The sequence below is a fragment of the Hydrogenophaga luteola genome (assembly GCF_042648585.1).
Lineage (GTDB): Bacteria > Pseudomonadota > Gammaproteobacteria > Burkholderiales > Burkholderiaceae_C > Hydrogenophaga > Hydrogenophaga luteola.
Window position 1 is genome coordinate 1 of the sequence record NZ_JBHRXX010000007.1, and the last position, 218648, is coordinate 218648.

At 66.5% G+C, this 218648-nt stretch carries 223 protein-coding genes, 1 tRNA gene and 1 pseudogene (1 of these 225 running past the window's edge); 120 read left to right on the plus strand and 105 right to left on the minus strand.

The features are described 5' to 3' along the window. The 13 genes from ACFOPI_RS14655 to ACFOPI_RS14715 all read left to right on the plus strand — a co-directional run. On the plus strand, positions 1–3815 hold a 3815-nt coding region (locus ACFOPI_RS14655; protein WP_382175130.1), incomplete at its 5' end, for an Ig-like domain-containing protein. Positions 3816–3847: 32 nt separating this feature from the next. Further along, a complete protein-coding gene (locus tag ACFOPI_RS14660) occupies positions 3848–5725 on the plus strand; it encodes a TolC family protein (protein ID WP_382175133.1) in 1878 nt (625 codons plus the stop codon). After that, positions 5715–6551 (plus strand): efflux RND transporter periplasmic adaptor subunit, encoded by an 837-nt coding sequence (locus ACFOPI_RS14665; protein WP_382175136.1) that lies wholly within the window; start codon positions 5715–5717, stop codon positions 6549–6551. The genes ACFOPI_RS14660 and ACFOPI_RS14665 overlap by 11 nt, the downstream gene beginning before the upstream one ends. 7 nt (positions 6552–6558) lie before the next feature. Continuing rightward, the gene (locus ACFOPI_RS14670; protein WP_382175139.1) at positions 6559–7884 is read left to right on the plus strand and encodes an efflux RND transporter periplasmic adaptor subunit; all 1326 of its coding nucleotides are present in this window, start codon (positions 6559–6561) and stop codon (positions 7882–7884) included. Further along, complete coding sequence (locus ACFOPI_RS14675; RefSeq protein WP_382175142.1) at positions 7881–10049, plus strand: HlyD family efflux transporter periplasmic adaptor subunit; 2169 nt, start codon at positions 7881–7883, stop codon at positions 10047–10049. Before ACFOPI_RS14670 ends, ACFOPI_RS14675 begins: the two co-directional genes overlap by 4 nt. Positions 10050–10099: 50 nt before the next feature. Beyond that, positions 10100–10828: an endonuclease/exonuclease/phosphatase family protein gene (locus tag ACFOPI_RS14680; protein ID WP_382175145.1), complete on the plus strand. Its 729-nt coding sequence runs from the start codon at positions 10100–10102 to the stop codon at positions 10826–10828. Beyond that, on the plus strand, positions 10825–12156 hold the full coding sequence (gene clsB / locus ACFOPI_RS14685; protein ID WP_382175148.1) for a cardiolipin synthase ClsB: 1332 nt from the start codon (positions 10825–10827) through the stop codon (positions 12154–12156). The genes ACFOPI_RS14680 and clsB overlap by 4 nt, the downstream gene beginning before the upstream one ends. 46 nt (positions 12157–12202) lie before the next feature. Continuing rightward, positions 12203–12937, plus strand: a complete 735-nt coding sequence (folE, locus tag ACFOPI_RS14690) for a GTP cyclohydrolase I (RefSeq protein WP_133157589.1) — start codon at positions 12203–12205, stop codon at positions 12935–12937. A gap of 10 nt (positions 12938–12947) precedes the next feature. Next, complete coding sequence (locus tag ACFOPI_RS14695; RefSeq protein WP_066263788.1) at positions 12948–13373, plus strand: BLUF domain-containing protein; 426 nt, start codon at positions 12948–12950, stop codon at positions 13371–13373. A 64-nt stretch (positions 13374–13437) separates the two neighbouring features. Continuing rightward, positions 13438–14319, plus strand: a complete 882-nt coding sequence (locus ACFOPI_RS14700) for an EamA family transporter (protein ID WP_382175152.1) — start codon at positions 13438–13440, stop codon at positions 14317–14319. Then, positions 14319–15173 carry a DUF429 domain-containing protein gene (locus ACFOPI_RS14705; RefSeq protein ID WP_382175155.1) on the plus strand — a complete coding sequence of 285 codons (855 nt, stop codon included), beginning with the start codon at positions 14319–14321 and terminating at the stop codon, positions 15171–15173. The genes ACFOPI_RS14700 and ACFOPI_RS14705 overlap by 1 nt, the downstream gene beginning before the upstream one ends. Positions 15174–15196: 23 nt before the next feature. Then, the gene (locus ACFOPI_RS14710; RefSeq protein ID WP_382175158.1) at positions 15197–15685 is read left to right on the plus strand and encodes a 6,7-dimethyl-8-ribityllumazine synthase; all 489 of its coding nucleotides are present in this window, start codon (positions 15197–15199) and stop codon (positions 15683–15685) included. Positions 15686–15696: 11 nt separating this feature from the next. Beyond that, positions 15697–16050 (plus strand): DUF1161 domain-containing protein, encoded by a 354-nt coding sequence (locus tag ACFOPI_RS14715; protein WP_382175161.1) that lies wholly within the window; start codon positions 15697–15699, stop codon positions 16048–16050. Between the two features lie 15 nt (positions 16051–16065). Here ACFOPI_RS14715 and ACFOPI_RS14720 read toward each other — a convergent pair whose 3' ends face one another. The 3 genes from ACFOPI_RS14720 to ACFOPI_RS14730 form a co-directional block, all read right to left on the minus strand. Next, complete coding sequence (locus ACFOPI_RS14720; RefSeq protein ID WP_382175163.1) at positions 16066–16911, minus strand: enoyl-CoA hydratase-related protein; 846 nt, start codon at positions 16909–16911, stop codon at positions 16066–16068. Beyond that, complete coding sequence (locus ACFOPI_RS14725; RefSeq protein ID WP_382175166.1) at positions 16874–18112, minus strand: Y-family DNA polymerase; 1239 nt, start codon at positions 18110–18112, stop codon at positions 16874–16876. Before ACFOPI_RS14725 ends, ACFOPI_RS14720 begins: the two co-directional genes overlap by 38 nt. A 99-nt stretch (positions 18113–18211) precedes the next feature. After that, complete coding sequence (locus ACFOPI_RS14730; protein ID WP_382175169.1) at positions 18212–18748, minus strand: anti-sigma factor domain-containing protein; 537 nt, start codon at positions 18746–18748, stop codon at positions 18212–18214. Between the two features lie 153 nt (positions 18749–18901). Here ACFOPI_RS14730 and ACFOPI_RS14735 point away from each other — a divergent pair, with 153 nt between their 5' ends. Together ACFOPI_RS14735 and ACFOPI_RS14740 are read left to right on the plus strand one after the other, a co-directional pair. Beyond that, a complete protein-coding gene (locus tag ACFOPI_RS14735; RefSeq protein ID WP_382175172.1) occupies positions 18902–20158 on the plus strand; it encodes a hypothetical protein in 1257 nt (418 codons plus the stop codon). A gap of 103 nt (positions 20159–20261) precedes the next feature. Further along, positions 20262–21275, plus strand: coding sequence for a BLUF domain-containing protein (locus ACFOPI_RS14740; protein WP_382175174.1), 1014 nt, complete (start codon positions 20262–20264; stop codon positions 21273–21275). 17 nt (positions 21276–21292) lie between these two features. On the opposite strand, the gene ACFOPI_RS14745 is transcribed toward ACFOPI_RS14740, so the two are convergent. From ACFOPI_RS14745 to ACFOPI_RS14765, 5 genes are all read right to left on the minus strand, one after another. Next, on the minus strand, positions 21293–22447 hold the full coding sequence (locus tag ACFOPI_RS14745) for an alpha-hydroxy acid oxidase (protein ID WP_382175177.1): 1155 nt from the start codon (positions 22445–22447) through the stop codon (positions 21293–21295). A gap of 110 nt (positions 22448–22557) precedes the next feature. After that, a complete protein-coding gene (locus ACFOPI_RS14750; protein ID WP_382175180.1) occupies positions 22558–23940 on the minus strand; it encodes a sensor histidine kinase in 1383 nt (460 codons plus the stop codon). 9 nt (positions 23941–23949) lie between these two features. Next, the gene (locus tag ACFOPI_RS14755) at positions 23950–24327 is read right to left on the minus strand and encodes a response regulator (RefSeq protein ID WP_382175183.1); all 378 of its coding nucleotides are present in this window, start codon (positions 24325–24327) and stop codon (positions 23950–23952) included. 75 nt (positions 24328–24402) lie between these two features. Next, entirely contained in the window at positions 24403–24711 is a 309-nt protein-coding gene (locus ACFOPI_RS14760; RefSeq protein WP_382175185.1) for a BON domain-containing protein, read from the minus strand. Positions 24712–24762: 51 nt separating this feature from the next. Beyond that, the gene (locus ACFOPI_RS14765; protein ID WP_382175188.1) at positions 24763–25194 is read right to left on the minus strand and encodes a BON domain-containing protein; all 432 of its coding nucleotides are present in this window, start codon (positions 25192–25194) and stop codon (positions 24763–24765) included. A 277-nt stretch (positions 25195–25471) separates the two neighbouring features. On the opposite strand from ACFOPI_RS14765, the gene ACFOPI_RS14770 reads away from it, so the two are divergent. Both ACFOPI_RS14770 and ACFOPI_RS14775 read left to right on the plus strand, forming a co-directional pair. Then, the gene (locus tag ACFOPI_RS14770) at positions 25472–26104 is read left to right on the plus strand and encodes a response regulator (protein ID WP_382175191.1); all 633 of its coding nucleotides are present in this window, start codon (positions 25472–25474) and stop codon (positions 26102–26104) included. Positions 26105–26153: 49 nt separating this feature from the next. Then, positions 26154–27071, plus strand: coding sequence for a YihY/virulence factor BrkB family protein (locus ACFOPI_RS14775; RefSeq protein ID WP_382175194.1), 918 nt, complete (start codon positions 26154–26156; stop codon positions 27069–27071). Positions 27072–27157: 86 nt separating this feature from the next. Here ACFOPI_RS14775 and ACFOPI_RS14780 read toward each other — a convergent pair whose 3' ends face one another. The 5 genes from ACFOPI_RS14780 to ACFOPI_RS14800 form a co-directional block, all read right to left on the minus strand. Further along, the gene (locus ACFOPI_RS14780; RefSeq protein WP_382175197.1) at positions 27158–27805 is read right to left on the minus strand and encodes a hypothetical protein; all 648 of its coding nucleotides are present in this window, start codon (positions 27803–27805) and stop codon (positions 27158–27160) included. Next, positions 27802–28167 carry a phage holin family protein gene (locus ACFOPI_RS14785; RefSeq protein ID WP_382175200.1) on the minus strand — a complete coding sequence of 122 codons (366 nt, stop codon included), beginning with the start codon at positions 28165–28167 and terminating at the stop codon, positions 27802–27804. The genes ACFOPI_RS14780 and ACFOPI_RS14785 overlap by 4 nt, the downstream gene beginning before the upstream one ends. Positions 28168–28205: 38 nt before the next feature. Continuing rightward, positions 28206–28628, minus strand: a complete 423-nt coding sequence (locus ACFOPI_RS14790) for a hypothetical protein (protein ID WP_382175203.1) — start codon at positions 28626–28628, stop codon at positions 28206–28208. A 55-nt stretch (positions 28629–28683) separates the two neighbouring features. Beyond that, positions 28684–28845 carry a DUF1328 domain-containing protein gene (locus ACFOPI_RS14795; protein ID WP_382175206.1) on the minus strand — a complete coding sequence of 54 codons (162 nt, stop codon included), beginning with the start codon at positions 28843–28845 and terminating at the stop codon, positions 28684–28686. 86 nt (positions 28846–28931) lie between these two features. Further along, positions 28932–30119: an AI-2E family transporter gene (locus ACFOPI_RS14800; RefSeq protein ID WP_382175209.1), complete on the minus strand. Its 1188-nt coding sequence runs from the start codon at positions 30117–30119 to the stop codon at positions 28932–28934. Positions 30120–30329: 210 nt separating this feature from the next. Here ACFOPI_RS14800 and ACFOPI_RS14805 point away from each other — a divergent pair, with 210 nt between their 5' ends. After that, positions 30330–31643: a hypothetical protein gene (locus tag ACFOPI_RS14805; protein ID WP_382175212.1), complete on the plus strand. Its 1314-nt coding sequence runs from the start codon at positions 30330–30332 to the stop codon at positions 31641–31643. A gap of 19 nt (positions 31644–31662) precedes the next feature. Here ACFOPI_RS14805 and ACFOPI_RS14810 read toward each other — a convergent pair whose 3' ends face one another. Next, a complete protein-coding gene (locus ACFOPI_RS14810) occupies positions 31663–33207 on the minus strand; it encodes a bifunctional aminoglycoside phosphotransferase/ATP-binding protein (RefSeq protein ID WP_382175215.1) in 1545 nt (514 codons plus the stop codon). Positions 33208–33260: 53 nt separating this feature from the next. Here ACFOPI_RS14810 and ACFOPI_RS14815 point away from each other — a divergent pair, with 53 nt between their 5' ends. Next, complete coding sequence (locus ACFOPI_RS14815; protein ID WP_382175217.1) at positions 33261–34811, plus strand: AMP-binding protein; 1551 nt, start codon at positions 33261–33263, stop codon at positions 34809–34811. 28 nt (positions 34812–34839) lie between these two features. Here the strand turns inward: ACFOPI_RS14815 and ACFOPI_RS14820 are convergent, their stop codons facing one another. Further along, a complete protein-coding gene (locus tag ACFOPI_RS14820) occupies positions 34840–36366 on the minus strand; it encodes a KAP family P-loop NTPase fold protein (RefSeq protein WP_382175220.1) in 1527 nt (508 codons plus the stop codon). 124 nt (positions 36367–36490) lie between these two features. Next, positions 36491–37048 carry a GNAT family N-acetyltransferase gene (locus ACFOPI_RS14825; RefSeq protein ID WP_382175223.1) on the minus strand — a complete coding sequence of 186 codons (558 nt, stop codon included), beginning with the start codon at positions 37046–37048 and terminating at the stop codon, positions 36491–36493. Positions 37049–37217: 169 nt separating this feature from the next. Between ACFOPI_RS14825 and ACFOPI_RS14830 the strand changes: the two genes are divergently transcribed. After that, complete coding sequence (locus ACFOPI_RS14830) at positions 37218–37427, plus strand: putative motility protein (RefSeq protein ID WP_066263027.1); 210 nt, start codon at positions 37218–37220, stop codon at positions 37425–37427. Between the two features lie 12 nt (positions 37428–37439). Here the strand turns inward: ACFOPI_RS14830 and ACFOPI_RS14835 are convergent, their stop codons facing one another. Both ACFOPI_RS14835 and ACFOPI_RS14840 read right to left on the minus strand, forming a co-directional pair. Beyond that, positions 37440–38936: an MFS transporter gene (locus ACFOPI_RS14835; protein ID WP_382175225.1), complete on the minus strand. Its 1497-nt coding sequence runs from the start codon at positions 38934–38936 to the stop codon at positions 37440–37442. After that, positions 38933–39274, minus strand: coding sequence for a low molecular weight protein tyrosine phosphatase family protein (locus tag ACFOPI_RS14840; protein WP_382175227.1), 342 nt, complete (start codon positions 39272–39274; stop codon positions 38933–38935). The genes ACFOPI_RS14835 and ACFOPI_RS14840 overlap by 4 nt, the downstream gene beginning before the upstream one ends. A gap of 341 nt (positions 39275–39615) precedes the next feature. On the opposite strand from ACFOPI_RS14840, the gene ACFOPI_RS14845 reads away from it, so the two are divergent. From ACFOPI_RS14845 to ACFOPI_RS14855, 3 genes are read left to right on the plus strand one after another with little or no spacing between them, the layout of a single operon-like run. Further along, positions 39616–40764: an RNA ligase RtcB family protein gene (locus ACFOPI_RS14845; protein WP_382175230.1), complete on the plus strand. Its 1149-nt coding sequence runs from the start codon at positions 39616–39618 to the stop codon at positions 40762–40764. After that, positions 40761–41405, plus strand: coding sequence for a peptide chain release factor H (gene prfH / locus ACFOPI_RS14850; RefSeq protein WP_382175233.1), 645 nt, complete (start codon positions 40761–40763; stop codon positions 41403–41405). The genes ACFOPI_RS14845 and prfH overlap by 4 nt, the downstream gene beginning before the upstream one ends. 54 nt (positions 41406–41459) lie before the next feature. After that, positions 41460–41795: an EmrE family multidrug efflux SMR transporter gene (locus ACFOPI_RS14855; RefSeq protein WP_382175235.1), complete on the plus strand. Its 336-nt coding sequence runs from the start codon at positions 41460–41462 to the stop codon at positions 41793–41795. Positions 41796–41807: 12 nt separating this feature from the next. Here ACFOPI_RS14855 and ACFOPI_RS14860 read toward each other — a convergent pair whose 3' ends face one another. From ACFOPI_RS14860 to ACFOPI_RS14910, 11 genes are read right to left on the minus strand one after another with little or no spacing between them, the layout of a single operon-like run. Then, positions 41808–42551 carry an aspartate/glutamate racemase family protein gene (locus ACFOPI_RS14860; protein ID WP_382175238.1) on the minus strand — a complete coding sequence of 248 codons (744 nt, stop codon included), beginning with the start codon at positions 42549–42551 and terminating at the stop codon, positions 41808–41810. Between the two features lie 5 nt (positions 42552–42556). After that, on the minus strand, positions 42557–43978 hold the full coding sequence (hydA, locus tag ACFOPI_RS14865) for a dihydropyrimidinase (RefSeq protein WP_382175241.1): 1422 nt from the start codon (positions 43976–43978) through the stop codon (positions 42557–42559). Next, positions 43975–44703: a maleate cis-trans isomerase family protein gene (locus tag ACFOPI_RS14870; protein ID WP_382175244.1), complete on the minus strand. Its 729-nt coding sequence runs from the start codon at positions 44701–44703 to the stop codon at positions 43975–43977. The genes hydA and ACFOPI_RS14870 overlap by 4 nt, the downstream gene beginning before the upstream one ends. Positions 44704–44717: 14 nt before the next feature. Further along, on the minus strand, positions 44718–46025 hold the full coding sequence (locus tag ACFOPI_RS14875) for a TRAP transporter large permease (protein ID WP_382175247.1): 1308 nt from the start codon (positions 46023–46025) through the stop codon (positions 44718–44720). Continuing rightward, a complete protein-coding gene (locus tag ACFOPI_RS14880) occupies positions 46022–46630 on the minus strand; it encodes a TRAP transporter small permease subunit (protein WP_382175250.1) in 609 nt (202 codons plus the stop codon). The genes ACFOPI_RS14875 and ACFOPI_RS14880 overlap by 4 nt, the downstream gene beginning before the upstream one ends. A gap of 4 nt (positions 46631–46634) precedes the next feature. Continuing rightward, on the minus strand, positions 46635–47693 hold the full coding sequence (locus ACFOPI_RS14885; RefSeq protein WP_382175252.1) for a TRAP transporter substrate-binding protein: 1059 nt from the start codon (positions 47691–47693) through the stop codon (positions 46635–46637). 31 nt (positions 47694–47724) lie between these two features. Next, positions 47725–49248 (minus strand): amidohydrolase family protein, encoded by a 1524-nt coding sequence (locus tag ACFOPI_RS14890; protein WP_382175255.1) that lies wholly within the window; start codon positions 49246–49248, stop codon positions 47725–47727. Continuing rightward, a complete protein-coding gene (locus ACFOPI_RS14895; protein ID WP_382175258.1) occupies positions 49245–49994 on the minus strand; it encodes a maleate cis-trans isomerase family protein in 750 nt (249 codons plus the stop codon). The genes ACFOPI_RS14890 and ACFOPI_RS14895 overlap by 4 nt, the downstream gene beginning before the upstream one ends. Positions 49995–49996: 2 nt before the next feature. Then, positions 49997–51277, minus strand: a complete 1281-nt coding sequence (locus ACFOPI_RS14900; RefSeq protein ID WP_382175261.1) for a TRAP transporter large permease — start codon at positions 51275–51277, stop codon at positions 49997–49999. Further along, positions 51274–51813 (minus strand): TRAP transporter small permease, encoded by a 540-nt coding sequence (locus ACFOPI_RS14905; RefSeq protein ID WP_382175264.1) that lies wholly within the window; start codon positions 51811–51813, stop codon positions 51274–51276. The genes ACFOPI_RS14900 and ACFOPI_RS14905 overlap by 4 nt, the downstream gene beginning before the upstream one ends. A gap of 18 nt (positions 51814–51831) precedes the next feature. Beyond that, positions 51832–52836: a TRAP transporter substrate-binding protein gene (locus ACFOPI_RS14910; RefSeq protein ID WP_382175267.1), complete on the minus strand. Its 1005-nt coding sequence runs from the start codon at positions 52834–52836 to the stop codon at positions 51832–51834. Between the two features lie 334 nt (positions 52837–53170). Here ACFOPI_RS14910 and ACFOPI_RS14915 point away from each other — a divergent pair, with 334 nt between their 5' ends. The 3 genes from ACFOPI_RS14915 to ACFOPI_RS14925 are packed head-to-tail and all read left to right on the plus strand — an operon-like array spanning position 53171 to position 55510. Continuing rightward, positions 53171–53848: a GntR family transcriptional regulator gene (locus tag ACFOPI_RS14915; protein ID WP_382175270.1), complete on the plus strand. Its 678-nt coding sequence runs from the start codon at positions 53171–53173 to the stop codon at positions 53846–53848. A gap of 16 nt (positions 53849–53864) precedes the next feature. After that, the gene (locus ACFOPI_RS14920; RefSeq protein WP_382175272.1) at positions 53865–54611 is read left to right on the plus strand and encodes an aspartate/glutamate racemase family protein; all 747 of its coding nucleotides are present in this window, start codon (positions 53865–53867) and stop codon (positions 54609–54611) included. 23 nt (positions 54612–54634) lie between these two features. Next, the gene (locus ACFOPI_RS14925; protein WP_382175275.1) at positions 54635–55510 is read left to right on the plus strand and encodes a polysaccharide deacetylase family protein; all 876 of its coding nucleotides are present in this window, start codon (positions 54635–54637) and stop codon (positions 55508–55510) included. A gap of 87 nt (positions 55511–55597) precedes the next feature. On the opposite strand, the gene ACFOPI_RS14930 is transcribed toward ACFOPI_RS14925, so the two are convergent. From ACFOPI_RS14930 to ACFOPI_RS14940, 3 genes are all read right to left on the minus strand, one after another. Further along, the gene (locus tag ACFOPI_RS14930) at positions 55598–56800 is read right to left on the minus strand and encodes an ammonium transporter (protein WP_382175278.1); all 1203 of its coding nucleotides are present in this window, start codon (positions 56798–56800) and stop codon (positions 55598–55600) included. A gap of 145 nt (positions 56801–56945) precedes the next feature. Then, positions 56946–57611, minus strand: coding sequence for a phytanoyl-CoA dioxygenase family protein (locus ACFOPI_RS14935; RefSeq protein ID WP_382175281.1), 666 nt, complete (start codon positions 57609–57611; stop codon positions 56946–56948). An 18-nt stretch (positions 57612–57629) separates the two neighbouring features. After that, entirely contained in the window at positions 57630–58163 is a 534-nt protein-coding gene (locus tag ACFOPI_RS14940; protein ID WP_382175284.1) for a DUF2867 domain-containing protein, read from the minus strand. Positions 58164–58367: 204 nt separating this feature from the next. On the opposite strand from ACFOPI_RS14940, the gene ACFOPI_RS14945 reads away from it, so the two are divergent. Genes ACFOPI_RS14945 through ACFOPI_RS14955 form a run of 3 tightly spaced genes read left to right on the plus strand, consistent with a single transcriptional unit; the run spans position 58368 to position 60832 of the window. Next, positions 58368–59234, plus strand: coding sequence for an alpha/beta hydrolase family protein (locus ACFOPI_RS14945; protein WP_382175287.1), 867 nt, complete (start codon positions 58368–58370; stop codon positions 59232–59234). Between the two features lie 20 nt (positions 59235–59254). Further along, positions 59255–59938 carry a lipase secretion chaperone gene (locus ACFOPI_RS14950; RefSeq protein ID WP_382175289.1) on the plus strand — a complete coding sequence of 228 codons (684 nt, stop codon included), beginning with the start codon at positions 59255–59257 and terminating at the stop codon, positions 59936–59938. 51 nt (positions 59939–59989) lie between these two features. Continuing rightward, positions 59990–60832 carry a helix-turn-helix transcriptional regulator gene (locus ACFOPI_RS14955; protein WP_382175291.1) on the plus strand — a complete coding sequence of 281 codons (843 nt, stop codon included), beginning with the start codon at positions 59990–59992 and terminating at the stop codon, positions 60830–60832. A gap of 4 nt (positions 60833–60836) precedes the next feature. Here the strand turns inward: ACFOPI_RS14955 and ACFOPI_RS14960 are convergent, their stop codons facing one another. The 3 genes from ACFOPI_RS14960 to argH form a co-directional block, all read right to left on the minus strand. After that, positions 60837–61346 carry a bacteriohemerythrin gene (locus ACFOPI_RS14960; protein WP_382175293.1) on the minus strand — a complete coding sequence of 170 codons (510 nt, stop codon included), beginning with the start codon at positions 61344–61346 and terminating at the stop codon, positions 60837–60839. Positions 61347–61393: 47 nt separating this feature from the next. Further along, a complete protein-coding gene (locus ACFOPI_RS14965; RefSeq protein WP_382175295.1) occupies positions 61394–62266 on the minus strand; it encodes an HDOD domain-containing protein in 873 nt (290 codons plus the stop codon). A gap of 311 nt (positions 62267–62577) precedes the next feature. After that, positions 62578–64011, minus strand: a complete 1434-nt coding sequence (gene argH / locus ACFOPI_RS14970; RefSeq protein ID WP_382175298.1) for an argininosuccinate lyase — start codon at positions 64009–64011, stop codon at positions 62578–62580. A gap of 111 nt (positions 64012–64122) precedes the next feature. Here argH and ACFOPI_RS14975 point away from each other — a divergent pair, with 111 nt between their 5' ends. After that, positions 64123–65184: a histidine kinase gene (locus tag ACFOPI_RS14975; protein ID WP_382175303.1), complete on the plus strand. Its 1062-nt coding sequence runs from the start codon at positions 64123–64125 to the stop codon at positions 65182–65184. A 34-nt stretch (positions 65185–65218) separates the two neighbouring features. After that, complete coding sequence (locus tag ACFOPI_RS14980) at positions 65219–65956, plus strand: LytR/AlgR family response regulator transcription factor (RefSeq protein ID WP_382175306.1); 738 nt, start codon at positions 65219–65221, stop codon at positions 65954–65956. A gap of 35 nt (positions 65957–65991) precedes the next feature. Here the strand turns inward: ACFOPI_RS14980 and recJ are convergent, their stop codons facing one another. Both recJ and ACFOPI_RS14990 read right to left on the minus strand, forming a co-directional pair. Continuing rightward, entirely contained in the window at positions 65992–67728 is a 1737-nt protein-coding gene (recJ, locus tag ACFOPI_RS14985) for a single-stranded-DNA-specific exonuclease RecJ (protein ID WP_382175308.1), read from the minus strand. Continuing rightward, the gene (locus ACFOPI_RS14990) at positions 67725–68675 is read right to left on the minus strand and encodes a phosphoglycerate mutase (protein WP_382175311.1); all 951 of its coding nucleotides are present in this window, start codon (positions 68673–68675) and stop codon (positions 67725–67727) included. Before ACFOPI_RS14990 ends, recJ begins: the two co-directional genes overlap by 4 nt. A gap of 70 nt (positions 68676–68745) precedes the next feature. Between ACFOPI_RS14990 and ACFOPI_RS14995 the strand changes: the two genes are divergently transcribed. Beyond that, positions 68746–70002, plus strand: coding sequence for a lipoprotein-releasing ABC transporter permease subunit (locus tag ACFOPI_RS14995; RefSeq protein ID WP_382175314.1), 1257 nt, complete (start codon positions 68746–68748; stop codon positions 70000–70002). Beyond that, a complete protein-coding gene (lolD, locus tag ACFOPI_RS15000; RefSeq protein WP_382175317.1) occupies positions 69995–70669 on the plus strand; it encodes a lipoprotein-releasing ABC transporter ATP-binding protein LolD in 675 nt (224 codons plus the stop codon). The genes ACFOPI_RS14995 and lolD overlap by 8 nt, the downstream gene beginning before the upstream one ends. Here the strand turns inward: lolD and ACFOPI_RS15005 are convergent. After that, a complete protein-coding gene (locus ACFOPI_RS15005) occupies positions 70647–71087 on the minus strand; it encodes an META domain-containing protein (RefSeq protein ID WP_382175320.1) in 441 nt (146 codons plus the stop codon). The two genes, lolD and ACFOPI_RS15005, sit on opposite strands and share 23 nt — an antisense overlap. A gap of 69 nt (positions 71088–71156) precedes the next feature. Between ACFOPI_RS15005 and ACFOPI_RS15010 the strand changes: the two genes are divergently transcribed. Both ACFOPI_RS15010 and ACFOPI_RS15015 read left to right on the plus strand, forming a co-directional pair. Continuing rightward, on the plus strand, positions 71157–72005 hold the full coding sequence (locus ACFOPI_RS15010) for a TatD family hydrolase (protein ID WP_382175323.1): 849 nt from the start codon (positions 71157–71159) through the stop codon (positions 72003–72005). Beyond that, the gene (locus tag ACFOPI_RS15015) at positions 72002–72496 is read left to right on the plus strand and encodes a DNA-deoxyinosine glycosylase (RefSeq protein ID WP_382175325.1); all 495 of its coding nucleotides are present in this window, start codon (positions 72002–72004) and stop codon (positions 72494–72496) included. The genes ACFOPI_RS15010 and ACFOPI_RS15015 overlap by 4 nt, the downstream gene beginning before the upstream one ends. A gap of 113 nt (positions 72497–72609) precedes the next feature. On the opposite strand, the gene ACFOPI_RS15020 is transcribed toward ACFOPI_RS15015, so the two are convergent. After that, on the minus strand, positions 72610–73422 hold the full coding sequence (locus tag ACFOPI_RS15020; RefSeq protein ID WP_382175328.1) for a mechanosensitive ion channel family protein: 813 nt from the start codon (positions 73420–73422) through the stop codon (positions 72610–72612). Positions 73423–73568: 146 nt separating this feature from the next. Here ACFOPI_RS15020 and ACFOPI_RS15025 point away from each other — a divergent pair, with 146 nt between their 5' ends. From ACFOPI_RS15025 to ACFOPI_RS15045, 5 genes are all read left to right on the plus strand, one after another. Beyond that, positions 73569–74333, plus strand: coding sequence for a spermidine synthase (locus tag ACFOPI_RS15025; protein ID WP_382175329.1), 765 nt, complete (start codon positions 73569–73571; stop codon positions 74331–74333). Between the two features lie 7 nt (positions 74334–74340). Beyond that, a complete protein-coding gene (locus tag ACFOPI_RS15030; RefSeq protein WP_382175331.1) occupies positions 74341–76155 on the plus strand; it encodes a GspE/PulE family protein in 1815 nt (604 codons plus the stop codon). A 13-nt stretch (positions 76156–76168) separates the two neighbouring features. Then, complete coding sequence (locus ACFOPI_RS15035; protein ID WP_382175334.1) at positions 76169–76879, plus strand: Crp/Fnr family transcriptional regulator; 711 nt, start codon at positions 76169–76171, stop codon at positions 76877–76879. Between the two features lie 63 nt (positions 76880–76942). Continuing rightward, positions 76943–77884, plus strand: a complete 942-nt coding sequence (locus tag ACFOPI_RS15040; protein ID WP_382175337.1) for a DMT family transporter — start codon at positions 76943–76945, stop codon at positions 77882–77884. Between the two features lie 12 nt (positions 77885–77896). Further along, the gene (locus tag ACFOPI_RS15045) at positions 77897–78694 is read left to right on the plus strand and encodes an SDR family oxidoreductase (protein ID WP_382175339.1); all 798 of its coding nucleotides are present in this window, start codon (positions 77897–77899) and stop codon (positions 78692–78694) included. Between the two features lie 12 nt (positions 78695–78706). Here ACFOPI_RS15045 and ACFOPI_RS15050 read toward each other — a convergent pair whose 3' ends face one another. The 3 genes from ACFOPI_RS15050 to ACFOPI_RS15060 form a co-directional block, all read right to left on the minus strand. Continuing rightward, the gene (locus ACFOPI_RS15050) at positions 78707–80794 is read right to left on the minus strand and encodes an AAA family ATPase (protein WP_382175342.1); all 2088 of its coding nucleotides are present in this window, start codon (positions 80792–80794) and stop codon (positions 78707–78709) included. A 26-nt stretch (positions 80795–80820) separates the two neighbouring features. Continuing rightward, the gene (locus ACFOPI_RS15055; protein ID WP_382175344.1) at positions 80821–82296 is read right to left on the minus strand and encodes a cytochrome P450; all 1476 of its coding nucleotides are present in this window, start codon (positions 82294–82296) and stop codon (positions 80821–80823) included. Between the two features lie 97 nt (positions 82297–82393). After that, positions 82394–83329 carry a DMT family transporter gene (locus ACFOPI_RS15060; RefSeq protein ID WP_382175347.1) on the minus strand — a complete coding sequence of 312 codons (936 nt, stop codon included), beginning with the start codon at positions 83327–83329 and terminating at the stop codon, positions 82394–82396. A 119-nt stretch (positions 83330–83448) separates the two neighbouring features. Here ACFOPI_RS15060 and ACFOPI_RS15065 point away from each other — a divergent pair, with 119 nt between their 5' ends. Then, the gene (locus ACFOPI_RS15065) at positions 83449–84441 is read left to right on the plus strand and encodes a quinone oxidoreductase family protein (protein WP_382175348.1); all 993 of its coding nucleotides are present in this window, start codon (positions 83449–83451) and stop codon (positions 84439–84441) included. A 70-nt stretch (positions 84442–84511) separates the two neighbouring features. On the opposite strand, the gene ACFOPI_RS15070 is transcribed toward ACFOPI_RS15065, so the two are convergent. From ACFOPI_RS15070 to ACFOPI_RS15105, 8 genes are all read right to left on the minus strand, one after another. After that, positions 84512–85051 (minus strand): porin family protein, encoded by a 540-nt coding sequence (locus ACFOPI_RS15070; RefSeq protein ID WP_084383382.1) that lies wholly within the window; start codon positions 85049–85051, stop codon positions 84512–84514. Between the two features lie 239 nt (positions 85052–85290). Continuing rightward, positions 85291–85800 (minus strand): porin family protein, encoded by a 510-nt coding sequence (locus tag ACFOPI_RS15075; protein ID WP_382175352.1) that lies wholly within the window; start codon positions 85798–85800, stop codon positions 85291–85293. A gap of 154 nt (positions 85801–85954) precedes the next feature. Then, a complete protein-coding gene (locus tag ACFOPI_RS15080) occupies positions 85955–86587 on the minus strand; it encodes a hypothetical protein (RefSeq protein WP_382175354.1) in 633 nt (210 codons plus the stop codon). A 115-nt stretch (positions 86588–86702) separates the two neighbouring features. Further along, positions 86703–87839 (minus strand): aminotransferase class V-fold PLP-dependent enzyme, encoded by a 1137-nt coding sequence (locus ACFOPI_RS15085; RefSeq protein ID WP_382175357.1) that lies wholly within the window; start codon positions 87837–87839, stop codon positions 86703–86705. A 53-nt stretch (positions 87840–87892) separates the two neighbouring features. Next, positions 87893–89566 (minus strand): Na/Pi cotransporter family protein, encoded by a 1674-nt coding sequence (locus ACFOPI_RS15090; RefSeq protein ID WP_382175359.1) that lies wholly within the window; start codon positions 89564–89566, stop codon positions 87893–87895. 33 nt (positions 89567–89599) lie between these two features. Next, positions 89600–90106 carry a signal peptidase II gene (lspA, locus tag ACFOPI_RS15095; RefSeq protein WP_382175361.1) on the minus strand — a complete coding sequence of 169 codons (507 nt, stop codon included), beginning with the start codon at positions 90104–90106 and terminating at the stop codon, positions 89600–89602. After that, entirely contained in the window at positions 90106–93018 is a 2913-nt protein-coding gene (ileS, locus tag ACFOPI_RS15100) for an isoleucine--tRNA ligase (protein ID WP_382175364.1), read from the minus strand. Before ileS ends, lspA begins: the two co-directional genes overlap by 1 nt. 113 nt (positions 93019–93131) lie before the next feature. After that, the gene (locus ACFOPI_RS15105; RefSeq protein ID WP_382175366.1) at positions 93132–94199 is read right to left on the minus strand and encodes a bifunctional riboflavin kinase/FAD synthetase; all 1068 of its coding nucleotides are present in this window, start codon (positions 94197–94199) and stop codon (positions 93132–93134) included. Positions 94200–94338: 139 nt separating this feature from the next. On the opposite strand from ACFOPI_RS15105, the gene ACFOPI_RS15110 reads away from it, so the two are divergent. Then, complete coding sequence (locus ACFOPI_RS15110; protein WP_382175369.1) at positions 94339–94896, plus strand: HNH endonuclease; 558 nt, start codon at positions 94339–94341, stop codon at positions 94894–94896. A gap of 48 nt (positions 94897–94944) precedes the next feature. Here ACFOPI_RS15110 and ACFOPI_RS15115 read toward each other — a convergent pair whose 3' ends face one another. The 3 genes from ACFOPI_RS15115 to ACFOPI_RS15125 all read right to left on the minus strand — a co-directional run bounded on the left by ACFOPI_RS15115 (position 94945) and on the right by ACFOPI_RS15125 (position 98003). Continuing rightward, positions 94945–96060: an acyl-CoA dehydrogenase family protein gene (locus tag ACFOPI_RS15115; RefSeq protein ID WP_382175371.1), complete on the minus strand. Its 1116-nt coding sequence runs from the start codon at positions 96058–96060 to the stop codon at positions 94945–94947. An 11-nt stretch (positions 96061–96071) separates the two neighbouring features. Continuing rightward, complete coding sequence (locus ACFOPI_RS15120; RefSeq protein WP_382175374.1) at positions 96072–97253, minus strand: acyl-CoA dehydrogenase family protein; 1182 nt, start codon at positions 97251–97253, stop codon at positions 96072–96074. Between the two features lie 78 nt (positions 97254–97331). Continuing rightward, a complete protein-coding gene (locus ACFOPI_RS15125; protein ID WP_382175376.1) occupies positions 97332–98003 on the minus strand; it encodes a YceH family protein in 672 nt (223 codons plus the stop codon). 48 nt (positions 98004–98051) lie between these two features. Between ACFOPI_RS15125 and purN the strand changes: the two genes are divergently transcribed. Beyond that, a complete protein-coding gene (gene purN, locus ACFOPI_RS15130; RefSeq protein ID WP_382175378.1) occupies positions 98052–98633 on the plus strand; it encodes a phosphoribosylglycinamide formyltransferase in 582 nt (193 codons plus the stop codon). Positions 98634–98649: 16 nt separating this feature from the next. Here the strand turns inward: purN and ACFOPI_RS15135 are convergent, their stop codons facing one another. The 3 genes from ACFOPI_RS15135 to ACFOPI_RS15145 all read right to left on the minus strand — a co-directional run bounded on the left by ACFOPI_RS15135 (position 98650) and on the right by ACFOPI_RS15145 (position 101775). After that, positions 98650–99264, minus strand: a complete 615-nt coding sequence (locus ACFOPI_RS15135; protein WP_382175381.1) for a LysE family translocator — start codon at positions 99262–99264, stop codon at positions 98650–98652. Between the two features lie 73 nt (positions 99265–99337). Beyond that, positions 99338–100105 (minus strand): AraC family transcriptional regulator, encoded by a 768-nt coding sequence (locus tag ACFOPI_RS15140; RefSeq protein ID WP_382175384.1) that lies wholly within the window; start codon positions 100103–100105, stop codon positions 99338–99340. A 50-nt stretch (positions 100106–100155) separates the two neighbouring features. Beyond that, positions 100156–101775, minus strand: coding sequence for a peptide chain release factor 3 (locus ACFOPI_RS15145; protein ID WP_382175387.1), 1620 nt, complete (start codon positions 101773–101775; stop codon positions 100156–100158). Between the two features lie 34 nt (positions 101776–101809). Between ACFOPI_RS15145 and ACFOPI_RS15150 the strand changes: the two genes are divergently transcribed. Both ACFOPI_RS15150 and ACFOPI_RS15155 read left to right on the plus strand, forming a co-directional pair. Continuing rightward, entirely contained in the window at positions 101810–103075 is a 1266-nt protein-coding gene (locus tag ACFOPI_RS15150; protein WP_382177184.1) for an RsmB/NOP family class I SAM-dependent RNA methyltransferase, read from the plus strand. 137 nt (positions 103076–103212) lie between these two features. Next, complete coding sequence (locus tag ACFOPI_RS15155) at positions 103213–104439, plus strand: DesA family fatty acid desaturase (RefSeq protein WP_382175389.1); 1227 nt, start codon at positions 103213–103215, stop codon at positions 104437–104439. 102 nt (positions 104440–104541) lie between these two features. Here the strand turns inward: ACFOPI_RS15155 and rpmG are convergent, their stop codons facing one another. From rpmG to trxB, 3 genes are all read right to left on the minus strand, one after another. Then, a complete protein-coding gene (gene rpmG / locus ACFOPI_RS15160) occupies positions 104542–104712 on the minus strand; it encodes a 50S ribosomal protein L33 (protein ID WP_056269543.1) in 171 nt (56 codons plus the stop codon). Between the two features lie 13 nt (positions 104713–104725). Then, entirely contained in the window at positions 104726–104959 is a 234-nt protein-coding gene (rpmB, locus tag ACFOPI_RS15165) for a 50S ribosomal protein L28 (protein ID WP_056269541.1), read from the minus strand. A 180-nt stretch (positions 104960–105139) separates the two neighbouring features. Continuing rightward, positions 105140–106087 carry a thioredoxin-disulfide reductase gene (trxB, locus tag ACFOPI_RS15170; RefSeq protein ID WP_382175392.1) on the minus strand — a complete coding sequence of 316 codons (948 nt, stop codon included), beginning with the start codon at positions 106085–106087 and terminating at the stop codon, positions 105140–105142. A 150-nt stretch (positions 106088–106237) separates the two neighbouring features. Here trxB and ACFOPI_RS15175 point away from each other — a divergent pair, with 150 nt between their 5' ends. From ACFOPI_RS15175 to ACFOPI_RS15220, 10 genes are all read left to right on the plus strand, one after another. Continuing rightward, a complete protein-coding gene (locus tag ACFOPI_RS15175) occupies positions 106238–106912 on the plus strand; it encodes a Crp/Fnr family transcriptional regulator (RefSeq protein WP_066260605.1) in 675 nt (224 codons plus the stop codon). 112 nt (positions 106913–107024) lie between these two features. Then, positions 107025–109379 (plus strand): DNA translocase FtsK, encoded by a 2355-nt coding sequence (locus ACFOPI_RS15180; RefSeq protein ID WP_382175395.1) that lies wholly within the window; start codon positions 107025–107027, stop codon positions 109377–109379. Between the two features lie 45 nt (positions 109380–109424). Then, positions 109425–110063, plus strand: a complete 639-nt coding sequence (gene lolA, locus ACFOPI_RS15185; protein WP_382175397.1) for an outer membrane lipoprotein chaperone LolA — start codon at positions 109425–109427, stop codon at positions 110061–110063. A gap of 5 nt (positions 110064–110068) precedes the next feature. Then, the gene (locus ACFOPI_RS15190; RefSeq protein WP_382175400.1) at positions 110069–111358 is read left to right on the plus strand and encodes a replication-associated recombination protein A; all 1290 of its coding nucleotides are present in this window, start codon (positions 110069–110071) and stop codon (positions 111356–111358) included. Between the two features lie 271 nt (positions 111359–111629). Further along, a complete protein-coding gene (locus ACFOPI_RS15195; RefSeq protein ID WP_382175403.1) occupies positions 111630–112559 on the plus strand; it encodes a branched-chain amino acid ABC transporter permease in 930 nt (309 codons plus the stop codon). 16 nt (positions 112560–112575) lie between these two features. Continuing rightward, positions 112576–113673 carry a branched-chain amino acid ABC transporter permease gene (locus ACFOPI_RS15200; RefSeq protein WP_382175406.1) on the plus strand — a complete coding sequence of 366 codons (1098 nt, stop codon included), beginning with the start codon at positions 112576–112578 and terminating at the stop codon, positions 113671–113673. Positions 113674–113689: 16 nt separating this feature from the next. Next, positions 113690–114460: an ABC transporter ATP-binding protein gene (locus tag ACFOPI_RS15205; RefSeq protein WP_382175409.1), complete on the plus strand. Its 771-nt coding sequence runs from the start codon at positions 113690–113692 to the stop codon at positions 114458–114460. Positions 114461–114479: 19 nt separating this feature from the next. Beyond that, positions 114480–115196, plus strand: a complete 717-nt coding sequence (locus ACFOPI_RS15210; protein ID WP_066153253.1) for an ABC transporter ATP-binding protein — start codon at positions 114480–114482, stop codon at positions 115194–115196. A 70-nt stretch (positions 115197–115266) separates the two neighbouring features. Then, positions 115267–116814, plus strand: a complete 1548-nt coding sequence (lysS, locus tag ACFOPI_RS15215) for a lysine--tRNA ligase (RefSeq protein WP_382175412.1) — start codon at positions 115267–115269, stop codon at positions 116812–116814. A gap of 7 nt (positions 116815–116821) precedes the next feature. Continuing rightward, on the plus strand, positions 116822–117853 hold the full coding sequence (locus tag ACFOPI_RS15220; protein WP_382175414.1) for a metallophosphoesterase: 1032 nt from the start codon (positions 116822–116824) through the stop codon (positions 117851–117853). A gap of 9 nt (positions 117854–117862) precedes the next feature. On the opposite strand, the gene rpoH is transcribed toward ACFOPI_RS15220, so the two are convergent. Beyond that, positions 117863–118819, minus strand: coding sequence for an RNA polymerase sigma factor RpoH (gene rpoH / locus ACFOPI_RS15225; RefSeq protein ID WP_382175417.1), 957 nt, complete (start codon positions 118817–118819; stop codon positions 117863–117865). Positions 118820–118956: 137 nt separating this feature from the next. On the opposite strand from rpoH, the gene imuA reads away from it, so the two are divergent. The 3 genes from imuA to ACFOPI_RS15240 all read left to right on the plus strand — a co-directional run bounded on the left by imuA (position 118957) and on the right by ACFOPI_RS15240 (position 124234). Beyond that, on the plus strand, positions 118957–119742 hold the full coding sequence (imuA, locus tag ACFOPI_RS15230) for a translesion DNA synthesis-associated protein ImuA (protein ID WP_382175420.1): 786 nt from the start codon (positions 118957–118959) through the stop codon (positions 119740–119742). Then, complete coding sequence (locus ACFOPI_RS15235) at positions 119687–120994, plus strand: Y-family DNA polymerase (RefSeq protein WP_382175423.1); 1308 nt, start codon at positions 119687–119689, stop codon at positions 120992–120994. The genes imuA and ACFOPI_RS15235 overlap by 56 nt, the downstream gene beginning before the upstream one ends. A gap of 111 nt (positions 120995–121105) precedes the next feature. After that, entirely contained in the window at positions 121106–124234 is a 3129-nt protein-coding gene (locus tag ACFOPI_RS15240) for an error-prone DNA polymerase (RefSeq protein WP_382175425.1), read from the plus strand. Here ACFOPI_RS15240 and ACFOPI_RS15245 read toward each other — a convergent pair. Then, positions 124185–124904, minus strand: a complete 720-nt coding sequence (locus ACFOPI_RS15245) for a Crp/Fnr family transcriptional regulator (RefSeq protein WP_382175428.1) — start codon at positions 124902–124904, stop codon at positions 124185–124187. The two genes, ACFOPI_RS15240 and ACFOPI_RS15245, sit on opposite strands and share 50 nt — an antisense overlap. 125 nt (positions 124905–125029) lie before the next feature. Between ACFOPI_RS15245 and ACFOPI_RS15250 the strand changes: the two genes are divergently transcribed. From ACFOPI_RS15250 to ACFOPI_RS15260, 3 genes are read left to right on the plus strand one after another with little or no spacing between them, the layout of a single operon-like run. Continuing rightward, positions 125030–125566, plus strand: a complete 537-nt coding sequence (locus ACFOPI_RS15250) for an Mpo1 family 2-hydroxy fatty acid dioxygenase (protein ID WP_382175431.1) — start codon at positions 125030–125032, stop codon at positions 125564–125566. After that, positions 125563–126549, plus strand: a complete 987-nt coding sequence (locus ACFOPI_RS15255; protein ID WP_382175434.1) for a 2-dehydropantoate 2-reductase — start codon at positions 125563–125565, stop codon at positions 126547–126549. Before ACFOPI_RS15250 ends, ACFOPI_RS15255 begins: the two co-directional genes overlap by 4 nt. Positions 126550–126573: 24 nt before the next feature. Then, positions 126574–127233 (plus strand): hypothetical protein, encoded by a 660-nt coding sequence (locus ACFOPI_RS15260; RefSeq protein ID WP_382175436.1) that lies wholly within the window; start codon positions 126574–126576, stop codon positions 127231–127233. Here the strand turns inward: ACFOPI_RS15260 and ACFOPI_RS15265 are convergent. After that, positions 127208–127678 (minus strand): EVE domain-containing protein, encoded by a 471-nt coding sequence (locus ACFOPI_RS15265; RefSeq protein ID WP_382175439.1) that lies wholly within the window; start codon positions 127676–127678, stop codon positions 127208–127210. The two genes, ACFOPI_RS15260 and ACFOPI_RS15265, sit on opposite strands and share 26 nt — an antisense overlap. A 73-nt stretch (positions 127679–127751) precedes the next feature. Between ACFOPI_RS15265 and ACFOPI_RS15270 the strand changes: the two genes are divergently transcribed. The 5 genes from ACFOPI_RS15270 to ACFOPI_RS15290 all read left to right on the plus strand — a co-directional run bounded on the left by ACFOPI_RS15270 (position 127752) and on the right by ACFOPI_RS15290 (position 131949). After that, positions 127752–128954: a multidrug effflux MFS transporter gene (locus ACFOPI_RS15270; protein ID WP_382175442.1), complete on the plus strand. Its 1203-nt coding sequence runs from the start codon at positions 127752–127754 to the stop codon at positions 128952–128954. Then, positions 128951–129748 (plus strand): alpha/beta hydrolase-fold protein, encoded by a 798-nt coding sequence (locus ACFOPI_RS15275; RefSeq protein ID WP_382175445.1) that lies wholly within the window; start codon positions 128951–128953, stop codon positions 129746–129748. Before ACFOPI_RS15270 ends, ACFOPI_RS15275 begins: the two co-directional genes overlap by 4 nt. A 32-nt stretch (positions 129749–129780) precedes the next feature. Next, positions 129781–130536: a hypothetical protein gene (locus tag ACFOPI_RS15280; RefSeq protein ID WP_382175447.1), complete on the plus strand. Its 756-nt coding sequence runs from the start codon at positions 129781–129783 to the stop codon at positions 130534–130536. A gap of 100 nt (positions 130537–130636) precedes the next feature. After that, entirely contained in the window at positions 130637–131161 is a 525-nt protein-coding gene (locus ACFOPI_RS15285; protein WP_382175449.1) for a DUF2889 domain-containing protein, read from the plus strand. Between the two features lie 5 nt (positions 131162–131166). Beyond that, positions 131167–131949, plus strand: coding sequence for an NUDIX hydrolase (locus ACFOPI_RS15290; protein WP_382175451.1), 783 nt, complete (start codon positions 131167–131169; stop codon positions 131947–131949). A gap of 59 nt (positions 131950–132008) precedes the next feature. Here the strand turns inward: ACFOPI_RS15290 and ACFOPI_RS15295 are convergent. Further along, a tRNA-Ser gene (locus ACFOPI_RS15295) sits at positions 132009–132100 on the minus strand. 102 nt (positions 132101–132202) lie between these two features. Here ACFOPI_RS15295 and ACFOPI_RS15300 point away from each other — a divergent pair. Next, positions 132203–133621: a sensor histidine kinase gene (locus tag ACFOPI_RS15300; RefSeq protein ID WP_382175454.1), complete on the plus strand. Its 1419-nt coding sequence runs from the start codon at positions 132203–132205 to the stop codon at positions 133619–133621. A gap of 1 nt (position 133622) precedes the next feature. Here ACFOPI_RS15300 and ACFOPI_RS15305 read toward each other — a convergent pair whose 3' ends face one another. The 7 genes from ACFOPI_RS15305 to ppc form a co-directional block, all read right to left on the minus strand. Next, positions 133623–134216 (minus strand): response regulator transcription factor, encoded by a 594-nt coding sequence (locus ACFOPI_RS15305; RefSeq protein ID WP_079365478.1) that lies wholly within the window; start codon positions 134214–134216, stop codon positions 133623–133625. 214 nt (positions 134217–134430) lie between these two features. Further along, positions 134431–135726, minus strand: a complete 1296-nt coding sequence (locus ACFOPI_RS15310; protein ID WP_382175458.1) for a tryptophan--tRNA ligase — start codon at positions 135724–135726, stop codon at positions 134431–134433. A gap of 19 nt (positions 135727–135745) precedes the next feature. After that, positions 135746–136414, minus strand: coding sequence for a site-2 protease family protein (locus ACFOPI_RS15315; protein WP_382175460.1), 669 nt, complete (start codon positions 136412–136414; stop codon positions 135746–135748). A 4-nt stretch (positions 136415–136418) separates the two neighbouring features. Beyond that, positions 136419–137060, minus strand: coding sequence for an L-threonylcarbamoyladenylate synthase (locus ACFOPI_RS15320; RefSeq protein ID WP_382175463.1), 642 nt, complete (start codon positions 137058–137060; stop codon positions 136419–136421). A gap of 31 nt (positions 137061–137091) precedes the next feature. Next, positions 137092–137961, minus strand: coding sequence for a DMT family transporter (locus ACFOPI_RS15325; RefSeq protein ID WP_382175465.1), 870 nt, complete (start codon positions 137959–137961; stop codon positions 137092–137094). 38 nt (positions 137962–137999) lie between these two features. Continuing rightward, positions 138000–138854 carry a 3',5'-nucleoside bisphosphate phosphatase gene (locus ACFOPI_RS15330; protein ID WP_382175467.1) on the minus strand — a complete coding sequence of 285 codons (855 nt, stop codon included), beginning with the start codon at positions 138852–138854 and terminating at the stop codon, positions 138000–138002. A gap of 52 nt (positions 138855–138906) precedes the next feature. Next, positions 138907–141738, minus strand: coding sequence for a phosphoenolpyruvate carboxylase (gene ppc / locus ACFOPI_RS15335; protein WP_382175470.1), 2832 nt, complete (start codon positions 141736–141738; stop codon positions 138907–138909). A gap of 147 nt (positions 141739–141885) precedes the next feature. Between ppc and hemC the strand changes: the two genes are divergently transcribed. Genes hemC through ACFOPI_RS15355 form a run of 4 tightly spaced genes read left to right on the plus strand, consistent with a single transcriptional unit; the run spans position 141886 to position 146137 of the window. Then, positions 141886–142842 carry a hydroxymethylbilane synthase gene (gene hemC / locus ACFOPI_RS15340; protein ID WP_382177186.1) on the plus strand — a complete coding sequence of 319 codons (957 nt, stop codon included), beginning with the start codon at positions 141886–141888 and terminating at the stop codon, positions 142840–142842. Between the two features lie 3 nt (positions 142843–142845). Continuing rightward, the gene (locus ACFOPI_RS15345; RefSeq protein ID WP_382175472.1) at positions 142846–143691 is read left to right on the plus strand and encodes a uroporphyrinogen-III synthase; all 846 of its coding nucleotides are present in this window, start codon (positions 142846–142848) and stop codon (positions 143689–143691) included. After that, the gene (locus ACFOPI_RS15350) at positions 143688–144824 is read left to right on the plus strand and encodes a uroporphyrinogen-III C-methyltransferase (RefSeq protein WP_382175474.1); all 1137 of its coding nucleotides are present in this window, start codon (positions 143688–143690) and stop codon (positions 144822–144824) included. Before ACFOPI_RS15345 ends, ACFOPI_RS15350 begins: the two co-directional genes overlap by 4 nt. Next, positions 144824–146137 carry a heme biosynthesis protein HemY gene (locus tag ACFOPI_RS15355; protein ID WP_382175477.1) on the plus strand — a complete coding sequence of 438 codons (1314 nt, stop codon included), beginning with the start codon at positions 144824–144826 and terminating at the stop codon, positions 146135–146137. Before ACFOPI_RS15350 ends, ACFOPI_RS15355 begins: the two co-directional genes overlap by 1 nt. A 103-nt stretch (positions 146138–146240) precedes the next feature. Here ACFOPI_RS15355 and ACFOPI_RS15360 read toward each other — a convergent pair whose 3' ends face one another. Next, positions 146241–149150: an Rne/Rng family ribonuclease gene (locus ACFOPI_RS15360; protein WP_382175480.1), complete on the minus strand. Its 2910-nt coding sequence runs from the start codon at positions 149148–149150 to the stop codon at positions 146241–146243. 631 nt (positions 149151–149781) lie between these two features. Between ACFOPI_RS15360 and ACFOPI_RS15365 the strand changes: the two genes are divergently transcribed. From ACFOPI_RS15365 to galU, 6 genes are all read left to right on the plus strand, one after another. Then, positions 149782–150768 carry an RluA family pseudouridine synthase gene (locus ACFOPI_RS15365; RefSeq protein WP_382175483.1) on the plus strand — a complete coding sequence of 329 codons (987 nt, stop codon included), beginning with the start codon at positions 149782–149784 and terminating at the stop codon, positions 150766–150768. A gap of 76 nt (positions 150769–150844) precedes the next feature. Then, positions 150845–151153 carry an H-NS histone family protein gene (locus tag ACFOPI_RS15370; RefSeq protein WP_382175485.1) on the plus strand — a complete coding sequence of 103 codons (309 nt, stop codon included), beginning with the start codon at positions 150845–150847 and terminating at the stop codon, positions 151151–151153. An 89-nt stretch (positions 151154–151242) separates the two neighbouring features. Next, a complete protein-coding gene (locus tag ACFOPI_RS15375; RefSeq protein WP_382175488.1) occupies positions 151243–151902 on the plus strand; it encodes an HAD family hydrolase in 660 nt (219 codons plus the stop codon). Between the two features lie 9 nt (positions 151903–151911). Continuing rightward, positions 151912–152286, plus strand: coding sequence for a Rieske (2Fe-2S) protein (locus tag ACFOPI_RS15380; RefSeq protein WP_382175491.1), 375 nt, complete (start codon positions 151912–151914; stop codon positions 152284–152286). An 11-nt stretch (positions 152287–152297) separates the two neighbouring features. Further along, the gene (locus tag ACFOPI_RS15385; protein ID WP_382175494.1) at positions 152298–153281 is read left to right on the plus strand and encodes a S49 family peptidase; all 984 of its coding nucleotides are present in this window, start codon (positions 152298–152300) and stop codon (positions 153279–153281) included. A 26-nt stretch (positions 153282–153307) separates the two neighbouring features. Then, positions 153308–154195 carry a UTP--glucose-1-phosphate uridylyltransferase GalU gene (galU, locus tag ACFOPI_RS15390; protein WP_382177189.1) on the plus strand — a complete coding sequence of 296 codons (888 nt, stop codon included), beginning with the start codon at positions 153308–153310 and terminating at the stop codon, positions 154193–154195. A gap of 12 nt (positions 154196–154207) precedes the next feature. Here the strand turns inward: galU and ACFOPI_RS15395 are convergent, their stop codons facing one another. Together ACFOPI_RS15395 and ACFOPI_RS15400 are read right to left on the minus strand one after the other, a co-directional pair. Continuing rightward, positions 154208–155005, minus strand: a complete 798-nt coding sequence (locus tag ACFOPI_RS15395) for an SAM-dependent methyltransferase (protein ID WP_382175497.1) — start codon at positions 155003–155005, stop codon at positions 154208–154210. Next, positions 155002–155616 (minus strand): Maf family protein, encoded by a 615-nt coding sequence (locus tag ACFOPI_RS15400; RefSeq protein WP_382175499.1) that lies wholly within the window; start codon positions 155614–155616, stop codon positions 155002–155004. Before ACFOPI_RS15400 ends, ACFOPI_RS15395 begins: the two co-directional genes overlap by 4 nt. A 47-nt stretch (positions 155617–155663) precedes the next feature. Between ACFOPI_RS15400 and ACFOPI_RS15405 the strand changes: the two genes are divergently transcribed. The 22 genes from ACFOPI_RS15405 (at position 155664) to nagZ (ending at position 175164) form a co-directional block, all read left to right on the plus strand. After that, a complete protein-coding gene (locus ACFOPI_RS15405; RefSeq protein WP_382175502.1) occupies positions 155664–156218 on the plus strand; it encodes a YceD family protein in 555 nt (184 codons plus the stop codon). 131 nt (positions 156219–156349) lie between these two features. Continuing rightward, positions 156350–156532, plus strand: coding sequence for a 50S ribosomal protein L32 (rpmF, locus tag ACFOPI_RS15410; protein WP_011794326.1), 183 nt, complete (start codon positions 156350–156352; stop codon positions 156530–156532). A gap of 149 nt (positions 156533–156681) precedes the next feature. Next, positions 156682–157743: a phosphate acyltransferase PlsX gene (gene plsX / locus ACFOPI_RS15415; protein WP_382175505.1), complete on the plus strand. Its 1062-nt coding sequence runs from the start codon at positions 156682–156684 to the stop codon at positions 157741–157743. Positions 157744–157763: 20 nt separating this feature from the next. Next, the gene (locus ACFOPI_RS15420) at positions 157764–158741 is read left to right on the plus strand and encodes a beta-ketoacyl-ACP synthase III (RefSeq protein WP_382175508.1); all 978 of its coding nucleotides are present in this window, start codon (positions 157764–157766) and stop codon (positions 158739–158741) included. Between the two features lie 57 nt (positions 158742–158798). Then, positions 158799–159749, plus strand: coding sequence for an ACP S-malonyltransferase (fabD, locus tag ACFOPI_RS15425; protein WP_382175511.1), 951 nt, complete (start codon positions 158799–158801; stop codon positions 159747–159749). Positions 159750–159763: 14 nt separating this feature from the next. Beyond that, positions 159764–160525 (plus strand): 3-oxoacyl-ACP reductase FabG, encoded by a 762-nt coding sequence (gene fabG, locus ACFOPI_RS15430; protein WP_382175513.1) that lies wholly within the window; start codon positions 159764–159766, stop codon positions 160523–160525. Between the two features lie 102 nt (positions 160526–160627). Then, on the plus strand, positions 160628–160867 hold the full coding sequence (gene acpP, locus ACFOPI_RS15435; protein WP_066153362.1) for an acyl carrier protein: 240 nt from the start codon (positions 160628–160630) through the stop codon (positions 160865–160867). A 7-nt stretch (positions 160868–160874) separates the two neighbouring features. Continuing rightward, a complete protein-coding gene (gene fabF, locus ACFOPI_RS15440) occupies positions 160875–162119 on the plus strand; it encodes a beta-ketoacyl-ACP synthase II (RefSeq protein ID WP_382175517.1) in 1245 nt (414 codons plus the stop codon). A 32-nt stretch (positions 162120–162151) separates the two neighbouring features. Then, entirely contained in the window at positions 162152–162607 is a 456-nt protein-coding gene (locus ACFOPI_RS15445; protein WP_382175519.1) for a hypothetical protein, read from the plus strand. Between the two features lie 108 nt (positions 162608–162715). Beyond that, on the plus strand, positions 162716–163309 hold the full coding sequence (rpoE, locus tag ACFOPI_RS15450) for an RNA polymerase sigma factor RpoE (protein WP_382175522.1): 594 nt from the start codon (positions 162716–162718) through the stop codon (positions 163307–163309). A 42-nt stretch (positions 163310–163351) separates the two neighbouring features. Then, positions 163352–164002 (plus strand): sigma-E factor negative regulatory protein, encoded by a 651-nt coding sequence (locus ACFOPI_RS15455; RefSeq protein WP_382175524.1) that lies wholly within the window; start codon positions 163352–163354, stop codon positions 164000–164002. Next, positions 163983–165044: a MucB/RseB C-terminal domain-containing protein gene (locus ACFOPI_RS15460; protein ID WP_382175526.1), complete on the plus strand. Its 1062-nt coding sequence runs from the start codon at positions 163983–163985 to the stop codon at positions 165042–165044. The genes ACFOPI_RS15455 and ACFOPI_RS15460 overlap by 20 nt, the downstream gene beginning before the upstream one ends. A gap of 85 nt (positions 165045–165129) precedes the next feature. Further along, positions 165130–166599, plus strand: a complete 1470-nt coding sequence (locus ACFOPI_RS15465) for a DegQ family serine endoprotease (RefSeq protein ID WP_382177191.1) — start codon at positions 165130–165132, stop codon at positions 166597–166599. Between the two features lie 521 nt (positions 166600–167120). Then, complete coding sequence (lepA, locus tag ACFOPI_RS15470; RefSeq protein ID WP_382177194.1) at positions 167121–168932, plus strand: translation elongation factor 4; 1812 nt, start codon at positions 167121–167123, stop codon at positions 168930–168932. Beyond that, a complete protein-coding gene (gene lepB, locus ACFOPI_RS15475; protein WP_382175529.1) occupies positions 168932–169912 on the plus strand; it encodes a signal peptidase I in 981 nt (326 codons plus the stop codon). The genes lepA and lepB overlap by 1 nt, the downstream gene beginning before the upstream one ends. Positions 169913–169938: 26 nt before the next feature. Continuing rightward, the gene (locus tag ACFOPI_RS15480) at positions 169939–170286 is read left to right on the plus strand and encodes a DUF4845 domain-containing protein (protein WP_382175532.1); all 348 of its coding nucleotides are present in this window, start codon (positions 169939–169941) and stop codon (positions 170284–170286) included. Positions 170287–170332: 46 nt separating this feature from the next. Next, positions 170333–171025 carry a ribonuclease III gene (rnc, locus tag ACFOPI_RS15485; RefSeq protein ID WP_382175534.1) on the plus strand — a complete coding sequence of 231 codons (693 nt, stop codon included), beginning with the start codon at positions 170333–170335 and terminating at the stop codon, positions 171023–171025. 39 nt (positions 171026–171064) lie between these two features. Continuing rightward, positions 171065–172096, plus strand: coding sequence for a GTPase Era (gene era, locus ACFOPI_RS15490; protein ID WP_382175537.1), 1032 nt, complete (start codon positions 171065–171067; stop codon positions 172094–172096). Positions 172097–172102: 6 nt separating this feature from the next. Next, positions 172103–172903 carry a DNA repair protein RecO gene (gene recO, locus ACFOPI_RS15495; protein ID WP_382175540.1) on the plus strand — a complete coding sequence of 267 codons (801 nt, stop codon included), beginning with the start codon at positions 172103–172105 and terminating at the stop codon, positions 172901–172903. Between the two features lie 2 nt (positions 172904–172905). Next, positions 172906–173682, plus strand: a complete 777-nt coding sequence (locus tag ACFOPI_RS15500) for a pyridoxine 5'-phosphate synthase (RefSeq protein ID WP_382175542.1) — start codon at positions 172906–172908, stop codon at positions 173680–173682. Beyond that, entirely contained in the window at positions 173679–174071 is a 393-nt protein-coding gene (acpS, locus tag ACFOPI_RS15505) for a holo-ACP synthase (RefSeq protein ID WP_382175544.1), read from the plus strand. The genes ACFOPI_RS15500 and acpS overlap by 4 nt, the downstream gene beginning before the upstream one ends. A gap of 1 nt (position 174072) precedes the next feature. Continuing rightward, a complete protein-coding gene (gene nagZ / locus ACFOPI_RS15510) occupies positions 174073–175164 on the plus strand; it encodes a beta-N-acetylhexosaminidase (protein ID WP_382175547.1) in 1092 nt (363 codons plus the stop codon). Here nagZ and ACFOPI_RS15515 read toward each other — a convergent pair whose 3' ends face one another. From ACFOPI_RS15515 to ACFOPI_RS15555, 9 genes are all read right to left on the minus strand, one after another. Further along, entirely contained in the window at positions 175165–175824 is a 660-nt protein-coding gene (locus ACFOPI_RS15515; RefSeq protein ID WP_382175550.1) for an LON peptidase substrate-binding domain-containing protein, read from the minus strand. Then, a complete protein-coding gene (gene accD / locus ACFOPI_RS15520) occupies positions 175821–176699 on the minus strand; it encodes an acetyl-CoA carboxylase, carboxyltransferase subunit beta (RefSeq protein WP_079365457.1) in 879 nt (292 codons plus the stop codon). Before accD ends, ACFOPI_RS15515 begins: the two co-directional genes overlap by 4 nt. A 52-nt stretch (positions 176700–176751) precedes the next feature. Further along, positions 176752–177561, minus strand: coding sequence for a tryptophan synthase subunit alpha (trpA, locus tag ACFOPI_RS15525; RefSeq protein WP_382175553.1), 810 nt, complete (start codon positions 177559–177561; stop codon positions 176752–176754). Next, positions 177558–178850, minus strand: a complete 1293-nt coding sequence (trpB, locus tag ACFOPI_RS15530; RefSeq protein ID WP_382175556.1) for a tryptophan synthase subunit beta — start codon at positions 178848–178850, stop codon at positions 177558–177560. The genes trpA and trpB overlap by 4 nt, the downstream gene beginning before the upstream one ends. A gap of 42 nt (positions 178851–178892) precedes the next feature. Beyond that, complete coding sequence (locus ACFOPI_RS15535; RefSeq protein ID WP_382175559.1) at positions 178893–179567, minus strand: phosphoribosylanthranilate isomerase; 675 nt, start codon at positions 179565–179567, stop codon at positions 178893–178895. 6 nt (positions 179568–179573) lie between these two features. Beyond that, positions 179574–180347 carry a tRNA pseudouridine(38-40) synthase TruA gene (truA, locus tag ACFOPI_RS15540; protein WP_382175562.1) on the minus strand — a complete coding sequence of 258 codons (774 nt, stop codon included), beginning with the start codon at positions 180345–180347 and terminating at the stop codon, positions 179574–179576. A gap of 71 nt (positions 180348–180418) precedes the next feature. Then, a complete protein-coding gene (locus ACFOPI_RS15545; protein WP_382175564.1) occupies positions 180419–182989 on the minus strand; it encodes a FimV/HubP family polar landmark protein in 2571 nt (856 codons plus the stop codon). A gap of 315 nt (positions 182990–183304) precedes the next feature. Beyond that, on the minus strand, positions 183305–184435 hold the full coding sequence (gene asd, locus ACFOPI_RS15550; RefSeq protein WP_382175567.1) for an aspartate-semialdehyde dehydrogenase: 1131 nt from the start codon (positions 184433–184435) through the stop codon (positions 183305–183307). Between the two features lie 245 nt (positions 184436–184680). Then, positions 184681–184998, minus strand: a complete 318-nt coding sequence (locus ACFOPI_RS15555) for a DUF2322 family protein (protein WP_382175569.1) — start codon at positions 184996–184998, stop codon at positions 184681–184683. Positions 184999–185038: 40 nt separating this feature from the next. Here ACFOPI_RS15555 and ACFOPI_RS15560 point away from each other — a divergent pair, with 40 nt between their 5' ends. Beyond that, entirely contained in the window at positions 185039–185977 is a 939-nt protein-coding gene (locus ACFOPI_RS15560) for a M14 family metallopeptidase (RefSeq protein ID WP_382175572.1), read from the plus strand. On the opposite strand, the gene ACFOPI_RS15565 is transcribed toward ACFOPI_RS15560, so the two are convergent. Continuing rightward, positions 185974–186603, minus strand: coding sequence for a hypothetical protein (locus ACFOPI_RS15565; protein WP_382175575.1), 630 nt, complete (start codon positions 186601–186603; stop codon positions 185974–185976). The genes ACFOPI_RS15560 and ACFOPI_RS15565 overlap by 4 nt on opposite strands. A gap of 169 nt (positions 186604–186772) precedes the next feature. Between ACFOPI_RS15565 and ACFOPI_RS15570 the strand changes: the two genes are divergently transcribed. Continuing rightward, the gene (locus tag ACFOPI_RS15570) at positions 186773–187732 is read left to right on the plus strand and encodes a chemotaxis protein (RefSeq protein ID WP_382175577.1); all 960 of its coding nucleotides are present in this window, start codon (positions 186773–186775) and stop codon (positions 187730–187732) included. A gap of 18 nt (positions 187733–187750) precedes the next feature. Here ACFOPI_RS15570 and ACFOPI_RS15575 read toward each other — a convergent pair whose 3' ends face one another. Next, positions 187751–189298 (minus strand): sensor histidine kinase, encoded by a 1548-nt coding sequence (locus ACFOPI_RS15575; RefSeq protein WP_382175580.1) that lies wholly within the window; start codon positions 189296–189298, stop codon positions 187751–187753. A 130-nt stretch (positions 189299–189428) separates the two neighbouring features. Here ACFOPI_RS15575 and yghU point away from each other — a divergent pair, with 130 nt between their 5' ends. The 3 genes from yghU (at position 189429) to ACFOPI_RS15590 (ending at position 191775) form a co-directional block, all read left to right on the plus strand. Further along, positions 189429–190253 (plus strand): glutathione-dependent disulfide-bond oxidoreductase, encoded by an 825-nt coding sequence (gene yghU, locus ACFOPI_RS15580; RefSeq protein WP_382175582.1) that lies wholly within the window; start codon positions 189429–189431, stop codon positions 190251–190253. 264 nt (positions 190254–190517) lie between these two features. Next, positions 190518–190847, plus strand: coding sequence for a hypothetical protein (locus tag ACFOPI_RS15585; protein WP_382175585.1), 330 nt, complete (start codon positions 190518–190520; stop codon positions 190845–190847). A gap of 40 nt (positions 190848–190887) precedes the next feature. Further along, positions 190888–191775 carry a hypothetical protein gene (locus tag ACFOPI_RS15590; protein ID WP_382175588.1) on the plus strand — a complete coding sequence of 296 codons (888 nt, stop codon included), beginning with the start codon at positions 190888–190890 and terminating at the stop codon, positions 191773–191775. A gap of 1 nt (position 191776) precedes the next feature. Here ACFOPI_RS15590 and ACFOPI_RS15595 read toward each other — a convergent pair whose 3' ends face one another. The 6 genes from ACFOPI_RS15595 to mscL form a co-directional block, all read right to left on the minus strand. After that, the gene (locus tag ACFOPI_RS15595) at positions 191777–192004 is read right to left on the minus strand and encodes a hypothetical protein (RefSeq protein ID WP_382175590.1); all 228 of its coding nucleotides are present in this window, start codon (positions 192002–192004) and stop codon (positions 191777–191779) included. Positions 192005–192073: 69 nt separating this feature from the next. Next, a complete protein-coding gene (locus ACFOPI_RS15600; RefSeq protein WP_382175593.1) occupies positions 192074–192265 on the minus strand; it encodes a hypothetical protein in 192 nt (63 codons plus the stop codon). Between the two features lie 209 nt (positions 192266–192474). Then, a complete protein-coding gene (locus tag ACFOPI_RS15605) occupies positions 192475–192603 on the minus strand; it encodes a hypothetical protein (protein ID WP_382175596.1) in 129 nt (42 codons plus the stop codon). Between the two features lie 43 nt (positions 192604–192646). Then, entirely contained in the window at positions 192647–193504 is an 858-nt protein-coding gene (locus ACFOPI_RS15610) for a transglutaminase family protein (RefSeq protein ID WP_382175599.1), read from the minus strand. After that, positions 193501–193890 (minus strand): hypothetical protein, encoded by a 390-nt coding sequence (locus ACFOPI_RS15615; protein ID WP_382175602.1) that lies wholly within the window; start codon positions 193888–193890, stop codon positions 193501–193503. The genes ACFOPI_RS15610 and ACFOPI_RS15615 overlap by 4 nt, the downstream gene beginning before the upstream one ends. Before the next feature lie 19 nt (positions 193891–193909). After that, positions 193910–194428: a large conductance mechanosensitive channel protein MscL gene (mscL, locus tag ACFOPI_RS15620; protein ID WP_382175605.1), complete on the minus strand. Its 519-nt coding sequence runs from the start codon at positions 194426–194428 to the stop codon at positions 193910–193912. Between the two features lie 186 nt (positions 194429–194614). Between mscL and ACFOPI_RS15625 the strand changes: the two genes are divergently transcribed. The 4 genes from ACFOPI_RS15625 (at position 194615) to ACFOPI_RS15640 (ending at position 198143) form a co-directional block, all read left to right on the plus strand. Further along, positions 194615–194842, plus strand: coding sequence for a hypothetical protein (locus ACFOPI_RS15625; protein ID WP_382175608.1), 228 nt, complete (start codon positions 194615–194617; stop codon positions 194840–194842). A 21-nt stretch (positions 194843–194863) separates the two neighbouring features. Then, on the plus strand, positions 194864–195319 hold the full coding sequence (locus ACFOPI_RS15630) for a hemerythrin domain-containing protein (protein ID WP_382175611.1): 456 nt from the start codon (positions 194864–194866) through the stop codon (positions 195317–195319). Between the two features lie 95 nt (positions 195320–195414). Continuing rightward, the gene (locus ACFOPI_RS15635) at positions 195415–197187 is read left to right on the plus strand and encodes a T6SS phospholipase effector Tle1-like catalytic domain-containing protein (RefSeq protein ID WP_382175613.1); all 1773 of its coding nucleotides are present in this window, start codon (positions 195415–195417) and stop codon (positions 197185–197187) included. 41 nt (positions 197188–197228) lie between these two features. Beyond that, positions 197229–198143: a DUF3014 domain-containing protein gene (locus ACFOPI_RS15640; RefSeq protein WP_382175616.1), complete on the plus strand. Its 915-nt coding sequence runs from the start codon at positions 197229–197231 to the stop codon at positions 198141–198143. A gap of 30 nt (positions 198144–198173) precedes the next feature. On the opposite strand, the gene speD is transcribed toward ACFOPI_RS15640, so the two are convergent. The 3 genes from speD to ACFOPI_RS15655 form a co-directional block, all read right to left on the minus strand. Further along, positions 198174–198572, minus strand: a complete 399-nt coding sequence (speD, locus tag ACFOPI_RS15645) for an S-adenosylmethionine decarboxylase (RefSeq protein ID WP_382175619.1) — start codon at positions 198570–198572, stop codon at positions 198174–198176. After that, positions 198569–199051: a PACE efflux transporter gene (locus ACFOPI_RS15650; RefSeq protein ID WP_382175622.1), complete on the minus strand. Its 483-nt coding sequence runs from the start codon at positions 199049–199051 to the stop codon at positions 198569–198571. Before ACFOPI_RS15650 ends, speD begins: the two co-directional genes overlap by 4 nt. A gap of 219 nt (positions 199052–199270) precedes the next feature. After that, on the minus strand, positions 199271–199594 hold the full coding sequence (locus tag ACFOPI_RS15655) for a hypothetical protein (RefSeq protein WP_382175625.1): 324 nt from the start codon (positions 199592–199594) through the stop codon (positions 199271–199273). An 82-nt stretch (positions 199595–199676) separates the two neighbouring features. Between ACFOPI_RS15655 and ACFOPI_RS15660 the strand changes: the two genes are divergently transcribed. Beyond that, positions 199677–201053, plus strand: a complete 1377-nt coding sequence (locus tag ACFOPI_RS15660) for an esterase-like activity of phytase family protein (RefSeq protein ID WP_382175628.1) — start codon at positions 199677–199679, stop codon at positions 201051–201053. 58 nt (positions 201054–201111) lie between these two features. Here the strand turns inward: ACFOPI_RS15660 and ACFOPI_RS15665 are convergent, their stop codons facing one another. Beyond that, positions 201112–201975, minus strand: a complete 864-nt coding sequence (locus ACFOPI_RS15665; RefSeq protein ID WP_382175630.1) for a restriction endonuclease — start codon at positions 201973–201975, stop codon at positions 201112–201114. A 62-nt stretch (positions 201976–202037) separates the two neighbouring features. On the opposite strand from ACFOPI_RS15665, the gene ACFOPI_RS15670 reads away from it, so the two are divergent. Further along, positions 202038–202523, plus strand: a complete 486-nt coding sequence (locus ACFOPI_RS15670; protein WP_382175632.1) for a DUF4124 domain-containing protein — start codon at positions 202038–202040, stop codon at positions 202521–202523. Positions 202524–202562: 39 nt separating this feature from the next. Beyond that, positions 202563–203183 carry a cold shock domain-containing protein gene (locus tag ACFOPI_RS15675; protein WP_382175635.1) on the plus strand — a complete coding sequence of 207 codons (621 nt, stop codon included), beginning with the start codon at positions 202563–202565 and terminating at the stop codon, positions 203181–203183. Between the two features lie 91 nt (positions 203184–203274). On the opposite strand, the gene ACFOPI_RS15680 is transcribed toward ACFOPI_RS15675, so the two are convergent. Both ACFOPI_RS15680 and ACFOPI_RS15685 read right to left on the minus strand, forming a co-directional pair. After that, entirely contained in the window at positions 203275–203463 is a 189-nt protein-coding gene (locus tag ACFOPI_RS15680) for a hypothetical protein (RefSeq protein ID WP_382175638.1), read from the minus strand. A 108-nt stretch (positions 203464–203571) separates the two neighbouring features. Then, complete coding sequence (locus ACFOPI_RS15685) at positions 203572–203880, minus strand: nucleotidyltransferase family protein (protein ID WP_382175641.1); 309 nt, start codon at positions 203878–203880, stop codon at positions 203572–203574. Positions 203881–203982: 102 nt separating this feature from the next. Here ACFOPI_RS15685 and ACFOPI_RS15690 point away from each other — a divergent pair. From ACFOPI_RS15690 to ACFOPI_RS15700, 3 genes and pseudogenes are all read left to right on the plus strand, one after another. Next, positions 203983–204234 (plus strand): annotated as a pseudogene (locus ACFOPI_RS15690) (nuclease-related domain-containing protein); the annotation flags it as partial. Between the two features lie 79 nt (positions 204235–204313). After that, positions 204314–204826, plus strand: coding sequence for a DUF2846 domain-containing protein (locus tag ACFOPI_RS15695; RefSeq protein WP_382175643.1), 513 nt, complete (start codon positions 204314–204316; stop codon positions 204824–204826). A 22-nt stretch (positions 204827–204848) separates the two neighbouring features. Continuing rightward, the gene (locus ACFOPI_RS15700; protein WP_382175646.1) at positions 204849–205208 is read left to right on the plus strand and encodes a 3'-5' exonuclease; all 360 of its coding nucleotides are present in this window, start codon (positions 204849–204851) and stop codon (positions 205206–205208) included. Positions 205209–205286: 78 nt separating this feature from the next. On the opposite strand, the gene ACFOPI_RS15705 is transcribed toward ACFOPI_RS15700, so the two are convergent. From ACFOPI_RS15705 to ACFOPI_RS15730, 6 genes are all read right to left on the minus strand, one after another. Next, the gene (locus tag ACFOPI_RS15705) at positions 205287–206069 is read right to left on the minus strand and encodes a hypothetical protein (protein WP_382175648.1); all 783 of its coding nucleotides are present in this window, start codon (positions 206067–206069) and stop codon (positions 205287–205289) included. Position 206070: 1 nt separating this feature from the next. After that, positions 206071–207306, minus strand: coding sequence for an AAA family ATPase (locus tag ACFOPI_RS15710; RefSeq protein ID WP_382175651.1), 1236 nt, complete (start codon positions 207304–207306; stop codon positions 206071–206073). A 74-nt stretch (positions 207307–207380) separates the two neighbouring features. Beyond that, complete coding sequence (locus ACFOPI_RS15715; RefSeq protein ID WP_382175654.1) at positions 207381–209246, minus strand: glutamine--tRNA ligase/YqeY domain fusion protein; 1866 nt, start codon at positions 209244–209246, stop codon at positions 207381–207383. 67 nt (positions 209247–209313) lie between these two features. After that, the gene (locus ACFOPI_RS15720) at positions 209314–210153 is read right to left on the minus strand and encodes a hypothetical protein (protein ID WP_382175656.1); all 840 of its coding nucleotides are present in this window, start codon (positions 210151–210153) and stop codon (positions 209314–209316) included. Positions 210154–210217: 64 nt separating this feature from the next. Then, complete coding sequence (locus ACFOPI_RS15725) at positions 210218–211300, minus strand: glycoside hydrolase family 19 protein (protein ID WP_382175659.1); 1083 nt, start codon at positions 211298–211300, stop codon at positions 210218–210220. Then, the gene (locus tag ACFOPI_RS15730) at positions 211297–211929 is read right to left on the minus strand and encodes a hypothetical protein (RefSeq protein ID WP_382175662.1); all 633 of its coding nucleotides are present in this window, start codon (positions 211927–211929) and stop codon (positions 211297–211299) included. Before ACFOPI_RS15730 ends, ACFOPI_RS15725 begins: the two co-directional genes overlap by 4 nt. A 195-nt stretch (positions 211930–212124) precedes the next feature. Here ACFOPI_RS15730 and ACFOPI_RS15735 point away from each other — a divergent pair, with 195 nt between their 5' ends. The 5 genes from ACFOPI_RS15735 to ACFOPI_RS15755 all read left to right on the plus strand — a co-directional run bounded on the left by ACFOPI_RS15735 (position 212125) and on the right by ACFOPI_RS15755 (position 214882). Beyond that, positions 212125–212652 carry a GbsR/MarR family transcriptional regulator gene (locus ACFOPI_RS15735; RefSeq protein WP_382175665.1) on the plus strand — a complete coding sequence of 176 codons (528 nt, stop codon included), beginning with the start codon at positions 212125–212127 and terminating at the stop codon, positions 212650–212652. Positions 212653–212722: 70 nt separating this feature from the next. Then, the gene (locus ACFOPI_RS15740) at positions 212723–213175 is read left to right on the plus strand and encodes a thiol-disulfide oxidoreductase DCC family protein (protein WP_382175667.1); all 453 of its coding nucleotides are present in this window, start codon (positions 212723–212725) and stop codon (positions 213173–213175) included. Next, the gene (locus tag ACFOPI_RS15745) at positions 213172–214041 is read left to right on the plus strand and encodes an NAD-dependent epimerase/dehydratase family protein (RefSeq protein WP_382175670.1); all 870 of its coding nucleotides are present in this window, start codon (positions 213172–213174) and stop codon (positions 214039–214041) included. Before ACFOPI_RS15740 ends, ACFOPI_RS15745 begins: the two co-directional genes overlap by 4 nt. Next, on the plus strand, positions 214038–214406 hold the full coding sequence (locus ACFOPI_RS15750; protein ID WP_382175673.1) for a DoxX-like family protein: 369 nt from the start codon (positions 214038–214040) through the stop codon (positions 214404–214406). Before ACFOPI_RS15745 ends, ACFOPI_RS15750 begins: the two co-directional genes overlap by 4 nt. After that, on the plus strand, positions 214403–214882 hold the full coding sequence (locus ACFOPI_RS15755; RefSeq protein ID WP_382175675.1) for a DUF2269 family protein: 480 nt from the start codon (positions 214403–214405) through the stop codon (positions 214880–214882). The genes ACFOPI_RS15750 and ACFOPI_RS15755 overlap by 4 nt, the downstream gene beginning before the upstream one ends. Before the next feature lie 9 nt (positions 214883–214891). Here the strand turns inward: ACFOPI_RS15755 and yjjJ are convergent, their stop codons facing one another. Further along, positions 214892–216241: a type II toxin-antitoxin system HipA family toxin YjjJ gene (gene yjjJ, locus ACFOPI_RS15760; RefSeq protein WP_382175678.1), complete on the minus strand. Its 1350-nt coding sequence runs from the start codon at positions 216239–216241 to the stop codon at positions 214892–214894. A gap of 107 nt (positions 216242–216348) precedes the next feature. Further along, positions 216349–217293 (minus strand): glutaminase, encoded by a 945-nt coding sequence (locus tag ACFOPI_RS15765; RefSeq protein WP_382175681.1) that lies wholly within the window; start codon positions 217291–217293, stop codon positions 216349–216351. Positions 217294–217435: 142 nt separating this feature from the next. Between ACFOPI_RS15765 and ACFOPI_RS15770 the strand changes: the two genes are divergently transcribed. Continuing rightward, a complete protein-coding gene (locus ACFOPI_RS15770) occupies positions 217436–217819 on the plus strand; it encodes a hypothetical protein (protein WP_382175684.1) in 384 nt (127 codons plus the stop codon). 22 nt (positions 217820–217841) lie between these two features. On the opposite strand, the gene ACFOPI_RS15775 is transcribed toward ACFOPI_RS15770, so the two are convergent. After that, positions 217842–218648, minus strand: partial view of a monovalent cation:proton antiporter-2 (CPA2) family protein gene (locus ACFOPI_RS15775; protein WP_382175687.1) — the final stretch only. The gene runs 1002 nt beyond the window's last position; the window shows 807 of its 1809 coding nt (coding positions 1003–1809); its start codon lies off the right edge, out of view; it ends in the stop codon at positions 217842–217844.

The following is a 218648-nucleotide window of genomic DNA, read 5'->3' on the forward strand; positions in this document are numbered from 1 at the left end:
TGAACAACGCCAGCGACGTAGACGGCAACCCGCTGTCCATCAGCGGCTTCACGGTGGCCGGAGATGGCACGAGCTACACGGCGGGCCAGACGGCCACCATCGCTGGTGTGGGTGCGCTGACGATCAACGGCAACGGCAGCTACAGCTTCACGCCGGTGGCCAACTACACGGGCGCGATCCCGGTGGCGACCTACACGGTGACCGACGGCGCCGGTGGCACCGACACCTCCACGCTGACGCTGACCATGAGCCCGGTCAACGACCTGCCGGTGGCCACCGACAACGTGGCCACGACCATCCAGGACACCAACGTCAGCGGCAACGTGATCACCGACAACACCGGCGACGGCGTGGACAGCGACATCGAAGGCGGCACGCTCAGCGTGAGCGCCTTCACCGTCGGCGGTGTGTCCGGCGTGGTGGGCAGCCCGCTGACCATTCCCGGCGTCGGCGACCTCACCATCAACAGCAACGGCAGCTACACCTTCGACCCGCTGCCCGCCTTCGTGGGCAACGCGCCCCAGGTGGTCTACACCCTGAGCGACGGCAATGGCGGCACCGACACCGCCACCCTGAACATCACGGTGACGCCGCTGAGCGAGACGCCGTCGGTCGTGGGCGACAACGCCACCACGCCGGAAGACACGCCGGTGACCATCGACGTTCTGGACAACGACGACCCGGGCAGCGAAGGGCCTCTGACCATCACCGAGATCAACGGCAGCCCCATTTCGTCGGGCTCCCCGGTGACGCTGGTCGACAGCGGCACCGGACTGCCGATCGGGGTGGTCAGCCTCAGCGGGGGCGACCCGAGCGATCCGACCGACGACCAGCTGGTTTTCACACCAGCGCCCGGCTACAACGGCCCGGTGGCGTTCAACTACACGGTGGAAGACCGTCTGGGCAACGAACTCAATGCCCAGGTGACGGTGACCGTGACGCCGGTGAACGATCCGCCGGCCGCCAGCGACGACGCCACGGTGACCCAGGTCGACACGCCGGTGACCGTCGACGTGACGGCCAACGACAGCGACCCCGACGGCGACACACTGGCGGTGACGGCGGTGAACGGCCAGACCATCACCGAGGGCGGCGCGGCCGTCCCGGTGGCCAACGGCACGGTGGCGCTGGTCGGCGGCCAGCTGGTGTTCACGCCGGCCACCGGCTACACCGGCACGGCCAGCTTCGGCTACACGGTGGCGGACCCGTCGGGTGAGACCTCGTCCGCAACCGTCACCATCGAAGTGGGCGAAGACAACCTGGCCCCCGTGGCCCAGCCCGATACCAACAGCACCACGGAAGACGCGGTGCTGACGGTCTCGGCCGCCAACGGCGTGATCCAGAGCGGCGCGGCCCCTGGCGGTGTGGACAGCGACCCCAACGGCGACAGCCTTTCGGTGAGCGCCGTGAACGGCGCCCCGGGTGGCGTGGGATCGCCGGTCGTGGGCAGCTACGGCACCCTGGTGCTGAATGCCGACGGCAGCTACAGCTACACCCCCACCGGCGCGGCGCAGGCCCTGCCGGACGGTGCGGCGGTGCAGGACGTGTTCACCTACACCGTCACCGACCCGGCAGGCCAGACCGCGACGGCCACGCTGACCATCACCGTCAACGGCCTGAACGACGCGCCGGTGGCCGAGAACAACAGTGCCATCACGGCGCCGGACACCAACGTGAGCGGCAACCTGCTCACCGACGACGGCAATGGTCCGCTGGCCGGCGGTGTGGACAGCGACCCCGATGGCGACGTGCTCACCGTGTCGGGCTTCACCGTCAACGGTGTGCCGGGCGTGCCGGGCACACCGCTGCCCATCCTCAACGTGGGTACGCTGACGGTCAACGCGGACGGCAGCTACACCTTCGACCCGGAGCCCGGCTTCGAAGGCGCCGTGCCGCCGGTGGTCTACACCGTCTCCGACGGCAACGGCGGCACCGACACCGCCACCTTGAGCATCGTGGTGGATGCGTCCAACGACCCGCCCATCGCCCAGAACGACAACGTGCGCGGCCAGGAAGACCAGCCGGTCACCTTCAACCCGCTGACCAACGACAGCGATCCGGAAGGCCAGCCGCTGGAGATCACGCAGATCAACGGCGTCAACGTGACCCCCGGCACGCCGGTGGTGATCAACGACCCGGTCAGCGGCGATCCGATCGGCGAGCTGGTGCTCAACCCGGACGGCACGCTCACCTTCACGCCCGAGCCCAACTACTACAACACCGGCACCCCGGTGCCGATCAACTACACCGTCGCCGACCCCGATGGCCTGACCGCCACGGCCACCATCCGCCTGCTGGTCGACCCGGTGAACGATGCGCCGGTGGCGACCGACAACGGGCCGGTTCCGACCACCCCGGGCACGCCGGTGTCGGGCAACGTCATCACCGACAACAGCGGCTCGGGTGTCGACAGCGATGTGGATGGCGATCCGCTGGTGGTGTCCGGCTTCACGGTGGACACCAACGGCGACGGCACGCCCGAGAGCTTCGGCGCTGGCCAGACCGCCACGATCCGCGACAACACCGGCGACCCCATCGGCACGCTGGTGATCGGCGCCAACGGCGGCTACACCTTCACCCCGGCCAGCGGCTACGCCGGCCCCGTGCCCGCGGTCACCTACACCATCAGCGATGGCCAGGGTGGCACGGACAGCGCGGTGCTGAGCTTTGCCGACGTGCCCAACGGCGCACCGGTGGCAACCAACGACGGCCCGCTGCCGACCACGGTGGACACCCCGGTCACCGGCAACGTGCTGCCCAACGACAGCGACCCGAACGGTGACCCGCTGACGGTCACCGGCTTCACCATCACCGGTGTGCCGGGCAGCTTCCCGCCGGGCGACACCGCCACCATTCCGGGCGTGGGCACCCTGGTGATCAACCAGGACGGTTCGTTCACCTTCAGCCCGCTGCCGGGCTACACGGGGCCGATCCCCAGCGCCACCTACACCATCAGCGACGGCAGCGCCACCTCGTCCGCCACGCTGTCGTTCGCCGCGATTGCGGGCGAGCCGACAGTGCAGCCGCCCGCGCCGCCGGCCCCCCCGCCAGCGCCCGCTCCGGCCCCGGCACCCGCTCCGGCGCCTGCCCCAGCGCCGGCACCCGCCCCGGCGCCGGCACCCGAGGCACCGCGTTCGCCGGTGTCGCCGCCGCCCGAGGACGGCAAGCTGCACGTGCTGTACGCGGTGGCCGACGCCAGCGGAGAGCAGGGCCTGTATTCGTCGTCGCTGGGCGCTGTACCGACGGGTGCGCCGCTGCTGGGCGAGGCCATGGCGCAGCTGCCCGATAGCCTGCTGTTCGCGGACAACGAGCGGGGCGATCACATCGGCCTGGTGCGTGAGCCTGTGTATGGCGCGCTGCAGGCGCCCGCCCCGGCGCTGTACGTGCAGCTCGCCGTGCGCCACCAGCCGATCTCGACCGACCCGAGCCTGTGGGTGCAGCACGCGGTGCGCGCCTCGCAGCTGGAGTCGAGGTTGCGCTCGGCCACGCTGGACGCCAACAACTCGGCCACTCCCGGCTTTGGCACGCTGGCCGACCAGTTTGCGCTGGGCGCCCCGCAGGCCGAGGGTTCCTCCACACAGCTGGCCCAGACGGTGCTGCGCGAGCCCGGTCAGCCTTCCGTGACAAAGGCCACGACCGAGTCCGAGGTGTCTGAGAAGCCCGCCCAGGAACCGGTCAAGGAACCGGTCAAGGCGGTCGAGAAGTCGGTGGACAAGCCCCAGGCGGCCACCGGCCTGCGTCACCAGCTGCAGCGCTTTGCCAAGGACCGTGCGCTCAGCGCCCGCCCGATCACCCGTGCCGCCATCTCCGGCTGAACCCGATACCGACCATGAACAAGGACATCCCCATGACTCAACAACAACAGAGCCTCCCGCGCGCCGTCCAGCGCCTGCCACAGACCCTGGTGGCCCTGTCGGTCGCCGTGCTGGTGGCCGGCTGCTCGGTCGCGCCCAAGGCCATCACGGCCGACGAAGTGCGCGAGCGCGTCAAGACCGACACCGCCCGCATGTACGTCGACCAGGCGCCGATCACGGCCCCGATCGCGATGGAAGAGGCCGTGGCCCGCGCCCTCAAATACAACCTGGACTACCGCCTCAAGAAGATGGAGTCGGCCCTGGCCATGGGCCTGACGAACTTCGCCAGCCACGACATGCTGCCCCACATGGTGGCCTCGGCCGGCTACACCCGCCGCAGCAACGACTCCGGTGGCGTCAGCGTGGGCATCCTGGACGGCGAGATCGCTGATCGCCCGACCACCTCCGACGAACGCAGCCGCTCGCTGCGCGGCATCGAGTTCTCCTGGAACGTCCTGGACTTCGGCGTCTCCTACTACCGCGCCCGCCAGCAGGGTGACCAGTTCCTGATCGCTGAAGAGCGCCGCCGCAAGGTGGTGCAGAACCTGCTGCAGGACGTGCGCGCGGCCTACTGGCGCGCTCTGGGCGCCCAGCGCCTGAATGCGCAGGCCGACGACATCCTGCAGCGCGCCTCGCTGGCGCTCACCCGCTCGCGCGAGGCAGAGACCCAGAAAATCATCCCGCCGGGCCTGGCGCTGGCCTACCAGCGTGCGCTGCTGGACGCCACCACGCTGCTGAACCAGCGCCGCCAGGACCTCGAATTTGCCAAGCGCGAGCTGGCCGCCCTGATGAACGTGCCCCCGGGCGTGGACTTCCAGGTGGCCGAAGCCAACGAAACCGCGCTGCCCACGCCACCGCGCGAGATCGCCAAGCTCGAAGACATGGCCCTGCTGCAGCGCCCGGAGCTGCGCGAGGAGGACTTCCGCAAGCGCATCACCTCTGACGAGGCGCGCAAGCAGATCCTGGGCATGCTGCCCGGCATCTCCTTCAACTACGGCCGCCGCCACGACTCCAACGTCTACAGCTACAACAACAGCTGGTCCGAAGGCGGCGTGAGCCTGGCCTGGAACCTGATGCGCCTGGTGGCGATTCCGGCGATGAAGGACGCGCAGAAGTACCAGGAAGCGACCGACGAGGCGCGCCGCATGGCCCTGTCCATGGCCATCCTGACGCAGACCCGCGTGAGCGCCGAGCGCTACAAGATGGCGCTGGAGGACTTCCGCCTGGCCGACCAGGCCGCGCAGGTGGACACCCGCCTGGCCGCCTTCACCAAGGCGTCGATGAGCGCCAAGCTTGAAAGCGAGCTGGAGGTTATCCGCACCCAGGCCCGCGCCGTGCTGGGCCAGTACCAGCGCGCCAACGCGTATGCGAACGCCCACATCGCCTTCGGCCGCCTGTACAACACCCTGGGCTTCGACCCGATTGCCGACGACTTCGAGGGCAACGACCTGGCCCAGCTCACCGACCGCATCAAGGGCCACCTCAAGGCCACCGAGAAGGACGCCTTCGCCCTGTCCTCCAACCTGTTCGGGCGCGCGGCCACGGTGAACGTGAACCTGGCGGGCATCCAGGACCCGGTGCAGCAGGTGCGCATGAAGGCGCTGGTGACCGAGCTGCTGGGTCGCCACCAGATCGCCACCGACGCCAAGGACGGCATTGAGCTCAAGCTGGCCTTCACGGCAGCCGAAAACAACGGGGTGGAGAAAGCCGCCTGGACGCTGGAGCTGACCGACGGGTCGGGCCAGCCGCAGAAGGCGCGCTTTGCCACTACCATTCCGGCCAACGCCCGGGCCTCGGTCTACGAGTCCAGCCTGGTGGCCGCGCTCAATGCCAATCTTGGCGACCTCAAATCATGGCTCCATGTCGACTGATCTGACTGCTCTGAACCCCTGGCGCGCCGCTGGCGCAGCCCTGCTCCTCGGCGCGGCCTCGCTGGCTGCATCGGCCCAGACCGCTGGTGCGGCCAAGCCACCGGTCGCCCCCGCTGCTCCTTCCAAGCCGGCAGCGGCCGCAGCGCCGGCGGCGGCGCCTGCACCGGCCTCGGTCCGCGTGCTGGTGCTGCCGGCGGGCGAGACGGTGCTGGCCAGCCCGGTGCCGGGCCGCATCGCCCAGCTGCATGTCGGCCTGGGCGTGCCCTTCAAGCAGGGCGCGGTGCTGGTCTCCATGGACTGCGACGAACCCCGCGCCCGTCTGGCGATGGCCAAGGCCGACCAGGCCGCCGCCACCGAACAGTACGAGGCCAAGCTGCGCATGCAGGGGCTGGAGCAGGCCAGCGACGTCGAGGTCGCGCTGGCGGCCAGCGCCGTGGCCAAGTCCAAGGCACAGGTCGACCTCTACAACTTCCAGATCTCCCAGTGCACGATTCGCGCGCCCTGGGATGGCCGTACCGCCAAGCTGCACGTGCGCAGCTTCATGACCGTGTCCGCGGGCCAGCCGCTGCTGGACCTGGTGCGTTCCGGTCTGCTGCTGATGAAGCTGAACGTGCCCTCCAGCTGGATCTCGACGCTCAAGATGGGTCATGTGTTCGATGTGACCATCGACGAAACCGGCCAGACCTACCAGGCCAAGGTGCACCGCATCAACGGCCGGGTCGACCCGGTGAGCCAGACCATCGAGCTGGAAGCGACCATGACCAAGTCCCATCCGGACCTGCTGCCCGGCATGAGCGGCGTCGCCACGTTCTCCGGCATGCGCTGAGTCCGACATGAGCGACGCATCGGATCTGGGCGTCCTGCTGCAGATCGAAGCCCGGGCGCTGGAGGCCGAGACGGTCGCCGCGCTGCGCTTCACCATCGTCAACGAGACCCACGCGCTCACGCCCTACCGGCAGGCCGCGATGTTCGAGCAGGAGGGCGAGCGGCTGCGGCTGGTCGCCGCGTCCGGCTTGGTCAGCGTGGCCAACGACTCGCCATTCGCGGTCTGGCTCAGCCGCTTTGCCCAGCGCTTCCCGCGCGACGGCGCGATCCACCGCCTGGACATCGCCGACGCCTCGCCCGACGACGCCGAGGGCTGGGGCGAGTGGTTGCCCGAGCACCTGGCCTTGGTGCCCCTGCGCGACCGCCAGGGAGCGTTCAAGGGCGTGGTGCTCTACGCGGCCGAACAGCCCTGGTCCGACCGAGCCTGCGAACTGCTGGGCCGCCTGCACGCGACCTACGGCTACTGCCTGGCCGGCATGCGCCAGACCTCGCAGGACCGCTTGCGCTGGCTGCGGCCCATGGCCAAAAAGCGCAACCGCTGGATCCTGGCGGGCCTGCTGGTGCTCAGCCTGTTCGTACCGGTGCGTCTCTCGGTGCTGGCTCCGGCCGAGGTGGTGGCGCTGAACGCCATCGCTGTCGCCGCGCCGCAGGACGGCGTGGTCGGCTCCTTCGCCGTGGCGCCCAACGCCAAGGTCCAGGCGGGCGACCTGCTGTTCTCGCTGGACGACTCCTCGCTGCTGAATCGGCTGGCCGTGGCCCGCAAGGCGCTGGAAATCGCCCAGGCCGACGCCCACATCGCCCAGCAACGGGCGTTTGACGACCTCAAGAGCAAGGCCGACGTGGCCGTTGCCCTGGGTCGTGTGCGCGAGAAGGAAGCCGAGCTGGCCGCGGTGGAAACCCAGGCGCAGCGCGTCGAGGTGCGCGCCGACCGCGACGGCATCGCCATCTTCTCCGACACCAACGACTGGATCGGCCGCCCGGTGATGACCGGCGAGCGCGTGATGCAGCTGGCGAAGCCCGAAGACGGCGGCATCCAGGTCTGGCTGGCGGTGGCCGATGCGATCAACCTGGAGCTGGACGCGCCGGTGCGGCTGTTCCTGCACACCGATCCGCTCAGCCCCCGCTCCGGCCGGCTGGTCGAGGCCAGCTACCAGGCCACCCTGAGCCCTGACAGCGTGGCCTCCTACAAGCTGCGCGCGAAATTTGACGAGGGCACCGAGCTGCCCCGCATCGGCCTGCGCGGCACGGCGCGCATCTCCGGCGACTGGGTGCTGCTGGGCTACTACCTGTTCCGCCGCCCGCTGGCCCACCTGAGGGAATGGAGCGGGCTGTGAGCACTGGCGCCGCCGTGCCGGCCAACGGGCAGATCCGGGTCAAGGCACCGCCGCGCAAGCAGCCGCTGCCGCCGATCCGCGACGAGCTGATTCTGTTTCCGGCCGCGCCCAACGAGGACGGCACCCCCGCCTGGATGATCCAGGACCCGGTGACCAACCGGTTCTTTCGCATCGGCTGGCTCGACTTCGAGCTGCTGGTGCACTGGGCCGACCACGACCTGGCCTCGCTGGTGCGCACCGTCAATCAGCAGACGCCGCTGAACGTGACCGCGGACGACGTGCGCGCGCTGGAGAAATTCCTCTCGGACAACCAGCTGCTGCGCCTGACCGGCAAGGCAGATGTCGCCAAGGCCATCGCCCGCGCGCAGTCCATGAAGCGCTCCCTGCTGGAGTCGCTGCTGCACAACTACCTGTTCTTCCGCCTGCCGCTGGTGCGGCCCCAGGCCTGGCTGGCGGCGCTGCAGCCCTTCCTGGCCCGGTTGAACATGCCGCTGATCGCCGTGGTCGTGCTGGCCATCACGCTGCTGGGCGTGTTCCTGGTGTCGCGCCAGTGGGACCAGTTCACCCACACCCTGGTCGACAACATGACATGGAACGGGCTGCTGGGCTACGGCGTGGCCCTGATGGTGGCCAAGATGCTGCACGAGCTGGGCCACGCCTTCGCCGCGACCCGCTACGGGGTGCGGGTGGCCCACATGGGCGTGGCCTTCCTGGTGATGTTCCCCATGCTCTACACCGACACCGGCGAAAGCTGGCGACTGAAGGACCCGCGCCAGCGGCTGGCCATTGCCAGCGCCGGCATCGCGGTGGAGCTGGCCCTGGCCGGCATCGCCACCCTGGTGTGGAGCCTGGCACCGGACGGCGCATTTCGCAACGGCATGTTCTTCCTGGCCACCACCAGCTGGGTGCTGACGGTGGCGATCAACGCCAGCCCGTTCATGCGCTTCGATGGCTACTTCATCGCCAGCGACCTGCTCGACCTGCCCAACCTGCACGAGCGCTCCAGCGCCCTGGCCCGCACCTGGCTGCGCCGCACCCTGCTGGGTTTCCAGGACCGCTGGCCCGAAGGTTTCCCCGACGGCAAGCGCCGCGCGCTGATTGTGTTCGCCCTGATCACCTGGGTGTACCGGCTCACGGTGTTCATCGGCATCGCCTTGCTGGTGTATGTCTTCTTCTTCAAACTGCTGGGCATCCTGCTCATGCTGCTGGAACTGGTGTGGTTCATCGGACGTCCCGTGATGAAAGAACTTGAGGTCTGGAAAAAGCGCCGCGCGGAGATCACCGGTCATCGCAAGCGCTGGCTGGCGGGGATCGTGCTGGCCGGTCTGGTGCTGCTGCTGATGCCGTTCAGCAGCCGCGTCGCCGGGTACGGCTGGTATCACGCACAGGAGCAGCAGTCGATCCACGCGCCGTTCGCCGCCCAGATCGTGTCCATGCCGACGCAGCGCTCGTTCAAGGCCGGCGACGTGCTGTTCGTGCTCGATTCGTCGATCCTGGGCATCGCGCAGGACAAATCGCGCCAGATGGCGCAGGCGCGTGAGTCGCAGATCGCCGGCCTGCTGGGCCTGCCCGATGGCGAGGCCCAGCGGCAGTCGCTCACCTCTCAGAAGGCCTTCTATGAAGCCGAAGAAAAGCTCAGCGAGGACGAGCGCGAACGCCTGACCCTGCGCGCTGCCTTCGACGGGGAGTTGCGTGACATCGACCCGGTGCTGGCGCCCGGTGTCTGGGTCAAGCCGCGCGAGCCGCTGGCGCTGCTGGTGGACCAGCGCAGCTGGGTGGTGGATGCTTTCATCGAAGAGGCGCAACTGGGCCGTCTGCAGGTCGGTCAACCGGTGCGTGCGGGGCTGGTGTCCGATCCGCGCGCCTGGGTCGACGGGCGCATCGAGGCCATCGACGTCTCGCGCACCCTGGCCCTGCCCAACCCCCTGCTGGACGCCAGCAACGGCGGGCCGATCGCCACCGTGGCCGAGCCGCCGAAGGACGGCCAGGGAGGAGGGCGTGTGGTGCGCGATGCGCTGTTCCGGGTGCGCATCGTGCTGGACGAACCGCTGCCGACCCAGCAGATGGCGACCGTGCGGGTGCGCATCGAGGGCGAGGCCGAGTCGCTGGCCGCCGGGGTGTTCCGCAAGGTGGCGTCCATCTTCATCCGCGAAAGCGGGTTCTAGACCCCCACGCTCCGCCGCGTTGTGGGTGGCGGCCATGCGATCATTCGCGCATGAGCATTCTGCGAGTCGCGACCTACAACATCCACAAGGGCGTTCAGGGCCTGGGGCCGGCGCGCCGGCTGGAAATCCACAACCTGGCGCATGCTGTGGAGCAGTTCGACGCCGACATCGTCTGCCTGCAGGAGGTGCGGCGCCACCACCGCAAGCTGGAGCAGCTGTTCACCCGCTGGCCCGACCTGGACCAGGCGGGTTATCTCTCCCCCGAGGGCTACGAGTCGGTCTACCGCACCAACGCCGTGACGCGGCACGGTGAACACGGCAATGCGCTGCTTTCGCGCTGGCCGGTGCTGGACACCCGGCATTCGGACGTGTCCGACCACCGCTTCGAGCAGCGCGGCCTGCTGCACGTGCACCTGCTGATCGACGGGCGCGAAGTGCATGTGGTGGTGGTGCACTTCGGCCTCATCCACGCCAGCCGCGAGCGCCAGGTCCAGCGCCTGGGACGCTATGTGGCCCACGAGGTGCCGGCCGACGCGCCGCTGATCGTGGCCGGCGACTTCAACGACTGGGGCGCCCAGCTGCTCAAGCCCATGGCGGCGCTGGATCTGCGCACCTTCGACGGTATCCGGCTGCCGACCTACCCCTCGCGCCTGCCCATGCTGCACCTGGACCGCATCTACATGCGCGGGCTCAGACCGGTGAGCGCGCATGTACCGCACGGCCGGGCCTGGACGCGCATGTCCGACCACCTGCCGCTGATCGCCGAGCTGGAACTGTGAAAACCGGCGGACCTGTCGACCCTTCACTGGCCGACGACAGGCCCGTTGCGCCCCCCCGGCCCGGCCACCAGCTGCTGCTGCTCGAAGGCGGCGACGCGCTGTTCCCCGCGCTGGTCGAGGCCATGGACGCGGCCCGCCGTGTGGTGCACGTGGAAACCTACATTTTCGAATTCGCCGGCTCCGCGCTCAGCGTGGCTGAGGCCATGGAGCGCGCCGCCCGGCGCGGCGTGCTGGTGCGCCTGGTGGTCGATGGCGTGGGCACGCCCAGGGTGCCCGAGGAGTGGCAGCGCCGCTTCGCCGAAGCGGGCGTGCGCTGGCGGGTCTATGCGCCGCTGGGCGGGCTGGGCCTGCTGATTCCCAGCAGCTGGCGCCGTCTGCACCGCAAGCTGTGTGTGGTCGACGGCCTGGTCGGCTTCTGCGGCGGCATCAACCTGATCGACGACCGCGACGACGTGGCGCTGGGCCGGCTGGAAGTGCCGCGGCTCGATTTCGCGCTGCGCGTGGCCGGGCCGCTGGTGGACGACATGGTCGACACCATGGAGACGCTGTGGTGGCGGCTGCAGGCCGTGCGCAAGGCGCGCGAGCGCGAGTTCAGGGCCGCCTGGGAGGCGTTCAAGGAGGCCCAGCCGGTGGGCGACTTCACGCGGCTGCTGCGCAAGGTCGAGCTCTACACCGGCCTCGGGTCGCGGGTCAACGCCGACGCGGAAGCCAGCGGCTCGGTGCTGGTCAGCGAGGGCCCGTTGGGCGTCAACGACGCACGGGCCACCCTGCTGCTGCGCGACAACGTGAGCCACCGGCACGACATCGAGCGCGCCTACCTCAAGGCCCTGGGCACGGCCCGGCACGACATCGTGATCGCCAACGCCTATTTCATCCCGGGCCGCAAGCTGCGCAAGGCACTGACCATGGCGGCGGCCCGCGGCGTGCGGGTGCGGCTGATGATGCAGGGCCGCTACGAGAACTTCTTCCAGTACCGCGCCGCCCGCCCCGTCTACCAGAGGCTGGTGGACGCCGGCATCGACATCCGCGAGTACGCGCCCAGCGCCCTGCACGCCAAGGTGGCGGTGGTGGATCGGGCCTGGGCCACGGTCGGTTCGACCAATCTGGACCCGCTGTCCCTGCTGCTGGCGCGCGAGGCCAATGTGATGACCACCGACCGGCGGTTCGCCGAACTGCTGCACCAGCGGCTGGACGTGCTGCTGGAACACGCCGGCCAGAAGCTGGATGCGCGGGTCCTGGGCAGCCGCCCCTGGCACCAGCGCCTGCTGGACCGGATCGCCTTCATGGCCATGCGGACCCTGCTGTTCCTGACCGGCCACCGCTACTGAAACCCCTGGCGGCCGCGGGCCGGGGGTGCGGTGTTAGCATGACCCGATGCTGATGAAATCCGGAACACCCATGAGCAACCCTGAACAGCTGGACGACTCCGAAGGCACGCCCGTCTCGGTCAAGATCCGCGAACGCCTGAAGGCGGCGCGCCACCGCTTCCACTCCAACGACAACATCGCCGACTTCATCGAGCCCGGCGAGCTGGAGAAGTTGCTGGACGAGGTGACGGTCAAGATGCAGGGCGTGCTCGACGCGATGGTGATCGACACCGAGAACGACCACAACACCGGCGACACCGCGCGCCGCGTGGCCAAGATGTACCTCAAGGAGGTGTTCAACGGTCGTTACGTCAAGGGTCCGAGCGTCACCGAGTTCCCCAACGCCGAGCACCTCAACGAGCTGATGATCGTCGGCCCGATCACTGTGCGCAGCGCCTGCAGCCACCACTTCTGCCCGGTCATCGGCAAGATCTGGATCGGCGTCATGCCCAACGAACACACCAACGTGATCGGCCTGTCCAAGTACGCGCGCCTGGCCGAATGGATCATGGGCCGCCCGCAGATCCAGGAAGAGGCCGTGGTGCAGCTGGCCGACCTGATCCAGGAAAAGACCCAGCCCGATGGCCTGGCCATCGTCATGGAGGCCAGCCACTACTGCATGGCCTGGCGCGGCGTGAAGGACATGGACAGCAAGATGATCAACTCGGTCATGCGCGGCGTGTTCCTCAAGGACCCCAACCTGCGCCGCGAATTCCTCTCCCTCATTCCCCGCAAATCCTGAGGAAGCCACCATGCTGGTACGCCTGCTCTACGTCAGCCGCGCGATCGACAAGGACTGCACCAAGTCCATGGAGTCGATCCTTGAAACCTCCCGCGCACACAACCTGAACCACGGCATCACCGGTGTGCTGTGTTACGGCGGTGGCATTTTCCTGCAAGCCATCGAAGGCGGGCGCGACACGGTCAACAAGCTCTACAACCACATCGTGCTCGACAAGCGCCACACCGACGTGGCGCTGCTGCACTACGAAGAGATCAGCGAGCGCCGCTTCGGCGGCTGGACCATGGGCACGGTCAACCTGGCCAAGCTCAACACCTCCATCGTGCTCAAGTACTCCGAGCGGCCCGAGTTCGATCCGTACCAGGTCTCGGGCAAGGTGTCACTGGCCCTGCTCGAAGAGCTCATGGCCACTGCTTCGATCATCGGAAGAGCCTGACTCTTTTTCCTGTGAGGCCGCAGTGCCCCGCTGGCGGGCCTGCGGTCTTTCTTTTGGTTTTCGAGTGACCCCCACCGCCTTCGCGCTCATCGTGCTCGCCGGCCTGATCCACGCCGGCTGGAACATCGTCGCCAAGAAGGCCGCGGGGGATGCGCGCTTCGCCTTCTTCACCGCCTTCATCATGATGCTGCTCTGGGCACCGCTGGGCTGGTGGCTGGGGCGCGACGTGGTGCCGACCTGGGGCCGCACCGAGTGGGCGCTGGTGGTCGCCAGTGGCGTGCTGCATGTCTTCTATTACGTCATCCTGCTGCGCGGCTACCGCAAGGCCGACCTCACGGTGGTCTACCCGCTGGCGCGCGGCAGCGGGCCGCTGCTGTCGTCGCTGGTGGCCATCGTCTTCCTGGGCGAGCGCATCTCGGCGCTGGGTGCGGCGGGCATCGCCGGCGTGGTGCTGGGTGTGTTCCTGATCGCGGGTGGTCCGGGTCTGTGGCGCGCGGCGCACGACCCGGTGGCGCGCCAGCGGGTGCGTAAGGGCATGTTCTATGGCGTGCTGACCGGCGCCTTCATCGCCTCCTACACCCTGGTCGACGGCTATGCGGTGCGCTGGCTGCTGATGTCGCCCATCCTGGTGGACTACATGGGCAACTTCGTGCGCGTGGCCCTGCTGGCGCCGGCCGTGCTGCGCGACCGCGCCACGGCCTGGGTGCTGTGGCAGAAACAGTGGCGCTACGCACTGGCCGTCGCGGCGGTCAGCCCCATCGCCTACGTGCTGGTGCTCTACGCGATGCAGCAGGCGCCGCTGTCGCACGTGGCGCCCGCGCGCGAGGTGTCGATGCTGTTCGCGGCGCTGATCGGCGGCCAGTTGCTGGGCGAGGGCGAGCGCGGTCCGCGTATCCTGGGCGCCTGCTGCATCGCCGCCGGCGTGGCGGCGCTGGGACTCGGGTGATGGCGATGGGCGCCACCACCGTCTCCCTGCTGGGCTGCGACTTCACCAGCGCACCCTCGAAGCGCAAGCCGGTCACGCTGGCCGTGGGCCGCAGCGACCGCGGGCGCGTGCTGCTGGAGCGCATCGAGAGCTTCGAAACCCTGGACGCCTGGCAGGCCCGGCTGGCCGAGTCGCCCGACGGCGGCTGGGTCGGTGGTTTCGATCTGCCGTTCGGCCTTCCGCGCGAGCTGGTCGAAACCCTGGGCTGGCCGACCGCCTGGCGCGACTGCATGGCGCACTACGCGTCGCTGTCCAGGGAGCAGATCCGCGACACCTTCGCCGCCTTCTGCGACGCGCGCCCGGTCGGCGGCAAGTTCGCCCACCGGGCCACCGACGGCCCGGCCGGATCGAGCCCCAGCATGAAATGGGTCAACCCGCCGGTGGCTTTCATGCTGCACGCGGGCGTGCCGCGCCTGATCACCGCCGGTGCGAGCCTGCCGGGCCTGCACGAGGGCGACCCGCGGCGCGTCGCGCTGGAGGCCTACCCGGGCCTGCTGGCGCGCAGCGTGCTCGGCAGCAGCTCGTACAAGAGCGACGACCGGGCCAAGCAGACGCCCGAGCGCCTGATCGCACGCAAGCACCTGATCCACACGCTGGAACTGGGCGACGCGCCGCTGCTAAGAGCCGCCGGCCTGCGCCTGAAGCTCAGCCACGCCCAGCGCGACGCCCTGGCCGACGATGCCAGCGGCGACGCCCTTGACGCGGTGCTCTGCCTGCTGCAGGCGGCCTGGGCGCTGCAGCAGCACACCTTGGGTCACCCTTGTTACGGTCTGCCACCGTTCGACCCGCTCGAAGGCTGGATCGTCGGGTCCTGACATCCCGGACAATACCGGCACCCATGAGCACCTCCACACCAGTCTCCCTTCCCGCCGATCTGCGGTTTGCCTTCGTCGAAGCCGTCTGGCACGCCGACATCGTCCAGCAGGCGCGCGACGCCTTCCTCGCCCGCATGGCCGAAGCCGGCGTCGGCCCGGAGCGCATCGACTTGTTCGACGTGCCCGGTGCGTTCGAGATTCCGCTGCACGCCCAGCGCCTGGCGCGCTCGGGCCGATACGCCGCCGTGGTCGGCAGCGCGCTGGTGGTCGACGACGGCATCTACCGCTTCGACGCGCTGATGCAGACCGTGGTCCAGAGCATGATGAGCGTGCAGCTGGACACCGGCGTGCCCATGATCCTGGCCGTGCACACGCCGCACCACTTCCGTGAACACGCCGAGCACCGCAAGTACTTCCTGCGCCATTTCGCGGTCAAGGGCACCGAGGCCGCCGAGGCCTGCCTGCAGACGGTGGCCGGGCTGCGGCGGCTGGATGGCCTGCTGGCGTCCTGAAAGGCGGCACCATGAGGACCACACGCTGGACCGCCCTGGGCCTGGGACTGATGGCGGGCGGTGCGTTCGCCGGTGACATCTGCGAGCCCCTGCGCGAGCACATCGAATTCCAGATCGCCGGCACCGGTGCCACCGGTTTTGCGGTGATCGTGGTGGACGCGGACGCAGAGGTGGCGGGCAAGGTGGTTGGCACCTGTGCCCGCGGTGCGCGCAAGCTGGTTTATGTGCGGGCCAGCGGCGCTCAGGCCACCGGCCGCCCGGCCCGGCCGGCGGCCACCGTGGTTTCGCGCACGGAGGATGCAGACATCATCACCGAGTGCCGCGACGGCACCGTGGTGCGCGGAAACGCCAGCTGCAAGCCCTGAGCGGCTGCCGCGCGGTCAGCCCAGTTCCCTGAAGGACTGCAGCGCCGACAGCGGCGTGAACTGGCCGGCGCGCTTGTCCTTCATCGCGGTGATCGACTCGCGCACGTGCGCGTTGCTCCAGATCGCACCCTGCAGCCAGCCCATCTGGCGCAGGCTGTCCTCCACGCTGTGGTCGCGCGCATAGGTCACGGCCTGCTTGGTGCCCCAGATGGCAATCGGCGGCTTGCTGGCAATCTCTTTCGCGCACTGCAGCGCGGCGGCCAGCATCGCCTCGGGCGTGTCGAACACCTCATTGACCAGCCCGTACGCCAGCGCCTTAGCGGCCGGCAGGCGGCGGCCGGTATAGGCCATCTCTTTCACCACGGCGAACGGCACCAGCTTCGGCAGTCGCTGCAAGGTGCCCACGTCGGCCACCATGCCGATGTTGATTTCCTGGATGCAGAAGAAGGCGTCCTGCGTCGCGTATCGGATGCAGCCGGTGGTGACCATGTCCACCGCGCCGCCGATGCAGCCGCCCTGGATGGCGAAGATCACCGGGCAGCGCAGCGCTTCGATCTTCGTGAAGGTCGCCTGCATGTCGGTCAGCAGGTCGAATATGGCGGCGCGGCCTTCCGGGCTCTGGTCGTCCATCTGGATGGCACCGGCAAAGGTCTCCAGCGCCATGCCGGCCGAGAAGTGCTTGCCGGTGGAACTGATCACCAGGGCACGGGCCTTTCCCTCGCGGTGCAGCGCGGTGACGATGTCGTCCAGCTCGCGCCAGAAGGTCGGGTGCATGGTGTTCATCGCCTCGGGGCGGTTCATCACCAGGTGGGCAATGTGCCCGTCAATCCAGTTCAGGGAAAAGCAGGTCGGTGCGCTCATCGTCGGCTCTCGGTGGTCGGGGGGAAGGGGTCGCGCCACTGTAGTGCGGCGCCTCGGCCTCTTCTGTCCCGGGTTTGACCAGCTTGCCCACGCGCACCCCCAGCAGCCGGAAGCGCCGCGACAGGTCCACCCGCTTGAGGCAGAGGCCTGCGTGGCGGCGGATCACCGCCGCGTCGGCCGTGGGCACAGCGATGGTGGTGTCGCGCGTGACCTTCTCGAAGTTGTCGAAGGTGATCTTGATGCCGATGGTGCGCCCGGTGTAGCCCTTGCGCTGCAGGTCGGCGGCCACCTGTTCGCACAGCCGCGTGAGCACGGCGCCGGCCTCGGCCCGGTCGCGCACCGCGTGCAGGTCGCGGTCGAAGGTGGTCTCGCGGCTCATGCTGACGGGTTCGCTCTCGGTCTCCACCGGCCGGTCGTCGCGGCCCCATGCGGATTCGTGCAGCCAGGCGCCGTAGCTCTTGCCGAAGGTCGCAATCAGCCAGTGCTTCTCGCGTGCCGCCAGTTCGCCGATGGTGTGGATGCCGTGGCTCTGCAGCTTCGCGTCCGCCTTGGGTCCGACGCCGTTGATCTTGCTGCAGGGCAGGGGCCAGATCATGGCTTCCAGGTCTTCCGGACGCACGATGCTGATGCCGTTGGGCTTGTTGAACTCGCTGGCCATCTTGGCCAGCAGCTTGTTGGGCGCCACGCCGATGGAGCAGGTCAGGCCGGTGGCCTGGAAGATGGATTTCTGGATCAACCGCGCCAGCACCCGCCCGCCCTCGCGCTGGCCGCCCGGCACGTCGGTGAAGTCGATGTAGACCTCGTCCACGCCGCGGTCCTGCATCACCGGCGCGATCTCCAGGATGGTTTGCTTGAACAGGCGGGAGAGGCGCTTGACCTCTTCAAAGTCCACTGGCAGCAGGATGGCGTCGGGGCACAGCTTGGCGGCCTTCATCAGTCCCATGGCTGAGCCCACGCCGAACTGCCGCGCCGCGTAGGTCGCGGTGGTGGCCACGCCGCGGCCGGCGTAGTCCTTCAGCCGCGGGAAAAATTCGGGCGGAATGCGGTCCAGCGTGGCTGGTCCCCACTCGCGTTCGGGGTACGCCTGGCGCAGCCGCTCGAACATCTCGGCCTCGCGCCGGCGCCCGCCGCCGATCACCATGGGCAGGCCCTTGAGCTGCGGGTAGCGCAGCAGCTCGACCGACGCGTAGAACGCGTCCATGTCGAGATGGGCGATGCGGCGGGGACGGGGCGCTGGCTCGGTCACGGTGCCGCGAGCATAGCGCCGCAGCGCCCGGCCAAGACCGCCCCGTCGCGGCCCTTATATGGCCTTGTGCACCAGGGCGCCCTTGAACAGCCAGGGCAGGCGGGGGCCCTGGGCCTCGGGCACACCGCCCTTGTCCTCGACGCTGATCGCCAGCTCGGCCACACCGGCCAGCGACGCTTCCTGCGCGGGCAGTTGCAGGGTTTTGAACTTGCTCTCGATCACGCCCAGCGAACGGGGTGGCTGACCGTCCTTCACCGCCCACAGCTGCATGCTGTCCTCGCGGCCTTCCTTGACCTCGTTCAGGCGCTGCAGTTGCAGCACGCCGGTTTGCGGGTCCATGGTCACGAGCATGGCTGGGGCGCCTTGGTCGTCAAGCAGCACTGCGATGTGGCGGATCTGCGGCACGTTGGCCACCTTGGCCTGCAGGTGGCCCACCTGCGCCTTGAGCTGCTCGTAGAGGCTGGCGCTGGCAGCCCAGCCCAGCATCAGCACCAGCAGCAGGACGATGGCCAGCGCGCGCCACCACGGCGAGACGCGGCGGCTGGCAGGGGAGCGGGGGGTGTCGGTCTGGACAGTGTGCGGATCGTTCATGCCGGAAGTATGCCCGCGAGGGGACGGGGGGCTCCGGGCACGGCCCGACACCCGCGGCGGTACACTGCGCCGCTTGCTGAACGCTGTCCACCGCCTGCGGCGTCCGCATCCGTTGCTATAGAAGCGGTAGTCCCTCCTCCTTCACTGCCAGCCATGCAAGTTCTCGAAGTGGCGATCTGGTCTGCCATGGCGGGTGTCCTGCTGACGCTGGCCATGGCGGCCACACTCGATGTGGTCACGCGGCCCAGCGTTCCGTCGGCCCGTTCGTGGCTGAGCCTGGTGCTCACGGGCGGCGCCTGCATCCTGATGTCGGGCTTGCCGGAAGCGCTGTGGCCCGCCTGGAATCACATCGACTGGTTGCCGCTGAAGGCGACGATGGGGCCCTTGTGCGGCGCGCTGGCGATGACCTACCTCGGGCTGTGGTCGGGCCTGCGCCGTGAAGACCTGCTGGTGCGCCGCATCATGGGGCCGGGCGCGTCGGTGCTGCTCACCGGCACCTTCGTGCTGCTGGGTCTGGTGGTGGCCGGTCTGCCGGCCGACACGGTGCTCATGCTGACGGCCGCGGTCAACAGCCTGGCGGTGCTCATGGGGGTGCTGATCGCCGTGCGCAGTGTGACGCTGGGCGACCAGCTCTCGCGCTGGATGGTGCTGGCCTGCCTCTGCCTGGCCCAGATGACGGCCGGGCTCTATGCCAAGGGCCTGGGCATGGACATGGGCAACGCCTACTGGGCGCTCACCGCGTGGGCCACCGTCGGCTACTTCACCACCGTGGTGGTGCTGGTGCGCATGCGCAGCCGCCACTTTCGGCAGCTCCGGCGCCAGGCCGCCGGCCAGGTACCGGCGATGACCTCTGTAGCCCTGCCGGGTGGTGCCCATCTGGTGGCCCGCGTGGAGGACGCGCTCTGGCGCAGCCAGCGCATGGGCCGACCCTGCCTGGTGGCCGCGGTGTCGGTGTCCAACCTGTACGCCTACCGCGAGTCGCCGGTCATGAACCCGGAGGGGGAAATCCTCGTGGCGTTGTCCGCGCGCATCCGCCAGCTGGTGGGCTTTCGCAATGTCGTGGGCCTGTACCACCAGCGCTGCTTCGTGCTGGCCATCTCGGCTGTGCAGGATCCGACGCGCGCCGAGCTGGTGACGGAGCGGGTGCTGCGCGAGCTGCGCATGTCGGTCAGTGTCGGGCCTGATCCGCTGTCCATGCCGTTCCAGCCCGAGGTGGCGGTCGGCGTGGTCGACGTGCCGGCGGGCACCGAAGAATCGGCCTCGGTCCGCATCATCAATCTGGCCGAACAGCTGGCTCTGCGTGCGCACGACGAGCCCGAACGGGCGCTGCGGCGCACCTGGGTGCTGCGGCCGGACGCCCCGGTGGCGCTGTCGCCCTGGCTGGCCGAGACCCAGCCGGCCAGCCTCTGAGCGCCGGGCAGCGCCCGCTGCCGCTGCGTCAAAACCCCGGCCGGCATGACATCCTGCACAGGCGGTGCGTGATGGGTGGCTGGTTACAGGGGGACAATTTCGCATGAGCTCCGTGCCTCAGGATCCCGACAACACCGACTGGCCCGACAGCGGCAGTGAGCCGTCGCGCCAGGACCTGGGCCGACTCATCTACGCCAGCATCTGCCAGGTCGACGGCCCGGTGCTTGACGAGATGCGCCGCATCCGCGACCACGCTGTGGTCAACAACCAGGCCCACAACATCCGCGTCGCGCTGATGCACCGCTGCGGCTGGTTCGTCGAGTGGATCGAGGGGCCGCCCGACGGCATCCGGGCGCTGATGGAGCGTGTCGCGCTCGACCCGCGCCACCGCAGTCTGCGGGTGGTGCACGAGAGCCTGGGCAAGCCGCGCCTGTTCAAGCCCTGGATCGGCTCCATTGCCGAGGCCACCGAGAGCACCGGCGAGTTCGCGCGCCGCGTGATGGCGCTGCACGAGCGCCACCAGAAGGGCAAGGGCTACGAGCCGGCCAGCGTCTGGCGCAGCCTGTGTTCACCGCTGCCGGGCCATGTCGAGGTGGCGGCTGCGAGCGAGGGCAGCTACCAGCGGGTGATGCTGATGTCGGCCGCCCGCACCGACGCCTTCGACCTGCTGCGCTGGCTGGCCACCCGCGAGAAGCGGGGGGTGGTGCACCGGCGTTTTGCCGGTGCGGCGCGCGACGCGCTGGACGTGGAGAGCGACTACCTCGACCTGCCGCAACAGGCGGCGGCCGGGCGACGGCTGATCGCCAACGCCCGCAAGGGGCTGGCGATGGGCATGACGCACGCCTTCCTGCCCGACTACGCGGCCCTGGTCATCGTGCTGGACACCGACGCCGAGCGCAACGAACACCTGCTGGACCGGTTGCTGAGGGCCTGCCAGCACGTGGCCCACCAGCCAGTCATCGTCGGCCTGGGGGCCGACAGCTGGTTCAGCGACTCGTTGCGCAGCGCCACCGAAGCGCGCGGACTGCGCTGGGTCGAGGCGCGCACCGGCGACCGGGCCCACGACATGGCCACCCTGTGGTGGGCCCTGAAACGAGTTCTCGACGCGCTGACCTGAGACCCCCACGCTCGGCTTCAGGCGGTCGGGTAGGTGCCCGGCAGCAGGATGGAGGTGTCCACGTTCCGGATGTTGGTGTGGCCGCAGAAGGCCATGGTCACGTCCAGTTCCTTGTGGATGATCTGCAGCGCCTTGAACACGCCTTCTTCACCCATCGCGCCCAGGCCGTAGACCATGGCGCGGCCGATCATGGTGCCGCGTGCGCCCAGGGCCCAGGCCTTGAGCACGTCTTGGCCGCTGCGGATGCCGCCGTCCATCCATACCTCGATCTGGTCGCCCACCGCGGCCACGATGGCCGGCAGCGCCTCGATGCTGCTGGGCGCGCCGTCGAGCTGGCGACCGCCGTGGTTGCTCACCACGATGGCGTCTGCGCCGCTGGCCACGGCCAGTTTCGCGTCCTCCACGTCCATGATGCCCTTGAGGATCAGCTTGCCGCCCCACTGCGCCTTGACCCAGGCCACATCTTCCCAGGACAGCGTCGGGTCGAACTGCTCGTTCGTCCAAGAGGCCAGCGACTTCATGTCGCTCACCGCCTTCACATGGCCCACCAGGTTGCCGAAGCTGTGTCGCTTCGTGCCGGCCATCCCCAGGCACCAGCGCGGCTTGGTCATCAGGTTGATGATGTTGGCGATCGTCGGCTTGGGCGGGGCGGTGAGGCCGTTTTTCAGGTCCTTGTGGCGCTGGCCGATCACCTGCAGGTCCAGCGTCAGCACCAGGGCGCTGCACTTGGCGTTGCGCGCGCGCTCGATCATGCGGGCCATGGCCTCGCGGTCGCGCATCATGTAGAGCTGGAACCAGAACGGCGCGCTGGTGTGCTGTGCGATGTCCTCGATCGAGCAGATGCTCATGGTCGAGAGCGTGAACGGGATGCCGAAGCGCTCGGCCGCCTTGGCCGCCTTGATCTCGCCGTCGGCGCTCTGCATGCCGGTCAGGCCCACGGGCGCGATGCACACCGGCATCTTCACGTCCTGGCCCACCATCTTCGTGGCCGTGCTGCGGTTTTCCATGTTCACCGCCACGCGCTGGCGCAGCTTGATCTTCTGGAAGTCCTCGCTGTTGGCGCGGTAGGTGCCTTCGGTCCACGAGCCGGAATCGGCGTAGTCGTAGAACATGCGCGGCACGCGCTTCTCGGCCAGCACGCGCAGGTCTTCGATGTTGGTGATCACGGGCATGGGATGTCTCCGGGGTGGGCTTGAATGCTCCTGATCGTAGCGGCGGCGGTGGCGCGCGCCGATTGAAAACCGCTTTCCGTCTTTGAAATTTGCTGCGGGGGCGGCCCGGCTCAGGCCTGCGCCGGCCGGGAGGGCAGCGTCGCGACGATGGTGGTGCCGGCGCCGGGCGCGCTGTCCACCCGCAGCGTGCCGCCGTGCGACTCCACCCGCACGCGCATGCCCAGCAGCCCGTGGCGGCCGTGCGGCACGCGCTGCGGGTCGAAGCCCTTGCCGTTGTCGTGCACGCTCAGCCGCACCGTGGCGCCATCGGCCTGCAGGCGCACCCAGGCCTCGGTGCAGCCGGCGTACTTGCCGATGTTGGTGAGCGATTCCTGCGCAATGCGGTAGAGCGCGAGCTGCGCGGGTTTGTCCAGGGCCACGTCCTGCAGCTCGGCGTGCACCGGCTTGTCCAGCCGCTCGGCCATCTCGCGGCACAGGATCTCCAGCGCCTGCACCAGGCCCAGCTGCGACAGCGCGGACGGGTGCAGGTCTTCGATGATGCGGCGCTTGAGGGCGATGCCCTCGCCCAGGCGGGCCTCGATCGCCAGGATGCGCTCGACCGCTTTGGCAGGCAGGTCGGGCTGGCGGCGCAGCCGGGCAAAGTCCAGCTTCATCGACGTCAGCAGCCCGCCCATCTCGTCGTGCAGTTCGCGGGCGATGTGGGCGCGTTCGTCCTCCCGGGCGTTGACCAGGTGGGTGGCCATCTCGGTCAGCTCGGCGGTGCGTTCCTTCACCCGGGCGGCCAGGCGCTGCCCTTCCTCGAGCATCAGCTGGTCGCCGCGGTGCAGCTGGCGCTGGAACAGGAACAGGCCGAGCATGGTGGCCAGCGCCAGCAGGTGCACGGCCACGCGGTTGATCATCAGTGCGTCGTAGAGGTTGACGCGCGCCGTCTGCTGCACCGCGGCCGTCTGCTCCAGCACCTCGGCAAAGGCCTGGCGCAGGGCGTTGCGCCGCTCCAGGCTGGCGCTGCTGGCGGCGGCGGCAATGGCTGGGGCGCGCTCGCCGCGCGCCACCATGTCCATCCAGGCGTCGGTGGTGCGAAGGTGTTCGTCGATCAGGCGCTCGATCGGCTCCACCGACACCGCTTCCTCCGGGACTTCCCGGGTCAGCAGGGCGAAGGCGCTTTCCTTGACCGCGTGCAGCTCCTCCACCGCCGCGCGGTAACGTGCCGCCTCCTGGGGGCTGGCGGTGAGGATGTAGGAGCGAGCGTACAGGCCCACCTCGGTGAGGCGCTGCAGCGTCTCGGCCGACTTCACCCGGGCGTCGGTGAGCGCGATGCCGTTGTCCAGTGTGGCCTCGGAGTGCTGGTAGGCGCTCTCGTTGACGACCATGCCCACCACCCCCAGGGCGATCACGATGGGCATGGTGTAGCGGCCGCGGGCGGCCAGTTCAAAACGGTTGCGGATGCGGTGCACGCGTTCGGCGTCGGGTGTGAGGCTGGGGGGCGGGGGCATGCGGCAGTCTCAGACCTCGGCCAGCTTGTCGCAATAGTCGATCAGGGCGTCCAGGTCGCGGGACTTGTCGAACACCTCGGCCGCGCCCAGCGCCAGACAGCGCCGCCGCACCTCCGGGGTGGCGAAGTTGGAGAGCACCACGCGCCGCGCCCGCATCTGCATGCCCTGCGCCGCTTCCAGCACCCCCAGGCCGCTGCCGGCGGCCAGGAAGACGTCGACGATCACCAGGTCCAGGTCGGTGGCGTGTTCGTGCAGCCCGCGCACCGCGGCTTCCTCAGACGGCGCAGACCCCACGATCCGCACGCTGGTCAGTTCCTCCAGGGTGGCGACCAGGTTGCTGAGGATGGTGGGGTTGTCTTCGACGATGAACGCGCTGAGGGTCGGCATGGAACACGGGCCTGGAAAGTCCTGCAACGATAGCCACTGCGCGCGGCCACCGCTGTAGGACGTGTCTGACACACTTTATTTCACGATGATGTCGTTGGTCACACGCGTGACACCTTTCACGTTGGCCGCAATGGTTTCGGCCTGGTCGCGCTCGGCACTGTTCTTGGCAAAGCCCGAGAGCTGCACCACGCCCTTGAGCGTTTCCACCTTGATGGACATGGCGCTGACGGTCGGGTCTTCGGCGAAGCGCGCCTTGACCTGGGTGGTGATGGTGGTGTCGTCGATGTAGGACCCCACGGTCTGCTGGTCGCGCGCCACGGCGCAGCCGGTGATGGTGACGGTGCCGAGGGCGAGGGCCGAGGCCAGGGCGATGGTCTTGAGCATGTGGATCTCCTGTGTTGGGGGTGATCGTTAGGGGGCTCTGGGGCGGCCCGGTCAGCCCACCACCAGCTTGTTCTGGACCTCGGTCACGCCTTCGACGGCCTTGGCCAGCGTGGTGGCCCGTTCGGCGGCTTCGGCGCTCGGCGCCGGGCCGGTCAGGGAGACGACACCGCCGACGGTGTCGACCTCGATCTTCAAGGCACTGAGCTGGTCGTCAGCGGCCAGTGCGGCCTTGACCTTGGTGGTGATGGCCATGTCCGTCGCCGTGGTGGTCACGGACTGGACCGCCTGTTCACCTTCGCGCTTGATGTCGGCGGCGGTGCTCTCCATGTCCTGCTTGGCCTGCTGCGCGGCCTGCTCGGTGCTGTTGATGGCCCCGTCGATCTTCTGGCCGACCGTGGCGTCTTCCTGTTGACCGCAGGCCGTCAGCGACAGCAGGACGGCGGTGGTGGCGATGACCACTTGTGCTCGGTTGGAAAGTTTCATCTCGTGCTCCTTGAATGGGTTGGCGGAAGGCCGGGCCTCTGCGTGGACCGACCCGTAACAGCCAGGGCGAAGGACTCGCCGCGCTGTGTGGTCACTGTAGAAAACGCAGCGTCCGCGGACTGTCGGCCGGCCCCCTGTGCCGCTGTAGGACATCGCCCCGCCAGGCTGTCGGAGGGGTGTAGGAACCGTCTGACGGACAGCGCGGCGGCCCCGCGCTACATTGGTCGAGCCACCTCCGGGCGGCACGCACGAGAGACCCAGAACACAAGGAGAACGCATGATCCGGATTGGCATCGTCGACGACCACGCGGTGGTGAGGGCCGGGTTGCGGCAGTACCTGGCCGACCACGTTGACCTGCGCGTCACGGGGGAAGCCGCCAACGGCGCCGAGGCGCTGGAGCTGGCCCGGGGTGGCGAGGTGGACGTGCTGCTGCTGGACATCTCCATGCCCGACCAGAGCGGTGTGGACGCGCTCAAGGCCATCAAGACCCGCTTTCCCGACCTGGCCGTGCTCATCCTCAGCGGCTTCCCCGAAGCGCACTACGCCACCAACCTGCTGCGCCTGGGCGCCAGCGGCTACCTCAACAAGGAGTGCGAGCCGGACGAGATCGTGCTGGCCATCCGCACCGTGTCCATGGGCCGCAAGTACATCAGCCAGGCGGTGGCCACGCTGCTGGCCGAAGGTGTGGCCGGTGGCCTGGAACGACCGCCGCACGAACTGCTGTCCGAGCGCGAGCTGCAGGTGTTCCTGCGGCTGGCCAAGGGGGAGACCATCGGCACCATGGCCGAGGCCATGTTCCTGAGCGTGAAAACGGTGAGCACCTACCGCACCCGCGTGCTGGAAAAGCTCAAGCTCTCCAGCAACAGCGAACTCACCTACTACGCAATGACCAACGGGCTGATCCAGTGAGTGCGCGGTCGAAAGCCGGTCACGACGACCTGGCGCGGTCGGGGGGTGCATGAACGCCGCCACTTCGGCCACCACGCAGGCCGTGGCGCCTGAGCCTGCCGTGGCCAAGGGGCGCGACAGGCGCTGGCGGGCGATGCTGCAGGCCACTGTGGCCGGCTGGTCAGACGATCGCGCAGCCAGCATGGGCGCGGCGCTGTCGTTCTACACCTTTTTTTCGATGGCGCCGCTGCTGCTCATCGTGGTGTCGGTGGCCGGTCTGGTGCTCGGCCGCGAGGCCGCCCAGGGCCACCTGATGAACGAACTCGCGGGCCTGGTGGGTGCGGACGCGGCGGCCACCATCGAGGCCCTGCTGGCCAGCGCCCGGGAGCCGGCCGACAGCGTCTGGGCCACGGTGGTGGGCGTGGTCACCATGCTGGTGGGGGCCACGACGGTCTTTGCCGAACTGCAGGGCGCGCTTGACCGCATCTGGGAGTCGCCAGACGTGCCTGCGCGTGGAGGGCTGTGGGCGATTCTGCGCGCGCGGGTGCTCTCGTTCGGCCTCATCCTCGGCCTGGCTTTCCTGCTCATGGTGTCCCTGGTGTTCGGTGCGGCGGTCACCGCCCTGGGGCGCTGGTGGAGCGGGGTGTTCGACCTCTGGGCCTGGCTGGCCCAGGCGCTGAACCTGTTGGTGGGCTTTGGTCTGACGGCGGTGATCTTCGCAATGATCTACAAGCTCATGCCGCGGGTGAGCGTGCAATGGCGCGATGTGTGGACCGGTGCCCTTGTCACCGCGTTGCTCTTCAGCGTGGGCAAGTTGATGATCGGCCTGTACTTGGGTGCCAGCGGGGTGGCGTCCGCCTACGGCGCCGCCGGGTCCATCGTCGTGGTGCTGCTGTGGGTGTACTACTCCGCACAGGTGTTTCTTCTGGGGGCGGAATTCACCTGGGTCTATGCACGTACCCGTGGCTCGCGGCGCCATCTGGCCTGAAGGGTGGCCGCAAGGGTATTTGGACGCGAGACGTGCAGCACGGCGGTTTCCCGCCGTTCGCACGCCATGCGTTCCGACGGTTCCATTCAGGGGTTGTGCAAGCCACCAGGCGTGGCCGATGAGGTCGGTGCTGTCGGTGCGGGGGCCGGTGAAGGGGTGTCCCCGGGTCCGGCAGGGGCGCGGGGTGTGCGTTCTTTCAACCAGGCGGCCAAGGCGCCGACCAGCGCCAACTGCACCGGCGCCTGCGCCAGCTGCTGCCACAGCATGCGGCCCACACGGTGGGGCAGGTCGCGGGTCTGGCGGCGCAGTGAGTGCACCACCCAGGGCCGGGCCATCATCAAGGCGCCGCCCACGGCGGCCGCGGCCGCCAGGCTGGCCCAGGGGTGCCGGCGCACGACCGGCTTCACCTCATCGGCCAAGGCACCCGCTACCAGCTCCACCGACGCGTGCCAGGGCTGGCGGGTCCACCAGCGGCGCGCCAGCGCGCGCGCGGTGCGCCACGCGGCCTGGGGCAGGCCGTCGCGCTGGGCGCGGGCCATGAGTGAATTCATCAGCGAGGCCACCAGGCCCACGACGCCCGCATCACCGCTGGCTGCGTGAGCGCCGCGTTCCGATGGTGCCGGGTACAGCCGCTGGATCAGCAGCGTGCGCGAGGCATCCAGACGCGCGAGCGCCAGCGCCTTGCGCTGGGCGGCTGTCGGCGGTCGTTCGGGCAACGGAGGCTGCGGGTTCATTCTTCGTCCAGGATGCGCAGCGTCGCCAGATCCTGCGCCATCTGCTGGCGCAGGGCGGCGAAGGGTGGTGACTGCTCCAGCCGGTGCGCCCGCCAGGCGAGCAGGGCCGCCAGCAACAGCGGCACCGCGGGGATGAGCACCAGCAGCCAGGGCATGGGCATGGCCGCCAGCGGCACGACGGCCACCGCGATGCCTGCCACACCCGCGAGCCCCAGGGCCAGCACCGCCAGCAGGGCGGCGGCGCTGTTCAGCCCGGCACGGTGCTTCCATTGCGTGCCCCACTCGTCCAGTTCGGCCGAGGCGAGGTCCACGTAGGCGTCGGCATGTTCCAGCACCAGGCCGGGCTGCCGCGCCAGGGCCATGAAGGCGGGGTGTATCACCGTGCGGGCCCTGGCGGGGGTCAGTAGCGCTCGGCGCGGCGGCGGGCGGCCCAGGTCACCAGCAGCGTGGCCGCGGCGCCCGCGGCGGCCGCCATCAGCAGGGCCTTGGCCGGCTCCTGGCGCACGTAGTCGGTGGTGCGCTCGCCCACCTCGTGGGCCTTGTTGGCCACCACCGTGCCGGCGGCGCGGGCCTTGTCGATGCCCGCACGGGCCAGATCTTCGGCGCGGTGGGCGGCGCGGTTGAGGTGCACCGGCACGGCGTCGCGCACCTGGCGCAGGCCGGCCTGGATGCTCGCTTCCGCCTCGGCCGCGGTGCGGCGCGACTCGCTCAGCAGCTCATCGGCCCGGTCGGCGGTGCGGGCCACGGCCTGCTGCGCGGTGTCCACGCCGGCGTCGATCATGTCCTGGGCGTTGTCCATGGTGGTCTTGACTTTGGTGCTCATGCGAATCTCCTGTGGTTGAAAGGAAGGGAATGAAACCGGGCGGTGTGACCGCCCGTCAGCGCTTGATACGTCCGAAGACGAAGGTGACCGCGGCCATGATCAGGAACACGAAGAACAGAATCTTCGCGATGCCGGCGGCGCTGGCGGCAATGCCACCAAAGCCCAGCACGGCGGCGATCAGTGCGATCACGAAGAACACGACGGCGTAATGCAGCATGGCGATCTCCTGGTTGGTTACCGCAGCGCCATTGCTGCGATGGATTCAGTGTGCGCGCGGGTTGCACACGCCGGTGTCGGCCAATGTCAGCGCGGCGTGTAGGACGCTGCCGACACCGCCTTGCGCGGCGGCGCGCTGCTGAACAGCACGTCCAGAAAACGCAGGGGCGCGAGGTGCCGGCCCATCACCACCAGGCACACCGTCAGCGGCGTGGCCAGCACCAGCCCCACCGGCCCCCACAGCAGCGCCCAGAACGCGGCCGAGAGCAGCACCGCCAGCGGCGAGACTCCGGTGGAGCCACCGTAGGCCAGTGGCTCCACCACGTTGTTGCTGACCAGCTCCAGCGTGGCGATCAGGCCCAGCGTCCACAGCACCATCGACCAGCCGGGGTCGACCGCGAACGCCAGCACCAGCGGGAACACCGCACCCAGCGCCGGCCCCAGGTAGGGCACGAAGCGCAGCACCGTGGCCAGGCCGCCCCACAGCCAGGCACCCGGCACCCCGATGCACCACAGCCCCAGGGCCATGGGCACGCCATAGCCCAGGTTCACCATCAGCTGCGCGGTGAGGTAGCGGCTCACGCGCCGGCCCGACTCCGTCAGCGCCTCGGCCATGCGCGGCGTGTCGCCGCCCAGCAGCCGCAGCAGGCGGTCGCGCAGCTCGGCGCGCTGCAGCAGCATGATCACCGCCAGGATCAGCACGAAGGCCACCGTGGCCAGCTGCACGCCCACCGTCATCACCAGGTCGATGGTGCGTTCGCTGCTGCTGCGGGTTTCCACCGCCACCTGTTGCACCTTGGGCGCTGCGGTGCCCGGGGGCTCGAACGCGCGCGTGGTGGTCTCGACCTCGCGCGCCACCATGTCCATCAGCCGCGTCACCTCCCGCGTGGTGCCCGAGGGCGTCAGCGCCGGCCGCAGCTCGCGCAGCTTCTTCTGGATGTTCTGGCGGTGGGTGGGCAGCTCCTGCCCGAGTTCGCCCACCTGCACGGTCGCCACGGCCGTTGCGCCCAGCAGCCCGGCCACAGCCATCGTCATCACCACCCCGACCGCCAGACCCCGCGGCAGCCGGCGGCGCTGCAGCCAGTTCACCGCCGGGTCGAGCACGAACGCCAGCAGCGCCGCCAGCGCCAGCGGAATCAGCAGCGCCTTGCCGAAGTGCAGGCCCAGGATGCCGAGCGCCAGCGCCGCGCCGCAGAGCACGAAGCGCTGCACGCCGGGCATCACCGGCTGGGTGGGTGCCGGTGTGGTGGAAATGACCGTGGGGGGAATGTTCATGGCAAGGGTCCGGAGGTCGCAGGTGACCGGATGTTCCGGTCGCCGGCCGCGTCGGCTTGTCGGCCGCACCCGCGCCGCCGTGTCGGACAGCGCCGACACCGCGGCCGCATGCCTTGCCCGGGGGAATGTGGTGCCCGACGCCGTCTTGGAAGCGCCAGGGGCGCGGCGTATCATGGTTTTGCAGGCCGTCGTCCGCAACGGAGGAACCCCATGGTGCAGCGTTTTTCGAAGCAGCTTGTCCAATCCCTTCAACCCCTGGCGGCGGTCGTCGCGCTGGCGTGCGCACCGCTGGCGGCGCAGGCCCAGACCGCACCCACCCAGCTCTGGATCGACCTGTCCACCTCCACCATGACCGGCATGCCCGAGTTCATGCAGGGCGGCGTGGGTGGCGTCATCGGCGGGCTGTTCGGCGGCAACAAGGGCGGCGGCGGTGGCTCCCACGTCTACGGCCACGCCAGCGGCCGCTTCATCCAGCAGGGCAGCCAGCCGGGGCTCACAGGCGCCTTCCCGCCCAGCCGCGTGATCGACATCGCGCTCTACAACCCGCGCAAGCCCGGCACCGAGGCCGCGCTCTTCGTGCCGCTGACCATGGGCATGGGCGAGTCGCTGCCGCTGGTGCCGCCCAGCCCCAGCTTCAAGGAGCCTGGCGAGGGCGGCCCGACGGAGGTGCCCGAGATCAAGGGCCGCATCCTGATCTACTGGGGCTGCGGCGAGGCGGTGCGCGCCGGCCAGCCCAAGGTCATCAACCTCTCCAACAACCCCGCGGCCTGGGCCGGTGCGCTGGCCGGCCGCATGGCGCCCGAGCGCGCCGCCCGCGTGGGCGCGCAGCACGCGCTTTACCCCAACGAAAAGAACACGGTGAACCCCAAGGCCGACACCTCGCTGCAGGGCGTGCACCAGGTGCGCGGCGAAGGAGTGCCCGAGTCGATGCAGTTCACCCTGGCCGAGCGGCAGGACCTGATGCCCGCCATCCAGCTGCAGCAGCAGGGCGACCCGTCGCAGAGCATCCGCCTGTCCTGGCAGCCGGTGCCGCGCGCCGCCGCCTACCACCTGCACGCCATGGGCATGGCGGGCGACGACATGGTGCTCTGGTCCAGCGCCGACAACGGCGACGCCGGCCTGGGCCTGTTCGACTACCTCACCGAGACCACGGCCACCAAGTGGGTGAAGGACAAGGTGCTGCTCTCGCCCGAGACCACGCAGTGCGCCGTGCCCCAGGGCATCTTCGCGGGCGGGCAGGGCGGCGGCGGCCGGGCCGAGGCGGGCGGCGCCATGCTGCGCATGATGGCCTACGGCCCCGAGAGCCACTTCAGCCACCCGGTGCGCCCGCCCAAGGCACCGAACAACTGGCAACCCGAGTGGGCGGTGCGCGTGCGCGCCAAGAGCCAGACCATGGCAATGCTCGGCATGGACATGGCGGGCATGGCCAGCGGCCGCGACAGCGCGCCGGCACCGGAAGAAAAGCCCGCGGGCGGTCTGCCCGGCGCAGCCGGCAGCATCCTGCGCGGCATCTTCGGGCGCTGACGGAATCGCCCCGCGGGGCTCAGGCCGTCAGGCCCCGCGCCCGCTCGGCCTCGTCCAGCGGCTCCAGCCAGCCAAACTGCTGCTCCAGCACCGCCAGCGTCGCCTCCGAGGCGTCCCGGCCAGCGGCCTGGCGCGCGCTGATGCGCCGCCGCAGCTCGTCCGCGGGCGCCTCGCAGGCCAGGATGTGGAAGGGGCAGCCCTCGGCCTGCGCCAGCTCGGCGAACGAGCGCCGCTCGGCCTCGCGCAGAAAGGCCGCGTCCACCACCACCGACCAGCCGTCCTGCAGCAGCATGCGGGCGCGTGCGCGCAGCGAGGCGTAGGTCTCTTCGTTCGCTTCCTTGCGGTACAGGCCCTCGTGAAGACCTGAGCCGCTGGTGGCCAGCGCGCTCATCCCGTGCAGGCGCTTGCGCTCCACGTCCGAGCGCAGGCGGATCGCGCGGCCACTCTTTTCGGCCTGCAGCCAGCGGCCCGAGGCCCAGGTCTTGCCGCTGCCCGACAGGCCGTGGGTGATGACCAGCTGCGGCGCGGGCGGGTGGGCGATGTCCTGCGCCAGCGCGAGGTAGCGCCGCGCTTCGGCCAGGTGCTCATCCGCTTCTGGTGAGCCGGCCAGCTGCCCCGCCCGGATCGCTGCGATCTTGGCGCGCACGGCTGCCCGGTAGCTCGCGAAAAAGCCCCAGACGGTGTGTGCAGACACGTCGCCGCTGGCGTCGGTCCACTCGCTCAGCAGCACGTTCGCCAGCCCCGGCTGGCCGTGGTCCAGCAGGTCCATCCAGCAGAACGCCATGTCGTTGGCCACATCGATCCAGCGCAGCTCGTCGTTGAACTCGATGGCGTCGAAGGGCAGCACCTCGTCTTCGATCAGCACCAGGTTCGCCAGGTGCAGGTCGCCATGCCCTTCGCGCACCCGCTCCTTCTGCCGCCGCCGCGACAGCAGGGGTTCGATGGCCACAAAGCGCTGCTCCGTCCAGTCGCTGAGCGACTGCACCAGCGCCGCGTCGGCCGGGTCCTTGAGCAGGGTGCGCAGGGTACCGAAGTTGTCGCGTGGCCAGCGCATGGCCGCCGTCGCGTGGCCCCAGGGCTGCGTCTTGCCCGCCACCGCGGCCCGCGCCTGGAACGCCGCCATGCGGCGCGCCAGCCCCGCGATGTGTTCCGCCGTCAGTTCCCCGCGCCGGCACACATGGTCCAGCCGCGCCGCTTCGTCGAAGCGCCGCATCTGCACCGCGTATTCGATGGCTGGCTGCCCGTCGCCCGCCGCGCCCCAGTGCGGGTTGTCGGGTGTGCCGACGATGGGCCACACGCCCAGGTACAGGTGGGTGGCCGGCCGGTCGTGCTGCTGGAAGCGCCGGTTCACCCGGATCTCGGTCTCGCAGGCGTGGCGCCGCGCGCCCAGGGTGCCGAAGTCCATGAACGGGAAACGCACCGGCTTCTTGATCTTGTAGGCGAACTCGCCCGCCAGCAGCACCCAGGCGCCGTGCGTCTGCACCAGCTCGACGCGGTCGACCGGGTGCGGGTAGCGCGCCGGCTGCATCAGCGCGGCAATCAGGGGCGGGACAGGCTCGGACATGAAGCCACTGTATCGTTTTGCCGGTACACCAAGGAGACAAGAGGAGACCCCCCATGAACCTCGCCCACCTGCTGTTGCGCAAATCCCTCGAACACCCCGACCGCCCCGCCATCTTTCGCGGCACCCAGGCGGTGGCCACCCACCAACAGTGGGTCAAGCGTGCTGCGCGAGTGGGTGCTCACCTGCGTGCAGCAGGCTTGCAGCCCGGTGACCGCGTGGTGCTGTTCATGCGCAATCACCCGCGCTACCTGGAGCTGCTGTTCGGCGCCTGGTGGGCCGGGCTGGTGGCGGTGCCGGTGAACGCCAAGCTGCACCTCAAGGAAGTGCAGTGGATCGTGGAGAACGCCGGGGCGCGCTGGGCTTTCGTCACGTCCGACATCGTGCCGGACTCGGCGGAACTCACCGGGCTGGACGGTGTGATGGACGTGGACAGCGCCGAGTGCGACGCCTGGATCAACGTGGACCCAGGGAAGGGCGAGGGCCACCTATATATAGAGGAGCGCGCCCCCGACGACACCGCCTGGCTGTTCTACACCAGCGGCACCACCGGCCGGCCCAAGGGCGTGATGATCACGCACCGCAACCTGCTCACCATGGGGCTGGGCTACTTCAACGACGTCGACCACGTCGATCCGCAAGACGCCATCGCCTACGCCGCGCCCATGTCGCACGGGGCGGGGCTCTACGCCATCCCGCACCTCATGGCCGGCGCGCGGCACGTCGTGCCCGCCTCGGGCGGCTTCGACGCGGCCGAACTGTTCGACCTCGGCCGCCAGCTCGGCCCGCTCTCGCTGTTCGCCGCGCCCACCATCGTCAAACGCATCGTGGACGAGGCCGAGGCGCAGGGCCTCACGCCGGAGCAGTGCGGCCAGAGCTTCAAGACCATCGTCTACGGCGGCGCGCCCATGTACGCCGCCGACATCCGCCGCGCCCTGCGCAGCATGGGCCCGCGCTTCGTGCAGATCTACGGCCAGGGCGAAAGCCCCATGACCGGCACCGCCCTCAGCCGCGCCCACCTGGCCGACACCGCGCATCCGCGGCACGAGGCGCGCATCGCCTCCGTGGGCGTGGCGCAGACCCCCGTGCGCATCCGCGTCGCGGGGCCTGACGGGCAGTCACTGCCCGTGGGCGAGGTGGGTGAAGTACTGATCAAGGGCGACAGCGTCATGGCCGGCTATTGGCGCAACCCCGAGGCCACGCAGGCGGCCATCCGCGATGGCTGGCTCTGGACCGGCGACATGGGCGCGCTCGACGCCCACGGGTTCCTCACCCTCAAGGACCGCAGCAAGGACCTCATCATCAGCGGCGGCAGCAACATCTACCCGCGCGAGGTGGAAGAGGTGCTGCTGCACGCGCCCGGCGTGGCCGAAGTCGCCGTGGTCGGCGCGCCCGACCCCGAGTGGGGTGAAATCGTGGTGGCCTTTGTGGTGCCGCAACCCGGCGCGGCGCTGGATGCCAAGACGCTCGACACCTTCTGCCTGGACCAGATCGCGCGTTTCAAGCGGCCCAAGCGGTACGAGTTTGTGGAGGCTCTGCCGAAGAACAACTATGGGAAGGTGTTGAAGACGGTGTTGCGGGAGCGGGGAGTCAAGCAAGGGGAATAAATTCCAGCTTTGGCAACTGCGTTTCCGTTTAAGCGGCTTCTCGTGAGATGTGACCTGCAAGTCTAACCAGTGCCGGGTATTGGCTGATGGGGTGCAGATCTTTTGCAGCGATTCCATTGAAACCAATTAGTTCGCGAATAAGCACGTTCGGAAACGAATAGGAATCCTCTCGGGAGAGTTTGTTAAATTTCGACAGTGTTTCTTTTGTTGGTTCTTTTGATATGGTATGAAAGAAGCTAAGAAGTTCTACCAAACTGAAGTCAACTCGATCTTCGGTTTCTCTATCATAGGATGGAATGGTGTAGTCTTTGGGAACTACACTAATGCAGAGTTCCTTGAAATCGTTTGAATTTCTATTCGGAGAGGAAATAAGCTCAAAAAGGGTGGAATGCCTGTGGCGTGTGGCTGCAACAAAAAACAACCACATGCTTGCAATTTTGGTGTTGCTTGGAAGTCCCAGTACAACTGCCTCGGTAACTGAAAGAATGTTTCGAATTGATCTGAGGTCTAGCTGCATTGCTTCTGCAATGTATGCAATATTTGAGAATTTGTTTGTCTCTAGGCGAGAAGTAGCATATGGGTCTAGGCCGGAACATCCCGAGACTTGCTCCAGTACAGTATTCTTGGAATTCAGCTCAATGAACGACAAACGTGATGGCTCAGGTAGAGAGAATTCAATATCAAAAAATCGCTTTAGATACCCATATCCATCGAAATTACTACCGTAAATAGCGGAAACTGCTTTGGAGAGTTGACTCATGTTTGTGGATACAACAAACGCAACACCTCTAACGCTGAATAAGTGCTTGACTCCTTCAAGTAGGCGAATCGCATAGTCGGGGCGGCATCGATCAAGTTCATCGATAAAAACATACAAAGGGCCCTGCAGGTCAGTGGATTTAATAAGAAGTGCCAGAAGTTCCTCAAGGCTCTGTCGGAAGTATCGTATTGACCCCAAGCGATTGTTGTGGCTATCAAGTGCTTTCTCAAAGAATTTATCTAGTCCTTTTTCGAGGATCTCCGTAGAAAGCTCCTTTGCATCGGAAGCATCCATACTTGATTCATCATGGCCGATTGCTGCATCAATTATTTCGTCTGTGGCTATTCCAGTGGTCTTCTTCAGAACAGCCTTCGCAGCTACTCCCAGTACAGGTATCAATGCTCTTCGTAAATGGCCTATTGCTTCTTTGGATTTTTCTTCTATCACCGTGCGTGCAGATTGACCCAGTGGTAGATTCTCACGAAAAGGCGAAAGACCATTTCGTAGCTCTGCCATGAATGCGACAGTAGGATCATCGGCTGAGTCATTTTCCCATGCGTTAAAGAAAATGACGGGTCGCTTTGAATTCGACAAATCCTCTGCCCAGTGCTGGACAAAAAAAGTCTTCCCTGAGCCCCATGGGGCATCTAATGCAACAACTATAGCGGGTTTATCATTTGTACATTTTCCCTCAATATACTTAGTCAAAAATCCAGCGTATTCCTTTCTATGTAAGACATCATTTTTCCATTCATTGTTTTGCGAGGTTGATTCTGATTTCGGTGTTTCGCTCATAGCGTGTTCTCCTTGCAAGCATCCTGTTGAAGAGGAGTGGTCGCTTGAATTCGGATAGGTTAATCAAACTACTTGATCTATGCCAAGAGGTTGCTTGCAGAAAATTGCATGGCATGCTTGGTTTCTATTTGATTGGCCTATTGAGTGTTCTGGTAAAAAACCGACTAAACGGATCCTCCCGGTAATCCGCAAACGGCCCACATTCCACAAACCCGAACCGCCGGTACATCGCAATCGCCGGTTCAAACGCCGGCGTGCTGCCGGTTTCCAGGCTGACCCGCGCGTAGCCGCGCTCGCGGGCGAGGGTCAGCAGTTCGGTGAGGATGGCTTGCGCGGCGCCCTGGCGCAGGTGGCGCGCGCTGGTGCGCATGGACTTGAGTTCGCCGTGGCCGCCTTCGGTGGCGGTGGTGGGCGTCAGTTCCTTCAGGGCGCCCATGGCGACCAGTTCGCCCACGGCTTCGGGGTCAGCGCCGGGCGCGGCGTCCGGCGGCAGACGCCAGGCGGTGAGGAAGGTGATCTCGGGCCGGCGCAGGCCGTTCAGGTCGAGCGCGAACACGCATTCGGGCGGGGAAGCGGCGCGCATGCCGGCCAGGTGTTCGTCCAGCAGGCTGAGCACTTGCGGGTGCGTGAGTGCGCGGTCAACGCGGATGTGAAACCGGCGCGGCGGTGCCTCTGGTGTCATGTCGCTCCCTCCCCGGGCGATGCGTGTGGTCTGGCCGGAATGGCTCTGCGGCCATTTTGTTCTTTTTGTTACCAGTGAGGCAAGCGGCGCACAGGGGCCAGCAGCGCAGCCGGTTCAAGCCACCCAGCCCACCAGCCGATAACTGCTGAACAGCTTCAAAGGATTCCCCATGGACATGTCCGTTTCTCCCGCCCTGGTCGTGGACCGCGTGGCCCAGATGGGCCAAGGCGCCACCAAGCAGCAGGTGCAGATAGAGGTGCTCAAGGAGGCCATGCAGACGCAGGAGTCGGCGGCGGCCTCGCTGCTCAATTCCGTGGCGGGCAACCTGCCGCTGGCGGGCAGCGGCCCGGTGGGCACGCAGGTCAACGCGATGGTGTGACCCGCGCCGCGGCTATGACGGCCGCCGCAGCATGCGCGCCGCCAGCACGCTGGCGAGCAACACCAGCACGCTGCTGACCGCCGCCGTGAACTGCAGGGCGTCGGTGAAGGCGGCCTGCGCGGCGCTCACCAGCGCCTGGGCCGTTTCCGGTGGCATCCGGTTCGCGGCTTCCAGGGCGCCGCCGAGCGTGCCCTCGGCCTGTGCCGGCACATCGTCCAGCCCCGCGCCGCCCAGCTGGTGGCGGTAGATGAGCGTGCCCGCGCTGCCGAACAGCGCGATGCCCAGCGCACCACTGAACTCCGAGGCGGTTTCGGCGATGGACGAGGCCGCGCCCGCGCGCTCGGGCGGGGCCGAGGTGATGATCTGTTCGGTGCCCACGGCAAACACCGGCGCCATGCCCAGGCTGACCACCACCATGCCGGCCACCAGCACCCACAGCGCCCACGGGCCGTCGGCGCCCACCATCAGCAGCATGCCCACGGCCGCCGCGGCCAGGCCCCAGACCATCACCGGGCCGGGCCCGTAGCGCGCCGCCATGCGCGGCGCCAGCACCATCGAGCCGAACACGAAGCCGCCGGCCCAGGGCACGGTGGCCCAGCCGGCCTGCAGCGGCGTGAGCATCAGCACCATCTGCAGGTACTGCGCGATGAAGATGTAGACGCCGAACATGGCCAGGCACGACAGGGCGTAGGCCACGATGGCGGTGCGGAAGGTGGGGATGGCGAACAGCCGCAGTTCCAGCAGCGGGTAGTCGATCACCCGCTGGCGCCGCACGAACACCCAGCCCACCGCCAGGCCGGCCACGAGCAACGCCAGCCGCGCCGCGCTCGGCCCGGCTTCGGCCATGGCCTTGATGGCGTAGATGGTGCCGAGCACGGCCGCCAGCGAGAGCAGCACGCTGGCCGCGTCAAGGCGGCCGGCGTTCTCGTCGCGGTACTCGGGCAGCAGGCGCGGCCCCAGCACCAGCAGCAGCACCATCACCGGCACCGCGGGCAGGAACACGGAGCCCCACCAGAAATGCTCCAGCAGCCAGCCGCCCACCAGAGGGCCGATGGCGCTGCCGACCGAAAACGCGGTGATCCACACGCCGATGGCGAACTGGCGCTGCGTCTCGTCGTGGAACATGTTGCGGATCAGCGAAAGCGTGGACGGCGCCAGCGTGGCGCCCGCAATGCCCAGCAGCGCGCGCAGCACGATCAGCTCAGCCGGCGTGCGCGCGAACGCGGCCAGCACCGAGGCCGCGGCGAAGAACGCCGCGCCGATCAGCAGCAGCCGGCGGCGCCCGATGCGGTCGCCCAGCGTGCCCATGGTGATGAGGAAGCCGGCGACCAGAAAGCCATAGATGTCGATGATCCACAGCAGTTGCGAGGCACTGGGCGCCAGCGCGCGGCTGAGCGCCGGCACCGCAAGGTTGAGCACCGTCAGGTCCATGGCATAGACCAGACAGGGCAGGGCGATGACGGCCAGCCCCCACCATTCGCGGGGGGTGGCTTTGGAGTGTGTGGTCATTCGATGTTCAGAAGGCTGCCGACCGACTGCTCCAGCAGCTCGACCAGCTCGGGGTCCATGTACTTGTACTCATCGGGGATGTCGAGCACGTGAACGGGCTTGTCAGCCAGAAGGTCACCGAAGTCCGCGACGAGCCGCGACTTGTGCTTGTGCTCCATCACGATCACCACGTCGGCCCACTCGACGTCGGTGTCCGAGACCGTGTGGCGCGCACTGGGGCTGGTGCCGCCCGAGCGCACATTCAGCTGCGGATGCCGCCGCCAGACCTGCTCGGCCGTGGGGCTGCGCCACTGGTTGCGGCTGCAGACGAAGAGGACGTTCTGTTGTTTCCTTTGCATCGACGAGAGTGTCGCCAAAAGGCATCAGCTGCGTCCGATCCGCTTGCGCGCTTCGTCGCAGGACCGCTACAGTTCGCCCCTCGCTTCGCGCAGCCATCGTCGTCGATGCACCGCGCGCGCAAGCGCCCACCCCCTCAACCACTCACCAGGAGAAACACATGCAAAACAACATGACCTCCCTGTGGGCTGGGTCAGCGGTGGCGGGGCTGTCGGTCTAAGACGCCTCCCTCTCTCTGTTCCGCGCCCATGGCTGGCCGGCAACGCGTTGGCGTTGCGCGGTGGGTTGTGGTGCGCGCGTCTGTCCCGGTCCGGTTTCAACGTTCTTTGAATCTGGATTTTTCATGGGCAACTTTGTCAGAACCCTGTCGGACCGCGCCTGCGTGGTCGCGTCCGACACGACGTGGATGGAAGACGCTGCCGTTGCGCAGCTGGTCACCACGTCACAACTCGAAGGCATGCGGCGCGTCGCCGGCATGCCCGACCTTCACCCCGGTCGCGGCTATCCGGTCGGCGCGGCTTTCTTCTCGGTGGGGCGCTTCTATCCCGCGCTGGTCGGCAACGACATCGGCTGCGGCATGGCGCTGTGGCAGACCGATCTGAAGGCGGCTTCGGTCAGCCTCGACAAGCTGGACCGCCGCGTGGGCAACATCGACGGCGCGATGGAAGACGAGGCCTTGCGCATGCAGGCGATGACGGTGCACGGTGTGGCGCCCGGCGCGCACGATGCGTCGCTGGGCACCATCGGCGGCGGCAACCACTTCGCGGAGTTCCAGCAGGTGGACACGGTGTTCGACGCGGACGCACTGTCCGCGCTGGGCATCGATGCGAAACGTCTGCTGCTGCTGGTGCACACCGGTTCGCGCGGTCTGGGCGAGCGCGTGCTGCGCAGCCATGTGGACACCTTCGGGCACCGCGGGCTGGTCGACGGCACGCCCGAAGCCGAGGCCTACCTCGCGCAGCACGGCGCGGCCTTGCGCTACGCGCTGTGCAACCGCGAACTGGTCGCGCAGCGCTTGCTGGCGAATGTGCGAGCCGATGGGCAGCGGGTGCTCGACGTGCACCACAACTTCGTGGCGCCCGCGCAGATGCTCGGCGCGACGGGCTGGCTGCACCGCAAGGGCGCGACGCCGTCGGACCAGGGGCCGGTGCTGATCCCCGGTTCGCGCGGCGATCACAGCTACCTGGTGCAGCCGCTGGCCATCAGCGACGACACGCTGCACTCGCTCGCGCACGGGGCCGGCCGCAAGTGGATCCGCTCGGCCTGCAAGGACCGGCTGTTCAAGCTGATGACGCCCACGCAGATGGGCCGCACGGTGCTGGGCAGCCGCGTGATCTGCAACGACCGGCAGCTGATCTACGAGGAAGCGCCGCAGGCCTACAAGGCCATCGACAGCGTCGTGCAAGCGCTGGTTGGGGCAGGGCTGGTGGCGCTGATCGCGCGCACGAAGCCGGTGCTGACCTACAAGACGCGAGGGGAGTGCTGCGAATGAAGCTGCTGCAATTGACGGCCAACACCGGGCCGGAGGAATGCTGCCTGGCGGTGCGCAAGGCGCTGGCGCAGCTGCTGCGCGAGTGCGAGGCGGCGGGTTTGCGGGTGGAACAGCTGGAGCAGGTGGACAGCGAGGTGCGAGGCAACCTGCGCTCGGTGCTGCTGGCGCTTGAGGGCGAGGGCGCCGGGCGCGTGGCGAGTCGCTGGAGCGGCAGCCTGCTGTGGGTCTGCCCCAGCCCGTACCGACCCCGGCATGGTCGCAAGAACTGGTTCATCGGCGGCGCGGTGTTCGACACGGGTGAAGCGGGCGACGGGTCTGACGAACTCGACGACCGCGACATCCGCTTTGAGGCGGTGCGCGCCAGCGGGCCCGGCGGTCAGCACGTCAACAAGACCGACTCGGCCGTGCGCGCAACGCATCTGCCCAGTGGCCTGAGCGTGAAGGTGCAGACCGAGCGCAGCCAGCACGCCAACAAGCGTCTGGCGCGGGCGCTGCTGGCGCACAAGCTGACTGCGCTGGCAGACGCGGCCGCCAGCGCAGCGCGCGACCAGCGCTGGCGCCAGCACCAGGATGTGGAGCGGGGCAACGCCGTGAGGACGTTCGTCGGGGAGCGCTTTGTGGAACGGCTGGCGGTCCCCTGATCTGGCGTCCGGGTGGTCCCGTGGGGACGCATGTGGCGGGGGTAAATTCCCTCCATGAAAGCCGCCTACCTGTACCTCGGCGCGGCCATCGTCGCCGAGGTGATCGCCACCTCCCTGCTCAAGACATCCCAAGGTTTCACCCGCCTATGGCCCAGCGTGGCCACGGTGATCGGCTACGCGATTTCGTTTTACTGTCTGGCGCAGACGTTGGGCAGCGTGCCGACCGGTGTGGCCTATGCGATCTGGTCGGGCGTGGGCATCGTGCTGATCTCGCTGATCGCGTGGCTGGTGTTCGGCCAGTCGCTGGATGGGCCCGCCCTGCTGGGCATGGGGCTGATCGTCGCGGGTGTGCTGGTGATCAACCTGTTCTCGAAGTCGGTGGCGCACTGATCGCTGGCGGCGCTAGCGCTGTGTCAGCAGCCTGGCGAGGCTGTCGGGCAGTCCCTGATGGGGCTTGCTGGGGGGCGGTGCGAAGCTGCCCTGGGTCGCCTTACCCGGTTGCAGTGCGACCAGCGACTCCGCGTGCCGCACGGCGCTCGACACGCCATCGACCACCGGCACCGGGAGCCGACCCCTGAGGCTGCGGGCGAGGCCCGCGAGGGGTGCGCCGGCCAGGATGATCACGTCGGCGCCGTCGTCGGCCACGCAGCGTTCCGCCAGCGCCACCAGCCGTTCGCCCTGGTCCCCCTGGACATGGCCGATGTCGGCGAGGGGTTCGTCCAGGCCGCGGATGCTGGCCAGGCGACCCAGCAGTCCGGCGTGCTCGACCGTCTCCCGGTACCAGGCGCGGATGCGCTGCGAGATCGCGACGATGGAAAAGCGCTGGCCGAGCAGGCAGGCGCTGGCCATGGCGGCCTCGCTGAGCCCGGTGACCGGGCAGGGCAGGGCTTCGCGCAGACCGGGCAGGCCCGGGTCGCCGAAGGCCGCCACGATCACCGCGTCAAAGCGCGCGTGGTGCTCGGCCGCCAGCTGCGCCGCGGCGTAGGCGCCGATGAGGGCCTCGAAGCGGGTCTCGATGTAGGCGACGCCGAACGGCGCCGTCATGACATCGATCTCGGTGTCCGGCGCAGCGGTGCGGCGGGCTTCCGCGCCGATCAGGGCCGAGACGCTGTCGGAAATGTTGGGGTTGATCAGCAGCAGTTTCATGGGCATCAGCTCCTTCGGGGCGGGCGCAGGGTGGGTCGCCCGCAGGCCAGAAATCGGCCCCGCCCCTGCCGGGGATGAAAGGCCCGGCCGTCCCAGACCACCTCACCGGCGGCGAGCGTGAGGGCCGGCCAGGCGCGCAGGGTCATGCCGGCGTAGGGCGTGTAGTCGACCGCGTGATGCAGGTCGTCGTTGCGCAGCACGAACTCGCGTTCTTCCCAGATCACGAGGTCGGCATCCGCGCCGATGGCGATCGTGCCCTTGCGCGGGTGCAGACCGTAGGCCTTGGCCGGGTTCGTGGCGGTGAGCTCGACGAACTTCTCCAGCGTGATGCGGCCGCTCAGCACGCCTTCGGAATACAGCAGCGGCAGGCGGGTCTCGATGCCCGGGATGCCGTTGGGGATGTGCCGGAAGGCCACTTCCTCACCGCCGGGCTTCTTGCCTTCCGGTGCGTCGTAGTTGAACGGCGCGTGGTCCGAGGACAGCAGCGTGAACAGACCGTCTGACAGACCGTCCCAGATGACCTCCTGGTTGGCCTTGTCTCTGGGGGGCGGGCTGCAGACACAGCGTGCGCCCTGGTAGCTGTCGTCGACGCCCAGGTCTGCTGCCGTGAGGAAGAGGTACTGAGGGCAGGTCTCCGCGAAGACCTGCAGCCCGTGGCCGCGGGCCCAGCGGATCTGTTCGACGGCCTCTCGGCCCGAGACGTGCACGATCAGGATAGGGACGTCCACCAGCTGGCCCAGCGCAATCGCACGGTGCGTCGCCTCGCGCTCCACCAGCATGGGTCGCGCGTGCGCATGAAAGCGCGGCGCCGTGCGCCCGGCCGCCTCCAGGCGCTTCGTGAGCCATTCGATGCAGTCGGCGTTTTCGGCGTGGATCATCGCCATCGCCCCGTGTTCGCGCGCGACCGACAGCACGTCGAGGATCTGGCCGTCATCGAGCTTGAGGTCGTCGTAGGTCATGTAGATCTTGAACGAGGTGTAGCCCTGCGCGATCAGCGCGGGCAGTTCTTCGTTCAGCACGTGCGGCGTCGGGTCGCTGACGATCAGGTGGAACGCGTAGTCGACGTGGGCTTTGCCGTGGGCACGGCGGTGGTAGTCCTCGACGGCGGCGCGCAGCGACTGACCCTTTTCCTGGGCCGCGAACGGGATCACGGTGGTGGTGCCACCGCAGGCCGCGGCACGCGTGCCGGTGTCAAAGTCGTCGGCCATGCGCACCGGCGGGGCCATCGGCTGGTCCAGGTGGCAATGCGCATCGACACCGCCGGGCGTGACCACGCGGCCGGCGGCGTCGATCTCGCGCTCGGCTTTGGGTAGCGACTGGGCCAGGGCGACGATGCGCCCGCCAGCGATACCGATGTCGGCATCGAAGACATCGGAGGCGGTGGCCACGCGGGCGTTGCGGACGACCAGGTCGATGGGCGCGTTCATGCGAGTTCTCCAAACAGCCGGCCCCAGCCGGCGATGCGGCCTGTGTCGGCGCCGACGAGTTGCAGCGACTTCCACACCACCGTGGCGATGCTGTCGTGAATCGGAATGCCCGTCTCGGTCTCCAGTTCGGCCACGAGCGGGGCGCCGCGCAGGTTGGTGCACAGGATGGTGATGGCATCGGGCTGCGCGCGGGCCACATCGCGCACCATGGCGCGCAGGGTGTCTGCATCCACCTCGCTGAAGCGGAAGTTGTCGCGCAGGCCAAGGTGCCGTTCGGCCACCACCTCGATGCCGAGACGGGCGTAGTTGGCCACGATCCTGGCCTGCACGTCGTCCAGGTAGGGCGTCACCAGGCCCAGGCGGCGCACGCCGGTGCGCAGCAGGATCTCGTTGAGCGCCAGCACCGAGGTGCACGCCGGAATGCCCGTGGCCTCGGTGATGCGTTGGCACAGGCGCTGGTCGGTGTCGAACCCTCGCCAGCTCGCGGCCGTGCCGCTCCAGCCGATGACGCCGACCCGGGCGTGGGACAGCAGCTCGGCCGCACCCAGGATCTCGCCGTCGTCGAACTGGCCCAGCGCCTGTTGCGTCAGCGCGATCTCGGTCACTTTGAAGCGGCCAAAGTGCGCGCTCGCCTCCGGAATGCCCGCCAGCATGGCCGTGGTCACGGGCTCCAGCGTGGTGTTGGACGAGGGCGTGAGCATGCCCAGCAGCAGGCGGTCGGTCATGGCGTCTTTCCCACTCATGGGCCGAAGAACAGCTCGGGCAGCCAGAGCGCGATCTGCGGGAAGTGGATCAGGATGGCGGTCATGGCAAACATCGACAGCAGGAACGGCAGCGTGCCCTGGAAGACCTCATTGATCGTGCCCTCGCGGCGCACGCCCTGGATGACGTACAGCGTCATGCCCACCGGCGGGCTGAGCAGCGAGATCTCGCACATCAGCACCATGAAGACGCCGAAGAACACCGGGTCGATGCCCGCCGCCACCACGAAGGGGAAGATGATGGGCACCGTGCCCACCAGCATCGGCAGGGTCTCGAAGAAGATGCCAAGCACCAGGTAGAAGGCCGCCAGCACCCACAGCAGCACCACCGGCGAGGCCTCGATCGACTTGACCACTTCGGCCAGCGACTGGGTGACGCCGAGCAGGCCCAGCACGAAGTTCAGGTAGAACGCAGCCGCGAGGATCAGCAGGCTCATGGCCGTGAGCCGTGTGGTCGCACGGAACGATTCGTGCAGCATCTGGACATTGAGCCTGCGATAGGCTGCCGCGACGATCAGCGAGCACACGACACCCAGGGCCGCGCTCTCCGACACGGTGGCCCAGCCGGTGTAGATGCTGCCCATCACGACCACGAACACGAACAGCGGGGCGAGCAGGTGCAGCAGCCTGCCGAGCTTTTCACGCAGGGGTGCGTCGGGTTCCCGGTGGCCGGCCAGGCCTGGGCGGGCGATGGCGATCGCCAGGATGGTCAGCATGAACAGCGCGGTCATGATCGCACCCGGCAGCAGTCCGGCGGCGTACAGCCGGCCGGCCGAGGTGTTGGTCATCGCGCCGTACACCAGGAAGGCGATGCCCGGAGGGATCAGATTGCCCAGGCTGGCGCCGGCCGCGATCGATCCCAGCACGAGCCGCTGGTCGTAGCCGCGGTGCTTGAACGTGGGCAGCGCGATGGTCGAGATCGTCGCGGCCGTGGCCACCGACGAGCCGGAGACGGCGGAGAACAGCGCCGAGGAGCCGATGTTGGTGTGCAGCAGGCCGCCCGGCAGCGGGTTGAGCCAGTCCGCCAGCGAGTGGTACATGCGGTCGGTGGCGCCACCGCGCACCAGGATCTCGCCGAGCAGGATGTACAGCGGGATCGACAGCAGTACGTAGTCCTCGGTGGCGGCCCACAGCTGGTTGCCGAAGGCGAACACCACCGGTGTGCCGAGGTAGCTGACCGCACCCAGCATGGCGACGGCCGCCATCACCGTGGCCACGTGCAGGCCCATGAACATGAGCAGCAGCATGAGGCCGAAGCCCAGACCGATTTCGAGGGGGCCGATCATCGCTGCCCTCCCTCCGGCGCTGCATCGGAAATCCGGATGCCGCCGGTTTCGCTTTCGATTTCCTCTTCCAGCGTGGGTGGACCGTAGACGCGGTTCAGGCGCTCCCGGTCCTTCACCAGCAGCAGGCAGGCGTGCACGGCCATGGCGGTTGCGGTCAGCGAGAACAGCAGGTAGCCGAAGAACCACAGCGACTGCGGGATCCACATCGGGGTTTGCAGCGGCGATGTGGAGTGGCTGTCGAACTCGATGCTTTCGGCCAGCACGTTGAAGGCGCGGTAGCTGGCGAACACGGCCACCGCGGCCAGGGTCACCATGGCCAGGGCGTTCAGTGCCGCCCGGGGGCCGGTGGGCAGGCGCCCGAGCAGGAAATCCACCCGGGTGTGGCCACGCGCCAGCAGGGTGAACGAGAAGCCCAGCGCGCTGGTGACGGCCAGGGTGTAGCCGCCAATCTCGTCCACCCCCTGAAGGCTGAAGTTGAACAGCTTGCGGGAGACCATCTCGACGCAGGTGCCCAGGGCGATCAGCAACAGCCACCAGCCCGAGGCCAGGGTGAAGAGGTCGGCCGTCCGCGCAAGGATGCGGAACGGCGCATGCTCGTGAGTCATGGCCTCACTCGATCCGCAGGCCGCGCGCCTTGCCGACGGTGCTGTTCCAGGTGTCGCTGCACTGCGGGTCGATCCTGTTGCACGAGGCCTTCCAGATCGGCAGCACCACCTTGGTGACCGCGTCCTTGACCTTCTTCTCGTCGGCCGGCGTCACCGGCACCAGGGTCATCTTGAAGCGCGTGCCGTCCTTGCAGGGTTCCTTGCCCACGTTGCAGTTCATGGCGTCACCGTTGGCGCGTTCGGCCAGGGACCACATCTCGTCTTCCATCTTCTTGAACTGGGCCAGCAGGCTCTTCTGGGCCGCCGGCGAGAACTTGTTCCAGTAGTCCAGGTTCATGAAATGGCCCTGCACCGAACCGGAGACCGACAGCGGGAGGAAATGCGTGGTGACCTCGGGCCATTTGCCCGAGTTGCCCGAGGTGGGTGAGGTCACGCCGCAGTCGGCCACACCCCGCTGCAGCGACGGGTACACCTCGGAGAACTGCATCGTCACCGGCGTGGCACCGAAGCTCTGGATCAGGGCCGCCATCGATGGCGTGAAGCTGCGCACCTTCAGACCCTTGAGGTCGTCAACGCTCTTGACGGGCTTGTTGCAATAGAACACCTGCGGGCCGAAGGGCCACAGGGTCATCACCTTGGCGTTGAAGCGCTTCTGCAGCCGCTCGTCGAACGCGCTCCGGTAGGCGTCGACCGCCTTGCGCAGGTCGGCCATGTTGGTGGAGACGCCGATCAGGTCGATGCCTTCGAAGAAGGGGTCGTCTCGCGAGGCCATGCCGATCTGCACGCTCATCACGTCAAAGGTGCCGGAGCGCAGCAGGCGCAGCGCGTCGGCGGCTTGCACGCCCAGCACGTCCATGGGGTTGTAGTTGACGTTCATCGTGGTGCCCAGCAGCTTGGGCAGCGCCACGAAGAATGGGCGTTCGATGGCGTCCACATGGTTCTTGTTGGACGAGAAGTTGCCCGCCACCCGCATGGACGTGGGGTCGTCCGCGTGCGCGAGAGGCGCCGCGAACAGGAGCGCCAGCGAAGCGGCGAGGGTGGCAACGTGGAGTCGGATCGTCATGGGAGTTCTCCTGGGTGTGGATTGAGAGGGTTCAGATGAGCGAACGGCGCAGGCCCACGTCGACGGTCGCGGCGCGGTCGAGCATGGCGCGGTAGTAGGGTTCCAGGCGCTGGGCGGCGCGCACGGCGTCGGCGCGCTGGTCGGCGTAGCCGGTCATCAGCGCCCGCATCTCGCGGCGCAGCGCCGCTTCGTCCAGGGTGGTGATGCGGCCCTCCTCGAAGACCACGCGGCCGGCAACGATGGTGGTGCGCACCGAAGCGCCATCCTCGCAATGCACCAGCTGGCGCTGCAGATCGTTCAGGGGCGTGAAGGCCGAGGTGTCGAGGTCGAGCAGGATCAGGTCGGCCTCGGCGTTCTCCACGAGCTGGCCCAGACGCCCCTCGGCCCTCAGCGCGCTGGCGCCGCCCCGTGTCATGGACCAGAGCACCTCGGCCGGTTCCGGCCAGGTGCGGTAGTCGGCGGACGACAGCGTGTGCAGCATGGCCGCGGTCTTGCCGACCTGCCAGGGGTTGATGGCGTCGTCGGTGTTCATCTCGTCGGTGCCCAGGCAGATGGGCACCCCGGCGTTGCGCAGGGCCCGCCACGGCATCACGCCGCTGCCCAGGCGCAGGTTGCACACCGGGTTGTGCGCGACGGTGCAGCCGCTGTCGGCCAACAGGGCGATGTCGGCCTCGTCGACCCAGATGGCGTGGATGACCATCATGCGTTCGTCGAGGTGGCCCAGGTCGTGCACATGGCGCAGCAGCGACTTGCCGTACTTCACCTGCCCCAGCACGCGTTGCAGGCGGGTTTCGAGGATGTGGATGTTGAACGGCAGGTCGTGCGCCTTCGACAGCGCCGACAGGCTGGCGAAGTAGTCGTCGGTCACGCGCTGCGGGGCCGAACAGGACACGGCCGCGGCCAGCCGGCCCTGCGCGGCGCCGTGCCAGCGGGAAATCAGGTGCTCGTACAGGGCCATCAGCTCGGCCGTGCTCTGGCGGGGAGCGGCGTCCATCGCACGCTTCTCGGCGGCCGGCAGCAGCTCGGCCAGATAGGGGTACTTCTCGTACTCGACCACGTTGGGCTGGTCGATCGCCACGGTGGCGCGGATGCCCGCATCCGCGTAGGCCTGCAGGATCGCGTCGATGCCTTCGGCGCTGGCCACCGGCACGTGGTAGGCGTCGTCGTGCACCGCGGTGACCCCTCGGCGCAGCATTTCCAGGGCGCCGACCATCGTGCGCACATAGGCCAGGCGCGAAGCGTCGCCGCCGGCCGCCAGCGGTGGCACCTCGTGCAGCATGAACACTTCGAGGGGGTAGCCCGGCAGCACGCCCTTCATCAGGTTGCCCGGCGAGTGAAAGTGGGCGTTGATCAGGCCGGGCATGGCGAGCTGGCCGCGGGCGTCGATGGTGCGCGCGCCGGCGGGCACGCCCTGCGCCGCGGCGCCCGGCCCGATGGCGACGATGCGGCCACCGTCGATCACGATGTCGGCGTCGGGCCAGTCGTGCCCCGCGTCGTCCAGGGCCAGCACCCGGGCGTGGCGGATGCACAGGGGCGGTGACACGGCGGCGCTCATCGACCGAACACCTGTCCCCAGTCGCGGGCCGCCCGGGTGTCGATGCCGAGCAGGCGCAGTGCCCCCCAGACGCCCATGGTCACCGTGTCGTAGATCGGCACGCCGAGCTCTTCCTCCAGCTCGGCGACGATCGGTGCGGCGGGAAAGTTGGTGCAGAAGCAGACGATGGCCTGAGGTTTCGAGGCGGCCAGTTCGCGCAACATGGCGGCAATGGTGTCGAGCGGGATCTGGCTGAAGGAGTAGTTGTCCGACAGACCGGCGTTGAGGGCGGCCGTGCAGCCGTATCCCTCTTTCGCGAAGCTGCGGACGATGCGGTCGCGGTAGCTGTCGACGTAGGGGCAGGCCAGTGCGAAGCGGGTGATGCCGTCCTCGCGGAAGACGGTGTCGATCGCCAGGGTCGATGTGGTGGACGCTGCCCCGGTGACCGCCTCGATGCGGGCGACCAGTTCGTGATCGAGCCGGAAGTCCAGGCTGCCCCCCTTGCTGCCGTTCCAGGCCACCACGTCGAGCCGGGCATCGCCCAGCACGCGGGCGGTTGCCAGCATGTCGTCGAAGTCGTAGGTCAGCGGAAACGGGTCGACAGCACCCACCACCGAGGTGCGCGAGAAGTGCGGCGAGACCTCGGGGAAATGGCGCAGGATGCCCAGCGTGACCCGTTCGACCACGGTGTTGGCCGAGGGCGTGACCCAGCCGACGAAGTGCCGCGGGGCCTCGAACAGGGCGCGGGGGGAAATGGCGGCCGACATGGTCAGTACCCCATCAGGCGCGGCAGCCACAGCACGATGCCGGGGAACAGCGCGCACAGCAGCAGGAGGCCATACATCAGCGCGACGAAAGGCCACACGTGCCGGACCAGTTCGCCCAGCTTGACGCCGCTGATGCCGCACAGCACGAACAGCACCACCCCCACCGGCGGCGTGAGCATGCCGATGACGAGGTTGAACACGAACAGGAAACCGAAATGCAGCGGATCGATGCCGTAGAGCAGGGCGATCGGGTGCAGCAGCGGCACGAGCATGATGTACGCCGCATTCGATTCGAGGAAGCAGCCGACCACGAACAGCGACAGGGTCACCAGCAACAGGAACACCAGCGGGTCCGACGTCAGGCCGCGCAGCAGGGCGGTCAACTGGGCCGGCAGCTGGTCCACCGTCAGCATGTAGGTGACCACCGATGCGAAAGCGATCATGGCGCCCACCACGGCGGACGTGATGGCGGTGCGGACCATGGCTTCGGGCAGGTCGGCCAGGGTCAGCCGCTTGGTGACGAAGAAGCCGATCAGCAGCGCATAGACCACCGCGACGGCCGAGCCCTCGGTGGCGGTGAACGCGCCGCCCACGATGCCCCCGATCACGATGATGGGCATCAGGAAGATGATCCAGGAGCGCTTGAGCTCATGGCCGACGCGCGACCACGAGAAGGCCTCGCCGGTCAGCGGATAGTTGCGCTTCCTGGCGATGTACCAGACAAGGAACATTATCGAAGCCACCAGGATCACGCCCGGCACCACGCCGGCCATGAACAGGCCGCCCACGGACACCGTGGGGCCGGCCATGAAGGCGTACACGATCATGGCGCCCGACGGCGGGATGATGGGCCCCAGGTTGGCCGCGGCCGCCACGACGGCCGACGAGAAGCCGACGCCATACACCTTGCGCAGCGACGGGATCATGGTGCTGCCGAGCGCGCTGGCGTCGGCCACCGCGGCGCCGGACACGGTGGACAGTCCCATGCCCGCCAGCACCGTGACGTGGGCCAGGCCGCCGCGGACGCGGCCGATCACGGCATTGGCCAGATCGATCAGCCGCTCCATGATGCCGGCCTTCATCATCAGCTCGCCGGCCAGGATGAAGAACGGAATGGTCATCAGCGGGAACGCGTTGACCGCGTTCATCATGCGCGACGGCAGCAGGTTGAAATCGACATCGCTGTAGGCCAGGCCGGCCACCGATGCGATGCCGAGCGAGAACGCCAGCGGCATGCCGAGCGCGGCGATGCCGAGGAAGACGAAGATGATCAGCAGGCTCATTCGGTGGCCGCCGTTTCTGTGTTTTTGGGTTTGCCGGTGAGGGCAATCCAGATCAGGTGCAAGGCCGAATGGGCGCACCCCACGCCCACGGCCACCAGAAACCAGCCCGCGCTGGCGTCCATCGAGATCATCAGTTCGTCCCACTGGTCCAGGGCCATGAGGGCGGACTGCCAGGCCACCAGCACCATCATGGCGGCGGCGGCGAGGGCCATGGCGCGCAGCAGCGCGTCCTGCACCACATCGGGCAGGCGGGCGGTCAGCAGCTCGATGCCGATGTGTGAACCGATGCGGATGCCCAGGGGGATGCCCAGGAAGATCGACCACACGAAAGTCAGGCGGGCGAGCTCGTCGGCAAAGCCGATCGAGCTGTTGAGGCCATAGCGCAGCACCACCTGCAACGACACGACGGCGACCATGGCACCCAGCAGCGCGACGATCAACCAGCCCGCCAGCGTGTCCAGGGTGTGAAGGGTCAGCGCCATGGGCCGCAGGCGACCCTGGTGCTGCTGCAGGTTCGGAGGGAGCAGGCGGCTCATGTCGTCACCGGCGGGGCGTCACTGACCCGAGGCCTTTTTCACTTCGGCGAGCACCTGGTCCACCAGCTCGGCGCCCACGCGCTTCTTGATGTCGTCCACGACGCCCGCGGTGGCGCGGCGCATGGCTTCGCGCTCGGAGGCCGGAATGGCGTCGTACTGCATGCCCTTCTTCTGCAGTTCCGCCAGCGCGGCGACGTCGGCTTTCGCGGCGGCGTCACGCTGCCAGGCCACCGCCTTGTCCATCGCGGTCCGGATCACCTTCTGGTGCTCGGGGGGCAGGGCCTGGAACTTCTTCCGGTTGGCAACCACGGCGATGAAGTCGAAGAAGTGGGCGGTGTTGGATACGTACTTCTGCACCTCGAAGAAGCGGCTGTCGTAGATCAGGTTGTACGGGTTCTCGTGGCCGTCGATGACCTTCTGCTCCATGGCCGAGTACACCTCCTTGATGTCCATGGACAGCGCGTTGGCGCCGAGCGCGCGGAAGGTGGCCAGGTGCGTCTCATTGGGTTGCAGGCGGATCTTCAGACCTTTGAGGTCGGCGATGGTCTTGATCGGACGCACGCTGTTGGTGACCTGGCGCGAGCCGAGCTCCATGAAGCCGAGCGCGATGAAACCCTTGTCCTCGAGCTTCTTGTCGATCAGTTCGCCGATCGGGCCGTCCATCACCTTGTAGGCGACTTCACGGTTGGGGAACAGGAAGGGCAGGCTCACCGCCTCCAGTTCGGGCACGGTGCGGGAGAGAAAGGCCATCCCGACCCAGGTCCCCATGATCGTGCCGGCGCGCGTCTGCGTGACGTTCTCCTGGGCGCCACCCAGCTGCATGTTCGGGAAGGTCTCGACGATCACCTTGCCGCCGGTGCCGGCCTCGACGTCCTTTTTGAACTGTTCGATGGCGATGGACGACGAGTGTTTGTCACTGAAATTGCCGGCAATGCGGATGCGTTCCTGTGCCCAGGCGGCCGAGACGACGGTGAGCGAGAGGGCGAAGGTGAGGCCGAGGCGGCCGATCCAGGAAGGGGTCATGAGGAAAGCTCCTGTGGGTTCGGGATAATGGGATCGCGAGCGCATCAAGTTGGATGCAAAACAACAAGATATTGCATACAAAAACAACTCGCTCATAAGTCCTTCGGCATCGAATTGGTGCGCAACAAGGGCTCCCTTCTTCGTGTTTGCAAGAAGCGGGCCAAAAGGTTTGCATGCAATGCTGAACTTGGCTTTCCTCTATGTATTTATGTGGGATTTCACCGAATCATTCTTGCTTTGGCAGAACACAAGCGATTAAACTGGCGCACATATTGGATACAAAATGGAAGAAACAAGCATACAAAAGAAGCGTGGAAGACCCTCCATCAGTCAGATGAAGAAGGAGCTCAGCGTCGACGCGATTCATCAGCGCGTGGTGCTGGCGATCGTCGAGCACCGGCTGCCGCCGGGCACCAAGCTGGGAGAGGAGAAGCTGGCCAAGGTGTTCGGCGTCAGCCGGACCATGATCCGGCAGGTCATCGAGCGGCTGGCGCACGACAGCATCGTGACGGTGCAGCCCAACCGGGGTGCATACGTGAGCAGCCCATCGGTGGAGGAGGCGAGGGAAGTGTTCGCGGCGCGACGCCTGATCGAGCCGGATCTGATCCGCCGCGCCGTGGCGACCGCCACGCCGGCCGACATCCGTCGCCTGAGAGATCACGTGGGTCTGGAGCACGCTGCCCGGGCCGCCAACGAGAAGCGCGCCATCATTCGCCTCTCAGGCGAGTTCCACCAGATCATTGCCGACATTGCCGGCAACCGCTTTCTTGCACGCACCATGCGCGAGCTGGAGACGCTGACCTGCCTGGTCATCATCCTCTACGACGCGCCGAACGTCCCGGCCTGCCCATACCACGAGCACAGCGACCTGGTCGATGCCATCGAGGCGCGCGATGCGGACAAGGCCGCGCATCTGATGGTCGACCACCTGGGGCATGTGGAAGCCTCACTCGATTTCGGGCGCGACGATGACGGCGAAGTCGATTTCGAGGCGGTTTTCGCCGCGAACTGAGCCCCGGGAGCCTCCCATGCGCTTGCTGGTCATCAATGCCAACACGTCGGACATCGTCACTGAGAAGGTGGCCGCGCAAGCGCGGCGCAGCGCTTCACCGGGCACCGAGATCGTGCCGGTCACGGGCACCTTTGGTGCGCGGGTGATCGCCACCCGCGCCGAACTGGCGATGGGCGAGCACTCGACCATCGTGCTCGCCGCGCGGCACGCCGAGGGCTGCGACGCCGTGGTGGTGGCCGTTTCCTACGACACGGGTGTCCGGGCCGCGCGCGAACTGTTGCCGGTGCCTGTGGTCGGCATGACGGAGGCGGCCCTGCACACCGCCTGCATGCTGGGCGGGCGCATGGGCATCATCCTGTTCGGTCGTCGTGTCCTGCCGCTGTACCAGGAGCTGGTGGCGTCGTACGGCCTGTCCAGCCGGATCGCAGGTTGGCGGGCGCTCGAAAGCACGGCCGCCTACGGTCGGGGCACCCACGACGAACTCGACCGCGAGATCGAGCGCACGGCCTGTGACCTGGTCGAACGCGATGGTGCGGAAGTGGTCGTGCTCACCGGCGCCGTGATGGCGGGTGTCCCTGCGCGCGTGCAAGGGGCGGTGCCCGTGCCGGTGGTCGATTGCATCGACGCCGCCGTGCGCCAGGCCGAGTTGCTGGCGCAGCTGAAGCTGCCCAAGCCGACGGCGGGCAGCTATGCCTTGCCACCACCGCGCGAACTGGTGGATGTGGACCACGCGATCGCGGCACGCCTCGGTCGAGGCGCCTGAATACCCCCTTCACGGAGATCCCGATGTTGCGCAGTCATGGCCGTTTTCCCTATACGCCCATCGTGTCCCGACCGGCGGGGCGGTGGCCAGGTGGCCACGGGCTCGCCGTCTATGTGGCCCTCAACCTGGAGCACTACGCCTTCGGTGAGGGCCTCGTCGAAGACCTCGTGCCCGGCATCCCCGCGCCGGACGTGCTCAACAACAGTTGGCGCGAATATGGAAACCGCGTGGGCGCCTGGCGTCTGCGCGAGTTGCTGCAGCAGTGCGGGCTGCCGGTGACCCTGCTCATCAACAGCGAGCTCTACGCGGTCGCACCCGACCTGGTGGCCGCCTTCCGCACCGACGGCGCCGAGATCGCCTCCCACGGGCGCACGAACTCCGAACACCAGGCGGATCTGGCGGAGGAGGACGAGCGGGCGTTGATCGATCACGTCACCGAGACGATCGCCCGCCACGAGGGGCGGCGGCCGGCCGGCTGGCTGAGTCCCTGGATTGCCGAAACCGAACGCACACCCGACCTGCTGCATGAAGCGGGCTACCGCTATGTGCTGGACTGGTGCATGGACGACCAGCCGGTGTGGCTGCGCACCAGGGGTGGACGGCTCCTGGCGGTGCCGTATCCGCAGGAACTCAACGACAGCGCGGCCATCATCGGGCGACAGATGCACGCCGGGGACTTTGCGGACATGATCGTGGACCAGTTCGACGAGATGCTTGAGCAGGCCGACCGCCATCCGCAGCCGCTGGTCATGGGCATCGCCCTGCACGCGATGATCACTGGGCAGCCCTTCCGCCTGCGCCAGCTCCGGCGCGCACTCGAGCACATCGCCAGGAAGCGGGATGGCTGCTGGCTGACCACGGCCGGCGCCATTGCGGAAGCGGGCTACACCCCCGAATAAGCGCCTGGCGCCAAGGGAGCGCGGCGCTTCAACGGCCCGCGGTCGTCGGATCGCGTCGCACCCGAACGGTGGATGCGCATACGCGGGTCACCAGCTGACTTCGCGGTCCGGCGTGGCGCTGATCTTGTGGATGCTCAGGTCGGCGCCGTCGTACTCCTCTTCCTGGTCCAGCCGAAGGCCCAGGGTGAGCTTGAGCAACCCGTAGACCACCACCCCGCCCAGCAGCGCCCAGGCCACGCCTATGGCAGTTCCCAGCAGTTGCGCACCGAAGCTGACGCCACCCAGGCCGCCCAGCGCCTGTTGGCCGAAGAGTCCGGCGGCGATGCCGCCCCAGGTGCCGCACAGGCCATGCAGCGGCCAGACGCCGAGCACGTCGTCGATCTTCCAGCGGTTCTGGGTCAACGTGAACATGGAGACGAACAGCAAGCCAGCCACCACGCCCACCACCAGTGCGCCCAGCGGGTGCATCAGGTCCGAGCCGGCGCAGACGGCGACCAGGCCGGCCAACGGGCCGTTGTGCACGAAGCCAGGGTCGTTCTTGCCGGCGATCAGCGCGGCCAGCGTGCCGCCGACCATGGCCATCAGCGAGTTGACCGCGACCAGACCCGAGATCTTGTCCAGCGTCTGGGCGCTCATGACGTTGAAGCCGAACCAGCCGACGCACAGGATCCAGGCGCCCAGCGCCAGGAACGGGATGTTCGAGGGCGGGTGGGCCGAGATGCCGCCGTCCTTGCGGTAGCGGTTGGCGCGCGCGCCGAGGAAGATCACCGCGGGCAGGGCGATCCAGCCGCCGACGGCGTGCACCACCACCGAGCCGGCGAAATCGTGGAAGGTCGCACCGGTCGTGGCCTCGATCCAGGCCTGCACGCCGAAGTGGCCGTTCCAGGCGATACCTTCGAAGAAGGGGTAGAAGAAGCCGACGATGACGGCCGTAGCGATCAGTTGCGGCCAGAACTTGGCGCGTTCGGCAATACCGCCGGAAATGATGGCCGGGATGGCGGCGGCAAAGGTCAGCAGGAAGAAGAACTTGACCAGGTCGTAGCCGTTCTTCTGCGCCAGCGTTTCGGCGCCGATGAAGAAGTGCGTGCCGTAGGCGACGCCGTAGCCCACGACGAAGTAGGCGATGGTCGAGACCGAGAAATCGACCAGGATCTTGACCAGGGCGTTGACCTGGTTCTTCTTGCGAACCGTGCCGAGCTCCAGAAAGGCGAAACCGGCGTGCATGGCCAGAACCATGATCCCGCCGAGCAGGATGAACAGGGCATCTGCGCCCTGTTTGAGTGCGTCCATGAAAAATCTCCGTGCAGAAGGCTTGTTTTGGTGCGTGATTGGCGCCAAAACAGGGTCTGCATGGCGAATCGCACCATGTCAAAGCAAAAACTGAGCCAAATGATTGTTGCTGGTGCATTGGGCACCGATGGGGTGCCTGCTTGCATCACGCCGCATGCAGCCAGGCCATTCCGTCGGGGAGCGCGCGCGGACCGAAGACATAGTGAAGCACCCTCCGCCGGCTGCTGCCCAGGGCCTTGGAAGATCGGTGCAGCAGCAAGGGGCGCATCAGGAAGGCATCGCCGGGTGTTGCTGGGCAGGATTGGTCCCCTGCGCGCAGGCGGATGGCCTCGTCCGGTGTGATCACGCCCTGCAGGTGCGAACCGGGAACCACTGAAAGCGCGCCGTCATCGGGGCCGCAGGCGTCCAAGTGCACACGCACTGCGAGAAGCTGTTCGAGGACCTGCACAGGGGGTTGCACATATTGGGTGCCGTCTTTGCGCGACCAGGCCTTCCAGTCTGGATGGTTCGTTTGGCCCACGACTGGAAAGCTGAGGTCCTGGTGCACCGCCACGAGCCAATTGAGGTCGGCCGACTTTTCAAAACAGATGCATTGCAGTGCGACCAGGTCGGGAGTGAGCACCGGCGCCAGCGCTGGGTGGCGGCGCAGACGGGCGGTCAGCTCGGCGCACCACGGCTCGACGAGGCGCTCGCGCTGGCCCGGCTTGCCGCCCCCCGCTTCCAGTTGCGAACCGAGCGCTTGCACTTCGGTGGCCGCCAGGACCGCTTCGACCATGGCACAGCCATGCTGATCAATCTGTTCTCGCAGCATGAGGTGGGCTCCGGGCGCTCAGGTGTTCACCTGGGCACGAAGTCCGATGGTGCGCAGCACCGAAGGCGCAATCAGCGTGTGCATGGGCTTGACCGGCAGCATGTACAGCCGGCCTAGCAGGTTCTTGGTGTGGACCACGGTGGTGACGGTCACGCGCACGGGCTGACCGGTCGGGCGGGCGCAATGCACCGAGACCACCACGTCCAGGTGCTTGTCGCGGTCGCCCAGCAGCACCTCGTCGGGCGTGTTCTCGAACAGGGTGAAGATGCCCACGCGCTCGCCAGGCCGGTAATCCGCGTCGGGGCGGGCGGGGTTGATCTCAGAGAGTTCGCCCAGGTTCTTCAGGCCCACCAGCTGCACCGCACGGTTGCGCAGCGTCATGCAGGCGTCGACCCAGCGCGGCGTGGCCCGGGCCGATTTCAGGAACTGGCCGAGCGCGCTCAGCGACGGGTCGGCGGCATCGATGGCCCATGCATCGTGGAAGTTGGCACCTTCCAGGCGCTGGGCGATGCGGCTGCCCGCAGGCGGGGTAACGGCGGTGGGGGTGTTCATCAAGTTGAATGGGTTTGGTTGGACAAGCTGCCCAGCTTTGTTGTCTCGTTGGCGACAGTGGCTGTGTTTCGATGCAGCGCCCACATCAAGTCGGTACAAGCGCGCGGATGAACGGCTTCCTAGCATGGCCTGGCCGCGTGCCGTCCGTTCCAGACGGACAGGCAGTGGCGCCAACAAGACCAACCAATCCATCAAGGAGACATCATGACCGATCGACCGATCCACCCGCGCCGGCACCTGACATGGCGCGCCGCCTGCCTTCTTTCCCTGGTGACTCTGGGGCTGGCTCAGGCGCAGACCACCGCGCCCACCTCGTCATCGCTCAACGCGACTTCAGGCTACCTCAGCATCTCCAGCGAAAGCGTGTCCCGACTCTCGGCCAGCGGCTTTGGCGGTGGCACGATCTACTACCCGCGCACCGCGGGTCAGTACGGACTGATCGCGATCAGTCCCGGCTTCACGGCCACTCAAAGCAGCGTGGCCTGGATCGGCGAGAAGCTGTCGTCGCATGGGTTTGTGGTGATCGTGATCAACACCAACTCGACACTGGACCAGCCCTCTTCGCGCGCGCGACAGCTGCGGGCGGCGCTCAGCCACGCGCTCAACCGGTCCAGTGCCACGGTGCGGGGGCGCATCGACCCCTCGCGCCAGGCGGTGGCCGGGCATTCCATGGGTGGCGGCGGCTCGCTGATTGCGGCCGAGGACGACCCGACGCTCAAGGCCGCGTTCCCGCTCACGCCCTGGAACACCACCAGCAGCTTCACGCAGGTGCGGGTGCCCACCATGATCTTCGGCGCCGACGGCGACACCGTCGCCGCCGTGACGGTGCACGCCCGGCCGTTCTACACCAGCATCCCGTCGACCACGTCCAAGGCGTATGCTGAGCTGCAGAACGCGACGCACTTTGCACCCAACGTGCGCAACGAGGCCATCGGTCGCTACGGTGTGGCCTGGATGAAGCGTTTCATGGACGGTGACACCCGTTACTCGACCTTCCTGTGCGGCGCGGAGCACAACAGCTACAACACCACGTTGCGTTTTGATCGCTATCAGAGCAACTGCCCGTACTGACTGCCATGGACAAGAAGCGCGTGAATGCCTGCCTCGTGGCCGGCTGTGGCGTGCTGCTGGTGGTGGTGGCGTTCTGGGTCAAGGGTCTTGAAGAGAAGCCCGGATCGGCGCCGCTGGTCACCGGTTCGGCGCCTGCGACGCCGTCCCGGACCGCACCCAGCCTCTGGCTGGATGCTCGTCTGGGCACGGAGCCCGAGCCAGCCCCTTTGCCGGCCCCGGTCGAAGCCTGGATGCCCCCGGTTCAGGCACCGTCAAGCGGCGGTGGCCGGGTGTTCGGGGTCGACCTGGCGGGCAACCTGAAGCTGGACGAGCGCATGCGGGTGGCGATGGAGAACCTCGTGGTGCTGACGCCACCAGAGCGCCTCGCCAACGTTCTTGACGAGCAACTGGCCGGCTTGCCGCCCAAGGCGGCGGCCGCGGCCAGGGACCTCGTTGTTCGTTACCAGGGCTACGAGCAGGCCCAGAAGCTGTCGTCGTCTTCTGCCAAGGCGCCGCTGGTGCCTGAGGAGGGACTGGCCGAACTGGACGAACTCCGGGCCTTGAGAAGCAGCTACTTCGGAGAGGAGGTCGCCCGGCGGCTCTATGGGGAGGAGGAGGCTGTGACACGCAGGCTGCTGGAGCTGATGCGGGATGACCCGGTGCCGGACGCTCCCATGGAGGAAAAAGCTGTGCGGGCGCAGGCACGCTACGATGCGCAGCGCTAGCACGGGGGCGCCTGTTCGCCAGGTGCGCCCTTCTTTTTGTGGGGCGGTCAGATGGCTTCTTCAGATGTTTCGGGCGCCGAGAAAGACCACAGGGCTGGTCGGGCGCAGGGCGCCCGCTGCCGGCTCCTGGGCGACAGCTTCTGTTTCGCCTGCCACAGCCTGGAGAGCCGGGCGTGCCGGCATTCGGTCACCCTGCTGCAGTCGCTGGACGAGCACAGGGGACTGGTGGTGTCCACCGATCAGGGAGAGGTGTCCGGCAAGCTGCTGATGGTGGCGCCCCTGGTCGAGCGCTCGCTCTGGGCGGCCGGCATTCCCTTTCTGCTGATCGATGTCGAGCCCCTGCATTGGGCGTTTCGCCGGTTTGTCCAGGCGGCCGACGCGCGGGTGCGCAGCCTTGACCACCTGGGATTCAACGCGCTGCGATCCGTTGGCACTGCCTTCCTGGCCGACGCGCTTGCGGGTCAGGCGCTGGACAAGGCGATCCGTCGTGCCCTTGGGGAGCTTGTGTCGGCGTTCGCACCCGTGCCTGATCTGGATCCCCGGGTGCGCTGGATGATGGTTGAAATCCAGAGCGACCCGTCGCGCGAGCTGACGGAACTTGCGGCGCAACTCGGACTGTCCGTCGAGCATGCCTCCCGTCTGTTCTCTGCGCAGGCTGGTCTGTCGCTTCGGGTCTATGCCCTGTCGTGCAAGATCCGGCTGGCGGCGCGCCATCTAGGGCGAGGGCACCCGCTCACAGAGGTGGCCCAGATGGCTGGATTTTCCGATTCAGCGCACTTCGCCAAGGTTTGGACGCGCTGCTATGGCGCGTCGCCGTCGGCGTTCTTTCCGCCCACCCGGATGAAGGTCGACCAGACGGCCCTGCCGGGGTGGATCGAACCGCCGGCCTACTGACGGTTCAGCTGCAGCTGACGCTGCCGCAACCGCTCATCGTGGCCGGGCGGACCTTGCTCGGGTCGGCCAGGGTTTCGGTTCGGGAGTCGAAGCCGACTTCCTTCATGTGCAGCGCCAGTCCGGCGTCCATGCTCGCGGCGTGCTGCGGGAACCACTCGACCAGTGCCTCGGCCAGGCGGGTGATGATTTCCTTGTCGTCTTTTTCGTAGTGCTCCACCACGGCGTGCAGCGTCTCCATGATGGTGGCGTGGTGGCTGGCGTGGCAGTTGTCGGGTGCGAAGCCGGTGGCCACCATCCAGCGCTCTTCCTGGGCGAAGTGCTCCTTGGTGTGCTCGACGAACTCAAGGTAGAGCGGCAGCTGCTGGTCTTGGGGCGTGGCCAGCAGCCGGTTGAGCATGTCCACGAACTCTTCGTGGGTGTCGTCCATGCGGCCGTCGCCGGTCTGCAGCTGCGGGGTCCAGTTCAGGCCGGTGGTGGCCTGGGCGGGGGCTTCGGAGGTGGTGGTCGCGTCCATGGGGCGTCACTGTAGCCGCAAACCCCTGCCAGGGCGCTTGACCGGGGTCAAGCCTCGGCGGTGGTGCGGCCCATCATCTGGTCCAGCGCGGCCTGCAGTTCGGGCGCGGCCAGCGCCTGATCGAGTCGGGCCAGGGCGGGGTGGGCCAGGCTGGCGCGCAGGTGGTGGGTGTCGGCAGCGATGTCCAGCGCCGGGTCGTAGCCTTCCAGGCTGTCGAGCTCGCCGAGTGCGAAGCGCTCGCCCAGCCGGGCGCAGAGATAGGCCAGCGCAAAGCGCGGGGCTCGGGCGCGGTCGGTCACCATGAAAGGGGTGACCAGCTGGCGACCGACGCCACGGACCTCATCGATCAGACCCTCCGGCAGGTCCCAGGACTTCATCAGCAAGCTGCCGATTTCGCTGGCGTTCAGACCCAGCAGTTCCTGTTCGGTGCACGCACGCTGCAGCCGATCCTGGTGGTGCCATTGCTCGAGGCGCGAAGCCGGGATGAGGGAGGCCGCCGCGAGCTGCCCCACGAAGCTGAGAACGACCTGGGTCGACAGGTTGCCCATGTCGGGCAGGTTCAGCGCCTTGCCCAGCCGCACGCAGAGTTCGCTGGCAATGGCGCTGGCCTGCCAGATGGCGTCGAAGCAGCGCTGCGCTTCGGCCAGTTTGGGCTTGAAGGCCTCGGCCAGCATGTACTGCAGGCAGAGGCTGCGCACCGTGTTCATGCCCAGAAAGGTCACCGCTTGCCCGATGCCAGTGACCGGCTTTTGCAGGCCGTAGAGGGGTGCATTCACGGTGGACAGCACTTTGGCTGCAATCAGTGGCTCACCCATCACCAGTTCGCTGAGCTCGGCCGAACCGGCCTTGGCCACGAACTCCGGCGACAGCAGCTTCTGCATCGAGCGTGGGGGACGCGGGATGCCTTTGATGGCTTTCAACAGAGCATCCTGACGCGAGGCATCCAGGTTCTGCTCGGTATGCCATTGGTAGGCGCTCAGTTCCGGCGGAACGGGCACTTCTGGCATCAGTGGCGAGTGCGCCGCAACCGAGGGGGCCGCGGCCGGAGTTGCCCGGGTGGGGGGGAGGCTGCGTGCCGCTTTTCTTTGTTCAGATGCCGTCTTTGCTGGTTGCTGACGAAAAAAAGAGAAAAAAGACACAGTGCCCCCCATTCCTGTTGGCAACCCGCACCATTACGGATTGAACTAGGAATGGATCGACCGATTCAGCCCAATCTTGAGCGGTCAATGGGTCAGGCGAAGCGGGCGCGGTGGCGCGCGATCTGCGCCTTCACCTGGGCCGGCGCGGTGCCGCCCAGGGTGTTGCGTGCGTTGAGGCTGCCGCGAAGGCTCAGGCATTCGTACACGTCTTTTTCGATCGAGGCGTTAAAGCCCTGCAGCACGGTCAGCGGCAGCTCGGACAGGTCGCAGTTGTGGCTGGTGGCGGCCTTGACGGCGTGGGCCACGGTTTCGTGTGCGTCGCGGAAGGGCAGGCCCTTTTTCACCAGGTAGTCGGCCAGGTCTGTGGCGGTGGCATAGCCCTTGTTGGCAGCAGCCTCCATGGCCACAGCGTTGACGGTGATGCCGCCCTCTTTCTTCCCGGTGGCAGAGTTCAACTGGCCGCCCACCATCTCGCAGAAGATGCGCAGCGTGTCCTTGAGCGTGTCCACCGTGTCGAACAGCGGCTCCTTGTCTTCCTGGTTGTCCTTGTTGTAGGCCAGGGGCTGGCCTTTCATCAGGGTGATCAGGCCCATCAGGTGGCCGACCACGCGGCCCGTCTTGCCGCGCGCCAGTTCGGGCACGTCGGGGTTTTTCTTTTGCGGCATGATCGACGAGCCGGTGGTGAAGCGGTCGGCGATCTTCACGAAGCCGAAGTTCTGGCTCATCCACAAAATCAGCTCTTCGCTGAAGCGGCTGATGTGCACCATGCAAAGGCTGGCGGCGGCGGTGAATTCGATCGCGAAGTCGCGGTCGCTCACGCCGTCCAGGCTGTTCTGGCACACGCCTTCCATGCCCAAGGTTTTCGCCACGCGCTCGCGGTCCAGCGGGTAGGTGGTGCCGGCCAGCGCGGCGCTGCCCAGCGGCAGGCGGTTGGTGCGGCGGCGCACGTCGGCCATGCGCTCGGCGTCGCGGGCGAACATTTCCACATAGGCCAGCAGGTGGTGGGCAAAGCTCACCGGCTGGGCCACCTGCAGGTGGGTGAAACCGGGCAGGATCACGTCCACGTTCTGTTCGGCCACGTCCACCAGCGCCACCTGCAGCTCCTTGAGCAGGTCGCTGATCAGGTCGATCTCATCGCGCAGCCACAGGCGCACATCGGTGGCCACCTGGTCGTTGCGGCTGCGGCCGGTGTGCAGGCGCTTGCCGGCGTCGCCCACCAGTTGGGTCAGGCGGGCCTCGATGTTCAGGTGCACGTCTTCCAGGTCCAGCTTCCATTCGAAGCTGCCGGCCTCGATCTCGGCGCGGATCTGCGCCATGCCGCGCTGGATGTCGGCCAGGTCGCTGGCCGCGATGATGTTCTGCGCAGCCAGCATTTCGGCGTGGGCCAGGCTGCCGGTGATGTCGGCCAGCCAGAGGCGCTTGTCGAAAAACACGCTGGCGGTGTAGCGCTTGACCAGCTCGCTCATGGGCTCCGAGAATAGGGCGGACCAGGCTTCGGATTTTTTGTCGAGTTGGTTGGTGGACATGGTGGTGCCAGCGGCGAGAGAAAGGATCGGAGGGCGGCGCGTGCGCCTGGAGGAATGGGCCCGGGCGCTGTGGCCCATGCGGTCTGACGGCGACAACCTATAGTGCGAGCCATGCGGGACTCCCGAATTTTATCGAGCTTCCAGGACCTGTCGTCGACCATGGGCACGCTGCCGCTGTCGCAGATGCCCGAGCACCGGCGGGAGGTCGAACTGGTGTACGACACCTGCCAGCTGGGCGTGGTGCTGCGCGTGGTGCTGTTCGTGCAGGCGATTGCCTGGGTGGCGGCGCTGTACGGAGCGCAGAGCGTGGTGGGCTGGCTGGAGACGTTGGCGGTGCTGACAGCGGCCACGCTGCCCTCGGTGCTGATCTGGCTGCTGGTGACCTGCGCGCTCAAGCGCCAGCTGGCGCGCCTGCCCATGCCGGCCCAATGGGCGGCGGGCATCGGCCTGGGCGCCGTGTCGGCGATCTATGGTTGCGGCATGCTGGTCTGGACTGGTCTGGTGTTACCGGCCCCCTGGCTGGCCAGCGCCGCCAGCGGCGCGCTGGTCGCGACCGTGGTCGTGGCGGGCCTGGTCTGGCGTCTGCGGGCCAAGGCCCCGGCCGGCACCACGGCGCGTCTGGCCGAACTGCAGGCGCGCATCCGCCCGCACTTTCTCTTCAACACGCTCAACAGCGCGATCGCGCTGGTGCGCGCCGAGCCCGCCAAGGCAGAGGCCCTGTTGGAAGACCTGAGCGAGCTGTTCCGCCACGCCCTGGCCGATTCGCAGGAGGCGGTGCCGCTGTCGCAGGAGCTGGCGCTGGCCGAGCACTACCTGGCGATTGAGCAGGTGCGCTTTGGCGAGCGCCTGCGGCTGGAGTGGAACCTCGACCCGAAAGCCGCCGGCGCGAAGCTGCCACCGCTGATCCTGCAGCCGCTGGTCGAGAATGCAGTCAAGCACGGTGTCGAACCGAGTCCGACCGGCGCCACCGTGCGCATCACCACCAAGCGCCGCGGTGGCATGGTGGTCATCAAGGTGACGAACACCGTGCCCGCCGGCAGTGGCCCACCGGGGCATGGTCTGGCCCAGGACAATGTGCGTCAGCGGCTGGCGCTGCTGCACGATGTCGAGGGTCGGTTCCAGTCGGCGCTGGTGAATGGCGTGTACCAGGTTCGACTCGAAATACCGATATAAGACAGTCTGGACGCAGGGATCAACGGAGCGTGACATGGCACTCAAGGTACTGATCGTGGACGACGAAGCGCTGGCGCGGTCGCGGTTGCGCACGCTGCTGGGCGACTGCACCGATCCGCGCGCCGAGGTGATCGGCGAGGCTGGCAACGCGGTGCAGGCGATGGACCAGATCCAGCGTGGGCCGTGCGACCTGCTGCTGCTGGACATTCACATGCCCGGCGTGGACGGCATGGCGCTGGCGGAGAACCTGCGCTCGATGGCAGCTCCGCCCCGGGTGGTGTTCGTAACTGCGCACGCCGAACACGCGGTTCACGCGTTTGAGCTGGAGGCGGTCGACTACCTGACCAAGCCGGTGCGTCTGGAGCGCTTGCAGCAGGCCTTGCAGAAGGTGCAGCGGCTGTTGACGACGGAGCCGTCGGAGGCAGGTGGCGGTTCCGAGAGCCTGCTGATCCAGGAGCGCGGCCGCAGCGAGCGGGTGGCGCTGTCGGAGGTGATCTACCTGAAGGCCGAGCTGAAGTACATCACCGTGCGCACGGCGGAGAAGGAGCACATCTACGACGGAGCGCTGAGCGATCTGGAGCAGAAGTACGCTCATCTGTTCGTGCGGGTGCACCGCAATGCGCTGGTGGCGCGGCGCTGCGTGCGAGCGGTGGAGAAGCACAATGACCCGGTTGAGGGCGAGGGCTGGACGGTGCGTCTCGATGGTTGCGACGAGCGATTGGCCGTGTCTCGCCGCCAGCTGGCAGCGGTGCGCGAATCACTGATCGGGTGATCGGGATCCCCCAGCGCCACCTGCGGCGCGGGGGATCAAACCTCTGCGGCCTCGATGAGAAAGCGAACGCGCCGCTGACCCTGCCACTCGTCGGCATCCAGCCGGAACGCAATCTTCACCGTTGACGGCAGTGGCTCCGTGTGACCGAACCAGATGCCGTCCACCGGGTCGCCCTGGTGCTTGAGCTTCACCGACAGGTGCTTCTCGCCCACCAGCCGCTGGCTGACCACCTGCACCTCCTCGCAGAACACGGGCGGCGCAAAACCCTGGCCCCACACCTCGGCGTGCAGCGTGTCCACCAGGTCCGGACGCCGGTACTGTTTGTCGAGCGCACCATCGGCTTCCAGCCGGCGCTGCAGCGTGGCGGCGTCCAGCCACTCGTGCGCCACCTGTGCAAAGGCCTGCTCGAAGGTGTCGATGTGCTCTTCGTCGATGGTGCATCCTGCGGCCATGGCGTGGCCGCCGAAGCGCAGCAGCACGCCGGGATGGCGTTTGGCCACCAGGTCCAGTGCGTCGCGCAGGTGAAAGCCGGGGATGGAGCGGCCCGAGCCCTTGAGCTCGTGCTCCTTGCCCTCGGCACCGCTGGCCGCGAACACGAAAGTCGGGCGGTGTAGCTTGTCTTTCAGGCGCGAGGCCACGATGCCGACCACGCCTTCGTGGAAGTCGGGGTCGAAGACGGTGATGGCAGGCGGCGGTTCTTCGCTCTCGTCAAACAGTTCCTCCACGATCATCAGCGCCTGCTCACGCATCTCGCCTTCGATGGATTTGCGCTCGCGGTTGATGCCGTCGAGCGTGCGTGCCAGTTCGTCTGCGCGGCCTGGATCGTCGGTCAGCAGGCATTCGATGCCCAGCGTCATGTCGGCCAGACGGCCGGCGGCGTTCAGGCGTGGGCCCAAGGCGAAGCCGAAGTCGAAGGCGCTGGCCTTGGCTGGCTGGCGCGCTGCGACGGCGAACAGCGCGGCCATGCCGGGCGGCATGGCGCCGGCGCGCACGCGCCTGAGGCCCTGGGCCACCAGGCGGCGGTTGTTGGCATCCAGCTTCACGACGTCGGCCACAGTGCCCAGCGCCACCAGCGGCAGCAGGCTGTCAATCTTGGGTTGGGTTTTCGCGTCGAACACCCCGCGTTCGCGCATCTCCGCGCGCAGCGCGAGCAGCACATAGAACATCACGCCCACGCCGGCAATGCTCTTGCTCTCGAAGCCGCAGCCGGGCTGGTTGGGGTTGACGATGGTGCAGTCCGTTGGCAGCGTCACCGCGCCGTCGACCACAGCGGGCAGGTGGTGGTCGGTCACGAGTACGTTCAGGCCGGCCTCGCGCGCGGCGCGCACGCCGGCCACGCTGGCGATGCCGTTGTCCACCGTCACCAGCCAGTCGGCGCCGCGTTGTTTCACGCGTTGCGCGATCGAGGGCGTGAGGCCGTAGCCGTCGGTCACGCGGTCGGGCACCAGGTACTCGACCCTGTCCCAGCCCAGCGGCGCACCCAGCAGCTTGAGGCCGCGCACGCCCACGGCGCAGGCGGTGGCGCCGTCGCAGTCGTAGTCGGCCACGATGCACAGGCGCTGGCCGGCGGCCATGGCATCTGCCAGCTGCTTTGCTGCGGTGGTGGCGTTCAGCATCTGCGCAGGCGGGATCAGCAGGGCCAGTGCGTCGTCGAGCTGCTCTTTGGCGGTGATGCCGCGGGCGGCGAAGAGGCGGGCCAGCAGCGGGTGCAGGCCGGCCTGCTCCAGCGCCCAGGCGGCGCGCGGCGGCACGTCGCGGGTGATGATCTTCATAGGTCTTTCAGGGTGTCGGCGATCGGCGTGGTGCCGAACAGCTGCTTGATCGAGCGGCCGATGCGCGCGAAGGCGCCGGTCGGGGCGGTGGTCCAGGTGCGGGCGTGGCGCTCGCCGCAAAGCGTGAGGGTGACGGGCTCGCCGCGCTGAACCGCTGCGAGCAGCGACGCGATCTCGGCCGCGTCCAGCACCAGCCAGGCAGCGGTCCAGGCCGTCCAGTCGCTTCGCAGCGCGGCCTGGCGCAGGGTGTCGGGCATGGCCGGGGCCTCGGCCAGCGCCAGCGACGCGTCCAGCGCACCCGCGCCGTGCACCCAGAAGCCGTTGACCGGCAGCAGGCCGCGCGCGGTGCGGGCGTCGTGCGCGGGGTGGGTGTAGAACAGCATCTGCGCCTCGCTCTGCAGGCGCTTGAGCAGGCGCGCGCCGGTGGGGTTGGCGGGGCTTTCGGCCAGCCAGGCGTCGACCATGCGTCCGCTCACCCGGTCCAGGCTGGCGCAGGCGAGGCCGCGCAGCGGCTCGCCGCTCACGTGCCACTCGGTGGCGCTGTCCCAGCGCAGCGTGAGGCCGTCCTCGGCGCACAGCGGCTCGAAGGCCTCGAACAGCGCACGCGACTCCGCGTCGTCCAGCGCCAGCTGTGCGCCCGGCAGCAGGGTCACCTGTTCCATGCCGACCTGGTAGTGACAGAGGCTGAACCACGCTTGGGGTACGGTGGGTGCCTCGCTCTGCGCAGCGGCCCAGGGAATCTGGCCGTCGGCCACCGGCAGGCCCAGCACTTGGGCCAGGGCCCGTTCGTGCGGCGGGCTGAGCTGGTGGTCGTCGCCCCGGTCGGCGGGCTGTTCGCTCAGGAGCGCCAGCAGGGCCTGCAGCTTGGGCAGTTTCAGACCGGGCAGCAGCGCCTGGCATTCGGGGGCGCTGGCGGCGGCAAAGGGAATCAGCAGGTGGTGGGGCACGGAGGGACAAGCCGGACGGGGGAACAGCCGGGATTGTCGGGGATGCCACAATTGCCGCTGGATTTCATCGATGCAAACCCCTTACGAACTCATCCTCGGCTGGCGCTACACGCGCGCCGGCCGCGCCACCCGGCGCAACGGCTTCATCTCCTTCATCTCGGGCGTGTCCATGCTGGGCATTGCGCTCGGTGTGGCGGCGCTCATCGTGGTGCTGTCGGTGATGAACGGCTTCCAGAAAGAGGTGCGCGACCGCATGCTGGGCGTGCTCTCGCACATCGAGCTGTACGACGCCAGCGGCCAGGCCATTCCCGACCTCAATGCGGTGCTGACCACCGTGCGCCAGCACCCCGAGGTGGTCGGTGCGGCGCCCTACGTGGGCGCGCAGGCGCTGCTGGCGCGCGGCGAGGACATGAAGGGCGCCATCGTGCGCGGCATCGACCCGGCGCAGGAGCCGCAGGTGGCCGACCTGGCCAAGGACCTGGCGCAGACGGCGCTGCCACGGCTGGTTCCGGGCGGGTTCGGCGTGATCCTGGGTGGCGAGCTGGCGCGCAGCCTGGGCGTGGGTGTCGGTGATACGGTCACGCTGATTGCGCCCAGCGGCCAGGTCACACCGGCCGGCGTGGTGCCGCGGGTGCGCCAGATGAACGTGGTCGGCACCTTCGATTCTGGCCACTACGAGTACGACTCGGGGCTGGCCCTGCTGCACGTGGAGGACGCCGCACGCATCTTCCGCGTCGAGGGGCCGACGGGCGTTCGCATCAAGATCCGCGACCTGCACCAGGCGCGCGAGGTCGCGATCTCGCTGGCCGGCCAGCTGCCCGAGGGCATGCTGGTGAAGGACTGGACGCGCCAGAACCGCACCTGGTTCGCGGCCGTGCAGCTGGAAAAACGCATGATGTTCATCATCCTCACGCTGATCGTCGCCGTGGCCGCCTTCAATCTGGTCTCGACGCTGGTGATGACCGTGACGGACAAGCGCGCCGACATCGCCATCCTGCGCACCCTGGGCGCCAGTCCGAAAAGCATCATGGGCGTGTTCATGGTGCAAGGCGCGATGGTGGGCGTGATCGGCACCGGCCTGGGCCTGCTGCTGGGCCTGGGCATCGCGTTCAACATCGACACCATCGTGCCGGCGCTGGAGCGCGCGCTCGGTGCCAGTTTCCTGCCACAGGACGTCTATCTGATCAGCCGCATGCCCAGCGACCCGCAGCGCGCCGACATCCTGCCCATCGCCGTGATTTCGCTGATCCTCTCGTTCGTGGCCACGATCTACCCGAGTTGGCGCGCCAGCCGCGTGAACCCCGCTGAAGCGCTCCGTTATGAATGATGTTGTTCTCCAGGCGCAAGGTCTGACCAAGCGCTTCACCGAAGGCCGGCTGGACGTGACCGTGCTCAAGGGTGTGGACCTGACGGTGCGCGCAGGCGAGACGGTGGCCATCGTCGGGGCCTCCGGTTCGGGCAAGAGCACGCTGCTGCACCTGCTGGGCGGGCTGGACGCGCCCACCGCCGGCAGCGTCACGCTGATGAAGCAGCCGCTCGCCGGACTCAGCGCCGCGCAGCAGGGCGATCTGCGCAACCGCCACCTGGGTTTCGTCTACCAGTTCCACCACCTGCTGCCCGAGTTCAGCGCACGCGACAACGTGGCGATGCCGCTGTGGATCCGCCGCATGCCGCGCGCCGAGGCGGGTGCCCAGGCGGCGCAGGTGCTGGCCAAGGTCGGGCTGTCCGAACGCCTGCAGCACCGGCCGGCGGAACTCTCGGGGGGCGAGCGTCAGCGGGTCGCCATCGCGCGTGCGCTGGTCACGAAACCGGCCTGCGTGCTGGCCGATGAGCCTACCGGCAACCTCGATCGCAGCACGGCCGACGGCGTGTTCGAGCTGATGATGCAGCTGGCCCGCGACCAGGGCACGGCCTTCATCGTCGTCACCCACGACGACGCCCTGGCCGCGCGCTGCGGCCGGGTGCTGCGGCTCACTTCCGGGGTGCTGTCCTGACGAAACGCAGCGGCTGGTCCAGGCCCTGCGCGTGGATCAGCAGCGTGTCGCCCTGCACCTCGTAGCGCTGGGCCTTCTGCAGCGCGCCCAGGTAGCGCGATTCCTGCTCGCTGCCGCCGCCGGGGCAAGCCATCTTGGTGGACATCAGCGGGCCGAATTTCAACCGATCCCGGTCGATCTCGACCGCGCCGGAAAAGCGGTTGCAGGAGCCGTGGCCCACCGCCTGCCCTGGCTGCGGGAACAGCAGCGTGGCCGCCGGCTGCGGCAGCGCAGCCTGACCGGCGATGGACTGCAGCCGCCACTCGCTGCCCCACAGAGGCTCGGGTGCCGGCGAAGGCGCAGGGGCGGCGCAGGCCCCCAGCGTGCCGGCGATGGTCAGCGCCGCGATTGAAAAGAAACGGGTGGTGCGCAGTGGCATGGGAATTCCTCCGTGGAGCCTGGTGGCCCCGGGGGTCGGGGCACAATCGTTCAAGGAGTTATACCCCCGATGTGGATCGATACACACTGCCATCTGGACGCCCCCGAGTTCGGCGCCGACCACGCGCTCGCCGTGAAGGCGCGCACGCTGGCGGCGCAGCGCGGCGTGGGGCTGTGCGTGATTCCGGCGGTGATGCGCCAGAACCTCGACACGGCTCGGCTGCTGGCGCACCGGCTGGGCGATACCTACGCGCTGGGCATCCACCCGCTGTACGTGCCCAAGGCCGCGGACGAGGACCTGGACGTGCTGGACGCGGCGCTGACCGTGCACCGCAGCGACCCGCGCCTGGTGGCGGTAGGCGAGATCGGGCTGGATTTTTTTGTGCCGGCGCTGTGCGAACCGGCGATGCGCGAACGGCAGGAGCGCTTTTACCGCGCCCAGTTGCGGCTGGCGCGCAAGCACAGTCTGCCGGTGATCCTGCACGTGCGGCGCAGCGCGGACGTGCTGCTCAAGCACCTGCGCGAGCTGCCCACCGGCGGCGGCATCGTCCACGCGTTCAATGGCAGCGCCGAGCAGGCGCGCGCGTTCACCGACATGGGCTTCGCGCTGGGCTTTGGTGGCGCGGCCACCTTTGAACCCGCGAAGCGCTTGCGGGCCTTGGCGGCCGAACTGCCGCTGTCCACGCTGGTGCTGGAGACCGACGCGCCCGACATTCCGCCTCACTGGCTCTATGCCACCGCCGCCGAACGGGCGGCCGGCCGGGCGCAGGGTCTGAACACGCCGGCCGAGCTGCCGCGCATCGGCGGCGTGATCGCCGGGCTGCGGGGGATGGCGCCTGAAGAACTCGCTGCCGCGACCACCGCCAACGCGGTACGTGTGCTGCCGAGGCTGGCGGCGCTGGCGCCGGTCGCTCCATGACCCGGCTGGTCGGCCTGCCACCGGTGATCGGGCCGCAGACCCGGCTGCTGGTGCTGGGCAGCTTTCCGGGCGTGGCCTCACTGCGCGAGCAGCGTTATTACGGGCACCCGCAGAACCAGTTCTGGAAGATCCTCGCCGCGCTCTGGTCGGTCGACCTGGTGGCCATGAGGTACGCCGAGCGGCTGGACGTGGTGCGTGACCATGGGCTGGGCATCTGGGACGTCTACGCCGCCTGCGAGCGCGAGGGGAGTCTGGACACGTCCATCCGGAATGCCGAGCTCAACGACTTCGGCCGCGTGCAGCGCGAGAGTCCCGGTCTGGTGGCGGTCGCCCACAACGGCGGCGAGAGTTTCCGCCATGCGAAGCACACCCAGGCGCTGGGCTTGCCGGTGCACAAGCTGCCGTCCACGAGTCCTGCGAATGCCAGCTGGTCGTTGGATCGCAAGCTGGCGGCTTGGGGTGAGGTGTTTCGTCTGTACGGGCTTGCTTGAGGCTGTTCTGGCACAGACCTCGCGGGCTCGCTGCGGCGGTGCGCTCTGCGTCGCTCGTGTCCCCCGGTCACAGCCTCCCCGCGAGGTGTAGGCAAAAAAAGCAGACGAAAAGATCAGCCGACCGAACGATGTGCCATGGGCGTCTCCGGCACCGGGTACCCCGCCGCACCGAAGGTCGTGACGATGGCCTTGTTGGTGTCGAAGTAAACCTGCCAGTAGTGGTCGGTGTGCGTGTACGGGCGCACACACAGCAGCGGGCCCTCTGGCGTGAACTGCAGGATCTCGATGTCCGGCGCGGGCGATGCCTTCACGTTCGGAATCGCAGCAATCACCGGCCGCAGACGCGCCATGGCGTCCATCACGTCCACGCTGTTGGCGACCTTGGCCACGCAGTCCACACGGCGGAACGGCTCGGCGCTGAAGTTCTGCACGTTGTCAGAAAACACCTTGTTGTTGCCGACCACCGTCAGCACATTGTCCGGCGTGAGCACGGTGGTGGCGAACAGACCCAGTTCCTTCACCGTGCCCAGCGTGCCGCCCGCGTTGATGAAATCGCCCACCTTGTAGGGCCGCAGCACCTGCAGGAACAGGCCGGCCGCGAAATTGCCCAGCATGCCGCTCCAGGCCGCACCGATGGCCAGTCCCGCGCCGGCCAGCAGGGCCGCGAACGAGGTGGTCTTGATGCCGAAGATGTCCAGGATGGCCAGCACCAGCACCAGGGTCAGCAGCACCGAGATGATGGACTTGAGGTACTGCGTGAGGGTGGCATCGATCTTTTTGCCCTTTTCCAGGGCGGCGCCAATCAGCCGCACCGCCACCGAGATCAGCCAGCGCCCGACCACCCAGGCGGCAATCGCGCCCAGGATCTTCAGGCCGAAGTCGGCCCCCTGGGTGCTGAGGAAATTCCAGACCACTTCCATGTTCATAATGAATCCTTTCTCCTGGAACACCTTGTCCCGATGCGATCTTCCCTCGCCCATGCGGCCTTTTTTCGACAGGTCGGTGCTTTGACGCGGGGCGCCGTGTCGTTTGCGCCACCTCTGTGGCATTCCTGTGAGCCGGGGGCGCCCCGATGAGGAGTTCTTCACGCGCCGCGGCGGGGGCTCTGCCGGACGTCACGCTCTCTGAAGATGGCGAGGTGCGTTTTCTGCACCTGGGCACCGAGTGGATCCAGGGCTCGATGATCATCGACGACCCCTTCGCCATCGAGCTGGACTATGTGCAGCGCATGATGGCCTGGCTGCTGTTCGTCGACCCGGATTCGGTGTCGAAGCGCCGCGCCATGCAGTTGGGCCTGGGCTCGGCGGCGCTGACCAAGTTCCATTACAAAAAGTTGCGAATGGACACGACGGCGGTGGAAATCAACCCTCAGGTGGTCGCGGCCTGTCGCGGCTGGTTCAAGCTGCCGCCCGATGGCCCGCGCCTGCGCGTGCTGCTGGCCGACGCGGCACAGGAGGTTCGGCAGGCGGTGCACCTGGGCAGCATCGACGCCCTGCAGGTCGATCTGTACGACCACGAGGCGGCGGCGCCGGTGCTCGACAGTCCCGACTTCTACGCCGACTGCCGCGCCCTGCTGACCGACGAGGGCGCGATGACGGTGAACCTGTTCGGCCGCGATGCCAGCTACGAGCGCTCGCTGGAAAGCATCTGCGCCGCGTTCGGGCGCGACGCGGTCTGGGCCTTCAAGCCCACCCGCGAAGGCAATACCATCGTGCTGGCGCAGCGCACCCCCCAGCGGCCCACGCGCATGGAGTTGCTGGCGCGCGCGGAAGAGATCCGCACGCGCTGGGACCTGCCCGCGGTGAAATGGCTGCGCATCTTCAAACCGGTTGACTGAGACCCGCATGAAAACCACCCACAAACCCGCTGCCCCGAAACACGCCGACATCGGTCCGCTGGACTGGCGCGTGCTGGTGGGGTGGCTGCGCGAGGACGGTGTGATCTCGGCCGACGAGGCCGCACGCACCATCGCCCGCTGCGCCTCGGCCCACAGCGCCCAGCATCCCCTGGTGCGGCTGGCGGTGGTGGGTATGTCGCGCCAGTCGGACGGCCAGACCTTGGACGTGGAGATGCTCACCCAGTGGCTGGCCGCGCGCAGCGGTCTGGAGTTCTTCCGCATCGACCCGCTCAAGGTCGATGTGGGCAAGGTGGGCGACGTGATGAGCGCGGCCTACGCCGAGCGCCACAAGGTGCTGCCGGTGCAGGTGGGGCCCGCCGAGGTGGTGGTGGCCACGCCCGAGCCCTTCGTGCGCGACTGGATTCCCGAGGTCGAGCGCCAGACGCGCAAGAGCGTGCGCGTGGTGGTCTCGCCGCCGCAGGATGTGGCGCGTTACATCGGTGAGTTCTTTGCCCTGGCCAAGTCGGTGCGCGCGGCCAGCAAGATGGGCAACCAGACCAACCCGTTCGGCACCTTCGAGCAGCTGGTCGAGCTGGGCAAGGCCAACAAGCTGGACGCCAACGACCAGCACGTGGTGCAGGTGGTGGACTGGCTCTGGCAGTACGCGTTTGACCAGCGCGCCAGCGACATCCACCTGGAACCCCGCCGAGACCAGGGCGTGATCCGCTTCCGCATCGACGGCGTGCTGCACCCGGTCTACCAGATGCCGATGACGGTGATGAACGCCATGACCGCGCGCATCAAGTTGCTCGGCCGCATGGACGTGGTCGAGCGGCGGCGCCCCCAGGACGGCCGCATCAAGACGCTGCGGCCCGGCCAGGGTCAGTCCAAGGGCGACGAGGTCGAGATGCGCCTCTCGACGCTGCCGACCGCCTTCGGCGAGAAGCTGGTGATGCGCATCTTCGATCCCGACGCCACCGTCAAGGACCTGGCCGCACTGGGTTTCTCCACCACCGACGCGCCGCGCTGGGAAGCACTGACCAAACGCCCGCACGGCATCATCCTGGTGACGGGCCCGACCGGCTCGGGCAAGACCACCACGCTTTACGCCACGCTCAAGCGGCTGGCGACCGAAGAGGTGAACGTCAGCACGGTCGAGGACCCGATCGAGATGATCGAGCCGGCCTTCAACCAGACCCAGGTGCAGCCGCACCTCGACCTGGACTTCGCGCAGGGGCTGCGCTCGTTGATGCGCCAGGACCCGGACATCATCATGGTCGGTGAAATCCGCGACCTGCCGACCGCCGAGATGGCGGTGCAGGCGGCGCTGACTGGTCACCTGGTCTTCTCGACCCTGCACACCAACGACGCGCCCAGCGCCATCATGCGGCTGATGGAGCTGGGCATCCCGCCCTACCTGATCAACGCCACGGTGCTCGGGGTGCTGGCCCAGCGCCTGGTGCGCACGCTCTGCCCGTCGTGCAAGGTGCGTGAGGACGATGCGGCGGCCGAGACCTCGCTCTCGTCGCTGGCCGAGCTGGTCAAGCCCTGGCAGGTGAGCGGCAAGTACCGGCCCTACCAGCCGGTGGGCTGTGTGGAATGCCGCATGACCGGCTTCCGCGGCCGCACCGGCCTGTACGAACTGCTGACCATCACCGAGGCCTTCAAGGACAAGGTCAACCGCGAGCCGAAGATGGAGAGCCTGCGCCGGCAGGGCGTGACCGACGGCATGCGGCCGCTGCGGCTGGCCGGGGCCGCGCGGGTGGCCGAAGGCCTGACCACGCTGGACGAAGTGCTGGCCTGCACACCACCGGTGCAATGACACCCCGAGAACCATGATTCCCATCAAGACCGAGTCGGCCTGGCGCGGCACCGCCGACTGCCGCGCCTGCGGCATCCGCGACATGGTGCTGTTCGCCGACCTGCACGAAGACGACTTCAACCTGATCCACACGCCCATCGACGACCTCGAATATGCGCCGGGACACGCGGTGGTGCGCATGGGTGAAACGGCGACCTCGCTGTTCACACTGCGCGCCGGCATGGTCAAGCTGGTGCGCAACACGGTGGATGGTCGCCAGCGCATCGTGCGGGTGCTGCGCAGCGGCGACGTGATCGGGCTGGAGGCGCTCATGGGGCCGACCTACGATTCCGACGCCATCGCACTCACCAACGTCCGCGTCTGCCGCCTGCCGCTGCAGGTGATCCAGCGCCTGAACCGTGAGACGCCGCGCCTGCACCAGCGTCTGCTGGAGCGCTGGCACCACAGCCTCAAGGAGGCCGACGACTGGCTGGCCGATCTGAATTTCGGCAACGCGCGCCAGCGCCTGGCCGGCCTGATCCTCAAGATGCGCACGGAGAACGATCCCGCGTTGTGCACGCTGTTCTCGCGCGAGGACATGGGGGCCATGCTCGACCTCAAGCTGGAGACCGTCAGCCGCACGCTCAACGCTTTCGTGCGCGAGGGCCTGATCGAACCCATGGACCGCATCGGCCGCGCCTACCGCATCGTCGACGCGGAGCGCCTGACCTCGCCCAAAGACTGAGCGCGAAGGCTCCCATCGCCGAACACGACAGCGGCGCCGGCGGGGCCTGCTGATAATTCCCGGATGACGGCCACCGCCACCCGACCGCCCCACCTCGTTTCCGGACTGCTGCTGGCCTGCGCCGGCTCCATCGCCTTCAGCGGCAAGGCCATCATCGTCAAGCTGGCCTACCGCCACGGCGTCGACGCGGTGACGCTGATCATGTACCGCATGCTGTTCGCGTTGCCCATGTTTCTGGCTTTGGCCTGGTGGGCCACCTACCGGCAGGGTGGCGGCGCGAAGCACCCGCTGACCCGCCAGGACTGGCTGGGCATCCTGGGCCTGGGAGTGACCGGCTACTACCTCGCCAGCTTCCTGGACTTCTGGGGCCTGAGCTACATCAGCGCCAGCCTGGAGCGCCTCATCCTCTACCTCAACCCCACGCTGGTGCTGCTGCTGGGCTGGCTGCTGTACGGTCGGCGCATCAGCGTCACGCAGGCGGTGGCGATGGCCGTGAGCTACGCGGGGGTGCTGCTGGTGTTCGGCCACGAGGCCGACTTCGCGGGACCGGACGCAGCCCTCGGTGCACTCCTGGTGTTCCTCAGCGCCATCAGCTACGCGATCTACCTCGTCTACAGCGGTGAGATGGTCAAGCGCCTGGGCTCGATGCGTCTGGTGGGCCTGGCGACCAGCGTGGCCTGCGGGCTGTGCCTGCTGCAGTTCGTGCTGCTGAGGCCGCTGAGCGCCGCCGAGGTGGCTCCCGAGGTGATCTGGCTGTCGGTGCTCAACGCCACCGCCTGCACCTTCGCGCCGGTGATCATGGTGATGATGGCGATCGAACGCATCGGCGCAGGGCTCGCGGCGCAGACGGGCATGATCGGGCCGATGTCGACCATCGCGATGGGCGTGCTCATTCTGGAAGAGCCCTTCAACGGCTGGATCGTGGCCGGCACGGTGCTGGTGGTGTCGGGTGTGTTCCTGATGACGCGCTTCGGCGGCCAGGCGGCGCAACCCAAACAGGACTAGGAGAAATCAAACATGGATCTGGGCATTGCAGGCAAGTGGGCGCTGGTGTGCGGCGCGAGCAAGGGCCTCGGGCTGGGCTGCGCGCAGGCGCTGGCGGCCGAGGGCGTGAACGTGGTGATGGTGGCGCGCGGGCGCGAGGTGCTGGAGGCTTCGGCCGCGGCGCTGCGGGCGGCGTCGCCAGACGTGGCGGTGATCGCGGTGGCGGCCGACATCACCATCCCCGAAGGGCGCGCCGCCGCGTTCGCGGCACCGGGCGGGCCGGGCACGGACTTCGACATCGTGGTCACCAACGCCGGTGGTCCGCCGCCCGGTGACTTCCGCAGCTGGGACCGCGAGGCCTGGATCAAGGCAGTGGACGCCAACATGCTCACGCCCATCGAACTGATCAAGGCCACGGTGGACGGCATGGCGGCGCGCGGCTTCGGCCGCATCGTCAACATCACCAGCAGCGCGGTGAAGGCGCCCATCGACATCCTGGGTCTGTCCAACGGCGCACGCAGTGGTCTCACGGGTTTTGTGGCCGGCGTCGCGCGCAGCGGCATTGCGGCCAAAGGCGTGACGATCAACAACCTGCTGCCCGGCAAGTTCGACACCGACCGGCTCCAGGGCACGATCGCCGGCGCGGCTGCCAAGGCCGGAAAGGCGGTGGACGAGGTGCGCGCCGCGCAGATGGCGCAGGTGCCGGCCCGGCGTTTCGGCACACCGGCCGAGTTCGGCGCCATCTGTGCCTTCCTGTGCAGCGTGCAGGCGGGCTACCTCAACGGCCAGAACATCCTGCCCGACGGCGGGCTGTATCCCGGCACCTACTGATCCGGCGGGGGATCACCTCCGGCCCGGGGTGTCGGCGGACTGGCGTGCCAGCTGCTCGCGCTGCCACAGCGCCTGGGCCACGCGTTCCGCGCCGCGCGCCAGGTGGTAGCGGTAGGTGTTGAACGGCAGGCCCAGGTCGGCGGCCACGGCTTCCTGCTTGGCGCCGGGCGTGAGCCAGGTCTGCTGCAACGCGCGGTGGAACTTCAGGTCGGCGGGGTGGTGAGCGAGCGCCTGCACGGCGTCGGACAGGGCGGCGCGCAGCGCCTGCAAAGTGGCGGGCGCTGCCGCATGGCCACTGAGCCAGGCGCAATGCCGCAGCGGATTCGCTGCCAGGGCTTCGTCCCGACCATATTGGCGCAGCGCCTCGCGAACGGCCTGCGCAAAATCGTCGGCACCGGGCAGGGGCCGCTGGTCGGTCCCTGTTGCCGGCGGACGCCATTCAGGCGCGATGGGTTCTCGCACATAGTCGCGCACGTAGCCACCGAACAGGCGGCCGTCGACCACGTCGTCCAGCGCCGGCTCGCGCGTGGCCCAGTTCAGGCGCCGCATGCTGGGCCAGACCCGGTCCATCAGCTCGACAGGGTGGCCGTAGGCCACGTTCCATTCGGCTCGCTTGTCGAGCAACGAGCGTTCCATCAGCCAGCTGCCGCCGCCCAGCGTGGCCGTGGGGTTGGGCAGGGTATCGAGCTCGGCGTCCAGTGTGAGCCGGATGCAGACCGCGCTGCCGCCGGGTCGTGGTGCGCGCACGCGCTGCACATGGGCCCAGGCACGCCCGACCGCCGGGTCGGCCGCCATCACCTCGGGCGGAATTTCGGTCATCTCCAGCGCCAGTACCAGGCCGGCCAAGCGGCCGGTGCGGTGGCGCACGAGCAGGAAGTCCTGGGGCCGGTGCGCCACCCAGTGGGCGATGTGCCCGGCCATGCCTGCGCCGAGGCGGCGAAGCACCAGCGCCACCACCGCTTCGGCATCGTGTTCCAGGCCGCCCAGGCGGTGGTTCTCGATGTGGCGGTGGTCGGTGATGTGACCCACGTCGGTGAAGCGCAACACGAAGATCCAGTCCTTGAGCTGGCGCACAGCCTCGTCCCGGCCGACCAGGGGCGCGCGCCGCGCCAGGTACTGCTGCACCCGGAGCCCGGCGCGGTCGATGGCGCCCGGTTCGCGCGCACGCCAGGTGGCGGCAAAGGCTTCCCGCACGTAGTCGTGCATCTGCAGTCCGGCCTCCCCGGCTTGCACAAAAGGCAGACATGCCAGCCAGTCGTAGGTGTCGTCTGCAGCTCCCTCGTCGACTGTGGCGGCGAGCATGGGCACAGTGACGCTTCGGGCCACCGTGAGCACATCTAACGCGGCGCGCAGCAACGGGTCCGACAGGTCGCGCGCAAAGCGCTCAAGCAGCTCACGCACCAGCACTTCGCGCAAGGCTGGGTCACCGTCGCCGGGGTTGTGGTCGGGCAGATCGGCACCGCGGCGGTGGGCGTCGGCCAGCAAGGTGAGCAGCAGCGGTACGCCAGCCCCGCGGGCCAGCATGGCTTCGGGCACGGGCAATCCCCCCAGGCGGCTGGTCAGGTAGTCGCGTGCCTCGGTCTCGGTCCAGGGCACCAGTTTCGTGACGGCCGCGATGCTGCTCCAGCCCGGGTCCAGCCGCCACGCGGGATCGGCCGGCGTCCGCCCGGCCAACACCACCAGGGTGTCGCCCGGGTAGCGGGGCAATTCCTCGTCGCGCAACCAACCTTCCAGCCCGGCAACGGTTTCAAAGGTGTCCACGAGGAGCACGCTGCCGGGGGGCGGCAGCGGTTCCCCGGTGTCGTCCGACAGCGCCACTCTCAGCGCCTGATGCCAGCTGGCCGGCGAGGCCGCGAGGTGCCGGGCATCGATTTCGATGACGATGCGGCCGGCTGCCTCGGCCCGTCGCGTGAACTCGGCCAGCAGCGTGGTTTTGCCAATGCCGCCTGGGCCATGCAGAAACCACACGGGTTCGGCCTGTCCGTCCAGCATGCGGTCAAAGCGGGCCAACTCGGCGGCCCGGCCGATGAAGCGCGCGCGGCGGGCACGGGCCAGGCGGTCACCCAGCGTGGCGGGAGCAGGGGTGGGACGGCGGGGCATGGTGGCCCCGGATTCTGCCGCCAAGCTCAGCGCGGCGCCAGCCGCACCGGCATGCGGCTGGGCAGCATCGTCAGGGCACAGATTTCCCCGATGTCCTCTGGGCGGCAAGCCAGTTCGACACGGAAGCGCCGCAGCAGCATGGCCAGCACCAGGCGCATTTCGGCCGTGGCCAGCGAACGGCCCGGGCAGACGCGGGCGCCCGCCCCGAAGGGCTGGTAGGCACGCCCATCCACCTCGCCCGTGGCCCAGCGTTCGGGCCGGTAACGCAACGGTTCGGGAAATCGCGAGGGGTCCAGCATGGGCGGACGGGCGAGCGAGAAGATTTTGGTGCGGGCCGGGACCGCGATGCCCGCCACCAGCGTTTCGTGGGGCGATTCGAACCCGTTGAAGGGCACGACCGGCCGCAGGCGGATGGCTTCCAGCGCCAGGTGCTCGAACGGTTCCAGCGCGGCCAGCTGCGCCGTGTCGGCGGGCACGTTTCTGGCGCCCAGCACCGCCTGGGCCTGAAGGTTCATCGTGTCCTGCAACGCAGGTTCCGCGGCCAGGTAGAACAGCGTCCAGCACAGGCCGTGGGCGGTGGTGTCTTCGCCAGCGAGCAGCAGCGTCACCACGTTGGCCACGAGATCGGCGTCCGACAGCCCCAACCCGGCCTGGTGCAGCAGCATCGATTCCAGTGCATGCCGCGGCGCGGTAGGGTCCGCGCCGGGAAGACGCCTGCGGGCTTCGTCGATGCATTGGCGGGCGTGTTGCTGGACTGCAGCGATGGCGCGGTCCAGGCGGCGGTCGGCGGGCAGCCGGACCCACTTCCAGTAGGAAAACGGCGTCATCACGCGTCGCATGATGGCCGGGAAGATCAGCTCCAGATGCTGCTGGATGGCGTTGCCGGTGCCGGTGCCACCATGGTCCAGCGTGCGTGGGTCTTGGCCGAAAGCGAGCAGGCTGGTGACGTCGACGGTGTAGCGCTTGAGTTCGTCGGTCATTTCCAGCGCGCGGCCGTCGGCGGCGGCGCGGTCCCAGCGCTGCGCGAGCCGCTCGGTGATGCGGCAAAGCGCTGGCAGCCAGCCCTTGAGGTGGGTGGCGTTGAGCGAACCCATGACCAGCTTGCGCTGGGTGCGCCAGGCATCGCCTTCGGCTGAAAACACACCGTTGAAGCCCATTTCGGACATCACAGGCTGCATCCGGCCGCCGCGCCCGAAGGTCTCGGGCCGCTGGCGGCTGATCTGCTGCACGACCTCCGGGTCGTCGATCACCATCGCCCGGTAGCCCGGGCCCATGCTGAAGCGGTAGGGGGTGCCGAGTTCGCGCGCCCAGCGCTCCAGCGTGAGGTGGGTGCGCGTGACGTCGAAACCCGGCAGCTGGCCCAGCACCGGCCAGCCGGGCGGTTGGGGCAGGTCGTGCCAGGCACGGGCGGGGACGGCGGTGGTCTCTTTGGGGCGAGCGGCCCGGTGCATCGGGCAGCCGCGGGTGGCCGGAAGGGTCGTGTCGGTGGTCGGTGGATTCATGGTGGGCTCCTGGAGGGGCGGTGTCACCATGCTGCTCACCCACTGGTCCGCCGACCAGCCCAATCGCTGCCCATTCGCTGCCGAAAGGGCCGAATGATCAGCGCCGCGAACTGACCACGATGCCGCCCACGATCAGCACGAAGCCCGTCAGGTGGTAGAGGTGCGGCGGCTCGCCGAGCATCGTCGCCGACATCAGTGCCGCAAACAGCGGGGTGAGGTTGCTGAAGAAGCCCGCCGTGGTCGGACCCGCGCGCGAGACGCCCGCGCCCCAGGCCCGGTAGGCCAGCAGCGAGGGTCCGATGGCCACGTACAGCAGCGACAGCGCCAGCGGCCAACCCCAGCGCAGGTGGTGTTCGCCCTCGGGCAGGGCCGGCAGCATCAGCCATTCGCCAGCGGTCATGGCGGCGGACCAGGTGAGCCCGAAGGCCACCTGGGCGAGCAGGAAGGCGGCCCAGTCGCGCCGCACCTCGGCCGGCTCGCTGCCAGGTGTCGGGCGGGCCAGCATCCAGCTGTACCAGGCCCAGGTGATGGAGGCTGCGAGCATCCAGGCGTCGCCCGGCACCAGTTGCAATGTGCTCAGCTGGCGCCAGTCGCCGCGCACCAGCACCACGACCACCCCGGCGAGCGACAGCGTGGCGCCCAGTGCCGCGCGCCGTGTCACCAGCACGCCGTAGAGCAGCCGGCCCAGCAGGATCATCCACACCGGCATGCTCGCAGCGACCAGCGTGACGTTGATCGGCGTTGAGGTCTTGAGCGCCATGTACTGCAGCGCGTTGTACAGCGCCACGCTGGTCAGCCCCAGCACGGCGAACCGGCGGCTGTGCGCCCACACCGGGCTGCGCGGTGCGAGGACCCAGGCGGCCAGCGGCAGCAGCATCAGGAAGGCCAGCACCCAGCGCAGGAAGTTGAAGGTGATGGGCGGAATGCTGCCCTGCATCAGCCGGCCGACCACAGCGTTGCCGGCCCACAGCAACGGCGGTACCAGGAGCAGGGCCGCGGTGGCCGGGGTCAGGCGCTGGGAAGGGTTGGACATGCCCGGACTGTAACGACCGGGGGTATCCCCCGGCTGGCCTGGGGCTGACGGCCTGACACCCCGGTGACGCGCTTGAATCGTGGCAGCATGTGCGGCATTGCCAACCTGAGGAGACCAGCATGACCCAGACCAGCCGCGCCGTGCGCATCCACGCCCACGGCGGCCCCGAACAGCTCGTTGTCGACACCGTCGAGGTGGGCGATCCCGGACCAGGCGAAATCCGCATTCGCCACCACGCCATCGGCCTGAACTTCATCGACGTCTACCAGCGCACCGGCCTCTACCCCAACGCCATGCCACTGGCGCTGGGCATGGAAGGCGCGGGCGTGATCGAGGCGGTGGGTGAGGGCGTCACGCACCTGAAGGTGGGCGACCGCGCGGCCTACGCGGCGGGCAAGCCCGGCAGCTACTGCGATGTGCGCGTGATGCCGGCGATGAACGTCTGCCAGTTGCCCGACGGCATCTCGTTCGAAACCGGCGCGGCGATGATGCTCAAGGGCCTGACCGCGCAGTACCTGCTCAAGCGCTGCAATCCGGTGGAAGGTCTGGAGAAGGGCGACTTCGTGCTGTTCCACGCGGCTGCCGGCGGCGTGGGCCTGATCGCCTGCCAGTGGGCCAAGGCGCTGGGGCTGCGCCTGATCGGCACGGCAGGCTCGGACGATAAGTGTGCGCTGGCGCGCGAGCACGGCGCCGAGTTCAGCATCAACTACCGCACCGAAGACTTCGCTGCGCGCGTGAAGGAGATCACCGGCGGCCAGGGCGTGAAGGTGGTGTACGACTCGGTCGGCAAGGACACGTTTGAGAAGTCGCTGGACTGCCTGCGGCCGTTTGGTCTGATGGTCAGCTTCGGCAACGCCAGTGGCCCGGTGGCCCCGTTTGCGCCCGGCATCCTCGGCCCCAAGGGCTCGCTCTACGTCACGCGCCAGACCCTGTTCACCCACATCAGCAGCCGCGAGCGCACGCAGACCATGGCCAATGACCTGTTCGACGTGGTCGGCAGCGGCGCAGTGAAGATCCGCATCGACCAGCGCTTTGCGCTGACCGATGTGCGCAAGGCGCACGAGAGCCTCGAAGCGCGTCAGACCACCGGTTGCACCGTGCTCCTGCCCTGAGCCAGAGAGCCATGAAAAAGCCCCGGAGCTTCACGGCCCCGGGGCTTTTTCAATGGTCAGTGGGGACGGGTCAGAACTTGAAGCCGACGCCGAAGGTGACGCCGTCCACCTTGGTCCCGCGGCGGTCCAGGTAATTCATGTAGTCGGCGTTCAGCGAGAGCTGAGGTGTGAGGCTGAAGCTCGCGCCACCGCCGTAGGCAAAGCTGGTGGTGCGGTTCGAGTCCCCGACGCCGAAGGCCGAGGTGCTCACCTTGGTGCTGGCCACGCCGGCCCGGCCGTACAGTTCGACGGTATCGCCCAGCATGACCTTGGGTTTGACGAAGGCCCCCAGCATGTTGTCGACCTCACCCGTGGCCGAGGCCGGCCCGATGCGCACCGAGTCGTCCTTCAGGCCGGTGGCCGCGTGGCCCTCGATGGCCAAGTGCGGCGCGAGTTCCACGCCCACGATGGCGCGAGCGGCGGTTGGCTTGACCTTGGCGTCGAAGCCACGGCTGTCCTGCTTGAGGTTGAACTGGCTGTAGCCCACCTCGCCATACACCCCCTGCGCATGCGCGCCGAGGGCGAGCAGCGAAGCGGAGCCGATGAGCACTGTTTGCAGACGTCGTTTCATGAAACCTCCTGGTTGTGAAGATCGCTGACCCGGACAGGCCAACGCACAGTAGGAGAGGCGCGTCGGACAGGCGGTTCCGGCGATTGGGACAACGCTGCGCAAACGAGGTAATGAAATGTAGACCGTGGGCAGGGCGCCTGCATCGGTTGTGGATGCCTTGCGCGGATTGGCTGCAAGTCCGTCGGGACCAATGAAAAAAGGGCACTTGCGTGCCCTTTTTTTTCCGAGTGTGGAAATTCTCAGAACGAGAACTTCAGGCCCACCGCGACGCCGCCTTCGAGGTCGCCGAAGTCCATGTAGTCCACGTTGATGGACATCTTGGGCGTCAGGTAGTAGCTCGCGCCAACGCCGTACGACACGTCGCTGTCGGAGTCGGACACCTTGGCAGAGAAACCGCCAGACGAAGCGGTTGCGGAGATCTTGTAGTTCACATAACCCAGACGGCCATACAGCTCAAAGGCGTCGTTGACCTTGAAGCTGGACTTGGCGTACACACCTGCCAGACGGTCCACCTTGGCCTTGGCGGTGATGCCCATGGAGGAGTCCTTGCCATCGCGAACGCTCGCACCGAACATGCCTTCGACGGCCAGGTTCGGGTTGAACTGGTACCCGACGATGCCACGAACCGCTGCCGGGTCGGTCGCCAGATCGGCGTCGAACGTCTGGTAGGCCACGTCGCCGTACACGGATTGCGCTTGTGCCGACACGGCAGCCAGGCCGAGCATGGAGACGAAGATGAGTTTTTTCATGGGGATTCCCTTGATGAATTGGTGTTGTGGAAAGTGATTCTGGCTGGAGACCAAAACCGAAACGGAGTGTAACGACCTCGGATGGATCTTTTTCTCCCAAGGGCTTTGACCCGTTGAGCGGGCAGGCCCCGGGGCTCGATGCGTGCGCAGCCGTTCAGAAATCCATGCCGGCGCCCAGCGTGAAGCCGGTGAGCTTCACGCCGCTGCCGCTGTAGTAGGTCATGTAGTCGGCGGCCACGCTGACCGGACGGTTGCCGAAGGACTTCCAAGGCGTCACGGTCTTGAAGCCCAGCCCGTAGGACAGGCTGGCGCCGCCGTCGGTGCCGGTGTAACCGCCGACGCTGGTGCCGGCGTTGGCGATGCCCAGGCGGGCGAAGAACTCGGTCTCACCACCGATGCGCAGCCGCGGCTTGGCGTAGGCGCCCAGCAGGGTGCCGGCGCTCACGCTGTAGGCGGTGCCCCAAGGCCCCACGGCATCGGCGCCACGCAGGCCCAGGCCCAGCATGGCTTCGGCGGCGAGGTTGGGGTGGTAGTCGTAGCCGGCGACGGCGCGCAGCATGATGGGCTTGGCCGAGATGCCGGCTCGGGCGATCTTGTAGCTCAGGAAGCTCAGGCCGAGCTCTCCGTACACCTGTCCGTCCAGGCCCTGCGAGGCCAGGCCTTTTTCCACATAGGCCTCGCCTTTGGCGGCGCCGGCGCTGGCCTTTTTCTGAACGGTTTGCGCCGAGGCGGCGCAGGTCATCACAGCCATCGCGCCGAGCGCGACGAGCTTGGTCATCGTTTGCATGGGAACTCCCTGAAAAAACAAAAAAACGCTGGATCGCTTCATCCGCTTGACGGGCGGAACACAAGAAGAAAGGAGCCCGTTGTCGGGCTCCTTTTCCGGGTGGAAAGCGGCAGGATTATATCTTTGGACTTACCGTCTTCAGCGCCTGCTCCAAGTGCGAGAGGGTGCCCGCCACGTCGTGCCATTTGTCCAGACCGAACAGGCCGATGCGGAAGGTCTTGAATTCGGTGCCTTCGTCGCACTGCAGCGGCACGCCGGCGGCGGTCTGCAGGCCGGCGGCAAGAAATTTCTTGCTGTTCTGGATGTCCGGGTCGCTGGTGTAGCTGACCACCACGCCGGGCGCCTGGAAGCCGGGCGCGGCCACGCTGGCAAAACCGTTCGACTCCAGCAGGGCGCGCACCCCGCGACCCAGCGCCACTTGCTCGTCGCGCACCTTCGCGAAGCCATAGGCTTCGGTCTCCTTCATGGTGTCGCGCAGGCGTTGCAGTGCATCAGTCGGCAAGGTGGTGTGGTACGCGTGGCCGCCACCTTCGTAGGTCTCCATGATCTGCAGCCACTTCTTCAGGTCCATGGCAAAGGTGGTGCTCTGCGTGGCGTCGATGGCCTGCCGGGCGCGCTCGCTGAGCATGACCATGGCGCAGCAGGGCGAGCTGCTCCAGCCCTTCTGCGGCGCCGAGATCAGGATGTCGACCCCGGTGGCTTTCATGTCGACCCACATCGCGCCGGAGGCGATGCAGTCCAGCACGAACAGGCCGCCCACCGCGTGCACCGCCTCGGCCACGGCCTGCAGGTAGTCGTCGGGCAGCATCATGCCGGCGGCGGTTTCCACGTGCGGCGCGAACACCAGCGCAGGCTTTTCCCTCGCAATTGCGGCCGTCACCTCGCCGATGGGGCAGGGCGTCCACGGTGACTGAGCCCCGTCACCGGTCTTGCGCGCTTTGAGCACGGTGTGGCTCGCGGGAATGGCGCCCATGTCGAAGATCTGCGTCCAGCGGTAGCTGAACCAGCCGTTGCGGATCACCATCACATGCTTGCCGTGCGCGAACTGGCGCGCCACCGACTCCATGCCGAAGGTGCCGCTGCCCGGCACCAGCACCGCCGAGTGGGCGCCATAGACCTGCTTGAGCATGGCCGAGATGTCGGTCATCACGCTCTGGAAGCGCCGCGACATGTGGTTGAGCGCGCGGTCGGTGTAGACCACCGAAAATTCCAGCAGTCCGTCGGGATCGATGTGGGGCAGCAGTCCGGGCATGGTTTGTCTCCTGTGGGCAATCGAAAATCAGGTTAGCACAGGCCCCTTGGGGCTCAGTGGCGGCCGGGCGGTGTCTCCAGGTCCTGCAAGCGGCTTTCGCGCAGGCGGCTGGGCGCGAGCGCGCCGGCCGAATCAAGGATGGGGTAGGCGATCGAGCAGATGTGCGAGTTGATGCGCTTGAGATCGCTGATCAGGTCGATGTGTAGGGAGCTGCTTTCCATGCTGGGGGTCGCGCGTTCGGTCAGGCGCTCCAGGTGGCTGCTGGCGTATTCGCGCTCCATCTCCCGGAAGCGCACCTTCTCTTCCAGCAGGCGCTGCGCATCTCGCACGTTGCCGTCGAGGAACACGCTCATGCCCAGGCGCAGGTTGTCCAGCAGGCGCGCGTGCATGGCGCTGATCTCGGTCATGCCAGCCTCCGAGAATGCACGGCCCTTGCGGATCTTCTTGTCCTCAATGTCCAGCAGCACGCGCTCGACCGTGTCGCCGATCTGCTCCATGTTGATGGTGAAGCTGATGATGTCGGTCCAGCGCCGGCTCTCTTTCTCGTTGAGCTGCTCGCGCGAGATCTTGGTCAGGTAGTACTTGATGGCCGAGTACAGGTCGTCCACCGTGTCGTCCATCTTGCGCAGGTCCTGCGACAGCTGCAGGTCGTTGGTTCGGATGACGGTCATCACGCCGCGCAGCATGGTCTCCACCACATCCGCCTGGTGCAGCGCCTCGCGCGCCGCACAAGAGATCGCCAGCGACGGCGTGGCAAGGGCGGAGGGGTCGAGGTGGTTGGGGCGGTCGAGCGCGCTGCCGGCGTTCTGCAGCGGCAGCAGCTTCTCTACCCAGCGCGCCACTGTGCCGGTCAGGCCGATGAAGGTCAGGCCGACCATCAGGTTGAAGCACAGGTGGAACAGCACGGTCTGCGCCGCCGGGTCCGGCACCCAGGGCGGCACCCAGCGCAACCAGAACGGAATGAGCGCTGGGGCAATGGCGACCCCCATCAGTTTGAACAGCAGGTTGCCCAGCGGCACCTGGCGCGTGGCACGGTTGGCCTTGGCTGTGGTCAGCACCGCCAGCAGGCCGCTGCCCAGGTTGGCGCCCAGCACCAGGCCCAGCGCCACGTCGATGCCGACGACGTTGATGGCGAGCGTGGCGGTCAACAGCACCACGGCCAGGCTGGAATACGATAGCACCGCCAATGTGGCACCCACAAGGATTTCGAGCATGCGATCGCTGGTGAGCGACTCCAGCATGAGCTGGACAGCGGGGTTGCCAGTCAGCACGTGGGTGGCCTGGCTCACGAGTTGCAGGGCGAGCAGCATGAGGCCCAGGCCGATCAGCACGCGTCCCACGTCACCAACCTGGGTGCCCTGGCGGAGGATGAAGAGCGTCACGCCGACAAAGATGAACAGCGGCGAGAGCCAGGACAGGTCAAAGGAGAACACCACCGCCATCACGCTGGTGCCGATGTCGGCGCCCAGCATCACGGCTAGGGCCGCGGGCAGGGTGATCAGGCCGCGGCCGACGAAGGAGGCTGTGATGAGGGCGGTGGCAGTGCTGGACTGCACCAGGGCGGTGACGCCCAGGCCCGACAGCGCCGCGGTGAAGCGGTTGCCCATGCTGGCCGCCAGCACTTGGCGCAGCTTGCTGCCCAGCACGCGCAGCACGCCGGTGCGCACCAGGTGGGTCCCCCAGACCAGCAGCGCGATGGCCGCCAGCAGATTCAGCAGGTGTTTCATGTCCGGGAAAACTATACCCGGAGTGCTGGGGGTTTAACGGCTCTTCTTCACCCGCAGGATCTCGTCGAGGATCAGTGCGACGGCACCCACCGTGATGCCCGCATCGGCCACGTTGAATGCCGGGAAGTGGCCACCCGGGAACAGCCCCGACAGGAAGGACCAGTGGAAATCCAGCATGTCGACGACGTAGCCGTGCAGCACGCGATCCACCACGTTGCCGATGGCGCCACCCAGGATGCAGGACAGCGCGAAGGCGAACAGCTTCTGTCCCGGGTGGGAGCGCAGCATCCAGATGATGAACACGGCCGCTGCGATCCCGATGCCGGTGAATAGCCAACGCTGCCAGCCACCAGCGGAGGCCAGGAATGAGAACGCAGCGCCGGTGTTGTGCACCCGCACGATGTTGAAGAAGCTGGTGACGTAGGTGCTGTCGCCCAGCTGGTAGTAGCCCAGGATCAGGGTTTTGGTGAACTGGTCCAGCAGAAAGACGACCGCAGCCAGTCCGAGCCACGGCCAGAGGCTTGCCTTGGTTTTGGCCATCAGGCGATGCTCCTCGTTTCGCCAGCGCCGGTGCCGGCCGCTTCGGCCAGATTGCCCACGCAGCGGCCGCACAGCGTCGGATGCTCGGCGTGGTTGCCCACATCGTCGGCGTAGTGCCAGCAGCGCTCGCACTTGGTGGCGGCGCTCGGGGTCACGGCCACGGCCAGCTCGCTGCCATCGACCACGGTGACGGCCGAGGTGATGGTCACGAATTTCAGGTCCGCGCCGAGCGAGCGCAGCAGGGCCGCGTCGTCGGCACCTGCCGTGATGGTCAGTGTGGCCTGCAGCGAGGCGCCCACCTTGCCTTCAGTACGCAGGTCTTCGATCGCCTTGTTGGCCAGGTCGCGGATTTCCCGGACGCGGCTCCACTTGGCCAGCAATGCCTCGTTGGCCGAGGGCAGTGGCGAGAAGGTCTCGAAGAAGATCGAGCCTTTTGTCTGCTCCCTGGCGAGGACAGGCCACGCTTCTTCTGCGGTGAAGCTCATGAACGGTGCCATCCAGCGCAGCATGGCGTGGGTGATCTGGTGCAGCGCGGTCTGGGCGCTGCGGCGCGCCAGGCTCTTGGGTGCCGTGGTGTAGAGCCGGTCCTTGAGCACGTCGAGGTAGAACGCACCCAGGTCCTCTGAGCAGTACACCTGCAGCTTGCTGACCACGGGGTGGAACTCGTACAGCTCGAAGTGCCTGAGGATCTCGGCCTGAAGTTCGCTGGCGCGCGCCAGCGCGTAGCGGTCGATCTCCAGCAACTGGTCGTCGGGCACGGCGTCGGCGGCGGGGTCGAAGTCGCTGGTGTTGGCCAGCAGGAAACGCAGCGTGTTGCGGATGCGCCGGTAGGCGTCGACCACGCGGGCGAGGATCTTGTCGTCGCCCGCGATGTCGCCGGAGTAGTCCGATGCGGCCACCCACAGTCGGATGATCTCGGCTCCGAGTTTCTTGCTGACCTCCTGCGGGTCGATGCCGTTGCCCAGCGACTTGCTCATCTTGCGGCCCTGGCTGTCCACGGTGAAGCCATGGGTCAGCAGCCCACGGTAGGGCGCGCGGCCGTAGATGGCACAGGCCAGCAGCAGGGAACTGTGGAACCAGCCACGGTGCTGGTCGTGCCCTTCGAGGTACAGATTGGCCTCGGGACCTTCGGCGTGGGCCGCACCGTTGGGGTAGGCGTGCGAATGGCTGCCGCGCAGCACGTGCCAGAAGGTCGAGCCTGAGTCGAACCAGACCTCCAGGATGTCGCTGCTCTTGGTGTAGTGCGGCGCATCTGCGGTCCCCAGGATGTCCTCGGCCGTTACCCGGCTCCAGGCTTCGATGCCACCCTTTTCGACGATGTCGGCCGCCTGGTCGAGGATCTCCATCGTGCGCGGGTGCAGCTCACCGGAGTCCTTGTGCAGGAAGAACGGGATCGGCACGCCCCAGGAGCGCTGGCGCGAGATGCACCAGTCGGGCCGGTTGGCGATCATGTCGCGCAGCCGCGCCTGGCCGTTGGCTGGATAGAAGCTGGTGTGGTCGATCGCCTCCAGCGCCATCTGCCGCAAGGTCTTGGCCGGCTTGTCGCCCGGCTTGGTGAACACGCCCTCGCCGTCGTCCATGCGCACGAACCACTGTGCCGCGGCGCGGTAGATCACCGGCGTCTTGTGGCGCCAGCAGTGCGGGTAGCTGTGTGTGATGGCCTGCGTGGCCATGAGACGGCCATGTTCGCGCAGTGTGTCGATGATGGCTGGACAGGCTTTCCAGATGTGCTGGCCGCCGAACAGCGGCAGTTCCTCGGCGTAGACCCCGTTGCCCTGCACCGGGTTGAGGATGTCGTCATAGGCCAGGCCATGGGCGACGCAGCTGTTGAAGTCGTCCACGCCGTAGGCCGGGGCCGAGTGCACAATACCCGTGCCGTCGCCATCGCTCACGTAATCGGCCAGGTACAGCGGCGAGAGACGCTTGTAGCTGTACTTACCGCTGGCGCTGTCCACGTCGTGCAACGGGTGGCGGAACACCTGGCCGCGCAGGGCCTCGCCCTTGGCGGTGGCCAGCACGTTGCCGGTCAGGCCAAAGCGCTCCAGGCACTTCTCGACCAGGCTGGCGCCCAGCAGCAGCACGCCCTTGGGCGTGTCGACCAGGGCGTACTCCAGTTCGGGGTGGGCGTTGAGCGCCTGGTTGGCTGGGATGGTCCAGGCGGTGGTGGTCCAGATGACAGCGAAGGCCTGCTTGCCTTCGGGCAGGGCCGCCAGACCGAAGGCCCGGGCCAGGCCGACCGCGTCGTCGGACTCGAAAGCCACGTCCAGGGTGTCGCTCTTCTTGTCGGCGTATTCAATCTCGAACTCCGCCAGCGAAGAGCCGCAGTCGAAGCACCAGTACACCGGCTTGAGGCCACGGTAGACGAAACCGCGCTCGATCACCCGCTTGAAGGCACGGATCTGACCTGCTTCGTTGGCCGGGTCCATGGTGCGGTAGGGGCGTTCCCAGTCGCCCAGCACGCCCAGGCGCTTGAAATCCTCGCGCTGCTGGTCGATCTGTGCGGTGGCGTAGGCGCGGCTCTTGGCCTGCATGTCGTCACGGCCCAGGTTGCGGCCGTGCTTCTTTTCGATGGCGTTCTCGATCGGCAGGCCATGGCAGTCCCAGCCCGGGATGTACTGCGCGTCGAAACCGGCCAGCTGGCGGCTCTTGACGATCATGTCCTTGAGCACCTTGTTGACCGCGTGCCCCATGTGGATCTGGCCGTTGGCATACGGCGGGCCGTCGTGCAGCACGAACAGGGGGGCCCCCTGGCGCGCATCGCGCAACCGCTGGTACAGGCCGTTCGTGTTCCAGTCGGCCACCCAGCCCGGCTCGCGCTTGGGCAGGTCGCCGCGCATCGGGAAAGGTGTATCGGGCATGTTCAGCGTGGCGCGGTAGGCTCCGCCGCTGGCGTTCTCGTTCTTTTCAGCCATGGTGTTCGGCTTTCGGTGGGGTTTGGCAAGCAGGCTCGGCGGTCGGCGCGGGGGGGCGCCGGGGAGTGGGGCAGATCGCCCCGAGCCTGTGCAAGGGCGGCGACCGGTTGGGGTCAGCCTTGAATTCGGTCGCGCGTGGTCTGGCGGCGCGTCTGGGCGTGCAACGAGGCAAAAAACGCGCGAGCGTCGTCGCAGTCCTTGGCGATCCCTTGGGTCAGGGCGTCCAGGCTGTCGTACTTGAGCTCGTCGTGCAGTTTGTGCAGCAGTTCCACCCGGATGATTTTACCGTAGGCCTCTCCGCCGGGCAGGCTGGCCGAGAGACCCGTCGGCCAGTCCAGGCAATGGGTTTCCAGCAGCACGCGGCCGCCATTGACATCGTTGGGGTCCAGCGAGGGGCGCACGCCCAGGTTGGCCACGCCTGCGAGGGGCTCACCGGGCGGAGTGAGGCCGTGCACATGAACCGCAAAGATGCCGCTGGCGGCGGGCTTCCAGTGCGAAAAGCGCAGGTTCAGGGTGCGAAAGCCGTCGCCGCGCCCGGGGGCGCTTTCGGCCAGCTGGCGGCCGAGCTTGCGCCCGTGCACCACATGGCCGCTGATGGCGTAGGGGCGGCCGAGCAGGGCAGCAGTGCGCTCCATGTCGCCCGCGGCGAGGGCTTCGCGCACGGCCGAACTGCTCACGCGGATGCCGTGCACCTCGTAGCTCTGCATGCGCGCGACGTCAAAACCCATGGCCGACCCAGCAGCGTCCAGCATCGCGTAGTCGCCCGCGCGCTGGGCGCCGAAACGGAAGTCGTCACCGACCAGGACGTACCGGACGCCCAGCGCCTGTACCAGGATGTCTTCGATGAAGGCCTGGGGCGGCAGCGAGGCCAGGCGCTGGTTGAAGGGCAGCACCACGCACTGGTCGACGCCGCAGCGCTCGAGTTCTTCCAGCTTGTCCCGCAGCGTGGCGATGCGGGCTGGGGCGAGTTCGGGCTTGCGGTGCACAGCGGCGAAGAAGTCGCGCGGGTGCGGCTCGAAGGTCATCGCGCAGGTGGGTACATCCCGGTGGCGCGCCTCGTTCTGCAGCAGCGCCAGCATGGCCTGGTGGCCACGGTGCACGCCGTCGAAGTTGCCAATGGTGAGCGCGCAGCCCTGGGTCGCGGGCAGGGTGCGGTTCCAGAGACCACGGATGATTTTCATGAGGGATTGCGCAGGGGTCGCGGGGGCGTCATAAAAGCGCGCTATATTGACACAGCCCCGCGGGCACCGGCCTGCGGGCGCACCAGCCGCAGGTGACGATGCGGCTGGCCTCTTCATTTTCAGTTGAAGGAGCCAGGTCTTGAAGGTCTTGAAGCTGTCTGCCCAGGGGCTGCCGCAATCGTGGATCAGCCTGGAAGAAGCCGTGCTGCACTACGCCGCGGATGAGGTGCGCTGGGAAATGGGCGCGGAGGTGGCGGTGTTCCACGGTGGACACAACGCGGTCACCGGCTTGCAGTCGATCATCACTGTCAACTCGATCATCGGCACCAAGGGCGTGCCCAACATCAACCCCTTCGAGCTGCGGCCCACCCTGACCAACGCCAAGCTGTTCGCCCGCGACCGCTGCCTGTGCGCCTATTGCGGTCATGCCTTCCGCGACGACGAGCTGACCCGTGAACACATCCTGCCAATGGCACAGAATGGCCGGGACATCTGGATGAACGTGGTGACGGCCTGCAAGTCCTGCAATCACCGCAAGGCCAACAGGACCCCCGAGCAAGCCAACATGCCGCTGCTCTACGCCCCCTATGTGCCCAGCCTGTGGGAGGACTTCATCCTGCGCAACCGCCGCATCCTGGCGGACCAGATGGAGTTCCTGATGTCGCATCTACCCAAGAATTCCCGGCTGCACGCCTGAATGAAAAAGCCCCGCAAAGCGGGGTTTTTTTTGAAAGTTGCAAGGCGCTCAGGCGAACACGCCGGCCGTGTCTTCCATGCGCGCCGACACCTCGCCCAGGTGGTGCAGGGTGTCCCCGAAGGTCATTTCGAGCTGGGTCAGCTTCTTGAAATAGTGGCTGACGATGTACTCGTCGGTCACGCCGATGCCGCCATGCAGCTGCACGGCCTGCTGGCCCACATAGCGCATCGATTGGCCCAGCTGCACCTTGGCGCGCGAGAGCGCGCGGCGGCGCTCATCCGCAGGTGCATTGAGCTTGAGGCTGGCGTAGTAGCTCATCGAGCGCGCCAATTCCAGCTGCATCTTCATGTCGGCCATGCGGTGACGCAGGGCCTGGAAGCTGCCGATGGCGACACCGAACTGCTTGCGCGTGTTCAGGTACTCGGCCGTCACCGCCACGGTCTTGTCCATCACGCCCACGGCTTCGGCGCAGACGCAGGCGATGCCGATGTCCACAGCGTGCTCCAGAGCGGTCAGGCCGTCGGCCGTGACCAGCGCGGCGGGTGCGTTCTGCAGCGTCACTTCGGCCGCACGGCCGCCGTCCTGGGTGCCATACCCTTGTGTGGACACGCCCTCGGCGTTGCGCTCGACCAGGAACAGGGCGATCTGGCCGTTGGCCATGGCCGGCACGAGGAAAGCGTCGGCGTGGTCGCCCGCTGGCACCACGCTCTTGGTGCCGCTGAGGGTCCAGCCGCTGCCCGCCTGCGTGGCGGTGGTCTTGCAGATGTCGAGCTGGTAGCGCGCACCGCGCTCCTGCTGCGCCAGCACCACCAGCGCTTCGCCTGCCGCAATCTTCGGCAGCCAGGCGGCCTTTACGTCCGCGCCGCCGTAGGCGCCGATCACGCCGCTGGTGATCAGGGTCTGCGCCAGCGGCTCCAGCACGATGCCGCGGCCCAGCTCCTCCATCACCACCATGCCCTCGACCGGCTCCATGCCGAGGCCCCCGTCGGCTTCGCTGACATACAGGCCACCCAGCCCGAGTTCGGTCAGCTCGCTGTAGGCGGCACGGTCGAATCCGCCCGCCTTCACGATGGCGCGGCGGCGCTCGAAGTCGTAGCCCTTGTCCACCCATTTGCGCACGGCGTCACGCAGCTGTTCCTGGTCGTCGGAAAAATCGAAATCCATGTCGTGTCTCCTTAGCCAAGGACCGTCTGGGCGACGATGTTGCGCTGCACTTCGTTGGAGCCACCGTAAATGGTGGTCTTGCGCATGTTGAAGTAGGTCGAGGCCAGCGGCGCATTGGCCACTCCGCCACCCGGGAAGTTGCCCTGCCAGCCGGCCTCCATGGCCTCTTCGATGAAGGGCAGGCTGAAGGGGCCCGCGGCCAGCATCATCAGCTCGGCGTAGCGCTGCTGGATCTCGCTGCCCTTGATCTTGAGCAGACCGGCGATGTCCAGCGACTGTTTGCCCGACTTTTCGGCCGACAGCACGCGCAGCACCAGCATTTCCAGTGCCACGATGTCCACCTCCAGCAGCGCGATCTGGTCGCGGAAGCGCATGTCGTCCCACACCCCTTCGGCCTTGGCAATGCGCTTGAGGCGCTCCAGTTCGCGCTTGGCGCGGTTGACGTCGGCGATGTTGGTGCGCTCGTGGCTGAGCAGGTGCTTGGCGTAGGTCCAGCCCTTGTTCTCTTCGCCGATCAGGTTCTCCACCGGTACCTTGACGTTGTCGAAAAAGACCTCGTTGACCTCGCACTCACCGTCCAGCAGCCGGATCGGGCGCACGGTAACGCCGGGCGACTTCATGTCGATCAGCAGGAAGCTGATGCCGGTCTGTGGCTTGCCTTCTGTGGAGGTGCGCACCAGGCAGAAGATCCACTCACCGTACTGGCCCAGCGTGGTCCAGGTCTTCTGGCCATTGACCAGGTAGTGATCACCCTGGCGCTCGGCGCGCGTCTTGACCGAGGCCAGGTCCGAGCCCGAACCCGGCTCGCTGTAGCCCTGGCTCCACCAGACCTCGCCGCTGGCGATGCCGGGCAGGAAGCGTTCCTGCTGCTCCTTGTTGCCAAAGGCCATGATCACCGGCGCCACCATCACCGGGCCGAAGGGCACGATGCGCGGCGCCCCGGCCAGGGCGCATTCCTCTTCGAACAAGTGCTTCTGCACGGCGGTCCAGCCTGGGCCGCCGAACTCCTTGGGCCAGCCGTAACCCAGCCAGCCCTTTTTGCCCAGGATCTTGGCCCAGCGCTGCATGTCGTCGCGCGAGAGGCGCAGCGCGTTGTGGACTTTGTGGGCGATGTCGGCGGGCAGGTTGTGCTTGACCCAGCCGCGAATCTCGTCGCGGAACGCCAGCTCTTGCGGCGTGAATGCCAAATCCATGCTTGTCTCCGTGGTCGGGTGATCGGTGGTCGCCGGGGGTGGCGGCTCGATCCACGAAGTTTCGCACGACCGTTCGTTTTAGGGCTGTCCGGGCTGCGACAAACCCAGCTGCTCGCTAAGGTCGGCCAGCTGTGCCTGCAGGGTCACGACCGTGGCTTCCAGGGTCGCCACGCGCATGGCCAGCGCGCTGTCGCCGGATGGGGCTTCGTATGCAGCGGGGGCCGAGGTGTCCACTGGCCCGCACAGCAGGTGCGCCCAGCGTTGCTCGCGAGCGCCTGGCGCTCTCGGCAGCTTGACGACCAGCGGCCCCCCTTTTTCGTCGGCGCGGTCCTGCATCTCTTCCAGGAAGCCCTCCACCGAGGCGATGTCCAGGAACTTGTACCAGCGGTCGGCGTTGATGCGCAGCTCACCCGCGGTCTGCGGGCCGCGCAGCATCAGCAAGCCCAGCAAGGTGGCCGACTGGTCCGGTACGCCGGCTGCGCGCGGGAAGTTGTGTTCGTAGCGCGGCACGCGCGAGCCGCTGGATTCGATGACCATGCTGTAGTCGCGCAGCACATCGATGGCGTCGCTGATCTGGGCCCCGCTCAGGGTCATCACCGGCTCGCGCGCGGTTTTCTGGTTGCAGCCGCCGTGCAGGCTGTTGAGCGAGAGCGGGTAGCTGTCGGGCACGGTGCGGGCCTTTTCCATCAGGGTGGCCAGTACGCGGGCTTCGACGGGCGACAGGGGGCGGGTTCGGAAATCGTGGTTCATTACACTTGGCGGCCCCAGCGGGCGCTGAATCGGTCGGTACATCGGGTCGTGAACAAGAACATCGTCATTCTCATCTCAGGCGGCGGCTCCAACATGGCCGCCATCGTCCAGGCGGCTCAAAAAGGCCGCTGGCGTGAGCGCTTTGGTGCCCGGGTGGCGACCGTCATCAGCAACAAGGCCGAGGCCGGTGGGCTGGCCTGGGCCCGCGAACACCACATCCCGACCGCCAGTTTCGACCACAAGGCCTACGCCTCGCGCGAGGCCTTCGATGCGGCCCTGATGACCGAAATCGACCGCTACCAGCCAGGCCTGGTGGTGCTGGCCGGCTTCATGCGCATCCTCACGCCCGGTTTCGTGCAGCACTATGAAGGCCGGCTGGTGAATATCCACCCCAGCCTGCTGCCGGCCTTCCCGGGCCTGCACACTCACCAGCGCGCCATCGACGCCGGCTGTCGGTTCGGTGGCTGCACCGTGCATCGCGTGACCGCCGAGCTGGACCACGGCGAATACCTGGATCAGGCGGTGGTGCCCATCCTGCCGGGCGACACCGCACAGACTCTCGCCGCCCGCGTGCTCACGCAGGAGCACTTGATCTATCCGCGGGTGGTCGAACGGCTGCTGGCCGCCTGAAGCGAAGCCGTCCCGCTCAGCGGTCACCTGCAGCCAGCCTGCCCGCCATGGCTGCAAAAGCCAGCGCGAATCCGCGGCGCAGAGCGTCCCGGATGCGCGCCGAACCGGCCACCCGTTCGCGGAAGGCGTGCGCCGCCATGCCGTAGAGCACGAACACGCCGAAGGTCATGGCCATGAACACCAGGCTCAGCAGGGTGAACTGCCGCATGGGTGTAGGGTCGGCCGGGTCCATGAATTGGGGCAGGAACGCCAGGAAGAACAGGGTGAGCTTGGGGTTGAGCAGATTCAGCAGCACGGCTTTGCCCACCAGACGCGCCGGGTGGTGGGCAGTGGGTGTGGCGTCGGTTTCGAACGCCATGCGGTCACGCCAGGTCATCACCGCCAGGTACAGCAGGTACAGCACCCCTGCGATCCGCAGCAGCTGAAACGCCAGAGCGCCTGTGTGCATCACCGCGGCCAGCCCCAGGGCCGTGGCCGCCATGTGGGGCACGATGCCGAGGGTGCAGCCCAGGGCCGCCCAGACACTGGCCAGCCGGCCACGGGAGAGGCCGGTGGAGACCGTGAAAAGCACACCCGCGCCGGGGGTCACCACCACCACGGCAGAGGTGAGCAGGAATTCAAGCGAGATCATGGACAGGCTCCGGGACAAGGCCATGCGGCCGGTGTGCCCAATGTGTCTGCTCCTGGAGCGGACGTCTTGAACGTTATTGCAGTGGGCTGCCCATGGCCTGCCGCCATTGGCCCGGAGTGAATCCGAAGTGACGCACAAACTGCCGGTTCAGGTGGCTCTGATCGGCAAAGCCACTGGCGAAGGCTGCTTCGCAGAGCGGCGTGCCGGCGGCGATCAGTCGCCTTGCATGGCGCAGCCGATGTTGCTGCAGCCACGCGAACGGTGGCAGGCCCTTCCAGCGCGCGAACTGCCTCACCAGCTGGAAGCGCGAGAGGCCGGCCAGATTGGCCAGCCGGTGCAGGTCCGGTGGAGCGCAGGGTTGATCAAGCAGGCAGTCGTGCACCCGCTGCAGGTTGGCCGGGGCCGCGACCTCGGGCTGGCGGGTGCTGTGCCGTTGGGCCAGCAGGCCGCACACCTGGGTCAGCGCTTCCTCGCAGGCCGCAGCGGCCAGTGGGGTGTGAGGCGCCATGTCGTCCCAGCAGTGAAACAGCTGGTGGATGGCGGCGCGCACGACCGGATCGTCGAACACGGGCCGGGTGAACTCGTGCGCCTGCTCATCCACCAGCCGCACCATGGCCTGGGCACTGACATGGACCATGCGCCAGTGTCGGGGCGCGCAGCCCAGCGGGTGGCCGTCGTGCACCTCGCCGGGGTTGGACGTGACGATGTGACCGGGCAGGGCCTCGACGGTGCCGCGCCCACTGGCCGACCGGTGACCGCCGGCTTCCATCACGCCGAATCCGTAGCCGTCGTGCCAGTGACGGCCGAAGCTGCGACCACTGTGCAGCTCCTCGGCATGCACCCCGTCGATGGGGCCGCGCCGGAGGCGGACATGATGAAGGGGCGTGGGAGTCACATCGACTTGTGGAACACCAAGCCAGCGTGCTCGCGCATCGCGTGGAACTTGATCTTGGGCCAGTTGGCTTCGACCGCACGCAGCGTGGCCATGTGGTCCAGCAGCACGGTGGGCGCGTCCACGGCGTCCAGCGCCACCCGGTGGGCGTTGGCGTCCATGAAGCGCTTGAGCTCCTGCTCGCCGCCGTCTTCGGGCGCGCAGGTCACCCAGCGCGCCACGTTGTAGTTGCTGCCCATGATGCGGGCGCGCACGCCGTATTCGTGCTCCAGCCGATGGGCCACCACTTCGAACTGCAGCTGGCCGACGGCGCCCAGCAGCAATACGGTGCCGGCGATGGGGCGGAACACCTGGATCGCGCCTTCTTCACCCAGCTGGGTCAGGCCGGCGCGCAGCTGCTTGGTCTTCAGCGGGTCGGCCACTTCCACGCTGCGGATGATTTCCGGCGCGAAGAAGGGCAGGCCGGTGAACTGCAGGGCCTCGCCTTCGGTGAGCGTGTCGCCCAGCTGCAGCACGCCGTGGTTGGGGATGCCGATGATGTCGCCGGCAAAGGCCTCGTCCAGCAGCTCGCGGCGCTGCGACAGGAAACTCACCACCGTGTTCGGGCGCAGTTCCTTGCCGCTGCGCACCACCTTCAGGCGCATGCCGCGCTCGAAGTGACCACTGGCGCAGCGCACGAAGGCGATGCGGTCGCGGTGCGCCGGGTCCATGTTGGCCTGGATCTTGAAAACCACGCCGCTGAACTTGGGCTCCACCGGTTCGACCACGCGCTGGATCGCGGCCTTGGCGCCCGGCTGTGGTGCCAGGTCCACCAGCGCGTCCAGCACCTCGCGCACGCCAAAGTTGTTGACGGCCGAGCCGAACAGCATCGGCGTTTGTTGCCCGTTCAGGAAAGCGTCCTTGTCAAAGGCCGGAGACGCTCCTTCGACCAGTTCCAGCTCGTCCTTGGCGGCGGCCCATTCCATGCCGAAGCGGCGGGCGCTATCGGCGTTGTCCAGGCCGGCCAGCACTTCTTCGTCGCCGCCGCGGCGGTCTTCACCGGCGGCAAACACGCGCATTTGGTCCTCGCGGCGGTCGTACACGCCGCGGAAGGTTTTGCCCATGCCGACCGGCCAGGTGAAGGGCACCACGGTCATGCCTAATTCGCGCTCGATCTCGTCCATCAGGTCCAGCGGGGCTTTCACCTCGCGGTCCATCTTGTTGACGAAGGTGAGGATGGGCGTGTTGCGCGCGCGGCAGACCTGCAACAGGCGGCGGGTCTGCGGCTCCACGCCATTGCCGGCGTCGATCACCATCAGCGCCGCATCCACGGCTGTGAGCACGCGGTAGGTGTCTTCCGAGAAGTCCTGGTGGCCCGGGGTGTCGAGCAGGTTGATGACGCAGTCGCGGTACTCCATCTGCATCACCGACGAGGCGACGGAAATGCCGCGCTGCTTTTCGATCTCCATCCAGTCGGACGTGGCGTGGCGCGCGGCCTTGCGCGCCTTGACCGAGCCGGCGATGTTGATGGCGCCCGAGAACAGCAGCAGCTTCTCGGTCAGGGTGGTCTTACCCGCGTCGGGGTGCGAAATGATGGCGAAGGTGCGGCGGCGCTGCACCTGTTGGGCGATGTCGGACATAACTCTCGATTATCCCCGGTGGGACAATACCGGGATGCACCCCAAAGCCCTTCTGGACGAAAGCGCCAGCCTGATCGAGAAAGTCTTCAAGTTCGACCATCCGGCCGATGCCATCGTCGCGCGCCATTTCCGCGAAAACAAGTCGCTCGGCCCGCGCGAACGGGCCACGTTGTCGGACACCGTGTTCGCCGTATTGCGCGAGCGTCTGAAGTACGAGTGGCTGGCGCGCTCCGGCAGCGGGTCGAAGTGGCGGCGACTGGCCATCCTGGGGTTCCCCGGGGAACGCGACTTCCTCAAGAGCGCGCTGACAGACGCGGAAAAAGACTGGTGGGATGCTTGCCTGAAGGTGGGCGATGAGCAACTCCTGACGCCGCACCGCCACAACCTGCCCGAGTGGTTGGCACAGGAGCTTCGTGAGCAGGTGGGCGAGGAATTCGATGTCCTGGCCGCGAGCCTGCTGCGCCCGGCACCTCTTGACCTGCGGGTGAATGCCCTCAAGCAAAAGCGCGATGTGGCATTGGCCGGTATCCGCAGCGCCGGATGGCCCGCCCAGCCGACGCCCCACTCACCACTGGGCATCCGGCTGGAGGGCAAGCCCAATCTGGCCAAGCTGCCTCTGTTCACTGCGGGCGAGGTGGAGGTGCAGGACGAGGGCTCGCAGCTTCTGGCCCTGTTGCTCGGGGCCAAGCGCGGGGAGATGGTGGCCGACTTCTGCGCAGGCGCCGGAGGCAAGACGCTGGCGATCGGTGCGTCCATGAAGAACACGGGTCGCCTTTATGCCTTCGACACCTCGGCCCACCGACTCGATGCCATCAAGCCGCGACTGGCGCGCAGCGGTCTGTCGAATGTGCATCCGGTGGCGATTGCCCACGAGCGTGACGAGCGCATCAAGCGGCTGTCCGGGAAGATGGACAGGGTGCTGGTCGACGCGCCTTGTTCTGGTCTTGGGACGCTGCGCCGCAGCCCGGACCTGAAATGGCGCCAGACGCCCGAGACCGTGGCGGCGCAGGCCGAGTTGCAGCAGCGCATTTTGGCCAGCGCGGCCCGCCTGCTCAAACCCGGTGGGCGGCTGGTCTACGCGACCTGCAGCCTGCTGCCTCAGGAGAACGAAGCCGTGGCGAATGCCTTCGGGTTGGCTCATCCCGAATTCGAGCCTCTGTCGGTGGTCGATATGCTTGCCTCAGCCCAGGTCGCGGAGGCCGCCTCCCTGTGCAGTCCGGATGGGCGGCACATGAGGCTGTGGCCGCACCGGCACAGCGCGGACGGCTTCTTTGCCGCGGCATGGCAGAAAAAAGGCTGATACGACTTGTGTTGATTTCACATCGTGATGCTCAACTTGGGGAATTTCACCCCCGCCGGTAAAATCGAAGGCTATCCCGCCAGGCGCCCGCAGCGGGAACTTCATGTTGTTACGCCGGGCGCGCACATAGGAAATCAATGTTTTCTTCCGATTACGGCCTCCTGTCCCATCTCTGGGACGGGCTGATTCAGTTTCTGGCCGATGGCCTCACCCAGGCCACCTGGTGGCAAGCCATCATTGCGGCGCTGGTGATGACGCACATCACCATCGCCAGTGTCACGATCTACCTGCACCGTCATTCCGCGCACCGCTCGCTGGACCTGCACCCGATCGCCTCCCACTTCTTCCGCTTCTGGCTGTGGATGACGACCGGCATGGTCACCAAGGAGTGGACCGCCATCCACCGCAAGCACCACGCGAAATGCGAGCACGAAGGCGATCCGCACAGCCCCGTTGTTTTCGGCATCAAGAAGGTGTTCTTCGAGGGCAGCGAGCTGTACCGCGCCGAGGCCAAGAACCAGGAGACCCTGGCCCGCTATGGCCACAACACCCCGGACGACTGGGTCGAACGCAACATCTACACCGGCCGCTCTCGGCTGGGCGTGAGCCTGATGCTGATCATCGACGTGGCGCTCTTCGGTGCACTGGGTCTGACGGTCTGGGCGATCCAGATGGCGTGGATTCCCGTTACCGCCGCCGGCATCATCAACGGCATCGGTCACTGGTGGGGTTACCGCAACTTCGAGGCGGCCGATGCCAGCACCAACGTATCGCCCTGGGGCATCATCATTGGCGGCGAAGAGCTGCACAACAACCACCACACCTACCCGACCTCGGCCAAGCTGTCGGTCAAGCCCTACGAGTTCGACATCGGCTGGATGTACATCACCATCCTCAAGACATTCGGGCTGGCCTCAGTGAAAAAGCTGCCGCCCAAGATGGCCTTCGGTGCCGTCAAGCCGGTGGCGGACGAAAAGACCCTGGAGGCGATCATTGCCAATCGCTACGAGGTCATGGCCGGCTATGCCCGCGAACTGCGTGTGGCCTGTCAGCGCGAGGTCGAGGCGCTCAAGAGCCGCAGCGGCGATGTGTCCGCACTGGAGGCGGCCCGCCGCTGGCTGCACCGCGACGACGACAAGGTACCGGCGGCGGTGAAGCCTCAGCTGGCACAGGCCCGTGCCGAGCACCCCGTGCTGGACAAGATGGTCACCATGAGGGAAGAGCTGCGCTCGCTCTGGACCGGTACGAACGCCACGCGTGAACAACTCGCGGCCGACTTGCAGGCCTGGTGCCGCCGTGCCGAAGAGAGCGGTATCGCCGCCCTGCGCGATTTTTCGATCCAGCTGCGCTCCGCACGCGCTTGACGGAGTCGAGCAACTCGCGCCACATCCGTGGTGCGGGCAACAAAAAAGCCGCTGTAGAAACAGCGGCTTTTTTGTTGGGTCGAACCCGGAATCAGGACTGAATCACTTCAGCTTGATTTCCTTGTAGTCCACGTGCTTGCGAGCCTTCGGATCAAATTTCTTGATCAGCATCTTCTCGGGCGTGGTCTTCTTGTTCTTGGTGGTGGTGTAGAAGTGGCCGGTTCCAGCGGTGGATTCCAGCTTGATCTTCTCGCGTGCGCCTTTGGTTGCCATGGTCGGTTACTCCTTAAGCCTGGCCACGTGCGCGCAGGTCGGCGAGCACAGCGTCGATGCCATTCTTGTCGATCAGGCGCAGGGCAGCACCCGACACGCGCAGACGAACCCAGCGGTTCTCGCTCTCGACCCAGAAACGGCGGTATTGCAGGTTCGGCAGGAACCGGCGCTTGGTTTTGTTGTTGGCGTGGGAAACATTGTTCCCGACCATGGGCTTCTTGCCCGTGACGTCGCAGACGCGTGCCATGAGGACACTCCGATTTCATCAAACGGCCGCTACCCGTGCGGTAGGGGCCTCACCTCGCCAGGAAAAGGGTGGCGGTAACCCTGAATTTGCAACGCGCAGCCGAAACGGCCCAATCGCAGCAAAGCCACGCATTATAGCCCGAGGCGGCTGATCCGCCTACGGCCGGTCGTTGGTGCTGGATCAGCCTTCGTGCTGTTCGAGGAAGCGCTGGGCATCCAGAGCGGCCATGCAGCCCGTGCCGGCGCTGGTGATGGCCTGGCGGTAGATGTGGTCCTGTACGTCACCTGCGGCGAAGACGCCGGGCACGCTGGTCATGGTGGCCATGCCGTTGTTGCCCATGCGGGTGATCAGGTAGCCGTCCTTCATTTCCAGCTGGCCCTTGAAGATTTCGGTATTCGGGCTGTGTCCGATGGCGATGAAGCAGCCCTTGACGGCGACTTTCTCGGTGCTGCCGTCTTGCACGTTTTTCAGCCGCACACCGGTCACACCGCTGGCATCGCCCAGTACCTCGTCAAGCACGCTGTGCAGCTTGAGTTCGATGCGGCCTTCCTTCACCTTGTCCATCAGCTTGTCGATCATGATGGCTTCGGCCCTGAAGCTGTCGCGTCGGTGCACCAGGGTGACCTTGCTGGCGATGTTGGACAGGTACAGGGCTTCTTCGACGGCGGTGTTGCCGCCGCCGACCACGGCCACTTCCTGGCCTCGATAGAAGAACCCGTCGCAGGTGGCGCATGCACTTACCCCTTTGCCCATGAAGGCTTCCTCGGAGGGCAGGCCCAGGTAGCGGGCCGATGCGCCGGTGGCGATGATCAGGGTGTCGCAGCTGTATTGGCCGCTGTCGCCGGTGAGGACGAACGGACGCTTGGACAGGTCGACAGCGTTGATGTGATCGAAAACGATCTCGGTCTTGAAGCGCTCGGCGTGCTCCAGGAAGCGTTGCATCAGCTCCGGCCCTTGTACGCCGTGCACGTCCGCGGGCCAGTTGTCGACTTCGGTGGTGGTCATGAGCTGACCGCCCTGTGCAATGCCGGTGATCAGAACGGGTGCCAGGTTGGCGCGGGCTGCATACACCGCCGCGGTGTATCCGGCGGGGCCGGATCCAAGAATAAGAACTTTCGTATGCTTCATTTCGACGGCCCCATCGATCTTCAGGGCAAGTGGTTTAGAGTCGGTGGGTGTGCTCAGGGACGCTGTGTCCGGCGGTCACACCGCAGCGCTGAGGATGATCGGCATTGTATGAAACGCGCTTTGGGCGCATTCAACGCAAAGGTTTTAGACATGGCCATCCTTTCCAATCTGGATCTGATCCGTCGGGTTCCTCTGTTCTCGACGCTCACGCAGGCCCAGGCCGAATCCGTCGCTGAAGCCGTGGTCAAGCGGCGATACAAGCGCGGAGAGGTGATCGTGGAGCAGGGCAAGAAGTCGAACTTTCTGGCCATCGTGCTCACGGGGCGCGCCCGGGTGGTCACCACCGATTCGAGGGGGCGGGAGGTGATTCTGGCGACCATGAACCCGGGGGACTATGTGGGTGAGATGAGCCTGATCGACAACCAGCCCCATTCGGCAACGGTGCGCGCCGAGGTTCAGACCGATGTGCTGATTCTCGGCCGGGTGGAATTCGCGCGTTGCCTGCCCGAGAATACGTCGATGGCCTACGCCGTGATGAAGGGCCTGGTGCTGCGCTTGCGGCACGCCGACCGCAAGATCGAGTCCCTGGCGCTGATGGACGTGTATGGGCGAGTGGCCCGGGCCCTGCTCGAATTTGCGGCGCCGGACAAGGATGGTCGTCTGGTCATCCGCGAACGGGTCTCGCGCCAGGATGTGGCCAAGATGATCGGCGCATCGCGTGAAATGGTCAGCCGGGTCATGAAGGATTTGGAAGATCGGGGCTTCATCGAGGTGGGTGAGGACGGCAGCACCATCATCAAGGACCGACTGACATCGCTGGGCTGATCTTCTCGCCCACTCGTTTTGTCGACTCACGACTGGTCACATTGCCAGTCTGCGGCCACGCGGATGGGGCAACCCTGTGCGGTAAGCTCGTTGCCGCAATCTGTCGAGGTTTATGACGTATTCCATCAACACGCTCAACGCCGACCGGGCGAATCCCCCTGCGAGTGGCGTGTCCCGGTTCGCCCATGAGCTGGCCCTGGTGCTGGGGGCCGCAGTGCTCGGGTTCTGGCTGATCGCTCTGCTCAGCCACAGCCTGAATGATCCTGCCTGGAGCACCACGGGCAACGAAGGTGATGTTCGCAACTGGGGTGGGCAGCTGGGAGCCTGGTTGTCCGACGCCAGCTACTACCTGTTCGGCTTCTCGGTCTGGTGGCTTTTGCTGGCGGGGTGGCGTGTCTGGCTGTCGGCCTTGGCCAAACGCTTGCGGGGGGCGGATGCGGAGCGGGCCGAGTCGGCCGAAGCTGATGCATCCACCTTCTGGCGCAACCCTGCTGTTCAGCGCACGCTCTACGGGCTTGCGCTGTTGACGCTGATGGTCGGCAGTGTGTCGCTGGAATGGAGCCGCTTGTACCGGTTCGAAACCCTGCTCCCGGGACACGGCGGGGGGGTTCTGGGCCACCTGCTGGGCCCATTGGGTGTGCGCTGGCTGGGGTTCACCGGTTCGGCGCTGGTCGCGCTGGCCCTGATGGTTGTGAGTGCGCCCCGAGTGTTCCGGTTTTCGTGGGGGCATTGGGCCGAGCGGCTGGGTGCCCAGTTCGACGAGTGGTTTCAGTCCCGGCGGGAAAGGCGTGAAGCCGTGGAGGACCAGCGCATCGGCGAGCAGGCGGCGCGCGAGCGCGAGGTGGTGGTACAGGTGGAGCGCGACGTGATTGAGGAGCAGCACCCGACGCCGGTGGTCATCGAACCGGCGCGGGTCGAGGTGCCCAAGAGTGAGCGTGTGGCCAAGGAGCGTCAGAAGCCGCTGTTCACCGAGATGCCCGACAGCAAGCTGCCGCAGGTGGACCTGCTCGACAGCGCGCCGTCCCATCAGCAAGGGGTGGACGCCCAGACGCTGGAGATGACCAGCCGCCTGATCGAGAAGAAGCTCAAGGACTTTGGCGTCGAGGTGCGGGTGGTGGCGGCGGCGCCGGGGCCGGTGATCACGCGCTATGAGATCGAGCCGGCCACGGGCGTCAAGGGCTCACAGATCGTCAACCTCAGTCGTGACCTGGCGCGCTCGCTGTCGCTGGTGTCGATCCGCGTGATCGAGACCATCCCAGGCAAGAACCTGATGGCGCTGGAGCTGCCCAACGCCAAGCGCCAGACCATCAAGCTCAGCGAGATCCTCGGATCGCAGGTCTACAACGACGCCAGGAGTCTGCTGACCATGGGCCTGGGCAAGGACATCGCCGGTCTGCCGGTGGTGGCCGACCTGGCCAAGATGCCCCACTGCCTGGTGGCAGGGACCACCGGTTCGGGCAAGTCGGTGGGCATCAACGCCATGATCCTGTCGCTGCTCTACAAGGCCGACGCCAAGGACGTGCGCCTGCTGCTGATCGACCCCAAGATGCTGGAACTGAGCGTCTACGAGGGCATTCCGCACCTGCTGTGCCCGGTGGTGACCGACATGAAGCAGGCGGCCAACGGCCTGAACTGGTGCGTGGCCGAGATGGAGAAGCGCTACAAGCTCATGAGCAAGATGGGCGTGCGCAACCTGGCCGGCTTCAACGCCAAGATCGACGAGGCCAAGGCGCGGGGCGAACACATCGGCAACCCCTTCAGCTTGACGCCCGAGCAGCCCGAGCCGCTGGAGCGCCTGCCGCACATCGTGGTGGTGATCGACGAGCTGGCCGACCTGATGATGGTGGTGGGCAAGAAGATCGAGGAGCTGATCGCCCGTCTGGCGCAGAAGGCGCGCGCGGCAGGCATCCACCTGATCCTGGCGACGCAGCGACCCAGCGTGGACGTGATCACCGGCCTGATCAAGGCCAACATCCCGACCCGCATTTCCTTCCAGGTCAGCAGCAAGATCGACAGCCGCACCATCCTGGACCAGATGGGTGCCGAGAGTCTGCTGGGCATGGGTGACATGCTCTACATGCCCTCGGGCACGGGTTTTCCGATCCGCGTGCACGGTGCCTTCGTTAGCGACGACGAGGTGCACCGTGTGGCCTCCTACCTCAAGGAGCAGTACGGCGAGCCCAACTACATCGATGGTGTGCTGGAGGCCGCTGCTGGCGACGGTGAAGGCGGTGACATCTTCGGCGAAGGTGGGGGCGAGGGCGGCGAGAAGGACCCGCTGTACGACCAAGCCGTGGCCATCGTGCTGCAGGACCGCAAGGCCAGCATCTCCTACGTACAGCGCAAGCTCAAGATCGGCTACAACCGCGCCGCCCGCCTGCTGGAAGACATGGAGAACGCCGGTCTGGTGAGCGCGCTCACCAGCAGTGGCCAGCGCGACATCCTGGTGGCTCCGCGCGGCGACTGACGCTCGCACGGAAACCTTTGTGGGGCTGACAGCTCCCATACGCTCATGAACCACAGAACCTTTTTTGCCATCGCACTGTCCCTGGCGGCGTCGTTGGCCCATGCAGATGGTCTGCAAGATCTCGAAACCTTTCTGCGCGAGGTCAAGAGTGCGCAGGCCAACTTCACTCAGGTGGTGACCTCGCCCAAACGCGAGGGCGAAGCCACGGCGCGCAGCAAGACGTCCAGCGGCCGCTTCGAGTTCCAGCGCCCGGGGCGTTTCCGTTTCGAGTACACCAAGCCGTTCGAGCAGACCATCGTGGCCGACGGCCAGACGCTGTGGCTGTACGACGTGGACCTCAACCAGGTCACCGCGCGCAAGCAGCAGGACGCACTCGGCAGCACGCCGGCTGCGCTGATTGCCTCGGGCACCGACCTCAAGGGACTGTCCGACGCGTTCGACCTCAAGGCCGGCGCGGCCAGGGACGGGATGGAATGGGTCGATGCCCAGCCCAGGGCGAAGGATGGGCAGTTGCAGAGCGTGAAGGTCGGATTCCGGCAGGGGCAGCTGGCGGTGCTGGAAATCGTCGACGGACTTGGCCAGCGATCGGTGCTGAGCTTTGCACAATGGCAAGGCAATGTGGCGATCAAGCCCGAGCGCTTCCGCTTCCAGCCCCCGGCCGGCGCCGACGTCATCCGTCCCTGAGTCGCGTGGTCACCGCCGCTCACCAACCGCTGGCCGAGCGCCTGCGCCCGCGCACGCTGGGCGAGGTGATCGGTCAGCAGCACCTGCTGGGAGAGGGTATGGCGCTGCGCCTGGCCTTCGAGTCCGGCCAGCCACACAGCTGCATCCTCTGGGGGCCGCCGGGAGTGGGCAAGACCACCATCGCTCGGCTGATGGCTGATGCCTTTGATGCCCAGTTCATCACCATCAGCGCGGTGCTGGGCGGTGTGAAAGACATACGCGAGGCCGTGGAGCGTGCCGAGGCGGCCCGCGATGGCCTGCATGCACAGCGCACCATTGTCTTCGTCGATGAGGTGCACCGCTTCAACAAGAGCCAGCAGGATGCGTTTCTGCCGCATGTCGAGAGTGGTCTGTTCACCTTCATCGGGGCCACCACCGAGAACCCCTCGTTCGAAGTCAATTCCGCGTTGTTGTCTCGTGCGGCGGTGTACGTGCTGCAGCCGCTGGGCGAGGACGAGCTGCGCCAATTGGTGACACGTGCGCAGGACATCGGTGCGGTGCCCTCCATTGAAAAGGCAGCCGAGGACCGTCTGATCGCCTACGCTGATGGTGATGCGAGGCGTCTGCTGAACACCCTGGAAACCTTGGCGGTGGCCGCCCAGCGCGAGAAGCTGGAACAGGTGACCGATGCCTGGCTGTTGCGTGTGCTGGGTGAGCGCATGCGCCGCTACGACAAGGGGGGCGAGCAGTTCTACGACACCATCAGCGCGCTGCACAAAAGCGTGCGCGGCTCCGATCCGGATGCGTCGCTGTACTGGTTCGTGCGCATGCTCGATGGTGGTGCAGATCCGCGCTACATGGCGCGCCGGCTGATCCGCATGGCGGCCGAGGACATCGGTCTGGCGGATCCGCGCGCGCTGCGCCTTGCGCTGGACGCGGCCGAGGTCTACGAGCGCTTGGGCTCACCCGAGGGCGAGTTGGCGCTGGCCGAGTGTGTGGTCTACCTGGCCGTGGCGCCCAAGTCCAATGCGGTCTACAAGGCCTTCAACGAGGCCAAGGCCTTTGTCAAGAAAGACGGCAGCCGCCCCGTGCCCATGCACCTGCGCAATGCACCCACGAAGCTGATGAAGGACCTGGACTACGGCAAGGGCTACCGCTACGCTCACGACGAGGCGGGCGGTTTTGCGGCCGGCGAGACCTATCTGCCCGACGGCATGGCTGGCACGCAGTTCTACCGGCCGGTCGACCGGGGGCTGGAAATCCGAATTGGAGATAAGTTGCGGGAGCTCAAGCGGCTCAACGATCAAAAAAACTAATGACGGGCCTGATGCGCTGATGCAGCGCATTCCGACCGCCAAAACCGAGGGAAAACCCGCGCGGAATCAGGGCTCGCCCGCATCAGGTGCCAGGTAACCCTTGGCTACAATCCGCCTCCAACCCGCCGTCTGCCCTGTTTCAAGGTCTGGCCTGGCGGGTTTTTTGCTAAGTTGAAGCGGGTCTGAACACGGGGCCCCGCGCTGCACAACGGCGCGGGATCGGATTTCCCGGTCTGGTGTCCCGGCCTGTCAAAAACACGGAGAAAACTTCATGGACGTTTTGCTGCAGCAGATCATCAATGGTCTGGTTCTGGGCAGTATGTATGCGCTGGTGGCGCTGGGGTACACGATGGTGTACGGCATCATCGGACTCATCAACTTTGCGCACGGTGACGTGCTCATGGTCGGCGCGTTGACCAGCTGGACCATCATCGGCTGGATGAGCAACGCCTCGCCCGACCTGCCCGGCTGGATGGTGCTTCTGCTGGCCACACTGATCGCCATGGTCGTGTGCGGGGCACTGAACTACACGATCGAGAAGCTGGCCTACCGGCCACTGCGCAACTCGCCCCGGCTGGCGCCGCTGATCACCGCCATCGGCATGTCGTTGCTGCTGCAGACCTTCGCGATGATCATCTGGGAACCCAACCCCAAGGCCTATCCGGCGACGCTCTCGCGTGAGCCGATCGAGTTTGCCGGCGCCGTGATCTCGGTGACGCAGATCGTGATCCTGGCCGCGACGGCCATCACGCTGGCCTTCCTGATGTGGCTGGTGAACAAGACCAACCTGGGCCGCGCGATGCGGGCCACTGCCGAGAATCCGCGGGTCGCGGCGCTGATGGGCATCAAGCCCGACGTGGTCATCTCCGCCACCTTCATCATCGGTGCCATGCTCGCCGCCATCGCCGGCGTGATGTGGGCCTCCAACTACGGCACGGTGCAGCACGCCATGGGCTTCATGCCGGGCCTCAAGGCCTTCGTGGCCGCGGTCATGGGCGGCATCGGCAACCTGGCCGGTGCCGTGGTGGGCGGTGTCGCGCTGGGGCTGATCGAGTCGCTGGGCGCCGGTTACCTGGGCCAGCTCACCGGTGGCGTGCTGGGCAGCCAGTACGTCGACATCTTTGCCTTCATCGTGCTGGCCCTGGTGCTCACGCTGCGTCCTTCGGGCCTGCTGGGTGAGCGTGTGGCCGACCGCGCCTGATACCGGGAGAACCATCATGACGAAGACCAATCCCGGCAAACTCGCGGTCTGGGCCCTGGCCGCCATCGCGCTGTTCGTACTGCCGCTGCTGCTGCAGGCCACGGGCAGCAACTCCTGGGTCCGCATCGTGGACCTGGCACTGCTATACGTGCTGCTGGCGCTGGGCCTGAACATCGTGGTCGGTTACGCCGGCCTGCTGGACCTGGGCTATATCGCATTCTTCGCGGTCGGCGCCTATCTCTACGGCCTGCTGGCCTCGCCGCACCTGGCAGAGACCTTCCCGGCCATCCAGGCGATGTTCCCCAACGGGTTGCACGTCAACATCTGGCTGGTCATGCTCCTGGCGGCCGTCGTGGCCGGTGTGGTCGGTATGCTGCTCGGTGCTCCGACGCTGAAGCTGCGCGGCGACTATCTGGCCATCATCACGCTCGGCTTCGGCGAGATCATCCGCATCTTCATGCTCAACCTGGACCGTCCGGTGAACATCACCAACGGCCCCAAGGGTATCGCGCAGATCGATCCGCTCACCGTGTTCGGCTTCAACATGGGGCAGCGGCACACGCTGACCATCGGTGACTGGAGCTACACCATTCAGCCGGTGACGCTCTATTACTACCTGTTCCTGTTCTTCGTGATCCTGTCGGTCATCCTGTCGTACCGCCTGCAGGACTCCCGCGTCGGTCGCGCCTGGATGGCCATCCGCGAAGACGAGATCGCCGCCAAGGCCATGGGCCTGAACACGCGCAATCTCAAGTTGCTGGCCTTCGGCATGGGCGCCACCTTTGGCGGCATGTCGGGTGTGCTGTTCTCGTCCTTCCAGCGCTTCGTGTCGCCCGAGTCCTTCTCGCTGATGGAGTCGGTGATGGTGGTGGCGATGGTGGTGGTGGGCGGCATTGGTCACATTCCGGGCGTGATCCTGGGTGCCTTGCTGCTGGCTGGACTGCCCGAGGTGCTGCGCCATGTGGCCGGCCCGCTGACCGAACTGACCGGTGGCCGCCTCGGTCCTGAAATCCTGCGCCAGTTGCTGATTGCGCTGGCCATGGTGGTGGTGATGCTGTTGCGTCCGAAGGGACTCTGGCCCGCGCCCGAACACGGCAAGTCGTTGGCCAAGTGAGCGAGAGGACACGAACATGAGCGAAACCATTCTCAAAGTCGCCAACGTCTCCAAGCGCTTTGGCGGTCTGCAGGCCCTCAGTGATGTGGGCATCACCATCCAGCGTGGCCAGGTCTATGGCCTGATTGGCCCCAACGGCGCCGGCAAGACCACCTTCTTCAACGTGCTGACCGGCCTTTACACGCCCGACAGCGGCTCCTTCGAGCTGGCCGGCAAGCCCTATACGCCGACGGCTGTGCACGAAGTGGCCAAGGCGGGCATTGCCCGCACCTTCCAGAACATCCGCCTGTTCGCCGAAATGACGGCGCTGGAGAACGTGATGGTCGGGCGCCACGTGCGCACCCACTCGGGCATCTTGGGTGCTGTGCTGCGCACCCCCAGCTTCAAGAAGGAAGAGGCGGAAATCACCGCCCGCGCGAAGGAGCTGCTCGACTACGTGGGCATCGGCAAGCTGGCCGACTACAAGTCGCGCACCCTGAGCTACGGCGACCAGCGCCGGCTGGAGATCGCCCGCGCGCTGGCCACCGACCCGCAACTGATCGCGCTGGACGAACCGGCCGCCGGCATGAACGCCACCGAGAAGGTGCAGCTGCGCGAGCTGATCGACCGCATTCGCAACGACAACCGCACCATCCTGCTGATCGAACACGACGTGAAGCTGGTGATGGGCCTGTGCGACCGTGTGACCGTGCTCGACTACGGCAAGCAGCTCTCGTCCGGTACGCCGGCCGAGGTGCAGAGCGATCCCAAGGTGATCGAGGCGTATCTGGGCACCGGCGGCCACTGAAAGAGAGAGCGAGAACAATATGGCAAACACACTCCTCAAAGTCAGCGGCCTGAAGGTGGCGTACGGCGGCATCAAGGCCGTCAAGGGCGTCGACCTGGAAGTGCGCGAAGGCGAACTGATTTCCCTGATCGGCTCCAACGGTGCCGGCAAGACCACCACCATGAAGGCCATCACCGGCTCTCTGGGTTTCGAAGGCGGTGACATCGAATACCTGGGCCAGAGCATCAAGGGCCGTGGGGCCTGGGACCTGGTCAAGCAGGGGCTGGCGATGGTGCCGGAAGGCCGCGGCGTCTTCACCCGCATGACCATCACCGAGAACTTGCTGATGGGCGCCTACATCCGCACCGACAAGGCCGGCATCGAGGCCGACATCGAGCGCATGTTCGGCATCTTCCCGCGCCTGAAAGAGCGCAAGGACCAGCTGGCCGGCACCATGTCGGGCGGTGAGCAGCAGATGCTGGCGATGGCCCGCGCGCTGATGAGCCAGCCCAAGGTGTTGCTGCTGGACGAACCCTCAATGGGGCTGTCGCCGATCATGGTCGACAAGATCTTCGAGGTGGTGCGCGACGTCTCCGCCCAGGGCGTGACCATCGTGCTGGTGGAGCAGAACGCCCAGCGCGCGCTGCAGATCGCTGACCGCGGCTACGTGATGGACTCCGGCCTGATCACCATGACCGGCGCCGGCAAGGACCTGCTGGTGGACCCGAAAGTCCGCGAGGCCTACCTCGGGCATTGACCGTTCCACGAAAAACTACAATGACGGGTTGCGCTTTTTGGGCGCAGCCCGTTTTTATTTGTCCCACACCATGACCACCGAACACGCCCACGCCATCCCCGCCGCCGACGACAACCAGCTGATTGCGGAGCGGCGCGAGAAACTCAAAGGCCTGCGCGAGGCGCAGCAGCGCGGCGAGGGTGTGGCGTTTCCGAACGACTTCAAGCCACGCGACACGGCCGAGGCCCTGTTCGCCGCACACGGCGAATCGAGCAAGGAAGCGCTGGAGACCAACCCGGTGCGTGCCTGTGTGTCGGGTCGCATGATGCTCAAGCGTGTGATGGGCAAAGCCTGTTTTGCGACCATTCAGGACTCGTCCTTCGGTCCCAGTGGCGGCCGCATCCAGCTCTACCTGAACACCGACAGCGTGGGCGAAGAGAAACTGGCGGCGTTCAAGCACTGGGATCTGGGCGACATCGTCGCGGCCGAAGGGGTGCTCATGCGCACCCGCACCGGCGAGCTGTCGATCCACGCGGACCAGATTCGCCTGATCACCAAGAGCCTGCGCCCGCTGCCCGACAAGTTCCACGGCATTCACGACCAGGAAATCAAGTACCGTCAGCGCTACGTGGACCTGATGACCGACGAAGGCGCCCGCAAGCGCTTCGTCACCCGTAGCAAGGCCCTGTCCAGCATCCGCGAGTACATGGTCAGCCACGGCTTCCTCGAAGTGGAAACGCCCATGCTGCACCCCATTCCGGGCGGTGCCAACGCCAAGCCGTTCAAGACGCACCACAACGCGCTGGACCAGGAGATGTTCCTGCGCATCGCGCCCGAGCTGTACCTCAAGCGCCTGCTGGTGGGCGGTTTCGAGCGCGTGTTCGAGATCAACCGCAACTTCCGCAACGAAGGCATCAGCGTCCGTCACAACCCCGAGTTCACCATGATGGAGTTCTACGCGGCGTACTGGAACTACCAGGACCTGATGGACTTCAACGAGCAACTGATCCGTCACGTCGTGAAGCAAGTGCACGGCGACACGCCGCTGACCTACAACGGCCAGCCGGTGGACGTGTTCTCTCCCTTCGAGCGCCTGACCATCCGCGAGGCCATCCTCAAGTACACCGACGCCGGTGCGGGTGTGGACGACCCGGCCTGGCTGATCCCGGCGCTCAAAAAACTGGGCTTGAGCGAAGAGAAGCACCAGCTCTCGACCCGCTCGCTGGCCAGCCTGCAGGTGCTGTACTTCGAAGAGACCGTGGAAGAGAAGCTCTGGAACCCGACCTTCATCATGGAGCACCCGACCGAGATCTCGCCGCTGGCCCGCGCCAACGACGACCGGCCCGAGGTGACCGAGCGCTTCGAGCTCTACATCACCGGTCGCGAGTTCGGCAACGCCTTCTCCGAGCTGAACGACGCCGAAGACCAGGCTGCGCGCTTCCAGGCCCAGGTCGCGGCCAAGGACGGTGGTGACGAAGAGGCCATGTACTACGACGCCGACTTCATCCGTGCGCTGGAATATGGCATGCCACCGGCTGGTGGCTGCGGCATCGGCATCGACCGCCTGATGATGCTGCTGACCGATTCGCCCAGCATCCGCGACGTGATCCTGTTCCCCGCGCTGCGCCGCGAGCACTGACCCCACCGTGAGCGACCTGCAGCGCCTGGACCGCCGTGTCTGGTGGCTGTTCGGCGTCGCCCTGCTGCTGTCGCTGGCCATCACGGCCTGGGACCATGCGGGCCGCTGGCACACGCCGCGGTTGGAGGCGCGCAATTTCGTCATGCTCTGGCTCTACTGGGCGCCGCGCCTGGCGGGGCTGCCGCTGCTGGTGGGCCTGTGGCTGCGCTGGCGCATCGAGCGCGGCGCGCGCCGCTGGCGCCATCCGGTGTATGCGCTGTTGGTGCTGGTGGGCCTGTGGTCGTCTTGGATCGAGCCTTACTGGATCCGCGTGCGCCACACCACCCTGTCCGGAATTCCGGCCGAAGCACAGCCGCTGAAGTTGGCGCTGGTCGCCGACATCCACTGGGGACTGTTCTTTCGCGACCGGCAACTGGACGACCTGGTCGACCGGCTCAACGCGATGGACGTGGATGCGGTGATCGTCGCGGGCGACTGGACCCACGAGCCGACGCAGGACCTGCGTGCGGGCTTCGCACCGCTTGCGCGCCTGCGCCACCCGGTTTGGGGCGTGCTGGGCAATCACGATGTGCAGGCGCCCGGGCCGGAACTCACCGCGCCCCTGCGCGAAGCGCTGACGCAGCACGGCGTACGCCTGATCGAAGGGCAGGCTGTGCCCTGGAAGGGCTGGGAGCTGGTGGGGCTGGACGACCAGTGGGGCGGGCGGCCTCAGCAGCAAATTGAGCGACTCTGGCCAGGCGGCCTCAATAACGACTCATCGCGGCGGCTGGTGGTGGTGCACCAACCCGACACCGTGGCGCTGCTGCCGAAGGGCGCGGCGTTCCTCTCCATGGCCGGGCACACTCATGGTGGGCAGATCTGGATTCCCGGTTTTTCGCCCTGGTTCCTGCGGAAGACCAACTCCCTGCAGCCCTGGTGGAACGGGCTGTACGGCACAAGGGCCGGGCAGCTGCTGGTGACGCCCGGTGTGGGCACCATCGGCTTGCCGGCCCGGCTGGGCGTGCGGCCGACCATCGACCGCATCGATCTCGTGCGCTGAGCCGGCGGCTCAGGCGAATTCGGCCAGGGCCTTGCGCATCTTCTTCATGGCCGCCACCTCGATCTGGCGGATGCGCTCGGCGCTCACGCCGTATTCGGCCGCCAGTTCGTGCAGCGTCATGCCGCCCGAACCGTCGTCGTTCACCTTGAGCCAGCGTTCGGTCACGATGCGGCGCGAACGGTCGTCGAGCTCGCCCATGGCCTGCGCGATGCCTTCGGTGGCCAGCACATCGCGCTGGGCCGATTCGATCATCGCAGTCGGCTCGTGGTTGGCATCGGCCAGCCAGGCGATCGGGCCATAGGTTTCTTCACCATCGTCGGCGGGCGAGGGGTCGAGCACCACGTCACCACCGGACAGGCGCGTTTCCATCTCGCGCACTTCCTCGGGCTTGACCTTGAGGTCGCGCGCGACCACATCGATCTCGCTGTCCGACAGGGCCTCGCGGTGGGTGTCGCCTTCGGTGGCCTCGGCACGGAAGCCCTGCTTCATCGAGCGCAGGTTGAAGAACAGCTTGCGCTGGGCTTTGGTCGTGGCGACCTTGACCATGCGCCAGTTCTTCAGGATGTATTCGTGGATCTCGGCCTTGATCCAGTGGATTGCGTAACTCACCAGGCGCACGCCCTGGTCGGGGTCGAAGCGCTTGACGGCCTTCATCAGGCCGACGTTGCCTTCCTGGATCAGGTCGCCGTGCGGCAGGCCGTAGCCCAGGTACTGGCGGGCGATGGACACCACCAGGCGCAGGTGCGACATCACCAGTTGGCCGGCAGCTTCCAGGTCGTTGTGATCGCGCAGGCGGCGGGCGGCCGACTGCTCTTCTTCGAGCGTCAGCAGTGGCATGCGGTTGACCGCCGAGATGTACGCGTCCAGATTGCCCAGCGGCGGCAGCGTCAGCGAACGGCTCCACGGGCTGGCGACGGCCAGCGTGGTGGTCGGCAGGGCGGCGGGGGCGAGCAGGGTGGTGGACATGTGAAGAACCTCCTCAGGTGGTCTTGCGGAAATGTTAGCACTCTCTATGAGCGAGTGCTAATTGAATGGTTCCATGACCGTGATATCCGGGGGTGGACAATCGGTCCGTTTTCTTTTACTGTACATAAAAACAGTATTTGAGCCTTGCCACCACCATGCCTGCCCCGTTCATCCGCCCGTCCGGCGATCTGCCGGCCAGCCTGTCCGCCCTCGTCTGGCGCGGCGACGCGCTGGGCCGGCCGGTCACGGCCAGCTGCGCCAGCGGATTCGGGGCGCTGGACGCGGCCCTGCCGGGCGGGGGCTGGCCCGGTTTCGGGCTGACCGAGCTGTTGCTGAGCCCGGCGGGTACCTTGGAGTTCCGCCTGCTGGGGCCGGCGCTGGGCCGGGTCTGTGCCGTCGGGCGTGAAGTGGTGCTGGTCGGGCCACCGCATCTGCCGCACCTGCCGGGCCTGCTGCCGCATGGCGTGACAGCCCGGCAGCTGGTCTGGGTGCAGGCCGACACGCCGGCCGAGCGCCTCTGGGCCACCGAACAGCTGGTCAAGGCCGGCAGCTGCGGGGCGGTGCTGGCCTGGCTGCCCCAGGCACGGCCGGCGCAGCTGAGGCGCCTGCAGGTGCTGGCCAGTGACCACGAAGGCCCGGTGTGGCTGTGCCGGCCGGCCGTCGCAGCCCGCGAATCCTCGGCGGCATCCCTGCGCCTGCTGGTGCGTCCGGGTGCTGGCTGGGCTTTGTCGGTCGACGTGATCAAGCGCAAGGGGCCGCCGCTGGCGCGCACCCTGCACCTGCCGGCGGTGCCGGCCGGGCTGTCGGCAGTGCTGCCGCCCCGGCTGCTGAACCTGGGCCAGACGGCCGTTTCCCGTGAGGCCGACCATGCTGTGGTCCGCGCTCCGACGCCCGAGCACCGACGACCCGCCGTCCCCCACTGACGCGGCGCTGCAGGCGCTGGCGGTCTGGGCGCTGCAGTTCACGCCCCGTGTCGCCGTCGCCGAAGAGGCCGTGTTGCTGGAAGTGGCGGCGAGCCTGCGTCTGTTCGGCGGGCGGGCGGCGCTGCGCGAGCGGCTCTGGGGCGGAGCGCAGGAACTGGGCGCAGTGGCCCTGGCCTGGGCGCCCAACGCCCGGGCGGCGCTGGCGCTGGCGCGGGCGGGGGTGGAAGACGGCGTGTCGGCGCCGCTGGAGCGCGTGCTGGACGCGCTGCCGATGGCGACCCTGAGCGCCGTGCGGCCGCACCTGCCGATCCTGGCGCGCATCGGCTGTCGCACCCTGGGCGATCTGCGCCGGCTGCCGCGTGCCGGACTGGCGCGGCGTTTCGATGCGGCCTTGCTGGCGGCGCTGGACCAGGCCTATGGCCGTGCCCCCGAGACGCATGTCTGGGTCATGCTGCCCGCGGTGTTCGACGCCCGGCTGGAGCTGCCGCACCGGGTCGAGGACGCGGGGACCCTGACCTTCGGGGCGCACCGCCTGCTGCTGCAGCTCTCGGCCTGGCTGGCCGCACGCCACAGCGGCGTGACCGCCTTCACCCTGCACTGGGCGCACGACGCCATGCGGTCGCGCGGCGCGGGCGAGGGCGGGCAGCTGACGGTGCGCACTGCCGAGCCCACGCGCGAAGTGGGGCACCTCTCGCGGCTGCTGGCCGAGCACCTGGCGCAGGTGGTGCTGGCTGCCCCGGTCGGCGACCTGCGGCTGACGGCCGAGGGGGTGGTGCCGCTGGCGCCCCGGAGCGCATCGTGGTTGCCCGACGAAGCCCATGGCCAGGAGCCGCTGCCCCAGGTGCTGGAGCGGCTGGCGGCGCGGCTGGGTGAGGACCGGGTGGTTCGGCCGCTGCTGTGCGAGGACCACCGGCCCGAGGCGATGGAGTGCTGGCAGCCGGCGGCGCAGGTCTTGCCGCGCGAGGCCTGGCCGGTGGCGCCCGCCGGGCCGCAGCCGACCTGGATGCTGCAGCAGCCACTGAAGCTGCTGGTGCGCCAGCACCGGCCGCTCTACCAGGGCGAACTGCAGCTGCTGCTGGGACCGCAGCGAGTGGAGGGGGGCTGGTGGGACCGTGACGAGGCCACTGGCCGCACCCGCCACGCGGTACGCGACTACTGGGTCGCCCAGTCGCCGCTGGCGGGTGTGCTGTGGGTGTTCCAGACGAGGCTGGCCGACGAGCCGGCCTGGTATCTCCATGGTGTGTTCGCTTAACCCCCACGCTCCGCCGCTGCGCGGGTCGCTGCCCCAGCACCGGGGAGGGACCCGGTGCCTCCCGGGTCCGGGGGCTGATCCGGCTTGGGGCGGCCCGGCGCCGGATCGGCCATGAAGATGTCCCTGCCCGACTACGCCGAGCTGCTGTGCTGCTCCAACTTCAGCTTCCTGCGCGGTGCCAGCCACGCCGAGGAGCTGGTGGCGCGCGCCAAGGCCATGGGCTACACCGCACTGGCCATCACCGACGAATGTTCGATGGCGGGCATCGCACGGGCGCACGTGGCCGCGAAAAAACACAAACTGCCGCTCATCGTGGGCAGCCAGTTCCTCGTCCAGGCGGGTGGCGGTCCCACCGGCGATTTCACGCTGGTGCTGCTGGCCACCAACCTCCACGGCTACGGGAACCTCTGCGAGCTCATCACGAGGCTGCGGCGCTCGGCCGCCAAGGGCACATACCGGCTGAGGCTGGACGATGTCGACCCCGCAGCCCTGGCCGACTGCCTGGCCATCGCCGTGCCAGCGCGCGGCGCCACACAAGACCAGTGCGATGCCACCGCGCGCTGGCTGCTCGGCAACTTCCTGGGCCGCTGCTGGCTGGGCGTGACGCAGTTGGGCCGGCTGGACGACGCCATTCACCTGCACCGCCTGCGCGAGGCCGGTGCGCTCACGGCCGTGCCGCTGGTGGCGGTGGGCGACGTGCACATGCACGTGCGCTCGCGCAAGCCGCTGCAGGACGTGCTCACCGCGACCCGCATTGGTCGGCCACTGGTGGCCTGCGGCTTTGCGCTTGCGCCCAACGCCGAGCAGCACCTGCGCACCCGCGTGCGGCTGGCGCAGAGCTTCCCGCCCGATCTGCTGGCGGAAACCCTGGGCATCGCCGCACGGTGCACGCGATGGTCGCTGGACGAGCTGCGCTACCAGTACCCGGCCGAGGTGGTGCCACCCGGCTGCACACCGGCGCAGCACCTGCGCGCGCTCACCGAAGCCGGCGCTGCCGAACACTGGCCGGCGGGCGTGCCGCCCAAGGTGCGTGCGCAGATCGAACACGAGCTGGCCCTCATCACCGAACTCGGCTACGAGCACTACTTCCTCACCGTGCACGACATCGTGGCGTTTGCGCGTTCGCAGGGCATCCTCTGCCAGGGCCGCGGCTCGGCGGCCAACAGCGCGGTCTGCTACTGCCTGGGCGTGACGGCGGTGGACCCGGCGCGGTCCTCGCTGCTGTTCGAACGCTTCCTGTCCAAAGAGCGCAACGAGCCGCCCGACATCGACGTGGACTTCGAGCACGAGCGGCGCGAAGAGGTCATCCAGTACCTCTACCGCAAGTACGGCCGCGACCGCGCCGCACTCACCGCCACCGTCATCAGCTACCGCCCGCGCAGCACCGTGCGCGACGTCGGCAAGGCCATGGGTTTCGACGAGGCCTTGCTGGATCGGCTGGCGCGCGACCACCGCTGGTGGGACGAAGACGGCCTGGCCGACGAGCGCCTGCATGAAGCCGGCCTCGATCCGGACAGCCTGGCGGCGCGCCAGTTCGTCACCCTGGTCCAACAGCTGCTGGGCTTTCCGCGCCACCTCTCGCAGCACACCGGCGGCTTCGTGCTGACCAGCGGACCGCTGGCGCGGCTGGTGCCGATCGAGAACGCGTCCATGCCCGAGCGCACGGTGATCCAGTGGGACAAGGACGACCTCGACGCCATGGGCCTGCTCAAGGTCGATGTGCTGGCGCTGGGAATGCTGACCGCGATCCGCAAGTCGCTCGATTTCATCGGCCAGCGGCGCGGGCACCCCATGCCCCTCCACACCATTCCCGACAAGGACGTGGCCACCTTCGACATGATCTGCGCCGCCGACACCGTGGGCGTGTTCCAGATCGAAAGCCGCGCGCAGATGGCCATGCTGCCGCGCCTGAAGCCACGCTGCTTCTACGACCTGGTGGTCGAGGTCGCGCTGGTGCGGCCCGGTCCCATTCAGGGCGGCGCGGTGCATCCGTACCTGCGGCGTCGCCAGGGCAAGGAGCCGGTCGATTACCCCAAGGGGCTGGAGGCTGCGCTGGAGCGCACCCTGGGGGTGCCGGTGTTCCAGGAGCAGTGCATGCAGATCGCCATGATCGCGGCCGACTTCACGCCCGGCGAGGCCGACGGTCTGCGCCGCGCCATGGGCGCCTGGCGGCGCACCGGCGGCCTGGGCGCCTACGAACACCGCCTCATCGACGGCATGACGCGCAACGGCTACCCGCTCGAATTTGCCCAGCGCGTGGTCGAGCAGGTCAAGGGCTTCTCCAGCTACGGCTTCCCCGAAAGCCACGCGGTCAGCTTCGCGCTGCTGGTCTACGACAGCTGCTGGATCAAGCGCCACCACCCGGCCGAGTTCCTGGCCGCCATGCTCAACAGCCAGCCGCTGGGCTTCTACACGCCCAGCCAGCTGGTGCAGGACGCGCAGCGCCACGGCGTGGTGGTGCGGCCGGTGGACGTGAGCCACAGCGACTGGGACTGCACGCTCGAAGACATGCCCGCACCCGACGCCCCCGGGCAACCGGTGGTGCGGCTGGGCTTGCGGCTGGTCAGCGGGCTGTCCGAAGCGGAAGCCGGGCGCATCAGCGCTGCACGACAGGAGCGGCCGTTCGTCAGCACGGAAGACCTCGCACTGAGAGCGCAACTCGACCGACAGACCCTGCAGCAGCTGGCGGCTGCCGACGCGTTGCAGAGCCTGGCCGGTCACCGCCGCCAGCAAGTCTGGGACGCGTCCGCCCTGCAGGCCGCGCCCGCCCTTCTGCGCCGCGCGCCGGTCAACGAAGCCACGCTGGACCTCGACGAAGCGCCCGAAGGCGAAGCCATCGTCTGGGACTACGCGAGTACCGGCCTGACTCTGCGCCGCCACCCGCTGGCCCTGCTGCGCGAGCGGCTGACCCAGCGCCGATTCATGACCGCCGAGCAACTCCAAGCCGCACCCGACGGCCGCCTCGTGCGCGCCTGCGGCATCGTCACCTGCCGCCAGCAGCCCGGCACTTCGCAGGGGGTGGTCTTCGTGACGCTGGAAGACGAAACCGGCACCGTGCAGGTCATCGTCTGGCGCTCACTGCGCGAACGCCAGCGCAGCGAACTCACCGGTTCACGCCTGATGGGCGTGCACGGCGTCTGGCAGCGCGAAGGTGCGGTCTGCAACCTGATCGCCGGCCGGCTCGAAAACCTCAACCCGCTGCTGGGCCGGCTGGCGCCGGGGAGCCGGGATTTTCATTAGGGACCAGCAGTTCGATCTCTCCGTAGTGCAGCCGCAGCCGCCCACTTGCCTCCAGCGCCTTGAGCGCCTTGTTGACGCTCTGGCGGCTCACGCCCAGCATCTGGGCCAGCAGCTCCTGCGACAGGTGGATGCGCCGACGCGGCGCGTCGCGGCTGCCGTAGCCGCGGGCCACCAGCTGCAGCCGGCGCCAGACGCGCTCTTCCAGCGGCAGCTGGGCCAGCTCCTCCACCGCGACGAACAACACGCGCAGCTTGCGGCAGGCCAGCCGGGCCAGTTCGCGCCACATGGCCGGGTGGCTGTCGAGCCAGACCAGCAGCGCCTCGCGCGGCACCACCAGCACCTGGGCGGGGCCATCGGCCACGGCATCGTGGGTGCGCGGCCGTCCGTCGATGAGCGAGATCTCGCCGAACCACTGGTAGGGCTCCAGGTAGGCGAGCAGCGCCGCGTTGCCATCGGCGTTGAGGGCCCCGATGCGCAGCGCCCCCGCGACCACGGCACACAGGCCGTCGGCCTCGCCGCCGCGCGCGAACAGCGATTCACCGTGGGTCAGGTGGCGCATGCGGGCCAGGCGCAGCAGTTCGGCCTGCAGCGCCGGATCGCAGGCGCTGAACCATTCGTCGCTGGCCAGCGCGGTGTGCAGGCCGGGCGGGGCCGGGGTGGACGGGGGCATGGCGGCTTGAGGTTGGCCCGCGGGGCGGCGCGGTGCCGGCGGGGTTTGTCGAAATTTTGACAGACACCCTGGCGCCGTGCCGCCATCCTTGCCGCTTTCAGCGCCGCCACAACAAGGAGACACGCATGGAAACCGCCACCCGCCAACTGATCGAGTACGCGCGCTACCACCGCGACCCGCGCAACATCGCGACCCACTTTGTCGGCATCCCGCTGATCGCCTTCGGCATCGCGGTGATGCTGGCGCGCGTGCCTCTGGGCGGGGCCGATGCTCTGCTGCCGGGCGCGCACTGGCTGGTCTGGGCGCTCACGGGCGTCTGGTACCTGCGGCAGGGGCGCTGGTCGCTGACGGTGCCCACCCTCGCGGTGCTGGGAGGGATGGTGGCGCTGGCCGATCCCCTCGCTGAGGCGGACATGACCACCTGGCTCGCCTGGGGGCTGGGCAGTTTCGTGGTCGGCTGGGTGTTCCAGGCGGTCGGGCATGTGTGGGAGGGGCGAAAGCCGGCCTTCTTCGATGACCTGCGCGGCCTGCTGGTGGGGCCGATGTTCGTGCTGGCCGAACTCCTGATGGCGCTGGGGCTGCTGCGCGATTTGCGCGAGACCATCGAGCAGGCCGCCGGCCCGGTGCGCCGCCGCACCGCTCCGGTGGCTGGTGGCCAATGACCCGACCGGAGCCGCCCGACGAATTGGTCCCGGGGCCGGTGCTGGTGGTGGGCGCCGGCCTGGTGGGTTGTTACCTCGGTGGTCGTCTCCAGGCGGCCGGGGTACCTGTGTGCTTTGTCGGGCGGAGCGGGATGCTCGACGAGCTGGCGGCGCATGGGCTGCAACTGACCGACCTCTCTGGTGGGCGCAGCGAGGTGCCCGCGTCGGCCCTGCAGCTGCACACGGACGTGCCGGAGGGCGCCCGGCCATCGCTGGTGCTCTTGTGTGTCAAGCGCCCCGCACTGGTGTCGGCGCTTGCTCGCCTCGCGCAGACGGTGCCCAGAGACACGCCGGTGCTGTGCTGCCAGAACGGGCTGTTCCCGGCGGCCGACGCGATGCAGGCTGCGCCCCAGCTCCGCCTGCTGCCGGCCATGGTGCCGTTCAACATCATGCGGCGCGGACCGGGTCATTTCCACCGGGCCACGTCGGGACAACTGGCGGCGCAGGCGTCGGCACGCCTGGCGGGCTGGCGGCCGGTGTTTGAGCGCGCCGGAATGCCGCTGGCGCTGCACGCCGACATGCTGCCGGTGCAGTGGGGCAAGCTGTTGCTCAACCTGAACAACCCGGTCAACGCGCTGTCTGGTCTGCCGCTGAAGGCGCAGCTGCTGGACGCCGGCCACCGCCGCCGTTACGCCGATCTGGTGGAAGAGGCGCTGGTCCTGCTGCGCCGGGCCCGCATCGAACCGCATCGCGTCACGCCCTTGCCCTGGGAGCGCTTCCTGCAGGTGCTTCGGCTGCCAACGCCACTGTTCCGGTTGGTCGCTTTCCGCATGCTGCGCATGGATGCGCACGCCCGGTCGAGCATGGCCGAAGACCTGGCCGCGGGCCGGCCGACTGAAATCAACGAGCTGTGTGGCGAAGTGGTTCGGCTGGCGCACACGCTGGGCGCCCAGGCACTGCTGAATGCGCGGATGGCCGAGGCGATTTCTGCCACTTCCCGATGACCCGACAACACATGAAGGATTGAAATGACCCCGTGGAACGAGGCGCGCGCGGCGCGCCGGACCGATCTGATGACCACGGTGCTGCTGGCCGCGCTGGCCCTGGTGCTGGTGTTTGTGGCGGCCGCCTGGACGCGGGACTGGCCGCTGTTTTCCCTCTCGCCACCGGGCGGCGGCGTGGCCGACGTGTCGGAGGCGCAGCGCGAAGACCTGCACCGTACCTTCTTCACCATCTGGGCCTCGCTGCTGCTGGCCGCACCCGCGCTGGCCCTGCTACCGCTGGCGGCGCGCGCTGGCTGGGCTGCGCGGCTGTGGCGCATCACCTGGACCGCCTCGCTGCTGGTGTTTGCGGTGCACTTCTGGTGGGCGGTGGTCGAGCTGTTCGGCAACGACTGGTCGCGGGTGCTGAACACGCCCCGCGTGAGCGCGCCGCGGCTGGACACGGTGTTCGCTGTCTGGTGGTGTGTGGACGTGGCGCTGGCGTGGACGGTCCGTCCTGATCAGCTCTGGGTGCGGCTGCAGCGGGCCGGCGTGCACCTGCTGGCTTTCGTGCTGTTCTTCATGGGCGCCGCGCGCGAGGGCGAGCTGCCGCTTTCGCGCGCGCTGGGCTGGGGCTTTGCCGCGGTCGTGGCGGCCGGCCTGATCGCCTGGGGCTTGGGCCTCAGGCGCCGAGCAACCGTTCGGTGATGAAGCGCCAGTGCGCCTCGCTCACCGGCGTGATCGAGAGCCGGCTGCCGCGCTGCAGCACCACCATGTCGGCCAGCTCGGGCGTGGCGCGCAGCTCGGGCAGGCCGATCAGTCGGGTCTTCTTCAGCGCCTGCACATCCCGCAGCAGCCAGCGCGGGGACTCGGGTTTTGACTTGGGGTCGAAATAGGGCGAGGCCCGGTCGAACTGGGTCGGGTCGGGCTTGATCTCCGAGGCCACGCGCGCCAGTCCCACGATGCCGGGCTCGGCGCAGCTGGAGTGGTAGAACAGCACGCCGTCACCGACGCGCATCGCGTCGCGCATGAAGTTGCGCGCCTGGTAGTTGCGCACGCCCGTCCAGGGCACGGTGGCGCCAGGCGCGGCCAGGGCGTCGTCGATCGAGCATTCCTCGGGCTCGGACTTCATCAGCCAGTACTGGGTGTTCATGGCGCGATGGTAGCCGGGGGTATCGCGCAGCGGACGCCGCATGTGCGCGAACCGCGGTAGCCTCGGGGGCTTCATGACCGCACCCGACACCTCCACGTCCGCTCCCCACGGCCTGCTGATCGCCAACCTGCTGGCGCAACTCGCCTTTGGCCTGCTGGCCATGACCATCTGCCTGCCGTCGATGCAGGAGTGGGGCGCCATGTTCGGTTCCAGCCAGGCGGCGGTGCAGCTGACCTTCAGCGGCTACGTCGTCACCTACGGCTCACTGCAGCTGGTGTACGGTCCGCTGTCGGACCGGCTGGGCCGCAAGCGCATCCTGATGATCGGCCTGGTCATTGCCTTCGCCGGTTCGGTGATGGCGGTTTTCGCGCCCGATCTGCCGACCCTGGTGCTGGCGCGGCTGCTGCAGGGCGCGGGCAGTGCGGCCTGCATGGTGATTGGCCGGGCGCTGGTGCAGGACCTGTTCGCCGGGCCCGAGCGCACCCGGGTCATGGCCTACGTGGGCATGGCCATGGGCCTGTGTCCGCCGCTGGCCACCATCATCGGCGGCCAGCTGCATGTGCGCCTGGGCTGGCAGTCGAACTTCGTCGTCATGGCCGTGCTGGCGGTGCTGTTGTTCATCGCAGCCTGGCGCGGCCTGCCCGAGCACCAGAGCGCCATCGGCGTGCAGCCGCACTGGCTCAAGGCCATGCTCTCGTCCTACGCACAGCTGGCGCGTGAGCCCTCGTTCGGCCTGCACGTGCTGCTGCTGGCCATGACCAGCGCCACCTTCTACGCCTTCCTCGGCGGTGCACCGATCGTGCTGGGCAGCTACGGCGTCAAGCCCGACGGCATCGGCTTCTACATCATGGCGATCCCGGGCTCGTACATCGTGGGCAACTACCTGACCACGCACCTCTCGCACCGCATCAGCGAGCGCCGCATCATGCGGCTCGGGCAGGTGCTCACGGTGGGTGGCGTGGCGCTGATGCTGTTGCTCGCGCTGGCGGGCCTGAACACCTCGCTGGCGTTTGCGCTGCCGCTGGTGCTGCTGGGCATTGGCCACGGCCTGCTGGTGCCGCCCGCGCTCGCTGGCACGGTGGGCTTGTTGCCGGCGCTGGCCGGGTCGGCCGCCGCCGTGGCTGGCCTGGCGCAGCAGCTGATGGGCGCGGTCGGCGGTTTTGCTGTTGGCCTGTTCCAACACGAGGGCGCGGTCAACCTTGGCTGGCTCATGCTGGGTCTGGCGCTGTGCGGTGCCGCCGCGCAGTGGATGCTGCACCAGGGCGCGAAGCCGTGAACCCCTGTGCCAGCGCCGTCGCGCGCCGGCTGGCCGCCGCGGCCTTGGCGCTCGCCCTGGCGGCTGGGCTCAGCGGCTGCAGCCTGCTGGTGCGCGAGCCGCGGGTGCCGATGGAGGTGCTGTCCCTGCCGCGCGCCGCAGGCGCGCACAGCCCGACGCTGATCGTGTTCATGCCGGGTGCGCAGGAGGTGCCGCAGGACATCGTGCGTGAAGGCTTCGTCGAGCAGGTTCGGGCGCGCGGCATCGACGCCGACGTGGTGGTGGCTGACACGCACCTGGGCTATTTCTATGCCGGCGTGTTCGAGCAGCGGTTGCGCGAGGACGTGATCCAGCCAGCGCGGGCGCGGGGTTACCGCTCGGTCTGGCTGGCCGGCATCTCGCTGGGCGGTTTCGGCGCGCTGCGCTATGCGCGAGCCCATCCGGACGAGGTGGACGGCATCATCGCGCTCGCGCCCTATCTGGCGCCGCGGCTGGACCTGCAGGCGGTGTGGCAGGCCGGTGGTCTGGCGAACTGGCGGCCGGAGCGGCCACCTGGGCCGCGGGAGCATGAGCGTGCGCTGCTGCTCTGGCTCCAGGGGTATGGCGATCCCGCGCAGCAGCGGCCGCCCCTGCTCATTGGTCATGGCGACGACGACAGGCTCAAGCCCTTCGGACCGCTGATGGCCGGCCTCCTGCCCCCGGAACGCCTGCTCTCGGCGCCAGGCGGTCACGACTGGGCGCCCTGGAAGTCCATGTGGGCCGACGCGCTGGACCGCGCGCCGCTGCCGCGTGCCAACGGCGCCGGTTTGCGCTAGCCTGCGGGCCTCGACCGCTGCGGGAGCCCGCCATGGACCTGACCGCTTTCGTGTTCCTCGCCCCATTCGCGTTCCTGGCCTTGGTGCTGTGGATCGCCACGCGCACTGCGCGCCGGCACCGCGAACAGGCACAGGGTCAGTTGACCGCCGACGCTGCTGCGCGCGTCTGGACCTTCGAGAACGGCACCGAAGGTCTGTTCGACCTGCAGCGCTGGTCGGGCCACACCGACGGTCACCATTGGACGGCCGAATACCGCCGGGGTCGTCACCGCAAGAGTTCGGGCCCCACCCGCACCCACCGGCTGCGCTGGTGGACCGAGGGTTTTGGCGGGCCGACCACGCCCATCCTGCTGATCGGCGTGCCGCGCGGCAAGGAGCTGCCCGCGCTCCAGTTGACCGAGGGCGAAGGCCTGCTGGCGACCATGGCCCAGAAGGCTGCCGGCTTTGCTCTCGACAAGGCACTGGACGCACACTTCGGTGAGGATGCGGGCCGGCAGATCGACGCGCGCGCGCTGCGCATGGTCGAGGGCGTCGGGTTGCCTGGCTTCCTGCCGATGGCGGTGGACATCGCCCAGGCCCGCTACTGGCTCGACCAGCCAGCCCATCGCCAGGCCCTGCTGGCGCAGGTGGACGATGCGGCCAGCGCCTTTTCCAACGAGCAGGACCGACCCTGGGTGCTGCTGCTGGGCCGGCGCCTCATGTTGGCGCAGCCGGTGGCGGTGCGCAGCACTGCCGATCTGGATCGCCTGGTCCGTGCCGGGGCGGCGCTGGCCGAGGCGTTCCGGTGACAGCGCCGCGGCCGCCATCGCGGAAAATCGGGGGTTGTCCGAACCTGAACCGTGATCGAGGCCGCCCTTGCCATTGCCCCCACCCGTTGCCCGCACCCCCATGCACACCCGCCGTGTCGAATACCGCGGCTTCCGCCGCGACGACGGTCTGTGGGACATCGAGGGCGAGATGCTTGATACCAAGCCGCATGCCTTCGAAATCGAGGGCGAGGGCGAGTGGGCACCCAACGAACCGATCCACCACATGAGCATCCGCGTCACGGTCGACGAGGCCATGGTGATCCGCGATGTGCAGGTCTGCATGGATGCCCATCCGCACGACCCTTGCCCGCAGGCCATGCCGCCCATGCAGGGCCTGATCGGCGAGACGCTGGGCAAAGGCTGGCGCAAGACCATCGAACGCCATCTGGGCGGCACCATCGGCTGCACCCACCTGCGCGAGCTGCTGTTCAACCTCGCCACCGCGGCCTTCCAGACCCGCTCGTCTTCGTTCGCGCCTGCGGGCGACGGACGTCCGCCCATGCACCTGGGCCAGTGCAAGGCCTGGGCCTTCGACGGGCCGGTGGTCGAGAGGGTCTACCCCATGTTCTTCCGCTGGCAGCCGCCGCCGAAAACCGCCGGCTGATCCGCATGGCCATCGAGATCCACTTTGACGCGGTCGACGGCGCACCGATTGACTCCGCCACCGTGATGGTGCTGCGCGATGGTGTGCGCGGTCTGGAGGTGCTGATGGTTCGGCGACACGGGGACTCGGGCGTGCTCGGTGGCGTGCACGTGTTCCCCGGCGGCAAGCTGGACGTGCAGGACGGTGCGGCGGCACTGCCGGGTTTGGACCACGACGCCGGCTGGTTTGCCCGGACGTTGGGCGAACCCGGTCTGGCGCCCGAGATCGCTCGCGGCCTGTTCGCTGCGGCGCTGCGCGAGACCCGCGAGGAGTGCGCGCTGGCGCTGCCGGCGGACTCGTTGCAGCCTTGGTCGCGCTGGATCACACCACGCCAGCCCTCGGTGACACGCAAGCGCTTCGATACCCGTTTCTTCATTGCTGTGGCGCCGCCGGACCAGGAGGCGGTGCACGACGACTTCGAGGCCACCGAGGTGGTGTGGGTGCCTCCGGTCGAAGGCTTGCGGCGCTACTGGGACGGCGAGATCGACCTGGCGCCGCCGCAGATCATGAGCCTGGTGCAGCTGGCGCGCATCCGGGATGTGGACGGGGCACTCGACCTGGCCCGCCAGCGCCCGCCAGCCCTGATCGAACCGCAGCCGTTCGACGACAACGGTGAGCGCGTGATCTGCTACCCGGGCGACCCCGCGCACCCGGTGCGCGAGCCCGTGTGGGCCGGACCGACGCGGCTGCACTACCGCAACCGACGCTTTGAGCCTGAGGGTGGACTGGCGGCCTTGCTGGGGGACTGAACGACGCTCAGAAACGACAACGCCCACTTGGAAGTGGGCGTTGTCGTGGAACGAATTCCTGGCGGAGAAGGAGGGATTCGAACCCTCGATACAGGAGATCCTGTATGCCGGATTTCGAATCCGGTGCATTCGACCACTCTGCCACCTCTCCGCGGTCAAGCCTCGCATTCTAGCAGCAGCTTCTGTGTCGCTTTTTCCGCGATTCACCAGCCCGGACGCGGTGCGACAATGCCACCCACCCAGAGCGCAACACATGCTTGTCGACACCCAGCCCGCCACCTACCAGCACGTACCGGCTACCGCCGAGGTGCGAGACCAGTGGGTGAATTCGCGGCTGATCGCCGTGCTCATGGACAACGTGATGCCCACCCTCGGGGCTGCCCTCATGGCCATCCCTCTGGTGGTCTTCATGCTGTGGAACGAGGTCAACCTGTTCGTGTTGCTGGGCTGGGTGTTCGCGCTGCTCTTCATGATCGGGTTCCGCTACCGCATGCTGGGCATCTACCGCCTCCAGTTCGATATTCAGGAAGGCACGCAGCGCAAGGCCTTCATCCGGCGCTATCAGTGGTCCTGGGTGGTCATTGCCTTTCTCTGGGCCAGTGTCGTGCCGATGAGCTACGGGCGATCAGGTGTCGGCGTCCAGTTCATCTGCGGGATGCTGGTGATGGGACAGGGGCTGATTTCTCTGGTTTCGTTCAGCCCCTACCTGCCCGTGTTCCGCGCTTACGCCAACACCGTGGTGCTGGTGGTCGCGGGCGCCCTGGTTGCAGCGCCGTTCACGGTATCCCCGCCGTCGCCCAACGCGATGCCCATCGACACCAGTGCGGGCCTGCTGGTTCTGCTGGTTCTGTTTTGGTGGTTGCTGATGTCTGCCGGCAAACGCCTCAACGAGGTCTACCGTTCCAGCTTCGAGCTCCAGTTTTCGAACCAGGAGCTGATCGACTCCCTGACGCAGCAAACCCGGGCCTCCTTGCGCGCCGTGGCGACCAAGAACCGCTTTCTGGCATCCGCCGCACACGACCTGCGGCAGCCGGTGCATGCGCTGAGCCTGTACGCCGACTGGCTGGCCACCGAGCCGGAGATGGCGCGCGACATCTCGCCGCGCATCCTGCAGTCCACCCGGGCGATCAACGAGCTGTTCGACTCGCTGTTCGACCTCACGCGCATTGATGCCGGCAACTACAAGGTGCGGCTTCAGCACGTGGATGTCCAGCAACTGTTCGCCGATCTGTCGCTGCAGTTCGCTCCGGTGGCTGCGGGCAAGTCGATCCGGTTGCGCACCCACACCCGCCCTGCTGTGATCTGGGCCGATCCTGTGGTGCTGAGGCGCATCCTGGGCAACCTGCTGTCCAACGCCCTCAAGCACACGAGCAAAGGCGGCGTGTTGCTGGGCCTGCGCTACCGCGAGGACATGCTGCTGTTCGAGGTGTGGGACACCGGTGTGGGCATTGCCCGCGAGCACCAGCAGGCCATCTTCCAGGAGTTCTTCCGTGTCTCGCAGCACCATGGCACCGAGGACAGTCTGGGCCTGGGACTGACCATCGTCTCCAAGCTGGCGACCATGATGGGTTACCAGCTGGCCCTTTCCTCCGAGGCCAACAGGGGCAGCGTGTTCCGGGTGATGATCCCGCTCTACACCCAGCAGCAAGGCGTGCCGGACGTACCCACCTGAATCACATGTCCAGGAGACCGGCCGTGCGGGCGAGGTGGCTGGCCTGCGAGCGGCTCTTGACGTTCAGGCGGCGGAACAGGCGCCACAGGTGCACCTTGACCGTGTGTTCACTGATCTGGAGCTGCTCGGCGATGTCGCGGTTGGACAGACCCCGGTCGAGCATGACCAGCAACTGTTTCTGGCGCTTGGAGAGCTTCTCGGGAATCGTCGGGGCGTTCTCGTCCTCAGGCTCATCGGCGAGGAACTCGCGCAGTACGCGGCCGATTTGCGCCGCGCCGGCCGACTTTTCCACATAAGCGTCGGCGCCGGCTTCTCGGGCCAGATCCTCGTAGTCGGAAGCCGGAGACGCCGACAGCACGATGAGCGAGGTGTCGGGCAGCATCTGGCGGATTTCTCGCACACCCGACACACCATGGGTGTCGGGCAGTTTGAGGTCCAGGCACACCAGTTCGGGTTCGCCATGTTCGGCGATGGCACGGCTGACGGTCGCCAGACGTTCCAGTTCAATCACCTGGGTCGAGGTCCGCAGGCGGCGAAGCAGCATGACGACGGCCTCGCGCATCAGGGGATGGTCGTCAATGACAAAGATACTCATGGCAAATGCGGTAGGAATAGGTGCTTCGAGGGTCCAGCATATAGGTATCGACGGTACTTGGCGATACCAATTTGCGACCCATTGCAGTCCTTGTTTTTAGTTTTCCCCGGCCCAAGGCGCCGTGCGTGGAACTCCAGTCCTCATCTCGTATTGTCTCACTGGGTGCCATCGAATGGGAAAAAGTGGTGGACAGGATGGGCGGCCAAACCCGGACTCAGGTCACGGATGCAGCGAAATGCTGCAGGGCCGAGGCGACCTCGGAGGGGGCCCCGGTCACCGACAGCCGGTCCTGAAGAACCCCAAGTGCGGCCTCTCCTTGCGATTGCAACTGCCGGATGGCGTCCGCCGCGTCCCGCGGAGCCGGGAAACCGGCGCTCTGGATCAGCAGCTTGCCTTGTGCGTCGACCAGCTTGAAGTAGAACTGCCCGTCCTTTTCGCGGTACTGCTTGAAGGCCGGCGCAGCCGCTTTGGCCGCCTTGGTGGTGGTTCCGGCAGACAGATCCGCCAGTGAGCGCAGGCCCACCGCCTGGCGCAGCCGGGCGGTGAAGGGCGTCGCGATGGCACGGGCCTTCTCGGCACCCGCCTTGAGTGTCTTCTCAATCTGTGCCGGGTTCTGGATGAGGGTGTCGTAGACCTCGCGCATCGGTGCGATCTCGCGCTCCAGCCGGTCAAACAGCACCTGCTTGGCGTCACCCCAGGCGATGCCGTCGGCATAGGCCTTGGCCAGTGCCGCGGTTTCCTCTGCGCTCGCGAAGGCCTGGTAGAGCTGGAACAGGGCCGAGCCTTCGGTGTCCTTGGGCTCGCCGGGGGCGCGCGAGTCGGTCACGATGCCCATGATGAGCTTGCGCAGCTGTTCCTTGGGCGCGAACAGCGGGATGGTGTTGTCGTAGCTCTTGCTCATCTTGCGACCGTCCAGGCCAGGCAGCAGGGCCACGTGGTCTTCTGTCACCGCCTCGGGCAGGGTGAAGTGTTCGCCGTAGAGGTGGTTGAAGCTGGAGGCGATGTCGCGTGCCATCTCGATGTGCTGAATCTGGTCGCGCCCGACCGGCACCTGGTGGGCGTTGAACATCAGGATGTCGGCCGCCATCAGCACCGGGTACATGAACAGGCCGGCGGTGACACCCGCGTCCGGGTCCTCACCGGCCGCGTTGTTCTTGTCGACCGACGCCTTGTAGGCGTGGGCGCGGTTGAGTAGGCCTTTGCCGGTCACGCAGGTCAGCAGCCAGGTGAGTTCGGGAATCTCGGGGATGTCCGACTGCCGGTAGAAGGTCACCTTCTCGGGGTCCAGTCCGCAGGCCAGCCAGGTGGCCGCAATCTCCAGCGTGGACCGCTGTACGCGTTCCGGTGCGCCACCGGTCTTGATGAGCGCGTGGTAGTCGGCCAGGAAGTAGAAGTTCTGGGTGTTCGGAAGGCGACTGGCGCGCACCGTGGGGCGCACGGCGCCGACGTAGTTGCCCAGGTGGGGGGTGCCGGACGTGGTGATGCCGGTCAGGACGCGTTGGAGGCTCATGGACAGTCGGGAGAGGAAATCAGAACAGCAGCGCGCGCAGCGGGGTGAGCAACAGCTCGATGAAGGAATTGGTCAGGCCCATCAGCGGATACATCCAGAGCGAACCGATCACACCCATGATGACCAGCGCCATCACGATGAAAAAGCCCCAGGGTTCGATGCGCGAGACCATCACGGCCTGCTTCCAGGGCAGCAGACCGACCAGGATGCGGCCGCCATCCAGAGGCGGTAGGGGAAACAGGTTGAAGGCGAACATCACGAGGTTCACCAGCACACCGGCGCGACCCATTTCCAGGAAGAACCGCTCGTCCACACCGAAGAAGACCATAAGGTACAGCGCCAGTGTCCAGAGAATGGCCTGCGCCAAGTTGGCACCTGGCCCCGCCAGCGCCACCCAGACCATGTCCCGCTTGGGGTTCTTCAGGCGCCCGAACTGCACCGGCACCGGCTTGGCGTAACCGAACAGGAAGGCGCCCGAGGTGGCGAAGTACAGGATCAGCGGCATCGCGATCGTGCCGACCGGGTCGATGTGCTTGACCGGGTTGAGCGTGATGCGGCCCAGCTTCCAGGCGGTGTCGTCGCCGAAATGCCGGGCGGCGTAGCCGTGGGCCGCCTCGTGCACCGTGATGGCGAACAGCACGGGCAGGGCGTAGATGGCGATTTTCTGAATGATCTCGGCGAAATCCATCGGGCTATTGTCCCAGACCCAGGGGTTGCAGCGGCCCGCGGCCCTCGCGCACCACCTCGGGCTCGCCGCCGGTGCCCATGGGCGTCAGGTCGATCACGGACGTGGGTTCGAGCGCGCAGGCACCGGCGTCGATCACGCCGTCCAGATCGTGCTCAAAGCGTTCCCGGATCTCGCTGGCGTCGTTCATCGGGTCGCTCTCGCCCGGGGCGATCAGCGTGGTGGCCAGCAGCGGCGCATTGTGCAGGTCCAGCAGCGCCAGCAGGGCCGTGTGCTGGGGCACCCGCAGCCCGATGGTCTTGCGCGACGGGTGGCTCACCCGCCGGGGCACTTCCTTGCTGGCTTCGAGGATGAAGGTATAGGGTCCCGGCGTGGCCAGCTTGAGCAGGCGGTACTGCCGGTTGTCGACCTTGGCGTAGCTGGAGAGCTCGCTCAGGTCTCGGCACAGCAGGGTCAGGTGGTGTTTGTCGTCGACCTGGCGGATGCGGCGCAGCCGGTCGGCCGCTGCCTTGTCGTCCAGGTGACAGACCAGGGCGTAGCTGGAGTCGGTCGGCACCGCGAGCACGCCGCCGCGTTCGAGCAATTGCACGGCCTGCTTGAGCAGGCGCGGCTGCGGGTTGTCGGGGTGGACTTCGAAAAACTGGGACATGACGCGATTGTGCGCTGGTCGATCCAAGGATTCAGGGCTGTGGGGGCTGTGGCAACCCTTGGCCCCTGCGGGCGGTCAGCCAGCTCGCGGCAACGCCGCAGGCCACGATGAGGGTGATGCCCAGCGACTCCAGCGGGCCAGGCACATGGTCGAACACCAGCCAACCGCAGAACATCGCAAAACCGATCTGGGTATAGACGAAGGGGGTGAGCGTCGAGGCGCTGGTGCGGGCGAACGCAAGGATGAGCAGGAAGTGACCCACCGTGCCCATCAGTCCCACCAGGCAGAGCAACGCGAAGGTGCGGGCGCCCGGCATGGCCTGCCACACGAAGGGCAGCACGGCCGAAGCCATCAGCGCGCCGACCCAGCCGGTGTAGAAGTGCATGGTCATCGGGTCTTCGGTGCGGGCCATGCGGCTGGTCAGAATCTGGAACCCTGCGTAGGTCAGCACCATGGCCACTGGCAGCAGCGTGGTCCAGCCGATCGTCGCGCCGCCGGGTTGCACCACTAGGAGGGCGCCGACAAACCCCCCGGCGACCAGCACCCAGCGCAAGGGCGACACCCGCTCCCCCAGGAAAGTGGCCGCCAGCAGCGTGACGACCAGGGGAGTGGTCATCACGAAGGCTGTGAATTCTCCCAATGGCATGAACTGCACACTCACGAATGACAGGGCGCTCACAGCCAGCAGCAGCAGCCCTCGCAGCAACTGGAAGCGTGGGTGCGTGGTTCGCCAAAGACTGCGGCCGCGCACCGGCAGCATTACGGCCGTGACCGCGACGGCCTGGAACACATAACGGAACCAGACCGCAACAAGGACCGAGATGTAGGCGCCGGCCACCTTGACCGCTGTGTCCAGCACCGCGAAGCAGGCCATGGCGCTGACCAGAAAGGCAACGCCCATAACCGCTCGACGGCCGTGGGCCACCGGTGGCGTGGTCGTCACTGAATGCGCGATTCGAGCAGGGACCAGACCGGCGTGACGCCGCCGGGCAGGTCGGGCAGTTTGCCCAGGTCGGTGTGGCTTTCGTCGGGGCTGTGGAAGTCGCTGCCGCGCGAGGCCAGCAGCTCGAACTCGCTGCAGAACTCGGCGTACTTCGCATAGTCGGCCTGGCTGTGGGCGCCTGTGACCACCTCGACCCCCCGGCCACCGTGTGCGCGGAACTCGTTGAACAGCGCGAATTCTTCGTTGGCGGTGAACTTGTAGCGGGCTGGGTGCGCGATCACCGCGACACCGCCGGCGCTGGTGATCCACTTCACCGCATCACCCAGGCTGGCCCAGCGGTGCGGCACGAAACCGGGCTTGCCCTCCGCAAGGTACTTGCGGAACACGGCGTTGGTGTCGGGGCAATGGCCCGACTCGACGATGTAGCGGGCGAAGTGGCTGCGCGAGATCAGGTCGGGGTTACCGACGTACTTCATGGCGCCTTCGAAGGCGCCGGGAATGCCCACCCGCGCCAACTCCACGCCCATCTGGCGGGCTCGTTCCTCGCGGCCACCGCGGGTCTGGCGCAGCCCGTTCACAAGCGCCCGGTCGGTCGGGTCAAAGCCCAGGCCGACAATGTGCACTGTGACATTGGCAAACGTGACCGAGATTTCGACGCCGGTGAGGTAGGGAAGACCCACCTGCCGGGCCGCCGCTGCCGCGCGCTCCTGACCACCGACCTCATCGTGGTCGGTCAGCGCCCAGAGTTCGACGCCATTGGTCTTGGCCCGAGGCGCGAGCTCTTCGGGCGTGAGCGTTCCATCCGAGACGACGGAGTGGCAGTGCAGGTCGGCGTTGGTCAAGTGGGTCACCCGTTCATTCTAGTGGCCGACCCCTGCCCTCGTTGTCGTCGCGGGGATGGCCTCAGCCGGTGTTGCGCAGACCGGCCGCAATGCCGTTGATCGAGAGGTGGATGCCGCGGCGCACCTTTTCGTCCTCGTTGTCCAGATCGCCCGAGCGGTGGCGTTGCACCAGTTCGACCTGCAGGTGGTGCAGCGGGTCGATGTACGGGAAGCGGTGGCGCACCGAGCGCTGCAGGGCCTCGTTGTTGGCCAGGCGCTGCTTCTCGCCGGTGATCAGGGTCAGGGCTTCGGCTGTGCGGTGCCATTCGGCCTCAATCGCATCGAACACCTTCTTGCGCAGCTTCTTGTCCTCGACCAGTTCTGCGTAGCGGGTGGCCAGGGCCAGGTCGCTCTTGGCCATCACCATGTCCATGTTGGACAGCAGGGTGCTGAAGAAGGGCCACTGCCTGAACATCTTCTGCAGCAGTTCCTTGCGCTGGGCCAGCCCCTTGGCGCCGCCGCCTTTGAGAAAAGTCTGGACCGCCGAACCGAAGCCGTACCAGCCGGGCAGCGTCAGACGGCACTGGCCCCAGCTGAAGCCCCAGGGGATGGCCCGCAGGTCTTCGATCTTCTGTGTGGCCTTGCGCGAGGCCGGGCGCGAGCCGATGTTGAGTTCGGCGATTTCGCGGATCGGCGTGGCAGCGAAGAAGTACTCGGGGAAGCGCGGCGTGTCGTAGACCAGGGCGCGGTAGGCCTTCATGCTGGCGGTGGACAGCTCTGCGGCGGCGTCCAGGAAGGCCTTGGGCGCGTTGCGCGTGGGCTGCAGCAGCGTGGCCTCCAGCGTGGCGGCGACCAGGGTCTCGAGGTTGCGCCGGCCGATCTCGGGGTTGGCGTACTTCGAGCCGATGACCTCGCCCTGTTCGGTCAGACGGATCTGGCCGCGCACCGTGCCCGGTGGCTGCGCCAGGATGGCCTGGTAGCTCGGACCGCCGCCACGGCCCACAGTGCCGCCGCGGCCGTGGAACATGCGCAGACCGATGGTCTTCTCGGCACCCTCGTTAAGGTGGTCGAACAGTTCGACGAGTGCGATCTCGGCGCGGTAGAGCTCCCAGTTGCTGGTGAAGATGCCACCGTCCTTGTTGCTGTCGGAGTAGCCCAGCATGATGTCCTGCTCGCCATAGCCGTCGGCCGCGCCGCGCAGCACCATCTCGCGCACGCCGGGCAGGGCGTAGTAGTCGCGCATGATGGGGGCGGCGTTGCGCAGGTCCTCGATGGTCTCGAACAGCGGCACGACAATCAGTTCGGCCACGGCGTTCTCCGACAGCAGGCCGTGGACCAGTCCCACCTCTTTCTGCAGCACCAGCACTTCGAGCAGGTCGCTGACCGTTTCGGTGTGGCTGATGATGGCGTGGCGGATTGCCGCGTTGCCGTAGCGCTGCCGTGCCACACGGGCCGTCTCGAAGATGGCCAGCTCGCTCTGCGCGTGGGCCGAGTAGTCGGCGCCGGGCACCCGCAGTGGCCGCGCGTCGTTGAGCTGTTTCAGCAGCAGGTCGCGTTTGGCGTTTTCGTCGAGGGCGCTGTAGTCCGGCTCGATGCGGGCCGTGGCCAGGAGCTCGGCCACCACCTCTTCGTGTTTGTCGGAACTCTGGCGCAGGTCCACCGTGGCGAGGTGAAAGCCGAACACTTCCACCGCGCGGATCAGCGGACGCAGACGGCCACGCACCAGGTGGGCGCCATGGTGCGCCAGCAGCGACGCCTCAATGGTGCGGAGGTCGGCCAGCAGCTCCTCGGGGCCGCTGTAGGGGTCCTGCGGCGCGACTGCATGCCGTGCCGCTTCGCCGCCGGTGAGCGCCTGCAGGGTGGCGGCCAGACGGGCGTACATGCCGGTGAGGGCGCGGCGGTAGGGCTCGTCCTGGCGGTGGGCGTTGCGGTCGGGCGAGCGCTCGGCCAGCGCCTGCATCGCAGGCGAGACCTGCGTGAGGATGGCCGAGACCGAGAGCTCGGCGCCGAGCAGGTGGATCTGGGTCAGGTGGTGGCGCAGCACCATCTCGCACTGGCTGCGCAGGGCGAGGTCCAGTGTGGGTGCGGTGACGTTGGGGTTGCCGTCGCGGTCGCCGCCGATCCACTGGCCCATGCGCAGGAAGGGCGCAAGCCCTTCGGCCGCGGCGTCGCCCAGTCCTTCTTCCAGCTCGCGGTACAGGCGCGGGATCTCGCTCAGGAACGTGGCCTGGTAGTAGCTCAGCGCGTTCTCGATCTCGTCGGCCACGGTGAGCTTGGTGTAGCGCAGCAGGCGGGTCTGCCACAGCTGGGTGACGCGGGCGCGCAGCTGCAACTCGTTGTCGGCCAGTTCGCGCGGCAGCAGGTGGTCGCGCTCGGCCAGCAGGCGGGCGATGTCGCGCTCGGCGTCCAAGATGCTCTTGCGCTGCACCTCAGTAGGGTGGGCGGTCAGCACAGGAGAGATGTGCGCTTCGGCCAGGCTCTGCACGATCTGAGCAGGCGCGATGCCAGCCTTGTGCAGGCGTTGCAGCGTCATGGCCAGGCTGCCGGGCTGCACATCGCCCGCGCGCTCGTGGATGGCGCGGCGGCGGATGTGGTGGCGGTCTTCGGCCAGGTTGGCCAGGTGGCTGAAGTAGGTGAAGGCGCGGATCACGCTCACTGTCTGCTGGCCTGAGAGTCCCTTGAGCAGCTTCTTGAGCGTCTTGTCGGCCGACTCGTCGGCGTGCCGGCGAAACGCCACCGAGAGCTGGCGGATCAGCTCGATCAGCTCGAACATGGCCTTACCCTCCTGCTCGCGGATCACATCGCCCAGGATGCGGCCCAGCAGGCGGATGTCTTCGACCAGGGGCAGGTCCTTGTCGGCGCCTGCACGGCTGCGGGGTGACGGGGCGGCTTTGCGGGCGGGGGAGGGGCTCATGCGGGGTGGCGGCGACGGGAGGCCGAGAGGGGTTGTGCTGAAATTTTGGGCAGGGGCATGCTAGCATCCAAAGCCACCCTGGGCGTTACCAACAAGGTACAAAACGCCGCTTCCAGCCTGATCTTTTTTTGATTTCGCACCGTGTCCATTTCAAACCCGCCCGCTTCGCTTGACCTCACGATTGCCACGCGGGAGAGCCGTCTGGCACTGTGGCAGGCCGAGCACGTGAAGGCCCTCTTGCAATCTTTGGGCCATCGCGTGACGCTGCTGGGCATGACGACCCAGGGCGACCAGATTTTGGACCGCAGCCTGTCCAAGGTAGGGGGCAAGGGTCTGTTCGTGAAGGAGCTGGAAGTGGCGCTGGAGGAGCGGCGGGCCGACATCGCGGTGCACTCGCTCAAGGACGTGCCGATGGACCTGCCACCGGGCTTCGCGCTGGCCTGCGTGATGGAGCGGGAAGACCCGCGCGATGCCTGGGTATCTGCATCCTGCGCGTCATTGGCCGATCTGCCCGAGAACGGGGTGGTCGGTACGTCCAGCCTGCGTCGTCTGGTGTTGCTGCGCGAGGCGCTCGACCGTCTGGGTCGGCAGGACGTGCGCATCGAGCCGCTGCGCGGCAACCTCGATACACGCCTGCGCAAACTCGACGAAGGCCAGTACCACGCGATCGTGCTGGCAGCGGCCGGCCTCAAGCGGCTGGGGCTGTCTTCGCGCATCCGCAGCATCTTCGATCCTGAACAGTCGCTGCCCGCCGCGGGACAGGGTGCGCTGGGCATCGAAATCCGCAGCGACCGCACCGATCTGATGCAGGCCCTCGCTCCATTGGTGCACATGCCCACCTGGTTGCGTGTGGCGGCCGAGCGCACGGTCTCCCGCGCCATGGGCGGCAGTTGTTCGATGCCGCTGGCCGCGTACGCCCGTTGGGACGCGGAGGCGCCGCAGACCCTGTGCCTGGATGCCGCCTGGGGCGATCCAGAGGGGCGGGCCGTGGTGGTGCGGGTGCAGGAGCAGGCGCGCGTCGAGACACTGGATCAGGCGGAAGCCCTGGGACACCGGGTGGCGCGGGCTCTGCGCGCCGGCGGTGCCCGCGCCGCAGGAGGTTGAGTCTTGGCAGGGCACGCGACCGTGCCTCCCCGCTGGTCCCGGGTGATCGTGACGCGGCCTGCGGGCGAAGCCGGTGCCTGGGTGACGGCGTTGCAGGCCCAGGGATGGGAGGCGCACAGCCTGCCTCTGATCGACATCGGTGCGCCGCGCGATCCGCAGGTTCTGGCGTGGCTGCGCGACGCCCAGGCGCACTGGAGCCGATGGGACGCATTCATGTTCGTAAGCACCGCGGCGGTGCAGCACTTTTTCGAGGGTGTGGTTCCTGACGGCGGGGCTCGTCGGGCATGCACCCGGTTCTGGGCACCGGGGCCGGGCACGGCGCGAACGCTCTCGGTGGCCTTGCAGCGTCTCGGCCTAGGGCCCGATCGGATCGACCAGCCGCCGGCCGACGCGCCCCAGTTCGACTCCGAACATCTATGGCCTGTGGTGTCGCCTCAGGCGAGGCCGGGTGCCCGATTGCTGGTGGTGCGGGGCGTGTCCACCTCGGTCGACGGAGCGCTCGTGGGTGGGGCCGAGGGCAGTGGGCGCGAGTGGCTGATGGAACAGTGCCGCGCACGCGGGGCTGTGGTCGAGTCCTGCGCCGCCTATGAACGTCATGCGCCCCGGTGGACTCCGTCTGATCGGGCCTTGGCCGAGCAGGATGCCCTCTGGCTCTTCAGCAGTTCAGAAGCGGTGACCCATCTGCGGACGGCGATGCCGGCGGCCGACTGGTCCCGTGCCGGGGCCTTGTGCACGCACGAGCGGATCGCGGCGGCGGCGCGGGCGTCGGGCTTCGTGCACGTGTTCACCAGTCGTCCGTCGTTGCCCGATGTGTTGGTCGCCCTAGAATCGGTGCGGAGCCCGACATGAGCAACGACACCCCCGAACCTTCCCCCGCTGTGCCGACGCCCGGTCTGCCCGTGGTGACCACCAACACCGGCTCCCCTGTACCCGCCCGGCGCGGCGGCGTCTGGCTGGGCGCGCTGGCGTTGCTGCTGGCGGTGCTGACGCTGATGATGGCCGGCCTGCTGTGGCAGAAGGTGGATTTCACCCAGAAGGAGCTGGCGCGCCGCACCCAGGTCAGCGAAACCCAGTCGTCGGAGACACGAACCGTGGCAGCGCAGGCCGAGGCCCAGGTCAAAGAACTGCAGGCACGCCTGACGGTGGCCGAGGTCCGCCTGTCCGAGGTCAGTCTGCAGCGCTCACAACTCGAAGAGCTGATGCTGGCGCTGTCCCGGTCCCGGGACGACAACCTGGTGCAGGACCTGGAGTCCTCCCTGCGCCTGGCCCAGCAGCAGTCCCAGCTCACCGGCAGCGTGCAGCCGCTGCTCGCGGCCCTGCAGTCGGCCGATGAGCGCATCGCCCGTGCCGCACAGCCCCGCTTGAATCCGGTGCAGCGGGCCATCGCGCGCGACGTGCAGCGCATCCGCAGCACCTCGGTGGCCGATGTGCCTTCTTTGGTCCAACGGCTGGATGAACTGGTGCAGCGGGTGGACCAGTGGCCAGTGCCCAACGACGTCGGCCCTCGTTCCCCGGCGGCACGCAAGACGCCTGGCCCCGGCAGTGCCTCGCTGGCGACCGCAACCGAACCCTCCACGCCCGCAGCCGGCGGCTGGGACCGAGCGGTGCAAACCTGGTCCGGTTTCTGGTCGCGCGTGTGGGAGGAAACGACCCGCAGCGGACGCGAGCTGGTGCGGGTCAGCCGCATCGACCGGCCCGAAGCCGTGCTGCTGGCGCCAGAGCAGGCGTTTTTCCTCCGAGAGAACCTCAAACTGCGGCTGCTCAACGCGCGGCTGGGGCTGCTGGCCCGCCAGATGGACGCGGTGCAGGACGACCTCAAGACCATTGATGCGGCGCTGGCCCGTCACTTCGACACCACCGCGCCCGATGTGGCCGCAGCGCAAGCCGCGGTGACACAGCTGCGCGCCGAACTGGTGGTCACCGAATGGCCACGGCCCGAGGAGAGCCTGGCGGCGCTCGCGGTGGCTGCGGGAGGTCGCTGATGAATGGGCCGCAGCGCCAGCGGGGTGCGATGCGCAATGTCTTCTGGTTGCTGGGTCTGGCCGCACTGGCTGTGGCTCTGGCCCTGCTGACCGGACACAACCAGGCCATGGTGAGCCTGTTCTGGCCACCCTACCGGTTCGACGTCTCGTTCAACTTTGTCCTGTTTTGCCTCGTGGCGGGCTTCGTGCTGCTGTACCTGGCCCTGCGAGCCTTGAGCCTGTTCCGCGAGCTGCCCCGCCAGGCCCAGCGCTGGCGCAGCCAGCAGATGGAGCGGGCGGCGGTGGGCGCGGTGATGGATGCCTTGTCCAACCAGATCGCGGGCCGCTTCGTCCGGGCGCAGGCGGCCGGACTGTCGGCGCTGGAGCAGCTCAACAGCCACCCGGCGGCCCAGTGGCCGCGGCGTGGACAACTCCAGCTGTTGGCCCACCTGCTGGTGGCCGAAGCGGCGCAATCGCTGCAGAACCGCAATACCCGCGACGAGCACCTGCAGGCGGCCCTGCATCCAAAGCTGGCCAAGGAGTCGGCCGAGGCCCGCGAGGGCGCCCTAATGCGGGCGGTTCGCTGGGCGGTCGAAGACCGCGACCTCCAGACGGCCCGCAGCCACCTCGACGAGCTTCCCCAGGGGGCGTCGCGCCGCATCCAGACGCTGCGGCTGAAACTGCGGGTCGCCCGTCTGGGCGGTGCCACCGCCGAGGCACTGGAAACGGCGCGCCTGCTGGCCAAGCACCGCGCCTTTTCGCCAGAGGCCTCTCGCAGCATCGTGCGGGGTCTCGCGCTGGATGCGCTGCGTGAGGCGCACGACCTGGCACAGCTGCAAGCTGTGTGGTCTCGCCTGGATGCGTCCGAGCGCGCCATGCCCGAGCTGATCCTGGCTGCGGTGGAGCGTGCCCACCGGTTGGTGGCCATGGCGCCCGATGAAGACATGGCGGCACAGGCCCACGAACTGACCGGCGGCTGGCTGGAGCCGGTCTGGCAGGGTTTCGCCGCGCTGGACGAGGGTTTGCAGCACAAGCTGGCGCTGGCCATGGAGCCCGGGCTGATGCGGCTGGACGCCACAGGACTGGCACGCCTCGAACAGAGCCAGCGGCAGTGGCCCAACAACGCCTACCTGCAGTACCTCACCGGCCAGGCCTGCCGGCAGCGCCAGCTCTGGGGCAAGGCGTCCCAGTTGCTGGGTCAGGCCAGCCACACCCTGCGCGAGCCATCCCTGCTGCGCCGCACTTGGTGTGCACTGGCGCTGCTGGCGGAGGAGCGACAGGATCAGGCCGGCGCCCAGGCGGCGTGGAAGCGGGCCGCGCTGCTGGGCGATTGAACTGCTGACAGACGGAGCGGCCTGCTGCTTTGCAGCCGCTGGCGCAAAGAAAAAGCCGACCCTCGGGTCGGCTTTTTCTTTTCCAGGAACCAGGGAACTGTGATCAGCGGTTCTCGAACGGGAGGCTCACGTCGCGCAGGTCCTTGCGGGTCTCTACCAGCACCAGCGGGCCTTCATCGACCAACACCACCGGCTTGGGTTCGCGGGGCACATGGATCGGCTTGGGCTCGGCAGCGATGGCGGCCTGTATCTCGGCAACCTTCGCGGCATCCGAGTTGACCCACTCCAGCCCGCTGGCCTTTGCCACGCTGTTCAGGTCGTCCATCGACAACGTGTATGGCACGACCTTGGGCATGCCGGTGGTTGCCACTGTGACCACCGGTGCCGGGGCGGCAGGAGCCATCACTTCGGGGGCCAAGGCCGGCTCGGCCGCCACCACGGGTGCGGGCTCAGCCTGCAACGGGGCCGCGCTGGCGGGCTGGGTGAAGTAGCTGCGCACCGGGCGTTGCTCGTCCTGCTGGTCGGCGGCAGCCACCGAGGCAGCCGGCTCCGCACCTGCGAGGGCTTCTTCCCTGTTCTCACCATCACGCGGTGCTCGCTCGCGGCGGTCACGACCGTAGCGGTCGCGGCTGCGGCGCTCGCGCGGCGCGCGGGGTGCGGTGGCATCACCTTCCGCAGTCTCGGCGGGCGCAGCCTCGGATGGCTCCGAGCTCATCGCGTCCGCGGGGGCAGAGTTGATCAGTGCGGTGTCCAACACGCCTTGCGATGCGTTGTCACCGGCCTCCTGCCCCTGGCGCCGGCGGTTGTCTCCACGGCCACCACGGCGCTCACGACGGGCGCCTTCAGTGGACTCGGATGCTTCGCCCGTCGGCGTGGCGGAGACCTGTCCTTCCAGCGCGGTGCTGTCGGCGGCCTGGTCCTGGCGGTTGTCTCGGCGGTTGTCGCGACGTCCACCATTGCGACCCTGTGCTTCGACGCGCTCGCCCCGCGGCTCGCCGCTTCGGCCTTCGGCGCGGTTGTCCCCACGGCGGCCTTCGCCCGCGCCGCGGCCCTGGACTTCGGTACGTTCACCCCGGTTCTCGCCGCGAGGGGGGCGGTTGCCCTGGCGCTCGCCGCGTTCACCACGGTCGCTGCGACCTTCGCCATTGCGGCCGCCACGACCCCGGCCGTCCCTGGCCGACTTGCCGTCGCCGCGATCGGTCTTCGGCGTTTCTGCGGCCGCCGGCATCGGGGCCGGTGCAGCCGGTGCCGCAGCGGGTGCCACGCCGAACAGGCTCTTGAGCCAGCCGAAGAAGCCCTTTTCGGCGGGGGCGGTGGCGCGTGCCGGTGCAGGCGTGGTCACCACTGCAGGGGCAGCTGCGACCGGTGCGGGTGCAGCCGCCTCGGGCTTGGGCGCAGCCACCGGCGCCGGGCCGTCGGGCAGCACGCCCTTGATCACCGGCTCTTGCTTGTTGGTGCGCTCCTGGCTGCGGCGCGTGAAACTGGCCACATCGTCCACTTCCTCGGCCAGCTTGTAGCTGGAGTCCAAGTTGTCCAGTCGCGGGTCGTCGTGCTTGAGGCGCTCGAGCTTGTAGTTCGGCGTGTCCAGCGACTTGTTGGGCACCAGCAGCACGTTGATGCGCTGCTTGAGCTCGATCTTGGTGATCTCGGTGCGCTTTTCGTTGAGCAGGAAGCTGGCCACTTCGACCGGCACTTGCACCAGCACGGCGGCTGTGCTGTCCTTGAGCGACTCTTCCTGGATCACGCGCAGGATCTGCAGCGCCGAGCTTTCCGTGTCGCGGATGTGGCCGGAGCCGCCGCAGCGCGGGCAAGGGATGGACGAGCCTTCGCTGAGCGTGGGCTTCAGTCGCTGGCGACTCATTTCGAGCAGGCCGAACTTGCTGATGGAGCCGAACTGCACGCGGGCACGGTCCTGGCGCAGCGCATCGCGCAGGCGGTTCTCGACCTCTCGGCGGTTCTTCGACTCTTCCATGTCGATGAAGTCGATCACGATCAGGCCACCCAGGTCGCGCAATCGGGCCTGACGGGCCACCTCGTCGGCGGCTTCCAGGTTGGTGCGGGTCGCGGTTTCCTCGATGTCGCCACCCTTGATGGCGCGCGCCGAGTTCACGTCCACCGCCACCAGTGCCTCGGTCTGGTCGATCACGATGGCGCCGCCGCTGGGCAGTTGCACGATGCGGCTGTAGGCGGTCTCGATCTGGTGTTCGATCTGGAAGCGGCTGAACAGCGGCGCGTCATCGCGGTAGCGCTTCACGCGGTGCCCGTGCTCGGGCATCACGTGGCTCATGAACTGGTGCGCCTGCTCGTAGATGTCATCGGTGTCGATGAGGATTTCGCCGATGTCGCTGTTGAAGTAGTCGCGGATGGCGCGGATCACCAGGCTCGACTCCTGGTAGATCAGGAAGGCGCCCTTTCCACCCTTGGCGGCACCGTCGATGGCGCCCCAGAGCTTGAGCAGGTAGTTCAGATCCCACTGCAGCTCGGCCGCGTCGCGACCGATTCCCGCGGTGCGGGCGATGATGCTCATGCCGTTGGGGTATTCGAGCTGGTCCAGGGCCTGCTTGAGTTCCTGGCGATCCTCGCCCTCGATGCGGCGGCTGACGCCACCACCACGCGGGTTGTTGGGCATCAGCACCACATACCGGCCGGCCAGACTGACAAAGGTGGTCAGCGCCGCGCCCTTGTTGCCGCGTTCTTCTTTCTCGACCTGGACCAGCAGTTCCTGGCCTTCCTTGATCACGTCGTTGATGCGGGCCTGCGAGGGTGAGGCATTGCCCTGGAAGTACTGCTTGGAGATTTCCTTGAACGGCAGGAAACCGTGGCGGTCCTCGCCGTAGTCGACAAAACAGGCTTCAAGCGAAGGCTCGACGCGGGTGACGACGGCCTTGTAGATGTTGCCCTTGCGCTGTTCGCGCCCTTCGATTTCGATTTCGTAGTCGAGCAGTTTCTGCCCGTCCACGATCGCCAGGCGGCGTTCTTCGGCCTGCGTGGCGTTGATCAGCATGCGCTTCATGTTGCGTTTCCTTTTCACTGTCGCTGACAAGGCGCGCGGACGGGCCGCACACCAGGATGCCGTGAGCCAGCGAAAGAACGCGAACGGGAGGAATTGCCGGAGAGCCGTTGACCCGGTGATGTCCCGACTGCATCGGGTGGTCTGTCGGCAGGGGCTGTGCGCACAGCGGCGCGCCAAGGCCCTGCGGCCGGGTCAGGGCGTAGGCGCGTGGATGTGGGTGAGCAGGCGGGGCTTGATGGATGTCGTCGACATGGATCTTGCCGTTTCGGTCACTGTCTTCACTTTGTCCTCGGTCAGCCGCACCAGCCCGCCTGTGGCGTTGCAAGAAGGGCTGACCGATTGGGGTATTCCGTAATCTGGTTCGCTACTCTTTTGTCGGCTCTCCTGCGGCTTCCGTCCGGATCGTTTCCCGCCATAAGGACGTCTGGGACGTCGTGCGCAGGGTGGTTCTAACCGGGTGCCGCAGGTGGCACGGGTCGTCAATCGCATCCGGTTTCAGCTGTGCTGTCCCGGGTCGCTGGACGTGACTGCCTTAAACTCAGGAAAATCAATCACTTACAACGCGCGACTGGCGTGACACATTATAGGGGGCTGCCCCAGATGGTGGCGCAGGTCTGATGGTGTTTTTCCCTTGAATTCTCCAGTTTCTGACGGTCCTGGGGCCGTGCGACATCTCCTTGTGGACGAGGATTCGGCCGGGCAGCGGCTGGACAACTACCTGTTCCGCGAGCTCAAGGGGGTTCCCAAGACCCATATCTACCGGATCATCCGTTCGGGTGAGGTGCGGCGCAACAAAGGCAGAATTTCGGCCGACGACCGGGTGCAGGCCGGAGATGTGCTGCGCATTCCTCCCATCCGGCTGTCCGAGCGTCCGGCCGAAAAGGCGGCGCTGGCGGTGCCCTTGCGTGATTTCCCTGTCATCCATGAAGACGACGCATTTCTGGCACTCGACAAACCAGCAGGTGTGGCTGTGCATGGAGGCAGCGGGGTCAGTTTTGGGGTGATTGAGCAGCTGCGCCGATCGCGTCCAGACGCCCGGTTCCTCGAGTTGGTCCACCGGCTGGATCGTGAAACCAGCGGTCTGCTGTTGATTGCCAAGAAAAAAAGCGCCCTGAAGTCCCTGCAGGATCAGTTCCGCGAGCGTGAAACCGGCAAAACCTATTTGGCCCTGGTTCGGGGGCGTTGGCCATCCAAACTGAAGGTTTTGGACCAGCCGCTGCACAAATATCTGCTGCCCGATGGGGAGCGGCGGGTGCGGGTGGTCGATTCCGCTCATCCCGATGCGATGCGTGCTGTCACTCTCGTGGTGGTGCGCAAGCATCAGCCTGCGCCCTCTGGGCTGGAGGCCGTTTGCCCAGACGGATTGAGTTTGCTGGAAGTCACGATCAAGACCGGGCGTACCCATCAGATTCGTGTCCATCTGTCCCATGCCGGTTATCCAATCGTTGGAGACGACAAGTACGGGGATTTTGAATTCAACCGGCTGTTGGCGAAGGCGGGGTTGCGTCGCATGTTTCTTCATGCCTGGCGATTGCGTCTGACCCATCCCATTTCAGGTCAGTCGATAGAGTTACATTCTGAATTGCCTGCAGAGCTTGGGTCTTGGTCGGGTGCCTGAAAATCCTATTAGAATTTCTGCCGGCATCGTTGGGGTGCCCATAACGCTGAAATTTACCAATATCAAAGGAAACGCAATGGCAACCTATTCTGAACTGATGGCACAGGCGCAGGCGTTGATGAGTCAGGCCGAGCAGGCGCGCAAGAACGAACTGGCCGCTGCGATCGCCGACATCAAAGCGAAGATGAAGGAATACGGCATCACGGTGGCTGATTTGGGAGGTGCAGCGGCTGGCGCCAAAAAGGCGGCCAAGTCGAAGTCCAAGGCCGCCGCCAAGTACCGTGGCCCCAGCGGGGAACTGTGGGCGGGTGGCCCGGGGCGCAAGCCGGAATGGGTGCGTGCGGTGCTGGCTGCGGGCAAGAGCCTTGAGGACTACCGCATTTGAGGGTGAATGAACCCCAGCGCAAACAGGGCACCTGCGGGTGCCTTTTTGTTGGGCTGCAGCAATAATTGACCGCTTTCGACCCCCGTCCCATGCGCCCACGCCAATACGACCTCATTGCCTTCGACTGGGACGGAACCCTGTTCGACTCCACCGCGATCATCGTGCGCTGCATCCAGGCCGCGGTGCGGGATGTGGGCGGGACGGTTCCAAGCGATGCGGCGGCCAGCTACGTGATTGGCATGGGCCTGATGCAGGCCCTCGCCCACGCGGCACCCGATGTGCCTCCGGAGTTGTATCCCCGGCTGGGCGAACGTTACCGCCACCACTACCTGTCTCACCAGCACGACATCAGTCTGTTCGATGGTGTGTTGCCCATGCTGGCATTCCTCAAGGAGCGTCACCACTGGCTGGTTGTGGCGACAGGAAAAAGCCGGCGAGGGCTGGACGAGTCGCTGGAAGCGGTGGAGCTTCGGGGCGTGTTTGATGGCTCTCGCACGGCCGATGAAACCGCCGGCAAGCCCAGCCCACTGATGCTGGAGCAACTGATGCGTGAGTTCGGTGTCGACCCGGCCCGCACCCTGATGGTCGGAGACACGACCCACGATCTGCAGATGGCGGTCAATGCCGGATGTGACAGTGTCGGGGTGAGCTATGGCGCCCACGAACCCGCCGCGTTTGCGTCGTTGTCACCCCGGTTTGTCGCCCACTCGGTCAGAGAGCTGAGCGATTGGCTGAAAGCGCATGCCTGAGGAGTGGTGATGAGCGATTCAGGCGACCTTCATGCTCTGTGCAACAGCCACGAACTGCTGGATGGCGGGCTGGCTGTGCCTTTTGACGTGATGTATGCAGGGCAGACCTGCAGGGCCTTTGCCATCCGGTTCCGGGGTTTGGTCCATGCGTATCTCAACCGTTGCTCTCACGTGGCCATGGAAATGGATTGGCAGCCCGACCGCTTTTTCGATGACAGTGGGCAGTGGTTGCTGTGCTCTACCCACGGTGCCGCCTATGAACCATCCACCGGTGCCTGCAAGGGAGGTCCTTGTCGAGGTGGGCTGGTATCGGTGCCTCTGCAGGAGCGGGAGGGCGTTGTCTACTGGCAGGCACAATATCCATTCGCGCCGCTGGCGTTTTGATCAGGACCACCATGAACCTCGATCCACTGGATAACCCGGTGCCCGCATCGGCACCTTCCCGTCAAGAGGGATCTTGGGAACGGGAGACCCTTGAGAAACTGGTGTTCGAAACGCTGCGCGAACAACGGGCCGCGCGCCGATGGAAGCTGTTTTTCCGGCTGGTCTGGCTGGCGATCATCGGTTCGGTGCTCTGGCTCTGGTTTCAGCAGGCGGAAATGGCCGGGGCCGTGAGTGCACCGCACACCGCACTGATCGAAGTCAAGGGCGAAATCGCATCGGGTGCAGAGGCCAGTGCCGACAACGTGCTGAGCTCGGTGCGGGCGGCGTTCGACGACGAAGGTGCCCAGGCGGTGGTGTTGCTGATCGACTCCCCTGGCGGCAGTCCTGTGCAGGCCGGCATCATCAACGACGAGATCACGCGACTGAAATCCTTGCACCAGAAAAAGGTCTATGCCGTGGTGGAGGAAACCTGTGCCTCAGCGGCCTACTACATCGCAGCAGCGGCCGATGAAATCTATGTCGACAAAGCGAGTCTTGTGGGCAGCATCGGCGTGTTGATGGAAGGCTTCGGGTTTACTGGCCTGATGGACAAGGTGGGGGTGGAGCGTCGCCTGATGGTGGCGGGCCAGAACAAGGCCATGCTCGATCCTTTCAGCCCCCAGGACGAGGCGCAACGGGCATACATACAGTCGATGCTCGGCGAGATCCACGCGCAGTTCATCGAGGTGGTCAAGAAGGGGCGGGGGGCGCGACTCAAGGAAACGCCGGACACGTTCACAGGTTTGGTCTGGAGCGGCCAGCAGGCCGTGCAGCAGGGATTGGCCGATGGCCTGGGCAGCTTGGACTATGTGGCGCGCGAAGTGGTGAAGGCCGAAGACATCGTGGACTACACCCAGCGAGAAAACGTGGGGCTGAGACTCGCTCGCGAGCTCGGGGTGCACATGGGCGAAGGCATTTTTAAGGCCGCGCGCGGTGCAGGTATTGAGCTGAAGTAATTTTTAAACTGAGAGAGGAAATGGCAATGCGTATTCAAAAAGCGGTGTTCCCGGTTGGTGGACTTGGTACCCGGTTTCTGCCGGCCACCAAGGCGATTCCCAAAGAGATGCTGCCGGTGGTGGACAAGCCGCTGATCCAGTATGCGGTTGAAGAGGCTTATGCGGCCGGGATCCGCGAAATGATCTTCATCACCGGGCGTCATAAGCGAGCCATTGGGGACCATTTCGATGCAGCGTTCGAGCTGGAATACGAGCTGGAGCGGGGCAATAAGACCGAGCTGCTCAAGCTGGTGCACGACATCAAGCCTGAGGACATGGATTGCGTTTTTATTCGCCAGCCGCGTCCACTGGGTCTCGGGCATGCGGTGCTTTGTGCGGAGCGGGTGGTCGGCAACGAGCCGTTTGCGGTCCTGTTGGCCGATGACCTGATGCTGGGGGCGCATCAGAACGCGGGCGGGCCGACGGTGCTGCAGCAAATGGTGGAGGCGTACCGATCTCATCCGGGCACGGTGCTGGCGGTGCAGGACGTTCCCAAGGAGGAGACGGGGCGATATGGGGTGGTGGATGTGCGCGGCGCCCACGCCGAGATCGCCGAAGTGTTCGCCATGGTCGAGAAACCGAAACCGGCCGTGGCTCCGTCCACGCTTGCGGTGGCAGGACGCTACATCCTCACTCCTGGTGTGTTCGAGAGCATCCGTCGTCAGCCCCGTGGTGCTGGTGGCGAGATCCAGCTGACCGACGGCATCGCAGCGCTCATCGGATCGGAGAAAGTCTATGCCTTCCGCTACGACGGCAAGCGCTACGACTGTGGCAGCAAGGAGGGCTTCCTTCAGGCCACCATCGACCTGGCACTGGCCAACCCTGATCTGAGTACTGCGGTGCGAGCGCACATGCAGGCTGCGCTGGCCGCCTGACCAATGGGCGCTTCAGCGCCCCAGCAGAAACACCGCTGGCAGATCCAGCGGCAGTTGCCCCGCCAACGCGCCCGATTTCCACTCGCTCAGCAGTGCGCTGCGGGTGCGCTGCTGCGGAAGACCGAGGCCGCTGGAAACCGCCAGGCGGGTATGAGGGTGCAGCGTTTGAAGCAGTGCCTGCAGGAGGGCGGCATTGCGGTAGGGAGTCTCGATCAGGATCTGGGTTTGACCCGATTTAAGTGCGATCGATTCAAGCTCGCGAAGTCGGCGGCCGCGTTCAGCAGGGTCTTGCGGAACATAGCCCACGAAAGAAAACGACTGACCGTTCAATCCGCTGGAAGCCAGCGCGAGCATCAGGGACACGGGGCCCGTCAGGGGGCGGACGTCGATACCCAGCGCATGGGCTGCGCGAACCACCGAACTGCCTGGGTCGGCAATCGCGGGCATCCCCGCTTCACTCACCAGGCCCATGTCGTGTCCTTGCAGGGCGGGACCGAGCAGTGCTCTGGCCTGTGTATCCGCGGTGCTGGCGGGTGCATGGTCCCCTTTCTTGTGGACCAGGCGAGGCAGTTCGGCGATCTGTAGGTTTTGCACGGGGGTGGCAAGGCCGCGTGCGGCGTCCACCCGCTTGAGGAATGCCCTTGCGCTCTTTGCATTCTCGGCAACCCAGTGGACCAGGCGGGCGGCTACCTCAAGGGTCTCGTCTGGCAGCAGCAACTCCAATGGTGCCGGATCTTGCGGGCTGCATCCGAAATCCAGCGGCGTCGGCACCAGAAACAGCGTGCCCTTGGATTGAGCCGGGGCGCTCACAGGATCGACACGCCTGCGGCGCGCAGCATGTGGCAGGTGCGAATCAGCGGCAAGCCGACCAAGGCGCTTGGATCGTCGTTGTCGATCCGGGACAGCAGGGCGATACCCAATCCTTCGCTTTTTGCGCTTCCGGCGCAGTCGTAAGGTTCTTCTGCCCGGAGATAGCGTTCGATTTCCTGGTCGTCGAAGTCGCGGAACACCACTTTCACTGCGGCCAAGTCCAGTTGTTCGAAGCCTGTGGCTGCGCAGACCACGGCGACCGCGGTCTGAAACACCACTGTCTGTCCTCGCATGCGCCTCAGCTGCGCGACTGCCCGGTCGTGAGAGCCTGGCTTGCCCAGTGGTTCACCACCCAGGTCTGCCACCTGATCGCTGCCGATCACCACTGCTTCCGGAAAGCGCCGGGACACCTCCCGGGCCTTGGCCAGCGCAAGTCGCCGGGCCAGGGTCGCAGGCGCCTCGCCAGGCAGCGGTGTTTCGTCAACGTCTGGGCCAGCGGTTTCGAAGGGCACGCGCAGGCGCGACAGGAGCTCCTTGCGATAGCGGGAAGTCGAGCCCAGGATGAGCTTGCGTTGGAGAGGTGTGTGGCTGGGAAAGGGCGATGCGCTCATCGGGCTATTGTCCGCGGCTTTCTGGTGTCATCTTTTACACTGGCTGAATGAAAGTGTCTCCCGACAAGTCCTGGAATCCCCGTCGATTCGATGCCCGAGCCTTCGCCGAGGTGGCGGGGGAGTTGCTAGGCGAAGAGCCGTTGGCCTCCTTTGACCGTCTGTCTGCCGAGCTCCACGCGGACGGCGAGGTCGGTGCACCTGTTCGGTGGGAAGCGCGGGGTGAGAGCCGTCCTGATGCCGCTGGACAGCCGTGTGTCTGGATGCACTTGCGTGCAGCGCTCGATCTGCCCGTAGGGTGTCAGCGATGCCTTGGCCCGGTGGTCGTTCCACTGGAGGTGGACCGCTGGTTCAGGTTTGTGGCCGACGAGCCTACGGCCGAGGCCGAGGATGACCATTGTGATGAGGATGTTCTGGCCCTTGAGCCCAAGCCCGACTTGCTGGCTCTGATCGAAGACGAGCTGCTGATGGCGATGCCCTTGGTGCCGATGCACGACGTGTGTCCGCAGCCTTTGTCGCTGTTGGCTGGGGAGGAACACAAGGACGAGGCTGGGACGGAGGTACATCCCAATCCGTTCGCGGCCCTTGCACGTCTGAAAAAGTGATTGCGGTGGGGTGTTTTGCGCCTGATCCTGTTCAGGCTATAATTCTTGGCTTTGCGCTGCCGCCCGGATCAGAGGGCAGGATTGCTGATTGGCGCAACCCACCGACACCCAACCGATTCCAGGAGCCCATCATGGCCGTCCAGCAAAACAAAAAGTCCCCTTCCAAGCGCGGCATGCATCGTTCGCACAATGCCCTGACCGTGCCTGGTATTGCCGTGGAACCGACCACTGGCGAAACCCATCTGCGCCACCACATCAGCCCCAACGGCTTCTACCGTGGTCGCCAGGTGCTGAAAAACAAGTCCGAAGCCTGAGTTCTGGGCGGCACCATCCTGCCGCATCTGAGCGCCGGATGCCGTGATTGCCGTCAGCGAACAGGTCCAGTACGGGCCCGCATGAGCACCATGCGGGCTTTTTTCTTGTTGGTGGTGCTGCGTTGCAGTGCCCGCATCGGGACATTGACATGATTACCGTTGCCGTGGATTGCATGGGGGGAGACGTCGGTCCGGCGGCCACCTTGCCGGCCTGCGCGGCCTTTCTTGCCAGCCATCCGCAGGCCCAGTTGCTTCTGGTGGGGCAGCCGGAAGCATTCAAGTCCTGGCCTCAGCTGCTCAACAATGTTCGTTGCCAGGTCGTGCATGCGTCCGAGGTTGTCACGATGGACGACCCAGTGGAGGTGGCCATGCGCAGGAAGAAAGACTCTTCCATGCGGGTGGCAGTTCAGCAGGTCAAGGATGGGGTCGCGCAGGCGGCTGTGTCCGCCGGAAACACCGGCGCCCTGATGGCTATCTCCCGGTACTTGCTCAAGACGATGGAGGGCATTGACCGTCCCGCCATCGCCAGCCAGATGCCCAATGCCCGCGGTGGAGCGACCACCGTGCTGGATCTGGGGGCCAACGTGGATTGCACTGCTGAGCACCTGCTTCAGTTTGCCGTCATGGGATCTGCCTTGGTTGTGGCGATCTCGGGTAGGGAAGAGCCGACGGTGGGGTTGCTCAACGTTGGCGAGGAAGTGATCAAGGGTAGTGAGGTCATCAAGCAGGCCGGTGTTCTGTTGCGAAATGCCGCCGCTACCGGCGATCTCAACTTCTTTGGCAACGTTGAGGGCAACGACATCTTCAAGGGCACGACGGACATCGTGGTGTGCGACGGATTTGTCGGCAATGTGGCGCTCAAGGCCAGCGAAGGGCTGGCGACCATGATTGGTGGTTTCATCAAGGCAGAGTTTTCGCGCAGCATCTTTACCAAACTGGGGGCGTTGTTTGCCTATCCGGTGATATCTGCGTTCAAAAAGCGGATGGACTACCGTCGCTACAACGGCGCTGCTCTGCTTGGTTTGCGTGGGCTGGTATTCAAGAGTCATGGATCTGCCGACGCTTTCGCTTTTGAGCAGGCCTTGGCCCGGGCTTATGATGCGGCCCACAACCAGTTGCTCGAGAAGGTCCGGGAGCGTATTGCACACGCAGCGCCACTCATTGCTCCAGAAGCGATTCCCAGCGATCTCAAGAGCATTCCGACGATCTGAGACCTTCTCCCCCGCCTCGCATGACACGATTCGCCCGCATCACCGGCACTGGTAGCTGCCTGCCGCCTCAGCGCCTGACCAACGCCGACATGGTGGGCCGTTTGAAGGAGCGGGGCGTTGAAACCAGCGACGAGTGGATCGTGGAGCGCACGGGGATTCGGGCGCGGCATTTCGTGGGTGATGGCGTTTTCTCGAGTGACTTGGCTGCAGAAGCCTGCCGTCAGGCGTTGTCGGCGGCACAGGTTGGTCCGAACGACATAGACCTGATCATCGTGGCCACGTCGACACCCGATATGGTGTTTCCTTCGACAGCCGCCATCCTCCAGCACAAGCTGGGCATTGCCGGCTGCCCGGTGTTCGATGTGCAAGCTGTATGCAGCGGCTTCATTTACGCGCTCACGGTTGCCGACGCAATGATCCGCACAGGATCTGCCAGCAAGGCTCTGGTCGTAGGGGCCGAGGTTTTTTCGCGCCTTCTGGATTTCAATGATCGCACCACCTGTGTGCTGTTTGGCGATGGCGCCGGCGCCGTGGTAGTCGAGGCAAGCGATATGCCGGGGATCCTCGCGACCGATATCCATGCAGACGGCAAGCATGTGGGCATTCTGTGCGTGCCGGGTCATGTCAGTGGCGGTCAGATCCTGGGTGATCCTCTGCTCAAAATGGACGGTCAGGCGGTTTTCAAGCTGGCCGTGGGCGTGTTGGAGGAGACCGCGCGTGCCGCGCTTGCGAAAGCTGGCCGCTCCGAGGCCGACATCGACTGGCTGATTCCTCATCAAGCGAATATCCGCATCATGGCCGGTACGGCGCGCAAGCTGAAACTGCCCATGGACAAGGTGGTGGTCACTGTTGACCAGCATGGCAACACCTCGGCAGCCTCGATCCCACTGGCACTGGATCATGCGGTTCGCAACGGCCAGGTCAAGAAAGGCGACACGTTGCTGCTGGAAGGTGTGGGCGGTGGCTTTACCTGGGGCTCGGTGCTGCTGGACTTCTGAGCAAACCGCTCGCCGCCGGTTTTTCCCGTTTCCGATCGAATCATTGCTGAGGTGTTCATGCCCGAATTTGCATTCGTCTTTCCTGGCCAAGGCTCGCAGGCCGTTGGCATGCTCGACGCCTGGGGTGACCACCCCGAAGTGGCCAAGACCATTCAAGAGGCTTCCGATGCCCTGGGTGAAGACGTTGGGCTACTGATCAAGGAGGGCCCCAAGGAGGCTCTGGCACTCACCACCAATACACAGCCGGTGATGCTGGTGGCGGGAGTCGCCGCTTGGCGTGTCTGGCGTGCCGAGGGCGGGGCGACGCCGTCCGTGGTGGCCGGGCATTCGTTGGGCGAGTACAGCGCGTTGGTGGCCTCCGGCGTGCTGACGCTGGCGCAAGCCGCTCCTCTGGTGCGTTTTCGTGCGGCGGCCATGCAGGAGGCTGTACCGGTGGGTACTGGCGCCATGGCCGCTATCTTGGGCATGGAGTCGGACAAGGTGATCGCGGGTTGTGCGGAGGCTCAGTCCTTGTTCCCTGCGGCCAGCGGTGAGGTTGTCGAAGCGGTCAACTTCAATGATCCGGCGCAGACAGTGATCGCCGGCAGCAAGGCGGCGGTCGAGAAGGCGTGCGAAGTGCTGAAGGCCAACGGTGCCAAGCGGGCGCTGCCGTTGCCGGTGTCTGCGCCGTTCCATTCCAGCCTCATGAAGCCAGCCGCAGACAAGCTGCGCGAGAAGCTTGCGGCCACGGCGCTGGCGACACCGCAGATTCCGGTGCTCAACAACATTGATGTGTCGGTGGAGTCTGATGCGGACCGCATCCGCGATGCGCTGTTTCGCCAAGCCTTCGGCCCGGTGCGCTGGGTCGAGTGCGTGCGGGCGATCAAGGCGCGTGGCGTCACAGTGCTGGTCGAATCCGGTCCCGGCAAGGTGCTCGCCGGCATGACCAAGCGCATCGACGCCGATCTCACCGGCTTGGCGCTTTACGACCCGGCCACGCTGGCCGAAGTGAAAAATCTGCTGGCCTGACGGAGGAGACGGGAATGTCAGAAGTGAAGTTTGCGGGCCAGGTGGCCCTGGTGACCGGCGCATCTCGCGGCATTGGCGCTTCCATCGCTGCCGAGTTGGCGGCGAGGGGGTTGATCGTTGTCGGCACTGCCACATCCGATGAAGGTGCCGCCAAGATCTCCGGCGCCTTGAGTGCGGTGCCCGGGGCGGCCGAGGGCTGTCGAGGGGCGAAACTCGACGTGAACAACGGCGCTGCCGCCGAGGCACTGATCGATGAAATGACGAAGGCCCATGGTGCGCTGCACGTGCTGGTCAACAACGCCGGCATCACGCGCGACATGCTGGCGATGCGCCTGAAAGACGAGGACTGGGATGCCGTGCTGGAAACCAACCTCAAGGCGGTTTTCCGTATGAGCCGCGCCGTGATCCGTCCGATGATGAAGCAGCGCTATGGCCGCATCATCAGCATCACCAGTGTGGTTGGCGCCACCGGCAATCCCGGTCAGGCGAACTACGCTGCAGCGAAGGCGGGCGTTGCAGGCATGACCCGCGCGTTGGCGCGCGAACTGGGCAGCCGCAACATCACGGTCAACTGTGTGGCACCTGGTTTCATTGAGACGGACATGACGGCCTCCCTGCCCGAAGAACAACAGAAGGCCCTGCTGGGTCAAATTCCCCTGGGCCACCTGGGCAAGCCCTCAGACATTGCGCATGCAGTGGCCTACCTGGCCAGCCCGCAGGCAAGCTACGTGACGGGGCAGGAGCTGCACGTCAATGGTGGCATGTTCATGGCCTGATCCACTCTCACCGCCGCGGAGCCGTCCGGCGGGCCACCTAGGGTCTACTCCCTAGCCCGGCTAAAATGGCGGTTTGTCATCCAACCACCCTCAGAGGGACTTATGAGCGATATCGAAGCACGTGTGAAGAAAATCATTGCCGAGCAACTCGGCGTGGAAGAAGGGCAAGTGACCCCTGAGAAGGCTTTCGTGGCCGACCTGGGTGCCGACTCCCTGGACACGGTGGAACTGGTGATGGCCCTGGAAGACGAATTCGGTATCGAGATCCCCGACGAAGACGCCGAAAAGATCACTACAGTGAAGAACGCCATCGACTACGCGATGTCGCACCAGAAGGCCTGATGCACCCATGAGCCGTCGTCGCGTCGTCGTGACCGGCCTGGGTTGTGTCTCGCCCGTGGGTAACACGGTGCCAGAAGCCTGGGCCAACCTTGTCGCCGGACAGTCCGGCATTGACCTGATCACCAAGTTCGATGCCTCGGGCATGTCCTGCAAGATCGCTGGTGAGGTCAAGGGGTTTGACCTGGAGTCCTATATCAGCGCCAAAGAGGCGCGGTCAATGGACACCTTCATCCACTACGGGATCGCTGCAGCCCACCAGGCCGTCGTCGATTCGGGCCTTCCCACGGGCGAGGCACTGGATGAAGAATTGGCCACGCGCATCGGTTGCATCGTTGGGTCCGGTATCGGTGGACTCCCGCTGATCGAGGAAACCCATGCCGAATACGTCAATCGCGGCGCGCGGCGTATTTCGCCATTTTTTGTCCCTGCCTCGATCATCAACATGATCTCTGGGCATGTGTCGATGCGCTTTGGCTTCAAGGGGCCGAACCTGGCTGTGGTGACGGCCTGCACCACTGGTCTGCACTGCATCGGTGAAGGGGCTCGGAAGATCGAGTACGGGGATGCCGATGTGATCGTCGCTGGTGGTTCCGAAGCCACGGTCTCTCCTCTGGGTGTGGGTGGCTTCGCCGCCATGCGGGCGCTTTCCACCCGCAACGATGACCCCAAAACGGCCTCACGCCCCTGGGACAAAGACCGCGACGGATTTGTGCTGGGAGAGGGAGCCGGTGTGATGGTGCTCGAGGAATACGAGCATGCCAAAGCCCGTGGCGCCAAGATCTACGCCGAAGTGATCGGATATGGCATGAGTGCCGATGCTGGCCACATGACCGCGCCGAACATGGATGGGCCCCGCCGCGCCATGGTCAACGCCCTGCGCAACGCGGGCATCAATGCCGACCAGGTGGACTACCTGAATGCCCATGGAACTTCTACGCCGTTGGGCGATGTGAATGAAAGCAATGCCATCAAGGCTGCGCTCGGCGACCACGCCCGCAAGATCGTCGTGAACTCGACCAAGTCCATGACCGGGCATTTGCTGGGTGGTGCCGGAGGTATTGAAAGTGTGTTCACGGTGCTGGCGGTGCATCACCAGAAGAGCCCTCCTACCATCAACATCTTCAATCAGGATCCCGATTGCGATCTGGACTATTGCGCCAATACCGCGCGAGACATGAAGATTGATGTCGCGGTGAAGAACAACTTCGGCTTCGGCGGTACCAACGGCACCCTGGTGTTCAAGCGCGCCTGACGAACTCTGTCCAGAAGCGCTCCTGTCCGAATATGCGCAACGCCCCGTCGGTCACGTACCCGGTGGGGCGTTCGTCTTTTTGCGCGCACCTGATGTGGGGTGCCGCCTTGTTCGGGTTGCTTGGCGTGTTCATGGGCGTTGTCTACGAATCTGGGCGCGCGGCCATGGTTTGTGGTGTGGTCTGGAGTGTGTGGTGTGTGGTGGCGATGTGGGCTTGGCGGCGGATGCCGCGAGGACAGCTGGCATGGCAGTCGGATCGGATGCGGGCTGAGTCTTCTCCGGAGTTGTCGGGTGTCTGGTCTTGGGTTAGCGAGGCGTATCAGGAAGGCGTGGAGCTCAACAGGGTGGAGCGCGTGTACGACTTGCAGCGCGCCATGTTGCTGCGACTGCACAATCCCGACGGTGCGTGCACCTGGGTTTGGGTGGAGCGTTTGGCTGAGCCGAGCCGATGGCTGGATCTTCGGCGGGCGCTCTTGGCTCATGCCTGACGGCGAGCGTTGGCTCGAGCCTTTGGGGTATATTTCCGCGGCCCCCATACCCGCTGCATGACTTCCTCAGACGACCACTCAGCTCCACCTTCTCCCGACAGCGATGTCATGCTGGTCCAGCGCACACTGGCCGGGGAAATGCGGGCGTATGAGCTGTTGGTTATCAAATACCAGCGCCGGGTGGAGCGTCTGATTGGGCGCATGGTCCGTGACGGCGATCTGGTTCAGGACATCGCTCAGGAGACGTTCATCCGTGCCTACCGGGCGCTGGCTCAGTTCCGGGGGGATGCCCAGTTCTACACATGGCTCTACCGGATCGCCGTCAACACCGCTAAGAAGCAGTTGCTGGAGCTCAAGCGGGACCCGCTGGTGTTTCAGTCCCAGCTCAATTCCGGGGATGAAGACGAAACTTCTTCCGCGGAACGCGAACTAAACAGCAGCGTAGCCGACACCGAGACCCCTGAGGCGGTGTTGGCCAGCAAAGAGATCGCCCAGGCGGTGAACGCGGTAATGGACGCATTGCCCGAAGAGCTGCGCATGGCCATCACTTTGCGTGAAATCGAGGGGTTGAGTTATGAAGAGATTGCGTTGGCGCTCGATTGCCCCATTGGAACGGTGCGTTCCCGGATCTTCCGAGCCCGCGAAGCGATCTCTTCACGAATCAAGCCCATGCTGGAGCGTCAATCCGGCAAGCGCTGGTGAGATTGATTTGTTGATGCCGGAACACCGTATCGGATGTCGAACATGAATGCCGTCCCAATCCATGACACCCCAACTTCAGGGCAGATGCCTGTCCGGGAACGCCGCCGTGAGGCGCTCTCTGCACTGCTGGATGGAGAAGTGTGCGCAGACGACTTCGAAGCGTTGCTCGCGCCAGGCTCCGAAGAGATGGCGTCCCTGTTGTCCGACGGGCAAACCTACGAGTTGATCGGCGATGTGCTGCGTGGGCGACCCGTGCAGCGCTCGGTCGGCGGGGCTGCGTTTGCCGGGGCGGTCATGGCCCGTTTGCGCGATGAACCTTTGACGCTGCCCCAGCCTGTGGTGCTGCAGGCTGGAGGCGGCCGGCGCGCGGCGGCCAATGATGCGGTGTTTCGCTGGAAACTGGTGGCGGGCCTCGCTTCGCTTGCAGCGGTCGTCGCCGTGACCTGGACCATCGGAACGGGAGGGCAGTACGGTGACTTGTCCGGTCCCCAGATGGCCAACGCCAGCCCGGTGTCCGAGTCCGCGTCGACAATCCAACCGGTGGTTGTGCAGACTGCGCAGGGGCAGGTGCTGCGCGATGCACGGCTTGAACAGTTGCTGTCCGAGCACCGCCAGTTTGGCGGCATGTCTGCGCTTCAGGCGCCCGCCGGATTCCTGCGCAATGCGACCTACGATGCTGCTCCGCAGCGCTGAGGCCGACATGGGTAGTGGTGCTTCGTTGGGCATGTCGTCGGCGCGCAAGGCCTGGACCCGCTGGCCTGTGGTGGGGCTGCTGGCTCTGGGATTGTGGCAGTCGTCTTTTGCACAGACCGCACCTGCAACGTCGCCGTCCTCCCGGTCCATCACCGAGTGGCTCACGCGCATGCACGAGGCCTCACGGCTGCGGGCCTACACGGGCACCCTGGTTGTATCGGCTGGATCGGCGATGTCTGCCTCGCGCATCTGGCATGTCTGCGATGGCACGCAACAGATGGAACGCGTGGAAACGCTGACGGGTGCGCCACGCTCGACCATTCGCCACAACAACGACGTGATCACCTTTGCGCCGGATCACAAGGTGGCCTGGGTGGACAAGCGCGAGTCGCTGGGCGTGTTTCCAGAGCTACTGCGCACACCCAGCAATGCCATTCCTGACTTTTACAGCGTGAGCGAATCGGGCGTCGAAAGGGTGGCGGGGCATCTGGCGGACGTGGTGCAGATCGCCCCGCGCGACCCACTGCGTTTTGGCTATCGCATCTGGTCGGAAAAGAAGACGGGTCTGGTGGTGAAGTTGCAGACCCTGGGCGAGCAAGGCTCTGTGCTGGAACAGGTGGCGTTTTCCGAGTTGCAGCTGGATGCGCCGGTCCGGATGGACAAGCTCAAACGGCTCATGGGTGACACCAAGGGTTACGAAGTGCATCGTCAGACCCTGAGAAAGACCACGCCTGAGGCAGAAGGCTGGCGATTGAAGGAACCCGTTCCCGGTTTCCAGTCCATGAGCTGCCACACCAGGGAAGACGACACCGGTGTATCTGGGGCGGCTCCCATGCAATGGGTGTTTTCGGACGGGCTTGCTTCGGTTTCGCTGTTTGTTGAGCCGTTTGATCCGCAACGTCATGGGACGGAGAAGTCGGCCGTGACCGGCGCCACCCACTCCCTAACCAAGCGCATTGGCACCTATTGGCTGACCGCACTCGGTGAGGTGCCACCCGCCACGCTCAAGCGGTTTGCTTCGGTTCTCGAACGCACCCGTTGAAACCTGAAGAACAGCCACCATCGTGTGGCTGCAGGGTGATCCTGTGTCTGCGAAAAACTCTCTCACCGCAAGGATGAACATGAATATGACCGTTCTGCGTTCCAGTCCAGCGATTTCGTTGCTGTTGAGTGCTTCACTGTTCGGCATGGCCATGGTCGGGGCGTCTGCGTTGCCTGCCCCTGTCCATGCCCAACAGGTGCGTGGGTTGCCTGATTTCACTGATCTCGTTGATCAGGTCGGGCCGTCCGTGGTCAACATCCGGACCCTTGAGCGCGCCGCTGCCGAGGGAGGGAGCAGCACCGACGAGCAGATGCTGGAGTTCTTCCGTCGTTTCGGCATACCGGTTCCTCCTGGGGCGGTGCCGCGCGGTCCACGCCAGGACCGTGGCGGATCTGGCGAAGAGGCCCAGCCTCGCGGGGTGGGCTCCGGGTTCATTCTCAGCTCGGATGGCCTCATCATGACCAACGCGCATGTGGTCGATGGAGCCGACGAGCTGGTGGTCACCCTTCCGGACAAGCGCGAGTTCAAGGCCAAGCTGGTGGGCGCTGACAAGCGAACCGACGTGGCTGTGGTGAAGATCGAGGCCAGCGGGCTGTCCGCTGTCCGCATTGGCGATGTCAACCGGCTCAAGGTGGGCGAATGGGTGATGGCCATCGGTTCCCCCTTCGGACTTGAGAACACCGTGACCGCCGGCATTGTGAGCGCGAAAAAGCGGGACACAGGAGATTTCCTGCCGTTCATCCAGACCGATGTCGCCATCAATCCGGGCAACTCGGGTGGACCCTTGATCAACATGCGCGGCGAGGTGGTGGGTATCAACAGCCAGATCTACTCGCGATCGGGCGGGTTTCAGGGCATCTCGTTTGCCATCCCCATCGACGAGGCTGTCAGGGTTTCGGACCAGTTGCGATCCAGTGGCCGTGTGACCCGTGGTCGCATCGGTGTACAGATCGGGCAAGTGAGCAAAGAGGTGGCCGAATCCATCGGTCTGGGCCAGGCGCGGGGGGCGTTGGTCAATGCCGTGGAGGCCAACTCGCCCGCCGCCAAGGCCGGCCTCGAACCGGGTGACGTGATTCTCAAGTTTGATGGTAGAGACATTGAGCGCTCCGTGGATCTGCCGCGCATTGTGGCCAACACGAAACCGGGCAACCGCAGCTCAATGACGGTGTTCCGGCGCGGTACTCAGCGAGACATGAGCGTCACGGTGGCCGAACTGGAACCGGAGCGCAGCGACCGTCGCGCTGCGACCCCGGAGGTCAAGCCGCCCGCTGCCAGCAGTCTTCCTTCCCTAGGTCTCACTGTGGCAGACCTCACAGCCACAGAGAAGAAAGACTTGAACGTCAAGGCGGGCGTGCGAGTCGATTCGGCCGAAGGGGCCGCAGCACGTGCTGGACTCAGGGAGGGCGACGTCATCGTGGCGGTTGCGAACACCGAGGTGGGCAGCGTGAAGGAACTGGATGCGGTGCTGGCAAAGCTGGACAAATCCAAGCCGGTGAACGTCCTGTTCCGGCGTGGTGAGTGGGCCCAGTATGCGGTGATCCGGCCTCAGCGCTGAGTGGGAGCAAACCTCGAAATCCTATGAGCTGCCCCGAATAAACCCTTGATCCCGCTTGGGTTTAAGGGCTTGCTCCGGAAGTTGGTTGTTTTGCCACAGGGTGCCCGCTATCGATCTCGGTCTTCCGTTTGAGTCGAAAGTTTGTGAACACTCACAATCTTGGGGTGTAAGTTGACTGATTTCGATAAAATCGGGGCTCCAAGACCTTGATTGCGGTGCCGAACAATGTTCAGCGTTCACTATGTGAGAGCGCTCTCCAGTTGTTCTTGCTTGCTCCACAGGTGGCACACAACATGTTCATTTTTGTTGTGGATGATCTGTGAATAAGTCTCCCGTTGCTGCGTTGCAACAGGCGATGGAGGGTGGTTTCTGGCTGTGCAGCCGGGGCTTTTTGCCTACAATGAAATCCCAACTATCGCAGTTGCCATTGATTGTTGGTTACGGGCGCGTCACCAGTTGACGCGCCCTTTTTTATGGCCTTCCAGAGAGTGGCGGGGCCTGGTTTCCTGGCTGGTTTTCCGATGCACCACATCCGCAATTTTTCCATCATCGCGCACATCGACCACGGCAAGTCCACGCTGGCCGACCGCATCATCTCCCGCTGTGGCGGCCTGTCCGATCGCGAGATGAGTGAGCAGGTGCTCGACTCCATGGATCTGGAGAAAGAGCGGGGCATCACCATCAAGGCGCAAACCGCAGCGTTGCAGTACAAGGCCCGCGACGGCCAGGTGTACAACCTCAACCTGATCGACACGCCAGGGCATGTGGACTTTTCTTATGAAGTGTCGCGATCGCTCTCGGCCTGCGAAGGCGCGCTGCTGGTGGTGGACGCCAGTCAGGGTGTGGAGGCCCAGACGGTGGCCAACTGCTACACCGCGCTTGATCTGGGTGTGGAGGTGCTGCCGGTCCTCAACAAGATGGACCTGCCGCAGGCCGATCCGGACAACGCCAAGCAGGAAATCGAAGACGTGATCGGCATCGACGCGACCGATGCCGTACCGTGTTCGGCCAAGACCGGCATGGGTGTCGAAGACATTCTGGAGATGGTCGTGGCCAAGGTGCCCGCGCCGCGCGGCAACCCGGACGCGCCGCTGCGCGCCATGATCATCGACAGCTGGTTCGACAACTACGTCGGCGTGGTGATGCTGGTGCGCGTGGTCGACGGCCGTCTGAACAAGGGCGACAAGATCAAGCTGATGGCGACCGAGTCGCTCTACAACGCCGAGAAGCTGGGCGTGTTCACGCCGCACAACGAACCGCGCGAATCGCTGGAAGCGGGCGAGGTGGGCTACATCATCGCCGGCATCAAGGAGCTCAAGGCCGCCAAGGTGGGTGACACCGTGACGGCCGTCAAGACCAGCAGCGGCGCCAATCTGGCGTTCGCCACCGAGGCGCTGCCCGGCTTCAAGGAAGTGCAGCCGCAGGTGTTCGCCGGTCTCTACCCGTCCGAAGCGAGCGAGTACGACCAGTTGCGCGATGCGCTGGAGAAGCTGCAGCTCAACGACGCCGCGCTGCGCTACGAGCCCGAGGTGTCGCAGGCGCTGGGCTTCGGTTTCCGCTGCGGCTTCCTGGGCCTGCTGCACATGGAGATCGTGCAGGAGCGCCTGGAGCGCGAGTTCGACCAGGACCTGATCACCACCGCGCCCAGCGTGGTCTACCAGGTGGTCAAGGGCGACGGCGAAGTGATCATGGTGGAGAACCCGTCCAAGATGCCCGACGTCGGCCGGATCGAAGAGATCCGCGAGCCCATCGTGACGGTCCACCTGTACATGCCGCAAGAATATGTGGGAGCGGTGATGACGCTGGCCAATCAGAAGCGCGGCGTGCAGCTGAACATGGCCTACCACGGCAAACAGGTCATGCTGACCTACGAACTGCCGTTGGGCGAGATCGTGCTGGACTTCTTCGACAAGCTCAAGTCGGTCAGCCGCGGTTACGCCTCGATGGACTACGAGTTCAAGGAGTACCGGGCATCCGACGTGGTCAAGGTGGACATGCTGCTCAACGGCGAGAAGGTGGACGCGCTGTCCATCATCGTGCACCGCACGCAGGCGCAGTACCGCGGCCGTGCCGTGGCCGCCAAAATGCGCGAAATCATCAGCCGCCAGCAGTTCGACGTGGCCATCCAGGCGGCCATCGGTGGCAACGTGATCGCCCGCGAGACCATCAAGGCGCTGCGCAAGAACGTGCTGGCAAAATGCTACGGCGGTGACATCACCCGCAAACGCAAGCTCCTCGAGAAGCAGAAAGCAGGCAAGAAACGCATGAAACAGATCGGCTCGGTCGAAGTACCCCAGGAGGCTTTTCTGGCCATCCTGCAGGTGGAGGAGTGATGCAGCAGACCATGGGCACGATCACCGCGGTGATCCTGGCGGCTTTCGGAGCCTACGCGGCGGCGTTTTTCTTTGGCGCCATCGAGGGCAACTTCGCGCTGCTGCTTTTTCTGGCCACAGCGGTCACGGGCGTTTACTGGCTGGCTGAGAAGTTTTATTTCTTCCCGAAGCGCAGGCGGGACGCCGAGCGGCTGGTCGCAACGCGCAACGAACGCGCGGCTGAACTGGCGCGCCAAGGGTTTGCACAGTCCTCGGACGAAGAGTTGTCGATGGCACGTCACAAGCTGCTGGCGCAACCCTGGTGGCTGGACTGGACCGCAGGCCTGTTCCCTGTGATCCTGGCCGTGTTTGTTCTGCGGAGCTTCCTGTTCGAGCCGTTCAAGATCCCATCGGGCTCGATGATTCCGACCCTTCAGGTCGGGGATTTGATTCTGGTGAACAAGTTTCACTATGGCGTGCGGCTGCCGGTCATCAACACCAAATTGATTGCCAACAACGAACCGCAGCGTGGCGACGTCATGGTGTTTCGCTATCCCCCGCAACCAAGCCTGGACTACATCAAGCGGGTGATTGGCGTACCAGGCGACGAGGTGGCCTACCTGAACAAGCGCCTCACGGTCAACGGTCAGCCCGTGCCCCGCATCAACCAGCCCGACTATTTTGATGGCGAGCAGATGCGCTATACCAAACAGTTCGGCGAGGAGCTGGGTGGGCGGCGCTACAACACCCTCAACGACGACATGCGACCGCCTTTCGTGTCGCCCATCACGGATTTTGCGTTCCGTGAAAATTGCCGCTACCCGGCCGAGGGTGTCGTGTGCAAAGTACCCCCTGGGCACTATTTCATGATGGGTGACAATCGGGATAACTCACTCGATTCGCGTTTCTGGGGTTTTGTCCCTGAATCCAACATCGTCGGCAAGGCCTTCTTTGTCTGGATGAATTTTGGCGATTTCGGGCGCATCGGTTCGTTCGAGTAAGACACGCAACTACTGGAGGTGGGGTGATGAAGCAGAGACAGCGGCAACGCGGCCTGACGTTTTTTGGGTTGTTGTTCGTGGGCATTTTGCTGGCCTTCGCTGGTGTGGTGGTCGCCCAGGTGGTGCCGACCTACATCGAATACCTGGCGGTGCAAAAGGCAGTGAAGAAGGCGGCAGACGGATCGACCGTTGCCGAGGTTCGTTCCCTGTTTGACAAGGCGGCCCAGATCGATGACATCACCACCATTTCGGGCAAGGACCTGGAGATCGGAAAGCAGGGCGACAAGGTGGTGGTGTCGTTCGACTACGTTCGTGAAATTCCGCTGGCTGGACCCGCCTACCTGGTGATGAAGTACAGCGGCTCCTCACAATGAGACTGGATGGCAGTCCGGCTGGGGGCACACCCCTTTGAGCCAGGAATTGACGGCACTGCAAAAGCGCCTGGGACATGTTTTTTCCAGTCCGCGCCTGCTTGAACGTGCGCTGACACACCGCAGCTTTTCGGCGGACCACAACGAGCGGCTGGAGTTCCTGGGCGACTCGGTGCTGAGTCTGGCGGTGTCCGGGCTGTTGTTCGAGAAGCTCAGCCAGTTGCCCGAAGGCGATCTGTCACGCGTCCGGGCCAATCTGGTCAAGCAGGACACGCTGCACCAGATCGCGACACGCCTGGGCCTTTCGCCCTGCTTGCGGCTGGGGGATGGCGAGAAGCGGTCCGGCGGACACAAGCGGCCTTCCATCCTCGCTGACGCGCTGGAGGCCTTGATCGGGGCGGTGTATCTGGACGCTGGTTTCGAGACGGCGTCCCTGCTGGTGCGGCGCCTGTATGGTGATATCGAGCTCAGCGCCCAGATGGGAGCCATGGGCAAGGATCCCAAAACCGATCTGCAGGAGTGGTTGCAGGCGCGCAAGATGCAACTGCCGCAGTACCGTGTGGTGGCCACCCTGGGCGAGGCGCATCGACAGACCTTCGACGTCGAGTGCACGGTGGCGGAGGCCGGTCGCAGCGAGCGCGGCATCGGCGCGTCGCGCCGGGCCGGAGAGCAGGCGGCAGCGGCTGCGATGCTGACGTTTTTGCGGGACGCCGAACCCGCACCCACCAAGGCGGGCGGCTGACGATCTCGGCGCTTGGCCGGTTTCTGTCCGGATGCATTCATGAGCAAATCCTCCCGTCCTCCCACCGGCGCCCCTGCGGCTCCTGTTCCCGCCGACGCGTCGCTTGAGGCCATGTTGGCCAAGGCATTGCGCAAGACGCCTGCAGAGGCCGTCGCTGACTCATCGCAAGAGCCTGAAGCCGTGGAGCCGGAACAGCAGCACTGCGGCTATGTGGCCATCGTCGGCAAGCCCAATGTGGGCAAGTCCACGCTGCTCAATGCGTTGGTGGGGCAGAAGATCAGCATCACCTCGCGCAAGGCGCAGACCACGCGCCACCGCATCACGGGTTACCGCACCGTGGGCCCTAACCAGTTCGTGTTTGTCGACACACCCGGCTTCCAGACGCGGCACGGCAATGCGCTGAACCGCGCGCTCAACAAGACTGTGCTTGGCGCGGTGAGCGATGTCGACCTGATCCTGTTTGTTGTCGAGGCTGGGCACTTCCATCCGGCGGACGCCAAGGTGATGGAGCTGCTGCCCTCGAACGTGCCCGTGGTGTTGCTGGCCAACAAGTTCGATCTGGTGCACCGGCGGGGCGAGTTGGCCCCCTGGCTCAAGTCCATGCAGGAGAAACACCCGTTCGCTGAGTTCGTGCCGATGTCGGCCAAGAACGCCCGTGACATTGAGCGCCTGTTCGCGATCTGCGCCAAGTACCTGCCGCAACAGGCCTGGATGCACGATCCCGAGGAGCTGACCGACCGCAGCGAGCGGTTCATGGCCGCAGAGATGGTGCGTGAGAAGCTGTTCCGCCTCACTGGTGACGAACTGCCCTACACGTCGACGGTGGTGATCGACAAGTTCGAGGAAGAGGGTGGGCTCAAGCGCATCGCGGCCACCATCGTGGTCGAGCGCGAGGGGCACAAGGGCATGGTCATCGGCGAGAAGGGCGAGAAGCTCAAGCGCATCGGCACCGAGGCCCGCCAGGAACTCGAAAAGATCTGGGACTGCAAGGTGTTCCTGGAACTGTGGGTCAAGGTGCGTTCCGGCTGGGCCGACGACGACGCACGCGTCCGGTCGTTCGGTTACGAGTGACGGGTCATGGCCACGCGCCGGACTTCTGAAGAACCCGCATTCGTCCTGCACCGCTACGACTGGAGCGAGTCCAGTCTCATCCTGGAAGTCTTCACCCGCCACCACGGGCGCATCGCCCTGGTGGCCAAGGGCGTCAAGAAGCCGACCTCGCAGTTCCGTCCTGTGCTGCTGCCGCTGCAGCCGCTGCTGCTGAGCTGGGGTGGCGACGCCGAGGTGCGCACGCTCAAGGCGGCGCAGTGGCAGGGCGGGCACGTCATGCCCACCGGCGATGCGCTGCTTTCGGGCAGCTACCTCAACGAGCTGCTGATGCGCCTGCTGGCGCGCGACGACCCGCACCCCGGTCTGTTTGACCATTACGCGCTTGCGGTGCAACTGCTGGCCGAGCGGTCCGATGCGCAGCAGCTGATCTTGCGGGCGTTTGAGCTGCTGCTGTTGCGAGACACCGGGCTGCTGCCCGATCTGTCCTGCGAAGGCAGCACGCTGGCGCCTCTGCAGGAGGGAACTTCCTATGTGCTGGGCGCCGAGTCCGGGCTGCGTGTGGCGCACGGCGACGATGTCCACTCGCTCGAAGCCAGCCAGTGGCGTTTGCTGCAGACCGCACTGGACGACCGCGACCCGCTCATCGCCAGCCTGCGCGCCTGCGCCGGCTGCCAGCAGAGCCTGCAGCCTCAGTTGCGTGCTCTGCTGCACTACCATAGCGGCGTCCGGGTGTTCCGGACCCGCCAGCTCTTGCTGGACCTGCAGTCGCTGGTCCGGCCGAAAGCGGTGGCTGATCCGGGTGCTTCTTCCGGTCCCACATCCTCCTGACCATGGCCCACGCTGCTCACCACCCGACCGCGCTGTCGGTCAATCTCAACAAGGTTGCGCTGGTGCGCAACACGCGCCACTTGGGCATTCCGTCCGTCACCCGCGCTGCGACCCTGTGCCTCGAAGCCGGGGCGCGGGGCATCACGGTGCACCCTCGGCCGGACGAGCGCCACATCCGACGCCACGACGTGTTCGAACTCGCCGAGCTGATGCAGGCCTGGCCGGACCGCGAATACAACATCGAAGGCAATCCGTTCCACAACCTCATGGATATCGCGCGCGAGGTCCGGGCGCGCGGCCTGCCGCTGCACCAGCTGACCTTCGTGCCCGACAGTGAAGGCCAGTTCACCAGCGACCACGGCTGGAGCTTCCCGCAGGACGCCGAGCGGCTGCGGCCGGTGATCGCGCAGGCGCAGGCACTGGGCGCGCGCGTGAGCCTGTTCATGGACCCGGAGCCCGTACAGATGGCGGCGGCACGGGCCGTGGGGGCCGACCGGGTGGAGCTCTACACCGAGCCCTATGCCGCCGCCTGGCACACGCCCGACTGTGCACATCAGCTGGAGCGCTACCGCGCCGCCGCGCAGGCGGCGCTGGAAGCGGGGCTGGGTGTGAACGCGGGCCACGACCTCAACCGCGAGAACCTCACCGAGTTTCTGCGCACCGTGCCCGGCGTGAGCGAGGTGTCGATCGGCCACGCGCTGATCGCTGATGCGCTGGAGCTGGGTTACGCCGCCACCGTGACCGACTACAACCACCGCATCGCCGAAGCGTTCCGATGATCTTCGGCATCGGCACCGACGTCTGCGACATCCGGCGCATCGAAGCCACCTTCGAACGCCAGGGCGAGCGCTTTGTGCAGAAGGTGCTGGGTGAGCAGGAACTGGCCATCTGGCAGCGCCGCAGCGAACGCTGGCCCGGGCGCGGGCTGCGCTACATGGCGACGCGGTTTTCCGCCAAGGAAGCTTTCTCCAAGGCCATCGGCCTGGGCATGCGCATGCCCATGACCTGGCGGGCCTGCGAAATCCTCAACCAGCCCAGCGGCCAGCCGGTGATCGTGCTGCATGGCGCACTGAAAACCTGGTTCGAGGCCCAGGGCCTGCGCGCCCATGTGACTGTGACCGACGAGACCGACTACGCCGCGAGCTTCGTGGTGGTGGAGAGAGACTGACATGCACACACACGCCCCGTTGATCATCGACGTGGCCGGCGTCGAGCTGACCGACACCGACCGCCAGCGCCTGGCCCATCCCCTGGTCGGTGGCCTCATCCTGTTTGGTCGCAACTGGCGCAACCGGGAGCAGCTGACAGCGCTTTGTGCCCAGGTCAAGGCGGTGCGACAGGAGCTGCTGATCGCGGTCGACCACGAGGGTGGCCGCGTGCAGCGTTTCCGTACCGACGGATTCACCCACCTGCCACCCATGGCTGCCTTCGGACAGCTGTGGCTCTCGGCCCCGACGCGGGGCGAAGGCGAGGGTGGTCCTGCGATGCGGGCGACCAACGCGGCCACCGCCGCCGGTTACGTGCTCGGCGCCGAACTGCGCGCCTGCGGTGTCGACCTGAGCTTCACGCCGGTGCTCGATCTGGACTACGGCGAAAGCTCCGTGATCGGCGACCGCTCGTTCGGCCGCGACCCCCGCATGGTGGCGGTGCTGGCACAGGCGCTGATGCACGGCCTGCGCACCAGTGGCATGGGCAACTGCGGCAAACACTTCCCGGGTCATGGCTTTGTGAAAGCCGATTCGCACCTGGTCATTCCCGTCGACCGGCGCAGCCTCAAGGCCATCCTGGCCGACGATGCGGCGCCCTACGGCTGGCTCTCGGCCAGCCTGGACGCTGTGATGCCCGCGCATGTGATCTACCCGAAGGTGGACAGCCGGCCTGCGGGCTTTTCGGCTCGCTGGCTGCAGGAGGTGCTGCGGCATCATTTGGGGTTCACCGGTGCGATCTTCAGCGACGACCTGAGCATGGAGGCCGCGCGCCACATCGACGGGCGGGGTGTGAGCTTCACCGAGGCGGCGCTGGCGGCGCTCGGCGCCGGGGGCGACATGGTGTTGCTGTGCAACCAGAGCGTGGTGGACGGCGGTGCGCCGATCGACGAGGCGATCGAATCCTTGTCCAAGGCGCTGGTGCAAGGCGACTGGGCGCCCAACCCCGCCAGCGAGGAGCGGCGGCAGGCACTGCTGCCGCAGGGCCAGGCCATGGATTGGGACAGCCTGATGGTCAGCGCGCGCTACATGCACGCGCTCAGCATGTTGCCCTGACTACCGCTCAACCCCCAGCTTGTCGAGCAGGTCGGAGACCAGCTCCAGTCGCAGCATCGGGTTGTCCAATGCCATCAGCCGCTGCTTCAGGTCGGCCGGCGCCGGCAGCAGCTCAATCCAGCGGTTGGCGACCCAGCCGCTGTCGTCCCACTGGTAGGGCGGCTGCAACGGCAGTTCGTTCATCGATCCGGGTTCGCGCTCGCGCAGATTGGCCAGCACGCGCTGCAGCGCGTCGCGCGTGCTGCGCAGGTGTTCCGGCACCGCCACGACACGCTCGGGCTCGTCCAGCCTCACATCGGCCACCCACAGCCCATGGGGCAGGCGGCGGCTGGCGGTGATGTGAAAGCGCTGCTGGCCGCGGCAGTGGATGAGCATCAGGCCTGCCTGTGGGTGCTCAACCTGCTCGATGCGCGCGATGGTACCGACCTGGTGAAACGCCTCGTGCGCAAAGCCGTCGGGGGAGGTCGGGTCGGCGCGCCGCACCTCGCTGCCTTCGCTGAGGCACACCACGCCGAAGGGGGCGCCTGCCGCGTGGCAGCGTTTGATCATGTCCAGGTAGCGCACCTCGAAGATGCGCAGCGGCATCCAGCCGCCGGGAAAAAGAACGGTCTGCAGCGGAAACAGCGGCAGCTGGCTCAGCGTCAGCGGCGCTTCGCTCAATCCGGCACCACCGCGTCGGCGCTCTGACGCTGCAGCATGGCCAGGGTGCTGGCCACGGTCCGGCGCAGCTCGCGGCGGTCGCAGATGAAGTCCACCGCGCCCTTGGTCTGAAGGAACTCGGCGCGCTGGAAGCCTTCTGGCAGCTTCACGCGCACGGTGTTCTCGATCACGCGCGGGCCGGCGAAACCGATCAGGGCCTTGGGCTCGGCGATCACCACGTCGCCCACAAAGGCGAAGCCGGCGGACACGCCGCCCATGGTCGGGTCGGTCAACACGCTGATGTAAGGCAGGTTCTTCTTGGCCAGGCGGGTCAGCGCCGCATTGGTCTTGGCCATCTGCATCAACGACAGCAGGCCTTCCTGCATGCGTGCGCCGCCGGTGGCAGTGAAGCAGACAAAGGGTACCTTCTGGGCAATGGCTTCCTCGACACCGCGCACAAAGCGCTCACCGACGACGGAGCCCATGGAGCCGCCCATGAAATCGAACTCGAAGCAGGCCACCACCAGGCTGATGCCCTGCACCGCGCCACCCATGACGATGAGTGCGTCGGTTTCGCCCGTGGTTTCCAGGGCTTCCTTCAGGCGCTCGGGGTACTTGCGGCTGTCCTTGAACTTCAGCGCGTCGACCGGCAGCACCTCCTGCGCCAGCTCATACCGGCCCTCGGCGTCGAGAAAGGCGTTCAGGCGTGCGCGGGCACCGATGCGGTGATGGTGGCTGCAGTGCGGGCAGACGTTCTGGTTCTTCTCGAGATCCGTCTTGTAGAGCACGGCCTCGCAGCTGGGGCACTTGATCCACAGACCCTCGGGCACGCTGCGGCGCTCGGCCGGGTCGGTGTGCGTGATCTTGGGCGGCAGCAGTTTTTCAAGCCAGGACATCGGAAACTCCTAACGATGGGCCGGACTCTGGGGCCGGCTTAAAGATGGCGGATTATGCGTCCAGCGCTTTCCGGATGGTGCGCATGAAGTGGGCCGCCACCGGCACCACCTTCTCGAACGGTTCATCCTCGATCAGCTGGATGATCTTGCTGCCGATCACCACCGCATCAGCGGTCTTGCCGATGGCCTTGGCGGTCTCGGCGTCGCGGATACCGAAGCCCACACCCACGGGAATGCTCACATGCGCGCGGATGCGCGGCAGCATGGCCTCGACTTGGCCCACGTCCAGCGTGCCGGCGCCGGTCACACCCTTGAGCGAGACGTAGTAGACATAGCCGCTGGCCACGCGCGCCACCTGCGCCATGCGCTCGTCGGTGGACGTCGGTGCGAGCAGAAAGATCAGGTCCATGTTCGCGGCGCGCAGCGCGGCGGCGAACTCTTCGCACTCCTCGGGCGGGTAGTCCACCACCAGCACGCCATCCACCCCAGCGGCCGAAGCTTCGCGCACAAAGGCGCCCACGCCGTGCTTCTGGTCGTAGCGTTCGATCGGGTTGGCGTAGCCCATCAGCACCACCGGCGTGGCGTCGTTCTCCTTGCGGAATTCGCGCACCATGGCGATCACTTGCGCCAGGCCGATGCCCAGCGACAGCGCGCGGTCGCCGGCTTTCTGGATCACCGGGCCGTCGGCGGACGGGTCGGAGAACGGAACGCCCAGTTCGATGATGTCGGCACCGCCCTCGACCATGCCGTGCATGAGCTTGGGCGTGATGTCGGCGTAGGGGAAGCCGGCGGTGACGAAGGGAATCAGGGCCTTGCGGTTCTGCGCCTTCAGCGCACTCAGGGTCTTTTCGATGCGGCTCATTTGGCAACCTTCACAACGGATTCGACGCCGCCCTTGACGGACTGGCCGCGGCAGCTGGGGCGGCAGTAGAAGTCGGCGTTCGACAGGTCGGCCACGGTGCCGATGTCCTTGTCGCCGCGGCCGGAGAGGTTGACCAGCACCGACTGCGTGGGCTTCATCGTCTTGGCGAGCTTCATGGCGTAGGCCACGGCGTGGCTGGATTCGAGCGCCGGGATGATGCCCTCGGTGCGGCAGAGGTAGTGGAAGGCTTCCAGAGCCTCCTTGTCGGTGATGCCGACGTACTCGGCGCGTCCGATGTCCTTCAGAAACGCGTGTTCGGGGCCGACGCCGGGGTAGTCCAGGCCGGCGCTGACGCTGTGCGTCTCGGTGACCTGGCCGTTGTCGTCCTGCAGCACGTAGGTGCGGTTGCCGTGCAGCACGCCAGGGCTGCCCTTCTGCAGGGAAGCTGAATGCTTGCCGCTGTCCAGGCCTTCGCCGGCGGCCTCCACGCCGATCAGGCGCGTGCCGGCGTGGTCGATGTAGGGGTGGAAAATGCCCATGGCATTGCTGCCGCCACCCACGCAGGCGACCACGGCGTCGGGCTGCTCGCTTTCGCAACCCGCTTCTTTCAGCATCTGCGGCATCTGCACCAGGCACTCGTTGCCGATCACGCTCTGGAAGTCGCGCACCATCATCGGGTAAGGGTGTGGGCCCGCCACGGTGCCGATGATGTAGAAGGTGTTGTCCACGTTGGCGACCCAGTCGCGCATGGCTTCGTTGAGCGCGTCCTTGAGCGTCTTGCTGCCCGATTCCACAGGCACGACGGTTGCGCCCAGCAGTTTCATGCGGTAGACGTTGGGGCTCTGGCGCTTGACGTCTTCGCTGCCCATGTAGACCACGCATTCCAGGCCGTAGCGGGCGCAGATGGTGGCGGTGGCCACGCCGTGTTGTCCGGCGCCGGTCTCGGCGATCACGCGCGGCTTGCCCATGCGCTTGGCGAGCATGGCCTGGCCGATCACGTTGTTGATCTTGTGCGCGCCGGTGTGGTTGAGGTCTTCGCGCTTGAGGAAGATCTGCGCGCCGCCGACCTCGCGGCTCATGCGCTCAGCGTGGTAGACCGGGCTGGGCCGGCCGACGAAGTGGGCCAGTTCCTTGCGGAATTCCGCCAAGAACTCGGGGTCGTGCTGGTACTTCGCGTAGGCGGCTTTCAGCTCGTTGATGGCGTGGGTAAGCGTCTCGCTCACGAAGCTGCCACCGTAGATGCCGAAGTGGCCGCGGGCGTCGGGTTGCTGGTAGGTGCTGGTGTCCATGTGGGGTGTCTCGTTGCTGGGCCCGAGCCACCCGAAGACGGGTCAGCTGGGGCGGGAGGTCTGTGCATCGGCCGCGCTCACGGCGGCCACGAAGGCGAGCATCTTGTCGGGGTCTTTGATGCCTTTCGACACCTCGACGCCGGAGCTCACGTCAACGGCCCAGGGCCGCACGAGGCGAATGCCATCGGTCACGTTTGCAGGCGTGAGTCCACCAGACAAAACGAGGCGAGAGCTGGCGTTTAGTTGCGGATGTGACCAAGGGAACGCATTCCAGTCGAAGGATTGACCACCACCACCGTAGCCCTCTACATGAGCGTCGAGCAGGATGGCCTGCGCGGCGGTGAAGTCGGACGCGTATTTTAGAAGATCGAAGCCCGCGCCGGCTGGCCCAGGGGGAATGCGCGCAGCGCGGACGAACGGGCGCCCGCCGGCGGCGCAGTCGGCAGGCGTCTCGTCGCCGTGGAATTGCAAAAGGGCGTTGGGCACCGCTGCCACGCCCTGGACGATGAACTCGGGGCTGGCATTGACGAACAGCAGCACCGGCGTGACGAAGGGGGGCAGTCGGCGTGCCAGTTCGCCGGCTCGTTCCGGGCTGACGAAGCGCGGACTCTGCGGGTAGAGCACGAAGCCGATGGCGTCGGCGCCAGCCCGAACAGCCGCGTCCACGTCACCTTCACGCGTGAGGCCACAGATCTTGATGCGGGTGCGGTGGGGCATGGAAGTTCAGGGCAACCAGTCGAAGGCCGGTGTACGGTCCGGGATGTTCCAAGACGAATCGTAGACCGGCCCGAGAAAGTACAGCCCGTCGGGGGCGAATGTCGGTGCTGCGACATCACGGCTTTTCGCGGCCAGCACCTCGGCCATCCACAACGGCGGGCGGTTGCCGGTGCCCACGGCAATCAGACAACCCATGATGTTGCGGATCATGTGATGCAGGAAGGCCGAGGCCTCGAACTCGAAGCGCCAGTAGGCACCCCGTCGGTCGATGGTGATGCGCCGCATGTCCTTGACCGGGCTGTGGGCCTGGCAGGAGGAGGCTCGGAACGAGGTGAAGTCGTGTTCGCCGACCAGGTGGTGCGCGGCGGCCTGCATGGTGGCCAGGTCCAGCGGCCGGAACACCCAGCCCACCTGTCCATGGTCCACGCTGGGGCGTACGGGCGATTCAAGCAGCACATAGGCGTAGCGACGGCCTATGGCACTGGCGCGGGCGTGGAAGCCTGGTGGAACAGTCCGGGCCCACTGCACGGCGATGTCCGGCGGAAGGAAGCTGTTGGTACCGCGCACCCAGGCGTTCTCGGGCCGCGCCAGCGGGCTGTCGAAATGCACCACCTGGTTCAGGCCGTGCACGCCCGCGTCCGTGCGCCCGGCGCACAGGGTGTTCACACCAGGCAGGTCCAGAAAGCGGGCCAGGGCCTTTTCGAGCTTGTCCTGAACCGTTTGGCCGCTGGGCTGGCTCTGCCAGCCGTCATAGGCACGGCCGTTGTAAGAGACGCCCAATGCGATGCGCCCACCAGCCGGCAGCGGGGCCGGTGTGGGCGCGTCGGTTACGAGGGCAGAGGGGGCGAGGATCAGGAGAGGTCTGCCAGGAAAGCGCTGGCCTTGGTCTTGAGGGAGCCCGAAGCTTCTGCCAGCACCTCTTCGGCCAGGGAGCGTGCACCTTCCAGATCGCCGATGGCACGGAATTCCTCTGCCAGCGAGAGCTTGGTCTCCAGCGGGCTCTCCGCACCCAGCTCGTTGCCTGCCAGCGCATCGCCCGCTTCGGGTTTGCCATTGAGGTCGAGGCTCAGGTCGCCCAGATCAAAGGACATCAGTTCCGGAGAGGCTGGTGCCGCCGGGGGCGCACTCGCTGGCGCCGCAATGTCGAAATCGGGCAGGACTTCCGCATCGTCGAAGGTGGGCTGTGCTGCCGCAGGCGTCGAGGTCAGCGGCATGGGGTCCGACGGGAAGTCGAGATCGAAATCCATGGGCCGTGATGCCGGATCGGCCAGCTTGGCGGGTTCAGAGGTCAAGGCGTCGGTCTGGGACAGATCGTCCATCGCCGACACCGGAGAGTCGGCCTTGCCGTTGGCGGCAGCCAGCGGCGAGCGCGAGGACACTTCCATGAAGTCCAGATCGAGATCCAGGTCGCCCGCGTCTTCCGACTTGGCGTTGTCTCCCAGCGTGCTGCTGCCAAATGGGATGGTGGCACCGGTGGCCATCGGCATGGCCGCGCCGGGCTTGACAGCAGGGCTGCCTCCGGGTTGGTACAGCGGGTTGGAGGGATCCAGTTCCTTGCCCAGCTCGCAGGCATGCTCCCACTCCGGCCCCTGGCCTTGCGTGAGTGCATAGGCTTCCGTGGCGACCACTTCGAAAGCCTTCGAGTCACGGCGCTTGGCGTAGATCTCGAGCAGCTTGTTGTGAATGGCGACCCTGGTGGGGGCGCTGCGCATGGCTTCCTTGAGGATTTCCTCGGCCTGCAAATCTCTTCCGTAAGCGAGGTAGACATCGGCTTCCGCCACAGGGTCTACATCACCAGCGGCGTCCAGCTGACTGGGCGAATACACCATCGAAGATCCGGACGCGGTGGCTTCGTTGGTGTCGATGCGCTGCCCCCCGCTGGAGCCGAAGAACGAGTCGGGCTGCAGGCGGCTCTCCAGGAAGGAGCTATCAACGCTGTTGCCCTTCTTCTTCTGGCGCGTGCGGTAGAACGCAAAGCCACCCAGCAGTGCCAGCAGGGCGGCTGCCCCCGGCAACACCATGGGGTTCTCCATCAACTGGTCGACAAACGAAGCCTCCTCGACGGGCACAGGAGCAGGCGCCGGGCGTGGCTTCGGTGCTGGGGCAGGTGCCGGAGCAGGTGGCTCCGCTGCAGCGGGTGCTGCAGGCGCCGGGGCTGGCGGTGCAGGTTCTGCTGCGGGTGGCGGGGTTGCTGGAGCCGCTGCTGCAGGTGCGGCCGGCGCAGCGGCGGCAGGAGCAGGAGCAGGAGCAGGAGCAGGAGCAGGAGCAGCGGTTGGTGCACCCACCGGCAATGATGGTGCCGGGGTGCTGGCCGCGGGCTTGGTTGCAGGAGCCGCAGGCGCACCCGATGCGGCGGCCGGTCCCAGCTTGGACAGCTCGTCGATGTTGCGAGAAAGTTCTGCCACACGGGTCGACGCTTCCTTGGCCTGGCGCTCCTGAGCGATCTTGTCTTCCTTGGCGCCCTGGCCCGCAACCGCACCCTTGGACAGCGTCAGCTTGTCCTGGGCCGACTGGGCAGGCTTCTTGTCTTCGACTTCTGTTTGAACCTTGCCGGAAGCCTGGCGGTCGGCCGCGGCCACAGGGGCTTCGGGGACCGCACCCGCCAGCCGGCGACGGAACTCGTTGAAGTCGCGACTTTGGGCCGCCACGATGCGTTTGGCTTCTCCGGCAGAGACATCGATGGATGCCGCTTCGGTCGGCAGGTTCAGGATCGCGCCGGCCTTCATCCGGTTGACGTTGTTGCCGATGAACGCCTGCGGGTTGGCACGGAGCATGGCCACCAGCATCTGGTCCAGCGATGCATTGGCGGGCAGGTTGGCCGCTGCGATGCGGCCAGCCGTGTCGCCAGCCTTGGTCGTGACCTGCTTGGAGGGGCCGTCGGCGGAGGGGGCTGCTGCCGGCTTGGCCGCTGCAGGGGCTGCAGCAGCGGGCTTGTCTGTCTTGGGGGCTGTCACCACCGATGGGGCAGTTGCCCGGCTCTGGGCAGCGGGTGCCGCGGCGGCATTGCTGCGAGCCGCTGTTGCAGGCGCTGCAGCGGCAGCGTTGAGCGGTGCGGGCGCTGCAGCCGTGTTCTTGGGCGGATCCAGCAGCAGTGTGTACTCCCGCACCAGTCGGCCGGATGCCCAGTTGGCCTCCAGCACCATGTCCACGAAAGGTTCATTGACAGGGCGCGAGCCCACCACGCTCAGGTATGCACGGCCGTCAGCGCGGCGCTGCAGGGTGATTTGAAGTCCCGCGATGGCCGAACTGAGGTCCATGCCCGAGGATCTGAAGGTCTCCGGCGCAGCCAGACCGACGCGCAGACTGGCCGCCTCTTCCGGCGTGATTTCGAGCACATCCACCTCGGCCCGCAAAGGCTCGCCCAATGAGGACTGGACCGCCACGCGACCGAGCGCGAGAGCGAGCGCGTCATCGTGCTGCATGAGGCCGGCAGACAGCAGCGCAGCTGCTGCAACGGCATGTAACCGCGAAGTACCTCTGCGACCGATGCCCCCGAGGGTGGTCATGGTTCCGAGCAAGGGGGTATGGCGGGTGGATTTGGGCACTTGAACCTCGACGTAAAAAACCGAGAATTGACCTTAACATCAACGCATTACGGTGACAAGCTGAGAATCCGCTTGAGTTTCCGGGGTGGCCTTTGGTCGGCCCACGGGCGTTGTTCGCGTTGCGGCGTCACAACGACAAAGCCGGCGCAAAGGCCGGCTTATTTGTGATTGTAAGTAAGAAGTAGTGACGAATCAGGCGTCCAGCAGGATGCGCAGCATGCGGCGCAGCGGTTCGGCGGCGCCCCACAGCAGCTGGTCGCCGATGGTGAAGGCACCCACGTATTCCGGTCCCATGGCCAGCTTGCGGATGCGGCCGACCGGAATGGTCATGGTGCCGGTCACGGCCACGGGCGTCAGATCCTTGATGGTGGCTTCGCGGGTGTTTGGCACGACCTTGGCCCAAGGGTTGTCGGCGGCGATCATGGCCTCGATATCGGCCACCGGCACATCCTTCTTCAGCTTGAAGGTCAGCGCCTGGCTGTGGCAGCGCATGGCGCCCACGCGCACGCAGAAGCCGTCGACCGGGATCGGCGCCGAACCGAAGCCCTCGCCCAGACCCAGGATCTTGTTGGTCTCGGCCATGCCCTTCCACTCTTCCTTGGACATGCCGTTGCCCAGGTCCTTGTCGATCCAGGGGATCAGGCTGCCTCCCAGCGGCACGCCGAAGTTGGCCGTTTCGGCGCCCGTCAGGCTGCGCTGCTTGGCGATCACCTTGCGGTCGATTTCCAGGATGGCGCTCTTGGGGTCGTCCAGCAGGGCCTTCACTTCGGCGTTGAGCGTGCCGTACTGCGTCAGCAGTTCGCGCATGTGCTGGGCACCACCGCCCGAAGCGGCCTGGTAGGTCTGGGTGCTCATCCACTCGACGAGGCCGGCCTTGTACAGCGCGCCGACACCCATCAGCATGCAGGAAACGGTGCAGTTGCCGCCGATCCATTCCTTGCCGCCCTTGGCCAGGGCGTTCTTGATCACCGGCATGTTGACCGGGTCGAGGATGATGACGGCGTCTTTCTCCATGCGAAGGGCGGACGCGGCGTCGATCCAGTGGCCGTTCCAGCCGGCGGCGCGCAGCTTGGGATAGACCTCGTTGGTGTAGTCGCCGCCCTGGGCGGTGATGATGATCTCGCAGCGCTTGAGGGCGTCGATGTTGTTCGCGTCCTGCAGCGTGGTTTCGTTCTTCGCCATCGCGGGCGCCTTGCCGCCGGCGTTGGAGGTGGAGAAAAACATCGGCTCGATCAGGTCGAAATCTTTCTCTTCGACCATGCGATCCATCAACACCGAGCCGACCATGCCTCGCCAGCCGACCAGACCAACCAACTTGCTCATTTCAAACGCCCTTTCAAGTGAATAAACGGTTCCAGACCGGACCGACTTGCCCCGGCTCGTCTGGGCCGGGGAGGGCGCACGACGAACCAGGCTGGATCAGCCCTTAATGGTCGTGGTTTTGATGGAGATTGCGCGCGCAGCCACACCGGCCATGGCGGCGGGTGCGGTGTTTAGGGGGAACGGGCTGACGGCAAACATGGGCACGGATTGTAGATCAAGCCCGTTGACGCGAATCTGACCGCCGATCAGGCGTTGTGCGGTCGCACCAGATAGGTGGCGCTTTCCTGAGACCAGGCCATCAGGCGGTCGATGTTGGGGTGCTTGCCTGGGTTCGCCATGGCGTCTGCGGTGTGCTCGCCGTACCACTGCAGGCCCTGCGCCGCTGCTTCGGGGGTGATGGTGCCGCCGTGTTCTTTGGCCAGCGCGTGATAGACCGCCAGCGAGCCGGCCTGACCAGGCTGGTTGTGGATGCTGGCCACCAGGGCGCCAGAGGCGTCGAGCAGGTCCAGCGACGAGAGGTGGGCGACCGACGGAAGGGATTTGAGGCGTTCGGCAAAATTCATGGCCGCATTGTCGCTGCGCTACCGCACCAGAAAGCCGCCCATGACATCCCCAGAGGCCAGCTCATCCTTCTACCCCATCGGAACGCCGGGCAAGCCCTGGGGCCCGGACGAGCGTGCCCTCTGGCGTTCGCGCCAGCGGCGCCAGCGCTCTCACCGCGACAACGTGGCGGCGGCGGTGGACCGGCTGCGCGATCAATTTGACGTGCAGACGTATGGCGAGGTGATGGCCGGCGATGAGCGCTTTCCGTTGCTGGCCGTTCACAGCCGAGGGTGGAACAGCGACCGGCCGGTGGTGCTGGTCACCGGCGGAGTGCATGGCTACGAGACCAGTGGCGTGCATGGCGCCCTGCAGTTCCTGGAGCAGGATGCTGCGGCGTTCAGTGATTGGGTCAACCTGCTGGTGGTGCCTTGCGTCAGCCCTTGGGCTTACGAGCGCGTCCAGCGCTGGAACCACGATGCCGTTGATCCCAACCGCTCGTTCCGGGAGCCGAGTCTGGCGCCCGAGTCGGCCGCGCTCATGCGCCTGGTGGCTCCGCTCAAGGGGCGTTTCATCGCGCACATTGACCTGCACGAGACCACCGACAGTGACGAATCCGAGTTTCGGCCAGCCAAAGCGGCACGCGATGGCGAGGCCTTCGAGCCCTGCACGATTCCGGACGGCTTCTACGTGGTGGACGACACCGAGAACCCCCAACCCGAGTTCCAGCAGGCCATCATCGACAAGGTCTCCAGGGTCACGCACATCGCGCCCGCCGACGCCGCTGGCGGCATCATCGGCTCGCCCATGGTGGCGCCGGGTGTGATCCGGTATCCGTTGCGTGACCTTGGTCTTTGCGCCAGCATCACGGGAGCGCGATACACCGCGACCACCGAGGTCTATCCGGACAGCCCGCGGGCAACCCCGTCCCAATGCAATCTGGCGCAGACCACGGCGGTGAGCGCAGCGATCAGCTTCGCAATCGCAAGCCAGGGTGGCTAACCGTCGATCTCCACCGCTTCCACCTCGATCACGCCCTCGAACAGGTCGATGGCCGTGGCCGCCACCTGCGCGGTGTCGTAGTACGCGTAGGCGCCCATGCCGACGGCGCCGACCACTGGAATCCAGCGCGCCACGCCCTTGCCTGCCGCCTTCTGGGCCAGCTTGGCACCGATCCGTCGTGTGATGGTGCGGATCAGCACCGGCGAGGCGCGCCGCACCAGTGTGCGCTGGCCCACGCGCACCACCAGGTCGCGAACCCCCTGTGCCGCCGTGTGCTGAAACAGGCAGTACACCACCTGCTCGGGGGTGAGCGTGGCGTGTTTGCCGTAGATCGCCGCGATGTCGGCCACCAGTTGCCGCTGGATTTTCCAGACGCCCATCATCTCCGGCAGGATGGTCAGCCAGCCGACCACGCCGGGCGGCAGCGCCAGCGCGCCTGCTGCCAGCGCGGCCTTGGCCGCCGCTGCGTTGGCCGCCTTGCGGGCATCGTCCATGGGAGCGGGGCTCACCGGCTCCCGGGAAGAGGGCACCTTGCCGATCAGCGAAAGCAGGGCCTGACCGATGGGCGAAGCGTCCGTATTGCCGACGGGTTCCACGTCGATGGCTTTTCGCTGGCGTTGGGTCATGGCGGGAGCGGGTGGGTTGGCGGCGGACATGAACTGTGAACCAAGTGTCCTCTGTTTTGAAGCTGAGGCACGGGGTGAGTGAATTGGCAGGTTTTCGCCGCGCTGATCCGGACATTGGCTGGGGCGGATGCTTCGTATCCTGCAGGTGATCTTCCCATCGGAGTCCGCCATGAGCCTGAGCACCACGCTGCACGACGTCAATGAACGCGCACAGCTCACCAGCAACAATCAGTTCGAGCTGATGCTGTTCCGTCTGGGCGAGGCGCCCGACAGCGACCGCCGGGAACTGTTTGGCATCAATGTGTTCAAGGTGCGCGAGATCCTGGTCATGCCCAAGATCACGGGCATCGCCAACGCCCCACAGCAGGTGCTGGGTGTGGCCAACATCCGGGGCCAGATCATTCCGGTGATCGACCTGCCCGCCATGGTCGGCTGCACACCCAAGCGTGGTCACAACATCCTGATGGTCACCGAGTACGCCCGCACCACCCAGGCCTTTGCTGTGGAGGAAGTGGACGAGATCGTTCGGCTGGAATGGAGCGACGTGCTCGCCGCCGAAGGCAATGGTGGCGACCTGGTGACCAGCATCGCCAAGTTGGCGGGCGAGAACGGCAGCACGCGCCTGGTGCAGGTGCTCGACGTGGAACAGATCCTGCGCAGCGTGATGCCCACCACGGGCGAGGACACCGCCCTCGACCCGGTGGGCGACCAGGTGGTCCTTCCTCCGGACTCCATCGTGCTGGCTGCCGACGATTCGCCGGTCGCGCGCATGCTGATCGAACAGGGTCTGGGCTCCATGGGGGTGAATTTCGTCATGACCAAGACCGGGCAGGAGGCCTGGGACCGGCTGCAGTCGATCGACGACGAGGCTCGCGCCGAAGGCCGTTCGGCCACCGACCGGGTGGCCCTGGTGCTGACCGACCTGGAGATGCCGGTCATGGACGGCTTCACGCTCACGCGCAACATCAAGCAGGACCCGCGTTTCAAGTCCATCCCGGTGGTCATCCACTCGTCGCTCACCGGTTCGACCAATGAGGCCCATGTGCAGTCCGTGGGCGCCGATGCTTATGTGGCCAAGTTCGTGGCGTCGGAGCTCGCTTCCGCCTTGCGAAAGGTGCTCGTGCACTGAGCACCGGGCCCGGTCCGCTCAGAGTCCCTGGGGCACCTGAGCCTGTGCGCAGGGCAGGCAGAACCGGAAGAGCGCACCCTGGTCGATCTCGGCCTGTCCGTTGATCGAACCACCGTGGCGCTGCAGGATGCGCTGCACGATCGCCAGGCCGATGCCCGTGCCCGCAAACTCGTGTGGACGGTGCAGCCGTTGGAAGGGCTGGAACAGCTGGCTCGCGTACTGCATGTCGAACCCGGCGCCGTTGTCCCGCAGTTCGAACCAACCCATTCCGTCCGCCTCGCCTCCGCTGCGCAGCTCGATCACCGCCAAGTCCCGCTGAGCGGTGTACTTCCAGGCGTTGCCCAGCAGATGCTGCAGCACCAGCCGCACCAGTCCTGGATCGGCCTGCGCCCACAGCCCGGGCGCGATCCGCCAGTCGGCCTGGCGGGCCGGGTGGCTCCGTTGCAGTTCGTCGGCCACCCGCTTTGCCATGGCGCTCAGGTCGACCCGCTGCAGCTCCAGTTCGCCCCGGCTGTGTTGGGCCATGGACAGCAGATCGGTGATCAGCGAGCCCATGCGGCCCGCGTTGGACTGGATGCGCTGCAGCGACGTGCGGCCCTGGTCGCTGAGCTTCTCCGCCTCTGTTTCCAACAGCAGCGTGGAAAAACCCTGGATGCTGCGCAGCGGCGTGCGCAGGTCGTGCGACACCGAGTAGGTGAACGACTCCAGCTCCTTGTTGAGATCCTGCAGCGCCCGTGTGCGCTCGGTCACCCGCTGGTCCAGCTCGGCGTTCAGGCGCTCCAGGGCCTGTTGGGCTTCGCGCAGCTCGGTGACGTCGGTGTAGGTGGTGACAAAGCCGCGGATCTGCCCGTCGATGCTCAGGGCGCTGCCCACGATCTCCAGCGTGCGCCCGTTCGGGCGCTGGCGGATCAGCCGGTGCGGCAGGAACTGTCGCGCCAGTGCGGCCGCCTCGGCCACCTTGGTCTCCACGTCCACCTCACCGTACTCGCCGCGTTGCGCGTTGCTGCGGGCCACCTCCTCGAAGGTCACCCCCGGCTTCATCAGGCCCTCGGGCAGATCGAGCAACTGCTCGAAGCTGCGGTTCCATAGGCGGATCACCAGGTGCTCGTCGATCACCGTCACCCCCTGCGGCAGCGCGTTGATCACCGCGTCCAGATAGACAGCCAGACGCCGGGCTTCCTGCTCTGTGCGCTTGCGTTCGGTGACATCGGTGTAGATCGAGACGAACCCGCCGGTGGGCAGGGGGGTGCCGCGAATCTCGATCACGGTGCCGTCGGGCCGCTGCCGCTCGAACACATGCGGTTGCAGTGACCGGGCGCGGTCACTCACCGCCCGTGCCTGGTGCTCGGGATCGCCTGGTCCGTATTCACCCCGCCGCGCGTTGAATAGGGCAAAGTCGTACAGCGTGGGCATGCCGTGCGCGAACAGCTCGTCCGGGAAATCCAGCAGCGTGCGAACCTGCTGGTTGTAGGCCACCAGACGCTGGTCGGCATCGAACATCGTGACCCCGCTGGGCAGGTGGTCGATGATGCTTTGCAGAAGGGCGTGGTGCGGGGTGGACAGCATGGACCCGGATGTCTGGTCAGGCCGGTGGCGGTGTTGGCCGGAGCAGGCTATCACAGCGCTTGGGCACCTGCCACACCTCTTTGGGGTGTTGTCTGGGCAGGGTTTCTGCCGCTGCACTAGCATGGGCCCCATGAGCACCCACACCCCCTACACCCCCCCCGCCGTCTGGACCTGGGACCAGGGCAACGGCGGCCAGTTCGCCAACATCAACCGCCCCATCGCCGGCCCCACGCACGACAAGGCCCTGCCAGTCGGCAAGCACCCGCTGCAGCTGTATTCGTTGGCCACGCCCAACGGTGTGAAGGTGACCGTGATGCTCGAAGAGCTGCTGGCCCTGGGCCACAGCGGCGCCGAATACGACGCCTGGCTGATCAAGATCAGCGAAGGCGACCAGTTCTCCAGCGGCTTCGTCGAGGTCAACCCCAACTCCAAGATCCCTGCCCTGCTGGACCGCAGCACCGAACCGCCGACGCGCGTGTTCGAGTCTGGTTCCATCCTGCTGTACCTGGCCGAGAAGTTCGGTGCCTTGCTGCCCAAGGCGCACGGGCCGCGCACCGAGGCGCTGAACTGGCTGTTCTGGCAGATGGGCTCGGCGCCCTACCTGGGCGGTGGCTTCGGACACTTCTACGCCTACGCACCCGAGAAGTTCGAGTACCCCATCAACCGCTTCGCGATGGAAACCAAGCGCCAGCTCGACGTGCTCAACCGCCACCTGGCCACGCACACCTTCATGGCGGGTGACGAGTACAGCATCGCCGACATCGCCATCTACCCCTGGTACGGCGCCCTGGTCGAGGGCAAGATCTACAACGCGGGCGAATTCCTCTCGGTGCACGAGTACACCCATGTGCTGCGCTGGGCCCAGACCATTGGCGAGCGCCCGGCCGTGCAACGTGGCCGCCGCATCAACCGCGTGTGGGGCGACGAGGCAGGGCAGGTGCCCGAACGGCACTGAGCTTCCCGGGCGATGCCGGCCGGCGGGAGCCTATACTCCGCCAAAAAAGCATCCAGGGAGTGCCAACGCGCGCGTTTCGTGACCACTTGCGTCACCCGCCGTGCACGGCCTCCCACGTTCCTTCAACGGTTCGCATCCAGGAGGTAGTCCGTGACCACACCCCGATCCCCGCACACGCGCCGACCTTGGCTCGTCGGCCTATCCGCCGGTCTTCTCGTCCTTTCCGGAACCGCCTGTTCCAGCACCACCCCTGTCAGGAATGCTATGAACACCACCGCATCGCCGTCGCTTGTCAGCGCCTGGAACATCCAGTTTCGACCCGTGGGCAACGAGCAGGCCCAACTGAGCTTCCGGCCGCTGGTTTCCAGCGCCAAGAAGTACGTTGGCGCCGACCACCGCAGTGACGGCAAGACCCTGTGGGTCACGCTCAAGAGCTGCCTGGTCACCGAGAGCTGCAGCGCCATGAGCCCGGCGCAGCCGGCGCCGGGCGCCGCCGACAAGTTCACCTACATGGTGGTGCTCCCCTACAAGGGCGAGAAAGTGGTGGTGCAGGGGCAGGGCGACGTGCAGGAAGAACTGCCGGTATCGCGCTGAGCGGCACATCGGGCACAGCAGCTCTGGGGAGGGCACCACCATGTCAGACGACGTCATCCTGGGCGTGCACAGCAACGTCAGCAAGGGGCAGATCGACCCCGAAACCGGCCAGGCCTACGGATTCGACGCCGGACACGCCTGGATCTCGGTCACGCGTGACGGCAAGACCACCAACTACGGCCTGTGGCCCGACGGGCATCCACGGGTTGAAGACAACGGCAGCGGCAGCGACATCCGAACGGGCATGGAAGACGGCGACACGCCGGCCGCCAGCCGCTACTACCGTCTGACCCCTGAGCAGGCCACCAAGCTCGACGGACTGCTCAAGGCCAACGAAACCTGGGGCTACACCAACAACTGTTCTTCTTGGGCGCGCGACATCGTCGAATCGGTGACGGGCGTGCACCTGAACGCCGACGACCCGGGCGTCCTTTGGACCGAGACACCGCGCCAACTGGGCGACAGCATCCACCGCCTCGAAGAAAAAGACCGGACCAGCCCCGCGAGCCCGACCACCCCACCGCCCGCCAAAAGCAGCAGCTCGCTCGGCGCCCGCGCCGATCTGTCGGACACGTCCCGCCAGTTGCTGCAGGACAGCGACCGGCACGTGAGGCAACTGGCCGAGCAGCACGGGCTGCCCTGGGACCAAGGCATGGACAACACCGTCGCAGCTGTCGCACAGCAGGCACGGGAAGAAGGCCTGACCGGCATCACGCACCTCAAGGCCGGTGGCGGCAAGATCCGCTTCGCCCAGGCCGATGGTTACGGGCTCAAGGAAGGTGCGGTGGACGCGCGTACGGCAGCCAACGCGCCTGCGCACGAATCCGAAGCCGCGCTGGCCATGGCTGATGCACGGACGGCGTCTCAACCGGCCGCCGACAGCCGGGCCGCGCCCCAGGTCGACGCGCCAGCGATGCGGCTTGGCTGACCTAGGCCTGCCACACCCCGAACCCCGCCGAGCGCAGGTCGATGCCGATCTCGACCTCGCGCTGCTGCGCGTCCTCGTAGGTCATCGGGTTGAAGCCTTCATAGAGATCGGGCAACAGGCGCAGCTCGTACTTCATCACGTAGGCGTTGGCCTGGATGCCGGCCTTGTGCTTGTCGAATCGCACATCCGGGTCCAGCTCGATCACGTAAACGTGGTGGTAGCGGGGCATGCGTCGGGTGCGCGTGGGCGGTGGGGCGCAGTGTAGGGACTCCCTGCCGACCCGGCCTGCGGGCGCAGGTCAGCAGGCGAACACGCTCAGGTACAAGGGGATGTCGCTGACGGGTCTCAGCGGCGGCCGGGCGTCGCCGTTGGCGAGGATGCTGGCCAGCTCTTCGGCGGCGCGGGCTTCCGTGGCGGTTTCGTAACGCACCTCGGTGAGGGTGATGCCGTAGCCCGGACTGGTGTTGGTGGACGGCTCGAGTTCCCGCACCCGCACCTGGATGCCGTCGATGCACGCCTTGAGCGTCCGCTGGAGAGTACACGCACGTGCTGCGCTGGGCCAAGGCCATCGGCGAGTGCCCGGCCGTGCAGCGCGGGCGCCGCATCAACCGCGTGTGGGGCGACGAGGCAGGGCAGGTGCCCGAACGGCACTGACGCGGTTCGGTCTCCACCCGAACACATGCCGATTGGCGGGAGGTGTCAGGAGCCGAGCACCGAGGCGCTCCAGAGCGGTTGCCGGCCTTCCACGATCTCGACGCGCTCGCCGAAATCGGACCAGAACCGTCCCAGCATTGCAAGCAGCTCGAAGTCTTCGTCGTTCCAGTGCAAGGTGGCCAGGTGCCGGGCGATCTGCAGTTGCGTGTCTCGTCCGTCAGCGGGCTTGTACCTGCACGTCCACCCGCATGTCGATGTAGTCGTCGGTGACCCCAAACCACTGGCCTGTCAGGGGGGGCACCTCGGTGGCCTCGCGCGCCACGGCGATGCGGATGAGATCGCTGCCACCAATGAGGTTGTTGGTCGGGTCGACCGGGAACCAGCCCCCGTCGGGCAGGTAGACCTGAACCCAGCCGTGCGTGGCGCCGCCGCCTTGGATGCCGTCTTGCGCCGGGCTGTACACGAATCCGGAGACAAAGCGAGCAGCGATGCCCAGGCGCCGCAGCGCGTCGATCATGAGTGTCGCGAAGTCCCGGCAGGCGCCACTGCCCATCGCCAATGTCTGTGCAGGCGCCTGGGTGCCTTCTTCGTCACGGGCGGCGTAGCGAAAGCCGGAGCGGATCGCATCGCACATGGCTTCGATGATCTGGCGGGGCGAGCCGTCGGCTCCCACGAAGCCTTGCGCCCATGTCCGCACCTGGTGGGTGGGGTCTTCGAACGAAGGCAGCAGGAAGGGGGTGAGCGCCAGGCGTTCCACGCTGGTGTAGTCGGGCGGCATCCATCCCGGTGCTGACTCGGCGCCCGCGACGAAGGCCACGCTGCCCAGATGCTCGACTGAAAAGCGACTGGTGATGAGCAGGCTGTCGGCCGGCCCGTCCGGTTGCAGCAGCACCACCGAGTTGCCGTACACATCGTGCACCATGGAGGTCCGGGACGCCCGCGGCGAAACCTCCAGGTTGGTGGCGAGCACCCGCATGTCGTGGCTGTCGCGTGGACGGAACGTCAGCCTGTGGAGCCCGAAGGTCACGGGACGCTGGAAGCGGTATTCGGTGGTGTGAACGATGTCGTAGATCATGGTCGCAACCCGGGCACGGTCACCGAGAGTTCGCGCAGCACGCCGCCGCTGGCCACGTCACCCTGCACGCGGCCTTCGCCCGATGCCATGCGTTCGCACAGTTCACGCTCTGTGCCAGCCGGGTGCACCTGGCAGCGCACCAGGGCATTGCGGGCCAGGGTGGCGGCATCGGTTGTCGGGGCGCGCTGGCCCCGCAGCGCCTCCTGGCGAACCGCTCCGGCTTCGCGCAGGCAGTCCTGGCGGGCCACGGGATCGGAGCGCAACAGGCAGGCCTGGCGGTCGGCTTCGTATTGCGCCTGCACAGACGGCTGGTCGCCCGCGGCCACCGCCGGAACGAGAGAGCCACATAGAGCGACGGAAAAAAGACTGCAGGCCAGAGTATTCATGGTGGGTCTCCTGGAAAGGTCAGGTCGAAGGTGCCAGGTTGGTGCCGGGAGGCACCTCCTGCAGATGGGAAGTGCAATGCGGACACCGCGTGGCGAGGAAGTCGATCGTGGTGCGGCAGTGTGGGCACTTCTTTTCGGTGGGTGCCGCGTCGCTGGCCAGCCCGGGCTTGTCGATGAGGGCTTCCAGTCGTGCTTCGGCGCGCTGAAGTGTCCGCACCACCAGGAACATGGCAAGCGCCACGATGGCGAACGCCACCAGGTTGTTGATGAACACGCCATAGTTCAATGTGACCGCGCCCGCAGCCTGCGCGTCGGCCAGTGTCACGTACGGTGCCGGCGCCTTGGGCCCGGCCTTGAGCACCCAGAACAGGCCGGAGAAGTCCGTGCGCCCGAGCATCAATCCCACCGGAGGCATGAGCACGTCATTGACCAGGCTCTTGGCGATGGAGCTGAACGCGGCTCCGACGGTGAAACCGACCGCGAGGTCGATCAGGTTGCCACGGCGGGCGAACCGGGAAAAGTCGTTGATCCAGGTCATGCGCCGATCATCCGCAGCCCGATGGCCGTCGTGCGTCCGACAACACCGACGGTGCGTGTAGGACAGAACCGCATCGCCGGGCGGTGCCGTGGCGTGTCGGCGCCGTCCTACGCACAGGCGCAGCCGCCGCCGACGTGCCCAGGTGGTGGAGCACGGCAAGCTGGGAACACCTCAATGGAGAACGCCATGACACACCTCCGAAATTCCTGGACCGAAGGGCATACGCGCTGTGTCCTGCTCGTGATCGCCGCCCTGGCCATCCTGCTGTCTTTGACCACGCTGGTGGATCTGATCAAGCAGAACACGGCCAGGGGTGAGGCTCTTCGCGCCAGTCTGTCCGGTCCGCACCGGATGGTGGTGGCGGAGCCGCCACAGAACACCGCTGTTGAGCAGGTGGCGACGGCCCTTCCCTGACGCCACGACTGGAGAAATCGCATGAACAACATCTATGACGCATTGCGCGAAAGCCATGAACTCCAACGCAGCCTCTGTACGCGGCTGACCCGGACACGGGCCGCCAACCCCCAGGGCCGACAAGAGGTGCTGCAGGAACTCAAGGCCGAGCTGGCGGCCCATGCCGCCGCCGAAGAACGCTTCCTCTACGCACCCATCCTCATGGACGACCGGGGCCTGGACGCCTCGCGCCACGCGCTGTCCGAGCATCATGAGATCGACGAGGCGATCGAAGACATGGAGGCGCTGGACCCAGCCGGGCAGGCCTGGGGCGAACACGCGAAGGCCCTGGCCCATAAGGTGCGTCACCACCTCAAGGAAGAGGAAACCCGCTTCTTCCAGGTCTCCGGCAAGATCCTGTCGAACACCGAGAAGGTGCGGCTGGGCCGCGCCTACCGCAGCGACTACGCGCGCATGCTGCAGCAACTGGCGGCCTGAAGCGCCGCGACCTCGGCGTCCCCAGGGCGGAGGTGGTATCCGCGCGCCCGCAGGAAGATACTGGATGCTCCCGCTGCTTGAGAAGGAGCCGTCCCATGAGCGCTTCCACGCCACGCCAGATCGTCCTCTGCTGCGACGGGACCAACAACAACCTCACGGGGGGTGAGCGCGACACCAACGTCGTGCGGTTGTGCCAGCTGCTCCGAACGCATGGAGACGCCGGCCAGCTGGTGTTCTACGACCCCGGTGTCGGCAACCCTGGCGAGCTGCCCGGGGCCACCGTCTGGGACAGCATCAACCGATACGGCGAGCGGCTGGCGGGCCTGGCCTTCGGTCGCGGGGTCTACGAGAACATGGCCGAGTGCTACCAGTTCCTCATGTCGAACTACCAGCCCGGCGACGAGCTCTACGTCTTCGGCTTTTCGCGGGGGGCCTTCACGGCGCGCAGCGTGGCGGGACTGGTCAACATGTTCGGCATCCTGCAGCCGCACATGGTGTCGATGGTGCCGTCGCTGCTGCACGTCTACTTCTCGGACCGCGACACCCGTGGCGACAGCGCGCGCCGCATCGCCCGGCAGGCCACGCAGCTGTTCGCCGATCCCTTCGAACAGCACGTCAACATCCACTTCGTGGGTGTCTGGGACACGGTGGCGTCGGTGGGCATGCCGCCGTTCTCCAAGCAGTTCACCGCGCGGGCCGACGTGGGCGGCAAGCGCTTCCTCAACGTACGCCAGGCGCTGGCGCTGGACGAATACCGCGCCCAGTTCGCTCCCCGGCAGTACGTCGACCCCAACGGTGAGTACCGCTCCGACCGCGGCCTGCCGGTATCGCTCAAACAGCTCTGGTTCTCCGGCGCGCATTGCGATGTGGGTGGCGGCTACACGCCCGACCGGCTTGCGCTCGCTGATCGAGCCATGGGCTGGCTGGTGGGCGAGGCCGTGGAATGTGGCCTTCGCCTGTACACCGCAGACGGCCAGCCGATGAACGACCAGCAGGTGCTGGAGGCGTTGTACCCCGACCCGCCGAACCCTAAACCGCTGGTGCCTGTGGTCCACAGCGAACTGCACCGCACGCCACTGTGGGCCGTCACGGGTATGAAGGTCCGGACGCCCGGTCTGGTTCCCGACGGGGTCGGTGGTCACCAGACCATTCCCGCCGAAGAACATCCCAGCGTGCAGCGCCTCAAGGTGGATTACCCGGAAGACACCGACTGGGCCCGGCCCCAGCCGTGGCTGCCCATGCTCGCGTGGTGCCTGGCCTTCCTGGTGCTGTATGGCGGCATCGGCCAGATGCTTCTGAAGTCCGAACACTATGCGCAGCTGAGCTTCTGGGCCGACCTGTGGCAGGCGCTCTCCAGCTACCCGGCATTCCTGGCCACCAACCTGGACTTCGTGCACTGGCAGATGCTGTGGTTCTACGATGGTCTCTCTGTCGTCGAAACGGGCCAGATCTGGGAAGGCCTGATCACCGGTCTGCAACAGGTGAACCTGTTCGGATCGCCGCGCTGGTCGCTGCTGTGGGACCTGGGCCTCATCGTGGCTTACGCCCACGTGCTGTCGCGCTTCTGCGTGGCTGGCTTCGCCCGCGGTGCCGGGCTGCGGCGCGTGGGGCAGCCCGTCTCGCGTTTGCTCAACCGCCTGGGCTGGGCGCTGCCGCTGATGGTGTTTTCCGACGTCGGCGAAAACCTGTTCACCTGGCTCACCATCACGCTCACCCACAGCGAGTACTTCTTCGTCGCGGCCGTCACCGGCGCGCTGATGTCGCTGCTGGCGCTGCTGAAATGGCTGGGTCTGGTGGGCGTGTTGTGGCTGGCCCTGTGGCCTGGCAGGGCGAGTGGCCGGGTGGACCTGGCCCCGCCAGGGGCGTAGGATGGGCCGCGTTTCCACTCGCACCTGTAGTCAAGAGGCCCATGCAACCTGAACTGGATCGCGACGAGTACCGTCCCCCCGAGCCTTCCCGAACTCCCTCGCTGCTCGTGGTGGCCATCGTGTTGGCCCTGGTGGCCGCAGCTGGCTACTTCGCCTGGCAGCATTACCGGCCGGTGCCCGATCTCGAGGCCGTGCCCGTGGCCGCTGCGCCGGCCGCTCCCGCAGAGCAGACACCACCGGCGGCCCCGGCCGCAGCGCCAGCCACGCCCTCGGTCGAACACCCCATCGACGCGGCCGAAACGGGCGCCGATGCCCAGGCCGACAAGGAGCCCCTGCCCACACTCGCCGACGCCGGCCCGCAGGTGAACCAGATGCTGGAGCGTTTGATCGGCCGCAAGAACGTGCTCCACTTCCTGCAGATCGACGGCTTCCTGTCCCATGCGGTGGCCACCGTGGACAACCTCGCGCGGCCACATGCGCCGGTCACCGTCTGGCCCGTCAGCCCTACGCCCCAGCGCTTCACCACCCAGCGCAACGCCGCCGACGGCACCGAGACCATCCACCCCGAGAACAGCCGGCGCTACCAGCCCCTGGTGGGTCTGATCGAGTCGGTCGACACGGCCCAGGCGGTGGGCATGTACCGACGCCTCTACCCGCTGGTGCAGCAGGCCTATGTGGAGCAGGGCTTCCCAGGGCGCTACTTCAACGACCGGCTGGTTCAGGTGATCGACCACCTCATCGCCACCCCCGTGCCGGCGCAGGCGCCGGCCGTGCATCTGGTCGAAGTGAAAGGCTCTGTGCCCTCGCAGCGGCCCTGGGTGCGCTACGAGTTTGCCGACCCCGAGCTGCAGAGCCTGTCGGCCGGCCGCAAGATCCTCATCCGCATCGGGCCCGACAACCAGCGGCGCCTGCAGGCCAAGCTGGCCGACATCCGCGGGCATCTGGTGAAGAAGTAGACCCTGCGAAGTCGGACCTAGGCTGGCGCATCAGGCCAGGTTCTCTGACGGATACCGTGTTCCGCGCGACACCACATTCACCTCCGCCGATTCGGCCCAGAACGCGATCGACAGCATGGCTTTCACCCTGTCGGTGTCCAGATCGTTCTGGCAGGTGTAGACGTCGGCGCTCACGAAACGGCGGGCAGGAAAAGTGTGGAAGCTGATGTGGCTCTCGGCGATCATCACGAAACCGCTCACCCCGCCTGGGTCCTTTCGGTTGAGCGGGCCGACCTCCACCACGCACGGCTCGCAGATGGCGTGCATGCCCAGCGCGCGGGGAAGGTCTATGAGCAGGTTGCGCAGCATGTCGAGATTGGACAGACGTTCGGGCGAAGCGCCGTAGCCATCGAACATCAGGTGAACGCCAAACTGTTCGGTGCGGGTCATGAAGGACTCCTTGGGGAAGGGGCGGTCGTTGTGCTCGGCGTCCGGACCGGCCTCAGGCGGTCAAAGCACCAGTGAAAAACCCAGGCATAGGCGGTGTAGAACAGGGTCAGCCCCAGATCGAGCAATAGCGCGTCGAACCACGAGTAGCCGCCCATCCAAACAATCAGCGGCAGCGTGGCGAACAACGTGGACAACTCGTGGCTGAACGCGTGCACCCAGCGCGAAACGCCGTGGCGATCACTGGCCACGCGGCCAAACCAGCGGGCATCGAGCCAGTCAAACACCGTGTTGTGAACCGGTGACCACAGCATCACAGCGACCGACAGCGTCACCAGCAGCTGCAACGACTCGCCCGCGGACACGCTGAACAACCACTGGTACAGCGGCGCAGCAATCAGCAGCGCCCCCAGCTCGTACGACAGGGTCTGGATCACCCGCTCGCGCATTGAACGCAACGGGATGCTTCGCTCGGTGGACATGCGGCACCTCCATGCCCGAAGGACATGGGCGGATGCTAGGAACCAGAGGAGCGCGCCGCATCCTTCAGGAAGAGGAAACGGGCACTCCAAGAGGGGAGGAAAACGGTTTTCCGGCGCCTCGGCGTGCTACGAAGGTGTCCAGCTTGTGCAGCGCAAGCCCGCCACCGCGCCCGAGAGCACCAACCGTTGCGATGTAAAACTCTGAGTGCTGACGCCTGATCAGGCCTGCCACACCCCGAACCCCGCCGAGCGCAGGTCGATGCCGATCTCGACCTCGCGCTGCTGCGCCTCCTCATAGCTCATCGGGTTGAAACCCTCGTACAGGTCCGGCAGCAGGCGCAGGCCGTACTTCATGACATAGCCATTCGCCTGGATGCCCGCCTTGTGCTTGTCGAAGCGCACATCCGGGTCCAGCCCCGTCATGCCCACGTACACGCACGGCTTGCCCTGGACGTAACCCGGGTTGCACTGGCGGAACTTGCGTTCCTGCAGCACATCCGGGTGCAGCTCGATCACATAGACGTGGTGGTGGGGACGGGGCATGACAACCGTCATTGTTGCGTCACAGGGCCTTCATCAGCCGTGCATAGGCTCATCGGCTTCTTCAACAAGAGCCGTTTCCTTCATGTCTTTCCACGCTCCAACCCGTCTGGCCGCCGCGCTGGCCCTTGCCGCCACCGCTTTCAGCGCCACCGCACAGACCGAAGTGACCGCCGTGCTGGCCGGCCACGCCGCCCTGTCCACCTACGCCACCGTGCCAGCGCCCAAGGCGGCCGGCCCGTTCTTTGAAATCGCCGGCCGCTTCAACGCCGCCAACCGCCAGCGCAACGAAGCGCTGGGCACCTTTGAGGCCAATACCTTCGTGGGCGACGCCAAGTACCCGCGCAAGTCCGGCGGCAAGCTGCCCATCAAGGGCCAGTCGGTGCAAGGCTTCTCCGGCATCGTGTCGCTGGGCAAGTCCGAGTTTCTGGCCCTCACCGACAACGGCTTCGGCAGCAAGCTCAATTCACAGGACGCGCTGCTGATGGTCCACCACCTCAAGACCGACTGGTCCAAGGGCGAGGTCACCCGCCTCAAGACCACCTTCCTGCACGACCCCGACCGCAAAGTCCCCTTCGCCATCCAGAACGAAGCCACGGCCCAGCGCTACCTCACCGGCGTGGACTTTGACCCCGAATCCATCCAGGTGGTGGGCGATGAATGGTGGATCGGCGAAGAGTTCGGCCCCTATGTGCTGCGCGTCACCCCCCAGGGCAAGGTGCTGGGCGTGATCGAAGCCGTGGTGGACGGCAAGGCCTACCGCAGCCCCGACCACTATATGAACGGCCGCCTGCCCAACTACCCGGGCGATGCCAGCTTCGAAGTGCGCCGCAGCGGCGGTTTTGAGCCCATGGCCAAATCCATCGACGGCAAGACCCTGTACCCCATGTTCGAGTGGCCCCTGTGGGACGCCGCTGCCAAGAGCCAGGAAATGCACAAAGGCAAGCCCTTCACCCGCATCCTGGAGCTGGACGCCGCCAGCAAGACCTACACCGCCCGCCAGTGGAAATACGCCTTTGAAGAAGCCGGCAACGTCGCTGCCGACTTCCAGATGCTCAGCGCCACCACCGGCCTCGTCATTGAGCGCGACGACGCCACCGAAGGCGCGGGCCAGGTCTGCAAGGACGAACCCCGCACCGACTGCTTCACCCGCCCGGCCCGCTTCAAGCGCATCTACAAGATCGACTTCGCACAGACCGACGCCGACGGCTTCGTGAAGAAGGTGGCCTACATCGACCTCACCAAAATCGCCAACCCCCAGCGCCTGGCCAAGCGCGGCCCGAACGAAGACAGCTTCGTGCTGCCGCACCTGGGCCCTGAAGGCTTGAGCGTGGTCGACGCCACTCACATCGTGGTGGTGAACGACAACAACTTCCCGTACTCCAGCGGCCGCACCCTGGGCCAGCCGGACGACAACGAACTGACCCTGCTCAACATCCAGGCGCTGATCGACGCGAAGTGATCGGGTGAGCCGACCGGTGCCGCCTCGGCAGAGGCGGCACACGAAGGAGGCAGAGCGCTTAGTCTGCTTTCATCTGCAGCGTCCGCTTGCAGCGCGGGTAGTTCACACAACCCCAGAAGCGGTTGCCGTCTTTGCCCGATGTTCGTTCGGTCATTTTCACGCCACAGCTGGCACAGGTGGGCTTCCAGTATTCCCCTTCGTAGGCCACTTCGAGCAGGAGTGCCTGTTGTTCCGGCGTGCGCTGGGCGATCAGCTTGAGCAGGCCTGCGCCGTCCTGCGCGTTGATGCCGTTGGCCTTGGCAAATTCCAGCGCGTCGGCTGTGTAGCGCGAGGTGGTCGCGTAGGTGCCGCGTTTGAGGCCCTTGGACACCATCACGCCCAGAAACTCGCGCATCTCCTTGACCGTCACGGGCTTGCCTTGCCAGTGCTTGCACTGCACCACCGACACTGGTCCCTCAGCATTCTTCGAATGCAGCCAGATGTCGACCCCGCCGTCCGCGCCATGTGACTGAGAGCGCGTTTCGAAACCGGCCTGCGCGAACAGCGCTTCCACCACCGCCTCAAACCGCCGCCACTCGATGGCCGCGAACACTTCTGAACTCCAGCGGTCGGCCTTCTCCCGTTGTACCCGCTGTGTTCGAGCGTCCACTGAGCCGACCGGCGTGACGGGCTGAGTCTGCTTTGCCGCAACCACCTTCTTCAAGACAAGGTGCGTGCCGAGCAAGCCGAGACCGATGACCAACGGAAACCAGAGGACAGATCGCAAGGAAGTCCCGACGGCGGCGAGCATGGGATTGCCGGTCGGCATGACGCTGGTGAGCCAGAAAGCGCCGGCCAGAACCAGCAGCAGAACGCCTTTCTCCAGAAACGGCTCAGAACGGCGTTTGCGTGAACTTTTGCCGGGGTGTCTGCGACGGCTCATTGATATCCTCCCTGAAACTTTTCGGCCCGCATGATGCCGCAGGCCGGAGCAGGGAGGGAACGATGGACATCCGATCACGTGCGAACCGTCACGCCGCTGCGTGGCCCCGCTGGGGTACGGTTCTGACGGCCGCTTGCCTGGCCAGCACCATTGCGCAGGCCCAATCGGTCTACCGATGCGAGACCAACGGCCAGGTCGCCTACTCGCACGAGCCCTGCGTTGGGGCCAAGGTTGTCGACACCACGCCCACGCAGGGCCTGGACAAGTCGACCGGCGTGAGCCGCAAGGGGCGCGATGTGCAGCGCGAGGAATTCAAACGGTCGATCAACGAAGCTATGCGTCCGCTGACCGGTATGTCTCACGAGCAGACCAAGACGTTCGAACGACGCATCAAACTGCCCGCCAGCGCACAGTCCGAATGCAAGGTGCTCGACATGCGCCTGCCAGATCAGGAGCAGGCAGTACGCACAAGCACCCCAGCAGCCAAGGCCGAAGCGGAGGTGCAGCTGTTCCTGAGTCGGCGGCGATTTCGTGAGCTGGGTTGTTGAGGACCTGGCGCCGAGATCAGAAAACGAGAAGCAAGAACCATGAACACCGTCGTACCCAGATTCCACGGCAAGCTCACCAAATGGAATACCGACCGAGGCTTCGGCTTCGTGGTGGCCGACCAGGGTGGGCAGGAACTCTTCGTCCACGTGTCCGCGTTTCCGCGCGAAGGGCGGTCGCCGGTGATCGGCGAGTCGCTGTCGTTTGAGCTGGAGCTGGACAAGGAGGGACGCAAGCGTGCGGTGAGGGTGCGTCGGCCGGGCGATCCGCAGCCGAGGGCCTCACGTCATCCCAGGCAGGGCACGACGGAGGGGGCGCGGCGCCGGGCGCCCGAGCGAGCCGGATCGGGGTCGTTCGGCTCGGTCCTGATCGCCTTGCTGCTGGCGGCTGGTGTGGGATGGTTCGGCTACTCCCGCTACACCGAACGCGTCGAGGCGATGCCTACCGCGTCACAGAGTCTGGTGAGCCCGGCGCAAACCGCAGCCCCCGAGATTGCGTCTCCAGCTTTTCAGTGCGACGGCCGCAAGCACTGCTCTCAGATGAGTTCGTGCAGCGAGGCCAAGCTGTTTCTGCAGAACTGCCCAGGCATGGAAATGGACGGAGACCACGACGGCATTCCGTGCGAGCAGCAGTTGTGTTCTGGCCCTTTTGGCGGCGGATGACGCGTTCGCATGTGCGCCGAGTTCTTGCGCAAACGCAAGCTGCCACACCGGCTGCGCAGGAGCTCATCCAGTGTGTTCGACCCTGGCGGGTTCAAACCACCGGGTTGGTGATCTTTCCTGTTTTCCAGCTCTGGGTGGGCAGCTTCAGGCCCTGCGCCGCCAGTTGCTTGCGGGCGTGAGCGGCGGCCTGTTTGAGCGCGAGATGAATGCGGGCTTGTTCGCTTACGGTCCGGGTCGGCTTGTTGGTATTCACCGTGCGATGGACTGAAGCAAAAGTCATTTCTCAGGATCGTTCACAAATGTGCGACGGGGCGTCCCGGCTGCGATGGTTTCGATGCGACCGACCGCCTGCGCCGCCTCGCGTACCTCCCACAGGAAGGCGCGCGGGTCACGTTGCATAAACGGGCTCGCGGTGGCGGTTGATGCTGGCCAGCACGTAGGGGTTGCGCACCGCGCCCGGCTCCACCAGGTCCACACCCCGGCCCAGCAACTGCTCCAGCTCGGCCTTGGCGCCGTAGGAGTTGCGCAGGTCCGGCCGGGCGTCGGCCGCGAACTCCACCAGAAAGTCCGCGTCGCTGCTCTCGGCCACAAAGTCATCGCCTCGAGCGGCCGAGCCGAACACCTCCAGCCGGCGGATGCCGTAGCGCTGGCAGATGGCCGCAATGGACGCGCGGTGTTGGGCGATGGCGGGGTGCATGGGCGCGAGTGTACCGATGGGCACTGTTGACAGCGAGTGCGGCCGCATTCCCTGCGAGTTGGTGCATCATGCGCCCCAGGGAAACAAAAAGACACAAGTCAGATGGCCACACTGATACCCGCCTTGGGCAGCTGCGTTTCGCGCATGACTTCAGGCGAGCGCCGCTCCGCCGAGCGGCTGGAACAGAAGCTCGACGCCGACTACCTGCTCTGGTACGACGTGGCCGTCGGCCCCCGGCACCAGCACCCGGACTTTGTCGTCATGCACCCGCGTCGGGGCATCCTGATCCTGGAGGTCAAGGACTTCCGGCTCTCCACCCTCATCCAGGCCAACAAGCAGACCTGGGACATTCACGGCGACGTCGGCCTTGGCTGTTCGCCTGCAGCTGCGTTTGTTTAACCCACTCCCACTACCCACTGAAAGGAACCCCGTGTTGTTCTCTGATCGCCGCTCTGTGCTGGCCGTCCTTTGCTCCGGACTGCTTCTCTCCGCCTGCGAAACGACCGTCGACTTGCCGCCTGCCACCTATGCGGCACCTGCGAAAGATGGTTCCGCTCTCGTGTACGTGTATCGCGACCGGACCATGCCAACGGCCAGAGCGGTGGACATCAAGGTTGACGACGTGAAGATCGGTGCGCTCCCCGCCGATTCGTTCACTTGGATTCGCGTCAAGCCGGGTGAGCGGCTGCTGTCCGTGGGCTATCCGGCGCTGATCGACATGAGTGCGAAAGCAAAGCAGCAGTTTGAAGCAGACACGGTGTACGTATTCAAGTACGTGAGCTCCGAGGGCGGTATGGACATCCCGGTCTTTGGGGCTGGCGGTGCTTTCGCTGGCACCACTTCGGCAGGTGGAAGGGCCTGGACGCGGCTGTTCCCTGAGCCTGCCTCTGCAGTGACGAAGATCACCGGCAGCCACAAGTTCGTGCTGGCGCCAACAACCAACTGATACCGCCGAAAGGCATACCCACATGCAGAGTGCCGCCCACCGCGAAGGCCACGCCTGGGCCGACATGGCCATCCTCTGCCGCCACCACAGCGAAATGGACATGTGCGCCGAATTCCTGCGCAAACGCAAACTGCCGCACCCGCTGCGCCAGAACCTGTCCAGCGTGTTCGACCCCGCGCACGACAGCATCAAGGTGATGACGCTGCACGTCAGCAAAGGGCTGGAGTTCCCGGTGGTGGCGCTGGTGGGCGCCGGGCGCATGCCCGCCGAGGGCGAAGACGAGCGCGAGGAAGCGCGGCTGTTCTATGTGGGGGCCACGCGGGTGACGCAGCGGTTGGTGATTGGGGCGAGCGGGGGCGGGAAGTTTGCTGCGCGCCTATAGGCGAAAGGCAGGATCTGCCCCGATTCCTGAAGCCAATCCCAGTAGCCAATTCCGACCCCAATGCTCAAAAATTAAACTTTACAGTGAAACAAGTAAAGTATTTAAGCCGCTGGATCGTTGTCTCGCCGCCTGCAAGTTGTTGCCGAATTTATTTGCGTAAGTTCGGTACTTGCTAGTGGTCTTTTTAAGTACTTGTTTGCCATTTTTGATCTCGGGTGTGTATCCAAGATTAATCAGTGCTTGATCTGGCGATGGTACGTTGTCATAGTCGGTGGAACTTAAGTTTCCATTCAATGCTACTTGTACCTGCGCTTGGTCATGGTTTGCAAGTAGAAAGGTCTCGATGGCATGTGTTGAAACACAGTAGATAATGCCTTGACCATTCTTCTTTTGAGTATGCCCGCCTAACCACGAGTCAAGCGCAGCTTCCCCTATGCGTTTTCTGTCGTTTGTGCTAAGGGGTAGTAGCAATTGACTGAAGATGGTATCTTTCATATAGTCCTCAGCAACATCAGTATCCAGCTGGATGATGAATGTTGTGTAGGAATATGGGGCTTGCAGCTTCAATGCGGCTGCCAATTTATCTTTGCGTATTGGATTTGCAGGGGTGCCTGTTTGAGGTGCACCTAAAGCAGCGGCTGCAGCTGATAGGTTTCGAGTGCCTGAAAGGTCGCGTGAATGCTCGGTACACCAACTTTTCAAGTTGCTCCATCCTCCATCTTTCTTATGTTTCCCTATGCCTGGAAAAAATGCCTCGACTTTTGCAGTCCATCCGACATTTTTTGCATGCTCTGAGATAATGCCACGGAGAACTTCATAGTCGGTTTCTCCCTCGGAGACGATTAAGTATCTTCTCTTCATTTTAGAAGGTTGAAGGTGGTGTTATTCCGCCAAGATATCCTTCAAGCCACAACTCGGATAGTCTCGCGCCTCCAGTTTCATCTTCCCATTGCTGTCGAGTCATTGATTCTGGCGGTTTAATTCGTGTGAGTTCGGTTGCCCCGGTCGTTCCTCGGTCAACGATATAGAGTGCGTATTTCTCATCGAACACGTCAAGAGCATCTAGGGCGGCAGGATTATGTGTGGTGAGAATTATTTGCTTGTCCCGCTCTTCCGCAAGCTCTGCAATGTGTTTTATGAGATTTCTTATCAGTCCTGGGTTAAGGGCTGTGTCAATGTTATCAATGGCGAAGAAGCGTGGGGCATTGACGTGCAAGAGAAGAGTTAGAGCGAATACGACGTAAAGTGCCCCCTCGCTGACGTCATATGAATATAGTTTGTTGAAGTCTTGAATCATGAACTGGTCTGTGAAGGCCAGTACCCTGTCTCCTCCGCCAAACAATGGATTCTTAAGCTCTGCGGTGGGTCGAGCGACTGAGATTGCTCGATACCAAGAGAGAATTTGAAAGAATCTCTTGAAATCTTTGGCGTGACCAGCATTAAATGCATCTGAAACCGCTTGAACGAGTCCACCTCCGGTTAAACCAAGCGGAGACTTGATTCGGTTGTCTGTATCAATGCCTCGTAGCACATTTGTTGTGGGTGCATAAATGGCAAAGTTCTTCAGTAGATCAATAGAATTTTGGAGTTCTGGAGGTAAGGCGCCTAATAATTCAAGAGCCTGCACAACGCTGTCAGTCTTCCTTAGGTTGGCTTTGTTGATGCTCTGGCCGTTAATTGTGAAGCCATTGCCTGATCTGCCTGCAATCTTTGACCATCTTTGCGACGTATTGCTGTGCCTCGTCTTGATGGACTCTGAATGAAAGGTCCATTGAGGGCTCTCATTGTTGGTGCTGGTGAAAAGGTTTGCATGGTATTTCAAATTGTCAAGTTCGGCTGAGAGATCGAAATATTTGGGTCGATGTCCTCCACCTTTTAAAGCTGACTTATATACGCTAGGCGTGGATAGGCGAAGTCCTTTGGAATTAAGGGACTCATACGTAACATTCCCGGCGCTTGCGGCAGATAGCATGCCAATTGCTTCTAGCACATTGCTTTTGCCTGCCCCGTTTTGTCCGATTAGCACGGTAATTCGGCCAAGGTCCAGTGTTTGGGCACGAATGGACTTGAATCCAGAAATTGTTAGTTTTCGTAGCACGATAACTCCAATGCGAGGGAGGCTATTTGATTAATGATTTTTGTTGGTTTCTGACGCGGCTGGAGCAGGGTGCTCTACTTCCCCCAACTATCCTTCAACCCAGTCACCCGGTTGAACACCACTTTCCCGCCCACGCCGTGATCCGTCCGGTCGGCCACAAAGTAGCCGTGCCGCTCAAACTGGAATTTCTGGTCGGGCTTCGCTGCGGCCAGTGACGGCTCCACATAGGCCGTCACCACCTTCAGGCTGTCGGGGTTCAGCGCGTCCAGGAAGTTCTTGCCGCCCGCGTCGGGTTGCGGGTCGGTGAACAGGCGGTCGTACAGGCGCACTTCGGCTTCCCGGCCGTCGGCGGCGCCCACCCAGGTGATGGCGGCTTTGGCCTTGACGCTGTCGGCACCGGGGGTGCCGCTCTTGGTGCCGGCGATCACTTTGGCGTGCACTTCGGTCACTTTGCCGTCGGCGTCTTTGGCGCAGCCGGTGCATTCGATGACGTAGCCGCCTTTGAGGCGCACCACGTTGCCGGGGAACAGGCGCTTGTAGCCCTTGGGCGGCACTTCTTCAAAGTCTTCGCGTTCGATCCACACGTCCTTGCCGATCTTGAACACGCGGTCGGGCGGGGGCGTTTGTCCTTCGGCAATGGCGCTGTGGGGCAGGGCGGGCTGGGTGCAGTCTTCGGTGTAGCCGTCAGCGCCGAACACCTCGGCCCAGTTGGTGAGCACCAGCTTGACGGGGTCGAGCACGGCCATGCCGCGGTGGGCCTTGTTTTCCAGGTCTTCGCGCAGGCAGCCGTCGAGCGTGCTGTAGTCGATCCAGGAATCGCTCTTGGTCACGCCGATGCGTTCGGCAAACAGCTGGATGGCTTCGGGCGTGTAGCCGCGGCGGCGCAGGCCGACGATGGTGGGCATGCGCGGGTCGTCCCAACCGCTGACTTTTTTCTCGTTCACCAGCTGCGCCAGCTTGCGCTTGCTGGTGATGACGTAGGTCAGGTTCAGGCGCGCAAATTCGTACTGCCGCGGCGGCGGGGCCTTGAGCAGGCCGCCTTCGATGAGGCGCTCCATCAGCCAGTCGTAGAACGGGCGCTGGTCTTCAAATTCCAGCGTGCAGATGGAGTGGGTGATCTGCTCCAGCGCGTCCTCGATGGGGTGCGCGAAGGTGTACATGGGGTAGATGCACCAGGCGTCGCCCGTGTTGTGGTGCGTGGCGCGGCGGATGCGGTAGATGGCCGGGTCGCGCAGGTTGATGTTGGGCGACTGCATGCTGATCTTGGCGCGCAGCACGGCGGCACCGTCGGCGAGCTTGCCGTCGCGCATTTCGCGGAAGCGGGCCAGGTTCTCGTCCGGCGTGCGGGTGCGGAAGGGGCTGTCCACGCCGGGCTTGCCGAAGTCGCCGCGGTTGACGCGCATTTCTTCGGCGGTCTGTTCGTCCACATAGGCGTGGCCGGCGGTGATGAGGTGTTCGGCCGCGCGGTACATGAAGTCGAAGTAGTTCGACGCGTAGTACAGGTGGTCTTCGGTCTTGCCGTTGAAGCTGCTCTGCCAGTTGAAGCCCAGCCACTGCACCGCGTCGAGGATGGAGTCCACGTACTCCTTCTCTTCCTTCTCGGGGTTGGTGTCGTCAAAGCGCATGTGGCAGACGCCGCCGTAGTCGCGCGCCAGGCCGAAGTTCAGGCAGATGCTCTTGGCGTGACCCACGTGCAGGTAGCCGTTGGGTTCGGGCGGGAAGCGGGTGCGGATCTTGGCCGGGTCGGGCTGGCCGGCGTCGTGGAAGGCGGCATCACCCGGGCCACCGCCCCACTGGCGGCTGGCGTAGGTGCCAGTCTCGAGGTCTTTCTCGATGATCTGGCGCAGGAAGTTGGAGACCTTGTGCTCCTCGCCTTCGGCGGCGGGAGCATTGTTTTTGGGGGCGTTGGACGGGGCGTTTTTGGGGGTGTTGGAGCTCATCCGGCCATTCTAGGGCGGCGAATGAGCGGGGGGCTCGGCCCTTCAGGGCTCGAAACTGTGCCCCGACCTAGAGGTTGTTCGACTTGTCGACGTATGACGAGATGGACGCGACGTTTTGGTCGGGGCCGAGGTGAAGCTTGATCAGGATGTCGCGACGATTTCCTTTGATCCCTTCACCGCGATGGGTCGAGTAAACGATGTCGCTGGCCGACTCATCGATATGCCCTTCACCAAGGCCGCGCAGAAACTCCAGTGCTTTGCCCCTGCTGGTCCCGATCGGTAGACGGCTGGCGACGATGCTGCTGGTGTCGGCGCGCTGGGTGGCCACATTGGGGATCGGTGTGCCGTAAATCTCTTGCAGCCATGCTGCTTCGTTGTGTGCGGAGGGCGTTGGCTGGGCGGGTTCCTCCTTCTGTTCCGAAAGACAGGCCTGGACCCATGGCTCAGCGGCGAGTTCTTCAAGCGACGGGTCCGGACGCTTGACGCGGACGAAACCGGCGTAGCAACGGCCACCCTTGCCATCCAGATCACCGAGCTTGCCGCCGCACAGACGCAAAGGTCGATCGATGTTGTCCCAACCGGCTTCGCACTCAGTGCTGGTCTCACTGCCCGGTCGCCCACAAATGCGGATGCGCCGCGCTTCGCCAGGTGAAACCACCTCGGCCACGACTCTCCCATCGTAATAGTCCCATGTTGCGACATACGACCAGGTGCCGCAGATCCGTTTTCCACGCTGCAGGAGCAGGTAGCGGCTGCACAGGTCGGGTGAGTCATTGCGTCCGCAGGACTCCCAACTGCCTGCAAACGGCGCAGACACCTTGGACTTGCCTCTGCTGGTGGTGTTTGTCGATTGAGCGCCTGCTGCCATCGCAACCGCGATCAACATTGGGAAAACAAATTTCTTCATCCATTACCTCGTCTACATCGTTGAATGCAGAAAACAGGTCTGCCGTCGGGCTGCTGAGTAGGGATCAGCGTGCGAGCGCGGGTTCCCTCACTTGGGAGCGTTCCGCGACTTCGGAGGTATCGCTACGGGTCGGCGCGCGGTCACCCTGCACCATGCGGCCCACGGACTCGTCTACTCCGGTGTTGGCTGCCACCTTGGCGTCGATCTGTGCTTCACGCAGCGGCTCGCCCTTGGCTTGCTGGGCGAAACGGATCTGGCCGTCGACCGCCTTGAGCGTCGTGATGTCGGTCATGCCCTGTTCGCGGGCCAACTGGGCCACGGCGAAGACGGTGTTGTCCATGCCCCGGTCCCAGGGCAGCTTGTGCTTGTCAGCCAGCGCCCGGACATGTCGCTCGGCATCCTTCAGCAGTTCGCGGCTGGTGTCGCCCAGCTGTGCCAGCGCTTCAGGCCGCCGGTAGAGGGCGTCCTGGAGATAGCCTTTGTCGAGGGCGGCGGTCCAGGCAGTGGCGTTGGCCTGGCGGTCTTCAAGGCCTTTGACCGTCCGACCGACCCTGCCGGTATTGATGATTGAGCCCGCGTCCGTGACGCTGGCTCGATCTTTGGTCTTCGGCTGGACGTTGTCCTTCCAATATTGAACGGCCAGTGTTTCGGCATTGCTTGGGTCTGCTGCCAGCTCGGGTTGGTTGACCAAGCCCAGTCCGGTACTTTGCTGGTAGTCTGCGTAGTTGCCTCGTCCAGTCAACTGGATGTAGCCGCGGCCTCGGTACTTGTAGCCATCATTCGGTTCGGTGTTTCCAAGGGCTTCCTCTCCCCATGCACCGCCGTAAATCTTGTTTGCAATCGCCTGTCGTCGCTGCTGGGGGTCTTCGATGGCTGCCAGTTCTCCGGCCTCTTTTTCGGTCAATCCGTTGCGGGGCGGTACCTTGCCTCCGCCTTTGAATGTGTCCCACAGGACAGAGCCTCGGTAGTTCAGGTTTTCCTCAAGTCGGGAGAAGTTCTGGCTTTCGTGCTGCGTCTGCCCCATGAAATTCGCCAGTTCCTTGGCATCGGTGATGCCGCTGCGGTAGGCCGCTACCAGCAGGGATTCGGCTCGCTCGCGCTGCCGGGCCGTGGCCAGCCCCGGAACGACGGGGTCGTTGGCGCTCATGGTTGTTTGGCCTTGGCCTTTTCGGCGTCAAGTCGCTCCCGCTCCTTCTCCTTCCAGACCGAATCGCGCGTCACCCCCGCAGCGAAGTCAGGGTCGAACTCCAGCACACGGGCGCATGCACGGTTCTTGTCCTTTGTGGTGATGGACCAGCCGTCAGGCAAGTTCTCCTGCGTCCAGCCGCCGGCTCCCTGTGTGTCGGCGGCGTCTTGTTCTGAGAGGAAGAAGAACTCTCCCTTCTCGGAGGTAACAAACAGGTACGGAATGACGTGGGCGGAAACGCCTTTGTAGAAGTGTTGCTTGTAGTCGTAGGGATTGGGCGGGTAGCTGTACTGCACCGTTCCTTCTGGCGTTCCGACGACCAGGTAGGCATAACCCGGGTTGTCTTTGGGCAGTCCTTTGAACGCCGAGAGTTCCGGCGATGCGCACATCGACAACAGCCGGTGGTCTTGCAATTCGCAGGAGAAACGGACCGACTCTTGCGGTTTGCAGTTGTGGGTGACCTGCGCCGCGCGGGTGGCTGGCGGCGATGACGCAGGGCCAGCAGCACAAGCCGTCAACGAGATCGCAGTGAAGGCGCCCAGCAGAACCGATGCGGCAGCAAGGCCGCGAAAGCGTGGTGATTTGTTCATGTTGGCTTTTTCCGCCGATGCACTCCGGCGGGGTGTGTGACAGGTGGCCGCATTGTGCCGTTGGCGCTGTGCGTGGCAATCCCGCAAACGGGGCAGTGATCGCACGGGTGGGGACTCGGTGTCGATGGCATTGGACATGGGCTGCTGCTATTTTCTGTCTTGACAGAAATTTCAGACGCGCGCACGATCACACCCATGGAACTGACCGAAACTGCCCGCCGTTTCGTGGTGCACTGGGGTGAAATGGGGAGCGCCTGGGGCGTGAACCGCACCGTCGCCCAGATCCACGCCCTGTTGTTTTTCCATGGTCGCCCGCTGCACGCTGAAGAGATTGCGACCACGCTGGTGGTGGCCCGCTCCAATGTGAGCACCAGCCTGAGCGAGCTGCGCAACTGGGGCCTGGTGCGGCAGACGCAGGTGCTGGGCGACCGGCGCGACTACTTCGAGACGTCTTCCGACGTGTGGGAACTGTTCCGCACCATCGTGCGCCAGCGCAAAGAGCGAGAGTTTGTGCCCACGGTGCAGATGCTGCAGGCGCTGGTGGCCTCGCCCGAGTTCGAGAGCGAATCGCCCGACGCACAGGACCGCGTGCGCGAGACGCTGCGCTTCATGCAGACCCTGGGCGTGTGGACCGACGAAATGCTGCGGCTGTCGCCCGCCACACTGGAGAAGGTGATGCGCATGGGCGCGTCGGTGCAGAAGTTCGTGCGCTCGGACGGCTGAGGCGGCCCGGGCTTTTTTTTGAGTTGTTATTTCTGTGTTGACAGAAATAACGGAAACAAGGAGTGATGCGATGACCAACAGCCTGTATCCGCTGACCCTGTATTACGACGGCGCCTGTCCGGTGTGCTTGGCAGAGATGCGCAACCTGATGCTGCGCAACCAGCGCACGCAACGGCTGCGGTTTGTGGACATCGCGGCGCCGGACTTCGAGGAACCGGCCGGCGTGACGCGGGATGAGCTCGCGGGGTTGTTGCATGCGCAGGCGCCGGACGGGACCTGGCTGCGCGGGGTGAACACCTTCGTCGCCATGTACGAGGCCGTGGGTCTGTCGTGGGTGGCGCGCTCGCTGAGTTCACCGGGACTGCGGCCGCTGGCCGACCGGCTGTACCCATGGGTGGCGCGCCGCCGGTATCTGTTCCCCCGCTGGCTGGCGCACCTGGTGTTCGAGACCGCCATGCGCCGGGCGGCACAGAAGGCGGTGCCGGCCTGTTCCGGGGCTGTCTGCGGGAGGGACGGATCATGAACGTCTGGCTGCTGGGTGCGTCGGGTTTTGTGGGGCGGCACGTGGCGCAGGCGCTGCGGTCGGCGGGGCACACGCTGGTGAAGCGCCCGCGGGTGGACATGGCGCGGGCCACGGCCGCCGCCGACTGGCTGCCTTATCTCTCGGGTGTGGACGTGGTGGTGAACACGGTGGGCGTGTTGCGCGATTCGCGCCGGCGCCCGATCTGGCCGACGCACGCGGCCGGGCCGAAGGCGCTGTTCGACGCCTGCGCCAGGGCGGGTGTGCGGCGGGTGGTTCAGGTCTCGGCCCTGGGCATCGAGGACAACCCGACGGCCTATGCGTGCAGCAAGCGCGCGGCCGACGAGCACCTGCTGGCGCTGGCGGATCGCGGTGCGCTGGAGGCGGTGGTGCTGCGGCCGAGCATCGTGGTGGGCGAGGGCGGGGTGTCCAGCGGGCTGTTCCGCGCGCTGGCGCGGCTGCCCTGGCTGCTGCTGCCGACGCCCGTGGCGCGCGGGCGGGCGCAGCCGCTGCATGTGGACGACCTGGCGGCGGCGGTGGTGGCCGCTCTGCGGCCTGAGGTGCAGGGCGTTCTGGAACTGGCCGGGCCCGAGGTGTTCACGCTGCAGGCGTTGATTTCGTACTGGCGCGAAGCCCTGGGGCATGGGCCGGCCCGCGTCGCGCTGCTGCCCGATGCGCCGAGCCGCTGGAGCGCGCGGCTGGGGGACGCGGTGCCGCTGACGCCTTGGGGCAGCGAGACCCTGGCCCTGCTGGCGCGGCCGAACATGGCCGATGTGGCCACGCTGCAGGGGCTGCTGGGGCGCGCGCCGGTGTCGGTGCGGCACTGGCCGCAGGCGGGCGCACCGCGCGCGCAGGCCGAGGCTGCATGAACGCGCCCGAACGCTGGAGCCTGGTGGCGCTGTGGTGGGGCACGGCGCTGGTGTCAGCGCTGGGCTGGGGCGGCATCAGCCACGAACTCGTGCGTGCACCGGGCTGGGTGCCCGAGGCCCTGGTCTCGCAGCTGGTGGCGGGCGGTATCGCGGTCGACCTGCTGATGGGGCTGTGGCTGGTGGTGCGGCCAGGGCCGCTGGCCTGCCGAGCGGGCTTGGCAGTGGTAGCGCTGTTCACCGTGCTCGCCAGCGCCATGGTGCCCGGCGAATGGCTGCACCCGCTGGGCCCGTTGCTGAAGAACCTGCCGATTGCCGCGCTGCTGTGGCGCGGCTGCGAACGGACCTTTGTCGGAGCAAGACGATGAACCTCTACCTCTGGATCAAGACCCTGCACATCGTCTCCAGCGTGGTGCTGGTGGGCACGGGCTTCGGTTCGGCCTTCTACCTCTTCATGGCGCACCGCAGCGGCTCGGTGGCGGCGCAGGCGGTGGTCTCGCGGCTGGTGGTCCGGGCCGACTGGTGGATGACGACGCCAGCCGTGATCGTGCAACCGCTCAGCGGTTTCGCGTTGGCCCACATGGCCGGCTGGCCGCTGACCACACCGTGGATCGCGCTCTCGCTGGGGCTCTACGCGTTCGCCGGGGCGTGCTGGCTGCCGGTGGTGGCGCTGCAGATCCGCATGGCGCAGTTGGCGGCAGCCTCGTCTTCCCGGGGCGATGCGGTACTGCCCGCCGATTACTGGCGCATGGCGCGCTGGTGGGAGGGGTTGGGCTACCCGGCGTTCGCGGCCATGCTGGTGGTCTTCGCGCTGATGGTGATCAAGCCGCCGCTGTGGGGCTGAGCCCGTCCTTCACAGCCTGTCCACGAAGCCGGCGTTGGTCAGCGCCATCGCCCGGAACCCGGCGCTGATGCGTGCATCCTCCGCCACGCGCTGCCAGAAACGGGTGGCCAGTTCACGCGCGCGCGGCCAAACGGGCAGGGTGTGCACCGTCGGGCGCGGCGGCTGGGCCGCGAAGTCGCGCGGCACCACCTCGCCCGCCACCGGCGCGTACAGCATGGGCAGCATGTCGTAGGCGGGGGCGAGCTGCCAGCGGTGATCGCGCAGCAGCAGCGAGATGTTGCCGTGGTGGCGGTCGGTGTTGGCGATCAGCGCGCCGAAGGCGTCGAGCAGGCAGAGGGTGGTCACGTCGGTGGCGCTCAGGCGCTCGGGGCCGGCCTGGTCGGCGCGGCGCGCGGTGTCGACCCAGTTGGTGCCCTGGCCGATGTACTGGCGGTCGTAGACCTCCAGCGAGACCATGCCCACGCGGCCGCCTTGCGGCGTGCGGTCGAAGCGGCGGCTTTGCAGGAAGACCCGGCCGCCGGCCTCGACCAGTTCGGTGGGGGCGGCGCCGATGCCGGCGTCGGTCAGGGTGTGCAGCGCCAGCGATTCGCAGACCAGCAGGTCGCGCCAGCGTTGGGCGACGGCGCTGTCGTCGGCGGGTGAGAACTTCACCAGCACCGGGTGGCCGTCGCGCAGGGCGCTGAACTTGGGCTGCTCACCGCCCGCGCTGGAGCCGGCCAGGGTCTGTCCCAGCGCCTGTGCCGCCAGGGCGGGGTACTGGGTGGAGGGGTCGTCCACCACCGGGGCGCGGCTGCGCTGTGGGGTGGGCAGGCTCAGGAAGCGGTCGAAGGCCGCAGCGCCGACGACGAGGTTGCCGGGCAGGTCTTCGCCCGCGTTCACCAGCGCTTTCAATATGTGGTCGTCGTTCCAGTGCTGCAGGTTGGCTGGCAGGCGCAGGGCAGGGTGGGCGTCGACAAAACCCCGGCCCAGAAAGCCCTGCGGGCGCATGTCGTAGAGGAACCAGGGCAGGCTGTCGTGGAAGGCGCTGGCGCCGTGCTCCTTGTCGGCCTCGTCCATCCAGAAGCCGCCGCCCGCCAGCGGGTAAAGCGTGCCGAAGGGCGAGAGCGCGCCGTCGGCCCCCACGGCGTGGATGGGCACCTGGCGCCCCACGCCCTCCACCTCGCGCGGCAGCAGGTAGCGCCGCGCCCGTGCCGCGCCCACCGCTACCACCTGGCCGCTGGCCACCAGCGGCGCCAGCAGGCGCGAGAGCGTGGGCTGGCTCAGGCTCAGGCGCTGCTGCAGCGCGGGGCCGCTGGCGTGGCCGCCCAGGCTGCGCAGGGCCTGCAGCATCGGGGATTCAGCGGGGTTTGGAGATGGCATGAATGAATTTATGAATGAATATCCGATTCAGATATTCACATAAATCCATTCCATATCAAAGAACTTTTGAGATCCTGACCATCCGTCAGGGTTCGGTTTGAATGGATTCAGATGCTGGTGTGGCCCCAGCCCGTGCCTTGCACCAGCCGCTCCAGCGCGAAGGCGCCGAGCACCGAATTGCCCTTGGCGTCCAGCTCGGGCGACCAGACGGCGATGGTGGCCACGCCCGGCACGATGGCGACGATGCCGCCGCCCACGCCGGTCTTCACCGGCAGGCCGATGCGGTAGGCGAAGTCGCCGGCCGCGTCATAGGCGCCGCAGGTCAGCAGCAGGGCGTTGACGCGGCGCGTGGCGTCGGCGCTGAGGAACTGTTCGTCCGGTTCGCCCAGGCGCCCGAGGTCGCGCCCGTCGTTGGCCAGGAACAGCGTGGCCTGTGCCAGCTGGGCGCAGCTCATTTCGGTGGCGCACTGGCGGCAGTAGTTGTCCAGCACGGTTTCCGGCTCGTTGCGGAAGTTGCCGTGGCTCTTCATGAAATAGGCCATGGCCATGTTGCGGTGCGCGGTCTCGCGCTCGCTGCGCTCCACGCGCGGGTTCCAGTGCAGGTTGGGCTCGTCGGCCAGCCGGCGCAGCGCGCCCAGCAGGGCGTAGTCAAGGTGGGCGTAGCGGGTGGTCAGGATGTCGGTGATGACCAGCGCGCCCGCGTTGATGAAGGGGTTGCGGGGGATGCCGTTTTCCGTTTCCAGCTGCACGATGGAGTTGAAGGCCGCGCCCGAGGGCTCGCGGCCCACGCGCTGCCACACCGCGTCGCCTTCGAGCTTGAGCGCCAGCACGAAAGTGAACAGCTTGGTGATGCTCTGCAGCGAGAAGGGGGTGTGGGCGTCGCCCACGCTGTGCGTCTGACCGTCGACCGTGGCGATGGCCAGGCCAAAGCGACGCGGTTCCACCTCGGCCAGCGCAGGGATGTAGTCGGCCACGCGGCCCTGGCCGAACAGGGGCTGGGCGTCGCGGTGGATCTCGGCCAGCAGGGCCGGCAGGTCGGTGCGCTTTGTCATGGTGGGCGCGGATTCTAGGGCGGTTCGACCCCCAAGCCGACAGGGGGAGCGTTTGGGGGGTGTCAGCGGCAAAGGGTTTCCGATATCGTTGGCGGCACTTTCACAACAGGCCGAAGCGCCGCGCCGACCGAGGGACCCGACGATGAACAAGGACCAGGACAACCCGGACACGTTCGTGATGGACGAGCAGTCCGAGTGGCAATCCACGCAGGTGGATGATGTGTTCCTGCCTTCGGTCCAGGTGCTGATCCGCTGGAGCGACGTGGAGGCGGCGGTGGAGCGCGGTGCGGTCGTGCCTTCCGAGGCGCACGGCCTGTGGGCCTCCTGGGCGGCGCCGGGCAGCCCGCTGCGGCGCATCGGGGTGTCGGTGGACCAGGCCTACAAGACGCCGCCGGTGGAGGACACCGTGGCGGATGATCTGCCCGACGAGTTGCCGCCCGCGCACCAGGGCGGCGGCATGAAGCAGGTGGTGATGCTGCTGGTCGGCGCGGTGGCCGGTGCCGCGCTGATGTTCGCGCTGGGCTGAGCGGCCCGTTGCCCGTCCTGTTTCAGTCGGACCCTGCGTTCCAGCCCTTCGCGGGCGCGTGCTGGCGCTGTCGCGCCAGATCGTCCTGCATCTGCCGCTCGAACTCCTCGCGTGCCTCGCGCATGCGCTTGATCAGGTCGTCGCGGTTGTCCTGCTGACGCGCCAGCCGCGCCTGCCGGATGGCGCCTTCGGTGTGGCGGCGGAAGTTGTCGGCCAGCTGGCGCGCGTGGAAGCGGTCGAAACCCAGCAGCTCCAGCGTGGCGCGGGCGCTGCGCAGCGAGCTTTCCAGCACCTCGCGCTGCGCGTGGTGCACGTGCGCGTCCTCCAGGTCCATCTCGTGCACCGCGTCGTAGGCGCGGGCGATGATGGGCAGGTCCGGGTGCGACTCGTGCAGCTCGTGCGCCAGTCGCGTGGCCTGCGCCGCGTCGTCGATGGCGATCACGAAGGCGCGGGCCTTGCCCACGCCGGCCGCGTGCAGCAGGTCGGGCTGGCTGGCGTCGCCGAAGTGCACCTTGAAGCCGAAGCGACGCGCGGAGTCGACGGTGTCGGCGTCGTGGTCGATCACGGTCGGTTTGATGCCCGCGCTCAGCAGCGTGCGCGCGACGATCTGGCCATAGCGGCCGAAGCCCGCCAACAGCACCGGCGACTCGGCGTCTTCGATGGTGTCGGCCGGGCGTCCGCTGGTCTCGGGCCGCGCGAGCCGGTCGAAGGCGATCAGCAGCAGCGGCGTGGTGACCATCGACAGCGCCGCGATCAGCGTCAGCAGATCGGCGTCGGCGGCCGGCAGCACGGCCGAGGCCTTGGCCGCGGCCAGCACCACGAAGGCGAA

Excerpts from the sequence above, each read along its gene's own strand:
- ACFOPI_RS14665 (WP_382175136.1), top strand. The coding sequence starts at position 5,715 with ATGTCGACTGATCTGACTGCTCTGAACCCCTGGCGCGCCGCTGGCGCA.
- ACFOPI_RS14830 (WP_066263027.1), top strand. The coding sequence starts at position 37,218 with ATGGACATGTCCGTTTCTCCCGCCCTGGTCGTGGACCGCGTGGCCCAG.
- ACFOPI_RS15570 (WP_382175577.1), top strand. The coding sequence starts at position 186,773 with ATGAGCCTGAGCACCACGCTGCACGACGTCAATGAACGCGCACAGCTC.
- ACFOPI_RS15380 (WP_382175491.1), top strand. The coding sequence starts at position 151,912 with ATGAGCGATTCAGGCGACCTTCATGCTCTGTGCAACAGCCACGAACTG.
- recJ (WP_382175308.1), bottom strand. The coding sequence starts at position 67,728 with ATGAAGATCATCACCCGCGACGTGCCGCCGCGCGCCGCCTGGGCGCTG.
- ACFOPI_RS14870 (WP_382175244.1), bottom strand. The coding sequence starts at position 44,703 with ATGACCGACCGCCTGCTGCTGGGCATGCTCACGCCCTCGTCCAACACC.
- ACFOPI_RS14720 (WP_382175163.1), bottom strand. The coding sequence starts at position 16,911 with ATGAGCGCACCGACCTGCTTTTCCCTGAACTGGATTGACGGGCACATT.
- lepA (WP_382177194.1), top strand. The coding sequence starts at position 167,121 with ATGCACCACATCCGCAATTTTTCCATCATCGCGCACATCGACCACGGC.
- ACFOPI_RS15375 (WP_382175488.1), top strand. The coding sequence starts at position 151,243 with ATGCGCCCACGCCAATACGACCTCATTGCCTTCGACTGGGACGGAACC.
- ACFOPI_RS14885 (WP_382175252.1), bottom strand. The coding sequence starts at position 47,693 with ATGACGATCCGACTCCACGTTGCCACCCTCGCCGCTTCGCTGGCGCTC.
- ACFOPI_RS15155 (WP_382175389.1), top strand. The coding sequence starts at position 103,213 with ATGTTTTCTTCCGATTACGGCCTCCTGTCCCATCTCTGGGACGGGCTG.
- ACFOPI_RS14780 (WP_382175197.1), bottom strand. The coding sequence starts at position 27,805 with ATGAACCCGCAGCCTCCGTTGCCCGAACGACCGCCGACAGCCGCCCAG.
- ACFOPI_RS15290 (WP_382175451.1), top strand. The coding sequence starts at position 131,167 with ATGGCCATCGAGATCCACTTTGACGCGGTCGACGGCGCACCGATTGAC.
- lspA (WP_382175361.1), bottom strand. The coding sequence starts at position 90,106 with ATGGCCAAAACCAAGGCAAGCCTCTGGCCGTGGCTCGGACTGGCTGCG.
- ACFOPI_RS15135 (WP_382175381.1), bottom strand. The coding sequence starts at position 99,264 with ATGATCTCGCTTGAATTCCTGCTCACCTCTGCCGTGGTGGTGGTGACC.
- ACFOPI_RS14715 (WP_382175161.1), top strand. The coding sequence starts at position 15,697 with ATGAGGACCACACGCTGGACCGCCCTGGGCCTGGGACTGATGGCGGGC.
- ACFOPI_RS14940 (WP_382175284.1), bottom strand. The coding sequence starts at position 58,163 with ATGAACACCCCCACCGCCGTTACCCCGCCTGCGGGCAGCCGCATCGCC.
- ACFOPI_RS15460 (WP_382175526.1), top strand. The coding sequence starts at position 163,983 with ATGCTGCTCCGCAGCGCTGAGGCCGACATGGGTAGTGGTGCTTCGTTG.
- ACFOPI_RS15085 (WP_382175357.1), bottom strand. The coding sequence starts at position 87,839 with ATGCCCGGACTGCTGCCCCACATCGATCCCGACGGACTGCTGGAATTT.
- ACFOPI_RS15595 (WP_382175590.1), bottom strand. The coding sequence starts at position 192,004 with ATGCCCCGCTACCACCACGTTTACGTGATCGAGCTGGACCCGGATGTG.
- ACFOPI_RS14810 (WP_382175215.1), bottom strand. The coding sequence starts at position 33,207 with ATGTCCGAGCCTGTCCCGCCCCTGATTGCCGCGCTGATGCAGCCGGCG.
- ACFOPI_RS14775 (WP_382175194.1), top strand. The coding sequence starts at position 26,154 with ATGAACGCCGCCACTTCGGCCACCACGCAGGCCGTGGCGCCTGAGCCT.
- ACFOPI_RS14955 (WP_382175291.1), top strand. The coding sequence starts at position 59,990 with ATGGCTTCTTCAGATGTTTCGGGCGCCGAGAAAGACCACAGGGCTGGT.
- ACFOPI_RS15660 (WP_382175628.1), top strand. The coding sequence starts at position 199,677 with ATGTCTTTCCACGCTCCAACCCGTCTGGCCGCCGCGCTGGCCCTTGCC.
- ACFOPI_RS14925 (WP_382175275.1), top strand. The coding sequence starts at position 54,635 with ATGTTGCGCAGTCATGGCCGTTTTCCCTATACGCCCATCGTGTCCCGA.
- ACFOPI_RS15635 (WP_382175613.1), top strand. The coding sequence starts at position 195,415 with ATGAGCGCTTCCACGCCACGCCAGATCGTCCTCTGCTGCGACGGGACC.
- ACFOPI_RS15180 (WP_382175395.1), top strand. The coding sequence starts at position 107,025 with ATGACGTATTCCATCAACACGCTCAACGCCGACCGGGCGAATCCCCCT.
- ACFOPI_RS14825 (WP_382175223.1), bottom strand. The coding sequence starts at position 37,048 with ATGACACCAGAGGCACCGCCGCGCCGGTTTCACATCCGCGTTGACCGC.
- ACFOPI_RS15115 (WP_382175371.1), bottom strand. The coding sequence starts at position 96,060 with ATGGATTTCGATTTTTCCGACGACCAGGAACAGCTGCGTGACGCCGTG.
- ACFOPI_RS14895 (WP_382175258.1), bottom strand. The coding sequence starts at position 49,994 with ATGTCGGCCGCCATTTCCCCCCGCGCCCTGTTCGAGGCCCCGCGGCAC.
- ACFOPI_RS14745 (WP_382175177.1), bottom strand. The coding sequence starts at position 22,447 with ATGCCCGTGATCACCAACATCGAAGACCTGCGCGTGCTGGCCGAGAAG.
- ACFOPI_RS15245 (WP_382175428.1), bottom strand. The coding sequence starts at position 124,904 with ATGCCCCCGTCCACCCCGGCCCCGCCCGGCCTGCACACCGCGCTGGCC.
- rpmF (WP_011794326.1), top strand. The coding sequence starts at position 156,350 with ATGGCCGTCCAGCAAAACAAAAAGTCCCCTTCCAAGCGCGGCATGCAT.
- ACFOPI_RS15610 (WP_382175599.1), bottom strand. The coding sequence starts at position 193,504 with ATGATCTACGACATCGTTCACACCACCGAATACCGCTTCCAGCGTCCC.
- ACFOPI_RS15235 (WP_382175423.1), top strand. The coding sequence starts at position 119,687 with ATGCTGTGGTCCGCGCTCCGACGCCCGAGCACCGACGACCCGCCGTCC.
- ACFOPI_RS15210 (WP_066153253.1), top strand. The coding sequence starts at position 114,480 with ATGGCAAACACACTCCTCAAAGTCAGCGGCCTGAAGGTGGCGTACGGC.
- ACFOPI_RS15050 (WP_382175342.1), bottom strand. The coding sequence starts at position 80,794 with ATGCCCCGCCGTCCCACCCCTGCTCCCGCCACGCTGGGTGACCGCCTG.
- ACFOPI_RS14670 (WP_382175139.1), top strand. The coding sequence starts at position 6,559 with ATGAGCGACGCATCGGATCTGGGCGTCCTGCTGCAGATCGAAGCCCGG.
- ACFOPI_RS15105 (WP_382175366.1), bottom strand. The coding sequence starts at position 94,199 with ATGAAAATCATCCGTGGTCTCTGGAACCGCACCCTGCCCGCGACCCAG.
- ACFOPI_RS15125 (WP_382175376.1), bottom strand. The coding sequence starts at position 98,003 with ATGAACCACGATTTCCGAACCCGCCCCCTGTCGCCCGTCGAAGCCCGC.
- lepB (WP_382175529.1), top strand. The coding sequence starts at position 168,932 with ATGCAGCAGACCATGGGCACGATCACCGCGGTGATCCTGGCGGCTTTC.
- galU (WP_382177189.1), top strand. The coding sequence starts at position 153,308 with ATGCGTATTCAAAAAGCGGTGTTCCCGGTTGGTGGACTTGGTACCCGG.
- ACFOPI_RS15740 (WP_382175667.1), top strand. The coding sequence starts at position 212,723 with ATGACCAACAGCCTGTATCCGCTGACCCTGTATTACGACGGCGCCTGT.
- ACFOPI_RS15250 (WP_382175431.1), top strand. The coding sequence starts at position 125,030 with ATGGAAACCGCCACCCGCCAACTGATCGAGTACGCGCGCTACCACCGC.
- hydA (WP_382175241.1), bottom strand. The coding sequence starts at position 43,978 with ATGAACGCGCCCATCGACCTGGTCGTCCGCAACGCCCGCGTGGCCACC.
- ACFOPI_RS14770 (WP_382175191.1), top strand. The coding sequence starts at position 25,472 with ATGATCCGGATTGGCATCGTCGACGACCACGCGGTGGTGAGGGCCGGG.
- ACFOPI_RS15575 (WP_382175580.1), bottom strand. The coding sequence starts at position 189,298 with ATGCTGTCCACCCCGCACCACGCCCTTCTGCAAAGCATCATCGACCAC.
- ACFOPI_RS14695 (WP_066263788.1), top strand. The coding sequence starts at position 12,948 with ATGCTGGTACGCCTGCTCTACGTCAGCCGCGCGATCGACAAGGACTGC.
- ACFOPI_RS15075 (WP_382175352.1), bottom strand. The coding sequence starts at position 85,800 with ATGAAAAAACTCATCTTCGTCTCCATGCTCGGCCTGGCTGCCGTGTCG.
- ACFOPI_RS15325 (WP_382175465.1), bottom strand. The coding sequence starts at position 137,961 with ATGGGCGTTGCCTTTCTGGTCAGCGCCATGGCCTGCTTCGCGGTGCTG.
- ACFOPI_RS15285 (WP_382175449.1), top strand. The coding sequence starts at position 130,637 with ATGCACACCCGCCGTGTCGAATACCGCGGCTTCCGCCGCGACGACGGT.
- ACFOPI_RS15145 (WP_382175387.1), bottom strand. The coding sequence starts at position 101,775 with ATGTCCGACATCGCCCAACAGGTGCAGCGCCGCCGCACCTTCGCCATC.
- lysS (WP_382175412.1), top strand. The coding sequence starts at position 115,267 with ATGACCACCGAACACGCCCACGCCATCCCCGCCGCCGACGACAACCAG.
- ileS (WP_382175364.1), bottom strand. The coding sequence starts at position 93,018 with ATGGCTGAAAAGAACGAGAACGCCAGCGGCGGAGCCTACCGCGCCACG.
- ACFOPI_RS14815 (WP_382175217.1), top strand. The coding sequence starts at position 33,261 with ATGAACCTCGCCCACCTGCTGTTGCGCAAATCCCTCGAACACCCCGAC.
- lolA (WP_382175397.1), top strand. The coding sequence starts at position 109,425 with ATGAACCACAGAACCTTTTTTGCCATCGCACTGTCCCTGGCGGCGTCG.
- ACFOPI_RS15270 (WP_382175442.1), top strand. The coding sequence starts at position 127,752 with ATGACCGCACCCGACACCTCCACGTCCGCTCCCCACGGCCTGCTGATC.
- ACFOPI_RS15255 (WP_382175434.1), top strand. The coding sequence starts at position 125,563 with ATGACCCGACCGGAGCCGCCCGACGAATTGGTCCCGGGGCCGGTGCTG.
- ACFOPI_RS14960 (WP_382175293.1), bottom strand. The coding sequence starts at position 61,346 with ATGGACGCGACCACCACCTCCGAAGCCCCCGCCCAGGCCACCACCGGC.
- ACFOPI_RS15675 (WP_382175635.1), top strand. The coding sequence starts at position 202,563 with ATGAACACCGTCGTACCCAGATTCCACGGCAAGCTCACCAAATGGAAT.
- ACFOPI_RS14835 (WP_382175225.1), bottom strand. The coding sequence starts at position 38,936 with ATGACCACACACTCCAAAGCCACCCCCCGCGAATGGTGGGGGCTGGCC.
- ACFOPI_RS15455 (WP_382175524.1), top strand. The coding sequence starts at position 163,352 with ATGAATGCCGTCCCAATCCATGACACCCCAACTTCAGGGCAGATGCCT.
- ACFOPI_RS14855 (WP_382175235.1), top strand. The coding sequence starts at position 41,460 with ATGAAAGCCGCCTACCTGTACCTCGGCGCGGCCATCGTCGCCGAGGTG.
- ACFOPI_RS15750 (WP_382175673.1), top strand. The coding sequence starts at position 214,038 with ATGAACGCGCCCGAACGCTGGAGCCTGGTGGCGCTGTGGTGGGGCACG.
- ACFOPI_RS14805 (WP_382175212.1), top strand. The coding sequence starts at position 30,330 with ATGGTGCAGCGTTTTTCGAAGCAGCTTGTCCAATCCCTTCAACCCCTG.
- ACFOPI_RS15720 (WP_382175656.1), bottom strand. The coding sequence starts at position 210,153 with ATGAAGAAATTTGTTTTCCCAATGTTGATCGCGGTTGCGATGGCAGCA.
- ACFOPI_RS14860 (WP_382175238.1), bottom strand. The coding sequence starts at position 42,551 with ATGAAACTGCTGCTGATCAACCCCAACATTTCCGACAGCGTCTCGGCC.
- ACFOPI_RS15685 (WP_382175641.1), bottom strand. The coding sequence starts at position 203,880 with ATGCACCCCGCCATCGCCCAACACCGCGCGTCCATTGCGGCCATCTGC.
- ACFOPI_RS15445 (WP_382175519.1), top strand. The coding sequence starts at position 162,152 with ATGCGCAACGCCCCGTCGGTCACGTACCCGGTGGGGCGTTCGTCTTTT.
- ACFOPI_RS14980 (WP_382175306.1), top strand. The coding sequence starts at position 65,219 with ATGGCACTCAAGGTACTGATCGTGGACGACGAAGCGCTGGCGCGGTCG.
- ACFOPI_RS14750 (WP_382175180.1), bottom strand. The coding sequence starts at position 23,940 with ATGCCCCCGCCCCCCAGCCTCACACCCGACGCCGAACGCGTGCACCGC.
- ACFOPI_RS15090 (WP_382175359.1), bottom strand. The coding sequence starts at position 89,566 with ATGAAACACCTGCTGAATCTGCTGGCGGCCATCGCGCTGCTGGTCTGG.
- ACFOPI_RS14945 (WP_382175287.1), top strand. The coding sequence starts at position 58,368 with ATGACCGATCGACCGATCCACCCGCGCCGGCACCTGACATGGCGCGCC.
- ACFOPI_RS15765 (WP_382175681.1), bottom strand. The coding sequence starts at position 217,293 with ATGACAAAGCGCACCGACCTGCCGGCCCTGCTGGCCGAGATCCACCGC.
- ACFOPI_RS15770 (WP_382175684.1), top strand. The coding sequence starts at position 217,436 with ATGAACAAGGACCAGGACAACCCGGACACGTTCGTGATGGACGAGCAG.
- rpmG (WP_056269543.1), bottom strand. The coding sequence starts at position 104,712 with ATGGCAACCAAAGGCGCACGCGAGAAGATCAAGCTGGAATCCACCGCT.
- ACFOPI_RS15535 (WP_382175559.1), bottom strand. The coding sequence starts at position 179,567 with ATGCCCCACCGCACCCGCATCAAGATCTGTGGCCTCACGCGTGAAGGT.
- ACFOPI_RS15625 (WP_382175608.1), top strand. The coding sequence starts at position 194,615 with ATGACACACCTCCGAAATTCCTGGACCGAAGGGCATACGCGCTGTGTC.
- ACFOPI_RS14910 (WP_382175267.1), bottom strand. The coding sequence starts at position 52,836 with ATGACCCCTTCCTGGATCGGCCGCCTCGGCCTCACCTTCGCCCTCTCG.
- ACFOPI_RS14930 (WP_382175278.1), bottom strand. The coding sequence starts at position 56,800 with ATGGACGCACTCAAACAGGGCGCAGATGCCCTGTTCATCCTGCTCGGC.
- fabF (WP_382175517.1), top strand. The coding sequence starts at position 160,875 with ATGAGCCGTCGTCGCGTCGTCGTGACCGGCCTGGGTTGTGTCTCGCCC.
- ACFOPI_RS14790 (WP_382175203.1), bottom strand. The coding sequence starts at position 28,628 with ATGAGCACCAAAGTCAAGACCACCATGGACAACGCCCAGGACATGATC.
- rpoE (WP_382175522.1), top strand. The coding sequence starts at position 162,716 with ATGCTGGTCCAGCGCACACTGGCCGGGGAAATGCGGGCGTATGAGCTG.
- ACFOPI_RS14765 (WP_382175188.1), bottom strand. The coding sequence starts at position 25,194 with ATGAAACTTTCCAACCGAGCACAAGTGGTCATCGCCACCACCGCCGTC.
- ACFOPI_RS14785 (WP_382175200.1), bottom strand. The coding sequence starts at position 28,167 with ATGGCCCTGGCGCGGCAGCCCGGCCTGGTGCTGGAACATGCCGACGCC.
- ACFOPI_RS15560 (WP_382175572.1), top strand. The coding sequence starts at position 185,039 with ATGACATCCCCAGAGGCCAGCTCATCCTTCTACCCCATCGGAACGCCG.
- ACFOPI_RS15590 (WP_382175588.1), top strand. The coding sequence starts at position 190,888 with ATGTCAGACGACGTCATCCTGGGCGTGCACAGCAACGTCAGCAAGGGG.
- yjjJ (WP_382175678.1), bottom strand. The coding sequence starts at position 216,241 with ATGCCATCTCCAAACCCCGCTGAATCCCCGATGCTGCAGGCCCTGCGC.
- ACFOPI_RS14680 (WP_382175145.1), top strand. The coding sequence starts at position 10,100 with ATGAGCATTCTGCGAGTCGCGACCTACAACATCCACAAGGGCGTTCAG.
- ACFOPI_RS15305 (WP_079365478.1), bottom strand. The coding sequence starts at position 134,216 with ATGAGTATCTTTGTCATTGACGACCATCCCCTGATGCGCGAGGCCGTC.
- prfH (WP_382175233.1), top strand. The coding sequence starts at position 40,761 with ATGAAGCTGCTGCAATTGACGGCCAACACCGGGCCGGAGGAATGCTGC.
- ACFOPI_RS15630 (WP_382175611.1), top strand. The coding sequence starts at position 194,864 with ATGAACAACATCTATGACGCATTGCGCGAAAGCCATGAACTCCAACGC.
- ACFOPI_RS15545 (WP_382175564.1), bottom strand. The coding sequence starts at position 182,989 with ATGCAGCACGATGACGCGCTCGCTCTCGCGCTCGGTCGCGTGGCGGTC.
- acpS (WP_382175544.1), top strand. The coding sequence starts at position 173,679 with ATGATCTTCGGCATCGGCACCGACGTCTGCGACATCCGGCGCATCGAA.
- ACFOPI_RS14975 (WP_382175303.1), top strand. The coding sequence starts at position 64,123 with ATGCGGGACTCCCGAATTTTATCGAGCTTCCAGGACCTGTCGTCGACC.
- ACFOPI_RS14730 (WP_382175169.1), bottom strand. The coding sequence starts at position 18,748 with ATGAACGATCCGCACACTGTCCAGACCGACACCCCCCGCTCCCCTGCC.
- ACFOPI_RS15730 (WP_382175662.1), bottom strand. The coding sequence starts at position 211,929 with ATGAACAAATCACCACGCTTTCGCGGCCTTGCTGCCGCATCGGTTCTG.
- ACFOPI_RS14710 (WP_382175158.1), top strand. The coding sequence starts at position 15,197 with ATGAGCACCTCCACACCAGTCTCCCTTCCCGCCGATCTGCGGTTTGCC.
- mscL (WP_382175605.1), bottom strand. The coding sequence starts at position 194,428 with ATGACCTGGATCAACGACTTTTCCCGGTTCGCCCGCCGTGGCAACCTG.
- acpP (WP_066153362.1), top strand. The coding sequence starts at position 160,628 with ATGAGCGATATCGAAGCACGTGTGAAGAAAATCATTGCCGAGCAACTC.
- ACFOPI_RS14920 (WP_382175272.1), top strand. The coding sequence starts at position 53,865 with ATGCGCTTGCTGGTCATCAATGCCAACACGTCGGACATCGTCACTGAG.
- trpA (WP_382175553.1), bottom strand. The coding sequence starts at position 177,561 with ATGAGCCGCATCGAAAAGACCCTGAGTGCGCTGAAGGCGCAGAACCGC.
- ACFOPI_RS15715 (WP_382175654.1), bottom strand. The coding sequence starts at position 209,246 with ATGAGCTCCAACACCCCCAAAAACGCCCCGTCCAACGCCCCCAAAAAC.
- ppc (WP_382175470.1), bottom strand. The coding sequence starts at position 141,738 with ATGAGCCCCTCCCCCGCCCGCAAAGCCGCCCCGTCACCCCGCAGCCGT.
- speD (WP_382175619.1), bottom strand. The coding sequence starts at position 198,572 with ATGACCCGCACCGAACAGTTTGGCGTTCACCTGATGTTCGATGGCTAC.
- ACFOPI_RS15315 (WP_382175460.1), bottom strand. The coding sequence starts at position 136,414 with ATGGATTTCGCCGAGATCATTCAGAAAATCGCCATCTACGCCCTGCCC.
- ACFOPI_RS15265 (WP_382175439.1), bottom strand. The coding sequence starts at position 127,678 with ATGAACACCCAGTACTGGCTGATGAAGTCCGAGCCCGAGGAATGCTCG.
- argH (WP_382175298.1), bottom strand. The coding sequence starts at position 64,011 with ATGTCCACCAACCAACTCGACAAAAAATCCGAAGCCTGGTCCGCCCTA.
- ACFOPI_RS14915 (WP_382175270.1), top strand. The coding sequence starts at position 53,171 with ATGAAGAAGGAGCTCAGCGTCGACGCGATTCATCAGCGCGTGGTGCTG.
- fabD (WP_382175511.1), top strand. The coding sequence starts at position 158,799 with ATGCCCGAATTTGCATTCGTCTTTCCTGGCCAAGGCTCGCAGGCCGTT.
- ACFOPI_RS14845 (WP_382175230.1), top strand. The coding sequence starts at position 39,616 with ATGGGCAACTTTGTCAGAACCCTGTCGGACCGCGCCTGCGTGGTCGCG.
- ACFOPI_RS15480 (WP_382175532.1), top strand. The coding sequence starts at position 169,939 with ATGAAGCAGAGACAGCGGCAACGCGGCCTGACGTTTTTTGGGTTGTTG.
- ACFOPI_RS14735 (WP_382175172.1), top strand. The coding sequence starts at position 18,902 with ATGCAAGTTCTCGAAGTGGCGATCTGGTCTGCCATGGCGGGTGTCCTG.
- ACFOPI_RS15320 (WP_382175463.1), bottom strand. The coding sequence starts at position 137,060 with ATGTCCCAGTTTTTCGAAGTCCACCCCGACAACCCGCAGCCGCGCCTG.
- ACFOPI_RS15640 (WP_382175616.1), top strand. The coding sequence starts at position 197,229 with ATGCAACCTGAACTGGATCGCGACGAGTACCGTCCCCCCGAGCCTTCC.
- ACFOPI_RS14795 (WP_382175206.1), bottom strand. The coding sequence starts at position 28,845 with ATGCTGCATTACGCCGTCGTGTTCTTCGTGATCGCACTGATCGCCGCC.
- era (WP_382175537.1), top strand. The coding sequence starts at position 171,065 with ATGAGCAAATCCTCCCGTCCTCCCACCGGCGCCCCTGCGGCTCCTGTT.
- ACFOPI_RS15725 (WP_382175659.1), bottom strand. The coding sequence starts at position 211,300 with ATGAGCGCCAACGACCCCGTCGTTCCGGGGCTGGCCACGGCCCGGCAG.
- ACFOPI_RS15360 (WP_382175480.1), bottom strand. The coding sequence starts at position 149,150 with ATGAAGCGCATGCTGATCAACGCCACGCAGGCCGAAGAACGCCGCCTG.
- ACFOPI_RS15175 (WP_066260605.1), top strand. The coding sequence starts at position 106,238 with ATGGCCATCCTTTCCAATCTGGATCTGATCCGTCGGGTTCCTCTGTTC.
- ACFOPI_RS15300 (WP_382175454.1), top strand. The coding sequence starts at position 132,203 with ATGCTTGTCGACACCCAGCCCGCCACCTACCAGCACGTACCGGCTACC.
- asd (WP_382175567.1), bottom strand. The coding sequence starts at position 184,435 with ATGAGCAAGTTGGTTGGTCTGGTCGGCTGGCGAGGCATGGTCGGCTCG.
- ACFOPI_RS15700 (WP_382175646.1), top strand. The coding sequence starts at position 204,849 with ATGCAGAGTGCCGCCCACCGCGAAGGCCACGCCTGGGCCGACATGGCC.
- ACFOPI_RS15670 (WP_382175632.1), top strand. The coding sequence starts at position 202,038 with ATGGACATCCGATCACGTGCGAACCGTCACGCCGCTGCGTGGCCCCGC.
- ACFOPI_RS14905 (WP_382175264.1), bottom strand. The coding sequence starts at position 51,813 with ATGAGCCGCCTGCTCCCTCCGAACCTGCAGCAGCACCAGGGTCGCCTG.
- ACFOPI_RS15260 (WP_382175436.1), top strand. The coding sequence starts at position 126,574 with ATGACCCCGTGGAACGAGGCGCGCGCGGCGCGCCGGACCGATCTGATG.
- ACFOPI_RS15615 (WP_382175602.1), bottom strand. The coding sequence starts at position 193,890 with ATGAATACTCTGGCCTGCAGTCTTTTTTCCGTCGCTCTATGTGGCTCT.
- ACFOPI_RS15735 (WP_382175665.1), top strand. The coding sequence starts at position 212,125 with ATGGAACTGACCGAAACTGCCCGCCGTTTCGTGGTGCACTGGGGTGAA.
- ACFOPI_RS15350 (WP_382175474.1), top strand. The coding sequence starts at position 143,688 with ATGAGCAACGACACCCCCGAACCTTCCCCCGCTGTGCCGACGCCCGGT.
- ACFOPI_RS15195 (WP_382175403.1), top strand. The coding sequence starts at position 111,630 with ATGGACGTTTTGCTGCAGCAGATCATCAATGGTCTGGTTCTGGGCAGT.
- ACFOPI_RS15420 (WP_382175508.1), top strand. The coding sequence starts at position 157,764 with ATGACACGATTCGCCCGCATCACCGGCACTGGTAGCTGCCTGCCGCCT.
- ACFOPI_RS14820 (WP_382175220.1), bottom strand. The coding sequence starts at position 36,366 with ATGAGCGAAACACCGAAATCAGAATCAACCTCGCAAAACAATGAATGG.
- ACFOPI_RS15400 (WP_382175499.1), bottom strand. The coding sequence starts at position 155,616 with ATGAGCGCATCGCCCTTTCCCAGCCACACACCTCTCCAACGCAAGCTC.
- ACFOPI_RS15555 (WP_382175569.1), bottom strand. The coding sequence starts at position 184,998 with ATGAATTTTGCCGAACGCCTCAAATCCCTTCCGTCGGTCGCCCACCTC.
- ACFOPI_RS15005 (WP_382175320.1), bottom strand. The coding sequence starts at position 71,087 with ATGCCACTGCGCACCACCCGTTTCTTTTCAATCGCGGCGCTGACCATC.
- ACFOPI_RS14900 (WP_382175261.1), bottom strand. The coding sequence starts at position 51,277 with ATGAGCCTGCTGATCATCTTCGTCTTCCTCGGCATCGCCGCGCTCGGC.
- rpoH (WP_382175417.1), bottom strand. The coding sequence starts at position 118,819 with ATGTCCACCACCCTGCTCGCCCCCGCCGCCCTGCCGACCACCACGCTG.
- ACFOPI_RS14705 (WP_382175155.1), top strand. The coding sequence starts at position 14,319 with ATGGCGATGGGCGCCACCACCGTCTCCCTGCTGGGCTGCGACTTCACC.
- ACFOPI_RS15405 (WP_382175502.1), top strand. The coding sequence starts at position 155,664 with ATGAAAGTGTCTCCCGACAAGTCCTGGAATCCCCGTCGATTCGATGCC.
- ACFOPI_RS14840 (WP_382175227.1), bottom strand. The coding sequence starts at position 39,274 with ATGCAAAGGAAACAACAGAACGTCCTCTTCGTCTGCAGCCGCAACCAG.
- ACFOPI_RS14800 (WP_382175209.1), bottom strand. The coding sequence starts at position 30,119 with ATGAACATTCCCCCCACGGTCATTTCCACCACACCGGCACCCACCCAG.
- ACFOPI_RS15030 (WP_382175331.1), top strand. The coding sequence starts at position 74,341 with ATGAAAACCACCCACAAACCCGCTGCCCCGAAACACGCCGACATCGGT.
- trxB (WP_382175392.1), bottom strand. The coding sequence starts at position 106,087 with ATGAAGCATACGAAAGTTCTTATTCTTGGATCCGGCCCCGCCGGATAC.
- ACFOPI_RS14660 (WP_382175133.1), top strand. The coding sequence starts at position 3,848 with ATGACTCAACAACAACAGAGCCTCCCGCGCGCCGTCCAGCGCCTGCCA.
- ACFOPI_RS14740 (WP_382175174.1), top strand. The coding sequence starts at position 20,262 with ATGAGCTCCGTGCCTCAGGATCCCGACAACACCGACTGGCCCGACAGC.
- ACFOPI_RS15755 (WP_382175675.1), top strand. The coding sequence starts at position 214,403 with ATGAACCTCTACCTCTGGATCAAGACCCTGCACATCGTCTCCAGCGTG.
- ACFOPI_RS15355 (WP_382175477.1), top strand. The coding sequence starts at position 144,824 with ATGAATGGGCCGCAGCGCCAGCGGGGTGCGATGCGCAATGTCTTCTGG.
- lolD (WP_382175317.1), top strand. The coding sequence starts at position 69,995 with ATGAATGATGTTGTTCTCCAGGCGCAAGGTCTGACCAAGCGCTTCACC.
- ACFOPI_RS15650 (WP_382175622.1), bottom strand. The coding sequence starts at position 199,051 with ATGTCCACCGAGCGAAGCATCCCGTTGCGTTCAATGCGCGAGCGGGTG.
- ACFOPI_RS15585 (WP_382175585.1), top strand. The coding sequence starts at position 190,518 with ATGAACACCACCGCATCGCCGTCGCTTGTCAGCGCCTGGAACATCCAG.
- nagZ (WP_382175547.1), top strand. The coding sequence starts at position 174,073 with ATGCACACACACGCCCCGTTGATCATCGACGTGGCCGGCGTCGAGCTG.
- ACFOPI_RS15040 (WP_382175337.1), top strand. The coding sequence starts at position 76,943 with ATGACGGCCACCGCCACCCGACCGCCCCACCTCGTTTCCGGACTGCTG.
- ACFOPI_RS15385 (WP_382175494.1), top strand. The coding sequence starts at position 152,298 with ATGAACCTCGATCCACTGGATAACCCGGTGCCCGCATCGGCACCTTCC.
- ACFOPI_RS15745 (WP_382175670.1), top strand. The coding sequence starts at position 213,172 with ATGAACGTCTGGCTGCTGGGTGCGTCGGGTTTTGTGGGGCGGCACGTG.
- ACFOPI_RS15205 (WP_382175409.1), top strand. The coding sequence starts at position 113,690 with ATGAGCGAAACCATTCTCAAAGTCGCCAACGTCTCCAAGCGCTTTGGC.
- ACFOPI_RS14880 (WP_382175250.1), bottom strand. The coding sequence starts at position 46,630 with ATGACTCACGAGCATGCGCCGTTCCGCATCCTTGCGCGGACGGCCGAC.
- trpB (WP_382175556.1), bottom strand. The coding sequence starts at position 178,850 with ATGGACACCAGCACCTACCAGCAACCCGACGCCCGCGGCCACTTCGGC.
- ACFOPI_RS15015 (WP_382175325.1), top strand. The coding sequence starts at position 72,002 with ATGACCCGGCTGGTCGGCCTGCCACCGGTGATCGGGCCGCAGACCCGG.
- ACFOPI_RS15500 (WP_382175542.1), top strand. The coding sequence starts at position 172,906 with ATGGCCCACGCTGCTCACCACCCGACCGCGCTGTCGGTCAATCTCAAC.
- ACFOPI_RS15025 (WP_382175329.1), top strand. The coding sequence starts at position 73,569 with ATGAGGAGTTCTTCACGCGCCGCGGCGGGGGCTCTGCCGGACGTCACG.
- ACFOPI_RS15060 (WP_382175347.1), bottom strand. The coding sequence starts at position 83,329 with ATGTCCAACCCTTCCCAGCGCCTGACCCCGGCCACCGCGGCCCTGCTC.
- ACFOPI_RS15655 (WP_382175625.1), bottom strand. The coding sequence starts at position 199,594 with ATGCCCCGTCCCCACCACCACGTCTATGTGATCGAGCTGCACCCGGAT.
- ACFOPI_RS14875 (WP_382175247.1), bottom strand. The coding sequence starts at position 46,025 with ATGATCGGCCCCCTCGAAATCGGTCTGGGCTTCGGCCTCATGCTGCTG.
- ACFOPI_RS14760 (WP_382175185.1), bottom strand. The coding sequence starts at position 24,711 with ATGCTCAAGACCATCGCCCTGGCCTCGGCCCTCGCCCTCGGCACCGTC.
- ACFOPI_RS15705 (WP_382175648.1), bottom strand. The coding sequence starts at position 206,069 with ATGAAGAGAAGATACTTAATCGTCTCCGAGGGAGAAACCGACTATGAA.
- accD (WP_079365457.1), bottom strand. The coding sequence starts at position 176,699 with ATGTCCTGGCTTGAAAAACTGCTGCCGCCCAAGATCACGCACACCGAC.
- ACFOPI_RS15565 (WP_382175575.1), bottom strand. The coding sequence starts at position 186,603 with ATGACCCAACGCCAGCGAAAAGCCATCGACGTGGAACCCGTCGGCAAT.
- ACFOPI_RS15010 (WP_382175323.1), top strand. The coding sequence starts at position 71,157 with ATGTGGATCGATACACACTGCCATCTGGACGCCCCCGAGTTCGGCGCC.
- ACFOPI_RS15280 (WP_382175447.1), top strand. The coding sequence starts at position 129,781 with ATGGACCTGACCGCTTTCGTGTTCCTCGCCCCATTCGCGTTCCTGGCC.
- ACFOPI_RS15065 (WP_382175348.1), top strand. The coding sequence starts at position 83,449 with ATGACCCAGACCAGCCGCGCCGTGCGCATCCACGCCCACGGCGGCCCC.
- ACFOPI_RS15680 (WP_382175638.1), bottom strand. The coding sequence starts at position 203,463 with ATGACTTTTGCTTCAGTCCATCGCACGGTGAATACCAACAAGCCGACC.
- yghU (WP_382175582.1), top strand. The coding sequence starts at position 189,429 with ATGAGCACCCACACCCCCTACACCCCCCCCGCCGTCTGGACCTGGGAC.
- ACFOPI_RS15120 (WP_382175374.1), bottom strand. The coding sequence starts at position 97,253 with ATGGATTTGGCATTCACGCCGCAAGAGCTGGCGTTCCGCGACGAGATT.
- ACFOPI_RS14890 (WP_382175255.1), bottom strand. The coding sequence starts at position 49,248 with ATGAGCGCCGCCGTGTCACCGCCCCTGTGCATCCGCCACGCCCGGGTG.
- ACFOPI_RS15370 (WP_382175485.1), top strand. The coding sequence starts at position 150,845 with ATGGCAACCTATTCTGAACTGATGGCACAGGCGCAGGCGTTGATGAGT.
- ACFOPI_RS14995 (WP_382175314.1), top strand. The coding sequence starts at position 68,746 with ATGCAAACCCCTTACGAACTCATCCTCGGCTGGCGCTACACGCGCGCC.
- ACFOPI_RS15465 (WP_382177191.1), top strand. The coding sequence starts at position 165,130 with ATGACCGTTCTGCGTTCCAGTCCAGCGATTTCGTTGCTGTTGAGTGCT.
- ACFOPI_RS14725 (WP_382175166.1), bottom strand. The coding sequence starts at position 18,112 with ATGGACGCGTTCTACGCGTCGGTCGAGCTGCTGCGCTACCCGCAGCTC.
- ACFOPI_RS15240 (WP_382175425.1), top strand. The coding sequence starts at position 121,106 with ATGAAGATGTCCCTGCCCGACTACGCCGAGCTGCTGTGCTGCTCCAAC.
- ACFOPI_RS15055 (WP_382175344.1), bottom strand. The coding sequence starts at position 82,296 with ATGAATCCACCGACCACCGACACGACCCTTCCGGCCACCCGCGGCTGC.
- ACFOPI_RS15080 (WP_382175354.1), bottom strand. The coding sequence starts at position 86,587 with ATGCAAACGATGACCAAGCTCGTCGCGCTCGGCGCGATGGCTGTGATG.
- folE (WP_133157589.1), top strand. The coding sequence starts at position 12,203 with ATGCTGATGAAATCCGGAACACCCATGAGCAACCCTGAACAGCTGGAC.
- fabG (WP_382175513.1), top strand. The coding sequence starts at position 159,764 with ATGTCAGAAGTGAAGTTTGCGGGCCAGGTGGCCCTGGTGACCGGCGCA.
- ACFOPI_RS15045 (WP_382175339.1), top strand. The coding sequence starts at position 77,897 with ATGGATCTGGGCATTGCAGGCAAGTGGGCGCTGGTGTGCGGCGCGAGC.
- ACFOPI_RS15035 (WP_382175334.1), top strand. The coding sequence starts at position 76,169 with ATGATTCCCATCAAGACCGAGTCGGCCTGGCGCGGCACCGCCGACTGC.
- ACFOPI_RS15665 (WP_382175630.1), bottom strand. The coding sequence starts at position 201,975 with ATGAGCCGTCGCAGACACCCCGGCAAAAGTTCACGCAAACGCCGTTCT.
- ACFOPI_RS15200 (WP_382175406.1), top strand. The coding sequence starts at position 112,576 with ATGACGAAGACCAATCCCGGCAAACTCGCGGTCTGGGCCCTGGCCGCC.
- plsX (WP_382175505.1), top strand. The coding sequence starts at position 156,682 with ATGATTACCGTTGCCGTGGATTGCATGGGGGGAGACGTCGGTCCGGCG.
- ACFOPI_RS15020 (WP_382175328.1), bottom strand. The coding sequence starts at position 73,422 with ATGAACATGGAAGTGGTCTGGAATTTCCTCAGCACCCAGGGGGCCGAC.
- ACFOPI_RS15310 (WP_382175458.1), bottom strand. The coding sequence starts at position 135,726 with ATGAGCCTCCAACGCGTCCTGACCGGCATCACCACGTCCGGCACCCCC.
- rpmB (WP_056269541.1), bottom strand. The coding sequence starts at position 104,959 with ATGGCACGCGTCTGCGACGTCACGGGCAAGAAGCCCATGGTCGGGAAC.
- ACFOPI_RS14935 (WP_382175281.1), bottom strand. The coding sequence starts at position 57,611 with ATGCTGCGAGAACAGATTGATCAGCATGGCTGTGCCATGGTCGAAGCG.
- ACFOPI_RS15150 (WP_382177184.1), top strand. The coding sequence starts at position 101,810 with ATGCACCCCAAAGCCCTTCTGGACGAAAGCGCCAGCCTGATCGAGAAA.
- ACFOPI_RS15070 (WP_084383382.1), bottom strand. The coding sequence starts at position 85,051 with ATGAAACGACGTCTGCAAACAGTGCTCATCGGCTCCGCTTCGCTGCTC.
- ACFOPI_RS14755 (WP_382175183.1), bottom strand. The coding sequence starts at position 24,327 with ATGCCGACCCTCAGCGCGTTCATCGTCGAAGACAACCCCACCATCCTC.
- recO (WP_382175540.1), top strand. The coding sequence starts at position 172,103 with ATGGCCACGCGCCGGACTTCTGAAGAACCCGCATTCGTCCTGCACCGC.